The sequence below is a fragment of the Pseudoalteromonas sp. L23 genome, assembly GCF_021728455.1.
Lineage (GTDB): Bacteria > Pseudomonadota > Gammaproteobacteria > Enterobacterales > Alteromonadaceae > Pseudoalteromonas.
In genome coordinates, this window is sequence record NZ_JAKKCW010000009.1 from 1 (window position 1) to 230,686 (window position 230,686).

Genomic DNA, 230,686 nt, shown 5'->3' on the forward strand with positions numbered 1-230,686 from the left:
CGACATCTACGAAAATTGCGTCTAAGTTATTCATGCCCTTGTCCTTGGTAATCTTATGTTTCTTGGTCGAAAGATCTGATCACCACAAGGGCTTTTAGTTCATTTTCTTATGCGCAGCTCAGGTTAACTAAATAAGGTTTAAAAAATGCCAAATTTTTCAGAGTTTTTTGACAAAAGATCCACATCGGATCTAATGAGTAAATCTATAAATGAGTAATAAGAGATTAAACATGAACACAATAAGAGTCTCCCTAGACTGGGTCCCTCAGTCAGTTTATTTAGAGTTATACATGGAAAAATCGACTCAAATTGATGAGCGTATAAAACGGCATCATTGGAAGCGTGGTGTGCATTTTAATGTACCTCAAGGTAGCAAAGGTCGTTGGATTAATCTTAGAGCAGTGAGCGAATGGGCATCAGGAAAAAACATCGCGGTGTAACAATCCGCAAGTCAAAAAATCGAAACACGATTTATATCAGTTTTATGTATCAAAACATTCAATGCAGAGAACCATTGCCTGGTTTAGACTCAGAACTGCAGGGCGATATGGATTACGCATATGGCACCAAACTGGAGATCGAGCGAAAAATCATGCTAGGCCAATTTCAGTATAACGACTATTTTCCAAATTTTGCCAAATTAAAGTTATTTGGGCTCACTAATAGTAAAAAAAACGTGCTGGATTATCTGAATGAGTATGTTAAAGACGCAGAGAAACGGGGCCTCAGTCCTTCAACATTGGATGGATATAAGAAGGCAATAAAAGCTCTTCAACCATTTCACGATGTATTGGTTACAGATCTAAAACCAGCAGACATTAAACAGTATGTTAAATCTGCAGATGTTAAAATTAAAACCATAAAAAATAGGCTCAGTGTGCTGAAAACGGCTCTGCGTGAGGCTATCATTGAAGGTGTAATCCAGCTCAATCCATGTGATTCGGTCCGGCCTACCCAATATATGAACAAAGATCAAAAGATAAACATAGATGACGAACATGATGACGTTAAGCCGTTTACACCTTCTGAAATCAAAGACGTTTTAAACTCATGTAGAAATGAGCAAGAGAGGAATTTGCTGCAATTTGCGTTTTATAGTGGATTGAGATCCTCAGAGTTAGCAGCATTACGGTGGAAACACGTAGACATACAAAATGCAGAAGTACATGTACGAGAGGCTGTTTTATGGCTATCTAAAGATCAGAAAAGGATAACAAAAGAACCAAAAACTAGATCCGGTCGTCGCGTAATCACTCTACTGCCCGAGGCATTAGCTGCCCTGCGCGCGCAAGCAGAGTTTACATTAAATAAATCAGAATTCGTATTTGTAGAACCAAAGCAAGGAACACCTCTGAACGGGCATTCACAAATTCGGAAAAACATTTGGGTGCCAGTATTAAAAAATACTAATTTGAAATATAGGAACCCATACCAAACACGTCACACGTTTGCCACGATGCTCATTAGTAGAAATGAAAATTTATGGTGGATAGCTAAACAAATGGGACATGAAGGCCCTGAGATGTTGTATCAGCACTATGGCAACTACATAGAGGAGCACGCTAAAAAACAGTAGGTTTTTAAACAGAAAAAATGCTTAGGACTGTTAGACTCGATTATTGAATGTGATCGAGTCTGGCAGTTTTATTTATTAGCAAGAAAAACATATTCTCACAATACTGTTCTCATCAGAGTACTGGTTCATACAATTCTAAAAATGAGCTGTACTAAATTGGGTGGAGTTACAATTTAGGTTCATAGTAATAATAAGTAATTGTGGATCTGGTATGGGAGAAAGCTAACCCTCTCACCACATTGTTGATAGAATTAGCTGTCAAAAATATAACTTTCCTCTAACTCAAACTTGAAAAGTCAGCAACCTTTATTAATTCACATAATGTCTTCATTGCATTTTCCGAAGCTACTGACTGATCATCATCAGACTTAGCTTCATCAGCTTTGTCTGAAATACCTCTGATAATCAAAGCATGCTGTATTTTAGGCTGCTTGGAACTTCCTTCAGCCTCCATAAACATAGACAGACCAGCAGCCTCCATTTCTACTGCCTTAGTTTTATCGTGAGTCAACTTCAGCTTTTCTACGATTTCACTTTTCGAATTCGCAAGAACTTTTTCACCACTTCCAATTGGTCCTTTTTCTACAGTAAAGGAACCACCATTTCTTGATTTAAGCTTAAATCTAGACTTTCCTTTACCTACTTCAATTTCCAAACGAGATATTTGACTTTTTGCCCATCTGGATGACCTGAAGTGGGTCATTCTAGAAAGGCTTCCTTTGTCAGTATCTTTCGACTTTTCGTAAAAGAGTACCTCGTCAGCAATTACCACATCTCCAATATTAAGCTTAGAAGTAACACCACCTGCAATTCCAAGCAATACAGCTACCTTTGCTTCATAATCATTCAAAATTGTAGATATTGTTATTGCCATATCCGTATTTCCAGCATCAGGGGATTTTACTAGTAAAACTTTTTTAGCATTTCCATATCCATCATAAAGACAACCTTCAATCATTAAATTACCATACGTTACCTCTGAATCAGGAACATATTTACACTCATGAAGCTCTGATTTAACTGCATAAAACTCTTCACTAAGTATAGTTAATATTATAATGTCAACTTTCTTCATCACTTTTCCTTGATTAATGGAACTAACTTTAAAACCTCTAACTCGAAAACTCTGACTGATCAAATCACTAACACTAAGAGTCTTATCAAATTCAGGTGTTAAGCTAGATCTCCAAATATTTTCTATATAGTTGTGTGCTCTGTTAATAGAGTTACCCTTAGGTCTTCCGGTTACAAAAATAATCTCGCTATAAATACTCTTGCTAATTTGTCCATCTAGGGAAATATCCACATCATGTGAATTACATATTATTTCAGGCGAATTATGTTCAATGCGAAATGGCTGGAAGTCTTTGGGCAAATCATAATACACCAAAGCTCTTACTTTATTTGAGTGACCTATTTTAGAAATGATCCTATTTGATAAAAAAATTAACCACTCATAAGAATTTGAGCCTTTAGCAACAACTTCAACTTCTGTCATGTCTTCATATTTTATAAAATCACCGCAATAAACTAGCCAGCGCTCATTAGAAGCAGAGTTAATATTTTGGCCTTTTATAAAACTTTTTGGCTCGTCGTTGTGTGGATTTCTAGAAGCTCTGACAGCGTCGTTTATAATTTCATTCAGAAGTCTTCTTAAACTCTTTCCAGATAAAGAATCACTTTCTGTTATCTGCAACCTTAACCTAGAGTCAAAGATCTCTATATTTTCAGTTTGCCCGTAATGTCCAACGGTTGCCTTTGCTGTATTAAGTAAACCTATAGACTCTCTCATCAATATGCTTAAATATGTTAAGGCTTTATGATAAAAACTATCTAGATTATCCCCATACTTACATTTCAGAAGCCGACTCCATAAACCTTCAAGCTCATGACTTCTTTTTGATACTTTTAATAGTGTCTTAGATTGTTGGTTTAAAGACTTGCGTGTTGACGGAAGGAACTCATATTCTTTATTATTAAAAAAGATTATATACGATAATATATCTACACACATTTTTGTATGTGTAAGCCAAATACCTGATTTCCTTATTAGGTTACTATAAAACTCTGGTAACTTTCCTCCTTGATTATAATCTGGTGACCGCCAAAATTTCTCCCACATTGCTAATCTTGACTCATCATCGTCACAGTATGCATTTTGAAGCTTTTGAAATATAGTCTTTGGCCAACCTTTTTCAATTGCTTTAAATTTTTCAATACCGCTGCATAAGGCTTTATAAGGCAATGAAGCCCTAAAGTTATGTATTAATGTTGGTGTCGCAAATATATTAGCTTTATCAGAGTCTTTAAATTGATAATTAAACTGTGACATCCAACGGTCTTGAAAAATACGAATATCCGCAGATAAAGCAAGAATTGAATTTTGAGGATACAAACATGAAGCGAGAAAAGTCTGATTTTCACCTGAGTTTTTGAAAACTCCATTCTTGTAGCCTATAGCAATAAGCTGCCCAAGTGCCCTAGCATCTATATCACTCGAGTTAGTAAGCTTACTACCTCCATAGTGCTCTAGATAAACTTCGGGAGTATCATTAATTTTATATTTTCCCTCGCCGGGCTCATTAGTTTCTGAAATAACCCCCAACTCTACTAATTGCTTGCTTAAAGATTTAGAAGTATCAAATTCAAACTTTTCACTAGATGAGAAGGAAGAACTTGTTTCACTAACTGCACCGAAAGCATAAAACTTAACTGCAACAGATGAAACTACATTAGTTCGATCAAAAATTTCTTCTAAAAAACTGCTATTAGCACCACACGATATAAATAGGACTAATAGCTTCTCCATTTCTGTTGCGAATAGAGAGTCTTTCTTAGCATTTTTTTTAATCGAATTAAGATAAAGGCTAATTAAATAGAACTCTCTATTTGATAATTTTACTTCTTCTCCATGTCTAAAAGCCCTAGTTATTATACTAGAATTAGCATTATCAAGTTTTGAAGTTATAGGAACTATAATTCCTTGATCTATAGCATTATCAAGAAATAAACTGAATGAAATTTTAGTTAAATTGCTTTCATTCCCCACACAAGCTTTTGTTAAATCAAGCAACTCAGAAACTGTTACGCCTTTCTTCAATCTATCTTTGACACTTTTATTGTTCTTATTGTAAGCCTCAGATGGACCGTGCTCTTTAATCAACTTTTGAAGTGCCACCTCTTTATTAAGATACATCTCAAAAAATGGTTTAGTTAATTCCTGCTGCATTTCTGCAATGCTAGCTGCGCTTGTTGACATTGGTTTGTTTGATCTATCAAGAACATAAAATTCTGACAAAGAATCAACTCTTTTATAAGGAGAAAACCTGCATTTCTTATTTATAAGCTCTCTTACATTACCAACCATAGGTGGTGAAAATAAGAATGATAACTCCCTATCATCATGCTCTAAATCAAATTGGTTTATTTCGCTTAGAAGAGAATTTATATCTTTCAGCCATACATGCGCTAACTGATTAGCAACATAATACTGAAGTAATCTAATCTTTGATTTTGCTGTTTCAAAGCATTTGTGAATTCTTACATGGCTATCTGTTTTACTAACAAGGTGTGAAAATAATTTATCGACTTCACTTTCAACCATAGGTGCAAAAGCAAAAAAAGGGACGACTCTAAAACTAAACTTTTTTTTACCTGCTTCTCCACCGACATATCTACCAAAGATTCTAACTTTTGATAAATTATCATCCGTAATTTTTAAACCTACTATCTCCTCTAATTCTTTAATTTTGTCTTCGTCTGGTATCAGTGTATATACTCTCACTCCATTTTCGACTTGTAGCTTTGTTGATAGGTCAAATAACCTCCAGCCTGGGCAAGCTGAAATTGCTGCTATATCGTAGTTATATAATGAACGTCTGTTATAAAGTGGAAAGTCTACACTATAAGGCCTTGGGAGAATGGACATTGACTTTACTATATTCGAACTCAATGAACGACAACTCGTATCATCAAGCTCGAAATATTTATTGTCAGGCTTTATATATGTACTTTCCCAATAATCTCTATTAACAGCTAAGACATGACAGGTAACTTTTACATTTTTAGTTTTTCGTTGAATTAGGCTCTTAGAGTCTTTTAAAGTAGTACCGGTGAATACTAGTTCATCGACGATAGCAATACTTTTATTATTCATCCAACTCATATCCATTCCTAAAACACGGTCAGTTGTAATAATAGCCGAATTGCGAACCAGCCCCATTGTTTCTAGTGTATGATAGAAACATGCCGCTTTTCGTGCCATCAATATAATTACATCAGCCTTTATTTCAGATATTTGTTTAGAATACTCTATGACGGCTTGTTTTGATTCTCCATCAAACTGAGCCAAGAATGTATTTTTATCCATAATTATCCTTAAATTCTTTCTTACCCACAAAAACCATAAAGCATTAATGCTTATTTAAAAATTGAAATCACACCAATATTGAGTATCTACTAAAACTTTACTGAGTGAGTTTTAATTCACTTTTAGTTGGAATGTTGTTCTTCCAACTTTCGTGAGTGTTTATTTTTAACTGACTTATTGTTTCAATCAAAACTTGATCAGCATCTCCACTTTTATTTTTATACTCACCTAAAGAAAAATCATATTTTACAAGATTCATTTCTATTATACGTTCAGCCCCTCTATAAAGTGCCCATAACTCTTGTGGTTTTCTAAGCTGTAACCAAGCAGTAAGAAAAGCAGCTAATGCTGATAATATAGATGGTAAAACTTTTGATAACCAAAACCCTTCTGCTAGACTTACTAGCAATGGAGAAGATAAAGTGAAAAGCATAATAAATTTAAAACACCAAAGAGACTCAAATTTATTATGCGATGCTTTTTCTTGAAAATGCTGTAGTTGATTCATAGCATAGTCCCTGGCATTCCCGCATGTATTTTTTTCCACTTTTTAGCTCCTGAGTATTTTCATAATTAATCAATTAAACCACAAAGAATCTAGAAGAGCTTGTAGTTCAAGCTCTGAATTTTTATTCAACTACTTAGTGATAGAACCGTATACTTTTAAGTTGAAAGAATACTATATTCATAGAATGATACGCAATAGAAATATAAATTAATAATTAGTTGTTTTTCATAAAAATAAAATATTTCCGATATATTTATCTAAAATAAATCAACAACATACGTGACAATAGAACACATAAGTATTTTGCTTTTTAACTATTGGAAGTAATAAAGCATTCACTTCACTCCAACCTATTACTTCGTTTATATTAATGTCAATTTTCTTCTTATCTCTAAGTAGCGCTTTAAATGTGACTAAATTATTTAAATTTATAAGTTTATTAAACTGACTGGCCAAAGTTAATTACCTTCACAATCTTAATTATAAAAATAAAATCCCACACTTTATCGAACCTCTTATCTTAATAAAGAAGATAAAATACTAAAAACGGTTCGCGTTTAGGAAAGCTAGCAATAACAAACAAAACAAATTAATAAATATCGACAATTAAAATATTGTTTTTTATTAGCGGTGATAGTTCTTTAATTATTCATTAAATACATTGCCAAATAAGAATTTACAAACTAATTAAAGTTTAGACTTTCTTCTCAGATTCAGGGTTAACAGCTTTAGCGACACTATTTGTGCTCCCAATAATTGCACTACCACTTCCAATTGAAGTCGTTGTTACTGCTGAACTAACTTCTTTTGTTACTTCTCTCGAATAGCTATTTATAAAAGTACCACCACGCATGTGAGATGATACTAATTGAGTAGAAGTAACTGGTTTCACAACACTTGTTATTGTTGTTTGAAATAAGTTCCTTATACCGTTGGCAATCGAGGCTAGCAAAATCATACACAGAGGCACTGATAGCATCATCACTGAAAATCTCATCAAACCGTCTTTTAATCTACTCTCGATTAATAGACCAGAATAACCGAACACTATCAGAAAATACAAACCTGCAAAGGCATATTTACCAATTGGTGATTCAAAATAATAGTGATGTAGATATAGCACTCCCCAAAAAAATACAAAAAATAGAGATTGGCCATTGAGCGACTTAAATGTATCCCACAAAGATTTAAGCTGGTAGAGGGTATAAATAATTAAAAATGGTAATAAAATCGGTATCGACGTACAAATCACCAATAGTAAGACAGAAAACACTACCCCCTTTAGCATTTCTGATAGCTTATTCTCAGTAAAAATGTAATAAGCAAAGTAGATAAAAGATAAAAACATTGTAGCAACTATCGTAATCGCGAATGCTTGCTCACCTGCTCCTGATAAAAAGAAAAGTGAAGTGAAAATACTAAGATAAAATAATGCTCTGAATCCTTCGATTGCTGTTTTATCTTGTTTTTGTGGTACCTCTTCCACTTTGGTTATCACTTTGTCTTGTTGCTTTTCTTCTCCACTCGAATTGATAACTGAATATCTTTCAGCAGAATTGTCCAAAGAACTATCGCCTTCCACATTAGTGATATTATTAGTCTCTGACAGTTTTGACTTTGGAGAGATTTTAGCCGATTTATGTTGTGGTTTTTCAGCTTTGCACTCTGTGAATATTCCCGCTGCCTTCAGTTTTTTTTGAATATAGCGTGCTTTTTCAAGTTCTAAATTCTTTTTGATGGCGTATGATCTTCCATCAAAAAGTAAGTGCGCTTTTGATTCGGGCAATTTTAATAAGCGCGCTAGCGCAATACTTAGTTTGATTTGATCCTTTTCCGGAGCAATCTTGCCTTTAAATACAATTTTGTAGGTATTCATACTAATCCTTAGTCATTATTCCTGAAAGATTATCAAAATCGTACTTGTCTTAAAACACATTAAACATCCAAAACCTCACTAAAACTAGATTTGGAAAGAAAAATTTATTCTTATTTTTAACCTACTACAGTTTCAACTTGTAAACCATAAAGTTTATCAATGGTATTATACTTTTGATTTTTGTAATCGGCTTGAACTTTATACAACTAAGATAATTTTTTGTGATTTGAAACAAACTTAGAAAACAATATTTTAATTTTTATCCTTTCCAAGTACTACCTGATGCATCATAGTATTTACCATCAATACCCTTAGAATAAACTGTTCCACAGACATCTTCCCAATCTCCATCATGATATGGGTCAGAGTCAGGGTTATCAATCAAATCAATTTGCTTAGTATTATTTTCCTTACTATCAATACTTAATAAAAATACCAAAACCTTCAAGAGACAAACTAAAGCTACTTTTACGTATTTCATTTTAAATATTCCTTTTATTATTAAATCAAACTTCTTTAAGTTTATGATGGTATGCAGACATATCGTAAAACACCATTGCACTATGTCAATATCACATAAATAGCACATCACTAACAAGCTTTCTCATAAACATTTTAAAACAGATACTTAGCTCGACTATTCCGGTCGTTCCCCCCCCAGCCCCACCAAATTTTAGCTTTATAAATCAATCAGTTAGAGAGATTTTCTTTAACTGGTTTTTTTGTTTTCGGGGCAAACATCCACATTTCATCCTAAAAAATGTCCACATCGTGACCACATTTATATAAAGCCCAAAATCCGCATATTTATTTTAGCTTTTATGGTCACATGGCTTATCCGATTTCAATCTACAATTTATCCAAATAACAATTCAAAATATGTCTTTATTGAGCCAAATTAGGCATAAATTCAGGATTGTCACTTCACCGTAATCACTATCAATTCTATGCTATCTGGACTAACATATTGATTAGATTTAAAGCGTAAGGAATATAGCGTGTCGTTAGCGAATGCTCACACAGTTCGCCAGAGCCGATTTTTGCCACTTGTTGCTGCACTACTCGTGTTAGTTGGCAGTATGCTTTATGGGTTGGTGTTATATGAGCAAGAAAAGGAGCATCATGCTGAAAAGGTAGCGGCGGCACTTGCCTCACGGCTTGACCATGTGACTGAGGGTGTAAACGAGCGCGTTACGCTGTATTGGTACGGTATTTTAGGGCTTCGCACTGCAATTTATGCGAATCAACAACACAGCTTTGACTATCAGGCGATGCAGCGTTATATCAGGTCGTTTGACTTCCAAGCGGAATATTCTGGGGCTCGTGGCGTGGGGATCATCAAATATGTCCCCGTTGATAGCGTAAGCAGCTTTGTGCAACAAGCACAAGCTGAGCGTACAGACAGAACATTCTCCATCAAAACGCTAAACCCACATAGCACCAGCAAATTTGTTATCCAGTACATTGAACCCGAAGCAAACAACGATAAAGCCGTCGGCTTGGATATAGGTTCCGAAGCTAGTCGTAGAACAGCGGCAATAGAAGCTGCAACTGCCAATGAGCCGAGGCTTACCGCCCCAATTACCTTAGTGCAAGCCGACAATAAAATTAAATACGGCTTTTTGATACTCGCGCCAATTTATACCTCTATTGGTATGGCAACAAATGAAGAAAATCGGTTAGACAACTTAGTTGGTTGGACTTATTCCCCGTTACTTATCGATGAGATCCTGTCGACTTTGCTGTCTTTTCGACAAGATGTTTCAATTCAAATTTCCGATGTAACCAATAACGATGAAAACACACCATTTTATCAGGTGCTAAAAGAAGATATTAAAGAGTTGGATAACTCGGTGGCTAAACAGGTCACCTTGTTTGGTCGCTCTTGGGAAGTAAAAATTTGGCCAACTCCGCAATTTATCCGTTCACTCAATCTCGTCTCTCCTAATACCATTTTGCAAGTTGCGCTGCTGGTGTCTGCGCTATTGGCAATCATCACTTATATTCTGCTTTTAAGCTTTACGCGTCAGCGCTTAGCAGAAAAGGAAAAGCTAGCAGCCGAAGAAGAAAAAGCACAGTCCCTTGCTAAACTGAACTCTTCATTAGAACAGGAAGTAAAAGCACGAACTAAAGAAATCGTAAAATACAGCCAACTTCACACCAGCATTGTTGAAGGTTCGGGTTATGCCATTGTCGCCACCGATCCTGACGGTATCATTACCCAGTTTAACCCTGCAGCTGAGCGTTTATTAGGGTACAAAAAAGATGAACTCATTGGTAAATCATCCCCTGCCATTTTCCATCTTGAGGAAGAGGTCATAGCAAGAGCAAAAGCGTTAACGGAAGAGCTTGGCAGAGTCATTGAACCTGGGTTTGAAGTGTTTGTCGCCAAAGCCAAACAAGGTGTGGTAGATACTAGTCGATGGACTTACGTTACTAAGCAAAATCAACACGTTCAAATTAAGTTAAATGTAACAACCTTGACCGACGAACACGGCAATATTGATGGGTTTTTGGGCATCGCATTAGATCTCACTGAGCAGCTCAAACATGAGCGAGAACTCTCGCACGCCAAAGAAGCAGCTGAGCAAGCAGCCAAAGCCAAAGCCGTCTTTTTGGCGAATATGAGTCATGAAATACGAACCCCAATGAATGGCTTATACGGCACATTACAACTATTAAAGTCGGAACCACTTAACAGCACCGCTACCAACCTACTTGAGAAGGCGACTTACTCGGTTAAGGCACTTAATACTATCATCAACGATATTTTGGATTTCTCTAAAATTGAAGCCGGTAGAATTGAGCTTGAAGAACGACCATTTAATATTGAGGTGTTGGTTGAACACCTACGCTCAGATTTCTTAGTGTTGGCAAAAAACAAGGGATTAAAGCTTAAGATCTACGTTGAACTTGAGCATAAGTTTTGGCTTGGAGACGAAGTCAGAGTCAGGCAAGTGTTGCTTAACCTCTTGTCAAACTCCATTAAGTTTACTGAAACTGGTAGTATTATTACCCATATAAAACCACTTCAAAATGATTCAGGTATGCTTATCACCGTTGCCGACACCGGCATAGGAATGACAGAAGCCACAATCAAAAAACTCTTTTCACGATTTGAGCAGGCGGATAAGTCCACCACCAGAAAATTTGGTGGTACGGGACTCGGCCTTTCTATCACCCGCTCCCTAATCGACCTGATGGGCGGCACGATAAAAGTAGAAAGTACTGTCGGAGAAGGCAGTCAATTTAGCATCGAGTTGCCTTTGCAAAAGGCTAAGTGTACATCAGAGCAACCAAAAGGCGATCCGCTAACAGCAGCAGACTTGAGCGGTACGTCCATATTGCTGGCTGAGGATAATCCAGTAAACCAGCTGGTAGTGCGTTCTATGATCAGTAAAGCCAATGGTGATATTACGATTGCGAATAATGGTAAAGAGTCCATTGAACAATTCGAGCTAAACAAACCCGACTTAATACTTATGGATATTCAAATGCCTGAAATGGATGGCGTTGAAGCCTGCAAGCGTCTCAAAAGAAAGGATCCCAATATCCCAATAATCGCATTGACTGCAAATGCCTTTGCGGAAGACAAAGCCTTGTATGAGCGCGTCGGATTTGATGGTTATGTTGCCAAACCCATAGAGCAGCTTGAGCTTATCAATACCATAGCGACCGTACTCGCACAGAGCCGCAATGTACAATAATAAATTAAGAAGCAAAAAACACTTTGCGGATACATTAAACATTCTTAATCGTTTAACAAAACACGTGTACCAGTCTTCCTTTGCTGATAAAATAAGCATGCTTTATAAAACGCTCAGAGATTTACGCCATGAAATGTTCTATATCACTTTTACTTAGTTTACTTATCACATTTTGGGCATTTGAAACTTTAGCGAAATGTAGCAAAACTTTGCGCATAGGAATGAACGAAACACTGTGGCCTCCTTATATTTCCCGTAAAGAAGGTAATGTCTCTGGTTTAGAGATTAATGCGCTAAACACCTTGTTTAACGACTCATCTTATTGCTTGGAATATGTCTTTTATCCCACTTCAGCGAGAATGCTAGCAGAGTTAAAGGTAGGTAAGGTAGATGTACTAATGGCTGCGACCAAAACGGCATCTAGAGCTAAGTTTGCTTACTTCACTACACCTTACCGCCAAGAAGTCATGGCATTATTCCAACATAAAGAAAAACCAAAAATTGGCGGCGAAGTCGAGTCGTTGATCCTTGCAGGAAACACATTTGCTCTGAATGCCGGCAGCTACTATGGAATTGCCTTTGAAAAACTGATCCAAGACTTTTATAACGATCAGCTGGTACATCTGCCCAATGCCGCTCGCCGCTTTAAAATGTTGGGTAAACAGCGAGTTGATTATGTTGTTGAAGATAAGCTCGCGGGCGAGCACTTTATTCAAGCCAAAGAGTATACCGATGTTATCTATTCTGGTATCGAGGCGAATAGAACTCCGGTTAGCTATATGCTTAGCAAAGTCAGTTTAACCACTGTAGACCTTGAAAATATTAATCGGCTAATTGAATTGCACCAGAGTGAACTCAACAATTTGTTTTCTTTTCATCACGTTTCCGATCCCCATTTATAATTGAAGAGGTAACCTCTACATTGTTGCTTATCTTTGTATAATGCTGTTTGTCGTAATTGATTTGGAACTATTTGTTACTGCCGACTACAGTTAATAGATGCGCAAAAATGTGGTTGGGATTTGCTTGGTTCGGTTTTTACTCTTTGTAACTTGTACATTTTATTTTTGCCAACATGCGTTGGCGAAAGACTTCTCATATTTTGAAAGTAAGCTAGACGAGGCCAGCGACTATTTAACGGTTAACCCTGCACAATCCTTGATTATTCTCGACAGTTTAGAGCAACTGCAAGATGTACCTGTACCGTTATTTATTCAGTGGCATTTGCTGAGCGCTCGTGCATCTGTACCAACAAACAAAGTTGATAGGCTCTATACCTCAATAAACGCGACCTTTCTGTATCCAGATGACATGTTTTTTAAAGCCAACCTCCCTACCATTTTGAGTGCGCTAGGGATTTGGTTACGCCGACAAGAATACCTTGATGATGCTGATACTAGTCTTAAGTGTGCCTACAAATATGCAGAAAATGACCGCCAACGACTTACGCTGACTAACAGTATGGCGCTAGTTGCCCGCAACCAAGATGACTACCAAAAAGCGAGAACATTGTATGCCAAAGCACGCAAATTAGCTGAGGAGTTAAAGCAAACCCCGGTACTTGCGATGATCGAAAGCAATTTGGGTAGCCTCGCGCTTGATCAAGGTCGAGTATTTGAAGCCGAGCAGTATTTTCGCCATGCTCTGTTGGGCTATCAAGCCGTTGATAAACGCTCGGGTCAAATCTCAGCGGGGATTAACTTGATGTTTGTCTTTCTTATTCAAAAACAAATCGTGAACTACGAACGTTTACAAGGGCCCACGTCTACCCTAACCACAGCCTTTCCAAACGAATCAAAACAAGCTTGGCTACAATGGCTTGAGGCGCGCTATAAACAACTCGAGGGGGAGATGCCCAACCAAAGCACTAAGCAAGCGTTACAACTGGCATATACCCAGTTAGAAAGCGATAAAGTAAAGCTACTAGTACATAGATATTTAGCAAAAGAGTTAGGCGTCGAAGTAACGGCTCCCCTCCCCATCACAGCCAAGTCTTTTTCAAGCCCTTGGTTTGATAGAGTGAAGCTGTGTAGCTGGTAAGCAAATACATTCGTTCCTAAACGCAAAAAAGCCGCTCAATGAGCGGCTTTTTCAAATTGAATTTGCTTATTCAGCAGCCTTAGAGACCATCACCATTGCAGGGCGCAATAGACGACCGTTTAAGGTATACCCTTTTTGCATCACAGCAAGCACAGTATTTGGTGATACATCATTGCTTGGCTGAATTGACATTGCTTGGTGTAGCTCTGGGTTAAATGCTTCACCCTGCGGGTTTACCGCTTCAACACCAAATTTAGCAAGGGCATCAGCAAATGTCTTGATAGTCATATCAATACCTTCAAGCACTGGCTTTAAAGTTTCGTTTTCTTTGTCAGAAAACTCAATCGCACGCTCTAGGTTATCGATTACAGGTAGTAATTCGTTTGAGAACTTTTCTAGCGCAAATTTATGCGCTTTTTCAACATCCTGCGCTGCACGGCGACGAACATTTTCAAGCTCAGCAGCGGCGCGAACAACGCTATCTTTTTGTGAGTCGATAGTTTGCTTAGCGGTTTCAAGCTCAGCATACAGACCAGCGATTTCTTCTTCTGGGCTCAACTCACCCGCATTTTCTGCCTGCTCTTCCTGAGTTTGTTGTTCTGCTTGTGCTTCTACAACTTCCGCTTCCGCTTGTGTTTGTTCTTGTTCAAGCTCTTGCTCTGGGGCTTTTGTCTGCTCAGACATGTGGTGATTCTCCGATTCTTTACAACTGCGGTAATTATGGGGATTGAAATGAGAGTTTCAACCCTTTATTGCGGCAATTTTTTGAATTCCGACAAGATAGCTTCGATCTTTGAATCCGCAGGGCAAATGACGCAAAAGCGACTTTGATATTCTCCTTTGGAGAAATACGGCACACTAAGCACCACTACGCGATGTAAACCGAGCATGCTTAGCTCTTCGCCAAGTAACACGGATACACCGTCTTTAAACGCCAAGCGGTCTTCAACTTGGTCTAAAAATCCGACGCCAAGATTAATCTCTCTATCCAACTCTAGGCGGTTATATAAGTAGCGCTCGCCCACAACAATCGCATTATCTGAGCCTAATTGCTGACTTAACTGCTTAGTCCACTGGGCCAAAATATGATGACAACTCGGCGGTGCGCTGTGTGCCATGGCGCGCATTCGGTGCAACCCTTCAACTAAAGTTTGTTGACTGAATACAGTATTCATCCAAGCCGCGAACTGGTAACGCAACGCGTCGGAGTCATCAACGGGTTTATCTATACAAATATTGTGTGATTGCCCCGCTCTGTCTAACAGCAGGACCAGCCAATTTTTACGATCAAAATCGAGCACTTCGACACGGAACATTTGTTTGCTGCTAACTTGTGGTAATCCAACGCAGCAACAGACCTGGAAGTTTTGGCTCAATAAGTGGGCAAAAGAGACTATTGCGGATTGATCTGGTTGCCAATGAACGGCAACATCAGCCAGAGGAAAAAACTCCTGTAGCCAGAATTTTACACCTTGATCGGTGGGCACGCGGCCAGCTGACGTGTGCGGCGAATACAATAAGCCTTGATTTTCAAGTCTTGCCATTGCATTACGTACGGTTGCAGAACAAATAGCAAGGCCGTCCTGCTTTGCTATTTTGCTGGATGCAACAGGCTGCCCTTCACCATTACAATAATGGCGCATGACCGCACACAGAATTTGTTCATCTCTGGGATTTAGTTTCATAATTATTTTAATATGGGTGTCAATTGCCAGTTTCAAGCACTACGCTTTTAATATAATCTTGCAACAAAGATACCAAGGACAAATGACTGAATGACGACCACGTTTAACACCATCGGCTTAATTGGCAAACCCAACCACGAAGGCGCGGGGACGACCTTACAACGACTCTACACATTTTTGCAAGCATTAGGATATGAAGTACTCGTAGAAGATCGCGTTGCGGAGCAAATAAAGTCGTTAGACGAAGACGCTGTTGTCGAGTTAGTTGAACTAGGTAAACGCTGCGATCTTGCTATTGTTGTTGGTGGTGACGGTAACATGCTTGGTGCGGCAAGAGTACTGGCTCGTTTTGATGTCGCCGTGATTGGGGTTAACCGCGGTAACTTAGGCTTTTTGACAGATTTGAACCCCGAAGGCTTTGAAGCGCAGCTAGAAGCGGTGTTAAGCGGCCAATTTATTGAAGAATCGAGATTTCTGTTAGAGGTGGCAGTATATCGACATCACCAACTTAAAAGCGCAAATTTAGCAATGAACGAAGCCGTATTACACGCTGATAAGGTTGCTCATATGATTGAATTTGAGGCCTTTATCAACGACGACTTTGTATTTTCCCAGCGCTCAGACGGTTTAATTGTCTCGACACCGACGGGGTCAACCGCTTACTCGCTTTCTGGTGGCGGGCCTATTTTAACCCCAGAACTCGACGCTATTTCTTTGGTGCCTATGTTTCCGCATACCTTATCCAGCCGGCCTTTAGTGGTGGATGCAGAAAAAGAAGTCAAACTTAAGTTAAGTCTAGAAAACACCGACAGCTTACAAGTAAGTTGTGACAGCCATGTTGTACTGGCTGTGCTACCTGGCGACGAGGTTATCATCAAAAAAGCGGAGAAAAGACTAAGATTGATCCACCCTAAATGCTACTCCTACTACAATGTTCTTAGACAGAAATTAAATTGGGGCAGTAGGCTTTACTAAGCACGCAAAGTTACGCAAAATAACCTTGGTTAATTTTTCTAATTTAGGTAAATAACAATAAAATGGCTTACGTTGTATTTTTCACATTGGCGCTGCTTATCACTATACTTTCAGTGTATTTAGTGATTGAAAATAATAGAAGAAAAGCCCGTGAAGCGGAAAAAAAAGCCTTTAACGATCGTTTAAAAGTGATTAGTAGCAACTTTAAACTTAAAGTTGCTGAATTCGTCGAAGCGAAGATTTTAAGGCCAAAATACGCACCGCAGATCAATGCAATTGTTGGCAACTTTTTTGTTGTTCAAGCGCACTCGGAAGAGAACTTGGCGCAACTGGAAAAAGTGTCTGAGTTATTTATCTATTCAGTGACAAACGAGCTCAATAAGTGTCGCTCAAATGGCAATATGGATTTGCTTGCTGAGCAATTACAATATTTTGTTGCTGAATTACCCACGGCGGGCATTGCCTATAATCGTGACTTCTATCGCGAGATGCTTCCAGCTCTCATTGCACGCATTCAAACACCTGATACACCAGCAATACAGCAAGATGAAGATGTGCTGGATTCGCAAGAGCTAGGTGATTCAGAGCCATCCAACCAACAAATGCAAGCAGCCTTAGTAAAAGAGCACGCCATCGGTTAATCTTGCTATTATTTTTAGTAAAATTTTTTGATTTGAGTTGCTAAACAATAAAATACTGTATAAATTAACAGTAATTCTCTGTTAGGGTGTACAGTATGCTTTTAGCTTTAAATGTTCAAAATTTTGCTATTGTTAGTGCGCTAAATATTGACTGGCATTGCGGCATGACCGCAATTACAGGTGAAACAGGCGCGGGTAAGTCCATTGCAATTGATGCGCTTTCTTTATGTCTCGGTGAGCGTGCTGATCCTTCTGCTATTCGTCCAGGCACCGACAAAGCGGATATCTCTGCTCAGTTTGATGTTTCAAATCTCCCAGCTGCCAAACGCTTTCTAACGGAGCATATGCTAGATAACGAAGAGAATGAATGTATTCTTCGTCGTGTTATTAGTAAAAGTGGGCGTAGTAAAAGCTACATCAATGGCTCCCCTGTTACTGCTGGCCAGCAAAAAGAGTTAGGCCAACATCTTATTGCAATCCATGGACAACACGCCCATCAGCTACTGCTAAAGCCAGAATATCAACTGCACTTGCTAGATGCCTATGCTAACCACACGACTTTGTTACAAGCAGTTAAGGGGCAATATAATCACTACCATAAACTGCAAAAAGAATATGCCGAACTACAAAAGTCACAGCAGGCACAAGCCGCAAAAAAACAACTTCTTGAGTACCAAGTAGCGGAGCTTGACGAGTTTGCCCTACAAGAAGGCGAATATGAAGATATTGAGACCGAACATTCACGCCTAAGCCATAGCCAAACCATTTTAGAACAATGCCACCGTGAGCTCTCTCGCCTTTATGAAAATGACGAGCAGACTGTGCTATCGCAGCTACAACAAAGTGCACAAGTGTTCTCTGAACTCACCAGTTTTGACAAAACCCTTGAGAATATTGCGCAAGTGCTTGAAGAGGCAGCAGTACAAGTGGAAGAAGCCAGTAGAGAGATCCGCAGTTATTCTGATTCAGTCGAACAAGATCCGATGCGACTACAAGAGCTAGAAGATAGACTCTCTCAAGCTCTAGATTTAGCTAGAAAGCATCAAGTTCAGCCAGAATTGCTATATCAGCACCATCAAGCACTACAACACGAGCTTGAGTCTATTAGCTCTGATTCTGCACGACTGGATGCATTAGAGGAGGAAATTGCTGAAGCCATCAACGCTTATAACCAAGCTGCACAAGGATTAAGTCAAAGCCGCCAGCAAGCCAGTGCATCTCTTAACGAACGTATTTCTGCAAGTATGAAAGAGCTTGCGATGGGTGATGGTCAATTTGAGATCCAGTTAACGCCTAATCTTGGCGCTAAACCGAGCCCTGTTGGGTATGACCACATTGAATTTTACGTCTCTACTAACCCAGGCCAACCTTTACAGCCTATGGGCAAAGTTGCCTCGGGTGGTGAACTATCTCGGATAAGCTTAGCCATTCAAGTGATTATCGCAACACGCGTTACGACACCCACTTTGATTTTCGATGAAGTTGATGTAGGGATATCAGGTCCAACGGCTGCAACCGTAGGTAAATTGCTACGTCAGCTTGGCCAGTCCACGCAAGTTATTTGTGTTACCCATTTACCGCAAGTGGCATGCAGTGGTCACAACCAGTTCTTTGTCGCAAAACGGGTAGAACATGGCGAAACCTTTACCAAAATGACCCCAATGGCAGAAAGCCAACGCATTGATGAAATAGCAAGGTTAATTGGTGGAGATAAAATAAGTGACACCACAAGAGCGAGTGCAAAAGAATTATTACAAGTACAAAGTGCTTAGCCGTTATCAGGCTGATTGCTCCTGTTGATTAACGCGCAGCGTTATACCGAATTGCTGCGCGGATCAATGTACAGAAATGGGCTTCATTGATGGTGTCCTGCTGTTTTATATCAATCGCCCGTCGAGTGTTACCTGCAAACCCTGTATTGAATAACTGGTGCTCATCTTCAAACTTTGCACCGTATGCAAAGGTAAGTTTGACCTTATCTTTGTATACTTCGCCCGTGCAGATCATGCCAGCTTTTGACCAGACAGGCACTCCTGTTGGGTTGCTTGGCTTACGCCACTTGATATCTTCTTCTACCTCTTTATCAACACTTAGGATCAGACTTCTGACCTGCTGCAATACCACTGCACGCCAATCGCTTAAGCTCGCTATCTTTGCAGTGACCGCATCAGCGCCTGAGTTTATTGTTTCATTCATGATCTTTCCTTAATACTATTGATAAATATATGTTGAGTAAAATTAAGTTAGTGGCTAACAAGGGCCTGTTGACCTTTGCTGTTTGATTTTTGTTCTTCTGAGTGCGTTTTGGTCGCGACGCTCAACTTGCCGCCTAGTAATCTAGGTAAAAGTTGAGCAACAATGAACAAAGCACACTCAGGTGAACCCAAAGGGCAGCGCTTGATTAGCATTTCTACTGTGTTATCGCCTGACTCACATAGAACAACTATGCTACGCAGACTCTGCCTTGTATAAACACCAATCAAACTGCTGCAAAAACAAACTTAAAAGATAAACAGTCCCTACGCAAAATTCAAATAAAAAAACCCCAGCTACAACGAATGTAGTTGGGGTTTGTGAACGACAAAAGCGTTAAACTTCTAAATAATCCAAAATGCCTTCAGCAGCGTTGCGGCCTTCAAAAATCGCCGTTACCACTAAATCAGAACCTCGTACCGCGTCGCCACCGGCAAAGATCTTAGGATTACTTGTTTGATGTGTAAATGCGCCTTTTTCTGGTGCAACAATACCGCCCCAGTGATTTATTGCGACATCGTATTGTGCTAACCAGTCAAGGTTGTGAGGCTTAAAACCAAATGCCATGATCACCGCGTCGGCTTCTAGTGTATGCTCAGAGCCTTCCACGGTTTCAGCACTACGGCGACCATTTTTGTCAGGTTCACCTAATTGTGTTTTCACCATTTTAACGCCCGTGACTTTGCCTGAGCTGTCAATTTCAATACCAACCGGCTGTAAATTGAATCTAAATTCAACCCCTTCTTCTTTGGCATTTTTAACTTCTCGAACTGAGCCTGGCATGTTTTCTTCATCACGACGATAAGCACAGATCACGGATTGCGCATTTTGTCTGACTGACGTTCTAACACAGTCCATCGCCGTGTCACCACCACCTAGTACCACCACGCGCTTACCAGCCATGTTCACATAGTTATGCTGACTTTCGTCATAGCCCATAACTCGGTTGGTGTTACCAATCAAAAATGGTAGCGCATCATAAACACCATCGGCATCTTCATTTGCAAGATTACCTTTCATGCTTTGGTACGTCCCCACACCTAAGAATACGGCGTCGTATTGCGACAATAACTCGTCCATTGAGACATCACGACCAACCTCGGTATTGAGTTTAAACTTAACGCCCATTTCGGTGAAAATCTCGCGACGGTTTTCCATTACCGATTTTTCTAATTTGAATGACGGGATCCCAAAGGTCAGCAAGCCACCAATCTCTGGGTTACGATCATACACCACAGGGCGCACGCCGTTTCGCACTAGAATATCTGCACAGCCAAGCCCTGCCGGACCCGCGCCTATGATTGCGACTTTCTTATCAGTCCAAGTAACGTAAGAAAGATCAGGCTTCCAGCCCTGTGCAAACGCCGTATCAGTAATATATTTTTCAATATTTCCTATAGTCACTGCACCAAACTCTTCGTTCAGCGTACACGACCCCTCACAAAGCCTATCTTGCGGACATACTCGACCACACACTTCAGGCAAACTATTGGTACGGTGAGATAGCTCCGCTGCCTCAATGATTCTGCCGGTACGAATAAGTTTGAGCCATTGCGGAATATAGTTGTGAACTGGACACTTCCATTCACAATACGGATTACCACAATCTAAACAACGATCGGATTGCGAATGAACTTGCTGCTCAGAAAATGGCTCATAAATTTCAACAAAAGATTGCTTACGCGTAGAAATAGGCTTTTTGCGCGGATCTACACGTTGTACATCGATAAATTGGTAAACGTTCTCGCTCATTGCTCTCTCCTACTGCGCCTGAATTCTTAGCTCAGCGCTACTACGCGCTCGGTGGCCAAGTAAACTGTTTAAATCGCTCGACTTTGGCTTTACCAATGTAAACATTGGCAAATACAACTCAAAGTTAGCTAAGATCTGCTCAGCTCGAGTTGAGCTCGTTAAATCTAAATGCTCTGCAATTAAACCGCGTAGATGTTCTTGGTGCGATGCCAGCGCTTTGAGGTCTACCAGCTCGACCAACTCAGGGTTGATCCGCTTATCAAAATCACTTTCTTCATCAAGTACATAGGCAAAACCACCGGTCATGCCTGCGCCAAAGTTAACGCCAACTTGACCAAGCACACACACCACGCCTCCCGTCATGTATTCGCAGCCATTATCACCAAGCCCTTCAACAACCGCTTGTACACCCGAATTCCGCACGGCAAAGCGCTCCCCAGCTCGACCTGCTGCAAACAACTTGCCGCCGGTCGCGCCATATAAACAGGTGTTACCGATGATAGCCGCCTGATGAGAGGCAAAGCTTGAGCCAACAGGAGGACGCACGACTAGCTTTCCACCAGCCATCCCTTTACCAACATAATCGTTAGCATCACCGACTAATGTCATTTCAAGGCCACCCGCATTCCACACCCCAAACGATTGCCCTGCTGTACCATGTAACTCAAGTGCGATTGGATCTGCTGCCATACCTTGGTTACCATGCTTGCTCGCGATATAACCAGACAGCATTGCACCGATAGAGCGATCCGTATTGGATATACGACTCACCAACGAGATACCTGTCATTTCATCGATTGCCGTCTTCGCTTTCGCTAGTAAGCTTTCGTTCAACGCACCACTGTAATGTGATGGATTAGTATGGGTGCAATACAGCGCTTCATTTGACGGATTGTTCGGCTTCGCTAGAAGCGGACTTAAGTCGAGCTTTTTCTGCTTCGCAGTATTACCTTCAATGGCTTCAAGTAAATCCGTTCTACCAATCAAATCGGTGAGTTTTGTGACTCCCAAAGCGGCCATCAGTTCACGAGCCTCTTGCGCAATAAACTTAAAGTAGTTCATCGCCATTTCTGGCAATCCGTGATAATGCTTTTGACGCAACGTATCATCTTGCGTAGCAACACCGGTTGCACAGTTATTAAGGTGACAGATCCGCAGGTATTTACAGCCAAGCGCAACCATAGGGCCGGTACCAAAACCAAAGCTCTCAGCACCCAAAATTGCTGCTTTAATAATATCTAATCCGGTCTTTAAGCCGCCATCTGTTTGCAACCTAATGCGGTGGCGTAGACCATTTTCAACCAACGCCTGTTGTGTTTCAGCAAGGCCAAGCTCCCACGGGCTACCTGCATACTTTACCGATGTCAGCGGACTCGCCCCAGTACCACCATCATAACCGGCAATGGTAATGAGATCGGCATACGCTTTAGCAACACCAGTCGCAATCGTGCCGACACCGGGTTCTGAAACCAGTTTGACCGAGATCATCGCTTCAGGATTGACCTGTTTGAGGTCAAAAATAAGCTGAGCTAAGTCTTCGATCGAATAAATATCGTGATGCGGCGGCGGCGAAATCAAAGTAACACCAGGAACCGAATAGCGTAGCTTCGCGATATAAGGGGTGACTTTTTCACCTGGAAGCTGACCACCCTCGCCCGGCTTTGCCCCTTGCGCAACTTTGATTTGAATAACATCAGCTGAACGCAAATAATGTGGTGTCACACCGAATCGGCCAGAAGCAACCTGCTTAATACGCGAATTCTTTTCTGTACCAAAACGTAGCTTATCCTCACCACCCTCACCAGAGTTAGAGCAACCGCCGAGGCGATTCATCGCAATTGCTAACGCCTCGTGTGCCTCTGGTGATAATGCACCGATACTCATCGCAGCTGAGTCAAAACGTTTGTATAGCTCAGTCACAGGCTCAACATCGTTGATGTCGATTGCTTGTTGCGCCGTATTAAGCTTAAGCATGTCTCGCAGATTTGTAATTGGACGGTTATTTACCAGCTCCGCGTATTTAACGTAGTCTTGATAGTTACCCGAACGAACAGCGGTCTGCAAAGTTTGCACGACATCTGGGTTATACGCATGGTATTCACCACCATGCACATACTTTAATAATCCACCGTGTGATAGTAGTTTACGCTTGCTAAATGCCAATTTATTGAGTTGTTGTTGCTCCAAGGCAAAATCGTCAAAACACGTACCTTTAATACGGTTTGCAACTCCTTTAAAGCACAATTCAACCACCTCATCGGATAAACCGACGGCTTCAAACAACATCGAACAACGATAGGAAGCAATGGTGCTGATCCCCATCTTCGACATGATTTTGTATAAACCTTTGTTAATCGCGCCGCGATAAGACAAAGTCACCTCGCGGTAAGACTTTTTAATGATCTTCTTATCACACATTGCAACAAGGGTTTCGTAGGCTAGATAAGGATAAATCGCTGTTGCGCCAAAACCTAACAAAACAGCAAACTGGTGCGGATCTCTAACACTACCTGTTTCAACCAAAATATTGGTGTCGCAACGCTGGTTGCCATCCACTAGTCGTCTTTGTACTGCTCCCACGGCCATCGCCGCTGGGATAACTTGTTTACCTGCAGCGATTTCTCGGTCACTGAGCACTAACATCACGCACCCAGAACCTGCTTTTGCAACGGCTTCATCACAAATGCGCTTGATTGCATCTTGCAATGACTCTTCAGAACCGTAAATCAATGAAATTTTACACGCACAGTAATGGTCATCATCGGCGGCTAATAGCTGCTGCATATCAGAATAAGTCAATACTGGCGAGGCAAACTGCAAACGTTTAGCATGACCTGTGGTTTCGTTGAAAACGTTTTGCTCACGACCAATACAAGTCGCCAGTGACATTACATGATTTTCCCGTAATGGATCGATTGGCGGGTTCGTGACCTGAGCAAACTTCTGGCGGAAGTAGTCAAATATCGAACGGTGTCCTTCAGATAGCACTGCAAATGGCGTATCGTCACCCATTGAGCCGGTTGCTTCTTGGCCGTTTTCGCCCATTACACGGATCACTTGGTCGAGCTCTTCATTGGTATAACCAAACTGCTTCTGATAGGTCAACAAGGTTTCGTCGTCAAGATCGCGCTTGCCAGCTGCTTTCTCATCTAGCGCTTCAAATGGCGTTAAACGCTTAACATTTTGCTCAAGCCAAGTTTTGTACGGGTGTCTGGATTTCAGGTCTTGATCGATTTCATCGGACTGCCAAATCTTGCCATGTAAGGTATCAACCACCAGTAATTCACCTGGACCCACGCGACCTTTTTCTATAACTTCATCTGGCGCGTAATCCCAAATGCCCACTTCCGAGGCAAGCGTAATAAAGCCGTCTTGCGTGATCACATAGCGGGCAGGACGAAGACCGTTACGGTCCAAATTACAGGCAGCAAAGCGTCCATCAGACATCACGATGCCAGCTGGGCCATCCCACGGCTCCATATGCATGGAGTTAAAGTCATAGAATGCGCGTAAGTCTTCATCCATGGCACGATTTTTCTGCCATGCAGGTGGCACTAACATACGCATAGCGCGGAATAAGTCCATGCCACCAGCTAAAAATAGCTCTAGCATGTTATCTAAACTAGACGAGTCAGAACCCGTTTCATTGACAAACGGTGCCGCATTTTGCAAGTCTGGTAACAACGGTGACGCGAACTTGTAAGCACGTGCTCTCGCCCACTGACGGTTACCTTCAATAGTATTGATCTCACCATTGTGAGCTAAATAGCGGAACGGTTGCGCCAACGGCCATCGAGGCTGTGTATTGGTTGAAAAGCGCTGATGGAATACACAAATCGCACTGGTCATCCGCATATCAGCAAGATCAGTATAAAAATTCGGTAGATCCGCAGGCATCATTAAGCCTTTATAGATAGTCACCAAACCGGACAAACTACAAATATAAAACTGCTCATCTTGCTCTAAACGCTTTTCGATGCGTCGTCTTGCAATATAAAGACGACGCTCTAAATCTTTAGGACGCCACCCTTCAGGCGCACCGACAAAAACCTGTTTAAACTGCGGTAATTGTGCTTTAGCAATAGGACCCAACATAGATGGATCGGTGGGTACTTCACGCCAACCTATGAGCGTCAGTGTTTCTTTTTCTAATTCTTCACTGATCACTTTCTCAGCCGCAGCTGCAAGCTCATGATCCTGATTTAAAAATAGCATACCTACCGCATAGTTTTTGCCCACATGCCAATCATTTTCAGCTGCGACGGCGCGTAAAAAGCTATCCGGTTTTTGTAATAACAGTCCGCAACCATCACCGGTTTTGCCATCTGCAGAAATACCACCTCGGTGCTGCATGCGGTCCAAACCTGTAATTGCTGTACGGATCAGTTTGTGACTTGGCTGACCGCTTACATGCGCAATCAAGCCAAATCCACAGTTATCTTTTTCTAATTTTGAGTCGTATAACATAGACTCCTCCCCTTGCTACAACGGCCAGCCCATGACGGTACGACGAAATGCTGGCAGATATTCAAAATTAGCCTTGATTGAAAGTAGAGTCAACACAAATATGAATACATATTCATAAACTTGAATATTTCTCATTGGTAAGACAAGTTAGCCAAAACCGTAATAAATTTGCCACTTTGAAAATAGTGAATATAAATTTGTAAAATGATACCGGTATCACACCAATAAGAATGCAATAAAACATAATCAGCAATAGACGTTTACGTAAACGTAAACCACACAAAAAATGAATAATTATTCACTTTTTGAATTTTATAAAACTCAATATCGGAGCGCGTTCGATTACACTGTTTATATAGGTATGCAAAACAGAGCGCGTTTTTAGCTTGACGCTAACGTCAACTTAAGTTGATAAAAATAAGCGAGTAGCTCTGAGTTAGATAAGCGCGGATAGCGTTAATGAAAGTGTAGATATCTTAAATTCAATGAACTGCCGGTTTTCAACCAAACAGCAGACAAAAAGACTTGCTAAGAAAAGTAGGTAGGAAGATATTAGAAGATTTTTAGAAAATAAAGCATGGCAGAGTATCTACTCTGCCATTAGCGGTTAGCTTATTCCGCTGCTGCTTCGTCTTTCTTATATTTAGCTGCTGTTTCAGCAATAAGAGGTTGAAGCTCACCCTTTTGGAACATCTCAATGATGATGTCACAACCGCCAATTAACTCACCTTCTACCCAAAGCTGAGGGAAAGTTGGCCAGTTCGCATAATGCGGTAGTTCAGCACGAATGTCTGGATTTAATAAAATGTCAACATAAGCAAACTGCTCACCACACGCCATCAAAGCCTGAGATGCCTGCGAAGAGAAACCACAGTTAGGGAGTTTTGGCGACCCTTTCATATATAGAATAATTGGATTTTCTTCGATCTGCTGTTTAATCTTGTCAATAGTTTCCATTAGTTACCTCAAAATGACGTTTCATCCAATGCTTATCAATATTTAGTTTAGCATCGGCGTTTTAGCTTGCTACTCACTTTAACAACACCTGTTGCATTCATAATGCCAAACTTTAAGCAGCGATAGAACCTTAGCTGCCATGGCTAAAATAAGCATAACCGCCTGTCACGATGTTCTACGCTTTGACTTCTATTCGGCATATGTTCACAAAGAATGTGTATTATAAGTCATTAAGTCACTGGCACGCATTGCTGTTTGCCAAAACTTGAGTAAAATAGTCAGGAATTATAGTATCACTATATAGGCCAATGGTATAGAAAAGTGGGCTGATGTTAGCTACCTTTCGTATGCGTTATTGGCAAATCAACCAAAAAATGGAGATTAATATGGCATTTGAACTACCGTCACTACCTTATGCACTAAATGCTCTTGAGCCGCACGTTTCTCAAGAGACGCTAGAATTCCACCACGGTAAGCACCACAACACATACGTTGTAAAGCTTAACGGTCTTATCGAAGGTACTGACTTTGAAGGTAAATCACTAGAAGAGATCGTATGTAGCTCTGAAGGTGGTGTTTTCAACAATGCTGCTCAAATCTGGAACCACACTTTCTACTGGCACAGCCTTGCGCCAAATGCAGGTGGCGAACCAACAGGTAAAGTTGCTGAACTAATTAATGCAAAATGGGGCTCATTCGCAGCATTCCAAGAAGCTTTCAACGACAAAGCAGTTAACAACTTTGGTTCAAGCTGGACTTGGTTAGTACAACTAGCTGACGGTTCTCTAGATATCGTTAACACTTCAAATGCAGCAACGCCGCTGACTGAAGAAGGTGTTACACCTATCATCACAGTTGACCTGTGGGAACACGCTTACTACATCGATTACCGTAATGTTCGTCCTGATTACCTTAAAGGTTTCTGGGCACTTGTTAACTGGGATTTCGCAAACAGCAACCTAGCTTAACATCAACTATCAGTATTGATGCAACAATGGGGCGCAACAGCGCCCTTTTTTATGTCTGTAACTCAACATTAATACATAAAAAATCTAGTTTTTTTTGGGTATTCTTCATATCGCGACTAAGCTTTAAGTAACCTTTCCAAATCTGTGATCCGCAAACCACACCAAGTAGCTTATTGGAGGTCGTTATGACAATATTTGAACATTATCAGGCCAGATATGAAGCCGCGCAAGAAGAAGAGTACACCATCGCGGAATTTCTTGAAATTTGTAAAAATGACAAATCAGCCTATGCCAGCGCACCTGAGCGACTTCTGATGGCAATAGGCGAACCAGAAATGATCGATACGTCGAAAGATGCCAGACTTAGCAGGCTGTTTTCGAATAGAGTAATAGCTCGATACCCTGCCTTCAATGAGTTTTACGGTATGGAGGATGCCATCGAACAAATCGTATCGTATCTCAAACATGCCGCACAGGGGCTTGAAGAGTGCAAACAAGTACTCTATTTACTCGGCCCGGTAGGTGGTGGTAAATCGTCTATCGCAGAAAAGCTCAAGTATTTGATGCAAAAGGTGCCGGTTTATTCTTTAAAAGGCTCACCCGTTAATGACCACCCGCTTTGCTTGTTTAGCCCACAAGAAGATGCTGACCTACTTGAAAAAGAGTACGGCATTCCTGGGCGCTATATTAAAACGATCATGTCTCCATGGGCGACCAAACGCTTACATGAGTACAATGGCGATATTACGCAATTTAAGGTCGTAAAACGTTACCCTTCCATTCTTGATCAAATTGCTATCGCGAAAACGGAGCCTGGGGATGAGAACAACCAAGATATCTCAGCACTGGTGGGCAAAGTAGATATCCGTAAACTGGAGCATTTCGCTCAAAATGACCCCGATGCCTATGCGTATTCTGGCGCGCTATGCCTTGCGAACCAAGGTTTGATGGAGTTTGTCGAGATGTTTAAAGCACCCATTAAGGTGCTACACCCGCTACTAACTGCAACCCAAGAAGGCAACTACAATGGTACGGAGGGTATTTCCGCCCTACCATTTAGCGGCCTAATACTTGCTCACTCTAACGAATCTGAATGGCAAACCTTTAAGAACAATAAAAACAACGAGGCATTTTTAGACCGTGTTTACATCGTTAAAGTGCCTTATTGTTTACGCGTGTCCGAAGAGGTCAAAATTTACGAGAAACTTATTGAAAATAGTGAACTCAGGGAAGCCCCCTGTGCGCCTGGCACTTTAGAAACTTTAGCGAAGTTTTCAGCACTGTCTCGGATTAAAGAACCAGAGAACTCCAGTATCTATTCAAAAATGCGGGTGTACGATGGTGAAAGCTTAAAAGACACAGATCCAAAAGCTAAGTCCTATCAAGAATACAGAGACTACGCTGGTGTGGACGAAGGCATGAGCGGCCTCTCAACTCGCTTTGCCTTTAAGATCCTCTCTCGTGTGTTTAACTTTGACCACAGTGAAGTCGCAGCAAACCCAGTTCATTTATTTTATGTACTTGAGCAACAAATTGAGCGCGAACAATTTAACGCAGAAGTACAAGAGCGCTACCTAAGCCACCTTAAAGGGTATCTAATTCCGCAATATGTCGAATTTATTGGTAAAGAGCTACAAACAGCTTACCTTGAGTCGTACTCTGAGTACGGCCAAAACATTTTTGACCGCTATGTTACCTATGCAGATTTTTGGATCCAAGATCAAGAATATCGTGACCCAGATACTGGCCAACTGTTTGATAGAGCCGCACTTAACGGCGAGCTGGAAAAGATTGAAAAGCCAGCCGGTATTTCCAATCCCAAAGATTTCCGTAACGAGATAGTCAACTTTGTTTTAAGAGCAAGAGCCCATCACAATGGTGACAATCCAGTATGGACCAGCTATGAAAAACTAAGGACGGTTATCGAGAAGAAAATGTTCTCTAATACCGAAGACTTACTCCCTGTGATTTCGTTTAATGCAAAAACCTCTGCCGAAGATCAGAAAAAGCACGAGGACTTTGTCAATCGTATGGTTGATAAAGGCTATACCCAAAAACAAGTTCGCCTACTTTCAGAATGGTATTTAAGAGTTAGAAAGTCACAGTAACTTGTTAGTATGAAGAGGGTGTTATATGGCGCATTTTATTGACCGCCGTCTTAACGGCAAAAATAAGAGCACTCTGAACCGCCAACGTTTTATCCGCCGCTACAAAAAGCAGATAAAGAAAGCGGTTTCAGAGGCCATCAACAAACGTAGTGTGACTGATATCTCCAGTGGCGAAAGCATTTCTATCCCACAACGAGATATCAGCGAGCCCACTTTCCATCAGGGAAAAGGGGGTGACAGAGAACTCATTCACCCAGGTAACGATCAATTTTCAACGGGCGATCGGATCCAACGCCCTCCTTCTGGGCAAGGTGGTGGGTCAGGTGATGGCGAGGCAAGTAACCAAGGCGAAGGACAAGACGACTTTGTATTTTCTATTTCAAAAGACGAATACTTAGACCTATTGTTTGAAGACTTAGAGTTACCCAACTTACAACAAAGCCAGTTAGATAAATTAATGCAATTGAAAACGCATCGAGCTGGCTTTTGTAATGATGGTATGCCTAGCAACCTAGATATTGTACGTAGTTTAAAAGGCTCAATGGCACGCCGCATTGCGATGACCTCGAGTAAACGCCGAGAGTTAAGGGAGTTGGAGGAAGAACTGGCGAATATGCTCGCTGAACCGGTTCCTCCTCAACAAAAAATCAATGATATAGAACTGCGGATCCAAGTGCTAAAAGAGCAAATAGCCGCGGTGCCTTTCATCGACAATTACGACCTACGCTTTCGTAATTACGAAAGGCGTCCGCACCCCACCAGCAAAGCGGTCATGTTTTGCTTGATGGATGTGTCTGGCTCTATGGATCAAGCCACCAAAGACATGGCAAAACGTTTTTATATTTTGCTCTATCAGTTCTTAACCCGCACTTATAAAGATATTGAGGTAGTCTATATCCGCCACCATACCCAAGCAAAAGAAGTAGACGAGCAAGAGTTTTTCTACTCGCAAGAGACAGGTGGCACAATTGTCTCTAGTGCACTGAAATTAATGGATGAAATCATTCAAGAGCGTTATGCCCAAGGCGATTGGAATATTTACGCAGCACAAGCCTCTGACGGTGATAACTGGGCAGATGATTCTCCACAATGCACCCAAATACTCTCTAACAAACTACTTAAAATTGTCCGCTACTATGCGTATATAGAGATAACGACCCGTGCACACCAAAGTCTGTGGCGGGAGTATCAAGGAGTAGCCAACTCATTTGACAACTTTGCTATGCAGCACATTCGAGGTGTAGAAGATATTTACCCTATCTTTAGAGAATTGTTCAAGAAGAACAAAAATAAGCAAAGTGCGGCATAATTTTTGGAGGGTTGCGCGATGACATATCAGCCAATTGACGATGGTCCAGATTGGACCTTTGATTTACTTGATACTTATCATCAGGAAATTGCTCGTGTAGCCGAGCATTACAGACTTGACACTTACCCAAATCAAATTGAGGTGATCACAGCTGAGCAGATGATGGATGCCTACTCAAGTGTTGGCATGCCAATTGGTTATGCACATTGGTCGTACGGTAAAAAATTTATCCAGACTGAGCAAACCTACAAACGAGGTCAAATGGGTCTTGCCTACGAGATTGTGATTAACTCTAATCCTTGTATTGCGTACTTAATGGAAGAAAATACCATGCCTATGCAGGCACTGGTGATGGCGCATGCGTGCTATGGTCATAACTCTTTCTTCAAGGGTAACTATCTATTTAAAACCTGGACGGACGCATCATCCATCATTGATTACTTGGTATTCGCTAAAAATTATGTCGCCAAGTGTGAAGAAAAGTACGGTATTGATGAGGTAGAAAACCTGATTGACTCTTGTCATGCATTAATGAATTACGGCGTTGATCGATATAAAAGGCCGCAACGGATCTCTATGTTTGAAGAGCAAAAACGGCAAAAAGAACGGGAAGATTATTTGCAGTCCCAAGTTAATGAATTATGGCGAACCATTCCTAAAGGTGAAGATGAAGAAACAGACAACCGTGCCCGTTTCCCATCGGAACCTCAGGAAAATATACTGTATTTCATCGAGAAAAATGCCCCATTGTTGGAGTCTTGGCAACGCGAGATTATTCGTATTGTGCGTAAAGTATCACAGTACTTCTACCCGCAAAGACAAACTCAAGTCATGAATGAAGGCTGGGCTACATTTTGGCATTACACTATTTTGAACCACTTATATGACGAGGGAAAACTAAGTGATTCCTTTATGTTGGAGTTTTTACAAAGCCATACCAATGTTGTATATCAACCGCCATACAATAGTAAATTTTATTCTGGGATAAACCCCTATGCGCTCGGCTTTAATATGATGGTCGATATTCGCCGTATATGCGAAAACCCAACGGAAGAAGACAAACAGTGGTTCCCGGAATTTGCGGGGAGCAACTGGCTAGATACACTGCATTTTGCGATGCAAAATTTTAAAGACGAGAGCTTTATCAGCCAATTTTTATCTCCAAAGCTCATGCGCGACTTTAAGCTTTTTACTATTGTCGATAAACAAAAATCTCCGCATTTGGAAGTTGGCCCTATTCACGACGAAATGGGTTATCAACAACTTCGCAGTGCCCTTTCAGCGCAGTACAACCTCAGTAACCATGAGCCTAATATTCAAGTTTATGACGTCGATGTACGGGGAGATCGCTCACTTACGCTGAGGTATGTCCCGCAAGGCGGGATCCCACTTGCCGCTTCTAAACAAGAAGTGATAAAGCACCTCTATCGCTTATGGGGATTTAAAGTGAGACTTGAGCAAGTAGATGAAAATGGCAATATCGAGCAGATAGCGCAATGCCCTGAAGAGGAAAGTGAATCGTAACTCTGTTAGTTTGACTTAGGAGACGGCAAACAGGTTGTATTTGCCGTGACTCCTTTCTAATGCTTAGACACTTTAGCTTCAACTACTCTACAGTGAGGTGTGTTATTAAATTCTAGACAGCACGTAAACACTTCCAACTGCAGAGCTTCGCTATTCAAAGTGCCGGTTACTTAAAAAAATTGAAGCTAAGTGGATAAATCCATACTTCCCCATTATTGGCTTTCATCGCGGCAATGATGGCAAATATAATATTAAGAATAGCTAACACAACGAACCCTAAAATACCAACCGCGACAAAAACTAAAATACCGCAAATTATGGAATAGATGATTAAGCTAATTAACCAGTTAATAGTGGCTTTTCCGTGTTGGTCGATTGTTTCGCTTTTATCCTTATTGGTTGCCCACATAACCACCGGTAATACAAGCCCTAGTCCCGGAGCAACAAAGCTCGCCAGCTGGCTCAAATGTAATAACATACAGTATGTATTTAGCGGCATCCCCCAGTATTCATCATTATCGTTCATTTTTCATTCCCTTTTATTGTTGTAAGTGATTACGCATTTCAAGCAAGTGTTTCATATTGACTGAAGTCTATGGAATTCTTCCTAATGAGCTAAAATCATTTAAGGAACTACTATTCACCTGCCTCATCTTAAAATAAATGGCTAAAGACCTCTAATTGATAACTCAACTCCCCACTCCTCCATTAAAGCTAGATAAGCCATGATTTACAAGTCTTTTGATATCAAGAGCATGAGCGTAGACATAACAACTCTGGTTAACCGCTATAGTTTAAAGACAAGGTTTATTCAATTTTCACCAAGTAAATAGTGTCTACTCAGACTAAGGCTTTACCAATTTTGGGTATAGATTTAAGATGAACCAAAGGACTCTAATCCAGACATAAAACCAATGGATCAATACAAAACCAAATTTGTTGTTGTTTATCTAATTGCTGCAATAATTACTGCGGCATGCCTTTTAATGAATGGACCGATGCGTCCTGGCTTGCCTCTTGATAACACGGTAATAATGCGTATGGAGTTTATTGCCGAAAACTTAGTATTGTGGCAGTGGTCTTGGATAGCTTGGATGTTCTCTGCACTAGGTCTTTTAGTATTTAGTGTTATTTTAGCAGGTGAGCTCAAAGCAGACTTTAGAAAGCATGTTGGCCTGCTATTAGTCGCATTGGGTGTGGTCCCAGATCTAATTGCTGAAGTAATTTATGCCTTTGTTTTACCAAAAGTAGTTCATTTAGCCATGGGAGAATCTGTATTTTTACTGTTTGAGCATATTGCAACCCATCTAACCGGTTACTTAGGTAATGGCCTTTATAATTTAGGAGGGCTTACGTTAACCTGTCTAGCCATTAAGCAAGGTATATTTAAAACATGGGTATCAGTGTGGGGGATCACCGCTTGGGTTTTAGGTTTATTGCTGTCTGTATCTATCGCTGCTGGTCAACTTAAAGCTGCTGAGATATTTACTGCATCAAGCATGACTCTTAGTACACTTTGGATGATTATCTTTGCACATCAAGTTTTGAGGCCTAGATGGAATACGCAATCTTAAAATTAGTGCACATAGGCGCCTTGATTTTTTGGCTCGGCCCAGCTCTTGGTGCTTGGCTTGTGTTAAAAGCAATAGAAAATGAAAATATAGGACCAGTGACCGCGAAGGTGGATCATGTGTTCTTTCTTATGGTCACACTGGAACATGTAGCATTTATTGTCCTCTTATTAACAGGCTTTTCTATGGCTTTTTTAGCTGGATGGTTTACATCTCCATGGCTCCAGCAAAAGCTACTTGTGGTCGGTCTCGTGATTATCCCGTTAGAGATTGTGGATATTTTCTTGGGAAATTGGTTAGCAGCAAAGGCATCTAAAAGTGTCCACTTGGGCATTGCAAGCGCTCAGCAACGGCGTTGGTTAGCGCTCTACCACGGCCCTTTTACTAAACTTGCACTCTTAACCATACCGGTTTCAGTCGTTATCGTGATGTATTTAGCGGTGAGTAAGATGCCACTTTTATCACTTTAATTCGCGGAATAACCGAACGATACTGTTGATTTGTCTAACAGACCGCTGTTCATTCCACACCGATACTAAAAAGTTAGTGGGGTAAGAATTATAAAGTGGCAATATGAATAGAACCGCATCGCGCTAAAGTCACCATATAAAGATAAATTTACTCGCTGGCCATGTCTTCAGAGTATACAGTTACCCGATTTCTTCCGCCCTCTTTAGAAACATACAAAGCGCTGTCCGCGGCTTCAATCCATTGCTCATGTTTTTCAAAAGACTCTTCGTACACGGCAACACCAAGGCTAACCGTAATCTTTATTTGTTGTTCATCGTAGTAAATAGATGAGTTTTCTATTAACGAGCGCAGTCTTTCGGCGAAAGTGATTGCACCCTTTACGTCTGTGTCGAGCAAAGTCACTGCAAACTCTTCACCGCCGTAGCGGCCTGCAGTGTCCGTTTCGCGTAGTGTTTTGCGTAGTAAGTCAGAGATATGGCGGATTGCCTCATCTCCACCACTGTGCCCGTATTCGTCATTGATACGCTTAAAGTGGTCAATATCAAACATAAGCAATGCACTTTGGCCTTGATTACGTTTCAAGCGTTTAAACTCTTGCTTTAGGCTTTCTTCCCAAAAGCCGCGATTATGCAACTGCGTTAAACTGTCTGTTCGGCTAATTTTTTCTAATTGTTTATTCAACGACTCAAGCTCTAACTTGTTGATTGCTTCGTCGGTTACATCGTATATGATCACACAAATATGCCCTACATCCCCCGTCACTGTGGTCAATGGGATGAAAGTTGCATTCTGATACATATAATCCGCTTTGCCTGTGATAGGTCGATAATTTTTGAATCGGAAAATATACGGCTGCTGCTCCCAAATGGTAAACGACCGATTTTTTAGCACGAATACAGGCTCAGCTTTTGATCTAAACCATTGCTCATCAATACTTGGGAACAAATCAAAAATGTCTTTATCTTTAACCGCACTCGGTAACAAACCAGAATGATTTTCCATAAAACCATTCCATATACATACCTTGTAGTCGCGATCGAGTACCACCAAGCCAACATCTACGGTGTTAAACATATCCATTAACCAATGGATTTCATTCATATCAAAATCGGCTGCAGGCATAGTTAATCATCCAATAAATAGGCTACTTTGTATTTTAATGTTTTAAGTGAGTCTTCTGTGAATAACAGCATAAGGTCACAGTTAATGTTGTGATGCTCAATGCCATAGCTAATCTCTATAGCTAGCGTTCTTTGCCATCTCGCCTTGTTGGCTTTCACAAGCTCAGCAACATCACAATGTTGACCAAGCACCACGGGGTGGCCTTGACTGAAAGACATATCGAGCTGCTTAGATAGTCCCGTTAAAATTGCGCCAATCAAGATATTGCTAATATCCATTAGGAGCTCGAGCTCAACTTTGGTATTAAGATCGCCATGATAATTCATCAAAGATGCGATCTCTTTGAAACTAGAATCATTGAGCAGTAGTAGCGCTTCTCCGGAAACACCACCGCCAATAAAGCCTTGGCAAACGCCCGACGTAGTTGCGCTAGCATCAATTGCTTGCAGTGCCATATGCAGCTCATTGACTTCGAGCACGTTGACGTTTGGAATAGGTAATTCAACGAATACGTTTAGCAATCGCGCCAACAAATCCCCCGCCTGCCCCATAGCAACGTTGGTAAGCTCTTGATAGATATCACGGATCTCAGGGTCTAGCTGCTCACCAAGTTTATGAACCAAGCTTTCTCTGATTGCTTTGTCTTTTATTCCATGATGCTCAATAATTTCAGCAAGCTTAGCTGCATCACAGGGCTTACGGATAAAATCAATAGCGCCAAGTTCTATCACTCGTTGGTGCGCATTAGGCTGGATGTCGCCGGAAACAACGACAGTAAGCACAGATAAATCTTGCTCGGTAATGGCCTGTAGCACTTCATAGCCATCCATCTGCGGCATATTTAGATCAAGGAATAGAATCTCTGGAGAAAGTGCTTTTATTTGTTTAATACAGTCGAGTCCATTCTCTGCAAATTCTACTTTAATATCCCAGTCGTCTGGCAATGAACGCGCCAGCTGCCGACGGGCAAGTTTTGAATCGTCACAAATTAGGACTAGTGTTGACATACAAGCTCTCTTTCTGTTTCCCATGCGTATCGGCACGATGTCGGGAAGTTTTAGTTATAATTATGAGATTAAAGCTTAAAATTGCGACATATGTTAATAAAACGACGCCATCTTGACAATCTAAATGTCACTTAAGCTTGGTTAGTTACTGTCAGTATAATACACTCAAATCAATTAAGTTAACTTCAAAAGGAATACTTTATGCTGAAAGCGTTAGTTTTAGCGAGTGGTCTGTTTAGTGCGGTATCATTGGCTTATGATTTACCTGAAAACTCGGTAGATATGGGCAAGGTAAAAGCACAAGGTAAAGCGGTGGTATTACTTGGTAATGGTGTAAAGCAAGGTCAGGCTGCACCGGATTTTAAGGTTGCCGATGCTGACTTCAGCCCAGTTACCCTGAAAGACTTTGAAAGTCGTGCAATTTTAATTAGCGTTGTTCCAAGCCTAGATACTGGTACTTGTAGCCTACAAACAAAACATTTTAATGAGAAAGTAGCAAGCCAATTTCCTGATGTTGCCATGTTGACGATTAGTGCGGACTTGCCGTTTGCGCAAAAGCGCTTTTGCAAAGCAGAAAATATCGACAAGGTTAAAACATTATCAGACGCCGTATGGCATTCTTTTGGTGAAAATTATGGTTTGTTGATTAAAGATATGGGCCTGCTCAGTCGCGCGATTTTTGTGCTAGACAAGGAACACAAGGTTGTTTACAAGCAGCTGGTAGAAAATTTAGCAAAAGAGCCAAACTACGAAGAAGTCGTTGGCGCACTGAAGAGTCTATAGCCTCACTATATACTCTCATCAATAAATACAACAAAGCCGGTCACTTAACAACGACCGGCTTTTTCAATTCGTTATACCAATTTACTTCATTAATTTTACTTTTGTAGATCTAGCATTAGCTTATTAAGACGGCTTACAAAGCCCGCTGGATCTTTCAGGCTACCACGCTCTGCAAGCATTGCTTGGTCTAGCAGTACTTCTGCCCATTGTCCAAACTTGTCTTCGTCTTGTTCGTTATTCAAGTGCTTAACCAATTGGTGCTCAGGGTTAAGTTCAAATACCGGCTTAGACTCAGGCACGGCTTGACCCACCTGCTCCATTAGCTTTTGCATCTGAGAGCTCATGTCGTGATCGTCTGCAACCACACACGCAGGAGAATCTGTTAAGCGGTGCGTAAAGCGTACTTCTTTCACTTTATCGCCAAGTGCTGTTTTCACGCGCTCAACTAGGCCTTCAACTTCTTTCTCACTTTCTTCGTGTGCTTTTTTCGTCTCTTCGTCATCCATATCACCTAAGTCAAGATCACCACGCGTGATTGACTGAAGTGGCTTCTCGTTGAATTCAGTGAGGTGGCTCATCATCCACTCGTCAACACGATCCGACAACAGTAAAACTTCAATGCCTTTCTTACGGAAGATTTCAAGATGCGGTGAACTCTTTGCTGCTTCAAAGCTATCAGCCACAACATAGTAAATCTTATCTTGGCCTTCTTTCATGCGCTCAATGTACTGCTCAAGAGAAACATTTTGCGTTTTCTCGTCAGTATGTGTAGAGCTAAAGCGCAATAGTTTTGCAATAGCATCTTTGTTTGCGAAATCTTCAGCAGGACCTTCTTTGATCACATTACCAAATTCATTCCAGAATGCTTGGTAATCTTCTGGTTTGTTTTTGCCCATACGCTCAAGCATTTTAAGTACACGAGATGTACAGCCTTTACGAATAGCTTGAGTGATCTTGTTGTCTTGTAGGATCTCACGAGATACGTTAAGCGGTAAATCGTTAGAATCTAGTAAGCCTTTAACAAAGCGCAGGTAGCTTGGCATAAACTGCTCGGCGTCATCCATGATGAACACGCGTTGTACATAAAGCTTAAGGCCAGCTTGACGCTCACGATTGTATAAATCGAAAGGTGCCTTTTTAGGGATATAAAGTAGGCTGGTGTATTCAGTTTTACCTTCTACTTTATTGTGTGCCCAAGTGAGTGGCTCTTCCCAATCATGACCAACATGCTTGTAGAACTCTTTATATTCTTCTTCGCTGATCTCTGATTTATCACGAGTCCAAAGTGCTGTGGCTTTATTGATCGCTTCCCACTCGCCAGGTTGCGCTTCAATTTTCTCGCCATCTGGGCCTTCAGATTCAGGAACTGGGTCTTTATAAAGTTCAACAGGAATTGAAATGTGATCTGAGTATTTAGTCACAATACCGCGAAGGCGATAAGTTTCAAGGAACTCACTCTCTTCTTCACGAAGATGTAGTGTGATCTCTGTACCACGCTCTGCTTTTTCGATTTCAGCAATCGTGAAGTCGCCTTCACCTTGCGATTCCCATTCAACCGCCTCTGACTCACCCGCTTTACGCGTACGAACCGTTACTTTATCAGCAACAATGAATGCAGAATAGAAACCAACACCGAACTGACCAATCAGCTGTGAATCTTTTGCTTGGTCGCCAGTTAGGTTTTTAAAGAAATCAGCTGTACCTGATTTTGCGATGGTACCTAATGAGCTGATCACTTCGTCACGCGTCATACCAATACCATTGTCAGAAATGGTAATGGTTTTTGCATCTTTGTTTACGCTTAAGCGAACACGTAGCTCCGCGTCACCTTCGTAAAGGTCACCATTTTGCAAAGCTAAATAACGTAGTTTGTCAGCCGCGTCTGAAGCGTTAGATACTAATTCGCGTAAAAAGATCTCTTTGTTTGAGTACAAAGAGTGGATCATTAGGTTTAATAATTGTTTGACTTCTGTTTGAAAGCCTAATGTTTCTTTTTGAGCTGCGGACATTGTTCTCTCCAATATAAGCAATTAATGCAGTGTTCTTTATCAATATGCTAGGTATATGGGGGAGGAGAAAAAACTTTCAAGAGACTGAACAAAATTTTTAACAAATCGCCCTATTTTTTAGATTCAATTGCTCCAAAAACAGGGCTTTTAGCAAGAAGCGTTAAGATTAGAGCTTCTTACGCCCGCTAAACGCATGCATTAACGTCATACCGTCTACAAGGTCAAGCTCACCGCCGACAGGCATACCATGGGCAATACGTGACGCTTCAACCTGATACTTATGACATAACTCAGAAATATAATGTGCCGTTGCCTCGCCTTCCACCGTTGGGTTTGTCGCTAAGATAACTTCATTAATATTGCCAGCACTTAGCTTACGCTCAAGGACATCAAGGCCGATTTCATTAGGGCCAATTCCATCCAGAGGCGATAAATGCCCCATCAGCACAAAATACAAGCCATTAAATTGGCCCGTTTGCTCTATCGCCAATACGTCCGTTGGTGATTCAACCACACAAAGCAGCCCTGTGTCTTGGCGCTTGATACTTTGGCAAATATCACACACCTCAACCTCACTAAATGTTCGGCAGCTTGAGCAATGACCGATGGCTTGCATCGCATGAGTAAGGCTTTGCCCCAGTTGGCTGCCGCCCTCTCTGTCTCGCTCTAATAAATGAAAGGCAATACGTTGCGCAGACTTAGGCCCAATGCCAGGTAAACAACGCAGCGCTTCAATAAGCGCCGTTAAACTTGGTGATAATTGCATAAATTCGTTTCTTGTGGCCCATGCAGTGCAAACGCACCGATAACAATGCCGAAATGATAAGGGATATTTCTATTGATTTAAAGCTTGAAGCAATTTCAATTCCCTTCACGCATTGTGAAGTTTAAAAACGCATTTACCATGAATTTTTCAACAATTCGACTCAAATGCTTGCAGCAAACAGGTATTCGCTCGACAATGGTTCCATTCCCGATAGTAAATACAATAGGACGACTGTCGGGCTCACTTCTCGAACTAGATAGAGACTACATAATGAAAAAAACGATAATAGCAAGTGCACTTGCAGCCGTTATGCTGACGGCTTGCTCTGAGCCACAAGTCACAACAAGTGAAACCCAAAAAACAGAAAACGCAGCGGTAGCCACTGGTAAGGCCGAACTTGGCAACTTTGGTGTTGACCTCAGTGCACGCGATGAAAGTGTAAAACCAGGCGATGATTTCTTTATGTACGCCAGCGGCACTTGGTACAAAAACTACGAGATGCCAGCAGACAAAACGCGTTTTGGTGCATTCTCTGCACTTGCTGAACGCAGTGAAGAGCAAGTAAAAACCATTATCGAAGAGATTGCTAACGGTAAAAACCTAAACGCCGAAGAGCAGCTAATTGCCGATTTTTACAATGCTTATATGGATGTTGAAACCCTAAATAAGCTTGGTATTAAACCTATTCAGCCACTACTTGCTGACATTGACGCCATTAACAACACTGACGGTCTAACCAAAGCATTCGGACAATCTTGGTTAACTGGCGTAAATGCGCCGATCGGCGGCGGTATGTGGTTTAACCGTCTAGACCCAAATAAATATGAGATGTCGATGGGTGCTGGCGGACTTGGACTACCAGATCGCTCTTACTATTTAGAAGAGGCTGAGCGTTTTGTTAAAACTCGAGAAGCATACGTTACGCATATTGCAGATATGCTTAAATTTGCGGGTAAAGACAAGCCGACTGAGCGCGCAGAGGCCATTCTTGCACTTGAAACTAAAATTGCTGAGGGACACTGGCCACGTGAAAAACGCAGAAATCGCGACCTGACATTAAATCAAGTCAAACGTGACGAACTAGCAACACAGTACCCAGGCTTTAATTGGGATTTATATTTTGCTGAAACAGGCTACAAAGTGCCTCAGCTAAATATGTCTCAGCCAGAGCCGATTAAAGCAATGATTGCGCTTATCAACTCTGAAGACTTGGCCGTCTGGAAAGACTATCTAACTTATCATGCAATTAGCGGCAATGCGTCGCTGTTGTCTGAAGATATCTTCAATACTAACTTTGAATTTTATGGCAAACATTTAAGTGGTCAACAAGAACCGCGCGCACGTTGGAAACGTGCAATCAGCGAAATGTCTGGCACTACGTCGCTTGGCTTTGCAATTGGTAAAGTTTACGTTGCCCGTTACTTCCCAGAGTCTTCTAAAAAACAAATGTCAGAATTGGTTGAAAACCTACGCACCGCGCTTGGTGAAAGGATTGAAGGCCTAGACTGGATGGGTGAAGAAACAAAAGTAAATGCTCAAGCAAAACTTGCCGCATTTACTCCTAAGATTGGCTACCCTGATAAATGGCAATCATTTGATGGGTTAACCCTAACCCGTGATAACTTAATGACAAATGTGAAAAACCTACGTGAGTTTTTCCGCAATGACAGTATCGCCAAAGAGCTTGAAAAAACCGATCGTAACCGCTGGGGTATGACACCGCAACGCGTAAACGCCTACTACAACAGCTCGTTTAATGAAATCGTTTTCCCTGCGGCAATTTTACAACCGCCATTCTTCGACCCAAATGCAGATCCTGCAGTAAACTACGGCGGTATTGGCGCGGTGATAGGCCACGAAATGGGCCACGGCTTTGACGACCAAGGCTCAAAATCCGATGCCAATGGTATTCAGCGTAACTGGTGGACCGATGCTGACCGCGCTGCTTTCGAAGAAAAAGCAGACAAGCTCGCGGCACAATACAACAAATATGAGCCTATTGAAGGTAACTTCGTAAACGGTCGCAACAGCCTTGGCGAAAACATCGGTGACGTGGGCGGCCTTGCGATGGCTTATCATGCATATAAACTGAGCCTAAACGGCAAAGAAGCACCTGTGATTGATGGCTTGACTGGCGACCAACGTTTCTTCCTTGCTTGGGCACAAGTGTGGAAAGAAAAGCGTACTGAGCAAAGCATGCTAAACCAGCTACGCGCAGGTACGCACGCACCGGGTCAATTTAGAGCCCTTGCGCCTCGCAACCATGATGCATGGTATAAAGCGTTTGACGTTAAACCGGGCGACAAACTGTACCTAGCACCTGAAGAACGCGTGCGTATTTGGTAATAACTTAAATCCCAAAGCATAACCTGCCGTCACTGGTAGGTTATGCTGCTTTAACGCCGAGCAATACGCTTTTGCTTGGTTAAGTATGCCCCGCATAATCCGCTTAAAAACCCAAAAATATGACTTGAACTACTCGTCTGTGCCGAAAAATCAAATAATGTCGCTAAAAAGCTAATATTGGCATAGTAAGTCAATACCAGCAGAGCTATAAAACTAACAATGCCAAGCACATCGCGATTGAATAGCGCAGCACCCAGCAGTAAGCCAAAGTAACCCATTACAATACCTGATGCGCCAATGTGATTAGCATGTCCAGCAAACAGCCACACCAACAGCCCTGTAGCAACCACAATAAAAAAAGTTGCTCGCTTAAACCTAGGTAATCTCGCTGCCAAATAGCCGCTAATACTTAAGCCGAGCAAATTACTCAGCAAATGTCCCCAGCTACCATGTACAAAAGGCGCGGTTAACACACCACTCAAATGATGTACATTATGCGGTACAATCCCAAAACGGTAGACGGGTAAGCCAAAAATACCACCCAACACCTGTACGAGGCACATCACTGCCATCGCGTACAAAACCAGCTTAAAATTGGGCGGAAAAACTAGTGCACGTTTACTCATCTTATTGTCCACATCCCCTCTAATGGCACACCACTGATAAGGTGGCTAAATTTTATTAACCTGTTAAAGCCAAGGGCATGTCACAACATCTTGGCTGAGGTCGATTAGAGTAACTTAGGAAGTACAGATAACCCTAGTTTTTCTTTAGTTGAAACAGACAACTTATCAACTTGAGAGATTATTTTGGCAGCTAATGCTTCTCCTTCCATAACACTTACCCCATGTTCACTTGCATATTCTTTAACTTCATCTGAAACAACACCAGTGGTAATCAACCATAAACTAACATTCGGTGTTTCTTTTTCAAATTCAATTAACTGATCAACTCCCCAATTACTAGTTGTACCTGAATGATGCTTACACTGAACATACACGATATTTGTCCCAGAAAAGTCATCACTTTTTTCCGCCCTAATATCAATATCAGAATGATCATTTGTCTGACTTTTTGACATAATATGCGTTCGATAACCTTCAATTTCTAAGAGTTCAGCAATTAACTTTTCTAAACCATACCCACCACTTTCTAGTCTAGATTGCCCTGTTATCAATCTATCTAGCAAACTACGTTCAATATGTTTTAATTCAATTTCTACTCGAGTCTGAAATTCTGAGTCAAATTTTATCTCTAGGTTTTGCTGTAGTTTTTCAATATAGCCGGCAATTTCTTCTTTAAATTCATTAAGGTTGGCAATCGACATCCTTATCTTTAATCTGCTTTGTAAGCCCTCAGTTAATTGATACCTTGGGATCTTAACCAAATTACCATTAGACTTTTTAAAAAAATTGACCGCGACTCTATTAGCTCCATTCCAAGGTGTTTCAGCGAATGATTTTTCACCAACTGCAACCCCTATTAACACAGCCCTATTTATCGGAACTACTACGATATCGCCTGCTGAAATTTCAAAAAATCGTTTGATTTGATTTCTTTGTCTGCCGACATCGATTCCCCTCTCTTTAATAAACTCATCAATTTCAAAAAAAGAATTAAATTTACTCAAATTAATTTCACGCCAACCATAACCAACTAAAGCCTGCTCGGCTAAGTACTCTGGGCCTCTAACTAATATTATGTTTTTCATTTTGTTCGTCCTTTACAGGTTAAGCCAATGCCAAAACTCTTCGGGCATTTCTTGCTCTACCATTTCCATGGCTTTGATATCGACAGTACTGTTACAGCCCATCAAAGGTACTTCAATTTCTCTTGATTGATCAGCCCAGTTAACTTCAAAGTAACGAACATTTTCATCATCATGGCATATCTTAGTTACTCTACCGAAACCGTATAGCTTCATGGTTTTACCAAATTGTTCACGCTTTTTAAGGACAAGAAGGTCACCTGCACACACTTCATACCATCGATTTATCTGAACTTCACTCTCTAGATAGTCAAAACGACAAATCCCATTTTCTTTCCAAAAAAGATCTAATCTATTTGAAAAATCAGCTTCGGGACAAAAGCCCATAAATAAAATTGATGTATCTGCAGGCTTACTATATGGGATCGCATCAAGTATTAACTTTGCGTCTTTATCTCCTTTGTTGAAAATGCGTAGCGCATTTTCTTGTAAAACAGCCATTTGAGCTCGCGTTAAACTGCCACTTTTTAACTGGTCAAGTTGATTTTGATACTTCATAAATCCATCTCCATATTTAGAATCGTTCGATACTGACACACTTAAGTTAGAACATTTCCACAGAAAATAAAAGCTTTATTATTCAAATAGATAAAACTAACTTTTAGTGTGAAAATGCTAAAATCTCGTGCTATAGAATCGGTTTAAATCCATTTAGAACCCTCTTTTTTCAAAAAAGTAGATTACGATGATAATTTTAAGGGATCAGATAAAGTAACAGCCCTCACCGAATCCGTGGTATCTATTAGGTATCCCTAAATTTCAGACAAAAAAATAGCGCCTTTAGGCGCTATTTTTATGGGATTCTAAATTAGAACGGCATTTTGAAACCTGGAGGCATTTGCATGCCGCCGGTGACTTCTGACATACGCTTTTGTGTTTCTTCACCTACACGGCGCACTGCATCGTTTACCGCAGCGGCTAGTAGGTCTTCGATCATGTCTTTGTCGTCTTCCATTAGGCTTTCGTCGATTTCTACGCGACGTACGTTGTGGCTACCAAGCATAGTCACTTTTACTAAACCTGCGCCTGCTTCACCTGTTACTTCTAGGCTCTTGATCTCTTCTTGGGCTTTTTCCATGCGCTCTTGCATTTGCTGCGCTTGCTTCATGATGTTGCCCATTCCGCCTTTAAACATATTCTGCTCTCTTATACTTCAATTTGGTTTACTGTGATAAAAGATAAGGGCTAACGCCCTTAATTACAATGCCTGAACACTATTTTCGTCAAGCATTGCGTCAAATTCTTGGACAAACGCGCTGACGAGAGGATCGTCACGCATCGCCGCTTTAGCTTGGACAAGCCTATGTTCATCTAACTGTTGCTGTACCAAAAACGGCGTGTTATTTACCGTGTCGATATAGTTAATCTCAAGCGCGATTGGCTGCTCAAGTAATGCGCTTAGGCTTTCAGTTAGTTTCTCTCTCAGCACTGCTGAATCCAAGTGCTGTTGACTCGCATCTACTTGCAATTGTACCTGCGCGCCTTGCTGCGTTATCACACTGTGTAATGCATACTGGCGAATTCGGCCACCTAATTGCATCTTTTCAATCATGTTTGCCCAATCGTCGCTCTGGTGAGCAAACTTAATGCCACTGATTGGACTAACAAAGTTTTCCGGTGCGGGGATCTCCACTTGAATACTTTGCTCGTTATCATCTTGTTTTACCGGCGATAACTGCTCTAGCAATTCTGGCGCTAAATTTTCCGTAATAGGTTTATGGCGCTCTTGAAACGCTTCTTTCTTTTGCTTTTTTGGTGCCAAGCGAGGTGCTGCCGGCTGTGCGCGTTGCGGTTCAGGCTGATACTCAGATGTGGTTACCGTGGTGGCTGGCGCTTGCTCTATTGGCATTGGCGCACTAGGCGCCTCAGACTTTTTTACCTCACCATTGGCTCCCACCAATCGACCCGCCCCAGAGATATTACGATTTTTTAAAATTCGTGCTATTGCTGACTGGGCTTGATTTTGCTGCTCGGTAACACTTGCTGTAGCAGCAGGTTCTGAAGCGTTTTGGTTTTGCACCTCAGGTCGAGACCAATCCTCTTGGTTTTGTGATGCCATTTGCGCGTATGCAGCATCATCAACTGGCGCACTTTCATGATGATGTGCAGGAACTTGTTCTTGGAACCCCTGCTCTACCGCCTGTGACATGATGCTGTCGTATTGGTTGGCCATCTCCGCCTCAGATGACACAGAGGCGACTGGTGCTTGGCTTTGCGCAGCAGGCGTTGGCGACACCGGCTCATACTGTGTTGTTTGTTGCGTGGTTGATGTCGTTGCTTCTGGTGCATATGTAGGTGTTGCTGTCGGCTGTACCTGAGGTGATGCCGCTACCGTAGCATTATCTTCTGTTGGCTTTTTTAACAGCGCTCGTAAATCCCCTACTTTGCTTTGCTTTTCAGAAGTCTCTTGGCTCACAGGAGCGCTAGGCACTACACTATGACTTTCTTTTTCGAACGCCATTAAGCGCAGCATTACCATCTCAAACCCAAGTTTAGGCTCGGGTGCCCACTTTAGGTCTTTTTTGCCATTTAACAGCAGTTGATACAACAACTGACCCTGTTGCGGTGCTAATTGCTCGGCAAATAGCTTAATGTCGTTGTTATCAAAATTTGATAACCGCGCAGCACTAGGCACAAGTTGAGTAAGCTGAATAACATGCAATAACGCAATTAAATCGTCCAGCACACTGACAAAATTACCGTTTTGTAGTGCTATTTTTTCAATCGCATTGAGTAAGGCATCACCGTCGTGACATAAAATTGCAGACAGCAAAATGACCGCATGAGCACTATCCATCAGTCCCAGCATAGATTGCACTGCAGGCACCGTTAAATTGCCATTTGTTTGTGCAATAGCCTGATCGGTCAAACTTAGAGCGTCACGCATACTGCCATCAGCGGCTTTAGCTAACGTTTGTAGCGCTACCGGATCAAAGGCAACTTGCTCTAGCGGCAGAATTTTTTCTAGCTGTTCAACTATTTGCCCTTGTGTCATTGCGTTCAGGTTGAACTGTAAACAGCGAGACAGAATAGTCACAGGCAACTTCTGTGGATCGGTTGTGGCGAGCAAAAATTTTACGTGCTCTGGCGGTTCTTCTAAGGTTTTAAGGAGCGCATTAAAACTGTGCTTCGACAACATATGCACTTCATCGATGAGATAAACCTTGTAGCGACCACGGGTTGGTGCATATTGTACGTTGTCTAAGATTTCTCGCGTGTCTTCAACTTTTGTGCGAGAAGCCGCATCAATTTCGATTAAATCGATAAACTTACCAGTTTCAATCTCAGTACAGGCACTACACTGACCACAAGGCGTTGAAGTAACGCCTTGTTCGCAGTTAAGGCTTTTGGCAAAGATCCTAGCAATGGTTGTTTTGCCCACACCACGTGTTCCGGTGAATAAATAGGCATGGTGTAAACGCATTTCATTGAGTGCGTTAACCAGAGCTTGTTTAACATGCTCTTGCCCCATTAATTCATGGAAGTTTTGCGGACGCCATTTTCGCGCCAGAACCTGATAGCTCATGCTTATTCGCCTTCGAACTCTACAAGTGAAAGGATTTTGATCCCAAGATCGTTGATTTTCTTTTCACCACCAAGCTCAGGCAATGAAATAACAAACGCAGCATCAGTGGCTTCACCGCCTAAGCGCTTAACCAGTTTTGCTGTTGCTTCAATAGTACCACCTGTTGCAAGTAAATCATCAACAAGTAGCACTTTATCACCTGTTTCAATTGCATCTGAGTGTAATTCAAGCGTATCTTCACCATATTCAAGCTGGTAAGACTGGCTGATCACCTCACGCGGTAATTTACCCGGCTTTCTTACTGGAATAAAAGGAATACCTAACTCATACGCCAATGGTGCACCGAAGATAAAACCACGCGATTCAGTACCGATGATTTTAGTGAAGCCGCCATCTTTATAAGCCGCAACGAATGCATCAATTGTTGCCTTAAACGCAGCTGGATTTGCTAGAAGTGAAGTCACGTCACGGAACATGATCCCTGGTTTTGGGTAATTAGGAACCGTCGCGATACTATTTTTGATCAATGACATATTCTCTGTCGTCATAATTGCTTTGCTTTAAGTTTATTACAAAAGAGTGAGATTATAACAATTTTCTATCCGGTTGAAACCGACTGAGTGACTTTGTGTGTCAGGATGGGGGAAAAGCGAACAATTTAGTGAGTATTTTATACCAATTAGCTTAATTAAGTGATCTATTTTGAGGCGAGAAAATCTTGTCGATAACACCGCTTCCGCATCCTGCTCACGCCAAGGTACCTACATCCATATAGGCAAGGCGAAAGTTTTGCGATTTAGTTGTTCTAAATGAGAAATTTTTAACGCAGTTAGCGTCAGATTTGCTCCTTCAAATTGAGCAAGTATTAAGACTAATTGGTATATATCTGTATAGAATCGAAAAAGGCTGCGAAAAGCAGCCTCTAGGTAAATACGTTCAGCTTGACTTATGCAAGCGCTGTTGCCCAGCCTAGAATCGCGTTTAAACAACCAATTCCAGCGAATACAGCAACAAATGCAAGGAAATACTTTGCATTGAACGGATCTTTAAAGTCACCTTTAGACATAGATACTACCTTTAATTTTACAACTCGCGCCAACTGCATAGCAGCAGAAAGCATTGACTAGCGCCCTAGTCCGAGTTTAAGCACGACAAAAACAGGCCGTATAATAGTCGATGTTGCCAATAGCTTAAAGGTTTTTTGTTTTGATAATGCCAAGATCCGCGAATTCAGCTAGTGTATGCCGTGCCCCTTGCTGCAGCTGTTCAACGGTAAACTGAGGCACTTGCTGCGCTATAACATCCACAATGTCAGTGAGTTGCATACCATCATTGGCTTCAATCACCGACAACATTAAGGCCGTCATCGGATTTAGTGCGACAAACTGAACTTCGTCCTCTTCGTCTCTATACAATGCAAAGCTAAACGTTTGCCCTGCTGTTTTAGTTGGCCTAAAGGTTTCACTGATCTGATGAACCGGATATTGATAATGTGCAACTCTGGCTGTACTTGCCAAGCTAATTTCAACATCTGCAAGCGCTTGTACCTTAATCGAAAGCTCATGCTCTGCTTCAACGGTCGTTGCTACATCTAGCTCTAGCCATTCATAGTGAGCAAGCTCTAACAAGAACTCAGGATCAGCTTCAGAGGGCTCGTATTCTGTTTGTAAAAACTGCAAGAACTCTTTGCTAATCTCTAAAAAGTATGGCGAATGACAATCGTGCTTAACAAAAAATAGCCTAATTAACGTCAACCAATCTTCATTAGTATACAAGCTTTTAAGTACAGGAAACGCACTGCTCACGAAGCCTTCAACATTATTAAAAAACAGCTCTTGATAGATTTTTAATCGCCGAGCTTCTACGCCATCAGGTGCAGGTTGGTTGTCTGGATCTCTAATATGCGCCATAAACTGCCGCTGAGTTTCTACAAAAGACATAACTATACCTGCTCCAAGCGCTTGGCGTATTTGGCCTGTATTGCAGAAATTTGCCCCGCTTCTGCCAGTAATTCTGCCATAGGAGGAATATTAAAATCTCGCTCTAGTAACGTCGGGAATACCCCATGAAGCTCATAGGCTTTATCTAACAAGTCCCATACTGGCGAAGATACCTCAGCGCCGTGTGTATCAACGAGTAAATCTTCGGCTTCCACATAATGGCCTGCGATATGGCCATATACAATACGCTCGCTTGGCATAGCCGCTAAGAATTGTTCAGCTTCGTAGCCATGGTTAATAGCGTTGACATAGATGTTGTTGACATCGAGTAGCAAATCGCAATCGGCCTCAGCTAATACCCCAAGGGTAAATTCTAACTCCGACATTTGTTGTCCAGGAGCCGCATAGTAAGACACATTTTCTACAGCAATTCGACGTTCTAGATGTTCTTGGACTGCTCGGATCCGCTTAGCTGTATGATGGATTGCTTCTTCCGTAAAAGGGATTGGCATCAGATCATACATATGACCCTCTCCCGAACAATAACTCAGATGCTCACTATACGTAGCGATATTATGCTGTTTAAAAAATGTTTTTAGTTGTGATAGAAATTCACGATCAAGCGGTGCAGGTGAACCTAGCGACAACGACAAACCATGACAAATAAAGGTATGCTGTTGCGTCAATGCTTGAAACTGCTTTGCAAGCTTGCCGCCAAATTTTAGCCAGTTTTCTGGTGCGACCTCATAAAAGTCTACTTGCTTTGGCGGTGCATTGAGCACGTCGTCGACCATTTCACGGCGTAAGCCAAGTCCTATGTTGCCTAATTGCACTGCCATATTTCTCTCACTTTAGACATTATTTTGAAGTAATTAGAAGCCCATATAAAAGAGGTTTTGCTGTATGCATAGCCTCGCTTTGGAATTACCCAATAGCGCTTTTTACCTTAACATAACTAGCTGCGCTATTGGGTCGAACATAATAGTGTTCTTAATTAGTGGTTACCACCGCATTTACCTTCGCCGCACTTGCCTTCTTTCTTGCCTTTAGCATCGCCACCACATTTACCTTCGCCGCACTTACCTTCTTTTTTGCCTTTGGCGTCGCCACCGCATTTGCCTTCGCCGCACTTACCTTCTTTTTTGCCTTTGGCGTCGCCACCGCATTTGCCTTCGCCGCACTTACCTTCTTTTTTACCTTTAGCGTCGCCACCACATTTGCCTTCGCCGCACTTACCTTCTTTCTTACCTTTGGCGTCGCCACCACATTTGCCTTCACCGCACTTACCTTCTTTTTTACTTTTAGCATCGCCACCGCATTTGCCTTCGCCGCACTTACCTTCACCAGCGTCTAGTTGATAACCAGCGGTCATTGTTTCAAAACTAAATGGATTCGCACTTGCGTCCGTCGCGGATAACCCCGCAGTACCTGCAACAACAGCGCTTAAAGTAAGGGCAATAGAGTTCTTTTTAACGGTATTCATAATGTTTGCTCTCTCAGAAATAGTAGATTCAATAAGTAGACCCAAACGTCTAAATATTTATTTCGCTAAACGTTTAAAAATTTTAGCTGTAATGCCAATTCGCTAAGTTTTGGTTTACATCCAGTTATAGTCCATCTGTTGTCTTTTTGCTATTTGCGGATAACTAGGGGCTGCTGATGACTTGCAGCAAACAATTAGCTAAAATGTCGCGCTTTTCGATGAGTCATCAGTGACTCATTTTATTTTTGTTGTATCTGAAGGTTAACACATGAAGCTTGTTCTGGCGCCGATGGAAGGTGTAGTTGATTTTAAAATGCGCGAATTACTCACAGATCTCGGCGGCTTTGATCTTTGTGTCACTGAATTTATTCGCGTCGTTGATCTCACCTTTCCACGTAGGGTATTTACTAGATACTGTCCTGAACTATTAAATGGTGGTTATACCAGAGCCGGAACACCGGTTAGAGTACAGCTTCTAGGTCAGGTTCCCCATGCGCTTGCTGCAAATGCACGAAAGGCCGTAAAGCTTGGCTCTCATGGTGTTGATTTGAACTTTGGTTGTCCTGCAAAAACCGTGAATAAAAGCCGTGGTGGTGCGGTTTTACTGAAAGAGCCTGAGCAAATTTATCAAATCATTAAAGCGGTTAGAGATGCGGTACCAGAAAAGCATCAAGTAAGTGCCAAAATACGCCTTGGCTTTGATGATGATGCCAATAGCACTGAAATTGTCGATGCGGTCCAGCAAGGTGGTGCGTCGAGTTTGGCAATACATGCACGGACCAAGCGAGATGGCTACAAACCGCCAGCGTACTGGGAAAAGATCCCCTCTTTATTATCAAGGTTAACCATTCCTGTCGTTGCTAACGGTGAAATTTGGCAAGTTGAAGATGCACTACTCTGCCAAACACGTAGCCAATGCCAAGATTTGATGCTTGGTCGCGGTGCGCTAGCCACCCCCGATTTGGCAGCAAAAATCAAAGCGCATGTTAGCGGAACTCATTATACTCCGCTTACATGGGAAAACGTGGTCTACCATATCCTCCACTCTTCCATGCATCAAGATGAGAATATGAGTGAAAAGTACTTTTCGGCTAGAACAAAACAATGGCTCAGTTATCTGAAACGTCAGTATGACGGCGCACATGTTCTTTTTGATGAAATCAAAACGCTTAAAAGCAAAGATGACGTCATGAAGGTGTTGCAGAAATACGCAATGTCTCCAGACATTGATTCAAATCATAACAGTGAAGTTTGACTGAAATGATAATGGGGTGTCGGATAGGAGAGCGCCCATGAATGAAAACACACAACACTACGAACAAAGCCTACAAGCAGAACTTGCCACACTTAGAAGCGACTTCTTGGGAGAGTTAAAAGCTTCACCCAATGAGTTTACTCATAATCTTGCCAATACCTTAGAGCTTAACCCACCTAATAAGTGGCTTGATATTGTGATGGAGAAGATAAATCCTGAGCAATTTCCACTCTATGATAGATTGATGAAAGTCGAAGCGGCATTATGCCAAATGGAAATCGGTCAGTTCGGGTATTGCTGTGATTGCGAGCAGACAATAGAACTTGAGTTGCTAGAACACGATCCAGCAACCCAACGCTGTCGCAGTTGTAAGACTAAGGCTTTAAAAAGTGGGGATATGCAGCAAAAATAGTCGCTGGGAAATAGACAAGATTAGCAATCAATTGTTGTGCTTGTTGTTCATTCAGCGCTAGTTTTGAGTTAAGCGCAACAAATGCTTGCTTTTGTGACCACCCTTGATAATGAATTCCCAAATCCACCGCCATCAAAGTCACGATTAGCGCCTTATGTTGCTCTATTGCCTTTGTACATTTTGCTACGGTCGAAGGCACATTAATAAACCCATCTCGCCAGTTGAGCCCTGCAATTCTTTGGCAGTTAGCCGGCAATAATTCCAGAATATAAGGTTGTTGAGTATCAGGCATTACCTTGAGCACACTCGCTTTGCTATTTTGATCATCAAACTTTGATAACATCGCCAAAACTTTAGTAGGTGAATCTTGAATAGCCCCATAAAAATTGAGCTTTGATTGATACCATTCTTTTCCATTGGGTAGTTGATGGAGTCCAAGCATAGCTCTTGGTTTATAATTACTCAGATAAGCTAACAAGGCCGAACGTGATGGTGCGTCAATATCCGAACTTTCAAGTTGGAGCATTAAAGTATCTCGCTCTAACCTGTTCAAGCGAATATTACTTTCATCGGCCTCTTTTAGCTTTACTTCTACAAACGCAAGCCACTTTCCAAGTTCATTGCTACTTACTTTATTTTTAACATTTTCCAGCACTGATATGTAAGCAGGCCAAGGCAAGTAGCGTTCAGGATATCTTTCCTGAATTCTTAAATAATCTAACTCTTTATGAGCCATAACATCTGGTTCATTCAACTCACTAGATAATAAGGCATGCCTTAGTTGTAAGTAACCTTCTGTGAATGGTAATACACTAATTTCATCGTCGGAGGGCTTGCTTAAACCATTATTAAGAGAAAGTAGTGAAGTTCTGAGCTCTTGGTAACTTACAGTTTGCTTCTGTTCAGTACAGCCAAAAAGGAATATAAGCGTAGCCAAAGTAAAACAGATCAGTAAATGCTTTTTCATAGTTCCACATTAAAATTTAGAATCAAAAAAGCCCCTTTCGGGGCTTTTTTACTAGAGACTTACGCCTCTACGCTGTGCTTTATCTTTGATAAAACCAGACCAACTTTTAGCAAATTTTCTAGTGCGAGGATCTTCCTGCGCTTTCAAAATTGCAGAGTAAGCTTGCTTAAACTTATCCTGATAGAAATAAGCTTCAGCCAAGTCTGTATAGGTATTGCCTTTTTTATCAGTACCGAGCTCTAACGCCTTGTTTAGTCTCACAATAGCTGCACTAAACTGCTGATCCTGAAGTAAAAGACTACCTGCTTTACCATAAAGTTCTGCGTCATTGTCAAACTTCGCAGCTTCTTCGTAATATTTAGCAGCATCGCTGATATGTTTAGCTTGGTGGTAGTAACTTGCAAGCGCTGTTACGTTCTGCTTTGTTCGTTCAATTTTGCCATCTTTGATCGCTTTTTCGAACGTTTGAGCTGCACGCCAAGGATCTTCTGTTAAAGAGTATAAGCTTCCAAGAATCTTATAATCATTCTCTTTTTCAAAATAACCTTTTTTATACGCCACCTTCATTACAGTCATACCTTTGCTGTAATCTTCGGTTTGCAAATAAAAACCACCCAGTTGTGTCCAAGCTTTCGGGTCTTCAGGGAAAACACGTACTAACTCTTCACCAACCTCTACAGCCTTTTTGAACTGTTTTAATTCAAAGTACGCCGCAACTTTCATCAGGTAGTATTGCTTATTAGGCTCTTCTACACCCGCAATCGCTTTATCAGCTGGAGCAATAACATTCGTATATTGCTTTAACTCATAATAAGCTTGAGCGATACGACCATATACTTTGGCGTCATTTTCACCAGTAAAGTCCATCCACGCTTCATAAGCCTTAATGCCTTCTGCGTACTTTTCAGTACCAAGCAAAAGGTCACCTAACAGCTTCATCAAATCGCCTTGCTCTTTGAAGTTAAGCGCGTCAGGCGCAATGGCTAGACGTGAGTATTTAATCGCTTCGGCGTAGTTTTCCTTTTGAGCATAAAGCTGGCCGAGGTAACGGTTGACTGTCGCTTTATCGAAATCATCTGAAGGATCAAGTTCGCGAAGCATTGCAATTGCTTCATCGACCTTTTCTTCATTATAGAGTTCGAACGCTTTAGCAACTTTTTTACCTACACGCTCACCCATGATCTTAGTTTTTGCCGCTTTGCGCTTCTCTATTTCTTCATAGTTAGGCGCTGCAGAAACTGAGCTTGAGTAAATACCACCAGTTAACGCTATCAAGAGAGCAAGAGCTGTAAATTTAGGTAAACTTTTCATGTCCTGCCTCCTTAATCTTGGTTTAACTTAAAGTCAAGCTGAACTGTGATGCCAGGTTGCTTTTGTGGCTTACCGTCAACAACCTTAGGACGGTATTTCCACTTGCGTAGTGCACGTTTTGCTTCGCGGTCAAAGATGCGCTTCGGTTCAGCGTCGATAACTTCAATATCGTCAACTCCACCAAGCTCATTGATTGTGAATGATAAACGTACCCAACCTTCTTTGCCATCACGAGCAGCTTGAGGTGGATATTTTGGCTCGATTCGAACGATTGGTGTTGCATCACCGTCACGACCAAACTCGCCAGGTCCAGATAAACCACCTGCGGTTCCACCTAGATCAATACTAGGCATATTAAAGCCGATATTTCCTGCAGTCGGATCAGCCGTGTCAGGCTGAGGCGGCTGCGGTTTAGGCGGCTGCTTTGGCGGTGGCGGCGGCGGCGGCGGGACACGCTTCCGCTGCTGCACCTTTGATTCAGGCGGATTCGACATAATCTCGACTACGATTTGTTCCTTTTGTACATCTGCCCTATCTGCTCCTCCGGAGATAAGATATGACATGAAAAAGAACAAGCCGAGAGTTACTGCCCCACCTGCTAGAAGTGAAAACAGAAGTCGAATCATTACTGATCTCCAGCTATTGAAATCTTCAAGTTGTCGCCAGTCGCTTTAATTTGGTCCATAACCTTAACAACTACGCCGTGTTTCGCACCTTTGTCGGCTTGAATAATAATCACGTCAGTAGGCTGTTCAGCCATTAGACTTTCAAGGTTTGCACTTACACGCTCAACATCAACCTGGCGCTTATCCATCCAAATCTCACCGTTTTCACGGATTGCGATAAAGATGTTCGCGTTTTTGGTTTTTTGTGCTTGTGCCGCTTTTGGCTTGTTAACCTCAATACCAGCTTCTTTAACAAAAGAAGTGGTTACGATGAAGAAGATAAGCATAATGAATACGATGTCTAGCATCGGCGTCATATCTACTGCTGCATCTTCCTCTTCACGAAAACGTTGTTTACGTGCCATAGTTCAATCTCTCTCTAGTGATGAGGCAAGCTATCAACTAGCTTCTCTTTAGCCATTTTCGCACGTGCTTCTAGACGCGTGCTAAAGAAAACACCTGATAGTGCCGCAACCATTCCAGCCATTGTTGGTACCGTAGCCATTGAAATGCCTGAAGCCATTAATCGCGCGTTACCCGTACCTTGAGTAGCCATTGTTTCAAATACGGTGATCATACCTGTCACTGTACCTAAAAGACCGATTAATGGACACATTGCAACCAATGTTTTGATAATCAACATGCGCTCATCTAATTTTTCAGACGCTTCAGAAATCCAAGCATCGCGGATTCTGTGTGCGTACCAAGACGTAGTATCTTGGCGGGCGTCCCACTTAGCGACGATTTCCTTATGCATTTTAGGAAATTCGCCGAGTAGGAACCAATAGCGCTCAATCATTAAAACCCACATTAGAAAGAGTGCCATTGCGACCACGTATAATACATCGCCGCCTGTAGCAACAAAATCCCTGATAGATTCCCATATCTCCATCAGGACTAACATTAGGCTTTCTCCTTCTCCGCGTGAGTAGCAACAATACCTGCGCTTTGCTCATCTAGGATGTGTAAAACCGCTTTACTACGACCATGCACAACAGCGTGAAGTAGAATTAGAGGTAGAGCTGCAATAAGGCCTAGTGCTGTTGTTACTAGCGCTAGGGAGATGTTACCTGCCATGATCTTCGGATCACCAGTACCGTAAAGTGTGATTGATTCGAATGTCATGATCATACCAACAACCGTACCTAGTAGACCTAGTAGTGGCGCGATAGCCGCTAGGATCTTGATGATGTTTACACCCATCTCGATACGTGGAGTTTCACGTAGGATAGCTTCATCAAGCTTAAGCTCTAGGTTTTCAACGTCTTGGTCTTTGTTGTCGTGATAAACTTTCAAGATACGACCAAGTGGGTTGTTTGTGTTAGGGTTATTTGCGTTTTTGATTTGCGCTTTGATTTTGCCACTAACAATGAATAGGTCTAGCATACGAACGATAGCAATCAATGCACCTAAGATAAGTAGTGCTGTAATGATGTAACCAACCGTGTCACCTTGGTGCCAGCGCTCTTCCATCGTTGCACGTTGAGTATTAAGTTGTAGTAATGAACCACGAGTCGGGTCGACTGCAACCATTACGAATTTATCAGCAGATGCACCGATTAGACGTTCAACACCACCTAGTTCACCGCTTGGCTGCTTACCAAGAGGAACAATTTGCTTGTTCTCAGCATCGTAAATAACGTAGCCGTCTTTAGTAACTAGGTTAAAGTTACCAACACGTGTTACTTCTTTAACGTTTACGTCACCATTTAGCTCAGCAACTTCAGCTTCAAACTTAGAAACTTTAGCTGATTCAGTCATTTCAGTTTGGAAAGCAATCCAAAGGTCTTCAAGTTCACGAGTAGTTGGCAGCTCTTTCGCTTCAGCTAGTGAACGAAGAACTTCAGCACGTCCTGGCTTTTCAGCACTTACAAGTGAAGCTTCGATTGAACCGATAGCGTCAGCAGCTGAACGACGTACAACACCGAACATTTCACCAAGTGTACCTTTGGCATTTTCTAGCTCAACTTCTTTTTCAGCAAGTGTGATTTCATTTTGTTTGAACTGTTCATTTAAACGCTCACCGCGTGCTTTTTCTGCAGCCAATTCACGCTTCGCTTTGTTCAACAATGCTTGTTTGTCAGCACGATCGTTTAAAAACTCTTGCTCACGTTGCTTGTTGATTTTGCCTTCAGAAATACGGTTTTGTTTAACCTGCTCTAGGATTTTGTCCAAGGCTTCAGTGTTTGCGTGTGCATTTAGCGCGGCACCAGCAGAAACTGTTAACGCTGCAGCAACTGCAAAACCTTTAAATAGTTTCTTCATCATTAATTACTCCGCGCCAAAGATAGGTAGATCGATAAGTTCAGGAGCCGCTTGCTTACGTGCAATACGGATCATGCTCTTAACTGGCTTAAGATATTCTTCGCCAAGTTGTTCCCACTGCTTAGTGTTGTTGTTCCAAACCCAAGCGTGTTTTTGGTCGAACGACTGAGCTACATATGCGATACGGCCAAGGCGTGCGAAGTCAACATTGATGTTTTTGCCGTTTTGTTCAAGAGAACCTTGGCTCGCAACGATAGTTGTACTGTAGTCAGTTTCAATCGTGTAAGCTTCAAGCACTTGACGGAACTTCTCAGAAGTAGTTACAGATGAGTTAGTCATGATGCTGCGAAGTTTCTCAACGCGCTCTAGACGTGTTTCTTGATTAAACGGAACGTCCGCTTTGATGAATTGCTCAAGCGTATCGATCATGCGATACATCAAAGGCACAACGTCCTGTTTTGTCTTGTCAATAGTACCAATTTGACGCTCAAGAGACTCAATACCTGCATTTTGATCTGCTACAAGACGTGCAACGTGATCGTTATACACTTTAAGCAGTTCTGCTTCTTCAACTAGACCACGATATTCCGCGATCATTTCTTGAGACTGACCGTAAAGGTTATCAATCTTTTCTTGAGACTTTTTAGCAGCCGTTTGAGTTTGTTGACCTACTTTTTGTATGTCATTCAAAGGATCTGCAATCACATTGCTGCTTGCAAAAGCTGTCGCGCCTAAAAGCGCCGTAGCTACAAGGCTCTTTCTGATTTTAACAGACATAGTTCCCAACCAATTAAGTAATGTTACTTTTATAATTTTCGCGCTCTCACCAACGTAAGAGCAACCCTGATATCATTTGACAGATATCAACTGTCCAATAATGCTAAATGCAACACGATGTGTCAACTTCACTGTGAAAACATTTTTTGTCTATAAATAAGTAATAATTATATACAAAACAAAAAATTAACATCAAAAACACAGCAAAATATACACAACCCTCGCAAAACCAACCTTTTGCATACGCTGTTTACAATATTTTACATCAGATTTATTCCAATAAATTGAATAGATATTCCAAATAGAACTTATGAATAATCTATAAAAACAGTAGTATAGTCAAAATTACTCATTGCACAGAACGCAAATTATTTCATCTTCTGCGAACTAACGCAAAATTTGTTTATCTGTCCCAAATCGCTTGATCTATTTTTTCCTGTAGAATTTGAACGAATTCAGCGACGTGTAGGCCATCCATTAAGGCGTGGTGGACTTCGATACAAAATGGCATCGTACCATCTGCTTTATTGTATTTTCCGAACACAAATTTTGGGATACCGAAGTCATCTCTACTGTGCCTTGCATGACCAAAACTGGAAAAAGATAGCCATGGAAGTATAGATACATGAACGCAATTTGGCACCTGACTTTCCGTTAAAATTGCTCGCTGACAAGCGGCCCATTTAATTGCTCAGTTTTACTATGCAAATTGGCACTAATAAAGCGCTTGAAATCGGTTTCAGGGGCAAGCCTTACAAATCTGAAGGTTTCATCCTTCCGCAGAAAAACACTGCTAATTTCTACCACATCATATTCGACTACTGTCCCCGCTTCGATTCGGTAACGAATGGGCGCATAGCTTTGCAAAGCCAACTGCAGTGCATACAGGCAGCTAAGAGAAAACGGCACTGTATTACGCTTACTCATTTCATAAACTCTTTCCATTTGTAAGCTGACGGTGACTGTAAAATATGGCTGGGTAAAATCATTGAAGAAGGAAAAATGTTCTTGGCGGGGCCAAGTATCAAGAGATAATTTCTTTTTCATACAAAAAAAGGGGCTCATGCCCCTCTCTGGTAATTAAACGGCGTTTTTATTATAGACCGTTTTCAATAATCTCTTGAGCTAATTTATCAGCAATAATATGCGTTGAAACTTTCTCATCTTCAGAACGCTTAAAGATTTCAGTTAGCGTGTCGTAGATGCCTTCTACGTGTTTAGTCGCTGCAGCCTCATCATAACCTTCAGGTTTTGTTTCATAGTAAACATTGATGATTCCACCAGCGTTGATCACGTAATCTGGCGCATAAAGAACACCTTTTTCACGAATGATCTCACCATGACGAGACTCTGCAAGCTGGTTGTTTGCACATCCTGCAATAATTGTGGCTTTGATACGTGGAATAGTATCGTCATTTACCGTAGCACCTAGTGCACACGGCGCATATACATCAACATCTAGATCATAGATTTCATCAATACCAACAGCAGTAGCATTGAAATCATTGACCACTCTTTGTACTGACTCTTCGTTGATATCAGTAACAAATAGCTCTGCACCCGCTTCATGGAGGTGCTTACATAAAGTGTAAGCAACTGCACCCAAGCCCTGCACGGCAACTTTGATACCAGCCAAATCTTGATGACCATACTTGTGTTGGTAAGCTGCTTTAATTCCAAGGAATGTGCCTAACGCAGTATATGGAGAAGGGTTACCGCTTTTACCTTCGAGGCCCATTACGTAGTTAGTTTCTTTATGCATTACCATTACATCACCGGTTGTGATGTTTACATCTTCAGCTGAATAGTAACTACCACCTAGGCGGTCTAGGTGTTTACCAAATGCTCTGAATAGCGCTTCTGACTTGATAGTCTTAGCATCGCCAATAATGACAGATTTGCCACCACCAAATGGTAAACGTGCAACCGCATTCTTATATGTCATCCCTTTAGACAGACGCAGTACATCATATACTGCGTCTTCATCAGAGGCATAATTCCATAGACGACAGCCACCTACAGCTGGACCTAGCTTAGTGTTATGTACCGCGATAATAGCTTTAAGGCCTGATGCTTCGTCTGAACAGAATACGACTTGTTCATGGTTATCAAATTCAACTTGGTTAAATACAGCCACTTTCTTCTTCTCCAAAAATTATCTATCCCATACGGGTAAGCTCTTAGGTGTGACTTTGCGTTCAATACCACACTAAGGGCAAATAGCGCTGAAATTGGCAAGACTCTATCACTAACTCTAGCACCATTCCACAAATTGAGATGATATAAACCCAATTCAAAGCAAATACAAATATTTAATTCAAAAGAAAAGAAGAAAAAGGAAAAACAAACCAAAAGTAAAAACCTTAAAGGAATTTTAATTTAACTTATTGAGCTTTTCTGAAGTTACTGTTTACGTAAACGGAAGGCTAATAAGCATTGTAAACATATCAGTACAAAAAAGGAGGCTGCTAGCCTCCTCAATAATGCTTCGGATCGTCACTTTAACACCGAAGACAAATATTTAAGTGGAAAGTACCTATATGCTCTCCACTAACGCAAAACTGATCAACTAAGTTTGCTATCTAACTCTTCAATTCGTGCTTTCCAAATTGCAGGGCCTTGGGTATGCGCATTCTCACCATTGCTATCAACGGCAACCGTCACCGGCATGTCTTCTACTTCAAATTCATAAATAGCTTCCATACCTAAGTCTTCAAACGCCACAACACGAGATTTCTTAATTGCCTTAGCCACTAAGTACGCTGCGCCACCTACAGCCATAAGGTATACGGCTTTATTCTGTTTGATTGACTCGACAGTTGCTGGACCGCGCTCGGCTTTACCGATCATGCCGATAAGACCCGTTTTCTCTAACATTAGATCAGTAAACTTATCCATACGTGTAGATGTGGTAGGACCTGCAGGTCCCACGACTTCATCGCCAACAGCATCCACAGGACCCACGTAATAGATGAACTTATTAGTGAAATCGACACCTTCTGGCAAGCCTTGACCAGAATTCATCATTTCTTGCAGACGTTTATGCGCTGCATCTCGACCAGTTAAGATCTTGCCAGAAAGCAGGACAGTTTCACCCATTTTCCATTCTTGGATATCTGCTTTGGTCAAAGTATCTAAATTGACACGACGCGTATCTTCACCTACTTCCCAAGTCACTTCTGGCCAATCTTCGAGCTTTGGTGCTTTTAGATCTGCAGGACCTGAACCATCTAGTGTGAAATGTACGTGGCGTGTAGCGGCACAGTTAGGGATCATTACCACTGGCTTAGACGCTGCGTGTGTTGGTGCTGTTTTGATTTTAACGTCAACAACGGTTGTTAAACCACCAAGGCCTTGTGCGCCAATGCCTAGCTTATTTGCACGTTCAAAAATTTCTAGACGCAGTTTTTCTTCTGCAGTTTCGGCACCGCGTTCCATCAGCTCATGGATATCAACCGGATCCATTAAGGATTCTTTTGCCAGTACAGCCGCTTTCTCTGCTGTACCACCGATACCTATACCTAGCATGCCCGGAGGACACCAACCAGCCCCCATTGTCGGTAATGTTTTTTCTACCCACTCTGCAACATCATCTGATGGATTTAGCATCACCATTTTAGTTTTGTTTTCAGAGCCGCCCCCCTTCGCTGCAATCATCACTTCAACTTCAGCACCAGGTACTAAGTCAATGTGTACTACCGAAGGCGTATTGTCTTTGGTGTTTTTACGGCTACCTGCTGGATCGGCAACGATTGATGCACGTAGCGGGTTATCTGGGTTCATATAGGCACGACGAGTTCCCTCATCTACCATTTGTTGTACCGTCAAGTCAGTTTTATCCCACTTAACGTCCATACCGACTTTAACAAAGCAAGTTACTATCCCAGTGTCTTGACACAGCGGGCGCTTACCTTCTGCTGACATGCGTGAGTTAATTAAGATCTGTGCAATTGCATCTTTCGCGGCCTTACTTTCTTCTTTTTCGTAGGCTTTTTCTAATGCTTGGACAAAATCAAGTGGGTGGTAAAATGAGATATATTGAAGCGCATCTTCAATGCTATCAATAAAGTCTTGCTGACGGATTGTACTCATGACGGTTCCTCAATTTTCGACGGTATTTTTTGGTATTGAAACTTTCGCTGGCAATTGTTGTTATTCAGCGTCAGAAAGTCAATTTCAATACCTTAAACTATGGAATAGCAGGTAACTATGATAACCTCCCCGCCCGTTTGGGGCTAGCTTTGCAGGTCAAGTAAATGATAAACGAGCGAATAAACTGTACGAAATTAGACATTAGGCACAATGCACTAGAATTATTTGAACACTTTGCAAACGAATCTCAGGCTATCCTGTTAGATTCAAGCGACTCTGATCACATCAATAGCCGCTACGATATCATTGCGATTGCACCAATTAATTTGCTTGAAGCTAAAGACGGAAATGTATTTTTAGACGGCGAACTGCAGAGTAATTCTATTTTCACTGTGATGAAAGGTAAGCTTGCCCAGTTTAGTAATTACAGTGCTCCTTATGATTTACCTTTTAACGGCGGTTGGCTTGGTTATTTTGGCTATGATCTCGGCCGTTATATTGAACACATACCACATTGTGCGGAACATGATATTAAGCTACCCGACGCCTGTGTTGGTTTGTATCCAGACGCGCTAATTTATGACAAAGTACACAAAACTTGGTTTTATGTGTCGCAACCTGATACACAAAGGCTAGAAATGTATTTGCAGCGGCTCAAAGACGCCTCAGCGTTCGAGCCATTTAGACTGACGTCACAATGGCAGTCAAACATGACTAGAGCACAATACGAGCAAAACTTTGAGCGCATTCAATCTTATTTGTTAAGTGGCGACTGCTATCAAATAAACCTAGCACAGCGATTCACTGCTAACTTTGAAGGCACTCCGTGGCTCGCGTATAAAAAGCTTCGAAACCACAACCAAGCGCCTTTCTCAGCATTTTTTAACTTAGGCAATAGTGCTATTGTTTCTGTGTCGCCAGAGCGCTTCATCCAAGTTAAAAACAATATTGTAGAAACTAAACCGATTAAAGGCACCCTGCCAAGGTTACCAAATACTGACGCCGATAAAGCGCAAGCTGAAAAACTGAGAAACAGCAGCAAAGACCGAGCCGAGAATGTCATGATAGTAGACCTACTACGTAACGACTTGGGTAAAGTGGCCAAGCCGGGTTCTGTCGCGGTTCCATCACTCTTCGCTATCGAGAGCTTCCCTGCTGTTCACCATCTAGTCAGTACGGTAACGTCCAAACTGGCAGAAGGAAAATGTGCTGTTGATCAACTCGAAGCCGCCTTCCCCGGTGGCTCCATAACAGGTGCACCTAAGATCCGCGCCATGGAGATCATCGAAGAGCTCGAGCCTCACAGACGCAGCGTTTATTGCGGCTCAATTGGTTACCTCAGCGCCTGTGGCAACATGGATACCTCTATCACTATCAGAACCCTAGTTTGTCATCAAAATAAGATACATTGCTGGGCAGGTGGTGGCATAGTCAAAGACTCTCAAGTACAGTTAGAGTTTGAAGAGACTTACCACAAAGTGAATAAAATTCTCCCGGTATTAAATGAAGATTGATCAGGTAATATCGCAATTTATGTTGGCGCCCATCATGGCGCAAACACCAACCTCACTGCATACTCTAAAGCAAAGTGCGGTGCTTATTCCCATTGTTGATGTAAACGCTCGAGCCCACCTGTTGTTTTGCAAACGCAGCAGCGAATTGCCGAGCCACCCGAATCAAATTTGCTTTCCTGGCGGCAAAGTCGAACAACAAGATAGCAATATCATCAACACAGCACTGCGCGAAACCGAAGAAGAGATAGGTCTGACAATCTCTGAGTCTCAAGTACTGGGCATATTGCCGTTTATGCAAACGCTCACCGGTTACCAAATCACCCCCGTTGTTGCTTCTGTACAACAAGATGCGACTTGGGTGAATCAAAGCGACGAAGTACAACAAACCTTTACAGTGCCATTAAACCAATTAAGCACGGCCAAGAATTGGCGAACCTTCCATTTTACCAATAAAGGCAAACCCGTTTCACTCGACGGATTTATGACACCACATGGCTTACTGTGGGGCGCAACGGCAAAAATCGTCAAACAGTTCACCGCCCTATTTTAGCCCTTAACTGGTAAGACCTTTTTTAAAATCCACCTCCACCTTGCAGATTAGAGACCTTTCTATCATGCTTACTGCAAAACTGGCATATACTTTTGCCGATTATGGGTTACTTCCCTAAGTAGACACGTTATGATGGCGTCCGTTTTAAAGGCAATGTGAGTAAAATTTATGATCAGTGCATTCGATATGTTTAGTATCGGTATTGGACCTTCTTCCTCTCATACAGTGGGACCAATGCGTGCTTCTAGGTTATTCGTACAAGACCTTCAGGCACAAGGCATCGTTGATGATATCACTTCGGTGAAAGTGGAACTGTTCGGTTCTTTAGGCCAAACAGGTATTGGCCACGGCTCTGGCAAAGCTGTTATTTTGGGACTTGCGGGTTACGATCCTGAGACCATAGATGCAGATCTAGTACCAGAGATCTTAGAAACCATAGAAAATGAACAGGTTATCTATCTCGACAAGCAACATAAAGTAAAATTTCCTAAGCAAGGCGCGATTGTTTTTCACCGTCGAAAAACGCTGCCTAAGCACTCCAATGCAATGGAAATCAAAGCGTATAAAGGCGAAGAGCTTGCTCATAGCCAAATTTACTATTCGATTGGTGGTGGCTTTATCGTTACCGATCAGAATTTTGAAGCTGAAAAGCAAGCTGCGCTAGATATCAGAACAGAAAACCCGGCACCTTACCCATTCAATTCAGCCGCCGAACTACTGGAAATGTGTAAAGAGTCTGGTCTCAGTGTGTCTTCGTTAATGATGGCCAACGAGAAAACGCTACGTAAAGAATCTGAAATCAAAGAAACGCTATTCCACATCTGGCAAGTAATGAAAGCTTGTATTGAACGTGGTATGAAAACCGAAGGTATTTTACCGGGCGGTTTAAAGGTTCGTCGTCGTGCACCTAGCCTGTATTTAAAACTCAGTGTAGAAACGCACCAAGATCCACTGCGCGCAATGGATTGGGTGGATTTGTTTGCACTTGCAGTTAATGAAGAAAATGCAGCGGGCGGCCGCGTAGTAACCGCACCAACCAATGGTGCAGCCGGTATTCTTCCAGCGGTGTTAATGTACTATCACACTTTTATCAAAGAAGTGGATATAGAGATTGCCACACGTTATCTACTTACCGCAGCGGCGATTGGGATCTTATATAAGAAGAATGCCTCTATATCTGGCGCTGAAGTTGGATGCCAAGGTGAAGTAGGTGTTGCGTGTTCAATGGCTGCTGGCGCTCTTACCGAAATCATGGGTGGTAACGTAGTACACGTTGAGAACGCCGCTGAGATTGGTATGGAGCATAATCTAGGCCTAACCTGCGATCCTGTCGGTGGGCTTGTGCAAGTTCCGTGTATTGAGCGCAATGCAATGGGTTCTATTAAAGCCATTAATGCTTCTCGTCTTGCTTTGCGCGGAACGGGCGATCAAAAAGTATCACTAGATAAAGTGATTAAAACGATGCTTGATACCGGTAACGATATGAAAACTAAATACAAGGAAACCGCGCGCGGTGGATTGGCGGTAAACATTATTGAGTGCTAGTTGACAATTGTCAGTTCACTTTACAGATGACTTAATGGCATCATGATGGTAAATCATGATGCCATTTTTTATCGTCACTACAATGAATTCGTCATGATATTACTTATCAACAAAAAGGAGTAAATTGGCTATGTCAGGCACTACAATGGTTTTTTTGATTGTACTTATTAGTGTTGGTGGAGGAATAATTAGCGAAATCTATAAACGCCGCTTGGAATTTAAAAAAATAGACGCACAAAGAACAAAGGTGCATGATGAGCTACACTCAGAGATTACTGCATTAAAAGCAAGAGTGGCAACACTGGAGCAAATTGTTACCGATGAAGGTTATCAAGTTAAAAAAGATATAAATAACTTATAAAAGAATACGGCTAATAACGCTACTAGGCAAAGGAAAGGAGTCCTTTCTGGTTAATTTTTTCATCTCTTGTTACTGTTTACATTTGTTTTCAAAGAAGATAACCAATTGAATTAAATGATAAAAAAACACCTCTGATTACACTTTATTTACAAAACTTAAAATTATATAATTGCTAACATTAATTTACTTGAGTACATTCGTTACTGCAAAGTGTACAAAGGTAAATAATATGAATAACAATAAATTCAAATACACCGCTTTATCCGCAGCGATAGTAGTAGCACTATCAGCTTGTGGTGGAAGCGATAACAACAATAATAGTTCAGCTCAAGAGCTAGATCATGCACCTCAGGCTGGTGTTACCCAGCTAGAAAATGTAAAACATTGGCAGACCATTTCGGGCTCAATTCAAGCCTCCGACGCAGATAGTGACAATCTATCAATTACAATATTTGACGGTGAGACAGAGATTTCGCCTGTAGATAATGTTTACACTTTTCCTCATGGTATTTTAACGCTAAAAAGTCTAACCGCTTTTGATTACTTGCCAATATCTGGCGAAGCGGCAACTATTAAGTACACTGTTACTGCAAAAGGAAAGTCAGCCAACGGTAGTATTGAGATCCCAGCATCACTAACTGACCCTCTTGCTTACCAGCAATGGCACCTAAATAATACGGGTCAAAAGGCTTACGCACTGAGTGATGCGATGAAAAAAGGCTTGGTCGACCTTTACGTCGGTCGTGGCATTATGACTGAAGAACAAGCGATTGAGTACTGGAATAGTGAATTTGCGGATGCAGAATCAAACATCTTAGTCGCTGGTGAAGATATGAATGTACCAGCAGCATTTGCCCAGGGTGTAACGGGCGAAGGTGTGACAGCCGTTGTCGTTGACTCAGGCCTAGAAATTAGACATGAAGATTTGGCTCCTAACGTTTTGCCAAATCGCTCTCTTAACCTACTTGACAATGCGCTTGATAAAACTGACCCTACGAGCACAGCGACTAATGGTGACCACGGGACTAGTGTTGCAGGTCTAATTGCATCTAAAGGCTGGAACGGCCTAGGCGGCCGTGGTGTTTCGCCTGATACTGGTCTTATCGGAATGAATTTACTAGCTAGCGGTGACAAGACACCAAAGCAAGATCTTTTAGTTCATGGCTTTCCTGGCTCTGGGATAACAGAAAGTGAGTCTATTTCTGTATTCAACCGCAGCTATGGCCTTACCTACCCTGTTCAATTTAGTTATTCGGAACTTGATGAAGCAATTGAATCTTATCCAAACAGGAAGCTTCGTTCAGGCAAAGGTGCTACTAACGTAAAATCAAGTGGTAATAGTTTTGTAAGTGAAGACTTAGAAGGCTCATTTTGTGATGACAATGGTGCAAATGACTTAGGATTAACCTGCTACAATAGCAACAGTGAAAGTAGCCAAGGGCACCCTTACTATTTCTCTATTGGTGCCGTTAACTCAAATGGTAAACATACTAGTTACTCAAGCGCTGGGGCAAACCTGTTAGCAGCAGCTCCTGCTGGGGAATATGGCCGTTGGGCTCCTGCAATGGTTACGACTGATCCAATGACATGTTTAAGTGGTAGTTCTGGTTATACTGGTCGCGCAATCGCCAGTTGGACAGGAGCTTATGGAGAGGAGTTCGCTGCAAGCCAATACCCATTCGATTACCCTGGACATCCAGAAAACCCTAACTGTAATTACCGTTCAACCATGAATGGAACCTCTTCTGCAGCACCAAACGCTTCAGGCGTGATCTCTCTGATCCTATCAGCGAACAGTGAGCTGACTTGGAGAGATGTACGTCATATCATTGTGTCAACAAGCACCAAAAATGACGCCGAAAATGCGCCAGTAACGGTGCCAGTAGGCGCTGGTGAATTTATCGCGCATGATGGCTGGGTAGAAAACGCAGCTGGCTATAGCCATAATAACCTTTATGGTTTTGGCCGTGTAGATGCCGGTGCAGCAGTTAAAATGGCCAAGTCTTACTCAACTAAACTTGGTGAAGAAGTTATTACAGATTGGATTGGCCAAGGCTCCGTAATGGGTCAAGATTCTCTAGAGATGGCAATCCCTGATAACAGTGAAGTTGGTGCCACTTACAAAGTGACTGTCTCAGAGGACATCAACGTTGAAGCTATCCAATTCAAACTGGATGTATTTAACGATGAGTTTGGTATGGGAATTCAAAATGATGAAGCTGTTATACAGTCTACAGCTGGTTCTGACTTGGCAATTGAAGTTATCTCTCCGAGCGGTACGAGAAGCGTTTTATTATCATCTAGACAAGCACTGATACGCCCTGCATATGATTTTAGCGGTGCTGGCTTCCAGATTGGCTATATCCTAAAAAATGGCGTATTTTTATCAAACAGCTTCTATGGTGAGTCAGCTAAAGGAGAGTGGACAATTCGCTTGTTCGACGTGTCAAACAAGTCGTTTGCGACGACTAGCACAGGTGATATTGTCTACGATGGATACGTAAACAATTCAACGCCATCAAAACTGATGGGTGCAGCTGTACGTATCTTTGGCCATCAATCTGCTGAGTAATTGGAGTGTATACTATGAACAAGTTAAAAATCGCGGCATTAATTACAACTTCACTATTCTTAACTCAAGCAGAGGCTCGAGACAACTTGACTCCTAAACTGGAGAAAGCAAACAAAGTGGCAAATTTTGAAAAGCCTGATTTTGGTGCTTATAAGATTATGTCTGACTATGCATTAGTTCCGTTAGCCATTGCAGATCCTAGTGCTGTAATTAGCCAAAAAGGTGAAAAAGCGCTAGTCAAGTCGACGTCTATCAGCCAGTTATTTACTAAAGGCTCTTTAGTTAAAAATATATTCAATGGTGAGATTGCTCCAGTATCTGGTAACATCAACCTGCTTATGAAAGACAATGCGTCTGCACGCGAATTAGCAAGTGAGTACGGCGTTGCTGTTGAAAATACGTATGACGGTGGCCGAATTGCTGTTGTTAGTGTAAACAGCAACCAAGATTTACTAGGTAAACTTGCTGAACTGAAGCAATCAGGAAAGGTAGTTGAAGCTAGAATTGAAGTGTTAGGTACTTTATACACATCTAGATAATTTTCCTGTCAAACACTAATTTTTCTCAAGCCTCATTTAGAATGGGGCTTTTTTACGCTTCAAAAGCCTAATACACTGATGACTATATTTTCTGCTCCCCCTAAAACCTCAGATATGGCTAGATCAAAAGTGACCTCCGTATTTTGAAATCCATTATTTTATAACTAACCTAAACTCGTATACTTACTATTCTTTATAAAATTGCCTATTAAAAATACAAGCATTGGCTGAAACTTAAGTTATACCAATTTAGGCCCCGTGCCTTAGGCTATAGCTTTAGCGATGATTGCTCGAGGAGGGAATTTAATAGCTTATTTTTAGTACCAATTGGTTATGGGGAGAAATAGAATAATGAATATCTGTATGAAGTTAGTCAACTGACCCACAATATTTAGGCGGGTAAATATTGTGGGTTATCAGTATACTCTGTTACTGAGTGTCCTGTTTTAGCCAACTAACCACTTGGCCATGAAGACGATGACAGGCAGAGTAACAAGTGTTCTCAAGATAAAGATTAGGAATAGCTCCCATAAGTTCACCGGGATTTTGCTGCCAAGCAGCAACGCGCCAACTTCTGACATATAAATAAGCTGAGTTACGCTCATGGCAGCAACGATAAATCGGGTGGTATCGCTTTCAATGGAACCTGCGGCAAGAATTGACGGAATAAACATATCCGCAAAGCCGACAACGATTGTCTGCGCGGCCTTTTCTGCCTCTGCCACATTGAGTAGCTCGAGGTAAGGAACGAAAGGTGTGCCTAAATATTGAAATACTGGCGTATGCTCAGCAATAATCAACGCAAAAGTACCTACAGCCATCACTACAGGTAACACAGCAAACACCATATCTAATGCGTTGTGCAGGCCTTCTTCTAGTGTTCCTTTCACCCCTGGAGCCGTTTTAGCCTTGGTAAGCGCTATATCTAGGGAGTGGCTAAACAACCCCTTCCCTTTAGGCACAGCTTCAGAATCTTCATTATGATCACTACCATCAACATAAATATCTTTTTTAAATCTGAGCGGTGGTAAACGCGGCACAATAATCGCGGCAACAAAGCCAGCTGCGCATACGGTAAGATAAAATGGAGCAAACAGGTGTTCAAGTTTGACTTGGCCAATAACGACTAAGCAAAAAGTGATTGAAACCGCAGAGAATGTAGTACCAATGATTGCCGCTTCTCGTTGTGTGTAATGCTTATCTTCGTATTGGCGAGCGGTCATCAAAATACCGACACTGCCATCACCAAGCCAAGATGCAACACAGTTTACTGCACTACGTCCTGGCACCCCGAATAAAGGGCGCATCACTTTGGTCAGAAGCGTACCAACCATCTCAAGCAAGCCAAAGTTAAGCAGGAGTGGCAGCAATAGTCCGGCTAAAATGAATACACAAAATAGCACGGGCAAAAGATCATTGAGCACTAACGCCCCTGTATTTTCCGAATGGATCGCTTCTGGACCAACACCATTGAAGGTAAGCACAATAAACACCATACCAACTAGTCGGGTTATTAACCAAATCCAGCTTACATCGAATAGGTGTCTTATTATGGTTATTTTTAATAGCGCTTGGGGTCTTAGGAGTTTAACCACCAGACTCATGATCCCAGTAATACATACTATTGCAACGATCATGTCTTTCATAAAAGGGGCTAGTTGCGCTTGCAACCATTTTGCCATCACTGCAATCGGGATAGTCATTGCCTCCCCGACCGCTACTGGCGTCATAAACAAAAAAATACCAATCAATGACGGTACGATAAACGCAAACCACGTTTGTAAAGTGGAGCGTGGTGTCATAGTGCTCTCTGTCATTTTTTACTTCCACAAAAACAAAGAAAAGAGCCGAAGCTCTTTTCGTTTTTAAATTATTATATTTATTAAATCGTTAGACCTTTTTGCCTTAGCAAAGTGATCAAGGCTTGATGCAGGTTATTCATGGTGTTTGCATCAAGTACCTTCCCCTCGCTATCCTTCCAGGTAATGGAAGTACGCGTGTCCTGCGCTTGAGCGATCTTTATCGTGTAATCACCATTATCAATCGGTAATACAACCGCTTCTTCACCCCAAATAGAATCCCAAACACTGCTTTCAGGCGCTTCGTAACGAACCAAAACTTCCTGCTTTTCCCTATCGACACGAACAACCGTAAAGTTACTTCTTTCTAGGAAGTTAGAGAAGCGATCAAGTACCGCTTCTTGACCTTTTTCAGTCAGCAGCGCCGAATCACCATTCTTGTCAAACCCAAGTTCAAGTGCCAGTACACCTTGGCGCTTACGCATTTCAACTTGTAGTAAACGATATTGATAGTCAAATTCGGTCACAACTTCATTAAGCGCTCGTACCTCTAAGTGGTTCTTTTGAAGCGCAGTTAACTCGTCATCGCCTTGATAATCTATCAACTCTGCACGAATTGATGCGGTACGCTGGTGCTCTTTCTGTTCAAGGGTAAATTTAAATTTTTGCTTAGACGGCTCTACACTTTCTTCCCAAAACCAGCCGTCTTTTGGTTGGATCAGTGAATACCAAGTTGTCGTCACTGTCCCTTGTGCCTTGTTATCACTTTCAAACCCAGCGTTATGCATTGCGACGACGCCGTCCACGGCGCGCCAAATAAATGCTGGTAAATCCTCTATCCCATCATTTTTATCAAAATAAATCCTTGCGGCGTCTTCACCCTGCTCGACCCAACTACCTTGCGCAACCGTCAATACTTGCTGCGGTGCACGATAACTTACCGGCTCGGCCGTGTTCTCATATTGACCAACTGGCATGGCAAACTCAGGATCTCGGTAAGGTTGAGACAAGCCTTCAGGGGCTTTCACCGGAGCATTTGCACGATAATTTCTTTCATGATGTGCATCATTTGTGAAAATACTACAGCCGCTTAGACTCACGGCAATTCCAAGAACCAGTGATTTTGGGATCCAATACTGCACTCATTTACTCCTTAGCAAACCCTATTATTATTCGAATCAAAGTTATGATTTAGGATTGCCGAATTGGTTCACACAAAGTTGCCAAAAATTGACAATCTCTGAATTGTTAGTGCTATGACATCGAATGTCCCATCAAATATATTGGGAACACGTATTTCATAGCCAAAATTTTGCCCTATGTTACTTGTCATACATTAGAAAAACAAGCAACCATGTCCAGCAAGCACAATTCTATTTTTTATTACAACGCGCTAGCGCTAAAACTCAGATATGGTAGTATTTCGCGTTAATTATTAACCTTGAGCGCATTACGTGAAATCAGAGGTTCCAAAATGACCATGCATGCAAACCATCAACTTGTCTTAACCGCCATTGGAGAAGACAGATCTGGTATTGTTGGCGAATTGACACAGCTTGTGAGTGACTGCAACTGTAATATTATTGACAGTCGAATTGCAATATTGGGCAATGAGTTTACCTTTATCATGCTACTTGCCGGTGACATGGCGTCTATCAGTCGTGTCGAGCACACTTTACCTGCCAAAGGGATGGAGCTTGGCCTTTTAACGATGATGAAACGCACCGCAAGCCATCAACAAGGCGAATACAGTGCAGGTTATACTTTGGAATATGAAGGGTTAGATACTCCTGGTACGTTAAGTAAAGTAACACGCTATTTCGCAGCGCAAGGGGTGAATATTTGTTCACTGAAATCAGATACCTTTGAGCAAGAAGACGAGCTACATATGCGCTGCGAGCTCGAGTTTAATATTCCTGTAGATGTGGATATCGATAACTTTAAAGTTCAGTTCGAAGATCTTTCACACTCCTTAAACGTAGACTATATATTCAGACGCATTCGCTAAGGATTTACTATGAATACTTTGAAAGTCGGTGATAAAGCACCATTATTCTCACTGCAAAACCAAAACGACGAGACCGTTGAGCTTGCTACTTTATTAAAGTCACATCAAGTTTTAGTCTATTTTTACCCTAAAGCATTGACCCCAGGCTGTACCGTTCAAGCTGAAAATCTGCGTGACCACAAAACTGAACTGGCTGAATTAAACACCGTAGCCGTTGGCATTAGTCCAGATGCTGTGAAAAAGTTAAAGAACTTTGAAAACAAAAAAGAGCTTAACTTTGACTTACTTTCGGATGAAGACCACACGGTAGCCGATGAGTTTGGTGTGTGGGGCTTAAAGAAATTTATGGGTAAAGAGTATGACGGTATTCATCGCCTATCTTTCTTAGTCGGTCAAGACGGTACCATCAAGCACGTGTTCAATAAGTTTAAAACCAAAGACCACCATGAAGTCGTGATTAACCACTTGAAAGAACACGCTTAAAGTGACTCGTTAAGCCGTATATACGTATATTTGAGAAATAAAAAACGGAGCTGAATGCTCCGTTTTTTGTCCGCTTCAACCGACTTTAATCAAGCGCGTTTTCTACTTTATTAAATAAGGTAGTGATCTCTTTACTTGGTTCCTTGGTCAGTAGGCTAACAGCAAAGATAGCGACTGTCGCAACAATAAATCCTGGGACAATTTCATATAATGTCGCACTAAGCGGCTCGCCATTATAAGTAAACGGACCGTAGATCCATACCAACACAGTCACCGCACCAGATACCATGCCGGCGAGTGCTCCAGCAAAGTTCATACGAGACCAGAATAAGCTTATCAATACTAGCGGGCCAAATGCCGCACCAAAACCAGCCCAAGCATTACTCACAAGATCTAGAATCGAGCTATCTCTGTCGTACGCAAGATAAATGGCAGCAAGCGCTACAACTAGTACACTGATACGACCAACAAGCACAAGTTCTTTATCCGAAGCATTTTTGTTCAAGAATATCTTATAAAAGTCTTCAGTTAACGAGCTCGAACTCACTAATAACTGCGAAGAAATGGTACTCATAATTGCGGCAAGAATAGCTGCAAGTAAGAATCCCGCAATCAATGGGTGAAACAATAACTGGGATAAAATCAAGAAAATGGTCTCAGCATCGTCTACAACAATCCCATGCTCATGTGCATAAGCAGCACCAAACAAACCAGTGCCCACGGCACCGAGAGCTGCGACTATCATCCAGCTCATACCTATACGGCGCGCTGTTGGCATATCTTTAACACTTCGAACAGACATAAAGCGCACGATAATATGGGGTTGACCAAAATATCCAAGACCCCAAGACATTGCAGAAATAATGCCTATTGCGCCAGCTGATCCCACCCAAGTTAACATCGACGGATTTAACTCGTTCAGTGTTTGAGAAAGTGGATTATCGAGTAATGAGAAGGTAACTACAGGCACTAAAATCAAAGCGATAAACATGATACAGCCTTGGACAAAGTCAGTCAGACTTACCGCTAAAAAGCCACCGAATAAAGTATAAAGCACAACAACACTAGTTGTGATATATAAGCCGCTCTCATAACTCATGCCAAATGAACTTTCGAACAGCTTGCCACCGGCAACCACGCCAGAAGAGGTATATAGCGTGAAGAAAACAATGATCACTAACGCAGAGACTATTCTTAACGCATTTCCTTTATCTTCGAAACGATTGGCAAAATAGTCAGGAATGGTGATCGCATCATTTGCATACTCTGTGTAAACACGCAGGCGCGGAGCGACCAATAAATAGTTGAGCCAAGCACCAATCACAAGGCCAATTGCAATCCATGTACTGCTAAAACCATAGAGGAACATTGCGCCAGGTAGACCCATCAAGATCCAACCACTCATGTCGGATGCACCTGCTGAAAGAGCTGCTACACTTGGTGGCAGACTACGGCCACCCAACATGTAGCCAGACACATCACTGGTCGACTTTTTATATGCATATAACCCAATTCCCAGCATCGCAATAAAATACAGTGCGAGAGAGATTATCGTACCAATCTCCAAATTAGCCTCCTAAATTGTTAGTTGGGCTCTTCTCCAAATGTGAGCTTTTTCTATCACTTAATTATTCGATTTCTAACTCACTTTGAATAAAAGCCAAAAACATAAAGACCTCACTATAACACGCACAAACCATACACCCAACCACCTGAGACTATTGACCAAAATAGTATTTTATTTGTACCTAATTCAACTGGTTAATTATCATTCACCCTATGCTCTGTATTTACCCATATTCTGTAAACTCAATTTCCCAGCGTGACCTGACTGCGCTTTTACCTTATATTAAAGCCAATAGCATTTTGTTTGGACGGTAGTATCTATGTACTTTTACGCGGCTCGTCAGCCAATTTTTGATGTCCAAAGGGAATTGATTGGCTACGAACTTTTATTTCGTGATGGATTAAGTAACGTATTTCCCGAAATTGACGGCGATGAAGCGACAAGCCGGTTAGTTGAGGGCAGCCAGTTTACCTTTGGCCTAGATGATTTAACCAATCAACAGCCAGCCTACATTAACTTCACCCTAGAAACACTTGCTAAAGGTTATGTACAAATGCTCGCCCCCGAGCAAGTTGTTGTAGAAATATTAGAAACAGTACAACCGGGCAAACGGCTCTTAGCCTGTGTCAAAGAGCTAAAAGAGCAAGGTTATACACTAGCGCTTGACGATTACCATCACCAAAATGTGTGGCGCCATTTTTTTCCTTATATCGACCAAATAAAAGTCGACTTTTTGGCGACTAACCTTGACCAAATTCATGCCATTAAAGGCGCGATACAGGATTTTCCTAACATTGATTTAGTGGCAGAAAAAGTAGAAACCTACGAGCAGTTTGAACTCGCCAAGTCGCTTGGATTCAAATATTTTCAAGGCTTCTTTTTTGCCAAACCCGAGATGGTCAAAACCAAAGCACTAGCCCCCTCGGAATTAGCCATGGCTGAATTGCTTTATGAGACTTCAAGCGTTGAGCCCGACCTTGCTAGGATCACTCAGGTCTTCGAGCGTGATGTAAACCTAAGCTACAAACTTCTTCGTTATGCAAATAGTGCCGTATTTAAACGCCGAGCAGAGATATCGACGATTAAACAAGCCTTGGTTGTACTCGGTAGTGATGAGCTTAAGCGTCTGATCTCATTATTGTTTGCTTCACAGCTTAATACAGAAAAGCCCAAAGAGCTGCTTTCACTCTCATTATTGCGTGCACACTTTATGGAAGCAATAGCAACTAAGGCCAACAAAGTCTCCGATACTGGGAGTACATTTTTGGTTGGTATGATGTCACTGATGGACGCCATTCTTGATGACGATATGGCCAGTTTATTGACGAAGTTACCCTTATCTCAAGAAATTAAATCAACTTTACTGAAGAAACCGAGTGCTTTTGGTATCTATCTAGACCTTGCAGAATCTCTGGAAAAAGGTGATTGGGATAGTGTTGAAACCATATCAAAATCTCTTGGCGTAACCAGCCAAAATATCGCAGAGCTATATCAAAAGTCGCAAGTTTGGAGTGACACTCAAATAAAAGCGATAGAGTAACCTATCAAAGGATGCGACAATCTGTCGCATCCCGCTAAGCACCTGATAGCGATAAAATAAGTTCACCAAAACAACTTCAAAGTGAACTTATGAAACGCACTCTACTCTCTCTTGCTATTGTTTCCTTATCCCCCATAACTCATGCCGATGAAATTGAAAAAATCGTTGTTATTGCACCGATGCAAACACCAATTACGCTAACAACGGATACCAAAGCAGTACGCCAACCACTACCAGCACAAGATGGCGCGGATTTACTCTCTTCAATCGCCGGGTTCTCACTAATTAAAAAAGGCGGCGCAAGCGCTGACCCTGTGTTTCGCGGTATGGCAGGCTCTAGAATTGCGATTATCGCCAATAATGGTCAAACGCTGGGTGGTTGCGGTAGCCGCATGGATCCGCCAACGGCATATATTACGCCACAATCCTACGACACCTTAAAAGTCATCAAAGGCCCACAAACTGTGTTGTATGGGCCAGGCAACAGCGCTGCCACTGTGGTGTTTGAGCGTGAAAATAAACGCCTTACTATGTCTGAAGTGATTGGCTTTGCCAATGCGGTGCTTTCGAGCCAAGGCCGCCACAGTGTTAACAGTGATATCAAGGCTGGTAATGAACGCGGATACGCTCGGATCGCAGCAAATTACAGTGATGCAGATGATTATGAAGATGGTAGTGGTACCAAAGTTCACTCAGCGTATGAACGCTGGAATATAGACACAGAGTTTGCCTATACCCCAAGCGATGACGCCTTTTACTCTATCACTTACGGGGTGAGCGATGGTGAAGTTGCCTATGCCGACCGCATGATGGATGGTAGCCTCTTCGACCGAGAAAATATTGGCCTGAATATCAAATTATCTTCCCTTTCATCTCTGATTGAAGAGTTAACATTCAACGCATACTATAACTACGTCGACCACATCATGGACAATCATAGCTTACGTCCTTTTGTTGCTAACATGATGATGAAAACCCCAACCTCCTCCAATCCTGACCGTAAAACTTATGGCGCAAACCTTACTCTGACTTCAGAAGTCAATGCCCAACATACTTTTGTTTACGGTGCTGATTATCAAGCAAATGAGCACCGCAATCGAGTCAGCCGAGATCAATTCAACAATCCGGTAGAAATGATGCCGCGCCAAATAGATGCTGAGTTTAGACAACTCGGTATATTTGCCGAGTTAGAATATCAATTGAGTCGCTCCAGCCAATGGGTTAGCGGATTACGCATTGATGATTGGCAAAGTGAAGATCATCGGACCATGATAAACGCAATGATGTCAATGGAACCAAACCCAACCGCCCTACAAACAAGAGACGATACGTTATTCAGCGGATTTAGCCGTTATCAAGCACAGTCTGAAAACAGCAGCTATTTTGTCGGTTTCGGCGTTACAGAGCGTTTTCCCGATTACTGGGAAGTTGTCGGTGGTAGTCGAGGAAGTGAAACGTCTATTTCTGCCTTTAATGTCGATACTGAAAAGACCTTGCAATTAGATGCTGGATTGGTAAAACAGTTCAAGGCCATTAACGTCAATTTCTCGGTGTTCTATAACCAAATTGACGACTATTTATTAGTCGACAATATGTTTGAAAAGATGAATATGACGTCAAAAGTGACCAGAAATATTGACGCGGAAACCTTCGGTTTTGAGGGTGAAGTAATGTGGCAAGCGAGCAAAGCGCTACAACTCACCGGAAGTATCAACTATGTAAAGGGTAATAACCTTACTGACAATCTCGCATTAGCTCAGCAACCACCTTTGCAACTGCGTATTGCAAGCAATTACCAATTAAGCGATAAGTGGCAACTAGGCGGATTGGTAAGATTAGTACAACACCAGCATAGAGTGGCGATTGGACAAGGGAATATTGCAGGTCAGGATATCGCTGCAACGACTGGATTTGGTACACTTGCACTCAACACCAATTATCAATATAGCGATGCATTACAACTCAGTGCAGGAGTAGATAATGTGCTCGATAAAACCTATGCCGAGCATTTAAGTCGTTCAGGCGCCGCAGTAAGTGGCTTTGACCAAATTGAACGAGTCAATGAGCCGGGAAGGACGCTTTGGGCAAATCTCAACTGGCGCTTTTAAGTTTTCGCAAAGATAACGAAAAGGTCGGCGATTGCCGACCTTTATTTTTACAGGTTCTCTAAAAAGTTCTCGTCAAAATCATCCGGCTCTTCTTCCATTGGCGGGTTGCCATCAAATAGCTCGTACAATTGACGTTGATAGTATACATCCTTTAAGAAAGTGTATGGATCAAGCGACTCATTTAGCAGCTTTTCTTGTGACATCAAAGCCGCTCTTGCCTCAACCGCACGCAGCGCAAACACTAATACTGTTTGTGGCGTGGTGAGTGCAATTTCTGGCAAGACAAAGTTATCGACTACATCACCCGTTAAGTTTCTCGCGGTCGTCGGTCCCATACCTGGGATCATAATATACGCACCATCACCAACGCCCCACACCCCAAGGGTTTGGCCAAAATCTTCGTCTTTAAGCTCAAGGCCAAGTGTTTTCGCAACATCAAACAAGCCAAAAATACCGACCGTAGAATTAACTAAAAAGCGAGCAACATTGATTGCCATATGATCAGGCTTGCCCTGCAATGCCGCGTTTACTGCATCGGTCGGCGCGGCGATGTTGGTGGTGAAATTAACCACACTACTGCGCACAGGAGCGGGAGTCACCGCAACATATCCTTTAGCAACAGGCCGTAAGATATAGGCGTCCAACACATCCATATTGAAGTCATAAAGTGGACGGTTAAGTGATTGAAATGGATCTCGTGGATCCTTTTTCTCTTCGGGTACTTGCGCACAACCGACAACGGTTAGCACAAGTAAACCTGTGAGCACAGCTTTAAGCATTTATTTCCCTGTATTTGTTAAGACACGACTAATCTCGACAGTGAGCTGATTTTCGCCTTGTTGAAGTTCAATTACGCTTGAAGCACCCTCTAGTTCTCCATCTGAAGGCATTACTGAACCATCATTAGAAATACGTGCGGTGACCGTAACTTGAGAAAATTTCGACAAGGTTAATTCAGGCATCATTGCCATACTATCGTCTAGGTTTACCGTCATTGGCAAGTTAAAGTTTGTAATTTTGGCGACCGCCAATGGCATGGCTGGGCCTTCAGCCGCTTTTGCAAAAACGAACAACGTGCTGTCCTTTGGAATCTTGTTCTGTAACTCAGCTGAAATGGTTACAGTAGCGACAATACCAGCTTTTACAGCTACTGGTTCATCTGTTTGTTGACCCAACTTTTGCTCGATTTCAGCAATCCGCCCTGCGATCATCTCATAACGCGGATCATCTTTGGTTAATTGTGACAACAAGACTTCAAAAGCGGCTTTTGACTCTTTCCAATCTTGACGTTCATAGGCAATTAACGCCAGCAAGCTAATCGCATCAATATTCGTTGGATCATTCTTGAGCACTTTTGACAACATTCTGGCCGCGCGATTCATACTTGGCTCTGAGCCCTCTATCAATAATGCTTGGCTATAATTCACCAAAACATTATTGTTATTAGGTTGCATCACGAGTGCTTTATCAAATGCCTGCATCGCCATCTCAAAGTCACTAAGTGACATTGCAACACGACCAAGTAACATCCATGCAACTGCATCGTCGCCAGCGGTTGCTAGTTTAGTTCTTAGTCCCAGCGCAAATGCTTGTAGCTCGTTGGCATTTAGCGGCTCTCCAGATTGCATTACTGCACGCTCACCATACTCAGGTAACTTTTCAACGGCTTCATGCCAGCTAGCTATTTGCCTGTGGCTACCCGTATAGTAATAAAAGACACCTGTCACCAGCACCATAAAAGCAATACCTGTCAGCGCTAATACACGGTTGTCACCACGACTCGTCAATGATTGTTCAGGCGATAACTCGTTCAATAAGCGACGCTTGAGTTCAACCACAGATTCATTATAACTGTCTTTTTCGATACGCTGATTAGCAAGCTCTTCTTTTAACTCTTCCAAACGCTGATGAAAAATATCGATACGCTCGGCGTTCGCATCGTGATCAACCGTGACGCGCTTTTCCTTTTTAATAAACGGAAAAACCACAAACAGACCGGCAAATATGCCTAGCAGAAGAAACAAAAACCACATTTGAGTTAAATCTGTCGAGAATTCGCTCACTGCTCACGCTCCTGACGTTGATATTGATTAATGAGCTCAGCTAGCTTTTGTTCGTCTGCGGCATTCCAATCTTGTTTTTTCGCAGCGCGTTTTTGACGAAATATAATAAAGCCGAAACCTAAAATAATGATTGCCACTGGCAGTACCCAAAGTACGATTGTTGCAGGCGTAACAGGTGGTTGATAATGAACGAAATAGCCATAGCGGTCGATCATATAATCAATGACCTCTTGCTTAGACTGACCTTCATTAACCAATGCGATGACTTTGTCACGCAGGTCTTTGGCAACGACGGCATCTGAATCTGCAATGTTTTGGTTCTGGCATTTAGGGCAACGTAGCTCATGAGTCAGCTCTCGGAAAGTTTGCTCACGTTCCGCCGTGGCAAAGTTATACTTATCTTCCGTTGCTTGCGCCGCTGCAGTAATCATCATTAAAAGCAAAACAATTACATATTTCATTGCGTTAACTCCTGATAGATTGCCGCAAACTTAGTGCGCCACACGCGTTCATTGATGTCGCCAGTATGATGCAACAAAATCTTACCTTGCTTATCTACCAAAAAAGTCTCTGGCGCGCCTGAAACTCCTAGATCCAGTGCTAGTGTACGCTCCAAATCAAGAATGTTAAATTGGTATGGGTTACCAGCACGACTCAGCATGTTATTGACATCTTGTCTTAGTGCATTGATATCAAACTGGTCGCCAAAATCAGGGTCATAAGCCTGCTCGTAATACAGGCCTATTATTTTCACGCCACGCTCTCTAAGCTCAGTTAAATAACCTAGCTCAGCGATACACGTTGGGCACCAAGTGCCCCATACGTTCATCAAGTAGACTTCACCCTTAAGCGAGTCGGCGGTCCAAGTTTTATCACTATCCATTAGATCGGGTAAAGAAAACTCAGGCATAGTGTGTCCTAAACGGCCTGTCTGAAGTTCTCTTGGATTACCAAATAGTCCTTGGTACAAAAACACACAAAGGAAAATAAATATCAAAAAAGGCACTAAACCTAATAACTTGCGGTTCATGTTAAGCCTCCACTTGGGATGATTTTTTAACGCGGTTGCGGTAGCGTTTATCCGCAAGCACAATGAAGCCGGCAAAAGAGATAAGTAGCCCACCTAGCCACATCCAGCGTACGTATGGTTTGTGATAGATCCTAAGCGACCACGCGCCTGCAGAAAGCGGCTCGCCGAGTGCTAAATATAAATCACGGAAGAAACCATCATCAATAGCGGCTTCGGTCATAAACTGCATCCCTACATCATAACGGCGTTTTTCTGCATGCAGCTCGGTTACTTTTTTACCATTTTTGAATACCGTCACTACGCCAGCATGACCACCGTAGTTCGGGCCTCGAATTTCTTTTACGCCATCAAAGCGATATTCGTACTCGTTTAGCATCGCCGTTTCACCGGGTTTCATGCTCACGGAGCGCTCAACTGAGTATGCTGAAGTTAGCGTCACCGACGCGATAACAAAGGCAATACCAATGTGCCCAAGTACCATTGCCCAATAGCTCAATCCTAGCTTTTTAAAGCCGATCGCAACACTTGGGTGAACAGTCACTTTATTAAATAAGTCAGCAGCAGTAGCCACACTTATCCACACAGCCAGCGCTGTCGCAACAAACGTTAGTGGTGCCACCACTTCGTAGCTCGAGTACAACCACGTCGCGGTGAGCACTAAACTCACCGCAATCAATACAGCCCATTTTTTCACTAGTGGCGGCATTTTATTTTGTTTCCAGCGCAGCATAGGGGCTAAACCCAGCAAAATCGCGAACGGCACGATTAATATCGCAAACATTTGGTTAAAGAAAGGTACGCCAATAGAAATAGAGCCTAAGCCCAACTCTTTGTGGATCATAGGCAATAGCGTGCCCAATAATACAATCAAGGTCGCAACCACTAAGAAGATATTGTTGATCCACAGCGCCACTTCACGCGAAATGAATTGATAACGCCCTTCGCTATATACTTGAGCTACGCGCAGTGCGTAAAGCGCTAAGCTGCCACCCACAACCACAGCTAAGAATGACAGGATATATAAACCACGGTCAGGATCGGTTGCAAACGCATGCACCGATACGATAATGCCTGAGCGAACGATAAAGGTACCCAGTAAACATAAACTAAACGCGGTGATAGCAAGTAGTACTGTCCAAGACTTAAACACACCACGTTTTTCCGTTACTGCGAGTGAATGCAATAAAGCGGTTGCAACAAGCCAAGGCATCAGTGAAGCGTTTTCCACCGGATCCCAGAACCACCAACCGCCCCAGCCAAGCTCTGAGTACGCCCACCAACTACCAATTGTAATGCCTAGAGTAAGAAAGCCCCATGCGGCCATTGTCCAAGGACGAGACCATTTAGCCCAAGTATTATCAAGTTTACCGGTTAAAAGCGCAGCAATTGCAAAAGAGAAAGACACAGATAAGCCAACATAACCCATATAAAGGAGCGGCGGGTGAATGATCATACCTGGGTCTTGCAATAATGGATTCAAATCACGCCCTTCAACAGGGAAGTAAGGAAGCAAACGCTCAAACGGGCTCGACATCCACAGGGTATAGAGCATAAAACCCACCCCTAAAAAGCCAAGGACACCTAACACACGCGCTCGCAATACCCACGGTAGCGACTTTGACATCACAGCAACCAGCATGGTCCACATGGATTGCATTACCAACCACAGTAAAATTGCGCCTTCGTGTCCACCCCATGTTGAGGTGATTTTATAATACCAAGGTAAAGTACTGCTCGAATGATGCGCCACATACGCAACCGTAAAGTCATCCATTAACGTGATGTAGATCAGTACCATAAATGAGAAAACAACTAGAATACACTGACCAACGGCCAGTGAAGGAGCGGCTTTCATCAGCCTCAAATTACCCGTATAAGCACCCCACAATGGGAAAATACATAGTAATAAGCTCAATGCCATCGCCAGAACTAAGGCGAAGTAACCTATTTCTGGGACCATTTTAGTTCTCGCTGTTTAAATTATATTTTGGCTTTTCGTGTTTAATGCCTTTCACGGCTTCAGCCACTTCTGATGGCATATACTCTTCATCATGCTTGGCAAGTACTTCAAACGCTTCAACTACATTAGACTCAACTAACGTCCCTTGCGCTACAATACCTTGGCCTTCACGGAATAGGTCAGGAAGGATGCCTTTGTAACGAATAGTAACCATAGGACCGGTGTCGATAAGTTTAAATGACACATCTAAAGACGTTTCATCACGCACCACTGAACCTGGCACAACCATACCGCCAATACGCAGCTTCTGGCCAATTTGCGGGATTTCTTTTAACTCACCTTTACCTTCAACAAGCTCGCTCGGCGTGTAAAACAAATTAATATTTTCTTGTAGTGCATAAAGCGTAAGCCCAACCGCTGCGCCAATACCAAAGATTACGGCAGCAACGGTGAATAATCTCTTTTTGCGTCTAGGATTCATGCTTGCGACTCCTCTTTTGCTTTTTTAATCCGTGCTTCTCTTGCCATTTGCGCTTTAACTGCTTGCTTTAGCTTCTTACCATCCAAGATAGAGCCGACTAACATACCAGCCAGTATTAATGCACATGAGCCGAATGAGAGCCAAACATAAAAGCCATAGCCACCCATGGCTAAAAATTCACTGAAGGATTCAAACTGCATGATTAACCCCTATTCACTAATTCGCGGACCCAAGGACGGTGTTGTTCGCTTCGTAAAATTTCATTTTTCAAACGAATTAGCGTAACCACGCCAAGCACACCAGCAAACGCCACTATGTTGATCAACAAAGGCCACAACATGGAAGGATCAATCGCTGAAGTATCAAATTTGGTGATAGTTGATCCCTGATGCAGCGTATTCCACCACTCTACCGAGAAATGAATAATAGGCAGATTAACGACCCCGACAATGGCAAGAATACAGGCAGCTCGACCACCTGATTTTTTATCTTCAAAGGCATGATATAGAGACAAAACACCGAAGTACAAAAACAATAGGATAAGCTCTGACGTCAATCTTGCATCCCAGACCCACCAAGCGCCCCACATAGGTTTACCCCAAGCAGCACCAGTGATTAACGCAATCGCAGTCATTGCCGCACCAATAGGTGCAATGGCTATAACCGCCAGTTCAGCATTACGAATTTGCCATACCAAGGCAACAATAGCCGCAATAGCCATAGACGAGTATGCGCCCATCGACCAGATAGCCGACGGTACATGAATAAAGATAATACGATAGCTGTCTTTTTGTTGGTAGTCGGCTGGCGCATAGGCTAACCCCCAAACCCATCCAACAATTAAGCCCACTACCGCAATCACGGCAAAGTAAGGAAGCAAGGTGTTACACAGTTGGTAAGCACGCTCCGCTTTGGCATAAGGATGTAACCACTTCCACATTTTAACTTACACTCACTCTTAAAGCTGACGATATGGCAATTGGTGCGGCAACAATTGCGACGGCAAGCATCGCACCAAGGATTGCAAGCTGACCACCATACGCTAAAGACATGCTACTGGTATCTATGGCGGACGTTGCAAAAATCAATACGGGGATATAAAGCGGAAGGACGAGTAAACTCATTAAAATGCCACCCTTTTGCAATGCAACGGTGAGTCCTGCGCCAATAGCCCCAATAAAACTTAATAACGGTGTACCTATCAGTAAGGTCAATACAGTCGCATTGAGAGACTGCGATTCGAGATTCATTAACAGCGCGAACAAGGGCGCAAGCACCACCATTGGCAAACCACTGACTGTCCAATGCGCTGCTACTTTTGCTAATACTGATAGCGATAAAGGATAAGGTGAAGCAATCAATTGCTCTAATGAGCCGTCGTTGTAATCGTCCCTAAATAATTTATCTAGACCTAACATAGTCGATAAAAGCGCCGCTACCCAAATAATACCCGGAGCCATTCTGGTAAGCAGCGCAGGTTCGGGCCCAATTGCTAACGGAAATAAGGTGATCACGATAAGGAAAAACAACAAAGGATTGACTATCTCAGCGCGCTGTCTAAAGGCCAAGGTCACATCTTTGGCATAAACCGATTTAAAAGCTAACCAATAAGAATGTTGAGTCTGCATTACAAACGGTACTCCAACGCCAAGGTTTGTAACTGTGCAAAATGTGCGGTGAGATCTTGGTGGGTCGTCAATAAAATGGCGCCCCCCTTGTCGAGATGAGACTGAAATTGGGTTTGCAACATGGCGACCCCTTTTTTATCCAGCGCAGTAAATGGTTCATCTAGCACCCAAAGCTTGGCCTGATTCAGCCACAAACGTACTAACGCAACACGGCGCTGTTGGCCTGCCGACAATGTCCGCACAGGTACATCTTCAAGCCCTATTAAACCGAGCTTGGCAAGCAATGTATAGACTTCTTCTTCATCGGCCTGAGCGCCATGAACCATAAGCCAATGTTGAACATTTTCGTAGGCACTAAGTTGTTGATTGACACCTGTCTTATGACCAATAAATAATAAATCGGCAGCGAATGAATCATAATCATCGCGGATATCAGTGCTGTTGTAGCGGATCTGCCCTTCGTCCGCTCTGGCGAACCCAGCAATGATCCTCAACAAAGAGGTTTTTCCGGCACCATTTGGGCCTTCAATTTGCATGATCTGCCCCGCATGGAGAGTGAAACTTAATGAGTCAAACAAGCATCTATCTTGTTTGGTACAAGTGACGGCGTCTATCTCTAGCAAACTTGGGCTTCTCTTTACCTAAAATTGGGCGTTAGTCTAACATAATGGTATGGTAATACGAATAATTCGATGCGACCGATTAGCGAAAATTTGATTTAAAATAATGAATAAGCTGCCAATTACAACAAATACGACGACAGCATCTGTGATAAGCACAGATAATAGCGAAGTATCGAGATTAGACTTAGCCAAAAACCAACCGTTTGCAGCGAAGAATATCCAAATTAGTAACGATAAACTAAAAATGGATGTGGCAATTGATGGCCGCTGGCAAACTATCCAACTAGCGCTTAAGCCTCCAACCCAGCCCAATCAGCTTCCAGAAGCACAGGTTAGTATTGATGAAACTGGCAAGGTGGTCACCTTTCAAACGCCCAAATTACAAGCGCAAGTAACGCTGACAAAACAGCTTTTTGATATTTTAACGACGCTAAAGACGCACACGCCAAGCCCAGTAGTACAGTCTTCAGCAACTACGTTGCCAGACGCCACATTACACATCAAGGCACTTGATTTAAAAATACCGCTTCCGCAAGCCGTGGCACAATTGCTCGCAAGTGAAAACAAACTCATTGCGCATCTTAGTGCCCAACAAAGTAATGTTTCCTTGCAGGTCGTCAATCAATTTAAAGACTTGCTGTTTAGTACGGCTTTACCTAAGTCAATGATTGCAAAACTTATCTCTAGTCAACTTAGCAGTGTTGAGGTGAAGCCTCAGCCAAGTGGAGTAACACTTAACATTCATGACCGTTCAATAACCTTATCGCCAATAAGCAGTAACTGGCCTGCAGCAACCACATGGCAAAAAGGCGAAGTAAAAACGGCTTTCAATGGAATTGATATCACAAAATCGACACAACAAGTAAAAGTAGAGACCATAAAGCCGCTTAGCGCTTTGCTGCAACAAGTCACTACAGTGAATAAGGAAACCCCCTTACCGCTTGAGTCACGCTTAGCATCAGTACATACGCTGGCGTATGACAAACCGTTACTTGAAGTCAATCTGCAACAAATTAAGTCAACAGTAGTAAAAGCGTTGCAAGTACTGATCGGAAGACCTTTTGGGAAGCCACTCACAAATCAGGTTGATCAGCCCGCGAACTCCCCAGTCAAGAACGGCCAAAGTCATGTTTTGAGTCGTTCGGCCTCAGTGCTGTATATGCAAAGTGAGGAAGTAAGTGCTCACAATGAGAATAAACCAAGCACACCACTACAACAGCTCACAAACCAAATAAAACTTAATCTTACAGAGCTGATGGCAAAGCAACCATTACCGTTGCAAAAAAGTCACTTCCCCTTGCAAAGCGAAAAGTTAGCCAGCTCCATTGCTCGTTACTTACAACACCAGCTCGCAGAAACACCAAAATATCAAGCGCCACCGGTTGATTTTGAGGTGAAACAAAAAGCCCTGTCCTTATTATTGGACACTCTCACGGGTAAACTGTCGCTTAGCAATAAGCAAGTTGAACAGCTGACACAAGTCTTAGAGCGGCCGCTTTATCGTAAAGCGAGTTCTGCGCCTGTAGATTCTGCTAAAACGTTCCAGTTGCAATCTACAACACATTCACAAGGCACAAAAGTAACCGCTACGCCTTCTCAAGTACCGCAGCCTACCAGCAATCAAACTAAAGGGGTAATTGAAGCTCTGCTTACTCTGCCCATGACTAAGGCCGAACAAAAAGAAAACACACCAAACATGTTACGCCAAGCTTCTGCAACCATCGAAAAGCTCGTCAAAGCAGATACATTCAAACAAACGCCTGAATTGCAGAAATTAGTCAATCAAGCATTTTCGCGCTTGCTTGATGACCGTTCAGTCAACGCGCTCACCGTTAAAAACCAGTTAGAAAGCCAACTGGGCATGGCAACCTTTGCTAACACGCCAACAAGTTTAGCTCAATCGAGCTTTACACAAATGTTGGACCGTTTAATTGTGTCGCTATTAGGTAGTCAGGTGGCAAACCAAACTCAGAGCAATGAGCAAGCAACGCAAAAAATACAAGCTTTACTGGATGCGCTGCTACCACAACTGAAGTTGACCTCACCCAAGCAAACAACTGAAGCGCTACAACAACCACAAGCAAAAGAGCTGTTAAACGAATTAGGACAATTGCATAACCAACTACAACCGCAACAATCACAAACTACAACCACCAACTCTGCGAAACAAGACAGCGAAGCACAGTTAATTATTAACCTGCTCTTTCCCACCAAAGTAGGACAAGAGCAACAGCAAACACAATTACAAATAGGTGAATATAAAAAGTCGCCGAAACCTGGTATGCCGGAGAAGTCTGTGTGGTTTATTCGTCTTTGTTTTGATTTTGCAGAAAAAGGTCAGATCCATGCCCAAGCCGAGCTGATGGATAAAGCCCTGGAATGTGCATTAGTAGCCACCTCCAATCAGGTCAAGCAGCTCGCAGAGCCACATTTGGCAACGCTCAGACATAAGTTAGCATCTCATGGGCTACAAGTCGCAGAGATAGGCCTTAGGGAAGAAGCCAGCTTTCAAGATAAGTTCTTTAATGAACACGCAATTATCAACATTAAGGTGTAAAGAAATGACACAAAAATCTGCAATCGGGCTGTTATATGAAGCTGGTAGCGCACCTCAGGTCACCTTTAAAGGATATGGCGAACTAGCAGAGGAAATTATTGCGCTGGCAAAAGAGAAAAACATCATGATCCATGAGGATGAATCATTAGCACAAACACTCAGTGCACTTGAGTTACACCAAGAGATCCCAAGGGAACTCTACTATGTGATTGCTGAACTCATCGCTTTTTCTTACATTATGCGTGGTAAGTTTCCAGCTGGTTGGGAAGGTTTTCGTGGCAAGCTAGATATTAAGGCATAGCCAAAATTTCCTACTTTCTAGGGCCTGTTGACCTTTGCTGTTTGATTTTTGTTCTCCTGAGTGTGTTTTGATCGCGACGCTCGACTTGCCGCCTAGTAATCTAGGCAAAAGTTGAGCAACAAAGAACAAAGCGCACTCAGGGGAACCCAAAGGGCAGCGCTTGATTGGAATTTCTTCTGTGTTATCGCCTAACTTACATAGAATAACTATGCTACGCAGGCTCTGCCTTGTATAAATACCAATCAAACTGCTGCAAAAACAAACTTGAAAGGTCAACAGGCCCTAGACAATCATTTTGATTTGTTATGTAAAGACATGAGCAGCTCTGCCTCAGCTCTTGGCAACTCACACTCATGCATCACCTCTTCAATATCAGCACCAAGCTCCACCATTTTCACGGCGCGAGAATACATTTTAGCGTCAGGGTCATCATATTTCTGTGCTGCTTGCTGATTCGCAACGTCATTTAACTCTTGCTCGGTTGCGACCACCCGCTTACCAATACTCATGATACTGGCACGTAACTCCGCAACTTCGCTGCGTAATATTGCTATTTGTTGCTCAGACCCCTGCAGTGAGCCCGAAAGTTGCGCTGTTTGCCCCTGCGCATTCTGTAGTTTTTTACTCAGCACAAAAACAAACCTCAAGCATACTAACGCAAGTATGCTTGAGGTTATTGATATAACGAGTAAAACGGTTTGTGCGTTTACTACTTCAGACATCTAGATATGACTCAGCTCATCCCATTCATCATCGTTTAATAGCTTATTAAGATCGACTAAGATCAACAGCTCGCCTTCTCGATTTGATACGCCTTGGATAAACTTAGCGCTCTCTTCGGTACCTATGTTTGGCGCGCTGTCAATTTCCGAGCTACGTAAGTAAACCACCTCAGCAACGCTATCTACTAAGATACCAATAACTTGCTTTTCGGCTTCGATAATCACAATTCTTGAATTATCCGTTACTTCAGCACTTTGTAGACCAAACCTAGCTCGCGTGTCTATAACCGTTACAACGTTACCACGCAGATTAATGATCCCGAGTACGTAGCTTGGTGCACCTGGGACTGGTGCAATTTCGGTGTAACGCAGCACTTCTTGTACTTGCATTACATTGATACCGTAAGTTTCCTCTTCAAGCTTGTAAGTAACCCATTGCAATACTTCATCATTACTATCAGCATTTTTGTCTGCAGAAAGTAGTCTATCTTGGCTCATGGTTTCACTCCATCAATATACTAGTTACTGCTCTCGACTATCGAGGCCTTGTTCTAGCAAACGGTTTAAATTCTCTACATCAATCAGCGCGCACATTTTCTCTTTAATCACTCCAGCCAACCAAGGCCGTTTACCATCTGCTGTGCGCCACTTTATGTCTTCAGGCTTGAGGGTTAAGTTGTTGACTAGTTTTTCTGCTAACAGTCCCCAGTTACTATCCCCAAGTGTAATCAAATACTGGTAATCCAGCGTATCTTCTAATTCTGGCGTTAACTTTTCAGGCATCACCCATCGTGCAGTATCAACAACATTGAGTTTTTCTTCACGATTTAGCATCACACCCTTAAACCATTTAGGTTTACCAAAGAGTTGATTGACTTCGCCCAGTTGGTGTATTCCCCCAAGTGATTTCAGCGGAACCGCCAGTGTTAAGCCTGCCACTTCAAAAAACAATGCCTGAAATTCACCTTCTTGATAGGCTTCCCTTGCAGAAACAGACTCTATCGTTGCCTGTTCTTTGATAATAGATGTATTTTCAGTGACTTCAAGATCATGAGCCAATTTACTCGGCTGTTCTTGAATAACTTCACTCACTGACTCCAGAGGTTCTGTTGCAACTACGACTGAGGATTCTATTTCCTCAAGTTCTGATTTAGGTTCTTTTACTTGTTCAAGTAGCTTTGCAACTGGTGATAATTCGCATTGTTCAATCTCTGGCTCCTCTTGCAACAGGGCACCAAGATACTGCTTCATCACCTTCTCATTTGCAAATAAATGCTTACTCATTATGCTCTCTAGCTTAACTGCTTCAAATAGTCCAATAGTGCACGATAAGCGAACACGCCTCGTGATTTAGGACAAAATTGTACAGGGACTTGTTGTGCAAGGCTTGCATCCCTAAACTTGGTATCTACAGGAACCACGCCTGGCCAAACGGCATCTTTGTATGTTTCCAGCAACGTTTTATACGCCTCCAACGACGCTTTAGTCCGTTTATCATACATAGTTGGAATAATAGTATATTGGTACTGTTTCTGCTGTGAAGACTGCATTAGCTCCATCGTGCGCATCATTCTATCTAGTCCCTTCAACGCCAAAAATTCAGTTTGAACCGGTACCAAAATTCGCTCACTCGCTGCTAATGCATTTACCATCAATACCCCGAGCACTGGTGGACAGTCTAAAATAGCATAGTCATATTGATCCGCTATCTTTTCGAGCGATTTCTTTAAGATAAGTCCCATGCCCGTTTTATTACCCATGCTACGATCAAGCGTAGCAATGGCCATAGTAGCAGGCAGAATATCCAAATTTTCAATAGTCGAAGGGCAAAGAGACTGTAAAATTTCTTCGCTCGTCATGCTGCTGCCGCGTGCAAAAATATCATACACACTGACTTCCAACTCTTCAGAATCAATACCAAAGTAATATGTAAGTGAAGCATGTGGATCGGTATCAATAAGCAAAACCCGATGACCTTGTTCAGCAAGAATGCCTCCTAAGCTCACCGTTGTCGTGGTTTTACCCACGCCACCTTTTTGATTTGCTACTGTCCAAATTTTCACTCTATATTCCTTTGCTTATCACTATTGATTGCGTTCAATAGATACTATACCAACTCAATGTTATTCATTCTTTTTAGACGTTTGATATTTACAAGCTTCAAGCAAAATAACCAAATCGTGGCTTAGCCTATTAGTTACCAGCTTCTTTATTAATTCTTGCAGCAAAGTCTTGTAGCGCGATACTATCAGACGAAAGTCCAGCGCCAGCGACTGCTTGAGGCATCCCATAAACGACACAAGTCGCTTCATCTTGCGCCCAAATGGTGGCACCAACCTGTTTTAGCATACGAGCTCCATCTCGACCATCAGCGCCCATCCCCGTTAATACAATCGCTAACGTGTCGCCACCATAGGCTTTTGCAACACTTGCAAATGTCACATCAACGCTGGGTTTATAGGTGATCCTTGGACTATCATCTTCAAACACTTTTAGTGTCTTACTACCACCGCGATTTTCAACCAGCATTTGCTTGCCGCCAGGCGCTAGATAGGCCATGCCTGGCATTAATCTATCACCCTGTTCTGCTTCTTTAACCTTAATCTGGCATAAACTATTTAATCTTGCTGCAAACGCAGGTGTAAATGCGGCTGGCATATGCTGGATAAGTAAAATTGGATGAGGAAAGTTTGCTGGCAACTGCGTCAATATTGTCTGCAGTGCAACGGGTCCACCTGTTGATGTACCAATTGCAACCAGTCCATATTTCTTACCTGATGCTCTAGCACCCGCAGCACTGGATGTGCCACCAGATACCGGTCTCTGAAAACTTCTATCCGGTTGAGGGATCGTTGCTCTTCCAGTGTCAGCGCGAGTTGCTCTAGACTCGACGCGCTTTGGCGGAGTCGCGATACTAGGGCGAGTAAAGCGGCTAACTCGGCGGCGGCCAATTTCCTTTACCTTGTTTTGTAACGATTTAATTGCGTCTTCGCTATTACGAGCGATGTCTTCAAACTTTTTCGGTAAGAAATCAACTGCGCCCGCATCCAGTGCATCTAACGTAGCACTAGCGCCTTCACGAGTTAGCGAAGAAAACATTAAGATGGGGGTCGGTGTGGCCTGCATGATCTGCTTCACCGCACTGATCCCATCAAGCACAGGCATTTCCACGTCCATCGTAATTACGTCTGGACGCAATGAAGCGGCCTTTTCAACCGCCTCCTTTCCATTAACTGCAAAATCTATAACTTTGATTTCACTGTCTTTTTCTAAAATTTCACTGACTCGACGACGAAAAAAACTGGAGTCGTCTACGACTAACACTTTAACTGCCATTGGCAACGCTCTTTAATTTGCTCTACAGCAGAGCAGCACATGCTGCTCTAGAATTCGAACTACGCCTAATAAAATTAGGCGTAGTGTTTTAATAAGTTGGGGACATCAAGGATTAGCGCAATACCACCATCAGATGTGATGGTCGCACCGGCCATACCTGGTGTACCTTGTAACAAAGCATCTAATGGTTTGATTACGACTTCCTCTTGGCCTATCAGAGAATCAACCACAAAACCGACTTGCTTGGTACCGATTTGAGCAATAACAACATGGCCTTCAGCCTTTCTCATGCCCCTATTAGCACCTTTTACCAACCAATGCTCAAGATAAAATAACGGGATCGCCTTTTCTCTCACTATAATAGTCAATTGACCATCAACTACATTCGTTTTAGTCAAATCTAAATGGAAGATCTCGTTCACACCGGCAAGTGGTAACGCAAACGTTTGTTCTCCGACTACCACCATCAAGGTAGGCAAAATAGCCAATGTAAGCGGCACTTTTATCTCTAATACGGTACCAACACCCAATTCTGATTGGATGTTTACCGAGCCATTCAATTGAGTGATTTTCGTTTTAACAACGTCCATCCCTACACCGCGACCAGAAATATCTGAAATTTGTTCTTTTGTTGAAAATCCAGGTGCAAAGATCAAGTTATAGGCTTCAGTATCAGACAATCGACTTGCTTGATCGGAGTCAATAACGCCTTTATTTATAGCAATTTTCTTGAGTTTTTCAGGATCCATACCGGCGCCATCATCTCGGATGGTGAGAAGAATATGATCCCCCTCTTGAGATGCTGACAACGTGACAGTCCCCATTCTTGGCTTACCCGATGCTTCGCGCACATCAGGCATTTCAATACCGTGATCCACTGAGTTTCTCACTAAGTGAACCAATGGATCTGCGAGCGCCTCAACAAGGTTTTTATCTAAATCTGTCTCTTCACCTTGTAAAACCAGGTTGATTTCTTTTTTCAAGCTACGCGCAAGGTCCCTCACCACTCGAGGGAAACGACCAAATACCTTTTTGATCGGCTGCATCCGCGTTTTCATCACAGCGCCCTGCAAGTCTGCGGTCACTACATCAAGGTTCGAAATAGCTTTACCCATGCTTTCGCTGTTGGTGTTATTCGCTAAACTAACCAAGCGGTTACGCACCAATACTAATTCGCCAACCATATTCATGATTTCATCAAGACGTTTGGTATCAACTCGCACTGTAGTCTCAGCTTGCGCAGCAGGTTTCTTTGCAGCTGCTGGCGCAGAAGCTTTTGCAGGCTCTGGCTCTTTTTGCGGGGCTGGAGTCGCAGGTTTAGCTTCAACTTTAGGCGCAGGCTTTGGAGCAGGTTTCGGAGGTGGCGCAGCTTTAGCAGGCTCAGGTTGAGCTGGCTCAGCTTCTGAGATATCTGTCGGCGATTCATCTACCGCTTTAGGAGCACTGCCTTTACCATGAAGTTCGTCAAGCAAAGCCTCAAACTCATCATCGGTAATTTCTTCATCTCCAGAGGGCACACTCGCAGCGCCTGATGACGTTGCTTTAGCCGCAGGCTCACTGGCTTGAGAAGTAGCCGCATCTTCTGCATTTGGTGCTCCACCAAATTTCCCAACCCCATGGAGTTCATCTAAGAGATTATCGAACTCGTCATCGGTGATATCGCCGTCATCTGCAGTTGACACCGTTTCAGGTTTAGCCGCCGGTGCGACAGCAGGCGCATTACCAGAGCCGTGTAACTCATCTAATAGATTTTCAAATTCTTCTTCTGTTATCTCATCAATGCTAGAGCCGCTATCATCGCCTGAATCTGCGTCCGCATCGAATAGAATATCATCCGCACTTAAATCTGGTACAACAGATTCTGGCTCTGAAACAGGTTCCTCAATCACTTCACTGACTTCGTCTTCAGATGCTGGTTGGCTGAGTTTATGGAGGGTTTCAAGCAACACAGGATCGGCAGCTTCGGGTTCCTCTCGGTTTTGAATACAAGCGAACATTTCGTTGATCGTATCCAAAGATTGCAAAATAACATCCATTAATTCTGACGTTACTTTTCGCTGCCCTTGTCTTAGTACATCAAACACGTTCTCTGCACCGTGACAGGCATCAACCAGTTCGGTCATACCGAGGAAGCCTGCTCCACCTTTAACAGTATGGAAGCCACGGAAAATCGCATTGAGAAGTTCTTTATCTTCGGGATTATTTTCTAGTTCAACAAGCTGTTCAGATAACAGTTCTAATATTTCGCCTGCTTCAACAAGAAAGTCCTGCAAGATATCTTCATCGACTTCAAAGCTCATACACACTCTCCAACTAGAAGCCTAAACTAGATAGCAAGTCATCGACTTCGTCTTGACCAGAAACCACGTCATCTCGCGATTCAGCGTCAATAATTGGACCTTCAGGTCCAGACAATTCATCACTGATAGTCTCAGTTGTTTTTATTTCGTTTTCATTCGCATTTTCTGCAACTGCAGGCGCTTCATCCGAAGTACCAAACACAGTTAGAAGGTGAATGAGACTATCTTCTACTTCTCTCACAAGCTCAATGACTCGACGGATGACCTGCCCAGTCAAATCCTGATAGTCTTGCGCCATCAGCACATTAGTCATTAAGCCTTGTAATTCGTCTGTACGTGTCTTTGAAGTCTGCATAAAGCTGTCGAGATCATGACACAGAGATTTAAACTCACCGAGTTGAATATCTCTGCTCATCAACCGATCCCAAGTAGGCTTTATTTGTGCTAACTCATCCGCAAGATTCTGCGCAAGAGGTAAGCTTTCTTCGACCGCGTCCATCGTTTTATTAGCAGCGCTTTCTGTCATTTCCATAACATAATTAAGACGCTGCTTGGCGTCAGGTATAGCCTCTGTCGTGAGATCTGAGAGTCGAGTATCCAGCTCAAAGTTCTTCAAGGACTCGTGTAATTGGCGAGTTAGCTTTCCAACTTCTGCAAATAACTCCGATTGCTCTTTGTTAGCAGCTTCTAAAATCAGCTGGTCAGCTTTTTCTTGTTCACCTTGCTCTAGTAGCTCAACAAGTTGCTTGGCTTGTTCAAGTGTAATTTGCGGCGCAGCATTTACAGACATAGGCCATATCCCCTTGCTGTTTAGCCTAGTCGCTCAAATACTTTTTCAAGCTTAGTCTTGAGCGTACCTGCAGTAAACGGTTTAACAATATATCCGTTCACCCCAGCTTGCGCTGCTGCAACAATTTGTTCTTTTTTCGCTTCTGCGGTAACCATCAACACTGGAATGTGCTTAAGCTTTTCATCTGCGCGTATTGCACGAAGCAGATCAATACCTTGCATGCCCGGCATGTTCCAATCAGTTACTACAAAGTCAAACTCCTGATTTTGTAGCATCGGAAGTGCTGTACTACCATCATCAGCTTCTTGAACATTGGTAAAGCCTAAATCTCTTAATAGGTTTTTGATTATTCTTCTCATAGTAGAGAAATCATCAACCACGAGAATCTTCATGTTCTTATCCAAAACTTCCTCCAGTGAGGTTCGAACCCAACTATTTTATGTACTCTAATTTATCCAGTCATTGATTTTAGCTTTGAGCTTTATCATTGCCTGACCGTGAATTTGGCTTACTCGAGATTCACTGACATCAAGGATGGCACCAATCTCTTTTAAATTCATTTCGTCGTTATAGTAAAGTGACAACACCAGAGCATCCCTTTCGGGTAGTGCTTTGATAGCATTTACTAAAGACTCGTTAAAACGTTCATTTTTAACGTTATTAAACGGTTTGTCTAGCGCAAAATCGCTGTTTGCTGGGGTTATCACATCTTCATCAACCCCTAGATCCTCAATGCCGATGACTTTACTTGCATTTACATCATGTAAAATATGATGGTACTCATCTAAAGATATATCAAGTTTTTCAGCGATTTCAGTGTCTTTTGGTTCGCGGCCAAGGAGAGATTCGAGCTCAGATATAGCTTCGGCTACCATTCTGCTGTTTTTATGTACGGACCGAGGGGCCCAATCTCCGCGACGGATTTCATCTAGCATTGCACCTCGGATGCGTATCCCCGCAAAGGTCTCGAAACTAGCGCCTTTAGTAGCATCGAAATTTTTAGATGCTTCAATCAATCCAATCATACCTGATTGAATTAGATCGTCGAGCTGCACACTTGCCGGAAGCCGAGCGATCAGGTGACATGCCACTTTTTTGACAAGTGGAGCATGCCTCTCGACCACTTTATGGATATGGTCAGAAGTTTGATATCCCGCAGCTCTGTTGACCGGAGAAGCCATAATCACCCGTTTACAAGTTGTTCAATGAAAAATTCTAGATGACCGGAAGGTTGATGAGGAATTGGCCATTTAACTGCCTTGGCAGCAAGTCCTTTAATTGCAACTGCTGCTGGAGAGCTCGGAAATAAATCCACGATTGCTCTTTGTCTACGAGAGGACTTACGCATGTTTTCGTCAAATGGTACTGTGGCCACTAATTCCAATGCTACATCAAGAAAACGGTCTGTAACTTTTGAAAGTTTAGCAAATAATTCTTGCCCTTCACGCATACTGCGGACCATATTGGCAACTATTTTAAAACGATAAACGCCATGCTCTCTGCTTAAAACTTTGATCAACGCATAAGCATCCGTAATAGAAGTCGGTTCATCACACACAACAACCATCACATCTTGTGCAGCTCGAGAGAAGCTCAGAACCATATCTGAGATACCAGCTGCGGTATCAACAATTAAAACATCAAATTGAGTGTTAAGCTCGCTAAATGCGCGAATAAGTCCAGCATGCTCTGCGGGAGTCAACTCCACCATGCTTTGAGAACCCGAAGTAGCTGGCACAATTTTGATACCAGCGGGACCTTCTACGAGAATCTCATCTAGTTCACATTCACCCGACAACACATGTGAAAGGTTCTTTTCTACTCGGAGCCCTAACATCACATCACAGTTTGCCAAGCCCAAGTCCGCATCTAAAACGAGAACTCGCTGTCCTTGTTGGCCCATAGCGATGGCAGTATTGAGCGAGACATTGGTTTTACCCACCCCACCTTTACCACCGGTCACGGCTATTACTTTTACACCCTGGTTGCTATTTTGACTCATTCTACGCAGGCCACTTGCTTGATCTAAAACTGTGTTAATCATACATTCCTACTGACTCTGACGCTACAGGTACACGTCGAGAGTGCTGTGCTTTTATTCTTTTTAAATACAATTGCTCAGCCTTTTTTACTAGCTTTTGAGCATTTGCTACGCGAATGTCTTCTGGCACTCGCTGACCGTTGGTAAGATACCCTATTGGCAAGCGATTTTGAATCGCTATGCTAATTATCTCACCTAAACTTAGACTTTCATCAAGTTTTGTGAAAATACAGCCACTTAAATTTACTTTTTTGAAGTGTCTTACTGTTTCTTGTAACACATTCATCTGTGCTGTCGCACTCAACACTAAATAGCTACGAATATCTACTCTCGCGCTACGCATAAGTGTATTTAACTGTTCAGTTAAGCGCAAATCTCTTTGACTCATTCCCGCCGTATCTATTAATACTAGACGCTTATTGCGTAAATGATAAAGCACTTCTGCAAGTTCATTTGCATCTTTAACTTGTTTAACCGGACAACCGATGATTCTACCATAGGTAGCTAGTTGCTCGTAAGCGCCAATTCTATAGGTATCGGTGGTTATTAGCGCCACTTTATCTGCACCGTATTTTTGTGCGCCTAATGCCGCTAATTTTGCAACCGTTGTGGTTTTGCCAACACCTGTTGGACCAACCATTGCAAATACGCCACCTTGACGAAGAATATCATTGTTGGTGGTGTGCATTTGGTTAATTACCATATTCAACAGCGCGTCCCAAGCTTCTTTACGAGACACATCATCAGGGATAAAACATGCCATTTGCTCTGCAACGTCTTTGTCTATGCCCATTCCTTCCAGACGATCTACAAGGCACGCACGGGTTGGATCGCGACGAGCCATTTCTTGTTTCATTAGACCAGATACTTGATGTTCAAGTAATTGACGAATAGCGTTCATTTCTTCGCGCATTGCACTCATTTCGTCAGGCTTGGCATTTAACTCAGGTAAATCATCACCAAAACCGTTGTCTAATTCATCAGACTCGATCCACTGCTGTGGTTGCTCAAATCCATCATCATCAAAGTCAAAAGATTGGCGACGAGCTTGCTGTGGCTTCGCTTGGTGCGCCGGCGCAGCAGTTTGTGTTTTACGTTGGCTGCTTAACATTTGCTCTGTATCAATCCCCGACTGGGAGAACATAGAAGCAAGTTCTGGTGAGCGAGGACGCGGCGCTTGACGCTCTAGCAATGCCGCTAAGCTATCGGCAACTTGCGCTTGTTTTGCTGGCTGTGCTTGGCGAGGCTCTGGACGGACAAAGCGGGTCGGAGCCTCGTTTGAGGCAGTCGCACGGGCAGCTGGAGCTTGCTTAACAGGTGCAGCAGCACGGTCATTATCAACTGCTGCGACGATTTCAACACCATCTGCTAACTTTTTGTTAGACATGATGACAGCATCAGCACCAAGCTCTTCTTTTACTTCATTTAAAGCCGTACGCATATCTTTTGCGAAGAAACGTTTAATTTTCATGTTACAGCCCCTTTATCCTCTATTGTCCAACCGAGCTCACTATCTTAATTTGTCTTTCTTCCGGCACTTCTTGATATGACATCACTCGAAGACCTGGAATTGTATGTTTAACAAATCGAGACAGTACACTTCTTAACATACCTGAGGTTAATAAGATGGACGGCTCCCCTAGCATTTCTTGGTTGTGATGTGCTTCTCTTAATGATTCTTGAAGCCTCTCAGCCAAGCCAGGTTCAATACCTGCCCCCTCATCACCTGCGTTCTGAAGTGACTGATGCAACATCTGTTCCAACTCAGGCGCCAATGTTATGACAGGAATCTCTTCTTCGCTTCCAACGGCATCTTGAACAATCAATCTGCGTAATGAAATTCTTACCGCAGCCGTTAATACATCAGGGTCTTGGCTACGTGGTCCGTACTCAACTAAGGTTTGTACAATCGAGCGCATATCTCGAATTGCAACGCCTTCATTAAGCAGATTTTGTAGTACTTTTACTACGGTAGTGAGTGGTAAAATATCAGGCACTAAGCCTTCAACTAATCTAGGGTGACTTTTCGCAAGCATGTCTAATAGATTTTGAACTTCTTCATGACCAAGCAATAGTGACGCATTATTCGTCAATAATTGACTAATGTGTGTTGCCACCACAGTTGCAGCATCTACTACTGTATAGCCAAGTGAATGCGCTTCATCTTTTTGATCTGGTTTAATCCATACTGCATCTAAGCCAAATGCAGGGTCTTTAGTCTCTATGCCTTTAATCGGCCCAAACACCTGCCCTGGGTTAATTGCGAGCTCATCGCCATGCTTCAACTCACCGGTTCCTGAGCCAACTCCCATTAAAGTAATATTGTATGCATTTGGATCTAATTCTAGGTTATCGCGAATATGTACCGGCGGTACTAAAAAGCCCAGTTCCTGAGATAGCTTTTTACGCACCCCTTTAATACGACTGAGAAGCTCCCCGCCTTGGGCTTGGTCAACTAGAGGGATTAGGCGATAACCTACCTCTAAACCAATCACATCAACAGGTTGTACATCATCCCAACCAAGCTCTTTTTGATCTTGTTGATGGCCTCCTTTGGTAGCAGGTCCTTTGGCAGCTTGTTCCGCCTTTTCGATTTCCGCCTTTTTCTTTTGCTGACTTGTGTAATAGGCTATATAGCCAAGTAATACACCTAACCCTAAGAAGGCAACATGTGGCATGCCAGGAACGAGTCCCATGGTGATCAAAATACCTGAAGCAATAGCCAGCGATTTTTCATTACCCAGTTGGTTTTTAAACTGATCGCCCATGTTGTGCGATTCATTTTGACGCGTTACGACAATTGCAGTACCAATTGAGAGTAAAAGAGAAGGAATTTGCGCGACCAGACCGTCACCAATCGTCAGCATGGTATAAACTTCCATCGCGTGACCAAAGCTTAAATCATGCTGGATCATCCCAACGAAAAGGCCACCTATTATATTAATAGCAAGGATCACGATACCTGCGATAGCATCACCTTTAACGAATTTACTTGCACCGTCCATTGAACCGTAAAAATCGGCTTCTCGAGTCACTTCTTCACGACGGGATCTAGCGTCATCTGCAGAGATAAAACCGGCATTTAAGTCCGCATCAATGGCCATTTGCTTACCTGGCATAGCATCAAGGGTGAAACGCGCAGACACCTCAGAAATACGGCCCGCACCTTTGGTAATTACGACAAAGTTAATAATAATAAGGATAAGGAATACAACTAAACCGACAGCGTAGTTGCCACCAATAACAACACTACCAAAGGCTTCGATCACCTTACCTGCCGCATCACCACCATTATGACCTTCAAGTAATACGACGCGAGTACTCGCTACGTTTAGTGCCAATCGCATGATAGTCGCGATCAGTAGTACCGCCGGAAACATACCAAATTCAAGTGGCTTCAAGGTATAAACAGTCACCAATAGCACCACAAGTGCCAATGCAATGTTGAAGGAAAATAGAATATCAAGCAAAAAAGGAGGTAGCGGCAGAATAACCATGCCAAGTGCTGCAAGCACCAACAATGGAGTACCCACACCTTTAGCATATTCTTTTTTATCTCGATTGAGTTGTTGTAAAACCGCTTTAAATTCCATAACTTAACACAAGCAAAAAATTGACACATAGCAACAAATGCAATATGCGTTCCAATTAATAGCTTATTTTTATAAGAGCAATTTTAGTGCTTCAAGTCGTCTGGGATTGGTAAATCTCGAGTAAGTGCAACGGGTCTTTTCCCTTTGCCCTTTTGAAAACGATTTAGCTGAAATACATAGGCAAGTACCTGTGCAACCGCGGTAAACAATTGTTCAGGGATTTGATCACCTACTTCGGTTGTATGATAAAGTGAACGAGTCAATACAGGTGACTCCACAATCGGTACTTCATTTCCTTTGGCTATTTTTCTAATTTGCATCGCAAGCTCATCAACCCCTTTTGCAATAACAATAGGCGCCCCCGCTCGTTCAGTATCGTATTTAAGCGCAACCGAATAGTGAGTGGGGTTAGTCACAACAACATCGGCATCGGGTACATCTTGCATCATACGTCGTTGCGACATTTCTCTTTGCGTGCGGCGGATCCGCGCTTTTATTTGCGGATCACCTTCTGAGTTTTTATATTCATCCTTGACTTCCTGTAGCGTCATTTTAAGCTGTTTATGGTGATTGTAGCTTTGATAAGGGGCATCAATCGCTGAAATAATGATCATGGTGCAACTAAGTGCTAAGAACATCCACGCAATGATTTCTAACGCATGCTCTATACTCGATGGGATTTGTTCAATACTCAAGTGCAATATTTCATTAAAATACATATTGATAAGCAAGATTGCAAAACCTGCTACCAATACAAACTTAAGAACTGACTTCAATAACTCAATGGCCGCTTGTGGGCCCAACATTCGCTTCAGTCCCTTCATAGGTGACATTTTACTTGCTTTAGGTGCGGCCGCTTGCCAAGAAAAGTTAAAGCCACCGAGTAACGTATTCCCCACTATTCCAGCAATTGCGATAATAAAAACGAACATAGCCATTGGGAATAACAGCTCAGCGCCAATATCCCCCCACACAGCAAACATTTTGGTTGTATCGTAGGTTTCATTGCGATTAAGCGACAACATTCGCCCCATCACGTTGTAAAGCGCCTTCCCTATACCAGGACCATACAAAAGTAGCGCTATTGCAGAAAACAATAACACAAACGTCGTGCCGAGTTCTTTTGAACGGGCTATTTGGCCCTTCTTCCTAGCATCGTCTATTTTCTTGGAGGTGGGTTCTTCGGTGCGTTCTTGACCGGAATCTTCTGCCATTTCAAACTCCTATACCGTGCAACCAATTAGATCGCACATCAGCTCTGTCATTTTGAGCCATTGAAATTCAAATTGTGCTAAAAAATTACCCAATGTCGCCCAAATAATGGTAAGCCCTGCAACTAAGGTAAAAGCAAACCCCACAGAGAAAATATTCATCTGAGGTGCAGCTCTGGTCATGATCCCAAACGAGATATTGATAACCAACATTGCCGTTAACGGAGCTAACGCAAGAGCCAGTGCCGTAGAAAACATCCAGCCCCCCCAATTAACGATTCTCCAGAAATTATCTACCGCCCACCAATTACCTGCAATGGGAAAGCTTTCAAAACTATACACAACCATTTGGATCATCATCAGATGGCCGTTATAAACAAAAAACAGTAATGTCGCTAATATTAAATAGAACTGACCGACAGCAGGTACACTCAACCCATTGGCCGGATCTACAACAGATGCGAAACCAAGACCGGTTTGCATAGCAAGGATTTGACCCGCAATGATAAAAGTATTCAGAAGTAGCAATGAACCAAACCCAATAGCTACCCCAGTGACCATTTCTTGAATAACAACTAAAATCATCGAAAAGGAGAACAAATCGATAAATTCTGATTTGGGCAAAACGGGGACCACGGCAAAAGTGACGACCACGGCGAGTGCAAACTTAATTCGGGCAGGTACACTCTGTGCTCCAAGCCCCGCCATTACCATCATCATTGAACTTATCCGCACCAGTGGAAGTACAAAATCACTTAGCCACTGCATGATTACCGCAAAGGTGAACTCCATGATTAGCCTGCAATTTCAGGGATGCGCATCACCAAAGAGGTAAAATAGTCCATTAGTTCTTGAGTGAGCCAATGGCCGCCAATGATCAGCGCAAGGATAGTAATAATGAGACGAGGTAAAAAGCTTAATGTTTGTTCATTAATCGATGTTGCTGCTTGAAACACAGCAACAACTAAACCAACTAGAAGCCCAGGTACCACAATCGCCGCCACCAGCTTGATGACTAAAAACAATGCATCACTTAAGATATCAACAAAGACTTCTGGTTCCACATTACACCCCCAATCCGAAGCTTCTGGCCAGTGTACCCATGACCAAACTCCAACCATCGACGAGCACAAAAAGCATAATCTTAAACGGCAAGGAAACTATCATTGGAGATAACATCATCATACCCATGGCCATCAAGACACTGGCTACGACTAAGTCGACTATCAAAAATGGAATAAAGAACATAAAGCCGATAATAAAAGCCGTTTGCAGCTCGGATGTAACGAAAGCCGGAATAATAACGATAAACGGCGTATCCTCAGGGCTATCAAGCTTGTCATAGCCCGCTATTTTAGCAAAGGTTTCCAGGTCTTTAATTCGGGTTTGTGACAACATGAAAGCTTTCATGGGTTCTTTGGCACGTTCAAGTGCTTGGATTGATGTGATTTCTTCTTTTATATATGGCTGCACCGCTTCATCATTTATCTGCGAAAATATAGGTGCCATTATAAATAGCGTCAAAAACAACGATAAACCGAGTAAAATTTGATTCGATGGCGATTGCTGTAGACCAATCGCTTGTCTCAAAATCGCAAGTACAACAATTATTCGAGTAAACGAAGTCATCATGATAACAGCGGCTGGAATAAAACTCAGCGCAGTCATTATGCCTAACACTTGGAGTGTTACTGAGTACTCTTGCGAGCCATCAGGGTTTGTTGTAACGTTTATTGCTTCTATCCCTTCTGCAGAAGCTACCCCAGAAAACAGTAATAAACAGAGTATCAGCAATCTAGTCATGGCTTTTCTTATTTTGGTTATTGGCTACTTGCCCTTTTCCCGTTAAAAACTTTTGTAGCTCATTTGCAAATGGCGTTCGGCTAACATCATCCAGTGGTGTTTCTAGCTGATATAAATAATTGATATTATTTGGTGTTACTCCGAGTAAATGCTGTTTATCATCCAACTCTACAACCAGCAAGCGTTCTTTCGTACCGAGCGATATACTGCGGATCACCTTAAAGTCCTGTTGGTTTACGATGTTGGGATTTAAACGCTTCAGCACAAATGCTAACCCCAGAATAAGTACGATCACCAACACCAAGGACAATCCCATGGAGAGTAGTTCCGAGCTTAACCCCGCAGTACCTGCCCCTACAGAAGACTTAGGTACTACTCCTGAAGTCGTTGCAACGGCAGCACTCGCGTATGAAGCGAAGCCACACAAAGCTATACAGCCCCCCCAGCGCATTAACGTAGCTTTTTAATACGCTCAACCTGACTAATAACGTCCGTTAAGCGAATACCAAACTTGTCGTTTACTACAACTACTTCACCGTGTGCAATCAACGTACCGTTAACAAGTACATCTAGCGGTTCACCAGCTACTCGATCCAGCTCAACAACAGAGCCCTGATTTAGCTGTAATAAGTTACGAATATTAATTTTAGAGCGGCCAACTTCCATCGAAATGGTAACTGGAATGTCTAAAATGGTATCGAGTTTACGTTTTTCATCTGACGATAATGCAGGCGCTGAATCTTTGAGTTCATCTAACTCTGCAACTTCTGGCTCACTGCCACCTTCGGCACCTTCGGCTTCAGCTAGTGCTGCCGCCCATTCGTCCATAGTATCTTGATCATCGCTCATTGGATTACTACCTGATTAAGTTAATTTGTTGTCCATAATTAGTCTCATGACGTTGCTTATACAACCTCACGACTACCAATCTAAATCCACACCTTCGGAAAGATGCAGATCTTCTTCTAATTCTGCCAGCTCAGCATCTGAATCGAGTTTTTTACCACCTTTGGTAAACACATGAAGCTCAGACTTCACTGATTCTGGCCGTTTAATTTTTTCACTGATCTGTAAAGCAACATTGTCACGAGAACGACCCATTTTAGCTCTGAAGGTTGGCAGCTCTTCTACAAATACGGTGACATGCTCTGGCATTTCCACAGGAATAACATCACCAGCTTGAAGTTTCATTATTTGCTCAAGTGATAAGTCAACTTCCAGTAACTGGGAAGAAATCTCAACTTCAACATCCATAATCTCATCACGAAGCGCTTTACTCCAACGCAGATCGGTATCTTCAGTATCTGATTGAACACCGGCATCGAGTAACTCTCGAATAGGTTCCAACATAGAGTAAGGCAATGAAATATGGAAATCGCCCCCTCCACCATCTAATTCAATATGAAAAGAGCTAATCACTACCACTTCAGTTGGCGATACAATATTCGCCATCGCGGGGTTAACCTCGGAGTCAAGATATTCAAACGACACATCCATAACCGGTGCCCAGGCTTCTTTATAATCTTCAAAGATGATCTTAAGTAGCATCTGTACGATACGACGTTCTGTTGGTGTAAACTCACGCCCCTCGATCTTGGCATGATAACGACCATCTCCACCAAAAAAGTTGTCTACAAGGATAAAAACCAACCGGGCTTCCATGGTTATCAGGCCAGTACCTTTTAGTGGCCTAAAGCGCACCATATTCAAGCTGGTAGGAACGAATAGAGTATGAATATACTCGCCAAACTTAAGCATTTGCACACCATTGATAGACACTTCAGCGGTGCGGCGCATCATGTTGAAAAGGCTTATCCGCATATGGCGGGCAAATCGTTCATTAACGATTTCAAGCGTCGGCATCCGCCCACGCACAATCCTATCTTGAGACGAAAAGTCATACTGTAAGGCACCAGCGCCTTCGCCGTCACCACTATCACCGATTTCGTCTTCTTCGACTTCATCTACACCATGGAGTAGCGCATCAATTTCGTCTTGGGATAATAAATCGCTCACAAATACTACCTTATTGCATTACAAAGCCAGTAAACAACACACGCTCGATTACTTTGCTACCTTCAACCCCTTCCATCGCAGCTTGGACTTTATCTAGCGCCGTTAAGCGCAAAGTTTCTTTACCTGCACTTGTGCTTAACTCATCAGCGGTAGTCGTTGAAAACACGCTAAGTAAAGTACCTTCAATCAAGGGAATATGCTTCTTTGCTACTTCTTCATTAACATCACCGCGAACCAGCAGCTGAACTTTAATTTGCACAATTCTATCGCGACTTGCACCAGGTACATTGAAAACAAAGGGACGGGGCATGGCAACGTACAGTGCACTCCCCATTTGCGCAGCGCTACCTTGCTCCGCTTTAACTTCGCTTGCTGTCGTTTCTTCTGCTAAGGATTCTTCTGGCGCATCTGAGCCTGAAAATAAGAAAAATCCTGCGACACCGCCGAGCACCAATACCGCAGCGACAATAATGATAATCAGCTTTTTCTTGGAACCACCCGTTTCTTCTATTTCTAAGTCGGTTTCTTCAGCCATAGCAAGCCCTTATGATCTTTATTAATTACAATAATAGCAGGTGTTAGGCATAGTAATCTATTGCAGAATCAGTATTTCTCTTTTGTGATGGTTGTGGATTGTCAGAAACCCCCGATTCATCACCTAGAGTTTGCTGTCCACTCGTATTGCCACCAGCAGTTTGCGACTCTGATTCAGTATTTCCACCTTGCTGATGTGATATTTGGCTGTCACCCAGTTCAATACCCTGCTCAGCTAACATTTCTCTTAGTCTTGGCAGTGATTGCTCTAGCAATTCTTTAGCTTGCTGATTTTGCACCACAATATTCACTTGAGCCTGCTCTGCATCGCTTTTTATTCGAATTTGCATCGCCCCAAGCTCTGGCGGGTCTAAGCGAATCTCAGCTTCCTTATTGTTAAGGTTAAGCATCAACCCTACCCGTTGATGCAGCTCTTTAGCGGCATCTTGACGTGCTATGTTAATCGCCTGCTGAAGATTAGCATCTGTCGCTTGCTTTGTCTGTGTTGTGCTTTGGTTTGTTGGCTGAGACTGTTGAATTTGCTGAACTTCTTTCAGTGTTTGGTTTAGTGAGCTAGTGTCTTGCGATACACTTACAGGACTTGCTTCAGGCTTAACTTGATTTGGTATCGCTGCCGCAGTATTAGCCGATTGACGCTCATTTTTAACCGCCTCTTTCGCGATGCTTGCTTCCGCTTGCATCAGCTTACTATTTTCTTTATCAACTACCTTTTCACTTATTTGCTTTTCTAAGTTCTGTCTTTCTGAACTTTGCTTCTCTACTGCTAACTTTTCATCGCTAGTCAATTTATTCACAGCTATATTTTTTTCAGCACGTTCACCCTCTTTAACTACCACGGCCTGCTGCTCACTATTGTTAGACTTTTCTTGCGCGCTATTTACATTAAAAGACGCTTGGGTAGTATCTTTAACATCCGTAGCAGCTTCTTGCGGGGTGTTTGTTGAAGTTTGTGTTACGACAGAGGATGGCACAAATGCTTTAAATTGCTGTACATTTGCGATATCAACACCTTTACCAATTAATTGAGCTACGGCTTTTTGTACACTTGGCGACGCATCATAAATATCCAGCTTGCCAGCCATCACGGCTTTTAATTCTTGTTGTTGCTGTACGGTCAACTTTTCTACCATGGTTTGCACATCTGTAGTGCTTTTTGTACTTACTGCGTTTTTGTCTTTCGCGGTTTGTGTACTCGCCTCAGAAATGATTTGCTTTGTTTCTGATTGCTTAGCTTCAGATGAGGAAACAGATTGAGCAAGCTCTGATTTCTTAGCGGCTAAGAGTTCTTTCTGTTGCGCGGTTTCAGACTCACTTTCAACTTGAGACTCGACTGGCTTATTAGCGCTTGGATCCCGTTTTTCTATGTTTGTATTGGTAACCAAGGCTTGAGTGCTAGTATCCTTTTGCAACTTAGGCTGTAATGTTTGTTCTTTAGCTTCTGAACTGTCATTCAATAACGAAGGTTTAGCAACCTCACCTTCTGAGTCTTGGCTGTCCAAAGAAGTTGCCTGCTGTAATAACGAGGTTGTCTTAGTGCCGGCGTTTTCAGTTTGGCCTTTCCCCCCCCGAATGAGTGGACTGGCTTCGTCTTGTAGCTGCTCCTGAGATAATGCACTATCGCTAGCTACAACCTCTTCATCAGTCAAAGAAGCATTGCCCAATGCTTCTTTGACTGATTGCGCAATTGCTGTTGGGGTTTGGCTCAATGAAGTGCTCTGCTGTTTTGCAGCGTTGATCTGAGCATATAAATCATTATCCGGGGGATCAGGAAGCGGTTTGTCCGCAACTACCAGGCCTTTGTCAGTGTAGCTAACAGTAGAAGTTGGTACTTCCCCTTGCAGCTTAGAGGAAGAGGCTTGTGCTTTACTATCTGACTGCGGAGCATCATCTGATGCTACTTCGCTATCTATTGGCGCATCCAGCTCTGAGGTTACAGGATCTGCAGACTCTTTTACCTGCTTGTTTGCACTCTCTTGCTCGGCTAACTCAGCCATTAAAGCACTAAACCCAGAGCTGTCCTCAGAACCCTCAGCATCTGTCTCTTGGGATTTTTCTTTAATATCAACCTCGTTACTGCCTCGTTGCAGCATGGATGCAAGCATTAGATTCATCTTAAAGCTACCTCATAAAGTGGCAATGTCCTGCCGTTGTAATACACCGTTAAAAACCAACACTATGAATATTCGTGACTTTTACGAGTGAACTACCTAAATAATAAAACGCTAATTATTAGGAAGCATATTTCGAGCCAATTTACCAAGCACGCTCTCTTCGCACAAACTGATTCGTTGCAAACTCATCAAGCATCTTTTGCTCTGCTTTGGCAAGACGAGTTTGCTTCGCGAGGGCTTGCTTCTCGATAAGCTTTTCAATTGCCTTCGTTTTAGCCTGCTGTGCTAGCCATAGCTTGCGGCGTTGTTCAACCACCTGCTTCGCGGTGTTGACCGTTTTTGCTTGCTGATCAATAGCCTGCTCAATCTTATTAATAAAGTTATGGTATTGATTGAAACCGCCACTAGACAGACCAACTTGTGCTTTACTATGAAGCTGCATGCTGTATTCCAGACGGAAATCGTTTAGTCCCGATAACCGTTGTTGGTTTGTTGCTAAGTGCTGCTGCGCTTGAACAAAATTCGCTCGAAGGTTATCTTCTTTGTCTTTTTCTAGCTTAAGCAATAAAGTCAGTTTGTTATTTGCCATTATGCTTGTCCTAGTAGCTTAGCGAGGCCTTGTAAACACTCGTCATAATTGATCACGTCTTTCATGCCTTGCTGAAGGAAGTTATTCACAGCAGGCATCATGTTTATCGCCTGATCTAGCATCTGGTCACTTCCGCGTTGATAAGCACCTAAGGTGATCATGTCTTTATTTTGCTGGTACATTGAATAGACTTGCTTGAGCACTCTGGCTTGCTGCATGTGTGCCTCTGACACCACTTGCGGCATGACTCGACTAATGGACTTTTCAATATCTATCGCTGGATAATGACCACTATCGGCAAGCTCTCGTGATAACACAATATGACCATCCAAAATAGCTCGCGCGGCATCGGCAATAGGGTCTTGCATATCATCACCTTCACTCAATACCGTAAAGAATGCGGTAATTGAGCCTTGTCCCTCACCACCATTACCTGCGCGCTCAACCAACGCTGGGAGCTTTGCAAACACGGAAGGCGGATACCCTTTTGTGGCTGGCGGCTCGCCTACAGCAAGCGCTATCTCACGTTGTGCCATGGCATAGCGCGTCACCGAATCCAGTAACAACAGTACATTTAACCCTTGATCGCGAAAATACTCCGCAATAGTCACAGCACTCTCACAGCCTTTTAAGCGCATCAGCGGTGAGGCATCGGCGGGAGCGGCAACCACTACGGAGCGGCGTCTACCCTCGACTCCCAAAATCTCATCGATAAATTCTTTCACCTCACGACCACGCTCACCGACCAAGCCAACGACAATAACATCCGCTTCACTGCCTCGTGTCATCATGCCAAGCAGTACCGATTTACCCACACCACTCCCTGCAAACAGCCCCATACGTTGGCCTTGACCCACTGTCACGATCGAATTTATCGCGCGCACACCTACATCCATTGGTGAGTCGATTGGACGCCTTGCAAGTGGGTTAATGGGCGCTGCGGCAAATTTTAGATGCTTCTCAGCGTCAATGGCACCAAGACCATCTAGTGGCCTACCAAGTCCGTCAACCACGCGGCCAAGTAGACCCATTCCGACAGGTAATCCAGCATCCTTAACTTTTGGGATCACTCGCGCTCCAGGAAGGACGCCTGTAATATGGTCGTTTGGCATAAGATAAAGCGTTTCTTGATTGAAACCGATGACTTCTGCATCAATAAAGCCGCCCAGCGTCTCGATTTTACATTGACTGCCGACGGGAGCACTTAGCCCCCTAGCTTCAAGGGTGAGGCCAACCACACGGGTGAGGCTGCCTGCAACCGCAACCCCATATGGTTTGATAAATTTCTGATACTTACTGATGCGCTCGCTCATAGCAGCAGATGTCGACATGTTCGCAATTACCTTAGGAAGGCATCGTTATCCTGATTTGATTGCTTCGCTTATCTAGATAACAGTGCAATATTATTGGTTTATACCGCTATCTTGCAAAAATGATTCCAACACTTCGCTAATACGGTTTTTAAGCGTCATATCAATGGATGACTGTGGCGTTTTCACCTCACAGCCACCTCTGTCCAACGTCGGCTCTGGAAGTAACTGCCAATGCTGTGATTGTATATGTTCTTCGCCGTACATGGCTTGCACTAAGGCTAAATCTTCGGGGTGAAGATGGATGCGTACTGTTTGCTCTTTGACAGGCAACGCATCCATCGCTTTTTTCAACGCGTTTAAAATAAGTTCAGGTGTGGTCTTGAGCTCTTTAAAAATAACCTGCTCTGCCAATAAATTGACGAGTAAAATAAGCTGTTTCTCACACTCATCATCAACCTTTTTCAGTGGCGTTTGCATGCCATCTAAAATAGTGGATAGCGCTTTCATCCTTTCTTCAATGAGAGGTTGTGCTTCCTCAAGTCCCTTTTCTTTACCTATTTCTACGCCTTCTTTATAACCGGCTTCTTTACCTTCAGAAACTCCTTTGTCAAAGCCTTCAATATAGCCTTGTTCGTGGCCTTGCTTTATTCCTTCGTCGTAGGCATCCTGACGGATCTGCTCTAATTCTTCAATGGTCAAAGTAGGAAATTCAGGCTCTTGCGGCTCAGGTTCTGCGCTCACCTCTCTCTTAGTATACAACTCTTCCAAAGGCGTACCGAAGGCCGTAGAACGACCACGGTATTTTTCGGGCTTATCCGTAACATCTGGAATGGGCCAGTTTTCTAATAACTCATCCAGCGCATCGGTACTGACTGGGTGGCCTTTATACAACTTTTTATCGACCATGGTTTATAGGAACTCCTCACCACCGCCGCCGCCAAGCATAATTTCACCTGAGTCAGCCAAACGTCTAGCCGTTGCCAGAATCTCTTTTTGTGCAGCTTCGACTTCACTGATCCGCACTGGAGGCATAGCCTCAAGGTCATCTTGCATCATCTCAGCAGCACGTTTGGACATATTCTTCATAATCTTTTCTTTTAATGATTCGTCCGCGCCTTTAATTGCTTTCATCAGTACGTCTTGCTGCACTTCACGCAGTATGGCTTGGATCCCTCGGTCTTCGACATCCATCAAGTTTTCAAACACGAACATGAGGTCTTGGATTTGTTGCGACATTTCTTCGTCATGTTCTCGGATTGAATCCATCAACTGGCCTTCGACATTGGTGTCTAGGTAGTTCATGATATCCGCAGCGGCTTTTAAGCCACCCATCTTCGCCGCTTGTGCACCAGCTTGACCTGCGAACTGTTTCTCCATGATCTCGTTGAGTTCTTGTAGTGCCGCCGGTTGTACTTCTTCTAAGTTTGCAATACGCATTGTTAAATCTAAGCGTACTTTCTCAGGAAACTGAGACAAAATTTCGGCGGATTGCTCAGGCTCGAGATAAGACAATACAATCGTTTGGATCTGCGGGTGCTCGTTGCGGATAATATTGGCAACTTGCTTCGAGTCCATCCACTTCAACGAATCCAACCCTTTTGCACCAGAGCCCATAACGATTTGGTCAATAAGGCTTGCCGCTTTGTCTTCACCAAGTGCTGCGGTTAGCGCCTTCTTAATAAAATCTTCCGATTGGAAACCAATTGTACTAAAACTTTGAATTTGTTCGATAAACAAATTGTGCACAGCTGCAATTTTAGCCTGAGATAGGTCATCCATGGAGGCCATCGCCATACCGACCTTTTGCACTTGCTTCGGCTCTAAGTGTTTCAAAATCTGAGCCGCATCTTCTTCAGTCAAACTAAGCAGTAAGATGGCAGCCTTGTCGACGCCATCTAGCTTGTCAACGTCAAAGGCTGCGGGCAATTGTTTTTGTTCTTGATCAGTCATCTTCTGTCAACCACGCTTTCACAACTTGTGATGAGAGTTCTGGTTCGTTAGCAACTAAGGCACGTACTGCTTTGAGTAAGTCCTCGTCGCCATGTAAGTCTGGCAATTGTAATCTACCGTCAGAAGAGAAGCCAACCGCAGACTCATCGAATTCGTTATTTAGCATATCGAGTGTACTGTCACCTAAATCTACACCACTGGTCAACGCATCTTCATCAAAATCTTCAAGCGTATCATCTGGGTAAATTAGACGCTTAAGCATAGGTCTTACTACCGCTAAGATTAGCACAATGATCACTAAGGTACCTGCTGCAAGACGGATTGTCTTTTGGAACCAATCTTGCTCCCAAAGTGGTATCTCTTGCATTTCAGTGAGGTCTTCACGCACGAATGGCACAGTCACTACCTCTAGTGCATCACCTCGCTGCATATCAAAGCCCACACCACCTTGTAGCAAACGACGGATGTTATTTAGCTCTTCTTGCGTACGCGGCGCCATTGCCATGTTACCTTCAGCATCAGGTTTTGCGAGGTAGTCAACGGCCACACTCACACTGATCCGGCGAATAACACCTGTTTGCTGACGTTTATGGCTAATAGTGGTGTCTAATTCATAGTTACGGGTTGCTTCTTTTTGATTACTGCTTGGTGTTGCACTTTGACCATTGCCGCCTTGCCCAGCAACCTCTGGGATATTTGAGTTCACTGGAGGCTGATTAGTCAGCGCACCCGGAATACCGACAGCTAAACCACCAATATTATTTTCTTCATACGTTGTTTCGCTGCGAACCGCAGGTAAATCTGGGTTATAACGTTTTTGCGTTTCTTCAACTGCGCTGAAGTCCATCGTTAAGTCAACCTGCGCGGTAAAGTTACCAAGACCTACAGTTGGGATCAGGATACTATCAATTTTTTCTAGATATTCTTGTTCACGCTTACGTTCGATTTCATACTCTTTTCTCGAGCGCGCAGCTAAAGAGTCTTGAGAACCAGAGTTGAGTAGACGACCGTTTTGATCGGTGACGGTCACGCGTGAAGGCTCTAGGCCTTGTACCGCTGATGCCACAATGTCTACGATTGAATCAACTTCTTCGCCGCCAAGCGTTTTGCCACGTTTAAGGGTAATAACTACGGTTGCAGAGGGCTTTTTCTCGCGACGTGCAAAGACGTTTTCTTTTGGAATTGCAAGTAACACTTTTGCACGATTTACGTCTTGTAACTCTTCAATTGTTCTCGCAAGTTGTTGCTCACGGCTATGTTTTAAGCGCTCTCTTTCAAGACGTTGGCTAACACCAAAACCCATATCTTGCATCAGAATATCAGTGCCAGAACTCGGAGACTGGGTAAAACCGTCACGCGCCATGCGTAGTTTTATGTCTTGATAGTCCGACTCAGCGACTAAAATGATATTACCATCTAATTGGTATTCAATTTTCTGTTGGTCTAAAAAGTCTAACGTTTCGACGAGTTCTTCTGTTGGGTATTTACCAAGTGGGCGCATATCTGGTTGGCGCGCCCAAATGATAATAAAGATTGCGATTGCTAAACAAATAGCAAGGGCAATAACCAGAGTAACCTGGCGCAACATATCAACACCGCTTAGCGCACTGAAGTAGCCTGATTTTTGCTCTTGTTGCTCATCCGATCCGCTGTCATTATTCAGCGCTGCATCGGAAAGCGTAAGATCTGTTGATTGATTAGTAGCCACGATTACTCTCCACAGTCACTCAATTAAACTGGCATGCTCATGATTTCTTTATAGGCCTCAACAAGTTTATTACGAACTTGCACTGTTGCCTCAAAAGCGACCGACGATTTTTGTTTCGCTATCATGGCTTCTGCAAGAGAAACGCTTCTGTCACCCATTTCAACAGCGGTGACTTTTTGTTTCGCTTCTTGTTGTAAGCCATGAACCGTATTAAGTGCGTCTGAGAGTAAATCTCCAAACTGAGCCGACGAAGATGCCGCCGTCTTAACCGGCTGCACTGATGGCTGTGTGTTTCTCGTCGCTTCTGCAGCCATTGCCTGCATTTCTTGAAATAGCGCTGATGATTGTACTTTCATGATGCTTTACTCAAAATAACTCTTAGTTACCTGTAATAAAGCAGAAAACGTGCCAACTTAAAATCGTTAATTTTCAGCATGTTGAAACATTTTTAGCATGTCGAAAAATTGGCAGTGCATAGAAGTGAAAACTAGGCGCCTAAGATCTGCTGATCTTTATAGGCACCTAATTAAATTTGAATTAACAGATAAAGCTTAGCCTGAGGTTTGGATAAGCAATGAGCTAACTCATTGTTTTTAAGCTCAGCTAACTTAGGCTAAGCGGGTAGTGCAATCCCTAAATCTCGCATTTTTGCCAGCTTATAGCGAAGTGTGCGAGGACTCATACCTAACACCTCCGCCACCTCTTTACGTTTACCATTAAACTTTGCTAGCGTATCTAAAATAATTTGGTGTTCTTTATCCTGTAACTCATCTTTATAGCTAATGATTTCATCCTCACCTTGAGAGCGCTCCATTAAAGCTGATGCTTCATGATTTACAAGTGGTGCAGACTCTATCAAAGCCATCGGTGAGAAATTTTCGATAAAAATATCATCTTCTTGAATTTCATTACCTTGGAACAAAATCAGGGCACGTTGAATAACGTTATCCAGCTCTCTTACGTTTCCAGGCCAACTGTGCGAACTGAGCTTGCGCTTTGCACCGCTGCTTAATATAGGTGTTGGCTTGCCTGCTTTTTGCGTATGTCTTACCAACAAATGCTCAGCTAACACAGCGATATCACCCGCTCTGTCCTTCAGTGGCAACCACTCTAGCGGGAAAACATTGAGGCGATAATATAAGTCTTCTCTAAATACCCCATCATCCACCGCTTCTTTTAAATCGCGGTTACTGGTTGCTAGTACTCTGACGTCCAGTGAAATGGTTTTTCTGCTACCTAAACGCTCTACTTCCCGCTCTTGTAACACGCGAAGTAATTTTGCTTGTAATCCCAAATCCATCTCTGTGATCTCATCAAGCAAAATCGTTCCCTTTTGTGCTTGCTCAAATTTTCCAGGACACGCCTGAATGGCACCTGTAAATGCCCCCTTTTCGTAACCAAATAGGGTCGCTTCGAGCATATTTTCTGGGATTGCAGCGCAGTTAATTGCGATAAAGGGCTCATCTGCTCTGTCGGATTTATCGTGAATATAGCGAGCCAACACTTCTTTACCTGAACCGCTCGGTCCAAGTACCATAACGCTGGCATCCGACTTAGCTACTTTTGCAGCCAGTTCAAGTAGTTTAATACTCTTTGGATCGGCAACAATGGGGCCGTCTGTCTCTTTTTCCTTCTCAGGTAGATAACGTCCAACCATATTAAGCAATACTTCAGGCGCAAATGGCTTAGCCATATAGTCGATGGCACCCAATCTCATCGCTTCAACCGCATCATCAATGGTCGCGTATGCTGTCATCATCAATACCGGTAATTCGGGATAGTTGAGTTTAATGGTCTTTAACAAGTCAAGCCCACTCATGGCACCCATTTGCACGTCACTCACCACCAAAGAAAAGGTTTCTTGCTTTAGCAATAAAACGGCTTGTTCCGCACAACTTGCTTCTACGCACTCGATATTTGAAAGCTGCAATGTATCAATGAGTGCTTCTCTTAAACCAGCATCATCTTCAACAACTAAAACTCTGTTACTCATAGTTCCTCCGCCTCAATTAGTGGTAGTACCAAGCTAAAACGCGCACCCTTGCCTTCAATATTGTCTGCCTGTGCAAACCCTTTGTGTGCGTTAGCGACCGAATTAACCACCGCAAGTCCTAACCCAGTCCCCTGCGACTTAGTTGTAAAAAATGGTTCAAACAACTTGTCGACTAAGGTTTCATCAATACCAGGACCATTATCAACAACTGAGATACGTACATACTCGCCACACGGCTCGCGCTCTGCATTAAGTTCAATGTGTGCCGCACTGCCAATTATTTGAATACTGTTGTGGATCAGGTTTTGGATCGCACTTGCAAGCGCCGTACGATTACCTAATATTTCGATATCTGGCTCGGGTAAAAATGCTTCCAACTTTGCTTGGTTAAGCTCAACCATAGCGTCAGCACCCGCTTTGACTTCACTCAATAACTGTTGCATTGACACTCGCTCAACCACTTGTTGTTCACCGCTTTTAGCGAACAACAGCATGTCATTAACTTGGCTTTCTAAGTCTTTTAACCGAGACATCAACTTATCGTGAAACTTTTCTCGAGAAGCCGAAGGAAGATTAGCTGCACCAAGATTTGCACCATATAACATCGCAGCCGATAACGGCGTACGCACTTGATGCGCCAATGAGGCAACCATTTTTCCTAACGCACTTAATCTTTGCATATGCGCAACACGACTTTGGAGCCGGCGCGTCTCGGTGAGATCTGTCATCAAAATGAGTTGCCCAGGTTCCGGTGTTAGCGCGGTAATATCTAACTTAATTCTTCTGCCATCTTTAAGAGAGACTTCATGACCATCGTCCTGCTGTGGTCGAAATGAACGCTGAATAACGCTAAACCACTTTTCACCTTCGAGTGGTTCACCCAACATATCCATCGCAATTTGATTCGCCTTGGCAATCATACCTTGACCATCAAGTACCACGACACCCGCAGGCATAGTATCAACAAGATGACTTAACCAACTCGCCTGCTGCCTAAGGTCGCTTAGCTCACCGACGTAGGCTTCTTGCAGCAAACAGGGATTGTAGCGATTCGTCGTTGGTACAAATTGTGGATTAATAACATGTGCTAATGCCATTTTTCCGCTCTCTTAAAAATAAACTCAATGGATAAAAGCAAAAAACGATCCAACTTTATATTTGATATAAAACATAGAGTTATAGAACACTTAACAATATCAATTTATTGACACTGTTTTTATATACAGCATTATGCTAGAGTTTTTGAAAGCCAAATGTGAAGCCGCAATGAGTAGTTGGCGTAGTAAATCATTTAGCTTATTTATATTCACAATTAGATAGAAGAGAGCCAACAATGACAATACGATGCGGCTGGGTGGACGAGAGCAAACCCGATTATGTTGAGTACCATGATAAGGAATGGGGAAGACCTGTACTGGATGACCAGAGCTTGTTTGAGTTTATCACATTGGAATCTGCACAAGCTGGCTTAAGCTGGTATACCATTTTAAAAAAACGTGAAGGCTATAGAAAAGCATTCCACGATTTTGATGTACATAAAGTGAGCCAGATGACAGAGCAAGATATCGAGCGGCTATTAGCATTTGACGGAATTATTAGAAACCGCGCAAAAATCGCAGCAACGATAAACAACGCTAAGCGATTTATTGAAATTCAGCAAGAGTTTGGCAGCTTTGCAAAATACCAGTGGCAATTTGTTAATTACAAGCCTGTTATCAATCCCATGCGTGACAAACACGATGCCGTTGCCACCAGTGAACTCAGCGACAAATTTGCTAAGGACTTAAAAAAACGTGGATTTAAGTTTTTAGGCTCAACGACCGTGTATGCACATATGCAAGCTTGCGGCATGGTTAACGACCATGCCGATAACTGTTTTTGCAAACAAACCATTATTGCCAGTTATCAAGACTTGGATTTTACTCGACTTTAAACAATAAAACACAAGGCCGCGTATTAAGCGGCCTTGTTGAGTTGATTCGGTAGTAATTGATGAACTATCAATCACGATTGAGATTATACTTTTTCATCTTCTCAACTAATGTTGTACGGCGAACGCCCAAGATTTCAGCCGCGCGAGCAACCACATAATCGTAGCGCTCTAAAGCTTGAGTGATCAAATCAATTTCAAGCTCTGCTAAATATTCTTTTAACTCTATCCCCTCGTCCGGCAGTAAGCCAACATTCGATGCTTGCGGCGCAAAATCTTCTGCTACCATATCCTCTTCATCGTCACTAAAACCATCGCTAAATAGTTCGTTGAAGGCATCTTTTTCCAAAAGTTCTTCTGGATATTCAGGCTCAAACGCTTCGACTTCTATATAGCGGTACTTTTGTGGTAAATCAGTCACATCGACAACCTTGTCTGGGAACATAATCACCATTCGTTCCACAAGGTTCGCAAGCTCTCGAATATTCCCAGGCCAAGCGTGTGACTTTAAGCTGTCTACGGCTCTATCCGTAAACTTAACCGAATTGCCCGTTTGCTCATTTACTCTACGCGTTAGTTCTTTTAGCAGTAGCGCAATATCTTCCGCACGCTCGTTTAAAGAGGGGTTTTCAATGGGGAATACATTGAGTCTATAAAATAAGTCTTCGCGAAACTTGCCATCTTCAATCATGGTTTCAAGATTCCGGTGCGTCGCGGCAATCACACGAACATCCGCCTGAATAGGCTTTGTGCCCCCGACTCGTTCATAGGTGCGTTCTTGCAAAACTCGTAACAATTTCACCTGCATTTGCAGTGGCATATCACCGATTTCATCGAGAAAAAGCGTACCTCCTTGCGCCAGTTCAAAACGCCCTTTTCTGGCTGAAATCGCGCCAGTAAACGCGCCTTTTTCATGACCAAAAAGCTCGCTTTCTAACAACTCCCCAGGGATAGCACCACAGTTAACTGGCACAAATGGTCCCTGTGCACGTTTAGACAATAAGTGTACGTTACGTGCAACCACTTCCTTACCGGTTCCCGATTCACCCAAAATAAGGACATTGGCGTCGGTTTTAGCCACTTGAGAAATCAAGAAACGAACGTTTTTAACCGCTTCGGTTTCCCCAACTAAACCATCAAAGCTCTTATTTAGTAGCTTGTTCTCTTTATTTGGAAGCATACGTAAATATTGCTGACAGTCATGTAGCAATTGCATCGTGACTTCTTGCCCAAAGGGTTCGGTGATAAGCCCTATTACATTCGGTAATGCAAGTAGCGGCCTGAGCGTTTCACCTATTAATAAAAACGGGACGGCGGGATGAGATTTTATCAACGCTTCGTGTGTTAAGCTTTGCAAAGCGCCTAGCACAAAAATTGGTTCTTGGTTGTTATCAAGGATCTTGGGCTCATAACGCTCTTCGGCCAGCACTTCATTTGCTTGACCGACAAAACTAAGTGCCGCACCTAATCCGATCGCTCTTTTGTTGTTGTTATCTAAGATCAAGACCATTGCTTGAGAACCAATCTACTTAAAATTTTTCAATAGTTAGATTGTAAGAGAGATTAAGGGGGATGCAATACCTAAGTGGCAACTTTTTGACATTAACGCCAAAAAATCGCCACTAGAGCTGTTCTATATCAATACTTTGGTATTAATTTATAATAAACCCAGTACCGATGATGCAGACTGATTAGCTTGGCCACGCAAAGCAATAGACGCTTGCGATAAAATATCGTTGGCGACTTGATCGCTCACTGCTTGCGCGTAATCGGTGTCTTGAATTCGACTTTGGCTCGCCGCAATGTTCTCACGTTGGTTACTTGCAGAGCGAATTGTACTAGATACCGCATTTTCAAATGCGCCAAGCTCAGCGCGTTGGCTGTTTAAATCCTCAGAGACTGTATCTGCCGCATCAATGGCAGCTTGGGCACCCGCTTGCGTCGATATGTCCACACTCAATATTGCACTGGCAAAACCACCATCAGTCTGCTGTAGCGACTGAGTGGTATTAGCATCGGGACCTACCTGAAAACTACGAGACTCACCGTCAAAAATTTGTGCGCCACCAAATGTAGTGTTTTCAAACGTTTCGCTGATTTGCGTTTGCAACTGCGATACTTCCTCTTGCAATGCTTGACGGTCACTATCTGTCAGCGCCCCATTACCGGCTTGAATCGATAATTCTCTAATTCGGGAAACCGCATCATTCACACCAGATAATGCCGAGTCAGCGGTTTGCGAATACGAGATACCATCATATGCGTTACGAATAGATTGACTGTAGCCGTCCTGCTGAGACGTCAAACGATTAATGATCTGCAAGGCTGCAGCATCGTCTGCAGCAGAATTAACCTTCTTACCAGAAGCCAGCTGTTGATTGAGTTTATTAGCAGTCTGCTCCGTACGATTAAAAAAAGCAGTACTTTGTGATTGGATTTTCATATACACCCCCATTCACTATCATTAGTTTAAATCTACGTTATTGTGAGCAAAAAGTCACCATAGCCGTTAAATTTCCTGCAATGACTGGCATAAATACTGCAAAACACATAGAAGTGATATAAAGTATTGAGTAGTAGCTAATTTATTGTATCGGTGAGATATCTAGAGCAGTTTCGATACTCGATACTGTAAAGTTTTGATTGCACCTGTAGGTGGACACCCTATGTTTGATAATAAAACCATTTTAATAACCGGCGGCACTGGCTCTTTTGGCAAAAAATATGTAAAAACTTTGCTCGAGAGATATAAACCTAAAAAAATCATAATCTTTTCTCGCGACGAGTTAAAACAGTTTGAGATGCAACAAGAGTTCAACCAACCTTGTATGCGTTATTTCATTGGTGATGTACGAGATAAAGACAGGCTGCGCCGAGCAATGCAAGGGGTTGATTATGTGATTCATGCAGCGGCGTTAAAACAAGTGCCTGCTGCCGAATACAACCCAATGGAGTGTATCAAAACCAATATCAACGGTGCCGAAAATGTGATTGAAGCCGCTTTAGATAATGACGTCGAAAAGGTAATCGCACTTTCTACCGATAAAGCAGCTAATCCAATCAACTTATACGGCGCTACAAAACTAGCCTCAGATAAACTTTTTGTCGCAGCAAATAATATGGCTGGTGGCCATAAGACCAAGTTTTCGGTTGTTAGGTACGGCAATGTGGTTTGCTCAAGAGGTTCGGTTGTCCCGGTATTCCAAAAGTTTATTGATGAAGGGAAAGGTCATATTCCAATTACTCATGCAGATATGACTCGCTTTTGGATTAGTCTTCAGCAAGGCGTTGACTTCGTGCTTAAGAATTTTGAGCGGATGCTTGGCGGCGAAATCTTTGTACCAAAAATTCCATCGATCCGCATTGTTGACCTAGCAACCGCAATGGCGCCCAATGTACCTCAAAAAATTATCGGGATACGCCCTGGCGAAAAGCTTCATGAGGTGATGTGTCCTGCGGATTTAAGCTTCGATACTTTTGAATATGACGATCATTTCGTTATTGCTCCTGGGATAAAGTTCAGCAGCAGAAGCAACGCTTTTGACATAAATGCACTAGGTGAAAAAGGAAAAGCTGTTAAACCTGAGTTTGAATATAACTCTTTAACTAATTCAGATTACATGAGTATTGAAGAAATCAAAACGTTTAACCTACAAGCAATATTATGATCCCATACGGAAAGCAATCAATAGACCAAGCGGATATTGACGCAGTTATCGAAGTACTGCAGTCTGACTGGTTAACACAAGGCCCTAAAGTGCCAGAGTTTGAGCAAAAACTTTGCAGTTATACCGGAGCAACTTACGCTGTTGCGGTAAACAGTGCAACATCCGCACTTCATATTGCCTGCCTTGCGCTTGGGGTTGGCGACAGTGATATTGTTTGGACCTCACCAAATTCATTTGTTGCTTCATCTAATTGCGCACTCTATTGCGGAGCAAGTGTCGATTTTGTCGATATTGAAGTCAGTACCGGTAATATGAGCATTCAAGCACTCAGTGATAAGCTAGCACTAGCAAAGCAACAAAACCAACTCCCCAAAGTAGTTATACCGGTGCATTTTGCAGGACAATCATGCGATATGAAGGCCATCCATCAATTAGCTGTGCAGTATGGTTTTAAAGTAATTGAAGACGCATCACATGCTATTGGGGGTTCCTATCATGATAAAAAGGTGGGTTGTTGTGAGTACTCCGATATCTGCGTTTTTAGCTTTCATCCGGTAAAAATAATTACCTCGGCTGAGGGTGGTGCTGCGCTGACAAACGACCCAGCGCTGGCTAATACGATGACGATGCTTCGCAGTCATGGTATTACTGGAAATCCTGACGAATTTAATGAACCCAGCCATGGGGTCTGGTACTACCAACAGCAAGATTTAGGCTTTAACTACCGTATGACGGATTTACATGCTGCGCTCGGGTGCCAGCAGTTAACAAGAGTCGATACGTTTGTCCAACAGCGCAATAAAATTGCGGCGCAATATGACAACTTGTTTCAAAATAGTGACATCCAACCGCTGCTCGTTACAAATACATCGTTCAGTGCTTACCATCTCTACGTAGTTAAAGTTCCGCTCCATTCACCAGAGCAACACAAAAGACTCATACAAAGCCTAAGAAAGGCAGGTGTCTTCGCACATGTCCACTATATTCCTATCTACTTGCAACCATTTTACAAGCAGCTTGGGTTTAGTGCAGGTTACTGCCCTTCAGCCGAATTGTATTATCATCATGCGGTTACTTTACCGCTATTTCCTCAGCTCTCAGAAGAGCAAGTGTTGTACATTGCTGATATTTTAAAAACCCTAGTTGCAGAGTTAAGCGTTTAGCCTAGTTTAAACGCTTAACTAAATCGACGCCGTCCCAAATATGATTAAATTGTAAAGCACTACCGAGTGGTATTTTACGAAGCGCATGAATGTCTTCAACCATACCTTGAGAAATACCAAAGTAGCCTACAGTTTGAAGTTTCTCATGCTCTGGTAGCTGAGCAAGACTTTCAATATTAGTACTCAAGATAAGTCCATTTCCCTCGTGTACATCAAGTGTCGCAAGGCTGTTAAGTTGCTCAAACTCAAGCATTAAATAACTTGGATGTGAAATTGAACGAGTTGCCTTTAATGATAAATCTGCCATAAGAAGCATCTGTATATTTATATACCGATTTAACTGATGATTTAGCTCAAACTGCGTATTGTCAACCGATAACTCCGCCAAAGCTTCCCAAAAACAGTCTTTAAACACTGGTTTTGTACATAACCAATAAATTGCCTTAGGTGAGGAGCAGGCCTGCTGATTGAAGCTCTGATAATCTGTGAAAAATTGTTTGGCTGCAAGTTTGGCATCTTGCTCTGAACTCAGCCTTAGCACAGATATAGAAAACCTGTCAGGGAATGCCAGTTCATTGGCAACTGGAGCCACTTGATTTATCTGTAATATGGCATCATCCCCCCCCCAAACCACCCGCTTGTCACACCATTTTGATAAAGTAGCGGTTACCTGAGACTGCGAAGCCGGATAGGCAATAAATAAACAGCGACTACCCAGCAAGGCTCCCTTATCAGTATCTACAAAGCGCTGTATCAAACCGACTAGCTCATCAGAGATTGCTCCTCTTCGGCTACTTAATCTCACAATGTTTGTGTTTCCGACAAGAAAACTTAAGAGCACCGTATAGAGAAAGACCGTATCGACATTAGCTGGGGTAATGTGAAAAACTTTGTTCTGCCTTAGTCGTAGCTGCTCACCGTAGTGGATTGCGAGATTTTTGATATTACTGCGCCTACACCAAAATGCCAGAGCGACAATTTCAGCACTGGGGCGGTGCTTAAGTATAAAGTCAGAAAACTCTGCAACAGTGTCAATAAGTGACTGCTCGAAGGCAAATAAATTTGATGGCTCTTGTTCAAGTTCACCGACGAGTGTCTGTACTTGTTCATTTAAAAGTATCACTACACCCCCTCACTTCAGCTTGGGCTACTCGGCCTTGAATAGTGAAATACTTTCCTTTACGTCCACATGCGCAATCATCAATACCATGAATAATTGCTAAATCTTCAGTAAGAAGATTGTGCCCTGGGTAACTTCTAGCAATAACGGATTGCAGTCGCACCACACCTACGGTATGCGCTGGCAAAGGCCGCAGTGTCACAGGGTCTACTACATTGATATCTGACCAAACGGGGGCGTGTAACATACCATGCTCACACTCAACATAAATGGTTCCTGTTTGCTCTACCATACCGTAATAATCATGTACTGTGACATTGCCAAAGCAAGCGATCAACTCCTGTTTAAACGTTTTTTTATCAACTGCTTGCTCAGATATTTTTTTCCACCCGCCACCGTGCAATAGAAATGCGTCGGAAAACGCCACCTGCTTTTCCAATTGCCTTAGTTGTTGCACTATTCTTTGCCATATTATGAACGTAAAACCATACATAAAAACCGGTTGGCCTGCGTATTTATCAGCAAAGCTCATCATTGCCGCGAGATCCAGATCCATATTTTCATCAAGCGCAAAGTGATGATCTCTCCCAAAAAAAGACATACCCTGTATACCTGCGGCTCTGGCAGACATGCCTGAGTGAACATCAAGCGCCTTTCTGGAATCAAGAATTAACAGCGGTAATCTTTTCGGCCCAAGCCAATGCTGCATTATTTTTGAGAGTACCTTTGACTGTAAACGGGCAGTATCGCTATCCAAGACTATTTGAGATTGCGTACCTGTCGTTCCCGATGATTTGAGTATGCGGTGAACCTTATCAGCGTCAATGCTACTTAGGAGCTGGTTTTTGAAGGCACGAACAGCAAGAGGTGTCTCTCCTAGTTGCTGAGTTGCGTTATATTTTTCACAGTGCCCCTTATGAAAATGATGCAGCTCATCGAGCAATGGCGTTAGCAGCTCCCATTTCTCATTTTGACAGAGGTCGTATACTGATAACTCAAGCAATTCTTCGTCAGATAAGTGCATTGTAATTCACTTTGCCGTTACTTAATCTAGGGATGGTCTCAATGTTAAAAACTTTTACATTTCGATGGTGACATTGTGCTATTTGGGCAATTTGCTTTTCAACGCCAAGTTCAGAACCACAGATGAAAACTCGCAGTTGTTTATCATCGCTCGTTATGACACAGCTCGAGTTAAGCTGCTGATTGAGCTGACGCTCTAAATCATCAAGGTTTATTCTTCTACTTTCAAGCTTCGCTATTCTTTTTATCCGGCCAACGATTTGCAACATACCGTTATCTAGCTGGTGTGCCACATCACCCGTTTTTAATATCGCGCTGGCTTCACACTCTCGTAAATCCTCTAAAGATGAGGCATAACCGGCGAATATATTTGCCCCTTCAAAACATAGCTCACCTTCTTTTTCACCACTGGTGATGTAAAGTTTGCAGTGAGGTAAAGCCTTACCAATTGCGCCTGCTGGTGCAGCTAAAAAATCGTCAGGCTGCATGATAGCCATCCTTGCGGTGGCCTCTGTTTGGCCATACATGGCGTAGAAAGGCAGCTTCTGGGAACCACAAAACTCTTTTAAAACTTCCCATAACTGTCCACTCAAGCGTCCACCAGCTTGAGCCATATATTTCAATTGATGCAGTGGCTGCCTTTGCAACCCCAATCGAAAAAGCATTTCAAAGCTAAATGGCACCCCGTAAAAGCTGTTAACATTATGCTGGGTAAACTGCTGCCAAAATGACTTTGACATCAAACTTTCTTGGCCAAGAATGATTCCTGCCCCTACAAGCAAATGACTATGTAAAATTGAGAGCCCAAAGCTGTACGAGAATGGCAAAGAAGCCATAGCACAGTCAGTTTTGGAAATAGGCAAAACCTGCGTTATTGCAGCGCAGTTAGAGGTAAGGTTTTCAAAGGTTAGCTTAACTACTTTTTCTCGACCAGTGGTGCCGCTAGTACCCAGTAAGAGTGCAATTTCAGGTGCGAGAGTAACCGTATCGGGGTTAAGGTGAGATACTAAATCACCATCAATTAAATAGTTCGCATGAAACTGCGTGAGCATTACCTGATGCTGCTCCTTTCCCTTACTTTTGTCTAGCAGCAGCACCGTATGCCCACCTCGAAGTGCAGCCAAGTAGTGTATGACAAAGGATAAGGAATTGTGCGCAACGATGGCAATTAACTGTTTCTTTTTTGGCAAGTTGCTGAGCACAGATTGTACTTCAGTATCTAACTGCGAATAGTTCAACGTGCGCTCGCCATCAACAATCAAGCTTTTGCTCGCTTTTCCAAGCTCCCAAAACCTACTCATAAGCCCAGCTTTAAACCCCCATCAACATGGATGACTTGCCCAGTAATGAAGCGACTTTCCTCTGTAAATAAAAAGCTAATCACATCAGCAACCTCTTCTGGCTGACCAATACGCCCCAAAGCTGTATTTTTTATTAACTGCTGCTTTTTCTCATCAGGAATATGCGCCACCAGTGCGGTGTCAATTACACCAGGTGCAACGGCGTTTACACGAATGTTCATAGCACCAAGCTCTGCGGCCAAGCTCGCAGTTAAGCCATGTAATGCAGATTTCATCGCCGCGTAAACGCTTTGACCACGGCTGCCTTGCTGCGCAACGACTGAGCTAATAAAAACGATACTGCCGGACTTATTTCGAGCCATTATCTTGCTTATGCCTTGAGCAAGTATAATCGCACTCTTCACATGTTGATGGTATTGCTCATCAACCAAATGATCGCGAGTCATCAGTAACGGGGCTTCATACATGGTGCCTGCACAGTGCACAAACCCGTGAACAGGTAGCTTTATTTTTTGGATAAATTTAAAAAGTTGGGTAACCTGTTCATTTATGGTTATATCTGCGGTGACGTGTTCAACATTCAAATAACCGGCTGCAACGAGTTGACTCTTTGCTGCAACCAGCTTTTCTTCATTTTTAGCTACCATGATGACAACACATTGCTCATTCAAAGCCGCTTTTTTGGCTACAGCGAGCCCAATACCAGAAGAAGCTCCGGTGATGACAACGATATGATTAACCGAGTGCGCCACTATTCACTCTCGTATTTAGCAACAATTTCTTGCGCTTTTGCAAATGAACTCATATCAATAATATCGTCAGTGTCGATCATTATATCAAAATTTGATTCTATATCCGCAATCAACATCATATGACTCATAGAGTCCCATTTATCATGCTGTCCATAAGCAAGCTCGTCGGTAACTTCTTCTAATGGAATATCCAAAACACTAGCAAAAATATTTCGTAATTTTTCGTTCATTAACTTCTACTCAAAAATGTTTTAATCTGCTTGGTTGCTGTGATGTATGCGTCAGGCGTTAATCTTATCTTAATTAAACCTTGGCTGTCAGTTGGTGCCAAGGTGTAGCCAAGCACCTCATTATACCTTAGCGCCTCTCGATTTTCTGCTTTAACTACGGATCCTAATGCGTTAATTCCAAGCTCTTCAAAGGCATAATCTATTAAAAGTAAAGACGGAGAGAAAGCGACCAAGTTTCCCTTATAATCATTGTCTGCGATGTAAATTCCAATTTCTGCTTCACTGGCATCACTCAGCGCGGTATTTGCACGTATATTAACGACCCCGATCTCTTTTGCCTTTACGATGATTTTATAATGTGCTTGCCTATCACTGTTAAGCATCGCTGAAAACCAAGCTTGATGTTGTGCAATGGCGATAGGCTTGTCATCTAGCATATTTGCTCGGACGTCTGGCTGATTACGCCAACTGAAAACTTGCTCCATATCATCATGGGTGAGCTGATGTAGCTCAATAGCGTAGCCGTGAAGCTTAGTTGCTATCATACTTATTCCCCTAACTTTTTTTGCCCCACACAAGCATTAATACTTGCAACAGCGGGAGTCATATTCAAAAAGTCAATAATCTCATTTGCAGATACAAAATCTATATCGTTACCAAAATGCGTTATCACCCTTTCAACGAGTTGGAAATCTTCCAACTCATCAACGCAAAGGCGCAAATGGGCAGAGCGCGGTGGTGAAAAAGAAAGGCTAGCACATTGAAATAATGTCGGATGTTGATAAAAATAAGGGGTAACGTGCTCCTGTTGATACGCCTCTTTAGCGTCGTTAAATACCTGAAGAAGCCCTTTAAAGTTAAAGATTTCAGCATCAAAACCTCTGGGAATGGTATTTACATCAATATTTGAATAGTCAGCCCCTGACTCTAAATGAAATTGAATAAGTGCATCAATCAAGGTTGGATCAACAAGTGGGCAGTCACCTGTTAACCTAACGATATAATCACTTTCAGTTAATGCAAGTGCTTGAGCAGCTTGAACAAAGCGCTCTAAAACATTGTGCTTGCTGCCTCGTCGAACGATGACGTCTTTATCGGACAAGTGTGTGACAATACAGTCATCATTTTTTTCAATGCTGGTGACAATAACATGCTGATGAGCTTGTTTTACCTGAGCTACTCGCTCAATATGATAATCGAGCAAGCTGCGGCCATTTATTGCTTTTAATACTTTCCCCGGAAGACGCGTGGAATCAAATCGAGCTTGGGAAAATATATACACACTCATTGCACTACATGCTCCCAAGCTAAAGGTGTGCCAAATTCAACGTCTTGCGCAGCCACTTGCCCAATTACTTCATTTAAGTGTCTTGGATGCAACCCTTTACCTGGGCGCACCGAACGTACGTGTTCAGCGGTGAAAATCTCGCCTCGTTTGATCGCTTTAGCAACGTACAAAGAGCGTCTAAATGGTGCATTATCCTGCTCACTGTCAGTTAGACGGTAATTGACCTCACCTAAACTCGCGTGAGTATCTTTCACCCTTGTAACGAGTCGACTGAATTGATCTTCATTCAAAGAGAAAGCCGAATCGACACTGGAATCATCTCCTTTGAGCTTAAAGTGCTTCTCAATCACACATGCTCCTAAAGCCGTAGCGGCTATTGCAGCAGTATCATCAAGACTGTGATCACTGAGTCCAACAGGCACACCAAGCTTTCGTTGCAGATCAGTAAGTGTGGTTAAATTACAATCAGCAATTGGAGTTGGATAACCACTAATGCAATGTAAAACGACAAGCTCTGTACCTCCGGCATCAGCAACTGCTGCAACGGCTTCTTGGATTTCATCAAAGGTCGCCATACCAGTGGACATGATAATTGGTTTTTTTGTGCTTGCGGCGTACTTTATTAAGCCAATATCGGTGAGTTCAAAAGACGCAATTTTATATGCTGGACAATTAAGATCTTCCAGTAAATCGACTGCTGTATTATCAAAAGGTGAAGAAAACAAAGTTATATTGTTTTTTTTCGCTTGCTTAAATAAAGCCGCGTGCCACTCCCATGGTGTATGGGCTTCCTCATACAAATCATATAACGTCCTTCCCTGCCAAAGCTTTTCTTTTACTACAAACTCAGGGCCATTATGATTCAAAGTAATCGTATCAGGTTTATATGTTTGAATTTTAAGTGCACTTACACCCGTTCGCGCTGCTACATCAATCAGCTTGAGAGCATGGTCAAGGCTGCCACCATGGTTTCCAGAAAGCTCTGCGATGATGTATGGAGAATGGCCTTTACCGACAATACTTCCATCGATCTTCATAAAAGGTTTGAAAAAATTCAATCTATTCACTTAGTACCTATCACTCAAAATATGTTTTGCATCATTAGAATAACTACTAGTTTAAAACATGGTTTTCAATAAAAGTAACTATCCTTTGTGCTCCTAAACCATCTATCGAAGATTTAGCTAGCATTGAAAGTCTATCGAGCAACACATTTTGATTTAAAAACGTATTTATATTTTCTATAAAAGCATTGCTATCAAATGCATTACGAAAGTCGAGCGCCACAAAGCTCTGCTCAGACTTTGGGAAACTCAGCGCACTCTGCTGATTATCTGCAACAATCAGTGCAATGGTAGGCACTCCTAAAAGTAAATACTCATACAATGCTCCACCTGCGGCGCAAACAGCAAAGTTACAGCACTTCATCTCTTGTGCCAAGTTCGCTGCTTTGGAGAGGATTTCTATCTTTTCAAGGGGTATTTTTTTTTGAAGCAGCTGTTTTTTCAATGCACTTTTATCCAGTGTTGTCAAAACTTTTATTTTCTTAATACGTTTAACAGCGGTTAAACATTCGCAAACCGAAGGGAGCAAAGCTTTCGCATCGTTTGCACCTAGCATCACTGTCACTATCGCATTTTCTAAATTCCTTGAATGAGCATAATTAACGTCTCTAAACTTCCTAAACTCTCGTCTTATAAGACGATATTTCGAACCTGCAATATATAATTTACTCTGCGACCCATTACTACCTGAACCGGACATATTAATAGCAAGATCAACCTTGAGCTTAGGCCTTCCAACTTCATCATCGAAAAATATAACTTTATCTGCAACTTCAATACAATGCAGCCATTGGGGTTCTGAGAGCTCATAATCATCAATAATGAGCATACTAGGCGTCTCTAATGGCTTCAAAAGGCATATGCTTTCCACATAAATGTAATCAGCGGCCGAATGTATACGCGTTGGATGCTGTTCGTCACTCTTTGCTGAATATACAAATGTTACAGCATAACCCCTATCGAGCAATTCGCTTGCCAATACATTTTGTCTCATGACATGCCCAAGACCTAACTTTTGGCTTGAATTAGCGTAAATGAAAAAGTTCACCTTCATCCCACCTGAAAAGTAGATGCATTATCATTTTGTCTGTGAAAGCGGAGTAAATATGCTCAATTAAGCACCAAGTGCCGAGTGATATTTACTCCATGTCATCAACCCTGAACGTTTTAATTCAGGCCACTAAAGACGACTTGTGCTTAATATCTTTTCACAGTTTTTGAGCCATCCAAATATTTGTAGTATATGGAACATCAATAGCGGTCAAACCAGAGGATTTTAAGTAGGCCTCGATCTCATCAACAATTTTAGAGAAGTTTTCACCAGCTTGTCTTTCAAGTGTTGCATGAGAACGCCAAGCTTCTACAACATCATCAAGCTTTTGTGTGTGCGAAATGCTACCTGAGATTTTATACACATTTGAAAATAAGGCAGACTCGTTTATAACCTCCACTTGATCTTCCCTTCGAGTACCGTAACCGTATTCAGGAATGTAAGACTTTATTATGACTTCGATGTTAGCCTGAATCGGATCCTCTAAATCTCGATGATTCCACATACATACGAACCAACCGTTATCCTTTAAAATTCTTGCAGCTTCAGCCAAAGCTTTCTGTCTGTCACAAACGTTGAACGAAGAGCCAAAAGTGACTATATCAAATGCACCGTCCTTCTGAGACGTTTGTTCTCCTGTTCCCTCAACCCACGTAACTTCTGACATGGCTGCTGTTCTTTTAATTCCAAGATTACGCATCGCATCATTCGGTTCCACCGAAGTAACCTGAAGCCCTTCTTTTTGTAGCATTAGAGTTAAATGAGCAACACCTGCACCTACATCACATGCGCTTGCACCTGCTACGATATTAGCCTGCTTCAACATTTTTTTTATCGCGTCTGATGAGTAATCAGGTCGCTTGAGATAAGCCTCGGCTAAATTGGTGTAATCCCATTCTGTTTTCATTTTACATTCCTACTTTACTATAAGTGATTTTTTATGATTCAGATCAGCAAGTTATTTGCAAAAACTGATAATAACGAGCCTGTGCTCTGTTATGCTTATTTATTTTCGTACACAAAAAGAACTATTTCATACCACACACTAGAGTGGCTTCCTAAGTAATTGCTTTAATTATTAAAAAAATAATCAACCATTCTAACGGTGATCCGCAAGTCATCAAAATGGTGATTTAGCCGTTTAGCTTGAGACGGTTTACTCAAAGTACCTAAAGCCTAGCATTACCATTATTGCTTTAATTTTAGCCCCTTCGATATCCATTTACATATAACCAAGAGAGGCATTAAACTGCTTTCTAAGCGATCCATTGACGGTACTTGAACCTCTATACCCCCAGACTCAAAAATATTGTTTGCAGTTACGGGTATGGCACAGCTAGAGTTAAATTTAAAATCACCATCACGCGACCATAACCCTTTTTCAATGCGTTTTATTCTATTTGCCCCCGATGAGTTAGTAAGTGTTTCCGTACTCTTGATTAGGTTAGCCCTATCCGGTTCAAAAGCAAGAAGTTCTGTCTTAGAGACAAGATACCACAGCACATCTACGGAAGGATCACAACAAAATGAACTGCCATTACAACTTCATAGTGCCAAGCACCAACGACAATGATAGGCACATGCTTCAAATTCTGAAGCGTTGACGATGTGAAAAACAACCGATGGTAGACCTTTCTTTGCTTATGAAGGTCACTATCAAGCCACCTTTTCACTGGCTTACCTAGTTTTCTACGCAAGCTTACAGCTTGACTACCATCCCAAATATACAAGCAATCGTTGCATTCAATAAACGATAACACTTCTTGATATTTATGAACAAAATTATACATTTAACTTTGCTATGTTCTTGCGCCCTTAGCATACAACATATAATGAACTAGTAATATCTATTTAGTACTATCAGAATCTTAAAGGACAAACACACTGAATTTTAAGACTCTTTTTTACAAAGATAGAAGTTAACCTTTTCTTTTATAATTTGACTCTTGCACCCATACCAAGCAAAAAGTGCACCAACCATTTAATATTCTACGTGTAAGAATAGGACAACGCCACCAAACTATTGAAAGGTTGGCACTATGAGGTTATTCATTTAAGATAATAAAGTTGAATATGTAATTGTAATTTAAGGCATGAATAACATAACTCAAAATATTGACACGTTAATGTCTCAAGCTTTGCTTATACGCAAAGCTGAACAACATCTATTGAAGTTATTTGAAAAGGGTGAAATCAATGGAACAATTCACACGTGCATCGGTCAAGAACTAATCGGAGTTACAATTGCAAATTTCGCGTTTGAGCAAGGTGATTTTTTGGTTTCCAATCATCGAGGTCACGGGCACTTCTTAAGCTGTTACCCAGAGCTGCTTAGCCACTTCTTTGCTGAGTTACTTAGCAAGCAATCTTCAATCTGTGGTGGCCATGGCGGAAGCCAACATCTATATACAAAAGGCTTTCTCAGTAATGGAATACTTGGCAGCACCGCACCAATAGCCAGCGGTATAGCTTATGCAAAGAAGCACAGTAACTCTGGAAATATTGTTACTCTCTTTTTAGGGGATGGAGCATTTGGAGAGGGGGTAATTTACGAAGCCATGAACCTTGCGGCGGTGTATGAATTACCTCTTTATATAATTTGTGAGTCAAATAAAATTTCACAGTCAACCGAAACAAAATCAGTGCAACGTGGCTCCTTGATCGAGAGAGCGAAAGGGTGTGGACTTACTACATTTGAAAGTTCGATGAACGATTTGCAAAAGCATATAGACACCACAAAAGAAGCGGCTACATTAGCTAGAGCTAACAGGACAGTTTTTCATTTAGTACACACGCAAAGACTTCACTCGCACTCCAAAGGAGATGATACCCGTAATACTGAAGAATTAGAAAGGTTATGGAGTAATGATGCTCTCTCAAACTGGTTAGATTCAATACCTACAAGTCGCAGAACACAGTTAGAGATAGATCTTCAAGAACAAATAAACCAAGCACACAGAGAAGCAACTCAACTACCTCCCGCGACAATAGATTACTTTGACGAGACTCAAATTGAGCCTTCATTACCTGCTCTACATCTAGTTGCCCCCCCCACTACACCATTGAGTAAAAGGCTAAACAACACTCTGAATTGTCTCTTAAAAAAAGACAAGAAATTATTGATCTTTGGCGAAGATGTAGAGTCTCCCTATGGTGGAGCATTTAAGATTACTGAAGGATTATCATTGGAGCACCCTGAGCAAGTCTGGAATACGCCAATCAGTGAATCTGCTATCACAGGAAAAGCTATCGGCTTGGCTATGGGAGGTTACAAACCCATAGTAGAAATTATGTTTGCCGACTTTTTGACACTAACGCTAGATCAATTACTAAACAGCGCCAGCAAATTCTCCGCAATGTTTCACCTTGACAATGACCTCCCATTTCTCATCAGGACACCGAGTGGCGGTAGACGAGGCTATGGGGCGACACACAGCCAAAGTCTAGAAAAACACTTTTTAGGAATTCCCAATTTAAAAGTGGCTGCTATTAACTATTTGCTGGACGAAAAGACATTACAAGAAATATACACTCCATGTTGTCCGACTCTAGTAATAGAAAACAAGTCTGATTACTCTAAGCCGATTAAAAATTTATCAGCCTTTAACAGACTTTTTTGTGAAAGCTCACATAGTTTGGTAATCAGACCCAAATGTCCAGCAAGGGTGACATTATTATGTTATGGAGGGATGCTATCCTATGCAGAAGAAGCAGCTGCTCAACTACTGTTTAATTATGAAATAGCAGTTGAAATAGTTTGCCCAATTCAACTGTTCCCTTTTAATGATCAGAGATTGACTGAATCCGTAAACAGAACGGGTAAACTATTGTGCGTTGAAGAAGGTACGAGCTTTGCCAATTTCTCATCGCAATGCATCGCACAGCTACACGCCAATGGTATAGTGTTTAGTAGTAAAATGTTGTCTGCTCGCGGTAATATAATTTCCAGCGCTCTTCATATAGAGTTAGCTCAATTACCAAACGATAAGGATATTATCTCGGAAATATTAAACTGGAACCATGTACCATGAAAAATTCGGAAATACTTGTAGAGCGCAATGCTGCAAACGATGATCAAGTAAAAGTAATTGAACTGCTTACTAACCAGCACGAGTTTGTTAATGAAAATCAGCCCATAGCACTATTAGAAGGTTCAAAAGCAATTTTCGAGCTAATCTCACCAAATTCGGGCTATATAAACCTGCTCTTTTCTGAGAATGACTTTGTAAAAGTTGGAGCAGTATTTGCTGAAGTCGCTCCTAATACCGGTAAATTCATACTGCAGAAGAAACAATCAAGCACATCACACAAAATGTCTCCTCCTGATAACTTCACGCTACCTGCATATGAGTTGTTGAAACAATGTAACCTTGACATTGAACTCTTTAAACACTTTGAGCTTGTCACTACCGAAGTTATAAAGACTTATCAATTAGAGCTGTTAGATCAGAAAATTGACGCGAGCAAACAAAAACTGACAGCAAGTATTAAAGACCAGCGTGTGATTATTGCTGGGGCGGGCAGAGCAGCAAATCAACTTTTGAGTGTTTTTAATACATACCCAAACACAACGATAATTGGTTTCGTAGATGATACTGATGAAAAGCAAAACACTACGCATTTGGGTTATCCTATTCTAGGTAAAGTATCTGAGCTGAAGCAAATTGCCCATCAATACAAAGCCAATGCTTTAATATGTAGCATTGGAGATGTAGAAGCTAGAAAACGTTTTGTAGAGCTTGCTTGCGAGCTTGAAATTCCTTTAGCTAATGCCATTCATCCTAGTGTAGTCGTAGATGGAAATCTTCAAATTGGGGGCGGCAATTATATTGGTCCAAATACCTTCATAGGAGTCAATGCTTCTATTGGTTATGGTAACTTTATCAGCTCCAACACAGTAATAGAACACGACTGTACAATTGGCAACTGCATCAGTGCTGGACCCTCTATATCTCTATCGGGTAGCGTTACGATTGCAACAGGTTGTGTTTTAGGCTCTGGTATTGTTGTTGAGCCATATAATCACATTGGTTTTGGCTGTAAAATAGCGTCTGGATGCATAATTACGCAATCGATAAAAGCAAATAGCTCCTTAAAAATGAAAACTAACTATACTCTATCATGAATTACGAAGTATATATTATTGGAGCGGGTAGCTTCGCAAAAAAGCTGGCTATAACACTGACAAAGTTTCCAATTAGCCTCAAAGGATTCATTGATGAATTTGCGCAAGGGAAGCTAATGAGCTTGCCAGTTTATAAAGCTTGTCAGGTAGTAACAAAAAAAGATACGATTTTTTTGAGTGCAATTTCGAACTCAGAATATACACTAAACGCAATTAACAGATTAAAGAAAAGAGGTATATCTCGATCACAAATAATCCCTCTATACTACGACTCATGTGCAGTGTATCTTGAAGCAACATTGAGCAATGACTTTGCGACAAATATAGTAAAGTTAGCCAACTGCAAAGGTCAGTTTGAAAATTATGAAGCAGATACCAGCCCAAAGCCGCTTAACTCTGACCTGCTCAGTGTTCGACTACTTAGCAGAGGCTCACTATTCTTATCCCATTTAAAGCCGGTGCTGAATGCCTTAGACGCTCATGGGGTAAAGTATGAAATCGCTTCAGATAGATTTAACTCCCACTTTCGCGAGCAGAAGATCGCAAGCCAAGAAATGATGTTGAAAACTAGTAGCCCCTTGGTTTTAACCTCGCAATTTTTCGACATCTCTCCCAGTCTCACTGTACGACTCACGTTTCTACACGCTATTTATGACTCAATGATGTTTCGAGAGTCTATATTTGATACTATTGATAATCCAAAACATCACTATATCGCGATGCCTACTGAGGCATGTATGTCATTTTTCGCACAAAAGCTTGAACAAAAAAAGCTGCGTAACAAGGTCACGTTGATTCCTTTAGGTTACCCTAAATTAGATAGGAGCATACGCGAATATCACAAGTACCAACGGTCTGCATCAAGCAACCAAATCATTATTTATGCCCCTACTCAGTCTTTAACCCCTAGCCCGGAAACACCCGAGGGCTATAGTATATATCACGCTTACGAGTTTCTCCTGACGCTAATAGATAAACTTCCTAATCATAAGTTAGTGATTCAACCTCACCCCGATGATCTGGTTTTGCTCAATGAGTCAGCAGAAACAGAAGCAACTATAGAAATGAAAAAGCTGATAAGGCTAACAGAAGAACATCCGAGAGTTTCTCTCATCGATAGTAGCCAACCTCAATTAGAACTATTTGCAAAAAGCCAATTTTTAATTTCAGATACATCTTCAACAGCCTACACATATGCCTTCACCACACTAAAACCTGTGCTATTCTTATCTCCTAATGAAAAAGTACTGAGTAGTAAGTGGTCCCACCTTTACTATATTAAAGATAGAAAAAAAATAGGTGTAGTTTGTAGTAATAGAAGTGAGATTGATGATGTAATTGTTAAGTTGACAAGCAATGCTAAATATTATGAAAAAGAGATAGGCTCCTTGAGACAAAATAGAGTTTATAACTTATTTGACTCTGAGAAACACTTACCTGAACTCATTTCATTTTTAATTGATAAATCAAAGAATAATTAAAACAGGGGTTAAATATAGTGCAACCAATGATTGCGATTGTGGGAGCAGGCTCTTTCGGTCAAAAAACAGCTAATATTCTCATGAACAACTCGGTGAAATTTAAGCTATTCGATAGACAGAAAAAAAAACCATATAGAGACCATAATATTAATAGCTTCGATAAAATAAATCCGAGCGAAATATCCACAATATTGATTGCCGTTTCCATCGAGCCATACTTAAGCGAAATTTATCAAGAGCTAATACAGATTGGTCTTGATGAAAACAGGATTTTACCATTAGTCTATGACTCAGCCGCTGTCATGCTAGATACCATGTTTGAAATAGACAAAGAACGAGTTTTAAATACTTTAGAAAAAAACCTATCCAACTTTGCTGAGTTCGAAAACTCTTTTTTTAATGATAGGAATAGTAAGATCGCTTCGTTAAATAATAAAAGTAGAACAAATGTCGGGTTCTATTTTTTAGGGCGGGCTGGTGGTTTTAGACAGCATGCTGGAAGTTTACCAAAACGCCTAGAGGAAAATTATAATGTAACTGTTTTTAGTGACGAGCCCCCTAGCAAACTTGAAAATAAAGACAATTATATACTCATGAGTCAAGAGAGCATGCAATCACAGGAATATAGCGAACTTGCGATTACAACGCACTTTTATCCTTGCAGTCCCGCTCAAACGACCAAGCTCACTTTGATGCATATGGCATATGACTTTTTGTTATTTGGTGATCATGTAGCTGACATTATTCAACAGGCAGAAAATCATTATATATTTCTCGCCTCACAGCCCAGTTTAGAGCTACATAAAAGGTTATGCTTGGAAGCCAACTTAACAAATAATGTCGTTTTGATACCTGGCGGTTATCCAAAGCATGACCAAAACTTAATTAAATATGAAAAAATAAAAGACGAGTTTGAATCTAAAGCTATAATTTATGCACCGACACTTTCCTCATTTTTCACATCAGAAAATTCTAAATATACATATTCTATAATTCAAGCACTAGATTTTGTACCCAAAATACTAGAGCATTTTACTGATAGGTTTTTAATATTTAGACCTCACCCAGAAGATCTTGACTTGGTATCTTCAGGAATCGAAACTAAAAGGGCAATTGCATTTAAAGAATTAATAAAAATATGCCATCAACACCCTCGGTGTATATTAGATAGTAACAAATCTAATTATATTGAAAGTTTTGCTAAGTCAGCAGTGATGATTTCTGATACTTCAGCTATCGCGTTTTCATATTTTTTGACCACTGGAAAGCCTGTAATCTTTTTCTCTCCTGATCAAAAGTCCTTAAAAAAGAACTTGTCTCATATAAAGTACATTCAAGATAGGGAAAAAATAGGTTACTGTGTCGAAGGTTCAGAAGAGCTACTTTTGAAGTTAGATGAACTACTAAACAAAGAAAACCACAAACCTCATAGTAAAGATGGAATAATTTTTAATGAAGGACGCTCTGAAGATTATCTACTCGAAAATATGGATTACATTATAACTGGTAAAAAACACCCAGATTGGTGGTACCTAAAAGATTATATAAGAGGCGATAAAAAATGATAATTTGGGTTACAGGTTTACCCGGATCGGGAAAAACCACTTTTGCTTCTGAGTTGAGTAAGATGCTAAAGAATAATGGAGTAACACCAGTAACCTTGGATGGTGATGAGTTAAGACAAGCATTAAACAACTTCTCATACGACTCTACAGATAGACTGGCTCTTGCAAAAACTTATTCAAAGCTGGCAAAACTAATGAGCGACCAAGGTCATGTCGTTATCGTTGCTACCGTGTCATTATTTAATGAAGTACAGCTTTGGAATAGAAAAAATAATAATTGTTATATTGAAGTATTGATTAGCCCTAGCTTTGACACATTAAAAGGAAGGAACCAAAAAGGATTGTATGATAATTACGACTCACTGGACGCAATTATTAAATGCAAAAAAATGTCTTCCGAGTTCCCAGATAAACCTGACTTTATTATTCAAGATGATACAAAAAACAGTTTGAAAGATAATATAAAAGCTGTCTATAAAGAAATTAAAAAAAGAACGAACAATGTCTAACTTTAAATTTGAAAATAAAGCACTTACTCTTCAATCTCTTCAAGGAAAACTTGAAAGTGCTACTATTCTACCAATTGAGATTATAAGTTGGTCTCATTTTAATTCGATGAGTGAAACCGAGTTAAAAGAAAAGTTAAAATGGCTTGGAGATGACCTGATTATTCGAAGTTCATGCTCTGCTGAAGATAACCATCAGCAGTCAAATGCAGGGGCTTTTTTAAGTGCTTTTGTTAGCCTTGAATCAAGCTTTAAAACGGAAATAGAAAAGGTATTTCTTAGCTACAAAGATTTTTTAGGTGACAGTGAAGTTGTTTTGATCCAGCCAAAGCTCACGGATATAAAACACTGCGGAGTTTTGTTTAGTAAAGTCGCTGATTCTGGAGCCCCGTATTACATAGTTGAGGACGATGCTTCAGGCGAGAATGATCTTGTAACATCCGGAAAAGGTCTCGTAGACACATATTATATAAGAAGAAACGCTAGTTATTCTGATGGACAAGAATTTTATGTACCAATAGTAAAGCTAGCAAAAGAGCTAGAAGATAAATTTAAAAGTGAACACCTAGATATTGAATATGCCATAGATAAAAAAAATAATATATGGTTACTTCAAGTCAGGCCACTGCTCGTACATAGCAACACCTCGATAAATCCAAGCAAGGTCGAACAGGCAATTTCGAAGGCAAAAAGTCACTTTATTAATTTATCATCACCTTCACCTTTAATTCACGGCAAGAAGTCCATTTTCGGCATTATGCCAGATTGGAATCCAGCAGAAATAATAGGTGTCAGACCAAAGCCACTTTCTTTAAGTCTATACAAAGAGCTAGTGACAGACTCGACTTGGGCATATCAAAGGGACAACTATGGTTATAAAAACTTAAGAAGCTTCCCTTTATTAATAGATTTCTTCGGTCTTCCCTATATTGATGTCCGAGTTAGCTTTAACTCATTTTTACCAAAAAATTTGCCAAATAGTTTATGCGATAAATTGGTTGAACATTATATTACGCAGCTAGAAGCTCAACCAAACAATCATGACAAAATTGAATTTGAAATAGTCCAGAGCTGCTATACTTTTGACATCGAGGATAGACTTGGGGAAATGAAGGAAGCTGGCTTTAGTCGTTCAGAGTTATCTACACTGAAAGAGCACCTACTATCGCTGACCAATCAAATCATTAATCCAAGATCAGGACTGTGGCTTCAAGACCTTCACAAAATAGAGAAACTAAAGGAAAGACAAAAGAAAGTGCTACAAAGCATAGAATCCAAGGAGTTTAAAATATATTGGCTTTTGGAGGACTGTAAACGCTATGGGACTCTACCTTTTGCAGGTTTGGCTCGTGCTGGATTTATCGCTATTCAATTGCTGAACTCGATGGTCAACAAATCACTACTGACTCAAGAACAGGTTAACTCTTTTTTGAACTCTTTAAAAACTGTCAGTGGGCAAATGAGTGAAGATTTCAGTAAAATGCCAGTCAAAAACTTCTTGAATCAATATGGTCACTTGAGACCTGGAACATATGAAATTACCTCACCGAGGTATGACAGCGAGGACGCGGAATACTTCATTAATTCAGAAAAAGGTATCCTACATAGTAATTCAGCTGATTTTACGATCGATGATGACACATATGTAAGATTGCATGAGGCAATCGAAGAACATAACTTATCTCACAATGTAGATTCTCTATTCCACTTTATCCGCTCTGCGATAGAGGGAAGGGAATATGCCAAGTTTATTTTTTCTAAGTCCTTGAGTGACGCGTTAGAAATATTTGCAGATTTAGGAGCTGAATATGGATATTCAAGAGAATCACTGTCATACGCAAACATAGATATTATATATAAGTCGTATTCCAGCGCCGATGATTTCTCTTCGCTATTAGCAAGTTCAATAAAAGAAGGTAAGTTACGTTATCAGTTAGCAAAGCAACTCCACTTCCCTCCTCTATTGACTAGTATTATAGACTTTGATTATTTCAAGTCCCCTAAATTAAAGCCTAATTTTATCACACAGCGAAGTATTATTGCTGACACTATTTGTGAGTTAACCAAAAGTAGTTTAACCGGAAAGATAGTATTGATAAAAAGTGCTGATCCGGGCTATGACTGGATTTTCTCTCATAGAATAGCGGGATTTATCACTGCATATGGAGGTTGTAACTCACATATGGCTATCAGAGCCAATGAAATGGATATTCCGGCAGTAATAGGGGTTGGCGAAGAAAGGTTTAATGAGTTAGCCAAATCAAAAACAATTGAGATCTCATGTTCAACAGAGCAATTAAGGATCATAAAATGACATTGAGAGTTGCTTTAGTAGCGCAGCTAACTCAGGCAAAACATCAAGAAACGCATACAAGCATAGATAATAATTGGTTTAAATTATTGTCTAACTTTGATTGTTCGGTACATATATTACCCAATCATATGTTGTCAGCCAAAAAGTTACTCAAGACATTAAAACCAGATGCCTTTATCTTATCTGGAGGGGGTGATTTTACATTTGATTTTGCAAACGATCCTCGCAGTGAACTGGAACATTTTATATTAACTAATTATAAAGACACTCCAATATTAGGCGTTTGCAGAGGGATGCAGGCGATGCATACCATATCGGGTGGAGTATTAAAAAAGGTAGATGGCCATGTACAGAAGCAATACTCTATAACACTCGGATGTACTACAGTATCTCAAAATAGTTATCACGACTATGGTTTCGATTATTGTACTGAGGAATATACCCCGTTAAGCATAGCAAATGATGGAGTTATCAAAGCATTTCGACATAAAAAGTATAACTGGTTAGGCATAATGTGGCACCCAGAACGTAATAATAAGGCTCAAGACTTCAACGTAGAACTAATTAATAAGCTATTTTTTAAGGTTAATAATGAAAGTACTGACTTTAGCAGCTGGTAGAGGCTCTAGACTAGAGCACCAAACAGAAACAAAACCTAAGTGTATGACTGTCGTCCAGAACAAGCCAATCCTTTATTGGCAGCAGAAAGCTCAGGATCTCGCAGGTGTCAACATGAAAGCAGCAGTGTTGGGCTACCATGCAGAACAAATCAAACATTATTTTCAACAGACCTTTATCAACGAGCAATGGCATCAATCAAACATGGTCAGCTCATTATTAAAAGCTGATAGCATCTTTCAAAGAGAGGATGTTGTTATTTCCTACTCAGATATAGTCTATCATCCAAATGATTTACTTCTTTTATCACAGTCCGCCGGTGACATTGTGGTTGCTTATGACCCAAATTGGCTTGAGCAATGGAAGTTGCGATTTGACGACCCATTATCTGATGCAGAAACATTGAAACTTGCTGGTAACAAGATCATAGAGATTGGGTGCAAACCAAGCAACTTAGATGAAATTGAAGGCCAATTCTTAGGACTTATAAAAGTAAGCGAAGATGGTTGGAGTCATATCAAAAACTATTTAGCGAAATTGTCTTTAGCTCAGATTGCAAAACTAGATATGACAGCTCTATTACAAGCATTAGTTGAAGAAGGGGTTTCAATTGTCGCTTGTAAAGTAGCGCATCAGTGGTTTGAGATTGATTCAATCAAAGATTTAAACGCTGCAGATAAGCTAGAAAATCTTTTCGAGTGGAGCAAAGAAAATAATGGGTGAAATTGTCGTTTCAGTCGCAATTAGTTGCTACAATTTCGAGGCATATATTGAAGAGTGTATTACAAGTATATTAAGCCAACAGACACAGTTTAATTTCGAGATTATAGTTGTCGATGATGCTTCGACTGATCGATCTTCCAGTATTATTCAAAAATATGCCGATAACAATCCTATAATAACGTTTATAAAGCAATCTAAAAATCAGGGGTCGGACTCAACTAAACAACTGGCATGTAAACTTGCAAAAGGTAAATATATTGCTTTCCTTGATGGAGACGACGTAGCGCTCCCCGGTAAATTACAGAGCCAATATGATTATCTCGAAGCAAATCCTGATTGTAGTTGTTGCTATCATGATGTGAACTTGATTGATAAGAATTCAGAAAGTCTAGGAACAACATTTTTTAGTCGCTTCTACAACCGAGACTATATTCCTGAAAAAGCGACGATGGAACACTTAGTTCAGTACGGTACATTTCTAGCGGCTTCCAGCCAAATGTTTGTTAAGGATGCTTTTAAAATTAACTTACTTCCTGCAAACATAAAATATATACAGGACTTCTATTATCATATACATACATCATCCAAAGGTACTATAGGCCGAATTAACAAAGTCTTAGGGGCATATAGACAACACTCTGAAAGTTACAGCGGGCTGAATGCAAAATCAAACCAGCGCCGCCTACAGTGCTTACATGACATTCTTGCCGCGTGTGATTATGCCCTCACCTTAGGATGTGATGAGACTATAGTTAGTAAAGGTAAAATGCACTACCACTACGCTGCTGCTCTATATTTTGCCAAAAAGGGAGAACATGAGCTTTTTTCAAAGCTTATTCAGCAGTCAAGCGATGGAAAATACTTTTTTGATCTAAAGCACAAATCCATTTATGAGTTGGCACAACAAAATATCACATTGGCTTTAGAGTATATACATTCAAACATCTTCTCAAATAGTAAACAGGAGCATTAATGTTATGAAGTCTGTTTTGGTGACTGGAGCATCTGGTTACATTGGTAGTATTCTAGTTCCATGGTTACTTAACCATAACTATAAAGTGATTGCCGTGGATAGGTTTTTCTTCGGTGATAATCTCGACGATCACCCAAATTTAATTAAGCTAAAACTCGACTCACGCCAGATAACTAAAGAACAACTAAAAGGCGTATTTGCTGTTATTGACCTTGTTGCAATATCCAATGACCCAAGTGGCGATCTCTTTGAAAACATCACAATGGACATAAATTGCCATGGTCGTTTAAGGTGTGCGACACTAGCCAAAGAAGTTGGCGTTCAACGTTATATCCTGCCATCAAGCTGCAGTATATATGGATTCCAAGAAGGAATTGTTGATGAAAACTCAGAAACAAACGCTTTAACAACCTATGCGCAGGCAAATGAGCTAGCAGAAAGGCAGATTTTACCCCTATCCGATGAAAACTTCTGTGTCACGGTTATACGTCAAGCAACCATCTATGGCTATAGCCCACGCATGCGCTTTGACTTAGCTATAAATGGTATGGTCTATGGCGCATTCAGCAAGCAGATACTTCCTCTCATGCGTAACGGTAAACAATATCGTCCTATGCTGCATGTAGAAGACACAGCAGATATTATGTGCCAATTACTTCAGGCAGATGTTAAGGATATCAACGGGCAAGTCTTTAATGCTGGTTCTAACGCTCAAAACTATCAACTTAGCGAACTGGCGATTATCGTCAAAGATACATTCAAAGAACATCTAAATACTACGGTAGATATTGAAATGTATGGTGATCCTGACCATCGAAGTTACCAAGTGAACTTTGACAAAATCAAATCAACAATTGGCTGGGAACCCAAGTGGGATGCTAAGAAAGCGGTAGTTGATTTATCAACACGCCTAAATGAGAAAACGCTCACAAAAACACCTCAAAGCATCACTTTGAATTGGTATAAGCAATTGCTCATGTGGGATGATCTGTTAGAAAATATCAAGCTTGATGGCAAACTATTTAAGCTATGAGGAATAATTGATGAAAGGAATAATACTCGCTGGGGGGACCGGCTCTCGCTTATACCCGAGCACTTTAGCCATATCGAAGCAACTAATCCCGATATATGACAAACCCATGATTTATTATCCTCTTTCAGTTCTCATGCTAGCGAAGATCCAAGAGATATTAATCATCACAACAGATAATGATTTACCTTTATTCAAGCGCTTATTAGGAAATGGAGAACAATTCGGGATAAATCTAAGTTATGAGATCCAAGAAAAACCATCCGGAATAGCCGAAGCATTTATTATTGGGGCCGATTTTATCGCTGATGATAATGTAGCATTGATATTAGGAGATAATGTTTTTTGGGGTCACGGTCTAAGTCCTAAATTAGCTAATGCCGTGAAAAGAGCACATCAAGCAACAGTTTTCGCATATCAAGTCAACGATCCTTCTCGTTTTGGAGTTGTTGAGTTTGATAATGATAATAAAGCCAAATCAATAGTTGAGAAGCCTACAGAGGCCTTATCTGATTATGCTGTGACTGGATTATATTTCTACCCTAATTGTGTAACTAATATTGCAAAGGAGCTCTCCCCATCTAGTAGAGGGGAGTTAGAAATAACACCTATAAATCAAGCATTTCTAGAAAAAGACAACTTGTGTGTTGAAGTTTTAGGGCGTGGATTTACTTGGCTTGACACAGGTACTCACGATAGTCTGTTACAAGCATCACAATTTGTTGCCACGGTTGAAAAAATGCAAGGCTTTAAGGTTGCATGTTTAGAAGAGATAGCCTGGCGAAATGGTTGGCTAACCCCGTCAGAGATATTAGATAAAAACCAAAATTTGACTGAAGACTACAAGCATTACCTTCAGCAGCTTTTTTTAAATTGAGGTAACATTATGGTCTATGTTCATAAGCCCGTTTTACCAGACAGAGCAACTTTTGATGCTTACATCGATTTAATTTATGAATCTCGCTGGTTGACTAATAACGGTCCATTAGTACAACAACTGGAAAAAAAACTATCCCAACTCTTGGGCTGCCCAAACGTTATTCTTGTTTCCAGCGGAACCTCAGCACTAGAGGTTGCAATACACGCCGTAGCAGATGGTGGCGAGATTATCACTTCACCATTTTCATTTGCAGCAACATCTCAAGCAATCACGTACACAGGAAAAACACCTACTTTCGCAGATATCTGCCTAGATACTTTCAACCTTTGCCCAGCCCATGTAGAGAAGGCAATCAATGAAAATACCTCAGCAATTATGCCGGTACATGTTTATGGGAACCCTTGTAACATAGAAAAGTTTGAGGATATTTCAAGTCGTTACAATATACCAGTGATCTATGATGCCGCTCACTGTTTTGGAGTAAACTATAAAGGTCAAACTATATTTAATAGCGGGACGCTATCAGTTACTAGCTTCCATGCGACAAAATTATTTCACACAATAGAAGGTGGAGCTATTTTCACAAACGACCATACACTGGCTGAGAGAATAAGAAAAATCATTAACTTTGGCATTCAGGAGAATGGTGCTATCAGAGGGATTGGTACAAATGCAAAAATGAATGAGTTTGAAGCCGCAATGGGGTTATCCTTACTTCCTAAATTAGATCACATTCTACATAGCAGGAAATTAATATGGGATATTTACCACAAAGCGTTTAAAGATATCTTTCAATTACAATTATGGCGTACTGAAACAGATAAAAATTACGCTTACTTTCCTTTAGTATTTAAAAGTGAGCAGTCTCTGATTAATGTAATATCTGTCCTAGAACAAGAAGGAATATATCCTAGAAGGTATTTTTATCCGACTTTAGATACAATATATAATTCTAAAAGCTTGGCTAACGCCTCTTCAATTAGTAATAAAGTTTTGTGCCTTCCCATTTATCCAGATCTGCCTTTAGAGATCGTACATAGAACTATTGATTTAGTAATACAAAAAGGTGATAAGTAAGTATCATATTGTTTAATTGGAACTAAACTCAAGCGAGCGTCGTCTGGGCCTCATCTTGCTATAGAAGACGCTTAGCTCATCAATATAGTTCTTCCCCAACTCGAAGGTAAAGTACACCCAAACTCAAAACTGCTGAGCAATGCCACAATTGATAAAGCAAAAAAAGTCAGAACGTTACCAGTTAGAGAGTTCTACACCGAGCATAAACACAGAGTTTTTTATAATTACAGAAGTCAACATCGCAGACAAAACACTGTATTGTTGCCATCAGTCACAGTTCTCTGTTGGCTCGCTGCACTGCGACATGTTGTCATAGCAAAATGGGAAATTCCTAAAGAGAACCGTTCAGGTTTGATTATCTGAACATACACAGTGTGACTTTACTTCTCTGGCAATTTCAGTAATTGAAACTGCCAGTTCCAAAAGGGTAGAAACTTCGCATACTCTACACTTTTCTTTTAGCGCCACGCCATGCTTATAAGCTGTAGCTAAAATTAGCGCTCAGCCTTCCAACCTCAAACCTAATAAAACTCCCAATCACACTTATCTAATCCTTTGGTCATAAAGTGTGTGCACATTTCGTGCAAATAGCTTAACCATAGCTTATTTAGCTTTCGGTATACTTTTAGGTTTTCTTGCTCGCTTTGGTATTTATACAAGCTCGTCAACATGGGGCAATGGTAATAGAGTAATGATCCCTTTATAATATGAAATATGTGGCTAAATCGCGTATTCCTAAACGCATATAAGTAACGCTCCTGCCTTTTCAAATTATCAGCAGCTTCTTGCACTGTTGTGATGTCTTCTTCGGCTATAGAAGTAAGGTGCTCGAATGCTTCCACAATCAGCTCTTTGCCCAAAGCATCAAAATCAAGGCTGTTTAATCCCAGGTCTTCAAATTGATCTTTAATGAGATTAATAATAAAGCACTTATCTAGATCACTGTTTAGATCAATTAAATCCTCTTGTGATGTTGGAATAGTGCCTTTAATAAAAGCGCCATCGCCGATATTAAAAATATTTGCAGGTTTTAACGCAATTAAGTCTTCCAACTGACGGTGAGACATCCTATAGGTCTCATTTGTTTTCACAACACCACCAAGGTTACCTGGTAATGTGCTACCATCCGACCCTTGAGGTACATATTTAAACGATGAGTTACTATCCTTTTGGCTATATACACTGTACTTAGAATGCGTCTCGCCAGCTTGTGAACGTCCATTATCCACGCCACACAGATAAATATTCTTAAATCCAAAATGTAAAGCAAATGATAAGCCTGTATTTGCAACTAAAGGATTTGAGTACGCTGTAGTAGACAGTCCACCATGGCCTTTCATGGCTAATTGGACATTTATAAAATCTGTGCCAGCTTCATTTCCTTTTAACGAAAAACCGACCCAATCGTATAAATCCACCGTATCAGGGTAAACAGTATTCACTCCAAGTAGATTAATGTTTTTATAAACTTCCTTAGGAGCCATATCTAATACAGCCTGATAATTTCTATAAGGCCTTTCAACTAAGATATGGAAATCTGGTGTGACACCCATTTTTAGTAGAGAAGGTAGTGCAGTACCGCATGCGAAGATAATTGCCTTATGTTGATTTCGCTTGATAAAATCCTGTGCTTCATCAAGTGATGGGCCATTTCCTATTACCAATACTGGAATATCTTTAAGCGCCTCAACAGGCGCATTTTTAGCATCGTAGAAAGGCACGCCTTTTGTTACATTCAGATAGGAATGAGAAAGACCCGTCACCGCGTCGTTGTAAAAGCCGTGCCCAAATTGAAACTGAAAATAATCTTTAAAGAAGTTTGCGATACTTTCATTTATTTGTGGCAAGGGATAATGTTGATAACAGAAGCTTCTCACTATTGAAAAAGCACCAATATCTTCTGAAGTCTTTTTCAATTCACCCAATAATTCATCAGGCTTGCATCCAATATAGAAGAATAGACATCTCCCTTTTTCGTCCACATCTTCGATTATTTTTGACCAATCAATACAGAATAAGCTTGCAAAAAATAGTTTAAAGTCTGGTTCTATGATGAAAGTGTAACTAAAACTAGTGTGTTCAAGAAGCATTGGAATATGGTATCCAAGGCCAACACCGAAAATCATCGCTGTGGGGAACTCCGAAGGCAACACTTTTAGAGCCTCAGCTTCACCAGCTTCCTTAACACTGCGAAGATAAACAGCCAACTCTCTCATGAAACGAACATGAATTCGCTCATCTCTCAGATCGCCTCCACCCTTCGTATACTCAGTAAGAGTAAATGATGGATTTTTTATGGACTTTTCGACTTGGCTAGCAACTTGCTCAGATGGTGAACTAGAGTAGAACCTAGCGTTACTCCCCGGCATATCAATATTCGCAAAGCCATCTGCTTCCACATGCAAACAAAAAGTTGGTTCAACTTGGTAATCGGAAATAGCTGTTGCGATAGCTGGATAGTATTTTGAAAAACAGTTTAAGTTTTTGGTGAAACGTTGGTTTGCCTCAACAGCAAATTCAGCTTCCCTTTTAGATAAGTCCAAAGAGGCTTCAGCAATCTGTGACAACTCTTGAATTTGATTTTCTAAGGATTTTTTTTTAGTCATATTATCGAAATTGCTTATAAATAAGTACTTTCTTATTGTTTTGAGCGTGCTTAACAAGCTCATTGCGAGTCGAATTTTGCTGCTCTATGAGGCTAACTAGCAACTGCTCGTAACAGCTAACTATATCGTTCAGCTGATCAAAATCAGACTGCCGAGTAACCAGTTCTTCAGAAAAAATGGCTTTCAAATGCTTTGAAATTGACTTGTCAATTTCAAGGGCATTATCCAACCTTTCTTCTTGAATACACAATTGCAACTGCGTAACCTTTTCTTGCAACAAAGCTATTTTGCTATCCAACATTGTAGTTGTCTTGGTTCTCGGCAATAGTCTTATGTCTAATATCTGCAGGGATTGCATCCCAAGCTGATTTTATTTCTTTCAATAAATTGCTTACTTCTTCAACTAATGAAGGATCATTCTTTATAGAAGCATCGATCAATCTATCTAACATGTATGAATAGAGTGCGAACAAGTTTTCAGTTACTTCTCCGCCAACCTCAAAGTCCAGACTACCCCTTAGAGCTTCTATAATGGCCGAAGCTTTTGATAAGTGCTCAGCCTTAGCTTCTAGATGCTTTTTCTCAATTGAAACTTTAGCAAGTACAAGCTTTTCCACTGCGCCAGCCATAAGCATTTGAATAATTTCATAACGGTCAGCGCCCGCTACCCGAGTTTTTAGCGCTTCCTTTTGATAATTTTTGACACGAGCATTATACATAATCGTTGCTCCTAAATTTATTTAGACTTTGTAAAACCTGGTAAGTTTGCCAACTGAGCTCCCAAATAAGATTGGGTTTGCTGCATTTGAGCAATTAACACGTCAAGACCAGCATATTTTTTTCGCAAACTTTCTTCCAAAGATTGCATCCTGTATTCATGGTTACTAACATCATCTTTCAAATCATCTAGTTGACCATTTAAGCTATTTTCTCTTTGCTTTAGAATACCGCTAGAATCAACATAATTACCTAACAACTCTTCAAGTTGTTTGGCCACTCCCCCTTCTCCTGCAAAAGCCGCGCCAATATCATCAAAGTTTTCATCCATTGCTTCATTTAAGCTACGAACTAAAGAGGACTTTTCGAGGTAACCATCTTTCTTTACACCTAAACCTATATCAAAAATTGATTCAAATGGTCCTGCATCTGTCAGTTGGGTAGATAGTGTCGCCACTAGTTGATCATTCAATGTTCGCATAGAAGAATCACCATTAAGAGGCTTACTTGACCTAGTTTGAAAAGCAATATTACCGATTAGATTGTTATAGTTCTTTATAAATTCGTCTATTAATGTATTAATAGACTCTCGATCATAGTCAATATTCAACTTCGCAGTTTCATAGCCGTCAGTGTCATTCCCTTCACTTAACTCTAGCGCCTTGATCGTCATGTCCTGTACTGCATCTTTAAAAGTGTTAGTGTCACTTGTCACTTCTAATCCATCAACAGTAATAATAGCGTTTTGTGCATCTTGAACCGAAGTCATACCACCAGTTCCACCACCATTTGCGGTAGTACTTATCGCATCTAGTTCAGCAGTATCGGAGGTAATCGTTAGGTTATTACCATCACCAGTTACATTTGATGTCAAAACTAATTTGGAGCCAACGCTGGTATCCCCAGTGTTAACGATATTAGCTGTAACGCCAAAGTTGGAATCCGATGCATTGATAGCATCCCTTAATTCGGCTAATGTCATTCCTGCTGTAACGTCTAGCGTAAAGGATTTATCTGCTCCAGCGCCAAATGTTAGAGTCCCGCCAGAGGCACTCACTACTGCATCAGAAGAGTCGAATGCGGCATCTGCCGATATCACCCTACTGCCTTCCGCCAATTGTTTGACAGCAATTTTAAAATTACCGGTAGAAATATCTGATGTTGGTGTCACGCTGATAATATCACCGCCACTCGGTTGCCGTATATTGGCGATCCGCTTACCAAAGTTATCTGGATCAGCTAACTTTTCCATCGTATCTTTTAGAGTGGAGATAGCCGACTTAATTTCGCCTACTGCTGAAAGCTCTACTTTTAGAGATTCCTGCTTTTTTGCAAATGCTTGCATTTTAGGCACATTTTCAGCATCAATGGATGCTTTAATAATGCTTTCTAAATCAAGTCCTGAGCCTACACCCGCAGATGTGATTAATGGCATAAACTACCTCCTAAAAACCTTACGCTGTTTTGTCAAACAACAGCCCTCTACTAGTTACTTTATCGGCAAATTCCTCAAGAGCTTTAGCCATCTCTCGAAACTCTTCTGAGGGAATTTCGCGGATAACCTCTTCACTACCAGCATCAATCACTTTTACTACTGGAGGGTCACCATGTTCATCAAATTCAAACTGCAAATTAGTTGAAGTAACTGGAATAAACTGATTCACTTTTTGTAGATTGAGTTTAACCTCTTCAACCAAATTAGCCTTGCTTTTTTCCTCATCTTCTAGCGAGCTAGTCACTCCATGTTGTTTTTCTAATTGTTCAAGTGCACGAGCTGTTTCTACGCCTCGTTCACTCTTGGACAATTCATCGGATTTTTGATGTAAAATGTTTAACCCAGTATGCATCGAAGGTTGGATTTCTTTCACAACACACCTCCCAAACAAGTCTAAATAACAGTATACGTCAAGTTCGAGAATAATTCACAAACTTGACGCTACTGTGATGACCATTAGCCCAGTAACGATAACGCCACTTGTGGACGCTGATTAGCTTGGCTAAGTATTGAGCTACTGGCTTGTTGAAGGATCTGCATTTTTGTTAAATTTGCAGTTTCTTGCGCAAAGTCAGTATCTTGAATACGAGAACGTGCAGCTGTTAGGTTTTCAGAAACATTTGACTGATTTCGGATTGTTGACTGGAATCTATTTTGCACAGCACCTAGCTCTGCACGCTTTTTATCCACAACCGCGATCAACGCGTCCATACCAGCCATTACAGCTTGAGCATTAGCTTGTGAAGATACTGAAATACCTGTTGCAGTGAATACCCCTGAAAAGCTAGTCGCATCCGCTGAAGCACCAACTGACGTACTAATTGTACCTGCTGTTGCACTGAGTGAAGCACCTGTTACACCACTTGCGATCCCAGCAATACCTGACAGAGTAAACCCGCCATTTGCAACTAGGCTATTTGAAGTAGAACCAACGTTTTGCATACTAAAACTAATCGTTTGAACTGCGTCAGCGCCTACTTGAAAATTTGCGTCGTAAGTGCCATCTAAAAGATTTTGTCCACCGAAAGTTGTATCTGCTGCAACTCGGTTTACCTCTTTAGATAATGACTGAATTTCCTCTTGTATTGCTAAGCGGTCTTCATCCGTATTTGAACCGTTAGAAGCCTGCTGAGCCAACGTACGCATACGTTGAAACATCTGAGTTGTTTCATCCAAAGCACCTTCTGCCGTTTGGGCAAGTGAAATACCGTCATTGGCGTTTCTGATACCTTGATTTAATCCATTGATTTGACCCGTAAGACGGTTAGATATCTGCATACCAGCAGCATCATCTTTTGCGCTGTTAATACGAAAACCAGATGACAATCTTTTGAAAGATGTATCTAAAGAATTCGCAGAGTTCATTAGCTGACGCTGAGCGTTCAACGAGCTAACGTTAGTATTTACATATAAAGCCATAATAGCCTCCGCTTTATCAATTAAAATCGAAGTATCGGGATACCCCTACCCTTCCACTTCGATGAGTTAGAGTCCTACAGTTATAGTTCTCTAACTCTGCTATCGACTGATAAAGAGAAAGCTTTAGCTTTTTTTCAAAAAAGTTTATCTACACTAACTTTTAGCCCTGTAATAAGCTTAATGCAGCCTGTGGCCTTTGATTAGCTTGTCCTAAAATAGTCTGACTTGCTTGCTGCAAAATTTGATTCTTAGTTAGCTTAGCTGTTTCCATTGCAAAGTCTGCATCTTTAATTCGAGATTTCGCTGCTGATAAATTCTCAGATATATTTGCTTGATTTCGAATAGTTGACTGAAATCGGTTTTGTACCGCCCCCAGCTCTGCCCGTTTTTTATCAACTACAGCTATCAACGCATCCATACCTGCCATAACAGCTTGTGCGTTCGCCTGAGAGGAAACGGAAATCCCCGTCGCTGTAAATACTCCAGCAAAATTCGTGGCGTCGGCTGATGCACCAACAGAATTACTAATAGTCCCAGCGACTGCACTCAATGATGCTCCACTAACCCCACTCGCAACACCAGCAATCCCAGATAAGGTAAAGCCACCGTTTGCAGCCATACTGTTAGCTGTAGAACCAACATATTGCATACTAAACCCAATGGTTTGAACAGCGTCAGCACCCACTTGGAAATTTGCAGCATAGGATCCATCCAATAAATTCTGGCCACCGAAAGTTGTATCAGATGCAACTCGGTTTACCTCTTTCGCTAACTGCTGGATTTCTTCCTGAATTGCTAATCTATCTTCATCCGTATTTGAACCATTTGATGCTTGTTGAGATAAGGTTCTGATACGTTGAAACATTGAAGTAATCTCATCCATCGCACCTTCTGCTGTTTGCGCCAAAGAGATACCATCGTTAGCATTACGGTTACCTTGGTTTAAGCCCATGATTTGCGATTGTAAGCGATCTGAGATTTGCAGACCCGCAGCATCATCTGCAGCACTGTTGATACGCATACCAGAAGACAGACGTTTGAACGAAGTATCTAGTTCATTACCGGAATTAGTTAGCTGTCTCTGTGCGTTAATAGCACTGACATTCGTGTTTACATATAAAGCCATAACTCACTCTCTTTTTGTCAAATCAATTATCTAATTGATAGATAGTTAAATGACAAAGCGGCACGTATGCATCGGGTATTCAACCAACTAAGGCAACCAATTGCCACTTTGACGCCAAAATTAACTCTGACAGAGAAAATGCAATTTACAGGCCAAAAATAAAAAATTACAAAGAGTAAGCAATTTTGATATTGATTCCCTTGTTTCATCGTCTATTGCGATTTGAAGACTCGCACACTTTTTAGTTCATATCGCCCATTATTTGTCAGGCATCAACATTCATATCAATGCTGCCGTACTTTACTGAGTACGAACCTTCTGACACTCTGATAAACAGCATGTTTAGATGTCAAGGGATTTTAAAGAGTTGGGCCTCACTCCATCCTAAAGCGAGAAACCCTGTAAGTTTCTTACTTGTTAGCTTTTCGCTACCCAATCAAAAAACTGACTTAGGCTAAAATGAAAAAAGAGGCCTAAAGGCCCCTTACTAGTACGATTTGAGAGTGAGTGTCATTTTTTTAGCGCAAAGTTGGCATACTCTGTGCTTTAATTAACGTGTTCATTTATTATGATGAACGCAATTGGATCTAAGCTCCTCCGCTTTATCATCCAATTCGGTGCCTAAGCAAATACCCCATTCGGCCTAGGCACCTATCTTCCAACTAATTATCCAAGTAAACTTAAAGCCGCCTGAGGACGTTGGTTAGCCTGACTTAATATCGTTTGGCTCGCCTGTTGAAGGATTTGCATTTTAGTTAAGTTTGCAGTTTCCTGAGCAAAGTCTGTATCTTTGATACGAGATTTTGCAGCAGATAGGTTTTCAGCAATATTCGATTGGTTACGAATTGTAGACTGGAATCGGTTTTGAACCGCACCTAGTTCTGCACGTTTTTTATCAACTACCGCTATCAATGCATCCATACCTGCCATTACAGCTTGCGCGTTTGCTTGAGACGATACCGAAATGCCTGTTGCAGTAAATACTCCAGAGAAGCTAGTTGCGTCAGCAGAAGCTCCTACTGACGTACTAATTGTACCTGCAGTAGCACTTAGCGAAGCGCCAGTTACACCACTTGCAACTCCAGCAATACCTGACAGTGTGAAACCACCGTTTGCGACTAAGCTATTCGCTGTGCCACCAACTGTTTGCATACTGAAGCTAATTGTTTGTACTGCATCAGCACCTACTTGGAAGTTAGCGGCATATGAACCATCTAGTAGGTTTTGACCACCAAAAGTTGTATCAGCTGCCACTCGGTTCACTTCTTTAGAAAGTGATTGAATTTCTTCTTGAATCGCAAGACGATCTTCATCAGTATTCGAACCATTTGCTGCTTGTTGAGCTAGAGTACGAATACGCTGGAACATTGACGTTACTTCATCCATCGCACCTTCGGCTGTTTGCGCTAGTGAAATGCCGTCGTTCGCGTTTCGGTTACCTTGGTTAAGACCATTGATTTGTGAGCTCAAACGGTCAGAAATTTGTAGACCTGCTGCATCATCAGCAGCGCTGTTGATACGAAAGCCTGATGATAGACGCTTGAATGAGGTATCTAGTGAGTTACCAGAATTCATTAATTGTCTTTGTGCGTTCAATGAACTTACGTTAGTATTTACATAAAGTGCCATGATGGTTCTCCCACTTTAAATCGAGTCTTTCACTCTCAAACTTAGATTCTTTTCCAACCTTTGAATGTTTTTCACTCTCCGGCTTGGTTAATTAAGTTATCGGTCGGCAAAAAATTTCCTTTAGTATTTTTTTAAAAAAAAAATTATCGTCATGATTTTTATATGCTTTTATTATTGCTCAACCAAATATGGCAAAGTTTTGACGCACCTAGGTTACGATCAGATGATTATATAAAAATATATTATTATTCAGCTTGTTATGAGGAAGAATTGAGTTTAGAACGGTGTGAGAGTAAACGGCCCGTAAAGGCCGTCTTTTAACGAATATAGTCTAATAGAGAAAGGTTAGTTAGGCGGCCAAATGTTGCCTGAGAGGCCTGCAGCGCAGTTTCATGCTTGGTGAGTTCTGAAATCGCAGAATAAAAATCGACTTCTATTAAAGCCGCTTTATTTGCCTTATTATCTACGTCCAAGTCTGAATTTGCATCAGATACAAGCTTTGCAGCATTTAACCTACCACCAAGCCCCGCTTGCCCTTGTGATATCTTGATTTTGGCATTGTCTAGTCCAGAGATCCCATCTGCAAGTACCTGTTTGTAATCGTCACCCGTAATACTGGAGTCTCTCAGTGATATAATCATAGATTCTAACGTATTTAGAATGTTTTCTTTCTGGGGCTTTTCTAAATCAAAGCTGATTTGACCAGATCCGGTACCTTCATATTTAAATTCCATCCCTGCTACTTTGACCGAATTACCTTCAAAACTACCCGTTGAAATAACCGTACCTCCCTGCTCAAGCTGGTAAGTATTTGGCGTACCGGCCGTCACCACCAAGTCAAAGGTGTTTGCACCTGCAGGCGCACTTGGATCCGCGTTGTAATTCGCTTTATGAAACTTATCAAACACAGCTTGCTCATCTACATAAACCGATGCAGAGGTGACACCACCAGAAACTACACCTGTATTTGAAGTAATATTCAGTCGCTTCTCTGCACTTTCAAATACATCAAAACCGTTATCACTGGAACGTATCTCGACCCCTTCAGAGACTTTTATTTTATGCTGTCCTTGGTCACCGTTATATACGTACTTTCCAGTGGCAGAATCAAAGCTGTAGGTTTGAGTATTATCTTGGTAGCCGGAAAATATAAACTTACCATCCTCACTTTTTGAGTTCATTAAATCCAAAATAGTATCTTGGATGGACTCTAGCTCATCAGCAATCGCTTCACGGTCAACGTCAGATAACCCACCGTTACCTGCCTGTATTGACTTCGCATAAGCGCTATCAATGGCCGTTTTAATATTTTCAAGCACTGATTCTTGAGTATCTAATCTCGAAGACAACATAGTCAGGTTCTTGGTAAACTGATCGTTTGCTTGGATCCGGTCGTCAAAAAGCATGGCTCTTGCAGTCGCTGAAGCATCATCAGAAGCACTCAGTACCCGCTTTTGCGTGTTCAGCTGCTGTGTTGCTTTATTCACGTCCTGCTGATTACGCAAAATAGAATTGAGATTAGAGTTAAAAATTTGATTTTGAGATAAACGCATAATTACCTCGCTGCACTTAATAAGGTATCGAACACAGTTCTTGCTGCCGAAATGACTTGCGCCGAAGCCGAGTAAGACTGTTGAAAACGTAACAAGTTGGCCGCCTCTTCATCTAGGTTCACACCCGAAAGAGACTCAAACCAAGCACTTGACTGATTAGCCAGCGCTTCAAATGCCGCGCCATTGGTTTTTGCTTGATTGGTAATAACCCCTACACCAGTGACAATATCAGCATATGCTTCATTAAAGGTTTTATGACTTTCGGTACTACCTGTAGACTCAACATTTTGTCTAACTAAATCCGATGATTTCAGACCATCGAGCGCTGCACCATTACGGTTGTCATCAAAGCCACCAGTATTAAAACTAATCTCAAAACTATCACCGGTATTCGGTGTACCCTCGATATCGAAAGTGAAGCCAAGATTATCAAAAGGTGCAGGTGCAACTCCCACTCCAGAGAGAATATCTTTACCATCGGCAGGAGCCGTAAAGGTATGCGTTGTACCTGAATTACTGGTTAACGTATATTCGTTAGCATTGGCTGTTTTAGTCAAAGTATAAGGACCATCATTCAACGTTGGCGGCGTTCCCGCAGTAAACGCACTGGTCGCGGGATCGGTATCAGTGACGACTCCTGCTGAAATGGTCGCCGTACCATTATTGTCTGCTGATTTTTCAGTACGAATTGGCGACGCTAATGCGAGAGCTTCTGGTCTTTGAGTTGCAAGCTCCAACCCAGTTGCAGCCTGTTGATTTAATTTCACAAGAAATCTATCACCTGTTGCACCACTACCCGTTACGTTCATTTGTAAGCCAAAATAATCGCCGGTTCCCGTGATGACTCCACCTGCAATATTACCAGTCGTCGGCGTACCGATAGGATTTCCTTTGGCATCTACAGCTGTTATTTCAACGGTTGTTGCACTGGTATAAGTAACTTGAAAATCGGTAGCTGGCAACTCATTGCCGCGCCCAGGCTCAAGTGTTGCCGTAAGCACTGCGGTGCCTGTATTTTCGCTGTAAGCAAAACCACCCACGGTAGGTATTTTAAAAATATCTCCACCTATGTTGCCATCTAAGTCCATTCCCAATCTATTTTGCTGATTAAAAGCATCAGCTAATGCGAGGCCAATTTGGCCTAGTTGGTTTTGTGCCGGGATCAACACTTCATCTCTAAACGCCAGTAACCCGCCGATTTTGCCTTTCAAGCTGCCGCTATCTAACTCGAGTTGCACAACATTTTTATCTTTAATGTCTAGAATTAGTTCTTTATGGTTGGGATCCGGGTTGCCTTTCATCGCGAATAAATTGAAGGCACCACCTTGCATCACAAGCGCATCCCCAGTGCCTAAAAATACGAGCTTTTCGCCATTTTCACCGTCGAGTGTTTCTATATCTACGAGCTCAGCAAGCTCTTTAATTGCTTGATCTCGCTCATTAAGCACGCTGTGATCGACATTGTTAAGATTGAGCGCCGACTTACTCGCCACTTGCTTATTCAATTCACTGATTTTTTGCACAAGGTTATTGGCTTCTTCTGAGAAAATATCCAATTGCTCGTTCACGATACTGTTTTGATCAACAACAATACCTGACAATCTATCCATTTGATCGACTAGGCCTTGAGCGCCCGTCATAAATAAAGAGCGGTTAGTTGTCGATGAAGGCAAGTTAATCGCGCTTTGTAAATTATTAAACATCGAGTTGATGCTCTTGCTCAGACTGTTTGAGTCTTGTGCAAACAACGTATCAACGCGGCTTGCCTCAGTGACAAACTGCTCATAGTAAGATTGATTAGAAATATCACGATTTAATTGCTGCTGCGCAAATTGGTTGATCAAACGCACCGTTTCACCACGACCAACCATGCCACCTATCATCGTTCCGTGCTCAGTCCGTTCACGGATATACCCTTTGGTATTTAGGTTAGCAATGTTTTTACTGGTGGTTTGTAGTAACTCGGAGTTAGCCCTAACCCCTGCCGCACCAATATTTAATAGATCAAATGACATCTCATCTGACTCCCTTTGTTAGCGCACCGGATAAGAAATCGGATACATCAATACGCTTTAAAACTGACTTAATTTTGTTGGCATAATTCGGATCGGTCGCATAGCCTGCATTTTGAAGTTCACTTAAATAGGCGTGACTATCACCAGCCTTATTTAAGGCTTGCTCGTATCTCGGATTACCTTTTAGAAAACTGACATAATCATCAAAGCTTTGTTCAAGCGACTTATAAGCACGGAAATCGGCTTGCTTTTGCACCGGTAACCCTTGCTCAAATTCAAGTGTCGATTTTCTGGCGCTTTCACCACTCCAGCGGCTATCCGCTTTAATATTGAATAGATTAAAACTGCTACTACCATCCTTTTTGCTGATGATGTGTTTACCCCAACCGGTTTCCAGTGCAGCTTGTGCAACCATTACCGCAGGGTTCAAGCCCAACTTTTTCGCCGCTGTTTGAGCGTATTCCCAAATTCTGTCGACGAATTCCTCAGGAGAACCAAAGCCTGTTTGTTCATCGCTTGAGGCATCTGCCTTTACATTGACAACCTGCGGTTCGGGTTTATTCACACTCTCACTCGCTGTAGCCTGCTTTTTAAAGGCAATATCGCCGTCAGCTCTCATTACTGAGGCAGGCTTATACTTTTCAGAGTTAGGAGACAACTGCTGCACAATCAGATCTGCCAGTCCTAAGCTGCCCTGCTCAGATAAGTGCATCGAAAGTTGCTGATCATGCATTTCTTCAAAAAATTTGACACCACTAGAGTTAAATGGACTGTCTTTATCCTCTAGCGCCTCATTCGCTTTACGCATGCTTTGTAACAACATTTGCGTAAAGATAGACTCAAACTGTTGTGCCGCCTTCTTCAATGCCTGATCTGAGGCACCTTGATCGCCAGCACCTTTCAGCGCCTCTTTACGGATCGAATCAAGGTTTCCTAGGTCAAAAAAGCTTTGATTTTTCAATTGGTCGGTGTTCATACACTCAGCACTGTTTGACGTTAATAACTATACAAATAGAAATGCAAAATCCGAGCCAAAAAAAAGCCCCACAATTGCGGGGCTAACTAGTTGATTAATAATGGAACATCAAATGACGACTAATTGACCATTTATCGCGCCTGCTTCTTTTAGCGCTTCAAGGATCGCCATTAAATCGCCAGGTGCTGCGCCAACCTGGTTAATTGCCCTAACCAAGTCATCAAGGCTCACGCCTGGGTCAAACACAAACGCTCGAGAGTCATCCTGATTTACGTCGATAATGCTTTGCTGCGTCACTGTTGTTTCGCCATTCGCCAGCGCATTAGGTTGTGACACATTTTGCTGCTCAGCAATTGTTACGGTAAGGCCGCCATGAGTAATTGCCGCAGGCTGCAACTTGACATTTTTGCCGATAACGATAGTGCCAGTGCGCGAGTTAACGATGATCTTCGCAGCGGTATCCGCTGGTTTGAATTCAAGATTCTCTAGCGTAGATAAATACGCAACGCGCTGAGACGGATCTCTTGGTGCAATTACTCGAACTGAGGCTGCATCCATAGGTTTTGCACTATTTGGTCCAACAAGGCCATTGATAGTATCGGCCAAGCGTTTTGCAGTAGTAAAGTCTGGTCTATTCAAGTTAAAGGTAATGTAATCACCCTGAGTAAACGGACTTGGTACCGCTCGCTCCACTGTCGCGCCGTTTGCCACCCGACCAACAGTCGGCGTATTGATCACAACTCGACTCCCATCGGCACCATCAGCACCCAAACCACCAACAATCAAACTTCCTTGCGCAATTGCATATACGTTACCATCGACCCCTTTTAGAAAGGTCTGAAGTAAAGTGCCGCCTCGTAAACTACCAGCACTACCAATAGATGAAACGGTAACGTCAATGGTTTGGCCGGGCTTAACAAAAGGTGGCAGATCTGCGTGAACCGCAACAGCCGCAACATTTTTAATTTTTGGCTTTAAGCTTGCGGGCATCGTTATGCCAAAGCTATTCAACATCGCTTTAAAGCTTTGCTCGGTAAATCTGGTTTGCTCACCGGTACCAGGCAAGCCTACAACTAGGCCGTAGCCAACCAGTTGGTTTGAACGAACACCTTCAACCATACTGACGTCTTTAACTCGCTCAGCAGAAGCCAAAGAAGAAAAACCAACCAACGTAATGGCCGCACCGATAAGCAAAATATTCTTAAGCATATTGTTCATTTTCAGCACCTTAAAACGGCATCAGCGCGCTCATAAAGAAACTCGTTAACCAACCTGCACTTTGCACTTCTTGTTGGTCACCTTTACCTGAATATTGAATTCTGGCATTTGCCACTCGATTAGACTCAACAGTGTTATCTGCGGTCACATCCTGAGGTCTTACCAACCCTTCTAAGCGAATAAATTCCTCGCCAGTATTGAGGGTTAACCACTTTTCACCGCGGATCACTAAATTACCGTTAGGCAATACTCGGGTTACATTGACCGATATATTCCCGAATAAGCTATTTGACTGATTAGACTTCGAATCACCAGAGAAAGAAGAACTGGATTTAGCACCAAACTGTATTGCTTCTTTTCCGATATTAATGGCATTGCCACCAAGACCAATCACAGGGTCTAAGCTCGAATCACTGGATTTATCCAGCTCAGAATTTGCAGCTTTGGTCGCCTGAGTCGTTTCTCTGAGTACGATGGTAATAATATCGCCGACTCTTAACGCTTTTTTGTCAGCATAAAGATCATTGGAAAACTGCGTATTAAATAATGACCCTGTTGCCACCATTTGGGCTTGATTATCCTCGGGATAGATAGGCGCATAATACGGATCGTCACGCACCACATTTTTATTTTGTGTTGTACTACACCCAGATAATGCAGCGACCGTTACGATGGCTAAATATAATGCACGCATAATACCCCCTACCCAATTACAGCTGTTGATTAATGTAGCTCAGCATCTGATCTACCGTTGAAATCACTTTTGAGTTCATCTCATACACGCGTTGTGTCTCAATTAGATTTACAAGCTCTTCGGTCACATTAACGTTTGACGTTTCAAGTGCGCCTTGCACAATCTTACCTAGCCCTTCAACGCTTGGATTACCTTGTACTGGTGCACCACTTACCGCAGTTTCTGTGTACAAGTTTTGTCCAATCGGTTCAAGACCTGATGGATTAATAAAGTCACTGATCGTCAACTGTCCGATAACAACGTTTTCAGCTTGTCCTGCAACGCGCACCGATACTTCACCATCTTGAGAAATAGTAATTGACTGTGCATCGTCGGGTACGTTCATCTCAGGTAACACAGGAAAACCCGCACCTGAGGTAACAATTCGACCTTCTTCATCCGTCGTGAACTGACCGTTTCTTGAATACGCAGTTGTGCCATCTGGCATCTGAATCTCAAAAAAGCCCGGGCCTTGGATCATCCAATCCAAAGAGTTTTCGGTACTTAACATATTACCTTGAGAAAAGTTCTTTTGGTTGGCGACTACTTTGGCACCTGCACCAAGCATCAAACCAGACGGTAATTCTGTATCTTGAGAGCTGCGGCCACCTGGCTGATTGATGTTTTGATATAATAAGTCTTCGAATATCGCCCGACTCTTTTTGTAGCCGACGGTACTGGCGTTCGCCAAGTTGTTCGAAATAACTGAAATATCAGTTTGCTGAGCATCTAAGCCTGTTTTACTTATCCACAATGCCGGATTCATGATCTCTACCTCACTCTTAAACTATGCGTAGGAGCGAAGTGTGTCGCTCATCTATTTCTTCAGCTGTTTTCATCAGCTTAATTTGCATTTCAAATTGTCTTTGATGGTTGATCATATCCACCATCTCATGAACGGGATTGACGTTGGACATCTCTAAGAAGCCACTCATCACTTTTGCGGTTGGTGATATTTCACAAAAGCCACAGATCCCATCTTCTAGCTTATCTTCTTTTGGTCTATAAAGGCCGTCATTGCCTTTTTGCAGCTTATTATTATCTGCTTCAATAATTTTCAGCCGATCAACCACTTCAAGAAAGTTAGCAGGAGCGCCTTGTGGACGCACTTGAATAGAGCCATCGTCACTAAACACCACTTTATCAACGGGGATAGGTAAGACAATAGGTCCACCTTCGCCAATAAGTTGACGCCCATGAGCTGTGACCAACGCACCGTCATTACGAATATTGAGCGTGCCGACTTTGGTGTAAGCTTCTTCACCCGAGGCATCAACAACACTGATCCATGATTTATCATCTACTGCAATATCTAGCTCACGGCCAGTTTCAACGATTGCGCCACCGGTCATATTGGTCCCTGGGCGTTCTTGCATAGCAAAAACCCGTGTAGGTAGCCCTTCACCAAACGCCTGCATTGAGCGCGCTTGAGCAAAATCTGCTTTGAAGCCAGTCGTATTGGCATTAGCAAGGTTATTCGCCTTAAGTGCCACACCACGTAAGCTTTGCTTAGCGCCTGACATTGCGATATACACCATTTTATCCATGACGATGACCTATAAAATTCAAACTTAGTCTAGTTAATGCAAGCACAGTGCCAAAGTGACGAGATGTTTTTGACGGACATAAAAAAGGCTGCCTTTGTAGCAGCCTTTGGAGGGCATAATATATTATCGGATCTGTAATATATTTTGTTGTAATGTTGAGTTAACCTCAAGCGCTCGAGAGTTCGCTTGGAAGTTACGTTGGGCGCTGATAAGGTCAACTAACTCGTTTGTGAGGTTGACGTTCGATTGCTCTAACGCAGATGAACTAATACCACCGAGAGTACCTGTGTTTGGCTCGCCTGCAAGTGGCTCACCAGAAGATAGGCTCTTCTTCCACTCAGTATTACCAATCGCCTGAAGGCCTTGAGAATTCGGGAAGCGTACTAGCGCGACTTGCCCTAAGAACGTTGAGTCGCCGTTAGTATATGAAGCCACAACTTTACCATCAGTACCAATATCAATACCTGCTAAACGGCCAACGGTCGCACCGTCTTGCTCCAATGCTTTTACTTCAAATCGACCCGATGAATATTGCGTTGGTAGCTTTTGAGCAGTATTTGCTTCATCACGCCAGTTAACAACAATATCATTCGGAAAAGTTGCACCGTTATCAAGCAAGTTTGACATACCGATAGTTGGGTCAACTGCATCTTGAGGTCCTGCAAGACTTAAGGGGTTAAATGTCGAGCCAGTATTGTTGTTAAAAACAAGCGGCGTAGCTGAAGGATCGGCAGCCGTCTGTGATGGAATACCGCTAGCATCGAAACGGAACACACTAACTGGCGTATAAGGAACAGGTGGTGTTGCTGCTGGATCAATTTGCTGCGCATTATGGTTAAAAGGTTTATCGTCCATTGTTGCGTAAGTAGACCACTCATTATCCGCTGTTTTTCTGAAGAATAACTGCAATGTATGTGATTCACCCAACGAGTCATATACCGTTATTGCTGTTCTTGAATTATATGAGGCACGTTGCTCAGGATCAAAAGCAATTGTAGGTGGTTGCGCAGTCGCATCTAGGTTAAACGAGGTATAGATTTGCGATGTTGCACGAGGAGAACCTGATGCATCTGGAATTTGAACGGGTGATGTTGTGCTTAAACTCAAAGACGTGGTATCACCTGTAGATGGATCGACTGGAAAGCCTTGCAAGTAATCACCCTTAGCATTCACGATAAAGTTGTCTTTGTTGAGCTTAAATGCACCCGCTCGAGAATAGGTGAAATCTTGTGACTGGAGCGAGTTTGACATGGCAAAATAGCCTTCGCCCTCAATCGCCAAGTCTAGCGAGTTTTGCGTAAACTTTAATGATCCTTGGTGAAACTGCTGTGCAACCATGGTAGTTTGTACACCATCGCCATTTTTCGTTTTGCCAGAGCTAAAAACCGAAGACGCGTAAACATCAGCAAATTCTGCGCGAGACTCTTTAAAACCCGTCGTGTTCACGTTAGCAATGTTATTTGCTGTTACGTCCAAGTCTTTTTGCGCGGCGGCAATACCTGTCAGTGCTATATTGAAACTCATACTCTCACCTCTAAGTTCTTAAGGTTAATTCTTTAAAACTACTATGCTATTTCAGCAATATCAGTTAAGCGCACCGCGCCTTCTTTGGTATTAATGACGATGCCGTTAGCACCATTAACATTAACACTGTCTATATTTCTAAATGTGGCCGACGGTAAAGTTTGATATTCACCTTCAATCATACCCTCCGCTTTTATGGTGTATTCACCTGGAGGCATCATCTCACCGTCTTTATTTTTACCATCCCAATCGAATCGCACAGCGCCCACACTTTGTTCGCCAAATTCAAGCGTCTTTACAAGCGCTCCAGATTCATCATAGATACCCACTGATAGATTCTGAACTGGTTCCTGTACAATCACAGAACCTTTTGTAAGTGCATCGTCACCATGTTCTAACGTCGTTGATTCGAGTAATGCTTTCTTACCAATCAGCGTTGATGCTTGAAGCGCCGAGTTAGAAGTCATCGATGCAGCTAACGAGTCAAAGTTCTCATTTAACTTTGAGATCCCCTCGGCCATGGTAAAACTTGTCATCTGCGCGATCATTTGATCGTTGTCCGCAGGCTTACTTGGATCTTGGAAAGAGAGCTGTTGAGTAAGCAGCGAGAAGAAATCTTCTTGCGATAGCTCATCTCTGGGCTTTTTCTCCTCGGCCTGTTTCTGCCTGTCCCAGTAGAGTGAATCTACACCCGTTGAAGAAGTGGCATTTACATTATTACTCATCAGCTGTTACTCCCAATTTAGCGCTGGCCTAGTTGCAATGTTTTACTAAGCATTTGCTTTGCAGCATCTGCAACTTGAACATTGGTTTGGTAAGAGCGAGAAGCAGAAATCATGTTTGCCATCTCCTCTACCACATTCACATTCGGTTTATAAATGTAGCCATTTGCGTCAGCACTTGGGTGGTTTGGGTTATATTCAACTTGAAGCGGCTTATCGCTCTCAACCACACCTAATACTTTTACTCCAACTGACGATCCCGCGACATTGCTTTGGGAAGCTGAAGCTTTGGAAAGTTCAGCGGCAAATACAGGGTGTCTAGCGCGATAAACATTATCTTGACTAGAACTCACTGAGTTTGCGTTCGAGATATTACTTGCGGTGGTATTTAGTCGCACATTCTGTGCACTCATCCCTGAACCCGCAATATCGAAAACGTTATATAAACTCATAATTATGCCCCTTGTCCGCCGAGTGCCTTCTTAAGGCCACTGAACTTACCACCAAGAAATTGCAAACTGGCTTGGTACTCTAATGCATTCTGTACATACAAATTTCGTTCCACTTGTATATCTACTGAGTTACCATCACCTGTATCTGCTTGATTTGGCGAACGATATAGTTCAGATGAGTTACTCATTTTAGTACCACCTCTGAGGTGTTTTGCATCTGTTCTAACCATATCATTGCCGCTTCTTTGCATTGTCTTTGCCGCTTTCAAAGCACTAGCAAAGTCGATATCTTTAGCTTTGTATCCTGGAGTGTCTGCGTTTGCGATATTGCTTGCTAGAATTTCAGCGCGTTGTGAGCGAAGCAGCATAGTATGCTGATGTATACCCAACGCTTTATCGAAACTAATTGCCATTATCTGACTCCAAAAAATTGACTCAGGTATGACAAAGCAATCTTTAGGCCAGTTTTAAGGTTAAATTTATCCCTTAAATTTCATAAAATTAAACTATATTTTAGGAATAATTAAACTTGAATCAGTGTTGAGTCAGTAACGTAAATAAGAGCAAATATTCGAATAATTGACAACTTGGCTGAAGCAATTTGAGGCTAAAAGGTAGGAGATGGTTATTAGAATTACGTTACACATTGCAAATACTAGCTATAGCGACTATCCCTGCCGCTATATGTGAGTATTAAGTCTTTTTCTGATAGATAATCCCAGGATTACAACGGATCATATTAAAGTCGTCACTCAACCCCGCCATCGATTCCGACGCCCCTAAAAACAAATAACCATTCGGGTTTAACGACTGAGCAAATTGCGAAATGATTTTGGCTTTCACTTCAGGTGAAAAATAGATCAGGACGTTACGGCAGAAAATAACATCAAACTTACCCATCAACGCGTAAGAATCTAGCAAGTTTAAATGTCTAAAGCTGACCATTTTACGGATAGGTTCAACTACCTTAGCCATTCCATTACCGCTATCCATAAAAAACTTCTTTCTGCGCTCAGGCGACAACCCTCTCGCCAACGCCAACGCGTCATATTCAGCATTCTTACACATATCAAGCATCGTGTTAGAAATGTCTGTACCGACGATCTGAACACCCATTTTCAGCGCGCCTGGGCTTTTACTCACATATTCACTCGCAGACATCGCAATTGAATATGGCTCTTGTCCTGATGAACTTGCCGCCGACCAAATCTTAACTGGACGTCTCAAGTCTTTAAACTCTGGTAAGATTTTCGATTTAATTAGCTCGAACGGATAAGTATCCCTAAACCAAAGTGTTTCATTCGTTGTCATCGCATCCACCACAGCGGCACGCAATTGCCGCTCATGGGGACTGAGTGTTTTAGCTACTAAAGACGATAGTGTTTCCACACCAAAGCGAGCCATCAGAGGAGCGAGTCGGCTTTTGACCAAGTACAATTTATTGTCACCCAGTACAATACCGCACTGTTGCTCCAAAAAGGTTCTAAATTGGTCGTACTCTTTTTGCTCTAAATGCTTATTTTCCAAGTGCTACCACCAGCTTTAATCACAATGAACCCATTTTTTAACCGCTGAAGCTAATTCATCTGGGTTAAACTTAGCAATAAAATCATCAGCGCCAACCTTCTCAATCATGGCCTGATTAAATACACCACTCAGTGAAGTATGGAGTATCACATGCAATGGCGCTAATTTTGGATCAGCTTTTATTTCAGCCGTTAGCGTATAACCATCCATTTCTGGCATTTCAACGTCAGAAATCAATAGCCCAACTCGCTCGGTGACATTATTTTGACAGTCCATTTCGGCAATTTCACGAAGCCTGATAAGTGCTTCTTTACCATTCTTTGCCAGCTCAGTCTGAACACCTAATGGCTCCAATGCACGTTTGACCTGATTACGAGCAACCGCAGAGTCATCAGCGATAAAGACAATACGTTCGCCTAAATCTTTTTGCATTTCACCATCAGAGACAATGTCAGCACTGACTTCCGTGTTGATCGGGCAAATTTCATTGAGGATCTTTTCTACGTCTAATATTTCAACTAGCTCGTTTTCAATTTCTGTAACCGCTGTCAAATAGGAATAACGGCCTGCCCCAGATGGCGGGGGCATTATTTTTTCCCAGTTCATATTCACAATGCGTTCTACCGCACTGACTAAAAAGCCTTGAACTGAACGGTTGTATTCCGCAATTACAATAAAACAATTGCGAATATCTTGAATAGGAGGCCCACCAACCGCAAGTGACATGTCAATTACGGATATTGTTTGGCCTCGAATATGAGCAACCCCTCGAATCAAAGGGTTTGACTTGGGCATGCTTGTCAATGCTGGACATTGAAGCACTTCTCGGACTTTGAAAACGTTAATGCCGAAGCGCTGTCGACCTTGAAGTCGAAAAAGTAATAGCTCGAGACGGTTTTGTCCAACCAGCTGTGTACGTTGGTTAACCGAGTCTAAAATACCTGCCATTTCAATCTCCTACTGTATAAACCGCTAATCGGAACGATCTTTGCTTCGACTCTGATATGGTTTACCACCCTTGATTAGGTGCAGTTATTAAAGCAGAATCTTTATACCTTGTTTCACCCCATAAGCATAGTCGAAACATCATGAGTTTGTTAAAAAAAACCCATTACATTCAGTTTTTTTGTTTGTTCGCTTATTTTATAGGCGTTGACTATGGTTATTGTCAGCAATATGACAACAAAACTTTAGAACAAAGCGCAATAGAATTTGTTGAACCAAATGTAGAGCAAGATCCCGACAGCCAGCTATCACTAACTGCTATACCACTTGATTCAAGAATTCCAGCAAGGGATTGTCAATCGCCGTTGCAATATAGTACAGCAATGACTCCGCCTTTTGACACTCAAGTGACAGTACAAATTAGATGCAACGATACCCTCAGCTGGACTCAATACGTCCACGTGCGTATCGATCACCTCTTCCCTATTTTAGTTAGCGCGACCATGTTAGAAAAAGGCCGTGTTATTCAGGATGACGATGTGAAAATAGAGTATCAGCCGAAACGTTTTCGTAGGGTTTCCTATATAGAAGATAAGTCGATACTAATAGGCAGTAGAAGCAAACGTAATATCAGAGAAGGTCAAGCCTTTACTCAGGCTCATATTTGCATGGTCTGCAAAGGCGATACTGTGACGATTATTGCTAAATCAGGTGGGCTTGTGATCAAAACTCAAGGAGAAGCGCAGCAAGATGGCAACCGTGGTGAACTTATTAATATTAAAAACGCTCGCTCTGGCAAAACCTTACGTGCTAGAGTAATAGAAGTGGAAACAGTAGAGGTGAATTTATAAAAAATTTGCTAAAGTAATACTATTAAACGCCGATAACAAGGCTGAGAGTATAATTTTATTGGGTCTACAATCATGGTTAATCAAGTTAACGGTCAGAATCAGTCTACATCCGTTGCTAATAATGTTAAGCAACAGAAGGCTGAATTGCAAAGAAATGATGCTAATAGTGCATCAGTTAAATCACCAGCTACACCGAAAGCAGCTGCGGATTCAGTGAGCCTGACTCCACAAGCGCAACAGCTGAAAACGGTCAACGAAAAAGCGCAGCAGTCATCAGGCTTTGACGACAAGAAAGTCGAAGAACTGAAAAAAGCGATTGCAGAAGGCAAGTATCAAGTTGACGCGGAAAAACTAGCCAAAAACATAGCTGCATTTGAGTTCGAAATATATGGATGATTTGGTTCGGCTCTGCCACCACAAACTTTCAGAACAAATCTCAACGCTAGAAGCGATGACCCAGCTTCTGGCTCGTGAGCTTGACGAGCTCGCGTCTCGGCGTGGCGACAACTTAAAAGAAATCGCTCGTGAAAAGCTAACTCTCATTTCAAAACTGCAAAAGCTCGACAATGAATTGTCAAAAACTGAGTCTCACGTCTTTGAAAGCAGTGAAGTAGCCCCGCTAGTTGCTAAAGTGCGAGCACTACTCAGTGAGTGCCAAACCAAAAATGAAATCAATGCTAAAACGGCTCATCAGGCTAATGTAAGCACACGTGAACTAAAAGGGATCTTAATTGGAGCACCAACTTCAATTACATATGGTCAAGATGGCAGCGTGAAAAGTAGCGACAGTGAATTGGTACGTAACCTAAAGGCGTAGCCACGCCTGTCGTATTTTAGTATTGAGGAACAATCGAAGTGAAGCGCATTAAGTAAGCAATATGTGATGAGTGCTTACTTAAAGCTATAAGATATCTTCTTAATTTTCTGCGGCTTGACTTGAGTAATATACAAATCATAAACGCGTTTCATATCAAGCTCTAACTCCGTCGCGTAAGTATCACCAACTGCGTAACTTTTCAGCACCTTAGCCCCACGAACAAGTCCATTTACTTGGCTCTTAAGACCGTCGTTTTGCGCAACCGCTCCTTTTACCGTAATAGTGGATGTCAAATTCTGGCCATACAGTTGCTCAGCCAATTCACGATACGCTTCTAATTTTGACACTTTAATTGCCATTAGCTGCTTCTCACCCGCAGTATTACCCGGCTGAGCACTCAAAGGAGCGTACCCCACAGCCCGTAAAACAGGAAAAGTTTCCGGTTGCACTGTTTCATATTCAATATGCTTATCAACGAGGCTTGAACAGCCGCTGAGCCCTGCTAGCGAACAAACCATAACAACTGAACTGATAGAATTAGTGATACGCATTTCACCCCACTCCGCTACAATATATACCAATCAAAATTAAGCACTTCCCCAACATCTTGGTCTCGCAAGGGTTGTTGTGGTTTCATTGAGTATTGGCAAGAAATAAAATTAACTTTCATAATGTATGATTATGCACGAACCTTGCCAAAATTTGGCACAGGTATTGCTGAGTTGAAGAGTAGTTTTTGATCTGGGCATTTAAACATGAAAAAGCAATTCGCGACCAGTCTATCACTGTTGTGTATCACCCTGGTTCATCCAGCTTATGCTGAATGGTTTGAAGTTACCGGCATAGCTGACGTTAAAAATGGCGACCATCAAAAAGCCAAAAGAAAGGCGGTAAATGACGCCATCACACAAGCTTTGCTGTTTTCTGGCGCTTCGGTGAGTAGTGTGCAAACCGTCACCGATGGTGTACTCACCCAAGATCAACTTAAGATCCGCTCAAATGCTGAAATCCAAAGTGCCAACGTAATTGCTGAAGCAAAAGTTGGTGACTCATGGCAGGTGACATTACATATCGATATTACCCCACAGAGTGCTCAGTGCCCTACTAGTGCTTACGACAAACAGGTTGCAGTCACACAAAGTCAGTTAAAAAATAAACACCAAGCAACACTAGGTCAAATTTTTGACATAAATAAAGCGGTGAGCGAGCGCCTATACCAGACAATGTCTGAACAAAAGTTGAGCTTAGAACCTGTTCCTTATTTCGCACAGACCATAGACGTTAACCGCTTTTTCAGCCAGCGGTTTGATTATAATGAACAGCTAATCGAGACCATTACGGCAAATACGAACAGCCAATTTGTATTACTGAGTCAAATTACTGATATTGCAGGTGTCGATAAACTTAATAGCGACTTCGCATTTTGGCAAAGTGATAAATATTTAAGAAGCTTCAAGGTAGACTTTGCGCTGTTTGATGCACTTTCTCATGAAAGGGTGTGGCAAAAGCAATATGCCACTCAAGGCGTGTGGCCGTTTAAGAAGACCAAATTAATTGATGTGTACAGTGAGCGCTTTTGGCAGACAGATTATGCTGATGAGATCCAAACCACGCTGATACAAATCGCAACTGATTTAAACGCAGCGGTGGCCTGCTTACCAACCAACGGCAAAATCCTACATATCGATGATGAACAAGTCGTTATTAATTTGGGCCGCATGCATGGCTTAGAGAATGGCCAGATCCTTAACGTAGCGCATAGTAATCCGCTGACTAATGTCGATGGTAAAATATTTATGCATCAAATTAAAACCATTAATAAACTGCAAGTGATCCAGGTGAATGCGCAAAACGCCATTGCGGTAAATATCAGTAATCGCCCACTTCACAATGTGCAAATTAATGATTTGGTTGAAATTCAAATAGAAAATGAAAATGAGTTTGAACTGTAAGGTTAAGACTACCTATGACGCAGACAAGATTTTCGACGACTTTACACACTCTACATCATGCTTCCGCCGCCCATTTACTTTGGTAATTCCACGCAAAAGTGATACCAATGGCGTCCCCAGTAGGAATCGAACCTACATCTAAGCCTTAGGAGGGCCTTGTTTTATCCATTAAACTATGGGGACAATCTCTAAAGTCAGATAACAATCGCCTTTTTTGACCTTCACTAGCGGGATCTGCGGTACTTAATACCAATGAAAGTCGAGAATTGTTGATTCTCTGTTGTACTGCATCTCAGTGACTTCGCTTTAGTATACTGATCTTAATGAACTTTTAAAGGTTAATAGTCAATTTATTCGCGGTAATAAATGAGCTGGTTCAGTAGGTGAATACGCAGCAGTTAAGACCCACTACTGCGCTATCAGTTACTTCACTTGAGGTGTGAATAAGAAGTAGGATAGTTCTTCGTTTAATAAAACCTAAACGGTATTTTCTTCTAAAAACCGCTATTTGAAGTACTACCTTGCAGCGGTTGCCTGATCATCAAGGATAAAATACGGGATGGTCACCACCGTGCTTGCGATCACTAAGTTAGTGTTAAACTCTAACAATCTTGCATTTACCTCCACGCCTCGTGGACGGTAAACCATAGTGCCTGTGAGCAAATGGCTGGGAGATTGCGTGTTTTTCAAGCGGCTTGCTTTACGCGAAAAAGTCAAGTCGCCACTGGATGTCACTTCAATTTTCCCCAATGCTTTAAAGTCTAACGCTTGATAACCCAGCTTTTGCATTTGATGCATTAAGGACTCAGCCAATTGGTTTCCTAGCTGGTTTGTATCCCTTAATGATTCATTAAAGTTGACAAAACTGGCTACCGCTATCGACTCAGGCTTTTGCCCTAATACAGTATCTGACAGTTCCAACGCAATTTGATTGGCGTAGTTAGCAATTTCTTTGCGATGACGATAGCTAACGAAACCAATATCTTGCAATACCGAGGCTTGTGAATCTTCATTACGCTCTTGCTCTTCCATCATGGCATACAATATTTCCATGTCGGATTGCTGCGTTTCTGTAGGTTCGGAAGCCGTTTGTTTTGTCATTTCGCAGCCACCGAGTAATGCAAGTGTCGTCGCGAATAGCACTACATTTTTCATCATCGCCTCCGAATTAGTTCGCACGCTCTATACGAATGCCATCGTATGCCGCACCATCTTGTAGGGCGTTAACTACGTTTTGCGGTAAAAAGCCTTGAGCAGAACCCACGACACTTTTACTTCTAAGCCCAACCACTCTGGCATTAACCATAACCCCGCCCTGATGATTCACCAAAGTACCACCTAGCACATACAAAAAAGGATGGTCGTCAGATAGCTCTAAAAAGTCACGGCTAAAAATGAAATCGCCTTCAGGTGTCACCCGGATATAGTCTGTTGTTTTAAAGTCCACAACAGGGATCCCAAATGTATGAAGCTCATGGATAAAGCTTTCAGCCAACTGGTTACCCAGCAAGGAACCTTTATCAAATTCTTTATCTAAAAATACAAAGCTTGTCACTGCTACCGGCGTTTTCTCATTCACGTGTTTCAAGTTTGCAACCATGTCTTGCATAATAGACTGGACATAGTGAGTGACATTTTTACCAGCCATTTGCTGAGAAACAGAGAATTGTTTCATACCGTTTGGATTACTTTGATACATCGAAGATTTTTCAAAGCCATTACGCACGGGCTCAGCCTGAGCATTATCCACCGCAAAAAAGTTACTCTGAGCACAGCCAACCATCAATGAAAGCGGCAAAACCAAACTTAATACTTTTTTCATTACTTTCATCTCCACTAATATTGGCTTCGTATAATCTGACCGTCACGATTTGTGACACGCTCCGTACCCCACATAACAGCTTTTGGAATGCTGATTGATGCGGCTGAGACGGCTCGATTATGTAACGTATCGACCAGCCGCGCATTGACCAAATAGATATCCCGACTTTCTACGATTGTCCCGACCACCACGAGGTCAATTTTCTGGCGCTGATTCAGCACATTCAATTCTCGACTTAACATACTATCGGCAGAACTTTGTAAAGATAAAGCGTTTCTGAGTCGATATTCCACGACATCTGCCCCCATTTGACTTAAATGGGTCATGAGGGATTCTTGCAAGGCCACGCTCAAGCCTGAACCTTGCCCAGCAACGGTATCATCCAGCTGATTAGCCTTAAAAAAACTTGTCACAGCAACCGTTGAGTTCGGCTTGAACGGCCGTACATACCGCCCGAGTTCCGCGGCTAACTGAGCGCCAAACCCATCTAAGTCAGGTAAGATTTCTTGCTGCTGGGTCGCTTCTCTTTTGCCGACCTGTTGGCTGTTTGTACACCCTGCCAACAACATAATCACTATGAGTGCTAGATATTTCATTTCACCAAGCCCACGATAAACTTATTGGATAAAATGCAAAATACGCACCAAGTTTTAAAGTCGATGACTGGTGTAATGGCTAACCAAACAGCTTAAACCTGCACGCTTAAGTTGCTGGCAACCTTTGTATGCAGAGGCCTTATCTGCAAATGCACCTAATTTGAGCCGATAATATTTCGTATTTTGAATATCTATTTGCTCGATATTCACTTCGCTTGTTGCAAAGTCTTGCGGTAACTTATCCTTGAGTTGCTCGTAGGTTTGCCTAAGCTTGGTATATTCCGTTGTAGAGGCCAATTGAATTGCGAATTCAGCTATCTCGACAGGCTGTTCTTGTTTCTCGGTGGGCTTTGTTTTTTGCTCTATCACTTGCTCGGGTTGCTCTGCTAAAAGCTCAGCATACTTTTGCTTTGCAAGCGAATTTGATAGCTGCATCGCAATAACATCTAAATCTTCCTGCACTTCTTCAAACTTAGCAACCTGCTGTTTTAGCGCTCTGAGCTGTTCTACTTCTTGTTGTAAGGTGCTTACCTGCTGTTCCAGTAAAGATAGCTGCTTCTTCATTTGTAATGAGTCAAGTTGACTCTTGCTCGCAGTTGCTTGGCAACCACTTAACGCAACGAAACTGAGCATAATGAGATGCCACTTAATTGATTGCATTGTTTTCTCTTTCATAAATAGTTAAGGCTTCCACCGTGCAAGAAACTTTGAAGGGAAGTAGATTTTGGCAAATATTTGCCGCATTTTGTGTGGTGTCATCTCTTAATATAAGTAAATAAGTGGCGTCGCCTTCTTGTTGCGCATACCCAAAACCACCGCTTAATAACGCGGGATAACGCTTAGCCAAAATCGCCGCATACACTTTTAATATCGTTAATGTCTTGAAGCGTCCAACTACAGCAAACTCTTGCGTGGTTGCGCGCTGTCGTTGTAATTCGTGATTTACATCAAGCAGCAAGTCTCCCTCTGCACTTAACTCCACTTCTATCTGTTGAGTACTGGCTACCGCGAGCCTTTTCGCATCACTTATCGCTGTACGGTAAGTCCCAGGCTTCAAACTAGTAAATACATAGTAGCCGTCATATGCCGTCTGAGTACGCGCGACTTCGTTACCCATTTCATCAAGTAAACTCACGGTGGTGAACCCTGCAGGTCGGCGCTCAGTACCCTCATTGATTTCAACAATACCTTCAACTTCCGACGAGTTTACAAATGGTATTTCAACATATTCAATATGACCGGGTCTTGGAGTGAATGAAAAGCCATCGTTAGCGGGAATTAAAAAGGGTTCGGGGATCGTTTCTTTGTCAACAATAATATCTGTTCGTTTGTAATTAACCATTGCGGGTAATAGAGCCACACCGTCGTCGTCAGTTTTACCTTGTGCAAAGTTTTGCAATGCTTTTATAGTTACCCCCTTCAGCGGTAACTCCCCATCGTCAAGATAGCCGTTATTATTTTGGTCGATAAAAGCACGAATCATCAAAGAGCCAAACTGCGACAAGCGTTTGCCAGTTAAAAAAACCTGATCTACGGTTTCGCCTGCTCCAATACTTACTTGTCCAGAGAGGCCTAGTTGCCAGTTATCATCGTTATCGTATTGCAAGTCTGTTAACAACCGAAACTTATCATGGTTCCAGCTCAATCCAAGTTCGGTTTTATAGTATTCCGCAGCAAAGTCTTTGTATAAGGTAATGCCAAGATCAAGCTCAGGACTTAGCGCTTTGCTCAACTCTAGCTCAGCGGCTGTAATTTCATTAGCAGGTTTTATGTCATACCAAGTAGTAAAACGACTATATATCCCAAAAATCCTTCGCTGCCAGCGCAAGTAGCCACTCACATCGCTGGCTTGATCTGTCTGCGCTTGCCACACAAATTGGTTACTGAAAGTGCCCCAATAATTCCCCGTGCTAAACAGCAGCGACGCTTGCTCGGTGGTGTCTATATTAGCTCTATTAAGCTGAAAGTATTCAGCACGATAGTAAATTTTAGCGGCATCAAAAAGAGACCAATCTCCCGCCGCCGTTAATTTTATCTCGGTCGCATTTTCATCCCGTTCTAAATCTTCCTTTAGCTCAAATTTAGCACCTACCTGCTGGCCAAATAGACGGGTTCGAGTATTTGCAGAGAGACGTTGGTTCGCTTCGCTCTTACTATAGTCAACATCCAGTAATAGTCGTTTATTAATATTGGTGTTAAATCCTGTAGAAAAGTATTGTTCTGAGGCGCTATTTTTTACACCTTGACGATGCTGCAAGCCTGCATACACCGCAAAATTTTTAGTAAGACCGTAGTCAAATCGACCATTTACTTGCCAGCTTGATGCTCCTGATACCGCAGTCTTGTCGCCCAGTATACTTTTGCCCGTCTCAGTAATTGATACGGCAAAAAAGCCTTCATCTTCGTTTACGGTGCTCTGTTCAACATAATAGGTCTGCACTTCTTTTGATACTTGACCTTGCCCTCCATACATCACCAGTTCAAAGGTATTTTCACCAAATAGTAAATCAATATTTTCAAACTCATAGCGCCCAGATTGAACATTATTTTCTTGCCCTATTAGCAATCCATTTCGATAAAGCTCTACGTCCCACCCTACCTGAACAGGACCTGAGATGACAATACGCTGACGGTTAGTGCGGCTATCTAACGGCGCGTTACTGAAGTTCACTCCTCGCCCTTCTTCATTTAGCGCATCAACTCCAACTTGAACACTCTGTACATCACCGAGCGATACCTTGGTAAAGTTGCCAAACGGTAAAACATCGGCTTTTTTAGAAGCACGGTTTAGGGATAATCGTGAGCGATTAATCACATCTCCCTCTCTACCAGCAATAAAATACTGAGCTTGCCAATAGGCGATGTCTTGCGAACCAATAAGGGAATAAGACGTCTGACTAATGTCTTCAGTCACCTGCGCATTTATCTGAGCATCCAGCACTGGTTTACCGATGCTTTGATAAGGACTTGGTCGCCACGGTAATGTTGCGCTGGCATTGCGGTCAAACCTGACAACTTCTCTTCCTAATCGCTGTTGCTGCGCTTCTATTGGCAGAATTAGCCTACTTTTAACCGTAAGAGATAAATCCTGTATATCGGTAAACAGGCTCACATCGAATAAGGTCGCAACGATATAATCGGCGAGAAATACCTCACCATTGATAACCTGAACTTCCTTATCACTCAATTGCGTTCGCTGCCCTTTGCTCTCAACTAAATGCGCTTTGGCATTAAGACTAAAGGTGTTTTCAGGTGTGAAGAACCAGCCATCAAAAGTTCCTGATACATCTTCTGATACCACAAAGCCCAAAGCTGAAAACAAGCTCAAGAGTTCCACATTGACGCCTTGTTCCGACGTCACCGCGATCACTTCACCTAAATATAAATTTCCTTTATAAGCGGATAAAAACAGTTCCGTACCAACATCAACCCGAGAGACCACCCGCTCACTTTGCTGTATCGCAAGTTTTGCTTTCACTCGTTCAACCCGTTCTAATAGCTGTTGCAAAGTATCAACCTGCGATGCCATAGCAGGTTGATAGCATAGTATGCCAATTAGTAACGCGCGCCAAATAGCGGGGGCTCTCATTACGTTCGCTTACCCTAAACTACAAAGATACCGAATCATCTACAAAGGTGCGGTCAGTGTACTCCTCATCACCCACATACTTGATTAAGACCTTGCCTGATGGCCCAAGCTTAATTGCAGGGTCTATCGAGAATTCTACACTCCTTTGATTAAGCTCTGGATATACGGCAAACTTATTTAATACTCCGATCCGCACTGGTTTAACGTCATTTTTCCCCTGCCAATAAGCGGATAATTCGCCAAAGCTACTATATTTCCCGGTTCGATTAAGTAGTACCGTAATTGCCTGACGACCATTTTTCGCGTTGCTTACAATGACATCCTCAAGCTGTACTTGCGGGTTCGCATCGCCAACTCGTAGCATCACCGGAATGCTATAGCTCATCAGCACGTCAATATTGATACCTTCTTGCAGCTTGCCTTTATTATTCGGCAGCTCCCTAAAAAGCAAATGTGAGCGATACTCTCCTTGTTCCATATTCGCCTTTCTGCGCACAGCCAGCTTTATTACCTGACGCTCACCAGGCCCTAGTGTTACTTGCCTAGGTGAAATACGAATGAAATGGCTTGCAGCCATAGGGTTCATTTTTTGCTCGGCAAAGTTGGCATAACCACCTTCTTTAAGTGCTAGCTTCTCTTGAAATTCAAGTCGATAAGATTTGGTCACATCACCATTATTAATGATTGTAACCCTCTCAATTCTCTGACGCTCTTCGAAAGCAACCCGTGTTGGGGTGATCATCAGATTGGCGCTTACTTTACAGCAACAAAACAAAAGCAGCGTTAATATTAATTTATTCATAATTTAGGGCCTGTTTATCTTTCAAGTTTGTTTTTGCAGCAGTTTGATTGCCATTTATACAAGGCAGAGCCTGCGTAGCATAGTTATTCTATGTGAGTCAGGCGATAAAGACTTTGTGCTCCTGCAAAGTCACCTTACCCCACATCCTTGTGGGGCAACACAGAAGAAATGCCAATCAAGCGCTGCCCTTTGGGTTCCCCTGAGTGCGCTTTGTTCATTGTTGCTCAACTTTTGCTTAGATTACTAGGCGGCAAGTCGAGCGCCGCAACCAAACCCCACTCAGGGGAACAAAAATCAAACAGCAAAGGTCAACAGACCCTAGTAAGACAAAGTTATTTCAACGTTCAAGGTTTGCACTCCATCCGATAGCGATTTACCATTGCCAGCAAAGCGCAATTGACCACCGACCTTAAACTCACCAGACCCAACACTATCGGTGTAAATCGCCTTCTCGTGATACAGCTCTGTCAATTGGAAGGCATCGGGTGCACCAAGATTCCAATATCCAAACCAGTCGTTGTAAATGGTAGATTGGACGCTAATTTGGCGATTGTGAGGAAAATCGGTCAAGAGGATTTCTGCCGCATGACCAAACTCTACGAATAGAATATTGCTTGAGGTTTGTGGCCTAACATTAGGTTCTATTGTCACAGTGCCTGCGCTATTTTGGTCAATAATCGCAATAGTGCCAAAGCTCAATTTCTTAACGACCGATATATCTTGAGCTTTGGCCCAGTGACTGGCAAAAAGCAATGCCAGTACCATGTAACGCCACATGTTTTAGTAAGCGATTTCGATATCAACTTTACTGGTGTATACACCACCACCATACGTATCTGTTCCAGAAAGTGCTTTCGTACTTAATGTCGCACCAACGGAAAGCGTTGCGGCACCATTTGCATCAACCCTAAACTTGTTGTTTGTCACTTCACTATTAGGCTGTGCACCACTTACCACATAAAACTCAAAATCCTTTAAATCAAAAGAGGCATTACCCACGCTATCAACCGTAGTTGCGGCCGGAACTGTAATCGTTAGCTCAGTGTTTGGCGCTGCATCAGTGATATTGATAGAGCCTGCTCCACCTGTACTAATAAGGTTTATTACTGCGTCACCAGTATTCTTGATTTCAGGATCGGTCAGTGTTGGATCCGCCTCAATCTTCATCGTGGCGACATCAGCTGCATCGCCCTGCACTCGAATGATACCGAAATCAAGCGGATCACCAGCTTCCGCTGAAAATAAGTTTTTAACTTCTACTTTAACTTCGAGACGGGCAGTATCTTTAGCAATTGCTGAAGAAGTAAGTAAAGCAGCGGAAATAGAGCTTGCAACAAGCGCAGATTTAATCAGTGTTTTCATCTTTAAATTCCTTTAGGAGTCATTTTTATCATCACCGCAATGCCATTTTTTTGGTGACTTATTGTTTATCGTTCCCAAATGGGAAAACTTTAGTAAAAATTAAAGCATTAATCTCCTACAATCAATGCTTTGGATAGAAAATAGTCTACAGTAGATTTTTGCTTCTTGAGTTGATCTTAATCCAGAAACTGTTGCCCAATCCCACATTTCAAATGCTTGAATTCGAAATTCTGCCTCAGAGAATATACTAGGAAACTTTCGCTTTACTGCCGCTAATAGCGCTTGATGTTGCTCAACTTGAGGCATGGAATTGATGGATATTGGAAACAACTTGAGTTGAATTCCAGTCGTTTGATTCGCCTTTTGTTTACTGGCGGAATAACGCTTAACCTCTACGTCAGTAGTCGATGCTGCTTGGATATTATCGACGCTAGCTTGAGACTCTAACAAAGTCAGCAGGTTTGAGAGATCCTGTTCTAACGAGCTCAATCGCTTAATACTTTTGAGCTGTTGCTCACTTAACTGCGAGGGCTGTTGAACTGAATGACTACAGCCACCTAAGGTGATTACAGAGCCGAGTAGTAAAAGTTTAAAAAACTGAATATTCACAATAAGTTATAACAAAAATCCATTTTCTGCTATGGTACATAAATCGCGGTAAATAACCAAATGCTTTTACCGCAAATATCGGTACATTTAACTTTTTGCAATAGAGTCGATAAGAGAAGCAAGCTCAGTTGAATACTCTTCTCTTCGCATCGCATGCTCAACTATCGCTTTTAAATAGCCAATTTTACTTCCGCAATCATGGCTTTTTCCACGTAGCGAGTATGCATCAACTTGCTCTCGCTCCATCAACATGGCAATCGCATCGGTCAATTGAATTTCACCACCAGCACCTAGCGGTGTTTTTGCCAAAAGTGGCCAAATAGATTTATTTAACACGTAACGACCAACAACAGCTAAGTTTGAAGGCGCACTTTGTTGTTCAGGCTTTTCGACAATAGACTGCATCGCGCCTGACTCTCCTTGCGCGAGTGCCGCTCCTCCCAAGTCCACAATACCAAACTGAGAAACGAGCTCAGGCGCTACCGCTTCTACCATCACTTGGCTATTACCTGACGCTTTAAAACGCGCGATCATATCAGCAAGATTATCTTTTGTTAGATCGCATGCAGCGTCATCGACTAATACATCGGGCAGCATAACCACAAAGGGCTCATCGCCAATCACAGGTGCAGCGCAATTGATGGCATGACCAAGGCCACGAGCCTCACCTTGACGCACATGGATCAGCGTAACGCCTTTGGGGCATATAGATTGTACTTCCTCTAACAATTGACGCTTCACCCGTTTTTCCAGTGTCGCTTCCAGCTCAAAGCTCTTATCGAAGTGGTTTTCAATTGAGTTTTTACTTGAATGGGTTACCAGTACAATTTCTTTGACGCCAGCCGCCGCAGCTTCATCTACTACATACTGGATCAAAGGCTTATCGACAATTGGCAGCATTTCTTTTGGAATGGCCTTCGTCGCGGGTAACATGCGAGTGCCAAGACCCGCCACTGGAATAACGGCTTTCATAAATGCTCCTAAATCGCGACCGGTGCCTTTATATGCGGATGACATTCGTAGTTCACCAACTCAAAGTCTTCAAACTTAAAACCAAATATGTCTTTTACTTGAGGGTTGATCTGCATTTGCGGCTTCGCAAACGGCGTTCGGCTTAACTGCTCTTCAACTTGTTCCATATGGTTTAGGTATAAATGGGCATCGCCGAAAGTATGTACAAAGTCACCCACTTCTAAGTCACAAACTTGTGCAATCATCATCGTTAACAGCGCATAGCTTGCGATGTTAAAGGGCACACCTAAGAAAATATCCGCACTGCGCTGATAAAGCTGGCAAGAAAGTTTGCCATCTAGTACATAAAATTGGAATAACGTGTGGCAAGGTGGCAACGCTTGTTTGCCCATCGCTGCATTTTCTTTCGGTGAATAGTTAGTATCAGGTAAAAGCGCAGGGTTCCAAGCACTCACAATCAGGCGACGAGAGTCAGGGTTGGTTTTGATTTGCTCTACAACATCTTTGATTTGATCTATCACTTCACCATTTGGCCCCGTCCAAGAGCGCCACTGGCTGCCATAAACTGGCCCTAAGTCCCCTTCATCCGTTGCCCAGCCATCCCAAATGCTAACGCCATTTTCCTTTAGGTATTTGATGTTAGTATCGCCTTGCAAGAACCAAAGTAGCTCGTGGATAATCGAGCGTAGATGACACTTTTTCGTCGTTACAAGTGGGAAGCCTTCTTGCAAGTTGAAGCGCATCTGGTATCCAAAAACACTCACTGTGCCAGTGCCCGTACGGTCTTCTTTTTTTGTGCCATTATCACGCACATGGCGCATCAGTTCTAAATATTGCTTCATTGTTCGCTACTCTTTAACTTTTAACTTGCCCGGTAGATGGGTTGCTACCTTCTCGCTTATATGCCCACACCATAAGGATAGCGCCTGCGATCACCATAGGGAGAGATAAGATCTGACCTTGAGAAATAAGGCCACCATATAAGCCAATATGTGCATCTGGTTCACGGAAATACTCGATTGAGAAGCGGAAGACACCGTAACCGGCTAAAAATAGACCTGCTACACTGCCCGCTGGGCGCGGTTTCTTCCTAAACCATACCAGCATCACAAACAATACCAGCCCTTCAAAAAACGCTTCATAAAGTTGTGATGGATGGCGCGGCTGTGGTCCGCCCGTTGGGAAAATAAATGCCCAAGGAACATCCGTTACGCGACCCCATAATTCGCCATTAATGAAGTTACCGATACGACCAGCAAAAAGCCCAACAGGCACCATAGGAACGACAAAGTCACCTACCGATAAAATCGAACGTTTGTTTTTAAGCGCATACACGATAATTGCCGTGATAACGCCCAATGCACCGCCATGGAAAGACATACCGCCTTGGTCCACCCTAAACAAATAAAGCGGGTTTTCAATAAAATGAGAGAATTGATAAAACAACACGTAACCAATTCGCCCGCCCAAGATCACACCGAGCATACAGTAAAAAACTAGGTCGCCAACTTGGTCTTTATTCCAACCAGAGTTTGGTTTTTTTGCTTCTTTCCCTGCCCACCACATGGCGAACATAAAGCCGATTAAATACATTAATCCATACCAACGAACACTTAACGGTCCGATGGAAAAAATCACAGGGTCTATCTGTGGAAACTGCAAAGCCATAGCCTTTCCTTAATTCATTAACATATTGCCAGCGATAACAATGAGTAACGCCGCAAACACTTTCTTAATCGTTGTGACTGGTAAGTGGTGCGTAGCTTTAGCACCAATAGGCGCCATAAACCATGAAGTTGCCACTATACCAAACAAAGCCGGTAAATAGACAAAACCTAAAAATCCATGTTCAATATCCACATGTTGGCTGCCAGAGGCGATATAGCCAAAGGAGCCAAAGATAGCGATAACAATACCACTGGCAGACGCACATCCTATCGCTTTTTTCATATCAACAGAGAAAAATGTCAGTAGTGGGACGATTAATGCTCCCCCGCCGATACCAATCATTGCAGACAGCGCCCCCGTTACCGAGGTTAGCATCGCAAGTATCGGTCCTTGCGGTATAACTCTGGTTGATTGTGGCGGTCTTCTGGAACTCCACGCCATTTTCAATGCAATGCCCACAACACTAACCACAAAAATAATTCTGACGAGTTTTTCAGGCAACATCACTGCGGCAAAACCACTGCCCAACGCGCCGACTGCCACACCTAACATCACCCATGGAGCAATGTGCCATGGAACATTGTCATTTTTATGATGCGCTTTGGCTGAAGATGTCGAAGTGAAAATAATGGAGGCGAGAGACGTCGCAATTGCAACTAACACCACTTGATCTGTGGGTATAACATTAAATTTGGTCAAGATGACAGATAAAATAGGGACTATCAGCAGCCCGCCGCCGATACCAAGTAGACCTGCCAAAAAGCCAACTGCACAGCCGAGCAAAGCGCAAAGTACAACGATGAGTATAATAGTTTCCATCAACAAGCTCTTATTCTTATAGCGCCGTAATGGTAGCGTAAATAGCCTTAAGAAGCACCCTTTGCTTGGTGGCTGGTATAGAGTAATTCTGCAAAATGATGTTCTATCATAAATTCTTTAATAATTCGGCGCACTTGCTTAGATGACGGCTGTGCTAAACAATTTTCAAGTAAAGCTTCCATATCCGTTACTCTCAGTCTACGTAACACCCATTTTACTTTGTTCAGTGATGAAATATTCATACTCAAACGGCGATACCCCATTGCAATAAGCAAGATTGCTCCCTCAGGCTCACCGCCTAATTCTCCACACAGGCTAAAAGGCAGCTCGTGTAATTCACACTGCTGTGCAATCTGGTTTAACACTCGTAATACACTGGGGTGATAAGGGTCAAAAAGATCCGCTACTTGCGCGTTGGTTCTATCAACGGCTAATAAATACTGCGTCAAATCGTTACTGCCCACAGAGCAAAAATCAATTTTTTTCGACCACTCAGGTAACAAGTACACGCTAGACGGTACTTCGAGCATCACGCCGATTTCTGGTCGGTCGATGGTATAAAAAGGATCAGCCCATTCGTCTTGCAGCTCAAAACAAGCCTGCTCAATGAGTGCCATCGCTTCATCTATTTCCTCACTATGACCCACCATAGGCAACATGATCTGTAAGTTGCCAAGACCTGCGTTTGCTTTGATCATCGCTTTGATTTGATCCAAGAAAAGTTCGGGGTGATCCAGCGATACACGAATGCCCCGCCATCCTAAAAATGGGTTTTCTTCTTTGATATCAAAGTAATCTAGAATTTTGTCGCCACCGATATCTAAAGTCCGCATCACTACGGGCTCAGGGTGATAACGTGATAGCACCTCGCGATACCAGACTTCTTGCTCCGATTGTGTTGGGAATTGGCCTTTTTGCATAAACCAAGACTCAGTTCGATAAAGACCAACGCCATCGCAATAACTGGCGCTTAATGTCTCGGTCGATAGATCAAGCCCAGCATTTAAGAGTAAATTTATACGCTCACCATCGAGTGTAATAGGCGGCAAATCATGTTCCGCTTCAAACTTATCATGCAGAATGTTGTCTTTACGTTTGATTTCAACGTACTCATTGACCAACATTTGCGAAGGCGAAATATAAAGCCGCCCAGAATACGCATCCATGATCATAGACTTACCATCAAACTGTAATAATGGAATGTCTTCTATGCCCCAAATAGCGGGGACGCCCATCGCACGAGTGAGAATGGAGGCATGAGAGTTGGCCGAGCCATGCACACTGACGACCCCTTTGAGCTTTTCTTTTGGTACTTGCGCTAACATAGTTGGAGTCAAAGTATGGGCGATTAGAATCGTATTATCTGGATAGTGTTTAACAGCTTGTTCAGTTGAGACTAAATGCTGGAGCACACGCAGGCCAATATCATTAACATCAATCGCACGCTCTTTGATATAAGGGTCGCTCATCATATCAAACTGAGCCACAAGCTTTTCGATAACAAGCTTTAGCGCTGTTTTCGCGTTCCAGCCTTGTTGTATTTCAGACTCTACTTGTTTACCTAAACTCTTGGCATCCAAAAGTTGTTGGTAAACCTCAAACACAGCTACCGCTTCTTTTGGAATATCATCACTCAGAGTTTTGGCTAAAATATGGAATTCTTGCCGAGTCGCGGCCACCGCTTGATGAAACAGCTGAATTTGCTGCTGAATATTGTCACTATGCTGTGGTTCAATACTCGCAAAATCAATATGGGGTAACACCACATAACCATCGCCTAAGGCAATACCTGGAGCACTTGATACCCCTTTTAACACTGAGGTTCTGTGACTGCTTGCATCTTGTTGAAGTAAAGTTTGGATCTCGGTGTTGGCAAGCTGTGAAGCCAATTGCGCTGAAAGCGTAATAAGAAAGGACTCTTCATCATGGCTAAATACACGAGCAATCTTTTGCTGCACCACAATAACTCCAAGCACTTTACGCTGGTGTACAACAGGTACTGATAAGAAAGCATTGTAGCCTTCTTCATTGACCTCAGGTGACAGTTTGAATCTTGGGTGTGATTGGGCGTGGGCAACGTTAATTGGCTCTTCACGCTGGGCAACAAGACCGACTAGGCCTTCGGTAAATCCCATGCGGAATTTTCCGATTGCTTCAGGGTTTAAGCCATCCGTTGCCATCAGGATAAAGTTATCTTGACTGTAATCGGCAAAATAAACTGAGCAGCATTCAGTGTGCATGGCATCTTTGACCATAGTAACAAAGCAATTTAACGCGCTTTGTAGGTCACTTTGCTGTGCCACTGACTCAGCAATCGATCTTAACGTTGCTAACACCTGCTGCTCCTATTTTTATCGTTTTGTGCGCCAGAAATCCTTTTGCCCTTGCTGTTCACGTTTACCAAATGGCATCGCAAACGGAGCGAATTCCTTCATCACTCGACGATAGACATCACGCTTAAACGATACAACTTGACGTACTGGATACCAATAGCTAACCCAGCGCCAATCATCGAACTCAGGGTGATGCGTACGTAATAAGTCTACGTCTTCATCTTTACACCTAAGTTTCAATAAAAACCATTTCTGCTTTTGCCCGATACAAACTGGGCTTGAATCTCGTCTAATTAACCTTTTTGGTAGTTTGTAACGTAACCAATGTTTAGAACTTGCTACTATTTCAACATCTTCTGGCCTAAGTCCAACTTCTTCATGAAGTTCACGATACATCGTTTGCTCAGGTGTTTCCCCTTGATCTATTCCGCCTTGAGGAAATTGCCAAGAGTGTTGTCCGTAACGACGGGCCCAAAAAACCTGCCCCTGATTATTACAAATCACTATTCCGACATTGGCACGAAACCCTTCGGCATCAATCACCTTAGTGCCTCATTTATAAGTCGATTTTTAATGATTGTTCCACAACTCCCGCGCCACGGCAAATTTAATTCCATTCTATACCTAAATTATCTCAGCATACTCTCAAGTTACCCACAACTTGTGCATAACTAAGTATTTTTCAGTTCAAATTACGAACAAATCCACAATTACACACTTCAAACCTCAGGTTTTCCACATATTCTGTGGATAATTATGTTTATAGTCTTGTATTTATCCAAAGCCATAAGATTTCCAAGCCGCTCTGACTGTAGCAAAATAAAAATAACTTCATATTTATCATATAGATAATAAAGTTATTACTTTAACCATATTGTTGAAATAACAAACCGCACTTAAGTTGAGTACAAAATAACCAACTTACTTCACCACATGATTTCTTTTATAATCGTGTTTTTAGGGGATAGACTCAGGAGTATCGCTTGCCATCAGTTACACCACCACGCTCTGTGGGCGAACTTATGCAGCGTGTTGAAAACATAGCCGGTTTAACATTAGGTGAACTTGCTCATCAGCTCTCGTTTAAAACACCACAAGACTTGCTCAAAGAGAAAGGCTGGGTAGGACAACTCATAGAAGCGGCCTTAGGTGCCACCGCGGGCTCAAAGCCTGTGCCTGATTTTGAGCATATTGGCGTTGAACTCAAGACTTTGCCCATAAGCTATCAAGGCAAACCGCTAGAGACCACCTATGTTTCTGTCGTGCCGCTGACTCAGTTAACAGGATTAACATGGGAAGCGTCGAGTGTTAAAAAGAAATTAGCTCACGTTCTTTGGCTACCCATATTAGCCGAGCGAGAAATTCCTTTAATAGATAGGGTTATTGGACACGGCTTCTTATGGCGGCCAGACGCGCATCAAGAACAATTGTTACGAAGAGACTGGGAAGAGCAAATCGAGTTAATCGCTACGGGCCATGTAGAGGAAATCTCAGGGCATCTTGGAGAAGTCATGCAGATAAGGCCAAAAGCGGCAAATGCCAAAGCGCTCACCGATGCAATTGGGCCTAACGGTAAAATAGTGCAAACTTTGCCAAGAGGTTTTTATTTGAAAATCAATTTCACTCAATCGATATTAGCGCAAGAGTTTGGTGCTTAAAAACACCTGTTGACTTTTTATACAAAAAGTACAAATGTAACACAACCAACATCTTGTATGGATTTGGTTAACATTTATATTTTTTATAGAAGGAAACGACAATGAAATTAAAGTTCAACAAAAAATCGATTAAAGAACTTAGTGTGAACAAAATACTTGTGACCAAGATGACACCAGCTGTTGCTGGAGGTAATGGAGCAGCAACGATGGATGATACTTGTAATTCACTTCAAGTCTGTTGGACATTCCGATATGGCCAAGGACATTGTGAAGTTTGGTGATGAACGTTAGGAATAAAAACGCCAGTAACTAAACTGGCGTTTTTACAATACATCAAGTAATGCTAATTACTGACCTTTGATTTCACTACGGCCTTTGTATACCGCTTTTTCACCTAGCGCTTCTTCAATACGTAGTAACTGGTTGTACTTAGCTACACGATCCGAACGACAAAGTGAACCTGTCTTAATTTGACCTGCCGCTGTCGCCACTGCTAAATCAGCAATGGTTGCGTCTTCAGTTTCACCAGAGCGGTGTGAAATAACGGCGGTAAAGCCAGCATCTTGCGCCATTTTGATGGCATCAAGCGTTTCAGACAGTGAACCAATCTGGTTGAATTTAATCAAGATTGAGTTACCAATGCTTTCTTCAATACCACGCTTTAAAATCTTAGTGTTAGTAACAAAAAGATCATCACCCACTAGCTGAACTTTATCGCCGATTTTATCTGTTAGGACTTTCCAGCCAGCCCAGTCGCTTTCGTCTAGGCCATCTTCGATTGATACAATTGGGTAACGTGCTGCAAGATCGGCCAAGAAGCCTGCAAAACCTTCCGAGTCGAATGTTTTACCTTCGCCCTTTAGGTCATACTTGCCATCGACATAAAACTCAGACGCTGCACAGTCAAGTGCTAGTGTTACGTCTTTGTTCATTTCGTAGCCAGCTGCTGCAACCGCTTCAACAATCACTTCTAGCGCTTCTTCATTTGACTTAAGGTCTGGAGCAAAACCACCTTCATCACCAACAGCAGTGTTCAGGCCACGTGACTTAAGTACGTTTTTCAAGCTATGGAAGATTTCAGCACCCATACGTAGTGCTTCACGGAAGCTCTTTGCGCCAACAGGCTGAACCATAAACTCTTGAATATCAACGTTGTTATCCGCGTGCTCACCACCATTGATAATGTTCATCATCGGAACTGGCATTGAGTACTGACCTGCTGTACCGTTGATGTCTGCGATATGCTCGTATAGCGCCACGCCTTTGTCTTGTGCAGCTGCTTTTGCTGTTGCTAGAGATACCGCAAGGATGGCATTCGCACCTAGTTTTTCTTTGTTTTCAGTGCCGTCTAAGTCCAACATAATTTGGTCGATTGCACGTTGTTCTAGCGCGTTTTGACCTTCAAGTGCTGCCGCGATTTCGTTATTTACGTAGTTTACCGCTGTTAATACACCTTTACCTAAGTAACGAGACTTATCACCATCACGTAGCTCTAGTGCTTCACGGGTACCCGTAGATGCACCTGATGGCGCACATGCACGGCCCCATGCACCTGACTCTAGGTGTACGTCCGCTTCTACTGTTGGGTTACCGCGTGAGTCCATAACTTCACGGCCAATCACTCTAACGATTTTTGACATCTTGATTCCTCTTATTCCCAAAGTGGTGTGTGTTGCACTGCTTCTGTCGCAGGCGAATTCAGGGTCAATAAACCCGCTTTAAAGTTTGCCTTATCTCTGTTGCTTCGCAAAGTGAAGAATTTACACGTATCACATTGACGCGCCGGCAGATAAGAAAAAGTTTGGCGATAAACACTACTCTTAGCGCCTATTGCAAAACCTTCTGCAACAAAAAAGCCGTGCAAGAGCACGGCTTTTTCTTATTACGAAGATGCTTTTTGGTGGCTGTATGCCGCCGCAACAAAACCTTCAAATAATGGGTGACCATCACGAGGCGTTGACGTGAACTCAGGGTGGAACTGAGCCGCGATAAACCAAGGGTGATCTTTATTCTCGATAATCTCAACTAGTTTCTTGTCTTCTGACAGACCAGTAAATTGCAGACCCGCTTTTTCAAGCTCAGCAACATAGTTGTTGTTTACTTCGTAGCGGTGGCGGTGACGCTCAACGATTTCGGCATTACCGTATACTTCACGCACCTTAGAGCCCTCTTTTAAGTGGCAAAGCTGCGCGCCAAGACGCATAGTGCCACCAAGATCAGAATCGTGGTCACGTACTTCAATCTTACCATCTGCATCTAACCACTCAGTGATCAGACCAACCACTGGGTGTGGGCTTTCAAGATCAAATTCAGTTGAGTTAGCACCAGTAAGACCTGCAACGTTACGTGCATACTCGATTAGCGCAACTTGCATCCCTAAACAAATACCTAGGTATGGTACTTTGTTTTCACGTGCATACTTTGCAGCTAAAATCTTACCTTCAACGCCACGGTTACCAAAGCCACCAGGTACTAAGATAGCATCAAGGTGCTCAAGTAACTCAGTGCCCTTGCTCTCGATATCTTGAGAGTCAACATATTCAATATTCACCGTTAAACGGTTTTTCAAACCAGCATGCTTCAATGCTTCGTTAACTGATTTATATGCGTCCGGTAATTCGATGTATTTACCAACCATACCAATTGTCACTTCACCAGTAGGATTTGACTCTTGATAAAGTACTTGTTCCCACTCAGATAAATCCGCTTCCGGACGCTCAAGGTAGAAACGACGACAAATGATGTTATCAAGCTCTTGCGACTTCAATAGCGCAGGGATCTTATAAATACTGTCTACGTCCTGTAGCGAGATAACTGCTTTTTCTTCCACGTTAGTGAATAGGGCAATCTTCGCGCGCTCATTCGCTGGTAATTTACGATCTGAACGACAGATCAAAATATCAGGTTGAATACCGATTGAACGAAGCTCTTTCACAGAGTGCTGAGTTGGCTTAGTTTTCACTTCACCCGCAGGGCCTAAGAAAGGCACCAGCGTCAAATGCATAAACAAAGCGCTCTCACGACCAAGCTCTGTGCCTAGCTGACGAATTGCTTCTAGGAAAGGTTGTGACTCGATATCACCAACCGTACCACCGATCTCTACGATAGCAACATCATGGCCTTCCGCGCCTTCAAGCACGCGACGCTTGATGTCGTTTGTGATGTGAGGAATAACCTGAATAGTGGCACCTAAGTACTCACCTCTACGCTCTTTGCGCAACACGTCTTCAAATACACGGCCTTGTGTAAAGTTGTTACGCTTGGTCATTTTAGTGCGAATAAAACGCTCGTAGTGACCAAGATCAAGGTCAGTTTCCGCGCCGTCTTCGGTTACGAATACTTCACCGTGTTGGATAGGGCTCATGGTCCCAGGGTCAACATTGATGTAAGGATCCAGCTTTAGAATCGTTACTTTCAAGCCACGTGCTTCTAAAATAGCGGCTAAAGAAGCAGCTGCAATACCTTTACCCAAGGAGGATACTACTCCGCCCGTTACGAAGATAAATTTTGTACTCATGCGAACCCTAGAAATTTCAGGAAAATTGGAATTTAAATAAGAATCAAGACGGGGCGATAGTATAGCAAAAGCACCTAAGTCATTCCAGCTAAAAATGACTTAGCACGGTAATATATTTTATCAGGAGGTCGTTTTAAATAACGAACAAACCGTAAAATCAGTCTCTGTTTTTACTGCGTTGACGACGTTTCACTGTCTCCCAAGCACCATCCATCTCCTCCAAGCTCGCATCTTTAAGTGATAGTGAGGACTCATTCAAAACGGCTTCGACTTGCACAAAGCGATTTTTAAATTTCTCATTGGCTTGACGTAGCAGCTGCTCCGGATCTCGTTTTATATGCCGGCTCACACTCACAGTTGCAAACAACAAGTCGCCCACCTCTTCCGCTGTATGTTCAGAGCGTGGATCAACTTGCAGCGCCTCGCTCACCTCTGCTATTTCCTCTTGTACTTTATCCCACGCGCCGTGATAACTTGGCCAGTCAAATCCGAGTTTGGCTGCTTGCTTTTGAATTTTGTAGGCTTTTGATAATGCAGGCAAGCTGCTTGGAATATCTGCCGCGAACGCCCCTTGTTTTTTTGCCTGTTTTTCTTGCTGTTTAATGGCGTGCCATTGCTGCTCAAGCTCTGCTTCGCTTAAGCTTTCCTGCTTTTCAAATACATGAGGGTGGCGTCTCACTAATTTGTCATTGAGAGTTTGCACTATGTCAGCAAAATCAAACAACCCCTGCTCTTTTCCAAGCTGAGCATAAAAAATCACTTGGAACAGCAAGTCCCCCAACTCTTCTTTTAAGTGAACAAAGTCGCCTTGCTCGATAGCATCGGCAACTTCGTGTGCTTCTTCTAACGTATAAGGGACAATGGTTTTAAAGGTTTGCTTCTTATCCCAGTCGCATCCAGTGCTTGGGTCGCGTAGCTGCGACATAATCTCTAGCAGCTGCTCTATCCCCATTGTTGCCGAAGGCTTAGAGTCGTTTGGCATCAAAAACACCTTCGATTTGCATCAATTTAGTCAGCAAGCGATGCATAGCAGAAAGGTCATCCACCTCTACCTTCATCATAAATACCGCCACGTTTTTATCGTCTTGGGTTTGTACATTCATATTGAGCACATTGACTTTTTCATTGGCAAGCACAGCGCTAATGTCTCGGATCAACCCTTGGCGGTCGTGCGCTTCAATTTTTAATGTAATGGCGTACGACGCTTTAACATCCTCTGACCAACTGACTGCAATCTCACGCTCTGGATGTATATCCGTAATATGAGCAAACGACTCACAATCAGAGCGATGCACGGCAATACCTCGCCCTTGCGTGATGTAACCCACAATTTCATCGCCCGGTACTGGCTCACAGCATTTCGCCATATGACTCATTAAGCTGCCTACCCCATCAACGACCACTGCATTTTTGTCACCTTTAGTGTGTTTTGGCGAGGAGATTTTTAACTTAGGTGTATCCTCAGGTTTATCTTGCACGTAGTTCAGGAATTGATTGATACGAATATCACCGGCACCAATCGCCACCATTAAATCGTCGAGTTCTTTAAAGTTAAAGCGGTCAATCGCGGGTTCTAAATCTTTATAGGTAATATCTAGTTTTTGCAGATGACTATCTAAAATTTCCTTACCCGCTTGAAGATTTTTGTCTCTATCTTGCTGCTTAAACCAGTGATGGATCTTACTGCGCGCTCTTGAAGAATGAATATATCCCAGCGACGGGTTTAACCAATCTCGACTTGGTGAAGCATTTTTCTGGGTAAGAATCTCTACCTGATCGCCTGTGCGCAATGTGTAAGTGAAAGGCACTATTTTACCAAACACTTTTGCACCAATGCAGCGATGTCCAACATTAGAATGAATGTAGTAAGCGAAGTCGAGTGGCGTCGAGCCTAGTGGCAAATCAAAGATATCGCCCTTGGGCGTGAATACATAAACGCGGTCTTCGACAACCTGATTCTTCAGCTCATCTGCTATTTCGCTGCCATCTACCACTTCTTCTTGCCACTGCAACAGTTTGCGTAGCCAGCTAATTTTTTGCTCGTATCCTGAGTTTCTGCCCGGCAATGCACCTTCTTTGTACATCCAATGAGCCGCCACCCCAAGCTCTGCATCTCGATGCATGGCCTCAGTACGGATTTGGATTTCTACCGTTTTGCCCTCAGGACCAAACACCACGGTGTGGATAGACTGATAGCCGTTTTGCTTAGGCGTAGCAATATAGTCGTCAAACTCTTTGTTTAAATGCCGCCAACTGGTGTGCACAATGCCCAACGCGGCGTAGCAATCTTGAATTTCATCTACCACCACACGCATCGCGCGAATGTCGAACAACTGTTCGAATTCATAGCTTTTCTGCGCCATTTTTTTATAAATGCTATAAATATGCTTAGGGCGACCGTAGACCTGCGCTTTAATGCCTGCATCCGCAAGTTTTTGTGCCACCGAATTAACCATATTTTCCATATAAGCTTCGCGGTCTAGGCGTTTATCAGAAAGCTTCTTGGCAATAGACTTATACGTATCCGGATGCAAATAACGGAAAGAGAGATCTTCAAGTTCCCATTTTAATTGGCCAATCCCCAAACGGTTCGCAAGTGGTGCAAAAATATTGGCAGCCGCTTTTGCAGCAACGACTCTTTCTTCTTCAGATGCTTTCTTAACCGCACGTAAATGGCAGATTTGCTCAGCAAGCTTAATCACTACAGCGCGCACATCTTCCACCATAGCGAGTAACATACGGCGGATGTTGTCGACTTGTACCTTACCGGAGCTTTGGTGTGCCAACGTACTAATAGTGTCCATATTCTCCACCCCTCTTAAAAGCAGAGAGATATTTTTGCCAAGCGCTTCTTCCACTTGCTCAAGGGACAACTTTCCAGCAACAAAATAAGGAGTTAAAAACGCAGTTGCTAAGGATTCGCTATCAAAATTTAAGTCTGCAAGGATCTCTACCATTTCGATGGCGTTATTGAGATGTTCCGTTGACTCATCCGCAGGACAAAGTTCATAAGCCTTTTGTAGCCATGTTCTTTGATCTTCAGACAAGTTTAAGATAGTGAGTCGCGCATCAAACTCCAGTGGCAAAGTGGTTTGATGCGACTGCCGAGTAGCAACCATGTTTTAATACCTCCTTAAAATTACTTACCCGCCTCATTTTCGGGTAAATTATCTAGCCTAATGCTCGGGCAATAACGGCCTCATAGCTCAGGTTATTTACACTGCTTTTTAAACAGCGCCATGGTTTCGATATGTCCCGTGTGGACAAACATATTCATTAAGCCAAGCTTTTCTATTTCAAAGCCTGCCTGCGCTATCACCAAAGAATCGCGCGCCAGTGTAACTGGGTCGCATGACACGTATAAAATACGGGTAAACTGCGTCAAAGGTAATTGCTGCAGTACCTCAAGCGCCCCCGGCCTTGAAGGGTCCAGTACTAATACATCCAGATTTGCGTCGAACCAAGCAGCCTCTGCAATCGACTGGGTTAGATCAAAACAGTGAAACTGAACATTACTGATTTTATTAGTTTGCGCATTTTGCTGAGCCATTGCAACCGATTGCGCTTCACCTTCTACCCCAATCACATTTTTTGCTTGTTTTGCGAGCACCAAAGAGAAATTTCCCACCCCACAGAAAAGGTCGAGGACACTTTCATCGTTACTCAGCTGTAGCCAGTCTGTCGCTTGGCGCAGCATTGCTTCATTTACCGATTGATTCACTTGAATAAAGTTGTTCAATTTAAATTCAAGTGTTAAGTCAAATTCACCAAGGTGATAGTGCGGCAACTGGGAATACACAACTGGCGTCTCGCCATCGTCAAACAGTACCTGACAATTTTCCAGCTCGTTTTGTAGCGTTTCGCGAGTCGAAGCGGACAGTGGCTTTGTATGACGACACAACACATAGTTATAGTTGTCAGCCTGACAAAGCTGAATATGACTGATTAGTCTAAACTCACTTAGCGACTGTGCTAGCAAACTTAGCGTGTTAACAATACGATCAAAAGGCGACACCAATACGTCACACTGCGCTATTTCGATAATCTGCTTCGACTGACTTGCTCTAAAGCCTAACTTGACGCTTTTGCTTTGTTTATCAAAAATGCATGCCAAACGAGCTGCACGGCGATAATGAAGCGCCATAGAGGTAATCGGCGCTTGCCAAGGTAAGTGCTCAATGTTGGCAAAACGCGCAAAAAGTTTTTCGACTGCATGTTGCTTTTCATTGAGCTGACCATCAATACTTTGATGCTGCAAGCTACAACCACCGCACTGCTGGTAATGCGGGCAAAACGGTTTAACACGCTCTTTGGAGGCATTAAGTACTTTTATCACCTTCGCTTCCAACAGTTTAGACTTTGCCTGTACAACCTGTGCTCTCACTCGCTCACCAGTCAAGGCACCAGCCACAAAACAGACCTTACCTTCATGGCGAGCAACACCTCGCCCCTGATGATCCATTGACTCTATGCTTAATTCTATTTGCTTTGACGGCTTAGCAGCTTTCTTAGCACGAAAAATCTGTGCCATTGGGTTCCTCATTTGTTTGCTTATCACGTCGGTAAAAGATAATCTTAGTTACAGATTTCTCTGCACTTTTTTGACCCTATGACAAAATTAAACCTGCGTGACAGTATTTTATTACTCACTCTTTTGCCAACCCTTTTGGTTGGCTTGCTACTTGGTGGTTATTTTACTATAAATCGCTACGTAGAGCTTGAGGAAATTCTGATAAGTCAGGGAAATCGCATTGCAGATTCACTTGCCATGTCAGTAGAATACCCAATAGAAAAACAAGATAAAGCGCACTTACACCGCATTTTAAGCCAAGCACACAATAAACATGCACCACTGGTAAAAAGCATCGCGCTGTTTGATAGCCAAAATCAGCTTATTCTTACCAGTAATTATCATAGTGAATTCGATAAATTACATTATTTTGGTGAAGTGCAAAAGCTACAAACCACCGAAGTCACTACACTAAAAAATACCTTTGTGTTTTATTCACCAGTTAAAAACCATTTAGCAAAAAAAACCGATTGGCACAGTGCAGAGCCGGCTACGCTGGCGATTTTAGTTGTAGAGATCAGTAAAGACCAAGCACTGATCTCGCAGCAGCGTGCACTGATCTTGAGTGCCATTGTTATTATTTTCTCCTTTTTACTTAGCGTTATGTTGGCCATGCGATTGTCACGTATGCTAACCAAACCAATTGCCAATTTGATTTTAGCCACAGACAAGCTCAACGAAGGTAAACAAGACATCGCAATCAATGAGCCGATGCGGGGTGAATTTGAGCTTTTGCGCCAAGGCTTGATCGTTATTGGCAGAAAGATGGCCAATCAAAAAGACGAAATGCAAAAGCACATTGACCAGGCAACTAGTGATTATCGTGAAACCCTAGAGCAGTATGAAACGCAGAATATTCAGCTCAATATTGCCAAAAAAGAGGCACAAGATGCTAACCGCGTAAAGTCGGATTTCTTGGCTAAGATGAGTCATGAACTTAGAACGCCGCTCAATGGTGTTATAGGCTTTACCCGTCAACTTTATAAAACACCATTAAATAAACACCAAAAAGATTATTTAGATACCATAGAGCTATCTGCAAATAGCCTGCTTACCATCATTAGTGACATCTTGGATTTTTCAAAGCTAGAAGCTGGTGCTATGGAGCTGGAGAATATCCAGTTTGAATTACGCGACGCCGTCAATGAGGTCATGACCTTATTAGCGCCAAGCGCTCACGAAAAGCAGTTGGAGTTTTCCATTTCTGTTAATCGCCAAGTGCCCGACAACTTAATTGGCGATCCTACGCGATTTAAACAGGTATTGACCAATCTGATCAGTAATGCCATCAAGTTCACGGAAAAAGGCTCAGTCAAAGTGGATATTAACCACCGTCTGATGGATGAATCTCAATCCTCGTTGCTAGTGTCTGTCAGCGATACCGGGGTCGGTATTGCTCAGGATAAGCAAGACGCACTATTTACACCGTTTGCTCAAGCCGATACTAGTATTACCCGTAAATTTGGTGGCACAGGTCTAGGTCTTATCATTACTAAGCATATTGTTGAGGCGATGAATGGTCGTATCACTCTTAACTCAGCGCCAGGAAATGGCACCTGTTTCTCATTTAACGCGGTCTTTGCATTACCAAACCGCCTCTACAACGACAACTTACCAAGCAAGCCACTTGAAAATAAACGCGTGCTCTACTTTGAACCACAAGAGCATACTCATTATGCGGTAATAGCTCAACTACAAGCGTGGGAAATGCAGGTCACTCGCTGCCTTACCGAAGAAGAGTTCGATACTGCCTTAGGCCAAGATTTTAATTACGATATCTGTTTAATTGGATCTATGGCAAGCGTCGACCAAATGCAAACCGTTAAGAGTTACATCAAACAAGCTCGCGGATCCGCAGACTACCTATATTTGATGGTTAATACCGTCTCACATAATATGCGTGAGGCGCTTATTGGCAGTGGAGCTGACGCTTGTTTAAGCAAGCCACTTAACCACAGAAAACTATGCGAAATGCTTGCAGCACCTTATCGTTTAGACCATCCAGACATGAGTGCCAATGAAATCGAAGCCACAAGTCTGCCACTTAAAGTGCTGGTTGCAGACGATAACGATGCTAACTTGAAGTTGATATGCACATTGTTAGATGAACAAGTAGAGGCAATAGATACAGCGCATAATGGTGCTCAAGCAGTCAGTTTATGTAAATCAAGAAAATACGACCTGATATTTATGGATATTCAAATGCCCATAATGGATGGTATAAGCGCCTGTAGGAGCATAAGAGAGTCGTCCTTAAATGAGGATACTCCTATCATCGCCGTCACCGCACATGCGCTTGCTGGCGAAAAAGAGCAACTGCTTAAAGATGGCTTTAGTAACTATATGACTAAACCCATAGATGAAGATATGCTCAAGCAAATTATTTGCGACCATAGCGCGTCTTCACCAGTCGCGAGACAAAAAAATATTGAGAGTCATCAGCACAGTGTGCCGCCATTTAATAGCCAAATGTTAGATTGGGGATTAGCATTACAGCGAGCGGGTAATAAACCTGATTTAGCATTGGAAATGCTCAATATGCTGCTTTCTAGCGTGCCCGAAACGTTGCAGCAGTTGGAGTCTGCACAAGACGCAGAGGATCTCCCGACGCTGCTCAAAGTAGTTCATAAATTCCACGGTGCCTGCTGTTATACTGGCGTACCAACCCTAAAGAAATTGGCTGAGATCATTGAAACGGGATTAAAACAAGAAAAACCACTCAGTGATATCGAGCCTGAGCTATTTGAGCTGGTTGATGGACTAACTGTATTACTAACAGATTCTGATCTCACTCAATCCAGTTAAATCTTATACACACCTATCTGCTCGCTACTTTATAAAAACCCTTTTGAAGTGGCGAGTAGATTAGGGATGTAAGACAACAACGATTTCTTAAACAGATAACACTTCAAACAACGTTTCCCGACAATTTATTACACTTTCTAACAGCACTTCCCCAACTCTTGTAACAAACTTCTTACATTCTAAATTCTCGCAATTTTTAACTTACGAAAGGAATTCTGTATGTATCTAATCAAGTCAGCACTCACGTCTGCTGCCGTCTTCACTTTAACCTTTGCTTCTTTTAGTCATGCCATTGAGCCGAAATCTAACGAATGGCAGGTTCGTTTAGGGGGAGGAGCCGCGGCTGCAGATTTGCCATGGAAAGGCATTGACAGTGAGTTTATCTCAATTCCCATTATAGATATTCAAAAAGGAAATTGGTTTATCAACAAAGATAGCCTAATTGGTTACCGCTTTCCTATTACTGAAGATTTATCTGTCTACTCTGGGTTGGGCTATCGTCAAGATGGCTATGACGGTGTATTCCGAGACGCAAAGTCTGAAGATAAGATTTTTGACGGATATGACGCGCCGGATGGCGATGTCACGGTTAACTATGGCGTCACCTATCTGTGGTTTACGCTCGCTGGTCACAGTGATATTTCCGATAATTCAGATTCAACCACGGCTACTTTTTCAGTATCAATCCCACTGTACAACGATGGTCGAGGATTTAAAATCTCGGCAGTAGGTAATGTAGAATGGCAGCAGTCTGATTATGTTAATTATATCTATGGAATAACTGGTGAAAATATCGATATTAGCCGAGGCCGATTCCGCTACTTAACTGCTGATGACGCTGTGAATTATTCCGCAGGGTTGACTGCGCATTATCAGATAAAAACACAACTCAGTCTGGTTGGTGGGATAACTCGAACTAAACTCGATGATGTTATTGCCAATAGCCCTTTGCTAGACAGAGACACCAGTGACCTCGCTTATGTTGGCCTAGTCTATCAATTTTAGGCTGTTGTCTGAGTTAAAATTAAATAAAAAACCCAAGTTAAACTTGGGTTTTTTATCATAATGCTTATTCACATCATCAACTAGTTTAGTCGCTTTCGGTGCTTTCCGCTTCTTGATTGTGTAGCTCAAGGCTTGCAGACATCGCGGCTTCACGATTAGACTTTGCCGAATCGTTGCGTAGCTCATCAATATGGTTGAGGTAGTTCTGGTCAACGTCACCTGTGATGTATTGACCATCAAATACCGAAGTCTCAAAGCGAACGATCTCTGGATTTTCTTGACCAACGGCTGCAATCAAATCGCTTAGGGATTGGTAGATCAAACCGTCCGAGCCAATACTCGCATTGATATCTTCCACTTCACGACCATGAGCGATTAGCTCTGATGCAGAAGGCATATCGATGCCATATACGTTCGGGAATCTTACCTCTGGTGCTGCTGATGCAAAGTACACGTTCTTCGCACCCGCTTCACGCGCCATTTCAACGATTTGCGCTGATGTTGTGCCTCGCACAATCGAATCGTCGACAAGTAGCACGTTCTTACCAGCGAATTCTCTGTCAATCGCGTTAAGTTTACGACGTACAGACTTCTTACGCAGCTCTTGGCCAGGCATAATGAAAGTACGGCCAATGTAGCGGTTCTTAACAAACCCTTGGCGATAAGGAAGCCCTAGCACGGAAGCAATTTCAAGTGCGATATCACATGATGTTTCAGGGATTGGGATAACCACGTCGATATCTTTGTCGCCCCACTCTGTCGCGATTTTCTCACCGAGCTTGGTACCCATATTCACGCGAGTCGCATAAACAGACATTTTATCAATGTTTGAATCTGGACGAGCAAAATATACAAACTCGAAGATACAAGGTGCAAGCGTCGTTTTAGCAGCACAGATCTGAGAGAAAAACTCACCTTTTTCGGTTACGTAAATGGCTTCACCAGGTGCAACATCTCGCACAAACTCAAAGCCATCCGTTGCCAATGCAACACTCTCTGAAGCGAACATGTATTCCATGCCACGCTCAGTTTCTTTCTTACCGAACACAAGCGGACGAATACCATGAGGGTCTCTAAATGCCAAAATACCATGGCCGATGATCATCGCGATACTCGCGTAACCACCAGAAACAATAGACACAACCTCAGTTACTGCCGTAAACATGTCTTCCGCGTCTAATTTCATCTTGTCTGTTTTGCCAAGCTCGTGAGCTAAGATGTTCAGCAGGATCTCTGAATCAGACGTAGTATTAACGTGGCGACGCGCTTGAGTAAACAAACGCTCTTTTAATTTTTCTGCATTGGTTAAGTTGCCGTTGTGTGCAAGGGCAATACCAAATGGAGAGTTTACGTAGAAAGGTTGAGCTTCTGCTGAGCTTGAAGAGCCAGCAGTAGGATAACGTACATGACCAAGACCAATGTTGCCCTGTAGGCGTTTCATATGTCTTGTATGAAATACGTCTTTCACTAGACCGTTTGCTTTTCGTAAGCTAAACGTATTGTTGTCAATGGTAATAATGCCAGCCGCATCTTGGCCGCGGTGTTGCAAAACAGTTAAGCCGTCATAAATCGCCTGATTAACAGGAGATGTTCCGACTATCCCAACGATACCACACATTAAAAATTTCCTCGCCGATTAACGGTTTACTGAATCTAAAAAGCTCGAGTTATGTTCAAGATAGGAGAAAAACCACTCTATCACAAAGCCAAATTCAGGAATTAAGTTTGATGTTTTCCACCACTGCGTGTCTGGCGCACTGGTAAACGCATCAAGGAAAAAGAGTAAGGCGCTAACGACCAACACACCTCGAAGTCCACCGAATACAATCCCAAAGATCCTATCGGTGCCTGAGAGCCCAGTTCTTTGAACCAGTTCACTCAAGACATAATTAACAAGCCCGCCTAACATCAAGGTCGCAAAAAAGAGTATGGCTATTGCGGCTGCATTTCTTAAAAGGGGTTCTGAAATGAATGTTAGGAAGGTTGCGAGATATTGGTAAAAAATACTAGAGATGAAAAAAGCGCCGATCCATACGACAAGTGACATCGCTTCTTTGACAAAGCCACGAAGCAAGCCAAAGATAGTCGATAAACCAACAATACCAAGAATGGCGTAATCAACCCAGATCATAGTAACCAATAAGTCGTTAATGTGGGGCGCATTCTAAAAGGTTTGGCATCTAAATGCCAGATCATTTTGTCACTTCAAATTGTGTCAAACGACCATTTAACTTAGTTAATTTCTTTAGTTCTGGTAACTTAGCTTCAAGTTCAGCTTTATTTAAGTCTGGTCCGACAAACACTTTTGTCAGTGTACCATTAGGGGTTTTAACGGGTTTTGTAAAGGTTTTAAAGCCATTGTCAGCAAGCTTCTTCGTCAGTGCATCGACGTTCGACTTATGCGAAAAGCTACCAAGCTGAATGACATAGGCCATTTTTGAAAAGTTAGCACTCTCTGGACGCGTTAATTTCGCCACCTCAACTTTGTCGGTTGTTACGACGGGTTTCGCCTCAACGTGTGTAGGTGACGTATCTGATTGCGGCGCATTGGCTAGCGTTGTCTCTTCCGTGCCTTCTAGTTTTGCATCATCGGCGTGAATATCTTCCAACGGATCAGAGGGCAACTCAGGCGCAAGCTTGGCTTGCGCATCCACTTTTTCTTGGAGATCAATGGTTTTGAACTCAGGTCTTTCAGGGATCGCTTGAAATCCTTCCTTGTAGTGGACCTTTTCACCATCAAGGATATTTGGAATAAAGATCACCGCAGCAACCACGACGATACTCGTTCCAACAAGGCGATTTATAAATACTGAGTTCACAACTTTACTCTCTACTAAACGTTAAATCTTCTTTGGTTATTTTCGCCAGTATTCCATTGCCTCAGCAACGGTAAAGAACGAGCCAAATACCACCAATGCCTGATCGCTCGTAAGGGTATCGAGCTGAGTATCAAGTGCTGCTGTAACGCTATCGAATAAGGTGACATTGCAACTTGGGTCAAGCAAAGGTTTAAGGTTTTCCGCACGCTCTCCACGAGGCCCTGAAAGTGAAGCTAAACTCCAGCTATCTACATATTGGGTGACTTCTTTCAGCACACTGGCTTTGTCTTTATCCGCAAGCATAGCGACTAAGGCATGAATTTTAAACCCTTTTTGCTTTAGTTCTTGTAACTTAGTTGCCAAATATCTTGCAGACTCTGGATTATGAGCAACATCTGTATAGACTAGCGGCGTGGTATTGAGTCGCTGAAAGCGACCTTCCACTTGCAAATTTGCCAAACAAGTCTTCACTGCATCATAGCTAGGTAGCAACTCAAGTTTAGCTAATACCGTTAACGCTGTCGCAGCATTTTGTGCTGGAATGGCTGGTTTGTCGAAGTGCCAATCAAAATCAAGATATTGCCATCTAAACTGAGAATCTAGCGGGGTAAAATAAAAATCGCGCTTTGATAACACCATATCTGCCGCAATTTCGTCGCCATAGTCTGTAACCGTATGTGGAATATTTAAATCGCCAACGATTGCAGGCTTACCACTGCGGAAAATGCCAGCTTTGTCATAGCCTACCAGCTCTCGGGTATCACCCAGATACTCTTTATGATCTAAGTCAACAGTCGTGATAACAGAGGCAAATGGCGAGACTATATTCGTCGCATCAAAGCGCCCGCCTAAACCAACTTCAAGCAAAATATAATCAACCTTACAGCGCTTGAAAATACTTAACGCGCCAAGCGTACCAAACTCAAAATAGGTCAGCTGAGTGTCTTTGCGGGTGTCATCGAGGAATTTAAATGCATCGATATGATACTGATCTTCAAGCTCTGCCCCATTCACTCGGACACGCTCGTTGTAGCGCACTAAATGTGGTGAAGCGTAGGTGCCAACCGAAAACCCTTGTGCGAGCAACAACGACTCCAAGCACCTGGCCGTTGTGCCTTTACCATTGGTTCCACCAATTAGAATAATTTTACTGAAAGGCTCAAGTAATCCGGCTTGCTCGGCAACTTGCGCTACACGCTCAAGTCCCATTTCAATGGTGGCTGGATGAATTGCTTCTAAATAACAAAGCCAATCATCAAGGCTTGATGATTGGCTAGGCTGTTTAACCGTCATAAGTTGAGTAGCTCAATTTGAAAAATTTACGCTACTCTATGCTCTTGTTCAGTGGAAGGCAAGTCCATAAACTTCGCCAAAATACGCGCTAACGTATCGCGCATTTCACGACGGTCGACGATCATGTCAATCGCACCGTGCTCTAATAAGAACTCACTGCGCTGGAAACCATCAGGTAGAGTTTCACGTACAGTTTGTTCGATAACACGTGGACCCGCAAAACCGATAAGTGCTTTTGGCTCTGCCACATTGATATCACCAAGCATTGCCAATGATGCAGAAACACCACCCATAGTTGGATCGGTTAATACAGAGATAAATGGCAAGCCTTTGTCACTCATTTTTGCCAATGCAGCACTTGTTTTTGCCATTTGCATCAATGACATAAGTGCTTCTTGCATACGTGCACCACCAGATGCAGAGAAACAGATTAACGGCATGTTATGTTCTAAACAAACGTTAACTGCATCAACAAATCTCGCACCAACAACCGACGCCATTGAACCACCCATAAAGGAAAACTCAAAAGCAACAGCAGCAACAGGAATACCCTTTACGCGGCCTTTCATTGCAACTAAAGCGTCTTTTTCACCACTTACCTTTTGCGCTTGAACGATACGATCTGAATATTTTTTAGAGTCTTTAAACTTTAATACGTCTTGTGGCTCATGCTCTGTGCCAAGCTCTTGACGATCTGCATCATCTAAAAAACTTTCAAGGCGCTTACGTGCCGTAATGCGCATGTGATGATCACACTTAGGACATACGTTTAACGACTTTTCTAATTCCGCTTTGTATAGGATTGAATCACAATCTGTACACTTTGCCCAAACCCCTTCTGGGATCTCTTTTTTACCAGAAGATTTAGTGGTTTTAGGTAAGATCTTTTCTAACCAACTCATTTGCAACTCTCTATCGTGCTTTATTCTGTTCCGTCAGTAAAGACAGACATCTTTTCCCAATTAAATCATGATTTAGCTATAGGTGATATAAAAAACTGGTCTTAAGAGTACAAGGTACTACATAAATATGACCGTTACACTAATTCCTCAGGCAAGAATAAAGGCCCAAGCGGCATCTTTTCTATTTGCCATTGTTCAGGATAGTCCACATCAACTAAATACAATCCGTTAGGTTTTGCCGTAGCACTTGCTAACGTGCGATCTTTTGCAACAAGCAGCTCCGCCATCCACTCAGGCTCTTGCTTGCCAACACCAATATCAAGTAAACAACCTGTAATATTGCGCACCATATGATGCAAAAACGCATTTGCTTTAATATCAATGACAATATATTTGCCAATGCGTTTCACCTCTAAGTGATGGATATTACGAAACGGCGTATTAGACTGACAATGTACCGCCCTGAAAGAAGTGAAATCTTGCTCCCCTATCATCACAGGGCATGCAACTTTCATTCTTTCAACATCAAGCTCGTGGTGAAAATGCGTTACGCCACTGCGTAAAATACCCGGCCTGTAGGTGTGATTATAAATAACGTAGCGGTATCGACGAGCTGTCGCAGAAAAACGAGCATGGAACTCAGGGTCGACTTCTTTAGCAAATCGTACCGCAATGTCGTCGGGAAGCTGAGAGTTCATTCCTAATGTAAAAGCGCTCATATCGCGAGCAGAATCCGTGTCAAAATGCACGAGTTGACCCGTTGCATGAACCCCTGCATCAGTGCGCCCCGCGCAAGTTATCTCAACGGGATGATTACAGATATTCGATAGCGCTTTTTCTATTTCTTCTTGGACACTGCTGACATGATTTTGCCTCTGCCAACCACTATAATTTGCACCATTATATTCAATGCCTAACGCTACTCGCATACTTTTTCTATCGCAACCCATAACAAAAACGACATTTTATGCCATTGGCGATGTGAATTAAAGCGCTTAAGCTAAGAAGTAGATGATGATACCGGCCAAACAAGGCAATTACTTTGTTTGGTCGGTATCGTTGATGTGAGTATTAAGACTCTGTAAGACTGGATTTAAGCGACTTAGCCTCAGCTTGCACCGAATCCGGACCGTTCTCAATAACATCGTTGAGCGTTGATATCGCCGAATCATAATCTTGAATTTCGATATAAGCTTTCGCTAAATCTAATTTAGCGGCGAATCCTTCATCCTCTAAATCAACATCCGTGGTATTTTCACCCGCTAATAGCTCTTCAAAATCGCCAAGCCCAACATCCATATTTGCACCGACGTAAGGTTCAACATCGCTATCAAGATCGTCGCTTTGTTCAAGTAGGTCTTCAATTTCTAAGTAGTCTTCTGTACCTTCGGCGTCCGTTGGTAACGCTTGGGCTTCCCCTGCGACCAATTCGTCTTGTAACAAGCTATCGAAATCTACTTCAAAATCTTCTGCATTTCCGGCGTCAAAGTCACTGGGATCGTCCAGTTCGCTGAGTAGAGCATCGAAGTCTGCTTGGGTAAAGTCAGCCATAAATTCTTTTTCAATCTCGGCTTCATTGACCTCTGGTAATTCAGATTCAGTTTGTGGCTCAGAAAGTAGAGTTTCCAAGTCATCTTCATCGTTTAATTCTGGCAGCACGTCTTCGATTTCAAGCTCAGGTTCAGACTCAAGCTCATCATTTTCTGCAGCTTCGACCGGTGCTTCAGGTTCGTCTTCAAGCAAGGTCTCTTCGTCAAAATCTGCGTTTAACTCTGGCAGATCATCTTCGATTTCAAGTTCAGGTTCAGACTCAAGCGTATCACTTTCTGCTGCTTCGACCGGTGCTTCAGGTTCGTCTTCAAGCAAGGTCTCTTCGTCAAAATCTGCGTTTAACTCTGGCAGATCATCTTCGATTTCAGGTTCAGGTTCAGACTCAAGCGTATCACTTTCTGCTGCTTCGACTGGTGCTTCAGGTTCGTTTTCAAGCAAAGCCTCTTCATCAAAATCTGCGTTTAATTCTGGCAGCTCGTCTTCAACTTCCAGTTCAGGTTCAGACTCAAGCGTATTACTTTCTGCAGCTTCGACTGGTGCTTCAGGCTCATCTTCAAGCAAGGTTTCTTCGTCAAAATCTGCGTTTAACTCCGGCAGCTCGTCTTCAACTTCCAGTTCAGGTTCAGACTCAAGCGTATCACTTTCTGCAGCTTCGACTGGTGCTGCAGGCTCATCAGCAAGCAAAGTCTCTTCGTCAAAATCTGCAGTTAATTCAGGCAGCTCGTCTTCGATTTCAAGTGCAGGTTCAGACTCAAGCGTGTCACTTTCTGCTTCTTCTGGCTCGTCTTCAAGCAAAGCCTCTTCATCAAAATCTGCAGCTAACTCTGGCAGCTCGTCTTCGATTTCAAGTTCAGGTTCAGACTCAAACGTATCACTTTCTGCTTCTTCGACTAGCGCTTCAGGTTCGTCTTCAAGCAAAGTCTCTTCATCAAAGTCTGCAGTTAACTCTGGCAGCTCGTCTTCGACTTCCAGTTCAGGTTCAGACTTAAGCGTGTCACTTTCTGCTTCTTCGACTAGCGCTTCAGGCTCATCAGCGAGCAAAGTCTCTTCGTCGAAATCCGCACTAAATTCAGGCAAATCATCTTCATCAAAGTCAGAGATTTCATCGTCGAGAAGATCGTCATCAAGCCCATCCTCTATATCAAATTGAGCGTCATTGGATAATGCTTCTGATAGTGCTTTTTCGGTTTCGCTTTGCGAGTCAGTAGTTTCAAGTTCTTCACCAAGCTCCAGCTCTGGGTAACTATCTAGTTCTGCGCTTGGTTGCAGATCTTCTTCGTCAAGAAACTCTTCTTCTGCCAGTAAATCCACTTCGTCATTAAGTGGATCATCTCCCAGTTCAATTTCAACTTCTTCATCCGAGAAGTCGTCTTCAAGTTCAGCATCCAACTCAAACTGTTCTTCGGCTTGAAGCTCCTGTAATAGCTCATCAACACTTTTTAAATCAGGATCTTCAAATTCACTGTCTTCGTCAGCTTGAACATTCTCATCACTAAAATCTGCTTCATTGGCTAGATCGGACTGTAATGTATCTTCCACCGGTTCTTCTGATGATTCCGGAATTGCATCCTCTTCATCCAACATACCAGACAAGTGTCCTGACTCCGTTTGCTCAGGCTCAGCTAAAAGCTGTTCAGATCCTAGTTCACGCTCGTCAGATACCTCTTCCAGATTTGGTAAAGCATCTTCTGGTGCTTCATCTAATAAAGCATCAAGCTCGTTATCTGCTGGCTCACCAACTTCCTCTTCAAGCTCCGGCAAAGCTTCTTCTGCCGTTTCGTCAACTAATGTATCGAGTTCAACGTCGGCCAGTTCATCAGATTCATCTTCCAGTTCTGGCAAACCATCTTCTGGTGTTTCGTCAACTAATGCATCGAGATCGTCGTCGGCCAGTTCATCGGATTCTTCTTCCAGCTCTGGCAAGGCTTCTTCTGGTGTTTCTTCAACTAATGTATCGAGTTCAACATCGGCCAGTTCATCAGATTCTTCTTCCAGCTCTGGCAAACCATCTTCTGGTGTTTCGTCAACTAATGCATCGAGATCGTCGTCGGCCAGTTCATCGGATTCTTCTTCCAGCTCTGGCAAAGCTTCTTCTGGTGTTTCGTCAACTAATGCATCGAGATCGTCGTCGGCCAGTTCATCAGATTCTTCTTCCAGCTCTGGCAAACCATCTTCCGGTGTTTCTTCAACTAATGTATCGAGTTCAACATCGGCCAGTTCATCGGATTCTTCTTCCAGCTCTGGCAAAGCTTCTTCTGGTGTTTCTTCAACTAATGTATCGAGTTCAACATCGGCCAGCTCATCAGATTCTTCTTCCAGCTCTGGCAAAGCTTCTTCTGGTGTTTCGTCAACTAATGCATCGAGATCGTCGTCGGCCTGTTCATCGGATTCTTCTTCCAGTTCAGGTAACAGCTCTTCCTGTACTTCATCTAATAAAGCATCGAGTTCATCGTCGGCCTGTTCATCGGATTCTTCTTCCAGTTCAGGTAACAGCTCTTCCTGTGCTTCATCCAATAAAGCATCGATATCATCACCAGCGAGATCATCTGACTCTTCTTCTAATTCCGGCAACGTATCTTCTTGTACTTCATCTAATAAAGCATCGAGTTCATCGTCGGCCTGTTCATCGGATTCTTCTTCCAGTTCAGGTAACAGCTCTTCCTGTGCTTCATCCAATAAAGCATCGAGTTCATCACCAGCGAGATCATCTGACTCTTCTTCTAATTCCGGCAACGTACCTTCTTGTGCTTCATCTAATAAAGCATCGATATCATCACCAGCGAGAGTATCTGACTCTTCTTCTAATTCCGGCAGCGTATCTTCTTGTGCTTCATCCAATAAAGCATCGAGTTCATCACCAGCGAGAGCATCTGACTCTTCTTCTAATTCCGGCGATATATCCTCTTGCGCTTCATCCAATAAAGCATCGAGTTCATCACCAGCGAGATCATCGGACTCTTCTTCTAATTCCGGCAACGTATCTTCTTGTGCTTCATCCAATAAAGCATCGAGTTCATCACCAGCGAGAGCATCGGACTCTTCTTCCAGTTCAGGTAATATATCCTCTTGTGCTTCATCCAATAAAGCATCGATATCATCACCAGCTAGATCGTCAGACTCTTCTTCTAATTCCGGCAACGTATCTTCTTGCGCTTCATCCAATAAAGCATCAATATCATCACCAGCGAGAGCATCTGACTCTTCTTCTAATTCCGGCAACGTATCTTCTTGCGCTTCATCCAATAAAGCATCAATATCATCACCAGCGAGAGCATCTGACTCTTCTTCTAATTCTGGCAACGTATCTTCCTGTGCTTCATCCAATAAAGCATCGATATCATCACCATCAAGCGTATCTGGCTCTTCGTTAATTTCAGCTAACGCATCGTCTTGAACTTCATTTAATAGAGCATCAATATCATCACCCGCAAGCTCACTACTTGGTTCCTCAAAATCAGGCAGTGCATCATCGTCAGCATCTTGAGAAGCATCAAGTAGTGCATCGATATCATCAGCATCGACTAAGCTCTCACTATCAAAGTTGCCGCTAAATTCGGGCTCTTCATCTAGCGCCCCGTCAAGAATTGAATCGATATCATCGTCGTTTGCAACAGCATCCGCTTGCTCATCAGCAAGTTCCTCGCTCAGGGCAGCAAGCGCATCATCGCTAACATCAATTTCTTCGTCTTGAGACTCGTTGAACAAATCATCTAGATCGCTGTCACTTAAAATATCCTTGCTATCATCAACATCGAGCGAAACTTCATCATCAGCCTCCTCGAAGCTCTGTTGCATAAAGTCTTCGTCGTGATCATCACCAAACGAAATATCTTCGTTTAGTAAGCTATCCAGTTCGTCTTGATCTAACGTATCACTTCCTTCATCGAAGTCGTCATCAAGTGAGTCAAAGGTAATTTCATCGTCTTCAGGTAAGATATCGTCATCTAACTGAACGCTTGCGCCCAGTGCATCTTCATCGTCGCCCATTCCGATATCAAGTGGGTCTGGCTCAGGGTCAAATGCAGTCGCAGCGGTTGCAGCTCCCGCCGCAGCGCCTGCAGCCACGGATGGTGTTTGCGGAAGAAAATCGTCATCATCTGTTGACGTCTGAGATTGCTTTCTCCGGCGTAGGAACATAACGAATCCAGCAATTGCCAGTAGTGCTGGCAATGTAGCAAGTAATGCAATGCCAGCTGGCGAGCTAAAAAATGCGCTTAACTCGCTACTTTCTTGCGCTTTTGCTTGAGCGGCTTGCTGATCAATCATTTCATTTTGCAAGTCGATAACAGCCTTTAGCTGTTGTTGGATTTCGCTGTCTTTTCCAAGCTGAGTACGAACCGTTTGAAGCTCGGTAGAAATAGCGCCGAGCTGTTGCTTTAACTTATTGTTTTCGGATAGGATTTCTTCAACATTACGCACCGAGGACTTGAACTCTTTTTGTAAGTCCATCAGCCTCATGTCCTGTTCCATCTTTAAAGAGCGCAGTTGATTAGTCAGGTCTTTTTTTGCTTCTTCAACATCGACTTTACGAGCTTGCGTAACCTTTTTTTCAGCTTCGTTGATTGCATTTGGGTTCAATAATCCCTTACGCTTCATTTCCCAAAGTTTGTCATCTTGATCCGACTTTTGCTTTGCCAACTCAGGGTTTACACTGCGAATTTCATTGATGGTAGGAATACGTAAATACGCCCCATCCTGCATATGGTTGAGGTTTTTATCTAGAAATGAATTAGGATTTTTATCGTAAAGCGCCTTCATCACCTGATAAATGGTGACCGAGTCATCTGGTCGCACTTTTTGTGCTATACGCCACAATGTATCCGTGGGTCTGATAGGCCCTATTGACCGACCTTGAGCCCCATAATCAACCCCTTTAGGGCCTTTTAGCACTACCCCCTCTTGGGTATATACTGGTGTGGCAATCAGTGCGAATACAAAGATACTAAATAAGGCTAAACCGCGCATGCCGATCCTTTACTCAAATGTTTAACACCCGTTAAACGACATTTTATTATTATGGCTTTGAAGCAAGCTCTATTCCAAATGCAAACTATAAACCAGATATGTTGGAATATCCATTGCAACGTATTGAAAGTTAACATGGTTATAATGCTTTTTACTGATTCTGGAATAGTTGATATAGGTGAAGAATAGTCAAGTATTTGACCTAACGGCAAACTTCTTGGCAGAAGTTTGCCGTTATAACGCAGAATAGTAAGCAAAATTTTGCTTACTTTGCGATATCAAAGGGTACCTATAGATAGCTTTCTATAAGGGCTTCTGCTATTTGAATGCTATTTGTTGCTGCACCTTTTCTGGTGTTGTCTGATACCACCCATAAGTTTAAGCCCAATGGATGTGAAATATCTTGCCTTACACGACCCACATAAACGGTATCGTTACCACTTGCATCACTTACCGGTGTTGGGTAGTCGTTTTCGTCTTCAATTAGTTCAACACCCGGCGCATCAGCAAGTAACTGCTTAACATGTTCAAGATCATAAGGCATGCGCGTTTCAAGATGAATGGCTTCAGCATGACCAAAAAACACAGGAACGCGAACCGCAGTCGGGTTAACCAAAACACTTGAGTCGCCCAAGATTTTTTGCGTTTCCCACACCATCTTCATTTCTTCTTTGGTGTAACCATTTTCTTGGAACGCATCAATTTGAGGAATGACATTAAAAGCGATTTGTTTGCTAAACACTTCGTTTTCCATCGGTCTTGCATTCATTAAGTTTGCAGTTTGCTTAGCCAACTCATCTACCGCTTCTTTACCTGCACCAGATACCGCTTGATAAGTTGAGACATTAATTCTGTCAATGCCATAGGCATCATAAATTGGTTTAAGTGCCACTAGCATTTGGATTGTAGAGCAGTTTGGGTTAGCAATGATATTACGATTTCTAAAATCGGCAAGACTGTCTTTATTCACCTCAGGAACTACTAATGGAATATCAAAGTCGTATCTAAAATGTGAGGTGTTATCTATCACAATGCAGCCAGCGTCAGCGGCGATTGGTGCATATTTCTCCGACACGGAACCACCCGCTGAAAACAAACCGATATGGGCATTAGAAAAATCAAACTCTTCAACATCCAGAACTTCGATTTTTTCACCCATAAAGTCAATCTCTTCACCCGCGCTTCGGCTACTCGCGAGTGGGTATAATGTGTCTACAGGAAACTTTCGTTCTGCTAGTAATTCGATAATTTGCTTGCCAACAAGACCTGTTGCGCCAAGTACCGCAACATTATATTTTTGCGACATTATTTTTCCTCATTCTGTAATATACCAACCACAGCACTTAACTCTTGTGCTCAGAAAAGCCAAGTTGGTAAAGCTTTTCACTGATTGGTGAGTCATTATTGACTGCAATTGTACTAAATTCTCGACGCACGGGATATGCTTTACGCAAGGTATCAAAGCCCAATGTGTTTAGCTGTTTTCTCATGATGCCATCATCACGACGAATGTCATAAACAAGATGCGCTAAATTGATAATATCCTGCTCGTTGGCTGTGCTTTGCAATTGGCAGCCAGTGACACTTGGCTTAGGAAGAAAATCACTAATCGTTTTGCTGGCTGGTAAATCGAATTCTCGGCATACGGCTTCGTATAACATTTGCGTGCCTCGCGCCTTACCCTCTAGCGTATGGCCGGCAATATGCACAGATGCAAAGCGAGTATATTGCAATAATGACTGCAAAATATTCGGCTCATTTTCCCAAACGTCTAAGATCAGCTCGAGCGCTTGCCCCTTCTCTACCGCGTGCAAAAGCGCTTGATTATCGATAACATCTCCACGGCTTGCATTGATTATCACCGTACCCGGCTTTAATGCCGCTATCCGCGGTGCATCAAGTAGATGAACCGTTTTATGCGGGCCTTGCTTAACTAATGGAACGTGAAATGTCACGATATCCGCGCGCGCTAAGGCTTCATCTAAGGCTACATGTGAATCCAATGTCCCCGCTTGCTGTCTTACGGGGTCACACAATAATATCGTAAGACCAAGCCCTTTAAGCTTTGATGCCAAACACGCGCCAATATTACCAACACCAATGATGGCAATCGTTTTATCTTGAAGTGGCGTGGAAGTTTCTTGTGCGTATGCAAGTAGAGCGCTTATCACGTACTCGGCAACAGCTATCGCATTACAGCCTGGTGCGCTGCTGAACGAGATATTGGCGCTGGCCAACAATGAGGTATCAATATGATCAATCCCTATTGTCGCAGTCCCAACAAACTTCAGATTATCTGCTTGTGCTAACAGGGCCTCATTGACCTTAGTGACTGAGCGAGTCAACAGAATATCGACGTTTTTTAGCTCGTCAGGTTGAAGGTTACGGCCATCAAACCGTGTTACCTCACCAATTTCGCAGAAGAATGACTCAACTAAGGGCATATTTTGATCGGCTAATATTCGCATGCGGGTTTCCTGTCACCTATTGTCTCGAGTACTCAGGCGATAACACATCGCCTGAGTCGAGTTTAACATGGCAAGCTAGGCGACTAATAATAAAACCTTTTATTTTGTGTCACCGCTTTATTGCAACCAAACGCTATTGCAAAAAACATCACACAGCATACAAAAACGACCGCTCCCTTGAGACTTAACCAGCCACCTGAATCAAGCAAAGGACAAAACGTCATGGCCAACACGTTAATACAACACAATAATAAAGCCCAACGGGTATAAGCTCGGTAGCCAAGTAATGCGGCAAACAAACTGCTAAAAACATTAAAAATTACCGCTTCAGGAAAGAGGTGAAAGGCCGACAACATGGCGGCAAAGGCCAAAATAGTGACTAGATAAAAAATACTCTGCTGCATCTTGTTTCTCCTTAACATGGACAGCAATATCAACCGCTACACTAGGTCGTAGCGATAAATCCTAACTCACATAGCTACCAAGAAAATGGACTGCATTTGCTACTCCTTAGCAATTCTTAAAAGCACCATTTCGTGGCTATGCTTAACCCAATTGTAGAAACATTAACGTGTATTTCAATGCAAATCCGACATGAAGTTTTGGCAATTATAATGCACAGATAACGAACTTCTCTGAAAGAAATTTCATGTGCATTTTCGTCATATTGCACTACGTTCATTACACTTAAATATCGATCAGTAATTAATAGCGTTGAAAATTCTCTCAGGTTATAGCTGGGGTGTAATCAATAACTTTTAAATTACTGACATGAGAAGCATGACTCATTTAACACTCAGATTCAGTACAAAACGTAAATAATATGTCACAACAAGGCATCAACTAATTCGCATAGAGGGTATGAAGACGCTTGAAATATCAGCGTTAACCAGCTAGTCTAACTGGGTGGTCAGACCTCTTATAAGGAAGAACAACATGACACTTATATTTGTTCTCGCGTTGTTAGCCTTGCTCAGCGCAGCAAGCTATCATCGCGCAAGCTGGAATACCGCTCTAGGTATTGCAGCAGTTACAATGCTAGTTGGCACCTTTGCTGGTGCATTTGGCATTATCTCTTGGTTAATTTTCTTAGCGATTGTTATTCCGCTTTCAGTAACGAACCTGCGTCAGCAGTACATCGTGGCTCCAGCATTTAAAGCGTTCAAAAAAGTTACGCCGACAATGTCAGAAACCGAAAAGTCAGCGATTGATGCAGGTACAACTTGGTGGGAAGCCGATCTATTTTGTGGTAACCCAAACTGGGATAAACTTCATCAATTTCCAAAGCCACGCTTGAGCGTTGAAGAGCAAGCGTTTTTGGATGGTCCGGTGGAAGAAGTATGTGCCATGCTTAACGACTGGGAAGCAACACATGAGCTGACTGACTTACCGCAAGACGTGTGGCAATACTTAAAAGACAACAAGTTCTTTGCGATGATCATCAAAAAGCAATACGGTGGTCTTGAGTTTTCAGCTTACGCGCAATCTTGTGTACTACAAAAGCTTACCAGTAAATCAACTTTACTTTCGTCTATCGTGGGCGTACCTAACTCGTTAGGCCCAGGTGAACTACTTCAGCACTACGGTACTGACGAGCAAAAGGAACACTACTTACCTCGTCTAGCAGTGGGTGATGAAATCCCTTGTTTTGCATTAACGTCACCAGAAGCGGGCTCTGATGCTTCATCTATCCCTGACTTTGGTGTGGTATGTAAAGGTGAATGGGAAGGTGAAGAAGTATTAGGTATTAGCCTAACGTGGAACAAACGTTATATTACTTTAGCACCTGTTGCGACTGTACTTGGTCTGGCGTTTAAGATGCGCGACCCGGATGGTCTATTAGGTGATAAAGAAGAGCTAGGTATTACTTGTGCGCTTATTCCTACAAACACGCCTGGCGTAAAAATTGGCCGCCGTCATTTCCCACTGAATGTACCATTCCAAAATGGCCCTACCCAAGGCGAAAACGTGTTTGTACCACTCGATTTCATTATCGGTGGCGCAAAAATGGCAGGACAAGGCTGGCGCATGCTGGTTGAGTGTTTGTCGGTTGGTCGTGTTATTACGCTACCTTCAAACTCTGCCGGTGGTATTAAATCCCTTGCAGTTGCAAGTGGTGCATACAGCCGCATTCGTCGCCAATTCAAACTTCCTATCGGTAAGATGGAAGGGATTGAAGAGGCACTAGCGAAACTTGGTGGCTATGCGTATAGCTCTGATGCTGCGGTGACTATGTCAACTGGCGCGGTAGATTTAGGTGAAAAACCTTCGGTTGTTTCTGCCATTTTGAAGTACCACTTAACCGAACAAATGCGTGCTTCAACCATCCATGCCATGGATATTCATGGTGGTAAAGGGATTTGTCTAGGTCCAAACAACTACGTTGGCCGTGGTTACCAAGGTGCACCAATTGCAATTACGGTAGAAGGTGCAAACATCCTAACCCGTAACATGATCATCTACGGTCAAGGCGCTATTCGCTGCCATCCTTTTGTACTGGCTGAACTTGAAGCTTGTTCTATCAAAGATAAACAAGAAGCGCTTGATAGCTTCGATAAATCCTTGATGGGTCACATCGGTTTCACTATGTCGAACTTGGTAAGAACTAAGTGGTTAGCGCTAACCGGTGCACGTTTCACCAAAGTACCATTTAACGATGAAACCGCTGTTTATTATCGTAATGCTGCTCGTTACAGTGCATCATTGGCATTAATGTCTGATATTTGTATGGCTGTATTTGGTGGTTCACTGAAGCGTAAAGAGCGTATTTCTGCACGTTTGGGCGACTTATTAAGCTACCTTTATCTGGTTTCTGCAACGCTTAAGCGCTATAACGATGAAGGTCGTCGTAAAGAAGACTTACCTTTTGTGCAATGGTCTTGTCAGGAGCACCTGTACCTTTGTCAACGTGCCCTTGCTGACTTAATCAACAACATGCCTTCTGCTGCATTACGTGGTTTGTTGAAAGTGGTACTGTTCCCATTTGGTCGTCCGGTTCGTAAACCAACCGACAAAATGGAGCACAAACTTGCTCAGCTACTTCAAGTACCTAGCGAAACGCGTGACCGCCTTGCAACACACATCTACTTAAAAGATGAGCCTCTGTGCTTGCTTGGTAAGCAAGAGCAAACGCTAAAAGACATTCTTGCCGTAGAGCCGTTATTTGAAAAGGTATGCCGTGGTACTGGTAAAAAGTTACCGTTTATGCAACTTGATAAAGTAGCAGCAATGGGGCTTGAAGCAGGTGTACTGAGCGAAGACGAAGCAGCTAAATTGACTGCCGTTGAAGCAAAACGTCTTGCCGTTATCAACGTTGATGACTTTGACCCTGAAGAGTTACTTGCCGGTAAAGCAAGAACGAAGGAATCAAGTAAAGCAGACGCAGCATAACTATTTTTGTTTAGGTAGTGTGATCCATACTACCATAGCAATTAGCGTGGATATAAAGGTCAGAATTTTCTGACCTTTTTTCTTGGCAGATTATACCAATTTGACTTAATACTTGCTCAATTTGAAGGAATAAATCTGACGCTAACAGCGTTAAAAATTTCTTATTTAGAACAACTAAATAACAAAATTTTTGCCTGGTTATCGACAAGATTTTCTCGCCTCAAAATAGACCACTTAATTAAGAAAATTGGTATTAGAGCCGGGGGAACACAGCTCTAGTGTTTTAAAATAAATATCGCACTTTAAACGTCACTAAGTCTTGCACTGGTTGCTGCCATAAATCAGCGACACTACCAAACCAGTCTCTGCGCCCGACTTGCGACTTTTCAAGTGTCGAAAAGTTTGCACCTCCGCGTTGATACACTAAAAAAATATCTGAATATGCACCCATGCGATAACGCAGTTTTATCTGGCTTGCTAAGCGCCTGTCGTCAAAACTGGTGTCACCATGAATTTCGCGAAGCTCGCCATTGGTAATTTGATAAATCGTCTTACTTTGCGCTTCAAGTATCGTCCACTGTAGCGAACCACTGAGTTCAAGGTTGTCGGTGATCCGACCATTAAATTCCAACTTATTGGAAAACTCATCTCTGTCGTATTCACTCAAGCGGTTTTGCCCGTTCGCCATCAGCCAGCCATCACCGCTTCTAAAGAAATTACTCAACTTAAGGTTCCAGTTGTAGTGTGGCATCCACGTCAAATCCACAGCGTATTGCTGTGCTGAGCCTGATATTCCCTCTTGGTCAAGCTCTATACTCGCAGCCCAAGAAAAATCCCCCACATAAGGGCTTTGATAAAAGACCCGAGACTCCACACGGCTTGGCATCTCAAACACCTCAGTGCCTCGCCCTAAGTTGTCTTGTTTACCGCTAGTGTAATAATCTAGCCCGAGGTTAAGCTGACCACCATTTGCCAACAAAAACTGCGCTAAATATGCTTGTCTGGCCGCTAAACCTGTTCCAGCATTGTTTTGCTCATGCCTCAGTGTGAGTGACTGCTTAAACCTGGTAAACCAGCTGTCTTTTGGGTGCATCGAGTATTCACCATAAAGCTCGCTCACCTGCCAGTCATTGCGTTTCATATAGCCGAGATCACGGTTATCAAATTCGTCATCCACAGCAAAGTAGCGCGCAGCGAACTTCGTCTGTAAAGAAAGTTGATACTCCGCGTCTAGCGATACACCTTGACCTGTAACACGTTGCTTTTGTGTTTCTACCTCAGTTTGTAATAGCGCGCCTTTGAAAGACCAAGTATCACTACGATACTGGCCGTCAACGGCATAACTCATGGCATCGCGTTCAAGAAATGGCCGTTCTGTTTTGGTCGCAAGCACACCGGCCTGCCAATCTTGCGTGCGATAATTAGCTCTTGTTGCAAAAAACTGCTTACCAATATCGTCCGAAAAGTCCGACTCAGACACAGCAAAAGTACCAAATTGTACCGACTTTCCTTTATGCACAAATCGTAGTGCCGCATCTATGGGGGTGATTGCGCGTGTACCATCATCACTTGATGCCCCTATCCGACGAGTATGAATAAGCTTAGTGCTTTCAAGTGCAGCAACGTCAAAAAGGCTGATATCTTGGGTGAAAAATGGACGTTTATCGGTGCGAAGCGTTTCCACGGCTGAATAATTCACGTCAACATCATCGATATCCACCTGACCAAAGTCAGGATTCACGGCAAGACTCACCTTCTGATGATGAGAAGGCTTGTAAAACAAATCAAAGCCAACATCGGACTGGTGCTGGCGCTCGGAAGGTGAAGTGCTTAGCGGTGCAAATTGAGCCTGATGCGCAAAGTAAGGCACAAATGCCAATTGAGAATGCGCGGGGATCTGTGCTGCGATCTTTGGCATGGTCAGGAAGAAATCACTATTTGCTGTTGTATCCTCATGGTTTGCATAGATAAAATTACTTTTAAGTTCATACAACTGTACCGAAACCCCAATCTTTGTAAGCCCCTGCTCATCTCCTGGCTGAAACGACACGGTATGCCAAGGGATCAATAATTCCGTGGTCCAATACGTATCGTCAATGTGATTGGCATAGTGCCAGTCCCCATCCCAATCGTAATCCACGTTTAAGCTTGGGGTTACAACACCATCTTGCGAGCCGCCACCTAATGTCACCGAAAATTGATATGCACTACTACCGTCGCCTGAAAAGTCCACTACTACCCGATTGAAGTCAGCTTGCATAAAGCGGTCATGGATATTGAATTGTCGCTTGCGCTCGGCTTCATTCTGGAAGTTTTTAATACCAATATAAACACCGTCGGCGGTTGCAAAAGCTTTTGCGGTAATTTTGTCATTGGCAGATGCCAAAGTTACAGGCACAACCTGAACAAATTGTTCAAACTGTGTAGCTGAACCCCACTGCGCTTCATTCAACTTACCATCAACCACGATAGGTTCCGCAAGTGCAGCTCCTGCCATCATGGGATAACTTAAACCGAGCCAAAATTTATTGCTTTTATTCATACATACTTTCCTCAGAGTTATGCCTGCTATTGCAACAAACTTTGCCGTAAAAAGTTCTTAACTTTTTCTGAAGAAAGCTGACTTAACCTTTATAAACATTGACTTAATCTTAAGAAACGCTAACGTTATGGGAACAATTGGTTTTAATTATTGAAATTGGTACTCAGCGTGCAGGCACAGGAAGTAGAGATGGTTTGTTTTGGACATTGGCAGTTTGATCTCCAGCAAGATTGCCTAACACATAGGCAAAGCCAAGAAACCGTAAAACTTGAGCCACAAATGGCAAGGTTACTCGCGCTTTTTATTGAGCATCATAACGAAGTGCTAGAGAAATATTGGCTTACCGAACAGCTGTGGCAACATGCGGTTGTCGAACCTAATAGTCTTTATCAGCTTCTGACTAAACTGCGAAAAGTGCTCGGGGACGACCCTAAAAACCCGATTTACATCAAAACCATCCCAAAGCGGGGCTATCGCTTTATCGCACCACTAGAAAGACATGAAATAGCGCCTCGTCATACGGCAAAACCAGTCAACGTAATCGCCAAGTCCCGTATTTTTTCACTCAGTGCCGTCGCAATGGCAGTGTTATGCTTTGGAGCAATCGCCTTTTTTAATCAAGCACCAATAGAAAAAACACCATCACGCTACGAAACCTCGAGCCTCAGTCATGAGCTTGGCCTTGAATTTGACGTTGATGCCCACCAAAGCAAAGATCTCATCGCCTATGTAAAAGATTTTACCCACCTTATTATTGCCAACAAACAAGGCTATCAATTAAATGAACACCGCTTTGATTCGCGGATCAGCTTTCCAAGTTGGAGTCCCGACTCAGATAAGCTGGCATTCTGGCAATATCAAGGTAGTGGCTGTCAACTTCATGTTATGACTGCCGCAGGGCAATTTTTCCACAGTTCTCAAATTCTTCCGTGCCAAGTTGGTACTAAACCCGTTTGGAAAAATGACAAAGAGCTCATCCTAACGTTCGGCCAATATAATGCCAAAGCAGCACACCTTTACCGGCTTGAGTCCCATCAAATGGTTAAGCTGCCACTTGCTTTGGCAGCCAACGAGCGGTTAAAAATGGCCCTTCGAGCATGGCAAGATAAAACCTATTATTTAGTTCAAGATAAACAAGGGTTCGCAAGACTACAAACGCTCGATGGCACGGTACATCTAAAGTGGTCAGCTCCAGTCACTTCAGTTGCGTTTGATGTTTATCATCAAGCTGTGATTGCGAGCCAATATGGCAGCCTATCGCGACACTTTAGAGACGGTGACAGTCAAGCCATCAAAGAAACGGAAATTGGCTTATACACAAGCTTCTCAAGCGATAATCGCGGCGATATATTCGCGGCATTGGAGAGTTTTCAAGTTAATATCAAAGACCGAGATGATCTCCCCTTATTTTCAAGCTCAAGCATCGACTATCTACCACTGACCAACAGCTTGGGGGAAACGGCGTTTATGTCGAGGCGCAGCGGCGTATGCGAGGTGTATCTATATCACGATGATAAAATCAATCAGCTTTCCTTTCATCAGGGGCATGAATACGTTGGTTTTTTAGTATGGAGTCCAGAGCTGAGCTATTTGGCCTCAAACCGTGATAACGATTTAGTGATATACGACCGAAAACGCCCACTCACCCAGTTCAATTCACAGCTGAGTCTGCCCGTCAAAAGCATGGGCTGGATAGATGAGCAAACACTATGGGCTTATGACGGCGAAACATTAAACCAATACAGCTTGTCTGGGGCGCTTATCAGCAGTCATGATAGTACAGCTGACTTTGTCTTTTATCACCCCGAAAGACAAACCTGGTTTGTGCTACAACAAAACCTACTGCTTGAGTACGAGACGCTCTTCGAAAGCGACTCAGAAGCGTTAAATAAATATGCGTTAAGTCAAAAACAAACCAATCAATTTAGTAACTTAAGAATTCGCGGCAACGACATCTATTGGCAATCCGCTTGGTCAAAAAGGGACTACATTTGGCAACTCACCTTGATGCCAGAGCAAAACCCTACGCTTAAAAAAGTCGGCCACTTGATTTGGCACTACGATATCGACGCGCTTGGGGATCTACTCATAGCAAAAATGGAAAGTGTAGAAGGCGATATCAAGAAACTGACTCGCCTACCAGAAGCTGCCAACTAACGATTATCATTACAAAAGCACATACGCGGTATAGCTCAGCACTAAGGTGCTGAGCCAAGTCATAGCTAAAAGCTGTGGACTTTTTAATGCACTTAACACTAAAAGTGGTAGAAAGGCATAGGGTAACAGGCTCACTGCACTCAGTCCTAATAACATATAGACAGGCACTGAAAAACAGACGGCAGCCGTCAGCACAATAATCCAGATGCTCTGCTTTGCCGATTGCAGCTTATCTATACTCAACCAATATGCAGTGCGGTCGTAGACTTCAGGTTTGAGATCAATGGCAAGGCTCGACCACCATAATAGATTTAACGTCACCAGACCTGGAACGTAATTTGCCATCAGATCGGGGCGCTCTGCGCTTAAGATCGCGCCAAACCATAGCACCAACACACTCATCACAATGCGCCGAAGCAACACAAAATAGTGGTTGTAAGCAAAGCTCAGCCAAAATGTCGTCAACCCTTTAACCATTACCGATAACGTCACTTTACGCGGTAGCAAAGCAGCACAACCAAACACTATTAGGTTTACAGCAATCAAATACCAAGTAATTTCGACAACAGCAAAACTGATAATAGCTGTTATCAATAATCCAATACTGGTCCCCAAAGGACGATAAATAAAACAAAGAGCAACGAAGAATTGCGTCACCGCAAAAAACAGTAAATGCCATGCTTGTGTGATTTTCTCAATTCCAATCGAGTAGCAAAGAATTAGCGTCATCAATAATAAGGGGTGAACAACCAGTACGGACAATCCATCCGCCACTTTTTGATGGATGGTACGATGCAGGATCGTGTGGTGGTAACTTCGGTGCGCTTTGTCCAAAACCGCATCTCGAAACACAAATAGAATAAAGCTTTGCGCCGCAAGTAATCCCCACGCAATTTGTACCTGTGCAACGGGATTATCACTTTCTACAATTTTACCTATACCCATAAATAGTATTGCGATAAAACCTAGCAGATAAACTTGAAACAATGCAGCTATCATCAAGCCAAATTGCTGAAGTTGCTGGCCTATAGCTTGCAGCGATAAGGAAAGTGATGCTTTTCTGTAACGATAGTAATAAAGCATATTAACTACCCTGTTTTGGTGCTAAGGGAACAGAGTGAAATCCAACTTGTAAAAAAGGTTCAGGCTCATGACTTGTCATCAGCACCATGCCAGCGTAGTTTTGCGCGAGCTCAACGATATATTCGCAGCCTGCCGCGTCCAAAGCTGCAGTAGGCTCATCGAGCAATAAATAAGGGGTATTACGCATCAAGGCATTAATAAGCTGAAGCTTCTTTTTGTTACCAGAGGAGAGATCCGCGTAACGCGTCATTAAAAAGGTTTCAAACTGAAAGTCGTTTACAAGCTGCGAAGGAAAATCACATTGCCATGCGGTTGATGTGAGAGTTAATAACTCTTTTGCACGCAAAAAAGCAGGAAATGGAATGTTGTCTGACGCAAGTGCAACAAGTGTTTGGCGTTTATCGATTTTCTTGTCTTGTAATAGAATGTCGCCATTGAACGCATCATCAAGCCCAGCAATCATGCACAGTAAGGTGGTTTTCCCTACGCCATTCGGCGCCGCTAAACAAATTCTATTATGCTCAAACTCTTGTGAGTAATTGTCAAACAGTACCTCTTTGGAGAAGCTTTTACTTAGAGATTTTATCGTTATCATCTTGCTCTACACTATAAATCCAAATAGGGATTTATATTTATGTTTAAAAATGTAGTTGTCATAAAACTTAACTTATTACAAAAGCCAATATTTATCACCTAGTTAGAAAGTAAAATGACATATATTACGTACCTTATTTTGTAACAAAGCCTTACACTCTACATTTTTTAACATCTTATAAACATCATTAAGTAACCTTTCATTTTTCCATCCTATACTCTTGCTCCGAAATCGCTTGAATAACGACCTATGTTCAAAATATTGATAAAGGAGATCAACTATGAACTTTCGTATCCTAACTGCAGCCACCCTATCCCTATTAGCGGTAGCATGTTCGTCTGAAGATATCGAGACCGCCAACTTCGGTTCTGACATCTATAAAAACCAATATAACTTGGTTAATGCCACCGATTATGAAATTGCATTTCACCTTGCTAACACTGAGCTAGACGGTGATGAACGAAATGTCGCTGACGATAAATATCGCGTCAAAGTACTAGCTTCCGGTTCAGAACCCGTACGCATAACACACGAACATAACACCAACCGTGAAATCAGTTTTTATGCTGAGTCAGTCAACAAGCTTGGCATGATAGAACAAGAAAAAATTAAGGTAAGTAATGACCGAGATTATCACTTTGTTGTAATGCAGGATAGCAACGATACCTTAGATATAAAGGTGGTTAGAAAGTCTAAAGACGATCACGATAATAAATTTACCGTACGAGTATTAGCTTCCAAAACAATGACATTAAATATTAACGGTTCAGACGTTGAATTTGATAAAGGAGAAGTCAGTAGCTGGTATCAAGTGGATGACTGTAATCAAGATATTATGATGGGTGATGAGGTTATAAGTCTTTGCAATGCATCACTAGACCGCTCTTACTTACTCGTCGTCGGTGAAACTGGATTAATGAGCACCGTTTTAGAATACTAACTAATTAGTGTTTTTGAGGCTGCCGATATTCCGGCAACCTCAACGGTTAGCCGTCTAGATTTATATTTATAACGCATTTTTTATTCACAAAAAATTCAACTTTCTGCCGAAATAAGTCAATTCTATTCATTTTCAGATCCGACCATACAAAATAGTGACATTTGTCATAAGTCAGTTTTATTAAACTTTCCACGCGCAATAAAAATAGAGTTTTAGCTTTAAAAATCAATTAATTCTTTATATCTCATAGAGATAAAAAACAGCTATTAACAACTCCATATTGCAATCATTTTATAACATTTCAATTATGTTAACGTTAGATTTAATTAACATTAAAATGTCAAATTTTTCGTGTTGACACCCTGAAAACTCGGGCTTAACCTAGCCGCCGTTCTTAAAACACAACAATCAAAAAATCACATTTAATATTTTTTATTTACAAATAAAATAATCTTGTAACAAAGATAGCGACAATAGTATCGCGACAAAGCCGACCAAGTTAGCGGATTGGCACACACGGGACGTTGGTTAAGTAGTACTCGCCTCTAACAAGTATGATTGGGTTTTCTAAACAATTTCCCGCCATACAAAAATATAAGCATTGTGAAAATCACAATCGGATTCATTATTTTAGTCAGAGTAGGAAAGTCATGAACCAGTACAACACAGAAAAGGAAGCAATTCAGGTCGAGAAAAAGCTCGGTAGTATTGTTTTCATCTCGCAAGATCAATCACTTTCTCTGGAGTCAGTGCAAGATTACGCAGCTCAGCCCTTATCCAAAGTAAAATTGGACGAATTGGCACTAAAAGCTAGAATCGAGCAAAACCGTCAATACCTGGACAATAAATTAGCAAATCAAGAAGATATATACGGCGTGACGACTGGTTTTGGTAACTCAGCAAGTAACCGTATTTCGACTTCTCTCTCTGAAGAATTACAACAAAACCTCATTGCTTATCATGGCTGTGGCGTTGGTGATTACCTTTCAGAGTCTGATTGTGCCGCGACTTTATTGATCCGCATGAACTGTAATGCCAAAGGCTTTTCGGGCGTTAGTTGGGAATTGCTGGCGCAAATGGAAACCTTTCTAAACAACCGCATCATCCCAGCTATCCCTTCTATGGGTTCAGTGGGTGCGAGTGGCGACTTAACACCACTTTCTTATGTCGGTGCCGCACTTGGTGGTAAGCGTAAGGTGTACTATCAAGGACAACTACGTGAAACCGCTGAAGTGTTAGAAGAGCTAAACATTGCGCCATACAAGCTAAAGCCGAAAGAAGGTTTAGCTATCATGAATGGTACTTCGGTTATGTCTGCCATCGCCACGAATGCGCTAAAAGACATCCGCCGCGGCATTGATTTAAGCTGTAAACTGATCGCGCTTTATGTCGAACTTATCGAAGGTCGTGCATCGCCATTCCATAAACGCGTACACGAACTTAAACCACACCGCGGACAGCAGATCTGCGCAGAGAAAATTCTAGAACGCTTAACTAACGTCGATCAGCGTTTAGGTCGCAGAAACCGCACCGATGACAACATTGAGTTTGGCAAGCAAGAAACGTTCAGGTTACAAGATAGCTATTCAATTCGCTGCTCTCCGCAGGTGTTAGGTCCATTAATTGATGCTGAGATGTGGGCATCACAGATCCTAACGACTGAAATCAACTCTGTGAACGATAACCCACTATTTGATGATGAGAACGACCTTATCCTCAACGCGGGTCACTTCTACGGTGGTCACGTTGCAGCGGTGTGCGATACCCTCAAGCCACTCGTTGCAAACATGGGCGCCTTACTAGAGCGTGAATTAGGCATTTTGGTTGACGACCGTCTTAACGGTGGAATTTCTAACAACTTGGTTGCGCGTGAAGATCTTGGCGACAAAGCTTGGGTACACCACGGTTTCAAAGCAATGCAAATTACCTCTTCTTCTCTTGTTGCAGAAGCACTGAAAAATGCAGGCCCTATGTCAGTATTTTCACGCACAACAGAAGCACTAAACCAAGACATCGTCAGTATGGGCACCATCGCCGCACGTGACCTTCGTCGTATTACAGATCTTATCAAGCCAGTTATTGCTATTCAGGCAATGGCGATCCGCCAGGCATTTTATGTTGATGGGAAAGATGCAAAAGCAGAGAAACTCAACGCACTTTCTCGCGAGTTTTTCGACGAAATCAGCAGCAACTTCCAACCAGTCATTGAAGATAGGCCGATGGATGTCGAAATCAACAATATGGTTAACGCCCTATTTAATGAGCAGTAACCCTCTCTAAGTCATTTTTGAGATGACGATAACGCTATAGCTGGCAGCTTCACTGCAGCCAGCTAGGGCTTGTTGTTGCTCAAAAACCGCTAATGAGACGTAAACTACACACCAGAGAAACTAAAAAGGATATAAAAATGAGTAGCTTAGAATCAATAACACAATTTATTAAACAAGACATCATTGTAGACAATTTAGAAGTGGTAGATAGCATTGATGAAATCGAAGATGATGCTCAACTTATCGGTGACGGTCTAGATCTAGACAGCATCGAGGTGCTCGATCTTGTGGTATCTATCGAGAAAAAATACAACCTTAAGTTCAAAGATTACCCAGAACAAACCATTCAAGAAAAAATGAAAAACGT

At 42.4% G+C, this 230,686-nt stretch carries 203 protein-coding genes and 1 tRNA gene (1 of these 204 cut by a window edge); 58 read left to right on the top strand and 146 right to left on the bottom strand.

Features of this window, described 5'->3' with window-relative positions; translation table 11 throughout:
• The first annotated feature begins 290 nt into the window (after positions 1–290).
• Both L3V43_RS15025 and L3V43_RS15030 read left to right on the top strand, forming a co-directional pair.
• The gene (locus tag L3V43_RS15025; RefSeq protein WP_237123934.1) at positions 291–440 is read left to right on the top strand and encodes a hypothetical protein; all 150 of its coding nucleotides are present in this window, start codon (positions 291–293) and stop codon (positions 438–440) included.
• A complete protein-coding gene (locus L3V43_RS15030; protein WP_237116942.1) occupies positions 410–1,576 on the top strand; it encodes a tyrosine-type recombinase/integrase in 1,167 nt (388 codons plus the stop codon). Before L3V43_RS15025 ends, L3V43_RS15030 begins: the two co-directional genes overlap by 31 nt.
• Before the next feature lie 277 nt (positions 1,577–1,853).
• Here the strand turns inward: L3V43_RS15030 and L3V43_RS15035 are convergent, their stop codons facing one another.
• The 4 genes from L3V43_RS15035 to L3V43_RS15050 form a co-directional block, all read right to left on the bottom strand.
• Complete coding sequence (locus L3V43_RS15035; RefSeq protein WP_237116941.1) at positions 1,854–5,945, bottom strand: hypothetical protein; 4,092 nt, start codon at positions 5,943–5,945, stop codon at positions 1,854–1,856.
• A gap of 97 nt (positions 5,946–6,042) precedes the next feature.
• Entirely contained in the window at positions 6,043–6,492 is a 450-nt protein-coding gene (locus L3V43_RS15040; RefSeq protein ID WP_237116940.1) for a DUF4231 domain-containing protein, read from the bottom strand.
• Between the two features lie 655 nt (positions 6,493–7,147).
• On the bottom strand, positions 7,148–8,329 hold the full coding sequence (locus L3V43_RS15045; RefSeq protein WP_237116939.1) for a hypothetical protein: 1,182 nt from the start codon (positions 8,327–8,329) through the stop codon (positions 7,148–7,150).
• A gap of 259 nt (positions 8,330–8,588) precedes the next feature.
• Positions 8,589–8,810 (bottom strand): hypothetical protein, encoded by a 222-nt coding sequence (locus tag L3V43_RS15050; RefSeq protein ID WP_237116938.1) that lies wholly within the window; start codon positions 8,808–8,810, stop codon positions 8,589–8,591.
• Between the two features lie 517 nt (positions 8,811–9,327).
• Between L3V43_RS15050 and L3V43_RS15055 the strand changes: the two genes are divergently transcribed.
• The 3 genes from L3V43_RS15055 to L3V43_RS15065 all read left to right on the top strand — a co-directional run bounded on the left by L3V43_RS15055 (position 9,328) and on the right by L3V43_RS15065 (position 14,076).
• Entirely contained in the window at positions 9,328–12,036 is a 2,709-nt protein-coding gene (locus L3V43_RS15055) for a CHASE domain-containing protein (protein ID WP_237116937.1), read from the top strand.
• A 221-nt stretch (positions 12,037–12,257) separates the two neighbouring features.
• Positions 12,258–12,938 (top strand): transporter substrate-binding domain-containing protein, encoded by a 681-nt coding sequence (locus L3V43_RS15060; RefSeq protein WP_237116936.1) that lies wholly within the window; start codon positions 12,258–12,260, stop codon positions 12,936–12,938.
• Between the two features lie 97 nt (positions 12,939–13,035).
• Positions 13,036–14,076: a tetratricopeptide repeat protein gene (locus tag L3V43_RS15065; protein WP_010606438.1), complete on the top strand. Its 1,041-nt coding sequence runs from the start codon at positions 13,036–13,038 to the stop codon at positions 14,074–14,076.
• A gap of 66 nt (positions 14,077–14,142) precedes the next feature.
• Here L3V43_RS15065 and grpE read toward each other — a convergent pair whose 3' ends face one another.
• Together grpE and L3V43_RS15075 are read right to left on the bottom strand one after the other, a co-directional pair.
• Complete coding sequence (gene grpE / locus L3V43_RS15070) at positions 14,143–14,760, bottom strand: nucleotide exchange factor GrpE (protein ID WP_102056533.1); 618 nt, start codon at positions 14,758–14,760, stop codon at positions 14,143–14,145.
• A gap of 65 nt (positions 14,761–14,825) precedes the next feature.
• A complete protein-coding gene (locus L3V43_RS15075) occupies positions 14,826–15,761 on the bottom strand; it encodes an HrcA family transcriptional regulator (RefSeq protein ID WP_171039494.1) in 936 nt (311 codons plus the stop codon).
• 90 nt (positions 15,762–15,851) lie between these two features.
• Here L3V43_RS15075 and nadK point away from each other — a divergent pair, with 90 nt between their 5' ends.
• The 3 genes from nadK (at position 15,852) to recN (ending at position 19,149) form a co-directional block, all read left to right on the top strand.
• Positions 15,852–16,736 (top strand): NAD(+) kinase, encoded by an 885-nt coding sequence (gene nadK, locus L3V43_RS15080; protein ID WP_045990546.1) that lies wholly within the window; start codon positions 15,852–15,854, stop codon positions 16,734–16,736.
• Positions 16,737–16,798: 62 nt separating this feature from the next.
• The gene (locus L3V43_RS15085; RefSeq protein WP_039492440.1) at positions 16,799–17,377 is read left to right on the top strand and encodes a hypothetical protein; all 579 of its coding nucleotides are present in this window, start codon (positions 16,799–16,801) and stop codon (positions 17,375–17,377) included.
• Positions 17,378–17,472: 95 nt separating this feature from the next.
• A complete protein-coding gene (gene recN / locus L3V43_RS15090) occupies positions 17,473–19,149 on the top strand; it encodes a DNA repair protein RecN (RefSeq protein WP_237116935.1) in 1,677 nt (558 codons plus the stop codon).
• A 28-nt stretch (positions 19,150–19,177) separates the two neighbouring features.
• On the opposite strand, the gene L3V43_RS15095 is transcribed toward recN, so the two are convergent.
• The 4 genes from L3V43_RS15095 to L3V43_RS15110 form a co-directional block, all read right to left on the bottom strand.
• Positions 19,178–19,573 carry a DUF1801 domain-containing protein gene (locus tag L3V43_RS15095; protein WP_010606434.1) on the bottom strand — a complete coding sequence of 132 codons (396 nt, stop codon included), beginning with the start codon at positions 19,571–19,573 and terminating at the stop codon, positions 19,178–19,180.
• Positions 19,574–19,966: 393 nt separating this feature from the next.
• Entirely contained in the window at positions 19,967–21,382 is a 1,416-nt protein-coding gene (locus L3V43_RS15100) for an FAD-dependent oxidoreductase (protein WP_237116934.1), read from the bottom strand.
• Positions 21,383–21,391: 9 nt separating this feature from the next.
• Positions 21,392–25,849 (bottom strand): glutamate synthase large subunit, encoded by a 4,458-nt coding sequence (gltB, locus tag L3V43_RS15105; protein WP_237116933.1) that lies wholly within the window; start codon positions 25,847–25,849, stop codon positions 21,392–21,394.
• A gap of 612 nt (positions 25,850–26,461) precedes the next feature.
• The gene (locus L3V43_RS15110) at positions 26,462–26,806 is read right to left on the bottom strand and encodes a Grx4 family monothiol glutaredoxin (RefSeq protein WP_010375406.1); all 345 of its coding nucleotides are present in this window, start codon (positions 26,804–26,806) and stop codon (positions 26,462–26,464) included.
• A gap of 386 nt (positions 26,807–27,192) precedes the next feature.
• On the opposite strand from L3V43_RS15110, the gene L3V43_RS15115 reads away from it, so the two are divergent.
• The 4 genes from L3V43_RS15115 (at position 27,193) to L3V43_RS15130 (ending at position 32,715) form a co-directional block, all read left to right on the top strand.
• Positions 27,193–27,774 (top strand): Fe-Mn family superoxide dismutase, encoded by a 582-nt coding sequence (locus L3V43_RS15115; RefSeq protein ID WP_010375405.1) that lies wholly within the window; start codon positions 27,193–27,195, stop codon positions 27,772–27,774.
• Between the two features lie 185 nt (positions 27,775–27,959).
• Complete coding sequence (locus L3V43_RS15120) at positions 27,960–29,882, top strand: PrkA family serine protein kinase (protein ID WP_010606431.1); 1,923 nt, start codon at positions 27,960–27,962, stop codon at positions 29,880–29,882.
• A 25-nt stretch (positions 29,883–29,907) separates the two neighbouring features.
• Positions 29,908–31,191: a YeaH/YhbH family protein gene (locus L3V43_RS15125; RefSeq protein ID WP_237116932.1), complete on the top strand. Its 1,284-nt coding sequence runs from the start codon at positions 29,908–29,910 to the stop codon at positions 31,189–31,191.
• 18 nt (positions 31,192–31,209) lie between these two features.
• Positions 31,210–32,715, top strand: coding sequence for a SpoVR family protein (locus L3V43_RS15130; RefSeq protein ID WP_206471602.1), 1,506 nt, complete (start codon positions 31,210–31,212; stop codon positions 32,713–32,715).
• Positions 32,716–32,881: 166 nt separating this feature from the next.
• On the opposite strand, the gene L3V43_RS15135 is transcribed toward L3V43_RS15130, so the two are convergent.
• The gene (locus tag L3V43_RS15135; RefSeq protein WP_039492452.1) at positions 32,882–33,241 is read right to left on the bottom strand and encodes a DUF4870 domain-containing protein; all 360 of its coding nucleotides are present in this window, start codon (positions 33,239–33,241) and stop codon (positions 32,882–32,884) included.
• Positions 33,242–33,629: 388 nt separating this feature from the next.
• Here L3V43_RS15135 and L3V43_RS15140 point away from each other — a divergent pair, with 388 nt between their 5' ends.
• Both L3V43_RS15140 and L3V43_RS15145 read left to right on the top strand, forming a co-directional pair.
• A complete protein-coding gene (locus L3V43_RS15140; RefSeq protein ID WP_237116931.1) occupies positions 33,630–34,289 on the top strand; it encodes a hypothetical protein in 660 nt (219 codons plus the stop codon).
• Positions 34,271–34,756 carry a DUF2269 family protein gene (locus L3V43_RS15145; RefSeq protein WP_010375396.1) on the top strand — a complete coding sequence of 162 codons (486 nt, stop codon included), beginning with the start codon at positions 34,271–34,273 and terminating at the stop codon, positions 34,754–34,756. Before L3V43_RS15140 ends, L3V43_RS15145 begins: the two co-directional genes overlap by 19 nt.
• Before the next feature lie 148 nt (positions 34,757–34,904).
• On the opposite strand, the gene L3V43_RS15150 is transcribed toward L3V43_RS15145, so the two are convergent.
• On the bottom strand, positions 34,905–35,879 hold the full coding sequence (locus L3V43_RS15150; RefSeq protein ID WP_010375394.1) for a diguanylate cyclase: 975 nt from the start codon (positions 35,877–35,879) through the stop codon (positions 34,905–34,907).
• 2 nt (positions 35,880–35,881) lie between these two features.
• A complete protein-coding gene (locus L3V43_RS15155; RefSeq protein ID WP_010606424.1) occupies positions 35,882–36,886 on the bottom strand; it encodes a response regulator in 1,005 nt (334 codons plus the stop codon).
• 201 nt (positions 36,887–37,087) lie between these two features.
• Here L3V43_RS15155 and tpx point away from each other — a divergent pair, with 201 nt between their 5' ends.
• Positions 37,088–37,669 (top strand): thiol peroxidase, encoded by a 582-nt coding sequence (gene tpx / locus L3V43_RS15160; RefSeq protein ID WP_102056521.1) that lies wholly within the window; start codon positions 37,088–37,090, stop codon positions 37,667–37,669.
• 95 nt (positions 37,670–37,764) lie between these two features.
• Here the strand turns inward: tpx and htpG are convergent, their stop codons facing one another.
• Both htpG and recR read right to left on the bottom strand, forming a co-directional pair.
• The gene (gene htpG / locus L3V43_RS15165; protein WP_010606422.1) at positions 37,765–39,678 is read right to left on the bottom strand and encodes a molecular chaperone HtpG; all 1,914 of its coding nucleotides are present in this window, start codon (positions 39,676–39,678) and stop codon (positions 37,765–37,767) included.
• Between the two features lie 166 nt (positions 39,679–39,844).
• Positions 39,845–40,444: a recombination mediator RecR gene (gene recR / locus L3V43_RS15170; protein WP_010606421.1), complete on the bottom strand. Its 600-nt coding sequence runs from the start codon at positions 40,442–40,444 to the stop codon at positions 39,845–39,847.
• Positions 40,445–40,714: 270 nt separating this feature from the next.
• Here recR and L3V43_RS15175 point away from each other — a divergent pair, with 270 nt between their 5' ends.
• The gene (locus tag L3V43_RS15175; RefSeq protein ID WP_237116930.1) at positions 40,715–42,790 is read left to right on the top strand and encodes a M13 family metallopeptidase; all 2,076 of its coding nucleotides are present in this window, start codon (positions 40,715–40,717) and stop codon (positions 42,788–42,790) included.
• A 50-nt stretch (positions 42,791–42,840) separates the two neighbouring features.
• Here L3V43_RS15175 and L3V43_RS15180 read toward each other — a convergent pair whose 3' ends face one another.
• The 9 genes from L3V43_RS15180 to L3V43_RS15220 all read right to left on the bottom strand — a co-directional run bounded on the left by L3V43_RS15180 (position 42,841) and on the right by L3V43_RS15220 (position 51,507).
• Entirely contained in the window at positions 42,841–43,416 is a 576-nt protein-coding gene (locus tag L3V43_RS15180; RefSeq protein WP_088532267.1) for a rhomboid family intramembrane serine protease, read from the bottom strand.
• A gap of 104 nt (positions 43,417–43,520) precedes the next feature.
• On the bottom strand, positions 43,521–44,501 hold the full coding sequence (locus tag L3V43_RS15185; protein ID WP_235368037.1) for a restriction endonuclease: 981 nt from the start codon (positions 44,499–44,501) through the stop codon (positions 43,521–43,523).
• Between the two features lie 12 nt (positions 44,502–44,513).
• On the bottom strand, positions 44,514–45,056 hold the full coding sequence (locus tag L3V43_RS15190) for a hypothetical protein (protein ID WP_237116929.1): 543 nt from the start codon (positions 45,054–45,056) through the stop codon (positions 44,514–44,516).
• Positions 45,057–45,366: 310 nt separating this feature from the next.
• On the bottom strand, positions 45,367–45,693 hold the full coding sequence (locus L3V43_RS15195; protein ID WP_010368987.1) for a YbaB/EbfC family nucleoid-associated protein: 327 nt from the start codon (positions 45,691–45,693) through the stop codon (positions 45,367–45,369).
• A gap of 63 nt (positions 45,694–45,756) precedes the next feature.
• On the bottom strand, positions 45,757–48,084 hold the full coding sequence (gene dnaX / locus L3V43_RS15200; RefSeq protein WP_237116928.1) for a DNA polymerase III subunit gamma/tau: 2,328 nt from the start codon (positions 48,082–48,084) through the stop codon (positions 45,757–45,759).
• A gap of 2 nt (positions 48,085–48,086) precedes the next feature.
• On the bottom strand, positions 48,087–48,632 hold the full coding sequence (gene apt, locus L3V43_RS15205) for an adenine phosphoribosyltransferase (protein ID WP_010606415.1): 546 nt from the start codon (positions 48,630–48,632) through the stop codon (positions 48,087–48,089).
• A gap of 642 nt (positions 48,633–49,274) precedes the next feature.
• A complete protein-coding gene (locus tag L3V43_RS15210) occupies positions 49,275–50,024 on the bottom strand; it encodes a putative DNA-binding domain-containing protein (RefSeq protein WP_235368039.1) in 750 nt (249 codons plus the stop codon).
• A 2-nt stretch (positions 50,025–50,026) separates the two neighbouring features.
• On the bottom strand, positions 50,027–50,863 hold the full coding sequence (locus L3V43_RS15215; RefSeq protein WP_237116927.1) for a DUF692 domain-containing protein: 837 nt from the start codon (positions 50,861–50,863) through the stop codon (positions 50,027–50,029).
• A 155-nt stretch (positions 50,864–51,018) separates the two neighbouring features.
• Positions 51,019–51,507, bottom strand: coding sequence for a hypothetical protein (locus tag L3V43_RS15220; protein WP_237116926.1), 489 nt, complete (start codon positions 51,505–51,507; stop codon positions 51,019–51,021).
• Positions 51,508–51,775: 268 nt separating this feature from the next.
• Between L3V43_RS15220 and L3V43_RS15225 the strand changes: the two genes are divergently transcribed.
• Both L3V43_RS15225 and L3V43_RS15230 read left to right on the top strand, forming a co-directional pair.
• Positions 51,776–52,762, top strand: coding sequence for a tRNA-dihydrouridine synthase (locus L3V43_RS15225; RefSeq protein WP_102056513.1), 987 nt, complete (start codon positions 51,776–51,778; stop codon positions 52,760–52,762).
• Between the two features lie 37 nt (positions 52,763–52,799).
• Positions 52,800–53,174, top strand: a complete 375-nt coding sequence (locus L3V43_RS15230; RefSeq protein WP_010606408.1) for a TraR/DksA C4-type zinc finger protein — start codon at positions 52,800–52,802, stop codon at positions 53,172–53,174.
• Here the strand turns inward: L3V43_RS15230 and L3V43_RS15235 are convergent.
• From L3V43_RS15235 to L3V43_RS15280, 11 genes are all read right to left on the bottom strand, one after another.
• Positions 53,137–53,928: a hypothetical protein gene (locus L3V43_RS15235; RefSeq protein WP_237123935.1), complete on the bottom strand. Its 792-nt coding sequence runs from the start codon at positions 53,926–53,928 to the stop codon at positions 53,137–53,139. The two genes, L3V43_RS15230 and L3V43_RS15235, sit on opposite strands and share 38 nt — an antisense overlap.
• 264 nt (positions 53,929–54,192) lie before the next feature.
• Positions 54,193–55,452 (bottom strand): tetratricopeptide repeat protein, encoded by a 1,260-nt coding sequence (locus L3V43_RS15240; RefSeq protein ID WP_102056511.1) that lies wholly within the window; start codon positions 55,450–55,452, stop codon positions 54,193–54,195.
• An 11-nt stretch (positions 55,453–55,463) separates the two neighbouring features.
• The gene (locus L3V43_RS15245; protein WP_010606405.1) at positions 55,464–56,078 is read right to left on the bottom strand and encodes a TonB family protein; all 615 of its coding nucleotides are present in this window, start codon (positions 56,076–56,078) and stop codon (positions 55,464–55,466) included.
• Positions 56,078–56,482 carry a biopolymer transporter ExbD gene (locus L3V43_RS15250; RefSeq protein ID WP_010606404.1) on the bottom strand — a complete coding sequence of 135 codons (405 nt, stop codon included), beginning with the start codon at positions 56,480–56,482 and terminating at the stop codon, positions 56,078–56,080. The genes L3V43_RS15245 and L3V43_RS15250 overlap by 1 nt, the downstream gene beginning before the upstream one ends.
• 14 nt (positions 56,483–56,496) lie before the next feature.
• Entirely contained in the window at positions 56,497–57,021 is a 525-nt protein-coding gene (locus L3V43_RS15255; RefSeq protein ID WP_237116924.1) for a MotA/TolQ/ExbB proton channel family protein, read from the bottom strand.
• On the bottom strand, positions 57,021–58,382 hold the full coding sequence (locus L3V43_RS15260; protein WP_237116945.1) for a MotA/TolQ/ExbB proton channel family protein: 1,362 nt from the start codon (positions 58,380–58,382) through the stop codon (positions 57,021–57,023). The genes L3V43_RS15255 and L3V43_RS15260 overlap by 1 nt, the downstream gene beginning before the upstream one ends.
• 6 nt (positions 58,383–58,388) lie before the next feature.
• Positions 58,389–59,159: a DUF3450 domain-containing protein gene (locus tag L3V43_RS15265; protein ID WP_138582638.1), complete on the bottom strand. Its 771-nt coding sequence runs from the start codon at positions 59,157–59,159 to the stop codon at positions 58,389–58,391.
• A 403-nt stretch (positions 59,160–59,562) separates the two neighbouring features.
• The gene (locus L3V43_RS23715; RefSeq protein WP_346656525.1) at positions 59,563–59,802 is read right to left on the bottom strand and encodes a CatA-like O-acetyltransferase; all 240 of its coding nucleotides are present in this window, start codon (positions 59,800–59,802) and stop codon (positions 59,563–59,565) included.
• Positions 59,803–59,813: 11 nt separating this feature from the next.
• On the bottom strand, positions 59,814–60,206 hold the full coding sequence (locus L3V43_RS23720; RefSeq protein WP_267135046.1) for a CatA-like O-acetyltransferase: 393 nt from the start codon (positions 60,204–60,206) through the stop codon (positions 59,814–59,816).
• Between the two features lie 49 nt (positions 60,207–60,255).
• Complete coding sequence (locus L3V43_RS15275; RefSeq protein ID WP_102056509.1) at positions 60,256–61,296, bottom strand: Glu/Leu/Phe/Val dehydrogenase; 1,041 nt, start codon at positions 61,294–61,296, stop codon at positions 60,256–60,258.
• A 428-nt stretch (positions 61,297–61,724) separates the two neighbouring features.
• Positions 61,725–63,251: a fumarate hydratase gene (locus L3V43_RS15280; RefSeq protein ID WP_010606398.1), complete on the bottom strand. Its 1,527-nt coding sequence runs from the start codon at positions 63,249–63,251 to the stop codon at positions 61,725–61,727.
• Positions 63,252–63,415: 164 nt separating this feature from the next.
• On the opposite strand from L3V43_RS15280, the gene pabB reads away from it, so the two are divergent.
• The 6 genes from pabB to L3V43_RS15310 all read left to right on the top strand — a co-directional run bounded on the left by pabB (position 63,416) and on the right by L3V43_RS15310 (position 70,332).
• Entirely contained in the window at positions 63,416–64,765 is a 1,350-nt protein-coding gene (gene pabB, locus L3V43_RS15285; protein ID WP_237116923.1) for an aminodeoxychorismate synthase component I, read from the top strand.
• A complete protein-coding gene (locus L3V43_RS15290; RefSeq protein WP_237116922.1) occupies positions 64,755–65,315 on the top strand; it encodes a CoA pyrophosphatase in 561 nt (186 codons plus the stop codon). The genes pabB and L3V43_RS15290 overlap by 11 nt, the downstream gene beginning before the upstream one ends.
• Positions 65,316–65,483: 168 nt before the next feature.
• A complete protein-coding gene (locus L3V43_RS15295; RefSeq protein ID WP_010606395.1) occupies positions 65,484–66,860 on the top strand; it encodes an L-serine ammonia-lyase in 1,377 nt (458 codons plus the stop codon).
• Between the two features lie 130 nt (positions 66,861–66,990).
• On the top strand, positions 66,991–67,221 hold the full coding sequence (locus L3V43_RS15300; protein ID WP_102056505.1) for a hypothetical protein: 231 nt from the start codon (positions 66,991–66,993) through the stop codon (positions 67,219–67,221).
• A 229-nt stretch (positions 67,222–67,450) separates the two neighbouring features.
• Positions 67,451–69,793 carry a S8 family serine peptidase gene (locus L3V43_RS15305; RefSeq protein ID WP_237116921.1) on the top strand — a complete coding sequence of 781 codons (2,343 nt, stop codon included), beginning with the start codon at positions 67,451–67,453 and terminating at the stop codon, positions 69,791–69,793.
• Between the two features lie 14 nt (positions 69,794–69,807).
• A complete protein-coding gene (locus tag L3V43_RS15310) occupies positions 69,808–70,332 on the top strand; it encodes a hypothetical protein (protein ID WP_010606392.1) in 525 nt (174 codons plus the stop codon).
• Positions 70,333–70,778: 446 nt separating this feature from the next.
• On the opposite strand, the gene L3V43_RS15315 is transcribed toward L3V43_RS15310, so the two are convergent.
• Positions 70,779–72,149 carry a YjiH family protein gene (locus L3V43_RS15315; protein ID WP_010606391.1) on the bottom strand — a complete coding sequence of 457 codons (1,371 nt, stop codon included), beginning with the start codon at positions 72,147–72,149 and terminating at the stop codon, positions 70,779–70,781.
• A 65-nt stretch (positions 72,150–72,214) separates the two neighbouring features.
• The gene (gene bamC, locus L3V43_RS15320) at positions 72,215–73,273 is read right to left on the bottom strand and encodes an outer membrane protein assembly factor BamC (RefSeq protein WP_206471591.1); all 1,059 of its coding nucleotides are present in this window, start codon (positions 73,271–73,273) and stop codon (positions 72,215–72,217) included.
• Positions 73,274–73,605: 332 nt separating this feature from the next.
• Between bamC and L3V43_RS15325 the strand changes: the two genes are divergently transcribed.
• Positions 73,606–74,139, top strand: a complete 534-nt coding sequence (locus L3V43_RS15325; RefSeq protein WP_010606389.1) for an ACT domain-containing protein — start codon at positions 73,606–73,608, stop codon at positions 74,137–74,139.
• Positions 74,140–74,148: 9 nt separating this feature from the next.
• On the top strand, positions 74,149–74,622 hold the full coding sequence (bcp, locus tag L3V43_RS15330) for a thioredoxin-dependent thiol peroxidase (RefSeq protein WP_102056502.1): 474 nt from the start codon (positions 74,149–74,151) through the stop codon (positions 74,620–74,622).
• Positions 74,623–74,707: 85 nt separating this feature from the next.
• On the opposite strand, the gene putP is transcribed toward bcp, so the two are convergent.
• Positions 74,708–76,189, bottom strand: coding sequence for a sodium/proline symporter PutP (gene putP / locus L3V43_RS15335; RefSeq protein WP_235368045.1), 1,482 nt, complete (start codon positions 76,187–76,189; stop codon positions 74,708–74,710).
• Positions 76,190–76,508: 319 nt separating this feature from the next.
• Here putP and L3V43_RS15340 point away from each other — a divergent pair, with 319 nt between their 5' ends.
• Entirely contained in the window at positions 76,509–77,729 is a 1,221-nt protein-coding gene (locus L3V43_RS15340) for an HDOD domain-containing protein (protein WP_010606386.1), read from the top strand.
• Positions 77,730–77,818: 89 nt separating this feature from the next.
• A complete protein-coding gene (locus L3V43_RS15345) occupies positions 77,819–79,837 on the top strand; it encodes a TonB-dependent copper receptor (protein WP_237116920.1) in 2,019 nt (672 codons plus the stop codon).
• A gap of 47 nt (positions 79,838–79,884) precedes the next feature.
• Here L3V43_RS15345 and L3V43_RS15350 read toward each other — a convergent pair whose 3' ends face one another.
• Genes L3V43_RS15350 through ccmA form a run of 10 tightly spaced genes read right to left on the bottom strand, consistent with a single transcriptional unit; the run spans position 79,885 to position 87,622 of the window.
• The gene (locus L3V43_RS15350; protein WP_102056499.1) at positions 79,885–80,616 is read right to left on the bottom strand and encodes a VacJ family lipoprotein; all 732 of its coding nucleotides are present in this window, start codon (positions 80,614–80,616) and stop codon (positions 79,885–79,887) included.
• Positions 80,617–81,900: a c-type cytochrome biogenesis protein CcmI gene (gene ccmI / locus L3V43_RS15355; RefSeq protein ID WP_102056498.1), complete on the bottom strand. Its 1,284-nt coding sequence runs from the start codon at positions 81,898–81,900 to the stop codon at positions 80,617–80,619.
• Entirely contained in the window at positions 81,897–82,361 is a 465-nt protein-coding gene (locus L3V43_RS15360; RefSeq protein ID WP_102056497.1) for a cytochrome c-type biogenesis protein, read from the bottom strand. The genes ccmI and L3V43_RS15360 overlap by 4 nt, the downstream gene beginning before the upstream one ends.
• The gene (locus tag L3V43_RS15365; protein ID WP_010606381.1) at positions 82,358–82,930 is read right to left on the bottom strand and encodes a redoxin family protein; all 573 of its coding nucleotides are present in this window, start codon (positions 82,928–82,930) and stop codon (positions 82,358–82,360) included. Before L3V43_RS15365 ends, L3V43_RS15360 begins: the two co-directional genes overlap by 4 nt.
• Position 82,931: 1 nt before the next feature.
• Positions 82,932–84,890: a heme lyase CcmF/NrfE family subunit gene (locus L3V43_RS15370; protein ID WP_010606380.1), complete on the bottom strand. Its 1,959-nt coding sequence runs from the start codon at positions 84,888–84,890 to the stop codon at positions 82,932–82,934.
• Between the two features lies 1 nt (position 84,891).
• A complete protein-coding gene (gene ccmE, locus L3V43_RS15375; protein WP_010606379.1) occupies positions 84,892–85,371 on the bottom strand; it encodes a cytochrome c maturation protein CcmE in 480 nt (159 codons plus the stop codon).
• Positions 85,368–85,571 (bottom strand): heme exporter protein CcmD, encoded by a 204-nt coding sequence (ccmD, locus tag L3V43_RS15380; protein ID WP_010606378.1) that lies wholly within the window; start codon positions 85,569–85,571, stop codon positions 85,368–85,370. Before ccmD ends, ccmE begins: the two co-directional genes overlap by 4 nt.
• A 2-nt stretch (positions 85,572–85,573) precedes the next feature.
• On the bottom strand, positions 85,574–86,311 hold the full coding sequence (locus L3V43_RS15385) for a heme ABC transporter permease (RefSeq protein WP_010369087.1): 738 nt from the start codon (positions 86,309–86,311) through the stop codon (positions 85,574–85,576).
• A gap of 1 nt (position 86,312) precedes the next feature.
• The gene (gene ccmB, locus L3V43_RS15390) at positions 86,313–86,999 is read right to left on the bottom strand and encodes a heme exporter protein CcmB (RefSeq protein ID WP_010606377.1); all 687 of its coding nucleotides are present in this window, start codon (positions 86,997–86,999) and stop codon (positions 86,313–86,315) included.
• Positions 86,999–87,622 carry a cytochrome c biogenesis heme-transporting ATPase CcmA gene (ccmA, locus tag L3V43_RS15395; protein WP_081489968.1) on the bottom strand — a complete coding sequence of 208 codons (624 nt, stop codon included), beginning with the start codon at positions 87,620–87,622 and terminating at the stop codon, positions 86,999–87,001. The genes ccmB and ccmA overlap by 1 nt, the downstream gene beginning before the upstream one ends.
• A 103-nt stretch (positions 87,623–87,725) precedes the next feature.
• Here ccmA and L3V43_RS15400 point away from each other — a divergent pair, with 103 nt between their 5' ends.
• Positions 87,726–90,179, top strand: coding sequence for a flagellar hook-length control protein FliK (locus L3V43_RS15400; protein ID WP_237116919.1), 2,454 nt, complete (start codon positions 87,726–87,728; stop codon positions 90,177–90,179).
• A 4-nt stretch (positions 90,180–90,183) separates the two neighbouring features.
• The gene (locus tag L3V43_RS15405) at positions 90,184–90,480 is read left to right on the top strand and encodes an EscU/YscU/HrcU family type III secretion system export apparatus switch protein (RefSeq protein WP_235368048.1); all 297 of its coding nucleotides are present in this window, start codon (positions 90,184–90,186) and stop codon (positions 90,478–90,480) included.
• A 290-nt stretch (positions 90,481–90,770) separates the two neighbouring features.
• On the opposite strand, the gene L3V43_RS15410 is transcribed toward L3V43_RS15405, so the two are convergent.
• From L3V43_RS15410 to L3V43_RS15550, 29 genes are all read right to left on the bottom strand, one after another.
• Positions 90,771–91,202, bottom strand: a complete 432-nt coding sequence (locus L3V43_RS15410) for a DUF2802 domain-containing protein (RefSeq protein WP_237116918.1) — start codon at positions 91,200–91,202, stop codon at positions 90,771–90,773.
• Positions 91,203–91,700: a chemotaxis protein CheW gene (locus L3V43_RS15415; RefSeq protein ID WP_102056492.1), complete on the bottom strand. Its 498-nt coding sequence runs from the start codon at positions 91,698–91,700 to the stop codon at positions 91,203–91,205.
• A gap of 24 nt (positions 91,701–91,724) precedes the next feature.
• Positions 91,725–92,486 (bottom strand): chemotaxis protein CheW, encoded by a 762-nt coding sequence (locus L3V43_RS15420; protein ID WP_102056491.1) that lies wholly within the window; start codon positions 92,484–92,486, stop codon positions 91,725–91,727.
• Between the two features lie 8 nt (positions 92,487–92,494).
• A complete protein-coding gene (locus L3V43_RS15425; protein ID WP_010606373.1) occupies positions 92,495–93,265 on the bottom strand; it encodes a ParA family protein in 771 nt (256 codons plus the stop codon).
• A 130-nt stretch (positions 93,266–93,395) separates the two neighbouring features.
• Positions 93,396–94,538, bottom strand: coding sequence for a chemotaxis response regulator protein-glutamate methylesterase (locus tag L3V43_RS15430; protein WP_010606372.1), 1,143 nt, complete (start codon positions 94,536–94,538; stop codon positions 93,396–93,398).
• Between the two features lie 74 nt (positions 94,539–94,612).
• Positions 94,613–96,838: a chemotaxis protein CheA gene (locus tag L3V43_RS15435; protein WP_010606371.1), complete on the bottom strand. Its 2,226-nt coding sequence runs from the start codon at positions 96,836–96,838 to the stop codon at positions 94,613–94,615.
• A 13-nt stretch (positions 96,839–96,851) separates the two neighbouring features.
• Positions 96,852–97,628: a protein phosphatase CheZ gene (locus L3V43_RS15440; protein WP_010606370.1), complete on the bottom strand. Its 777-nt coding sequence runs from the start codon at positions 97,626–97,628 to the stop codon at positions 96,852–96,854.
• Between the two features lie 20 nt (positions 97,629–97,648).
• Positions 97,649–98,032 carry a chemotaxis response regulator CheY gene (gene cheY, locus L3V43_RS15445; RefSeq protein ID WP_010369104.1) on the bottom strand — a complete coding sequence of 128 codons (384 nt, stop codon included), beginning with the start codon at positions 98,030–98,032 and terminating at the stop codon, positions 97,649–97,651.
• A 42-nt stretch (positions 98,033–98,074) separates the two neighbouring features.
• Positions 98,075–98,809, bottom strand: coding sequence for an RNA polymerase sigma factor FliA (locus tag L3V43_RS15450; protein WP_010369105.1), 735 nt, complete (start codon positions 98,807–98,809; stop codon positions 98,075–98,077).
• Positions 98,810–98,811: 2 nt separating this feature from the next.
• Positions 98,812–99,672: a MinD/ParA family protein gene (locus tag L3V43_RS15455; RefSeq protein WP_010606369.1), complete on the bottom strand. Its 861-nt coding sequence runs from the start codon at positions 99,670–99,672 to the stop codon at positions 98,812–98,814.
• Positions 99,665–101,140 (bottom strand): flagellar biosynthesis protein FlhF, encoded by a 1,476-nt coding sequence (gene flhF / locus L3V43_RS15460; RefSeq protein WP_235368049.1) that lies wholly within the window; start codon positions 101,138–101,140, stop codon positions 99,665–99,667. Before flhF ends, L3V43_RS15455 begins: the two co-directional genes overlap by 8 nt.
• A gap of 19 nt (positions 101,141–101,159) precedes the next feature.
• Positions 101,160–103,262: a flagellar biosynthesis protein FlhA gene (gene flhA / locus L3V43_RS15465; protein ID WP_237116917.1), complete on the bottom strand. Its 2,103-nt coding sequence runs from the start codon at positions 103,260–103,262 to the stop codon at positions 101,160–101,162.
• Between the two features lie 83 nt (positions 103,263–103,345).
• Positions 103,346–104,476 (bottom strand): flagellar biosynthesis protein FlhB, encoded by a 1,131-nt coding sequence (gene flhB, locus L3V43_RS15470; RefSeq protein ID WP_237116916.1) that lies wholly within the window; start codon positions 104,474–104,476, stop codon positions 103,346–103,348.
• Between the two features lie 9 nt (positions 104,477–104,485).
• Positions 104,486–105,265 (bottom strand): flagellar biosynthetic protein FliR, encoded by a 780-nt coding sequence (gene fliR / locus L3V43_RS15475; protein ID WP_237116915.1) that lies wholly within the window; start codon positions 105,263–105,265, stop codon positions 104,486–104,488.
• A 2-nt stretch (positions 105,266–105,267) separates the two neighbouring features.
• Positions 105,268–105,537: a flagellar biosynthesis protein FliQ gene (fliQ, locus tag L3V43_RS15480; RefSeq protein WP_039492511.1), complete on the bottom strand. Its 270-nt coding sequence runs from the start codon at positions 105,535–105,537 to the stop codon at positions 105,268–105,270.
• Between the two features lies 1 nt (position 105,538).
• Positions 105,539–106,276 (bottom strand): flagellar type III secretion system pore protein FliP, encoded by a 738-nt coding sequence (gene fliP, locus L3V43_RS15485; RefSeq protein ID WP_237116914.1) that lies wholly within the window; start codon positions 106,274–106,276, stop codon positions 105,539–105,541.
• Entirely contained in the window at positions 106,269–106,727 is a 459-nt protein-coding gene (fliO, locus tag L3V43_RS15490; RefSeq protein ID WP_237116913.1) for a flagellar biosynthetic protein FliO, read from the bottom strand. The genes fliP and fliO overlap by 8 nt, the downstream gene beginning before the upstream one ends.
• On the bottom strand, positions 106,727–107,125 hold the full coding sequence (gene fliN / locus L3V43_RS15495) for a flagellar motor switch protein FliN (protein WP_010369124.1): 399 nt from the start codon (positions 107,123–107,125) through the stop codon (positions 106,727–106,729). The genes fliO and fliN overlap by 1 nt, the downstream gene beginning before the upstream one ends.
• A 72-nt stretch (positions 107,126–107,197) precedes the next feature.
• Positions 107,198–108,292 carry a flagellar motor switch protein FliM gene (gene fliM / locus L3V43_RS15500; RefSeq protein ID WP_010606361.1) on the bottom strand — a complete coding sequence of 365 codons (1,095 nt, stop codon included), beginning with the start codon at positions 108,290–108,292 and terminating at the stop codon, positions 107,198–107,200.
• 10 nt (positions 108,293–108,302) lie between these two features.
• A complete protein-coding gene (gene fliL / locus L3V43_RS15505; protein WP_010606360.1) occupies positions 108,303–108,827 on the bottom strand; it encodes a flagellar basal body-associated protein FliL in 525 nt (174 codons plus the stop codon).
• Between the two features lie 43 nt (positions 108,828–108,870).
• Positions 108,871–110,958 (bottom strand): flagellar hook-length control protein FliK, encoded by a 2,088-nt coding sequence (locus L3V43_RS15510; protein ID WP_237116912.1) that lies wholly within the window; start codon positions 110,956–110,958, stop codon positions 108,871–108,873.
• A 142-nt stretch (positions 110,959–111,100) separates the two neighbouring features.
• Positions 111,101–111,547, bottom strand: coding sequence for a flagellar export protein FliJ (fliJ, locus tag L3V43_RS15515; protein WP_010369144.1), 447 nt, complete (start codon positions 111,545–111,547; stop codon positions 111,101–111,103).
• Positions 111,547–112,878, bottom strand: a complete 1,332-nt coding sequence (fliI, locus tag L3V43_RS15520; protein ID WP_017218040.1) for a flagellar protein export ATPase FliI — start codon at positions 112,876–112,878, stop codon at positions 111,547–111,549. The genes fliJ and fliI overlap by 1 nt, the downstream gene beginning before the upstream one ends.
• Before the next feature lie 72 nt (positions 112,879–112,950).
• The gene (gene fliH / locus L3V43_RS15525; RefSeq protein WP_237116911.1) at positions 112,951–113,766 is read right to left on the bottom strand and encodes a flagellar assembly protein FliH; all 816 of its coding nucleotides are present in this window, start codon (positions 113,764–113,766) and stop codon (positions 112,951–112,953) included.
• A gap of 3 nt (positions 113,767–113,769) precedes the next feature.
• Positions 113,770–114,810 (bottom strand): flagellar motor switch protein FliG, encoded by a 1,041-nt coding sequence (gene fliG, locus L3V43_RS15530; protein WP_095728224.1) that lies wholly within the window; start codon positions 114,808–114,810, stop codon positions 113,770–113,772.
• Positions 114,803–116,521: a flagellar basal-body MS-ring/collar protein FliF gene (fliF, locus tag L3V43_RS15535; RefSeq protein WP_086003757.1), complete on the bottom strand. Its 1,719-nt coding sequence runs from the start codon at positions 116,519–116,521 to the stop codon at positions 114,803–114,805. The genes fliG and fliF overlap by 8 nt, the downstream gene beginning before the upstream one ends.
• Before the next feature lie 20 nt (positions 116,522–116,541).
• Positions 116,542–116,874 carry a flagellar hook-basal body complex protein FliE gene (fliE, locus tag L3V43_RS15540; RefSeq protein ID WP_010369155.1) on the bottom strand — a complete coding sequence of 111 codons (333 nt, stop codon included), beginning with the start codon at positions 116,872–116,874 and terminating at the stop codon, positions 116,542–116,544.
• Between the two features lie 257 nt (positions 116,875–117,131).
• Positions 117,132–118,511: a sigma-54 dependent transcriptional regulator gene (locus L3V43_RS15545; protein ID WP_237116910.1), complete on the bottom strand. Its 1,380-nt coding sequence runs from the start codon at positions 118,509–118,511 to the stop codon at positions 117,132–117,134.
• Entirely contained in the window at positions 118,508–119,608 is a 1,101-nt protein-coding gene (locus L3V43_RS15550; RefSeq protein WP_174168552.1) for an ATP-binding protein, read from the bottom strand. The genes L3V43_RS15545 and L3V43_RS15550 overlap by 4 nt, the downstream gene beginning before the upstream one ends.
• 236 nt (positions 119,609–119,844) lie before the next feature.
• Here L3V43_RS15550 and L3V43_RS15555 point away from each other — a divergent pair, with 236 nt between their 5' ends.
• Positions 119,845–120,444: a DNA-3-methyladenine glycosylase I gene (locus L3V43_RS15555; protein WP_237116909.1), complete on the top strand. Its 600-nt coding sequence runs from the start codon at positions 119,845–119,847 to the stop codon at positions 120,442–120,444.
• A 67-nt stretch (positions 120,445–120,511) separates the two neighbouring features.
• Here L3V43_RS15555 and L3V43_RS15560 read toward each other — a convergent pair whose 3' ends face one another.
• Together L3V43_RS15560 and L3V43_RS15565 are read right to left on the bottom strand one after the other, a co-directional pair.
• Positions 120,512–121,951: a sigma-54 dependent transcriptional regulator gene (locus tag L3V43_RS15560; RefSeq protein WP_039492533.1), complete on the bottom strand. Its 1,440-nt coding sequence runs from the start codon at positions 121,949–121,951 to the stop codon at positions 120,512–120,514.
• A gap of 147 nt (positions 121,952–122,098) precedes the next feature.
• On the bottom strand, positions 122,099–122,884 hold the full coding sequence (locus L3V43_RS15565; protein ID WP_039492535.1) for a flagellin: 786 nt from the start codon (positions 122,882–122,884) through the stop codon (positions 122,099–122,101).
• A 223-nt stretch (positions 122,885–123,107) separates the two neighbouring features.
• Between L3V43_RS15565 and pseB the strand changes: the two genes are divergently transcribed.
• Complete coding sequence (pseB, locus tag L3V43_RS15570) at positions 123,108–124,109, top strand: UDP-N-acetylglucosamine 4,6-dehydratase (inverting) (protein ID WP_237116908.1); 1,002 nt, start codon at positions 123,108–123,110, stop codon at positions 124,107–124,109.
• Positions 124,106–125,272: a UDP-4-amino-4,6-dideoxy-N-acetyl-beta-L-altrosamine transaminase gene (gene pseC, locus L3V43_RS15575; RefSeq protein ID WP_237116907.1), complete on the top strand. Its 1,167-nt coding sequence runs from the start codon at positions 124,106–124,108 to the stop codon at positions 125,270–125,272. The genes pseB and pseC overlap by 4 nt, the downstream gene beginning before the upstream one ends.
• Before the next feature lies 1 nt (position 125,273).
• Here pseC and L3V43_RS15580 read toward each other — a convergent pair whose 3' ends face one another.
• The 11 genes from L3V43_RS15580 to L3V43_RS15630 all read right to left on the bottom strand — a co-directional run bounded on the left by L3V43_RS15580 (position 125,274) and on the right by L3V43_RS15630 (position 134,891).
• Positions 125,274–126,395 (bottom strand): acyl-CoA reductase, encoded by a 1,122-nt coding sequence (locus L3V43_RS15580; protein WP_237116906.1) that lies wholly within the window; start codon positions 126,393–126,395, stop codon positions 125,274–125,276.
• Positions 126,379–127,416: an acyl-protein synthetase gene (locus L3V43_RS15585; RefSeq protein WP_237116905.1), complete on the bottom strand. Its 1,038-nt coding sequence runs from the start codon at positions 127,414–127,416 to the stop codon at positions 126,379–126,381. Before L3V43_RS15585 ends, L3V43_RS15580 begins: the two co-directional genes overlap by 17 nt.
• Entirely contained in the window at positions 127,403–128,716 is a 1,314-nt protein-coding gene (locus L3V43_RS15590; protein WP_237116904.1) for an AMP-binding protein, read from the bottom strand. The genes L3V43_RS15585 and L3V43_RS15590 overlap by 14 nt, the downstream gene beginning before the upstream one ends.
• Positions 128,713–129,468 (bottom strand): SDR family oxidoreductase, encoded by a 756-nt coding sequence (locus tag L3V43_RS15595; RefSeq protein ID WP_237116903.1) that lies wholly within the window; start codon positions 129,466–129,468, stop codon positions 128,713–128,715. Before L3V43_RS15595 ends, L3V43_RS15590 begins: the two co-directional genes overlap by 4 nt.
• On the bottom strand, positions 129,468–129,698 hold the full coding sequence (locus tag L3V43_RS15600; protein WP_125252031.1) for a phosphopantetheine-binding protein: 231 nt from the start codon (positions 129,696–129,698) through the stop codon (positions 129,468–129,470). Before L3V43_RS15600 ends, L3V43_RS15595 begins: the two co-directional genes overlap by 1 nt.
• On the bottom strand, positions 129,698–130,243 hold the full coding sequence (locus L3V43_RS15605; protein ID WP_176031876.1) for a GNAT family N-acetyltransferase: 546 nt from the start codon (positions 130,241–130,243) through the stop codon (positions 129,698–129,700). The genes L3V43_RS15600 and L3V43_RS15605 overlap by 1 nt, the downstream gene beginning before the upstream one ends.
• A 2-nt stretch (positions 130,244–130,245) precedes the next feature.
• Positions 130,246–130,986: a glycosyltransferase family protein gene (locus L3V43_RS15610; protein ID WP_237116902.1), complete on the bottom strand. Its 741-nt coding sequence runs from the start codon at positions 130,984–130,986 to the stop codon at positions 130,246–130,248.
• Complete coding sequence (gene pseI, locus L3V43_RS15615; RefSeq protein WP_237116901.1) at positions 130,983–132,053, bottom strand: pseudaminic acid synthase; 1,071 nt, start codon at positions 132,051–132,053, stop codon at positions 130,983–130,985. The genes L3V43_RS15610 and pseI overlap by 4 nt, the downstream gene beginning before the upstream one ends.
• Before the next feature lie 46 nt (positions 132,054–132,099).
• Positions 132,100–133,098, bottom strand: a complete 999-nt coding sequence (locus tag L3V43_RS15620; protein WP_237116900.1) for a hypothetical protein — start codon at positions 133,096–133,098, stop codon at positions 132,100–132,102.
• Between the two features lie 160 nt (positions 133,099–133,258).
• Positions 133,259–134,008, bottom strand: a complete 750-nt coding sequence (locus tag L3V43_RS15625) for a class I SAM-dependent methyltransferase (protein ID WP_237116899.1) — start codon at positions 134,006–134,008, stop codon at positions 133,259–133,261.
• Positions 134,009–134,606: 598 nt separating this feature from the next.
• Complete coding sequence (locus L3V43_RS15630) at positions 134,607–134,891, bottom strand: hypothetical protein (RefSeq protein WP_237116898.1); 285 nt, start codon at positions 134,889–134,891, stop codon at positions 134,607–134,609.
• Positions 134,892–135,194: 303 nt separating this feature from the next.
• Between L3V43_RS15630 and L3V43_RS15635 the strand changes: the two genes are divergently transcribed.
• From L3V43_RS15635 to L3V43_RS15690, 12 genes are read left to right on the top strand one after another with little or no spacing between them, the layout of a single operon-like run.
• Positions 135,195–137,132: a thiamine pyrophosphate-dependent enzyme gene (locus tag L3V43_RS15635; RefSeq protein ID WP_237116897.1), complete on the top strand. Its 1,938-nt coding sequence runs from the start codon at positions 135,195–135,197 to the stop codon at positions 137,130–137,132.
• Positions 137,129–138,226 carry a hypothetical protein gene (locus tag L3V43_RS15640; RefSeq protein ID WP_237116896.1) on the top strand — a complete coding sequence of 366 codons (1,098 nt, stop codon included), beginning with the start codon at positions 137,129–137,131 and terminating at the stop codon, positions 138,224–138,226. Before L3V43_RS15635 ends, L3V43_RS15640 begins: the two co-directional genes overlap by 4 nt.
• The gene (locus tag L3V43_RS15645) at positions 138,223–139,707 is read left to right on the top strand and encodes a CDP-glycerol glycerophosphotransferase family protein (protein WP_237116895.1); all 1,485 of its coding nucleotides are present in this window, start codon (positions 138,223–138,225) and stop codon (positions 139,705–139,707) included. The genes L3V43_RS15640 and L3V43_RS15645 overlap by 4 nt, the downstream gene beginning before the upstream one ends.
• 26 nt (positions 139,708–139,733) lie before the next feature.
• Positions 139,734–141,272, top strand: a complete 1,539-nt coding sequence (locus L3V43_RS15650; protein ID WP_237116944.1) for a CDP-glycerol glycerophosphotransferase family protein — start codon at positions 139,734–139,736, stop codon at positions 141,270–141,272.
• Positions 141,269–141,781, top strand: coding sequence for an adenylyl-sulfate kinase (locus tag L3V43_RS15655; protein WP_237116894.1), 513 nt, complete (start codon positions 141,269–141,271; stop codon positions 141,779–141,781). Before L3V43_RS15650 ends, L3V43_RS15655 begins: the two co-directional genes overlap by 4 nt.
• Positions 141,774–144,092: a PEP-utilizing enzyme gene (locus L3V43_RS15660; protein ID WP_237116893.1), complete on the top strand. Its 2,319-nt coding sequence runs from the start codon at positions 141,774–141,776 to the stop codon at positions 144,090–144,092. The genes L3V43_RS15655 and L3V43_RS15660 overlap by 8 nt, the downstream gene beginning before the upstream one ends.
• On the top strand, positions 144,089–144,712 hold the full coding sequence (locus L3V43_RS15665) for a gamma-glutamyl-gamma-aminobutyrate hydrolase family protein (RefSeq protein WP_237116892.1): 624 nt from the start codon (positions 144,089–144,091) through the stop codon (positions 144,710–144,712). Before L3V43_RS15660 ends, L3V43_RS15665 begins: the two co-directional genes overlap by 4 nt.
• Positions 144,713–144,755: 43 nt before the next feature.
• A complete protein-coding gene (locus tag L3V43_RS15670) occupies positions 144,756–145,433 on the top strand; it encodes a hypothetical protein (RefSeq protein ID WP_323054430.1) in 678 nt (225 codons plus the stop codon).
• The gene (locus L3V43_RS15675) at positions 145,426–146,406 is read left to right on the top strand and encodes a glycosyltransferase (protein ID WP_237116890.1); all 981 of its coding nucleotides are present in this window, start codon (positions 145,426–145,428) and stop codon (positions 146,404–146,406) included. The genes L3V43_RS15670 and L3V43_RS15675 overlap by 8 nt, the downstream gene beginning before the upstream one ends.
• Before the next feature lie 4 nt (positions 146,407–146,410).
• A complete protein-coding gene (locus L3V43_RS15680; RefSeq protein WP_237116889.1) occupies positions 146,411–147,439 on the top strand; it encodes an SDR family oxidoreductase in 1,029 nt (342 codons plus the stop codon).
• Between the two features lie 10 nt (positions 147,440–147,449).
• On the top strand, positions 147,450–148,313 hold the full coding sequence (gene rfbA, locus L3V43_RS15685; protein WP_237116888.1) for a glucose-1-phosphate thymidylyltransferase RfbA: 864 nt from the start codon (positions 147,450–147,452) through the stop codon (positions 148,311–148,313).
• Positions 148,314–148,322: 9 nt separating this feature from the next.
• Positions 148,323–149,393, top strand: a complete 1,071-nt coding sequence (locus L3V43_RS15690) for a DegT/DnrJ/EryC1/StrS family aminotransferase (protein ID WP_237116887.1) — start codon at positions 148,323–148,325, stop codon at positions 149,391–149,393.
• Between the two features lie 521 nt (positions 149,394–149,914).
• On the opposite strand, the gene L3V43_RS15695 is transcribed toward L3V43_RS15690, so the two are convergent.
• The 21 genes from L3V43_RS15695 to L3V43_RS15795 all read right to left on the bottom strand — a co-directional run bounded on the left by L3V43_RS15695 (position 149,915) and on the right by L3V43_RS15795 (position 171,600).
• Entirely contained in the window at positions 149,915–151,999 is a 2,085-nt protein-coding gene (locus L3V43_RS15695) for a 6-hydroxymethylpterin diphosphokinase MptE-like protein (RefSeq protein WP_237116886.1), read from the bottom strand.
• Position 152,000: 1 nt separating this feature from the next.
• Complete coding sequence (locus L3V43_RS15700) at positions 152,001–152,300, bottom strand: hypothetical protein (RefSeq protein ID WP_237116885.1); 300 nt, start codon at positions 152,298–152,300, stop codon at positions 152,001–152,003.
• The gene (gene fliS, locus L3V43_RS15705) at positions 152,290–152,718 is read right to left on the bottom strand and encodes a flagellar export chaperone FliS (RefSeq protein WP_237116884.1); all 429 of its coding nucleotides are present in this window, start codon (positions 152,716–152,718) and stop codon (positions 152,290–152,292) included. Before fliS ends, L3V43_RS15700 begins: the two co-directional genes overlap by 11 nt.
• A 17-nt stretch (positions 152,719–152,735) precedes the next feature.
• The gene (gene fliD / locus L3V43_RS15710) at positions 152,736–154,151 is read right to left on the bottom strand and encodes a flagellar filament capping protein FliD (protein ID WP_237116883.1); all 1,416 of its coding nucleotides are present in this window, start codon (positions 154,149–154,151) and stop codon (positions 152,736–152,738) included.
• 19 nt (positions 154,152–154,170) lie between these two features.
• Complete coding sequence (locus L3V43_RS15715; RefSeq protein WP_237116882.1) at positions 154,171–154,584, bottom strand: flagellar protein FlaG; 414 nt, start codon at positions 154,582–154,584, stop codon at positions 154,171–154,173.
• An 83-nt stretch (positions 154,585–154,667) separates the two neighbouring features.
• The gene (locus tag L3V43_RS15720; RefSeq protein WP_237116881.1) at positions 154,668–155,630 is read right to left on the bottom strand and encodes a flagellin; all 963 of its coding nucleotides are present in this window, start codon (positions 155,628–155,630) and stop codon (positions 154,668–154,670) included.
• Between the two features lie 160 nt (positions 155,631–155,790).
• Positions 155,791–156,756, bottom strand: a complete 966-nt coding sequence (locus L3V43_RS15725; protein ID WP_237116880.1) for a flagellin — start codon at positions 156,754–156,756, stop codon at positions 155,791–155,793.
• 666 nt (positions 156,757–157,422) lie between these two features.
• On the bottom strand, positions 157,423–158,385 hold the full coding sequence (locus L3V43_RS15730; protein ID WP_237116879.1) for a flagellin: 963 nt from the start codon (positions 158,383–158,385) through the stop codon (positions 157,423–157,425).
• A 317-nt stretch (positions 158,386–158,702) separates the two neighbouring features.
• Complete coding sequence (flgL, locus tag L3V43_RS15735; RefSeq protein ID WP_237116878.1) at positions 158,703–159,938, bottom strand: flagellar hook-associated protein FlgL; 1,236 nt, start codon at positions 159,936–159,938, stop codon at positions 158,703–158,705.
• A 2-nt stretch (positions 159,939–159,940) separates the two neighbouring features.
• Positions 159,941–161,953 carry a flagellar hook-associated protein FlgK gene (gene flgK / locus L3V43_RS15740; protein ID WP_237116877.1) on the bottom strand — a complete coding sequence of 671 codons (2,013 nt, stop codon included), beginning with the start codon at positions 161,951–161,953 and terminating at the stop codon, positions 159,941–159,943.
• A gap of 1 nt (position 161,954) precedes the next feature.
• Complete coding sequence (flgJ, locus tag L3V43_RS15745) at positions 161,955–162,929, bottom strand: flagellar assembly peptidoglycan hydrolase FlgJ (protein WP_237116876.1); 975 nt, start codon at positions 162,927–162,929, stop codon at positions 161,955–161,957.
• Positions 162,930–163,037: 108 nt separating this feature from the next.
• Positions 163,038–164,138, bottom strand: a complete 1,101-nt coding sequence (locus tag L3V43_RS15750; RefSeq protein WP_010606307.1) for a flagellar basal body P-ring protein FlgI — start codon at positions 164,136–164,138, stop codon at positions 163,038–163,040.
• Between the two features lie 19 nt (positions 164,139–164,157).
• Positions 164,158–164,841, bottom strand: a complete 684-nt coding sequence (gene flgH, locus L3V43_RS15755) for a flagellar basal body L-ring protein FlgH (RefSeq protein ID WP_010606306.1) — start codon at positions 164,839–164,841, stop codon at positions 164,158–164,160.
• Between the two features lie 16 nt (positions 164,842–164,857).
• Complete coding sequence (gene flgG, locus L3V43_RS15760; RefSeq protein WP_010606305.1) at positions 164,858–165,646, bottom strand: flagellar basal-body rod protein FlgG; 789 nt, start codon at positions 165,644–165,646, stop codon at positions 164,858–164,860.
• Between the two features lie 16 nt (positions 165,647–165,662).
• Positions 165,663–166,427 carry a flagellar basal body rod protein FlgF gene (locus L3V43_RS15765; RefSeq protein WP_102056456.1) on the bottom strand — a complete coding sequence of 255 codons (765 nt, stop codon included), beginning with the start codon at positions 166,425–166,427 and terminating at the stop codon, positions 165,663–165,665.
• Between the two features lie 123 nt (positions 166,428–166,550).
• Positions 166,551–167,951, bottom strand: coding sequence for a flagellar hook protein FlgE (gene flgE / locus L3V43_RS15770; protein ID WP_102056455.1), 1,401 nt, complete (start codon positions 167,949–167,951; stop codon positions 166,551–166,553).
• Positions 167,952–167,992: 41 nt separating this feature from the next.
• The gene (locus tag L3V43_RS15775; protein ID WP_010369284.1) at positions 167,993–168,676 is read right to left on the bottom strand and encodes a flagellar hook assembly protein FlgD; all 684 of its coding nucleotides are present in this window, start codon (positions 168,674–168,676) and stop codon (positions 167,993–167,995) included.
• Between the two features lie 17 nt (positions 168,677–168,693).
• Positions 168,694–169,125 carry a flagellar basal body rod protein FlgC gene (flgC, locus tag L3V43_RS15780; RefSeq protein ID WP_010606302.1) on the bottom strand — a complete coding sequence of 144 codons (432 nt, stop codon included), beginning with the start codon at positions 169,123–169,125 and terminating at the stop codon, positions 168,694–168,696.
• A 2-nt stretch (positions 169,126–169,127) separates the two neighbouring features.
• A complete protein-coding gene (flgB, locus tag L3V43_RS15785) occupies positions 169,128–169,538 on the bottom strand; it encodes a flagellar basal body rod protein FlgB (RefSeq protein ID WP_237116875.1) in 411 nt (136 codons plus the stop codon).
• Positions 169,539–169,818: 280 nt separating this feature from the next.
• A complete protein-coding gene (locus L3V43_RS15790) occupies positions 169,819–170,652 on the bottom strand; it encodes a protein-glutamate O-methyltransferase CheR (RefSeq protein ID WP_010369291.1) in 834 nt (277 codons plus the stop codon).
• Positions 170,653–170,667: 15 nt separating this feature from the next.
• Positions 170,668–171,600 carry a chemotaxis protein CheV gene (locus L3V43_RS15795; RefSeq protein WP_010606301.1) on the bottom strand — a complete coding sequence of 311 codons (933 nt, stop codon included), beginning with the start codon at positions 171,598–171,600 and terminating at the stop codon, positions 170,668–170,670.
• A 140-nt stretch (positions 171,601–171,740) separates the two neighbouring features.
• Here L3V43_RS15795 and flgA point away from each other — a divergent pair, with 140 nt between their 5' ends.
• From flgA to L3V43_RS15810, 3 genes are all read left to right on the top strand, one after another.
• Positions 171,741–172,448, top strand: a complete 708-nt coding sequence (gene flgA / locus L3V43_RS15800) for a flagellar basal body P-ring formation chaperone FlgA (protein WP_010606300.1) — start codon at positions 171,741–171,743, stop codon at positions 172,446–172,448.
• A gap of 72 nt (positions 172,449–172,520) precedes the next feature.
• Positions 172,521–172,844: a flagellar biosynthesis anti-sigma factor FlgM gene (gene flgM, locus L3V43_RS15805; RefSeq protein WP_010369298.1), complete on the top strand. Its 324-nt coding sequence runs from the start codon at positions 172,521–172,523 to the stop codon at positions 172,842–172,844.
• The gene (locus tag L3V43_RS15810; protein WP_102056453.1) at positions 172,837–173,265 is read left to right on the top strand and encodes a flagellar protein FlgN; all 429 of its coding nucleotides are present in this window, start codon (positions 172,837–172,839) and stop codon (positions 173,263–173,265) included. The genes flgM and L3V43_RS15810 overlap by 8 nt, the downstream gene beginning before the upstream one ends.
• Before the next feature lie 74 nt (positions 173,266–173,339).
• On the opposite strand, the gene L3V43_RS15815 is transcribed toward L3V43_RS15810, so the two are convergent.
• The gene (locus L3V43_RS15815) at positions 173,340–173,816 is read right to left on the bottom strand and encodes a flagellar biosynthesis protein FlgP (protein ID WP_235368080.1); all 477 of its coding nucleotides are present in this window, start codon (positions 173,814–173,816) and stop codon (positions 173,340–173,342) included.
• A gap of 204 nt (positions 173,817–174,020) precedes the next feature.
• Here L3V43_RS15815 and L3V43_RS15820 point away from each other — a divergent pair, with 204 nt between their 5' ends.
• The gene (locus L3V43_RS15820; protein ID WP_235368081.1) at positions 174,021–175,217 is read left to right on the top strand and encodes a flagellar assembly protein T N-terminal domain-containing protein; all 1,197 of its coding nucleotides are present in this window, start codon (positions 174,021–174,023) and stop codon (positions 175,215–175,217) included.
• Between the two features lie 108 nt (positions 175,218–175,325).
• On the opposite strand, the gene L3V43_RS15825 is transcribed toward L3V43_RS15820, so the two are convergent.
• The 16 genes from L3V43_RS15825 to rppH all read right to left on the bottom strand — a co-directional run bounded on the left by L3V43_RS15825 (position 175,326) and on the right by rppH (position 190,332).
• A tRNA-Arg gene (locus tag L3V43_RS15825) sits at positions 175,326–175,400 on the bottom strand.
• A 333-nt stretch (positions 175,401–175,733) separates the two neighbouring features.
• Positions 175,734–176,375, bottom strand: a complete 642-nt coding sequence (locus tag L3V43_RS15830; protein WP_233525222.1) for a FlgO family outer membrane protein — start codon at positions 176,373–176,375, stop codon at positions 175,734–175,736.
• A 10-nt stretch (positions 176,376–176,385) separates the two neighbouring features.
• Positions 176,386–177,039 carry a FlgO family outer membrane protein gene (locus L3V43_RS15835; RefSeq protein ID WP_237116874.1) on the bottom strand — a complete coding sequence of 218 codons (654 nt, stop codon included), beginning with the start codon at positions 177,037–177,039 and terminating at the stop codon, positions 176,386–176,388.
• Positions 177,040–177,053: 14 nt separating this feature from the next.
• Positions 177,054–177,635, bottom strand: coding sequence for a FlgO family outer membrane protein (locus L3V43_RS15840; RefSeq protein ID WP_102056450.1), 582 nt, complete (start codon positions 177,633–177,635; stop codon positions 177,054–177,056).
• Positions 177,636–177,689: 54 nt separating this feature from the next.
• Positions 177,690–178,295, bottom strand: a complete 606-nt coding sequence (locus L3V43_RS15845) for an SPOR domain-containing protein (protein ID WP_102056449.1) — start codon at positions 178,293–178,295, stop codon at positions 177,690–177,692.
• Positions 178,282–181,224, bottom strand: a complete 2,943-nt coding sequence (locus L3V43_RS15850) for a hypothetical protein (protein WP_237116873.1) — start codon at positions 181,222–181,224, stop codon at positions 178,282–178,284. The genes L3V43_RS15845 and L3V43_RS15850 overlap by 14 nt, the downstream gene beginning before the upstream one ends.
• A gap of 19 nt (positions 181,225–181,243) precedes the next feature.
• Positions 181,244–182,026, bottom strand: coding sequence for a fimbria/pilus periplasmic chaperone (locus L3V43_RS15855; protein ID WP_026000996.1), 783 nt, complete (start codon positions 182,024–182,026; stop codon positions 181,244–181,246).
• Positions 182,027–182,344: 318 nt separating this feature from the next.
• On the bottom strand, positions 182,345–182,791 hold the full coding sequence (locus tag L3V43_RS15860) for a DUF4402 domain-containing protein (protein WP_237116872.1): 447 nt from the start codon (positions 182,789–182,791) through the stop codon (positions 182,345–182,347).
• A gap of 15 nt (positions 182,792–182,806) precedes the next feature.
• Positions 182,807–183,388 carry a DUF4402 domain-containing protein gene (locus L3V43_RS15865; protein ID WP_010606289.1) on the bottom strand — a complete coding sequence of 194 codons (582 nt, stop codon included), beginning with the start codon at positions 183,386–183,388 and terminating at the stop codon, positions 182,807–182,809.
• A gap of 99 nt (positions 183,389–183,487) precedes the next feature.
• Complete coding sequence (locus L3V43_RS15870; RefSeq protein ID WP_102056447.1) at positions 183,488–183,997, bottom strand: hypothetical protein; 510 nt, start codon at positions 183,995–183,997, stop codon at positions 183,488–183,490.
• Positions 183,998–184,084: 87 nt separating this feature from the next.
• Entirely contained in the window at positions 184,085–184,969 is an 885-nt protein-coding gene (galU, locus tag L3V43_RS15875) for a UTP--glucose-1-phosphate uridylyltransferase GalU (RefSeq protein WP_237116871.1), read from the bottom strand.
• Between the two features lie 8 nt (positions 184,970–184,977).
• Positions 184,978–185,811: a thymidylate synthase gene (locus L3V43_RS15880; protein ID WP_102056445.1), complete on the bottom strand. Its 834-nt coding sequence runs from the start codon at positions 185,809–185,811 to the stop codon at positions 184,978–184,980.
• Between the two features lie 13 nt (positions 185,812–185,824).
• On the bottom strand, positions 185,825–186,637 hold the full coding sequence (gene lgt, locus L3V43_RS15885) for a prolipoprotein diacylglyceryl transferase (RefSeq protein WP_099030219.1): 813 nt from the start codon (positions 186,635–186,637) through the stop codon (positions 185,825–185,827).
• A 9-nt stretch (positions 186,638–186,646) separates the two neighbouring features.
• On the bottom strand, positions 186,647–187,456 hold the full coding sequence (locus tag L3V43_RS15890; RefSeq protein WP_010369329.1) for a sulfite exporter TauE/SafE family protein: 810 nt from the start codon (positions 187,454–187,456) through the stop codon (positions 186,647–186,649).
• A gap of 47 nt (positions 187,457–187,503) precedes the next feature.
• A complete protein-coding gene (gene ptsP / locus L3V43_RS15895) occupies positions 187,504–189,792 on the bottom strand; it encodes a phosphoenolpyruvate--protein phosphotransferase (protein ID WP_017218101.1) in 2,289 nt (762 codons plus the stop codon).
• Between the two features lie 15 nt (positions 189,793–189,807).
• The gene (gene rppH / locus L3V43_RS15900) at positions 189,808–190,332 is read right to left on the bottom strand and encodes an RNA pyrophosphohydrolase (protein WP_010369331.1); all 525 of its coding nucleotides are present in this window, start codon (positions 190,330–190,332) and stop codon (positions 189,808–189,810) included.
• A 440-nt stretch (positions 190,333–190,772) separates the two neighbouring features.
• Between rppH and mutH the strand changes: the two genes are divergently transcribed.
• Together mutH and L3V43_RS15910 are read left to right on the top strand one after the other, a co-directional pair.
• The gene (mutH, locus tag L3V43_RS15905; protein ID WP_174168519.1) at positions 190,773–191,447 is read left to right on the top strand and encodes a DNA mismatch repair endonuclease MutH; all 675 of its coding nucleotides are present in this window, start codon (positions 190,773–190,775) and stop codon (positions 191,445–191,447) included.
• A gap of 101 nt (positions 191,448–191,548) precedes the next feature.
• A complete protein-coding gene (locus tag L3V43_RS15910) occupies positions 191,549–191,728 on the top strand; it encodes a hypothetical protein (protein ID WP_102056442.1) in 180 nt (59 codons plus the stop codon).
• Between the two features lie 66 nt (positions 191,729–191,794).
• Here the strand turns inward: L3V43_RS15910 and eno are convergent, their stop codons facing one another.
• The 5 genes from eno to rlmD all read right to left on the bottom strand — a co-directional run bounded on the left by eno (position 191,795) and on the right by rlmD (position 199,495).
• Positions 191,795–193,087: a phosphopyruvate hydratase gene (gene eno, locus L3V43_RS15915; protein WP_010606280.1), complete on the bottom strand. Its 1,293-nt coding sequence runs from the start codon at positions 193,085–193,087 to the stop codon at positions 191,795–191,797.
• A gap of 242 nt (positions 193,088–193,329) precedes the next feature.
• Positions 193,330–194,964, bottom strand: a complete 1,635-nt coding sequence (locus L3V43_RS15920; protein ID WP_010369341.1) for a CTP synthase — start codon at positions 194,962–194,964, stop codon at positions 193,330–193,332.
• Positions 194,965–195,121: 157 nt separating this feature from the next.
• Complete coding sequence (mazG, locus tag L3V43_RS15925) at positions 195,122–195,946, bottom strand: nucleoside triphosphate pyrophosphohydrolase (protein ID WP_237116870.1); 825 nt, start codon at positions 195,944–195,946, stop codon at positions 195,122–195,124.
• Positions 195,930–198,083 (bottom strand): GTP diphosphokinase, encoded by a 2,154-nt coding sequence (relA, locus tag L3V43_RS15930; protein ID WP_235368085.1) that lies wholly within the window; start codon positions 198,081–198,083, stop codon positions 195,930–195,932. Before relA ends, mazG begins: the two co-directional genes overlap by 17 nt.
• 92 nt (positions 198,084–198,175) lie before the next feature.
• The gene (gene rlmD / locus L3V43_RS15935) at positions 198,176–199,495 is read right to left on the bottom strand and encodes a 23S rRNA (uracil(1939)-C(5))-methyltransferase RlmD (RefSeq protein WP_010606277.1); all 1,320 of its coding nucleotides are present in this window, start codon (positions 199,493–199,495) and stop codon (positions 198,176–198,178) included.
• A 78-nt stretch (positions 199,496–199,573) separates the two neighbouring features.
• Here rlmD and barA point away from each other — a divergent pair, with 78 nt between their 5' ends.
• Positions 199,574–202,339 carry a two-component sensor histidine kinase BarA gene (gene barA, locus L3V43_RS15940; RefSeq protein WP_102056438.1) on the top strand — a complete coding sequence of 922 codons (2,766 nt, stop codon included), beginning with the start codon at positions 199,574–199,576 and terminating at the stop codon, positions 202,337–202,339.
• Between the two features lie 219 nt (positions 202,340–202,558).
• The gene (locus L3V43_RS15945) at positions 202,559–203,344 is read left to right on the top strand and encodes a MipA/OmpV family protein (RefSeq protein ID WP_010606275.1); all 786 of its coding nucleotides are present in this window, start codon (positions 202,559–202,561) and stop codon (positions 203,342–203,344) included.
• Between the two features lie 85 nt (positions 203,345–203,429).
• On the opposite strand, the gene purF is transcribed toward L3V43_RS15945, so the two are convergent.
• The 10 genes from purF to L3V43_RS15995 form a co-directional block, all read right to left on the bottom strand.
• Positions 203,430–204,962, bottom strand: coding sequence for an amidophosphoribosyltransferase (purF, locus tag L3V43_RS15950; protein ID WP_235368086.1), 1,533 nt, complete (start codon positions 204,960–204,962; stop codon positions 203,430–203,432).
• A gap of 18 nt (positions 204,963–204,980) precedes the next feature.
• Positions 204,981–205,475 carry a CvpA family protein gene (locus L3V43_RS15955; protein WP_010369359.1) on the bottom strand — a complete coding sequence of 165 codons (495 nt, stop codon included), beginning with the start codon at positions 205,473–205,475 and terminating at the stop codon, positions 204,981–204,983.
• A gap of 61 nt (positions 205,476–205,536) precedes the next feature.
• Complete coding sequence (locus L3V43_RS15960; RefSeq protein ID WP_237116869.1) at positions 205,537–206,163, bottom strand: SPOR domain-containing protein; 627 nt, start codon at positions 206,161–206,163, stop codon at positions 205,537–205,539.
• A 36-nt stretch (positions 206,164–206,199) separates the two neighbouring features.
• The gene (gene folC / locus L3V43_RS15965) at positions 206,200–207,456 is read right to left on the bottom strand and encodes a bifunctional tetrahydrofolate synthase/dihydrofolate synthase (protein WP_102056437.1); all 1,257 of its coding nucleotides are present in this window, start codon (positions 207,454–207,456) and stop codon (positions 206,200–206,202) included.
• 26 nt (positions 207,457–207,482) lie between these two features.
• Positions 207,483–208,358 (bottom strand): acetyl-CoA carboxylase, carboxyltransferase subunit beta, encoded by an 876-nt coding sequence (gene accD, locus L3V43_RS15970; RefSeq protein ID WP_010606271.1) that lies wholly within the window; start codon positions 208,356–208,358, stop codon positions 207,483–207,485.
• Positions 208,359–208,492: 134 nt separating this feature from the next.
• Positions 208,493–209,287, bottom strand: a complete 795-nt coding sequence (gene truA, locus L3V43_RS15975; protein WP_010606270.1) for a tRNA pseudouridine(38-40) synthase TruA — start codon at positions 209,285–209,287, stop codon at positions 208,493–208,495.
• 142 nt (positions 209,288–209,429) lie between these two features.
• Positions 209,430–214,874: a FimV/HubP family polar landmark protein gene (locus tag L3V43_RS15980; protein ID WP_237116868.1), complete on the bottom strand. Its 5,445-nt coding sequence runs from the start codon at positions 214,872–214,874 to the stop codon at positions 209,430–209,432.
• A gap of 289 nt (positions 214,875–215,163) precedes the next feature.
• On the bottom strand, positions 215,164–216,180 hold the full coding sequence (locus L3V43_RS15985; protein ID WP_010606268.1) for an aspartate-semialdehyde dehydrogenase: 1,017 nt from the start codon (positions 216,178–216,180) through the stop codon (positions 215,164–215,166).
• A gap of 37 nt (positions 216,181–216,217) precedes the next feature.
• A complete protein-coding gene (locus L3V43_RS15990; RefSeq protein WP_102056436.1) occupies positions 216,218–217,342 on the bottom strand; it encodes a 4-phosphoerythronate dehydrogenase in 1,125 nt (374 codons plus the stop codon).
• An 83-nt stretch (positions 217,343–217,425) separates the two neighbouring features.
• The gene (locus L3V43_RS15995; RefSeq protein WP_010606266.1) at positions 217,426–217,746 is read right to left on the bottom strand and encodes a DUF6419 family natural product biosynthesis protein; all 321 of its coding nucleotides are present in this window, start codon (positions 217,744–217,746) and stop codon (positions 217,426–217,428) included.
• A gap of 532 nt (positions 217,747–218,278) precedes the next feature.
• On the opposite strand from L3V43_RS15995, the gene fadE reads away from it, so the two are divergent.
• Entirely contained in the window at positions 218,279–220,732 is a 2,454-nt protein-coding gene (gene fadE / locus L3V43_RS16000; protein ID WP_039496080.1) for an acyl-CoA dehydrogenase FadE, read from the top strand.
• A 283-nt stretch (positions 220,733–221,015) separates the two neighbouring features.
• On the opposite strand, the gene L3V43_RS16005 is transcribed toward fadE, so the two are convergent.
• Positions 221,016–223,274, bottom strand: a complete 2,259-nt coding sequence (locus L3V43_RS16005; RefSeq protein ID WP_237116867.1) for a DUF5916 domain-containing protein — start codon at positions 223,272–223,274, stop codon at positions 221,016–221,018.
• A 189-nt stretch (positions 223,275–223,463) separates the two neighbouring features.
• Here L3V43_RS16005 and L3V43_RS16010 point away from each other — a divergent pair, with 189 nt between their 5' ends.
• A complete protein-coding gene (locus L3V43_RS16010; RefSeq protein ID WP_237116866.1) occupies positions 223,464–225,431 on the top strand; it encodes a winged helix-turn-helix domain-containing protein in 1,968 nt (655 codons plus the stop codon).
• Positions 225,432–225,440: 9 nt separating this feature from the next.
• On the opposite strand, the gene L3V43_RS16015 is transcribed toward L3V43_RS16010, so the two are convergent.
• Complete coding sequence (locus L3V43_RS16015; RefSeq protein ID WP_237116865.1) at positions 225,441–226,514, bottom strand: DUF6136 family protein; 1,074 nt, start codon at positions 226,512–226,514, stop codon at positions 225,441–225,443.
• A gap of 1 nt (position 226,515) precedes the next feature.
• Positions 226,516–227,109 (bottom strand): ATP-binding cassette domain-containing protein, encoded by a 594-nt coding sequence (locus L3V43_RS16020; protein WP_010606261.1) that lies wholly within the window; start codon positions 227,107–227,109, stop codon positions 226,516–226,518.
• Between the two features lie 280 nt (positions 227,110–227,389).
• Here L3V43_RS16020 and L3V43_RS16025 point away from each other — a divergent pair, with 280 nt between their 5' ends.
• The 3 genes from L3V43_RS16025 to L3V43_RS16035 form a co-directional block, all read left to right on the top strand.
• Complete coding sequence (locus L3V43_RS16025; RefSeq protein WP_102056431.1) at positions 227,390–228,049, top strand: hypothetical protein; 660 nt, start codon at positions 227,390–227,392, stop codon at positions 228,047–228,049.
• A 650-nt stretch (positions 228,050–228,699) separates the two neighbouring features.
• The gene (locus tag L3V43_RS16030) at positions 228,700–230,319 is read left to right on the top strand and encodes an aromatic amino acid ammonia-lyase (protein WP_010606259.1); all 1,620 of its coding nucleotides are present in this window, start codon (positions 228,700–228,702) and stop codon (positions 230,317–230,319) included.
• Between the two features lie 137 nt (positions 230,320–230,456).
• Positions 230,457–230,686, top strand: partial view of a phosphopantetheine-binding protein gene (locus tag L3V43_RS16035; RefSeq protein WP_010369398.1) — the 5' portion only. 64 nt of this gene lie beyond the right edge of the window; the window shows 230 of its 294 coding nt (coding positions 1–230); it begins with the start codon at positions 230,457–230,459; the stop codon falls past the right edge of the window.

What these genes read in the sequence shown, in the direction of transcription:
- L3V43_RS15025 (WP_237123934.1), top strand. Translation starts at nt 291, where the DNA reads ATGGAAAAATCGACTCAAATTGATGAGCGTATAAAACGGCATCATTGG.
- L3V43_RS15030 (WP_237116942.1), top strand. Translation starts at nt 410, where the DNA reads ATGGGCATCAGGAAAAAACATCGCGGTGTAACAATCCGCAAGTCAAAA.
- L3V43_RS15035 (WP_237116941.1), bottom strand. Translation starts at nt 5,945, where the DNA reads ATGGATAAAAATACATTCTTGGCTCAGTTTGATGGAGAATCAAAACAA.
- L3V43_RS15045 (WP_237116939.1), bottom strand. Translation starts at nt 8,329, where the DNA reads ATGAATACCTACAAAATTGTATTTAAAGGCAAGATTGCTCCGGAAAAG.
- L3V43_RS15050 (WP_237116938.1), bottom strand. Translation starts at nt 8,810, where the DNA reads ATGAAATACGTAAAAGTAGCTTTAGTTTGTCTCTTGAAGGTTTTGGTA.
- L3V43_RS15060 (WP_237116936.1), top strand. Translation starts at nt 12,258, where the DNA reads ATGAACGAAACACTGTGGCCTCCTTATATTTCCCGTAAAGAAGGTAAT.
- L3V43_RS15065 (WP_010606438.1), top strand. Translation starts at nt 13,036, where the DNA reads ATGCGCAAAAATGTGGTTGGGATTTGCTTGGTTCGGTTTTTACTCTTT.
- grpE (WP_102056533.1), bottom strand. Translation starts at nt 14,760, where the DNA reads ATGTCTGAGCAGACAAAAGCCCCAGAGCAAGAGCTTGAACAAGAACAA.
- L3V43_RS15075 (WP_171039494.1), bottom strand. Translation starts at nt 15,761, where the DNA reads ATGAAACTAAATCCCAGAGATGAACAAATTCTGTGTGCGGTCATGCGC.
- nadK (WP_045990546.1), top strand. Translation starts at nt 15,852, where the DNA reads ATGACGACCACGTTTAACACCATCGGCTTAATTGGCAAACCCAACCAC.
- L3V43_RS15085 (WP_039492440.1), top strand. Translation starts at nt 16,799, where the DNA reads ATGGCTTACGTTGTATTTTTCACATTGGCGCTGCTTATCACTATACTT.
- recN (WP_237116935.1), top strand. Translation starts at nt 17,473, where the DNA reads ATGCTTTTAGCTTTAAATGTTCAAAATTTTGCTATTGTTAGTGCGCTA.
- L3V43_RS15095 (WP_010606434.1), bottom strand. Translation starts at nt 19,573, where the DNA reads ATGAATGAAACAATAAACTCAGGCGCTGATGCGGTCACTGCAAAGATA.
- L3V43_RS15100 (WP_237116934.1), bottom strand. Translation starts at nt 21,382, where the DNA reads ATGAGCGAGAACGTTTACCAATTTATCGATGTACAACGTGTAGATCCG.
- gltB (WP_237116933.1), bottom strand. Translation starts at nt 25,849, where the DNA reads ATGTTATACGACTCAAAATTAGAAAAAGATAACTGTGGATTTGGCTTG.
- L3V43_RS15110 (WP_010375406.1), bottom strand. Translation starts at nt 26,806, where the DNA reads ATGGAAACTATTGACAAGATTAAACAGCAGATCGAAGAAAATCCAATT.
- L3V43_RS15115 (WP_010375405.1), top strand. Translation starts at nt 27,193, where the DNA reads ATGGCATTTGAACTACCGTCACTACCTTATGCACTAAATGCTCTTGAG.
- L3V43_RS15120 (WP_010606431.1), top strand. Translation starts at nt 27,960, where the DNA reads ATGACAATATTTGAACATTATCAGGCCAGATATGAAGCCGCGCAAGAA.
- L3V43_RS15125 (WP_237116932.1), top strand. Translation starts at nt 29,908, where the DNA reads ATGGCGCATTTTATTGACCGCCGTCTTAACGGCAAAAATAAGAGCACT.
- L3V43_RS15130 (WP_206471602.1), top strand. Translation starts at nt 31,210, where the DNA reads ATGACATATCAGCCAATTGACGATGGTCCAGATTGGACCTTTGATTTA.
- L3V43_RS15135 (WP_039492452.1), bottom strand. Translation starts at nt 33,241, where the DNA reads ATGAACGATAATGATGAATACTGGGGGATGCCGCTAAATACATACTGT.
- L3V43_RS15140 (WP_237116931.1), top strand. Translation starts at nt 33,630, where the DNA reads ATGGATCAATACAAAACCAAATTTGTTGTTGTTTATCTAATTGCTGCA.
- L3V43_RS15145 (WP_010375396.1), top strand. Translation starts at nt 34,271, where the DNA reads ATGGAATACGCAATCTTAAAATTAGTGCACATAGGCGCCTTGATTTTT.
- L3V43_RS15150 (WP_010375394.1), bottom strand. Translation starts at nt 35,879, where the DNA reads ATGCCTGCAGCCGATTTTGATATGAATGAAATCCATTGGTTAATGGAT.
- L3V43_RS15155 (WP_010606424.1), bottom strand. Translation starts at nt 36,886, where the DNA reads ATGTCAACACTAGTCCTAATTTGTGACGATTCAAAACTTGCCCGTCGG.
- tpx (WP_102056521.1), top strand. Translation starts at nt 37,088, where the DNA reads ATGCTGAAAGCGTTAGTTTTAGCGAGTGGTCTGTTTAGTGCGGTATCA.
- htpG (WP_010606422.1), bottom strand. Translation starts at nt 39,678, where the DNA reads ATGTCCGCAGCTCAAAAAGAAACATTAGGCTTTCAAACAGAAGTCAAA.
- recR (WP_010606421.1), bottom strand. Translation starts at nt 40,444, where the DNA reads ATGCAATTATCACCAAGTTTAACGGCGCTTATTGAAGCGCTGCGTTGT.
- L3V43_RS15175 (WP_237116930.1), top strand. Translation starts at nt 40,715, where the DNA reads ATGAAAAAAACGATAATAGCAAGTGCACTTGCAGCCGTTATGCTGACG.
- L3V43_RS15180 (WP_088532267.1), bottom strand. Translation starts at nt 43,416, where the DNA reads ATGAGTAAACGTGCACTAGTTTTTCCGCCCAATTTTAAGCTGGTTTTG.
- L3V43_RS15185 (WP_235368037.1), bottom strand. Translation starts at nt 44,501, where the DNA reads ATGAAAAACATAATATTAGTTAGAGGCCCAGAGTACTTAGCCGAGCAG.
- L3V43_RS15190 (WP_237116929.1), bottom strand. Translation starts at nt 45,056, where the DNA reads ATGAAGTATCAAAATCAACTTGACCAGTTAAAAAGTGGCAGTTTAACG.
- L3V43_RS15195 (WP_010368987.1), bottom strand. Translation starts at nt 45,693, where the DNA reads ATGTTTAAAGGCGGAATGGGCAACATCATGAAGCAAGCGCAGCAAATG.
- dnaX (WP_237116928.1), bottom strand. Translation starts at nt 48,084, where the DNA reads ATGAGCTATCAGGTTCTGGCGCGAAAATGGCGTCCGCAAAACTTCCAT.
- apt (WP_010606415.1), bottom strand. Translation starts at nt 48,632, where the DNA reads ATGACGACAGAGAATATGTCATTGATCAAAAATAGTATCGCGACGGTT.
- L3V43_RS15210 (WP_235368039.1), bottom strand. Translation starts at nt 50,024, where the DNA reads ATGTCTTTTGTAGAAACTCAGCGGCAGTTTATGGCGCATATTAGAGAT.
- L3V43_RS15215 (WP_237116927.1), bottom strand. Translation starts at nt 50,863, where the DNA reads ATGGCAGTGCAATTAGGCAACATAGGACTTGGCTTACGCCGTGAAATG.
- L3V43_RS15220 (WP_237116926.1), bottom strand. Translation starts at nt 51,507, where the DNA reads ATGAATACCGTTAAAAAGAACTCTATTGCCCTTACTTTAAGCGCTGTT.
- L3V43_RS15225 (WP_102056513.1), top strand. Translation starts at nt 51,776, where the DNA reads ATGAAGCTTGTTCTGGCGCCGATGGAAGGTGTAGTTGATTTTAAAATG.
- L3V43_RS15230 (WP_010606408.1), top strand. Translation starts at nt 52,800, where the DNA reads ATGAATGAAAACACACAACACTACGAACAAAGCCTACAAGCAGAACTT.
- L3V43_RS15240 (WP_102056511.1), bottom strand. Translation starts at nt 55,452, where the DNA reads ATGAAAAGTTTACCTAAATTTACAGCTCTTGCTCTCTTGATAGCGTTA.
- L3V43_RS15245 (WP_010606405.1), bottom strand. Translation starts at nt 56,078, where the DNA reads ATGATTCGACTTCTGTTTTCACTTCTAGCAGGTGGGGCAGTAACTCTC.
- L3V43_RS15250 (WP_010606404.1), bottom strand. Translation starts at nt 56,482, where the DNA reads ATGGCACGTAAACAACGTTTTCGTGAAGAGGAAGATGCAGCAGTAGAT.
- L3V43_RS15255 (WP_237116924.1), bottom strand. Translation starts at nt 57,021, where the DNA reads ATGTTAGTCCTGATGGAGATATGGGAATCTATCAGGGATTTTGTTGCT.
- L3V43_RS15260 (WP_237116945.1), bottom strand. Translation starts at nt 58,382, where the DNA reads ATGAAGAAACTATTTAAAGGTTTTGCAGTTGCTGCAGCGTTAACAGTT.
- L3V43_RS15265 (WP_138582638.1), bottom strand. Translation starts at nt 59,159, where the DNA reads ATGTCTGTTAAAATCAGAAAGAGCCTTGTAGCTACGGCGCTTTTAGGC.
- L3V43_RS23720 (WP_267135046.1), bottom strand. Translation starts at nt 60,206, where the DNA reads ATGAAAAAGAAATTATCTCTTGATACTTGGCCCCGCCAAGAACATTTT.
- L3V43_RS15280 (WP_010606398.1), bottom strand. Translation starts at nt 63,251, where the DNA reads ATGAGTACAATCCGTCAGCAAGACTTTATTGATAGCATTGAAGATGCG.
- pabB (WP_237116923.1), top strand. Translation starts at nt 63,416, where the DNA reads ATGATAAACGAGCGAATAAACTGTACGAAATTAGACATTAGGCACAAT.
- L3V43_RS15290 (WP_237116922.1), top strand. Translation starts at nt 64,755, where the DNA reads ATGAAGATTGATCAGGTAATATCGCAATTTATGTTGGCGCCCATCATG.
- L3V43_RS15295 (WP_010606395.1), top strand. Translation starts at nt 65,484, where the DNA reads ATGATCAGTGCATTCGATATGTTTAGTATCGGTATTGGACCTTCTTCC.
- L3V43_RS15300 (WP_102056505.1), top strand. Translation starts at nt 66,991, where the DNA reads ATGTCAGGCACTACAATGGTTTTTTTGATTGTACTTATTAGTGTTGGT.
- L3V43_RS15305 (WP_237116921.1), top strand. Translation starts at nt 67,451, where the DNA reads ATGAATAACAATAAATTCAAATACACCGCTTTATCCGCAGCGATAGTA.
- L3V43_RS15310 (WP_010606392.1), top strand. Translation starts at nt 69,808, where the DNA reads ATGAACAAGTTAAAAATCGCGGCATTAATTACAACTTCACTATTCTTA.
- L3V43_RS15315 (WP_010606391.1), bottom strand. Translation starts at nt 72,149, where the DNA reads ATGACAGAGAGCACTATGACACCACGCTCCACTTTACAAACGTGGTTT.
- L3V43_RS15325 (WP_010606389.1), top strand. Translation starts at nt 73,606, where the DNA reads ATGACCATGCATGCAAACCATCAACTTGTCTTAACCGCCATTGGAGAA.
- bcp (WP_102056502.1), top strand. Translation starts at nt 74,149, where the DNA reads ATGAATACTTTGAAAGTCGGTGATAAAGCACCATTATTCTCACTGCAA.
- L3V43_RS15340 (WP_010606386.1), top strand. Translation starts at nt 76,509, where the DNA reads ATGTACTTTTACGCGGCTCGTCAGCCAATTTTTGATGTCCAAAGGGAA.
- L3V43_RS15345 (WP_237116920.1), top strand. Translation starts at nt 77,819, where the DNA reads ATGAAACGCACTCTACTCTCTCTTGCTATTGTTTCCTTATCCCCCATA.
- L3V43_RS15350 (WP_102056499.1), bottom strand. Translation starts at nt 80,616, where the DNA reads ATGCTTAAAGCTGTGCTCACAGGTTTACTTGTGCTAACCGTTGTCGGT.
- L3V43_RS15360 (WP_102056497.1), bottom strand. Translation starts at nt 82,361, where the DNA reads ATGAAATATGTAATTGTTTTGCTTTTAATGATGATTACTGCAGCGGCG.
- L3V43_RS15365 (WP_010606381.1), bottom strand. Translation starts at nt 82,930, where the DNA reads ATGAACCGCAAGTTATTAGGTTTAGTGCCTTTTTTGATATTTATTTTC.
- L3V43_RS15370 (WP_010606380.1), bottom strand. Translation starts at nt 84,890, where the DNA reads ATGGTCCCAGAAATAGGTTACTTCGCCTTAGTTCTGGCGATGGCATTG.
- ccmE (WP_010606379.1), bottom strand. Translation starts at nt 85,371, where the DNA reads ATGAATCCTAGACGCAAAAAGAGATTATTCACCGTTGCTGCCGTAATC.
- ccmD (WP_010606378.1), bottom strand. Translation starts at nt 85,571, where the DNA reads ATGCAGTTTGAATCCTTCAGTGAATTTTTAGCCATGGGTGGCTATGGC.
- L3V43_RS15385 (WP_010369087.1), bottom strand. Translation starts at nt 86,311, where the DNA reads ATGTGGAAGTGGTTACATCCTTATGCCAAAGCGGAGCGTGCTTACCAA.
- ccmB (WP_010606377.1), bottom strand. Translation starts at nt 86,999, where the DNA reads ATGCAGACTCAACATTCTTATTGGTTAGCTTTTAAATCGGTTTATGCC.
- L3V43_RS15400 (WP_237116919.1), top strand. Translation starts at nt 87,726, where the DNA reads ATGAATAAGCTGCCAATTACAACAAATACGACGACAGCATCTGTGATA.
- L3V43_RS15405 (WP_235368048.1), top strand. Translation starts at nt 90,184, where the DNA reads ATGACACAAAAATCTGCAATCGGGCTGTTATATGAAGCTGGTAGCGCA.
- L3V43_RS15410 (WP_237116918.1), bottom strand. Translation starts at nt 91,202, where the DNA reads ATGTCTGAAGTAGTAAACGCACAAACCGTTTTACTCGTTATATCAATA.
- L3V43_RS15415 (WP_102056492.1), bottom strand. Translation starts at nt 91,700, where the DNA reads ATGAGCCAAGATAGACTACTTTCTGCAGACAAAAATGCTGATAGTAAT.
- L3V43_RS15420 (WP_102056491.1), bottom strand. Translation starts at nt 92,486, where the DNA reads ATGAGTAAGCATTTATTTGCAAATGAGAAGGTGATGAAGCAGTATCTT.
- L3V43_RS15430 (WP_010606372.1), bottom strand. Translation starts at nt 94,538, where the DNA reads ATGGCAGTTAAAGTGTTAGTCGTAGACGACTCCAGTTTTTTTCGTCGT.
- L3V43_RS15435 (WP_010606371.1), bottom strand. Translation starts at nt 96,838, where the DNA reads ATGAGCTTTGAAGTCGATGAAGATATCTTGCAGGACTTTCTTGTTGAA.
- L3V43_RS15440 (WP_010606370.1), bottom strand. Translation starts at nt 97,628, where the DNA reads ATGTCTGTAAATGCTGCGCCGCAAATTACACTTGAACAAGCCAAGCAA.
- L3V43_RS15450 (WP_010369105.1), bottom strand. Translation starts at nt 98,809, where the DNA reads ATGGCTTCTCCGGTCAACAGAGCTGCGGGATATCAAACTTCTGACCAT.
- L3V43_RS15455 (WP_010606369.1), bottom strand. Translation starts at nt 99,672, where the DNA reads ATGATTAACACAGTTTTAGATCAAGCAAGTGGCCTGCGTAGAATGAGT.
- flhF (WP_235368049.1), bottom strand. Translation starts at nt 101,140, where the DNA reads ATGAAAATTAAACGTTTCTTCGCAAAAGATATGCGTACGGCTTTAAAT.
- flhA (WP_237116917.1), bottom strand. Translation starts at nt 103,262, where the DNA reads ATGGAATTTAAAGCGGTTTTACAACAACTCAATCGAGATAAAAAAGAA.
- flhB (WP_237116916.1), bottom strand. Translation starts at nt 104,476, where the DNA reads ATGGCAGAAGATTCCGGTCAAGAACGCACCGAAGAACCCACCTCCAAG.
- fliR (WP_237116915.1), bottom strand. Translation starts at nt 105,265, where the DNA reads ATGGAGTTCACCTTTGCGGTAATCATGCAGTGGCTAAGTGATTTTGTA.
- fliP (WP_237116914.1), bottom strand. Translation starts at nt 106,276, where the DNA reads ATGACTAGATTGCTGATACTCTGTTTATTACTGTTTTCTGGGGTAGCT.
- fliO (WP_237116913.1), bottom strand. Translation starts at nt 106,727, where the DNA reads ATGCGCTGGGGGGGCTGTATAGCTTTGTGTGGCTTCGCTTCATACGCG.
- fliN (WP_010369124.1), bottom strand. Translation starts at nt 107,125, where the DNA reads ATGAGCGATGATCAAGATACTATGGACGAATGGGCGGCAGCACTAGCT.
- fliL (WP_010606360.1), bottom strand. Translation starts at nt 108,827, where the DNA reads ATGGCTGAAGAAACCGACTTAGAAATAGAAGAAACGGGTGGTTCCAAG.
- L3V43_RS15510 (WP_237116912.1), bottom strand. Translation starts at nt 110,958, where the DNA reads ATGAATCTAATGCTTGCATCCATGCTGCAACGAGGCAGTAACGAGGTT.
- fliJ (WP_010369144.1), bottom strand. Translation starts at nt 111,547, where the DNA reads ATGGCAAATAACAAACTGACTTTATTGCTTAAGCTAGAAAAAGACAAA.
- fliI (WP_017218040.1), bottom strand. Translation starts at nt 112,878, where the DNA reads ATGTCGACATCTGCTGCTATGAGCGAGCGCATCAGTAAGTATCAGAAA.
- fliH (WP_237116911.1), bottom strand. Translation starts at nt 113,766, where the DNA reads ATGGTCGATAAAAAGTTGTATAAAGGCCACCCAGTCAGTACCGATGCG.
- fliG (WP_095728224.1), bottom strand. Translation starts at nt 114,810, where the DNA reads ATGACTGATCAAGAACAAAAACAATTGCCCGCAGCCTTTGACGTTGAC.
- fliE (WP_010369155.1), bottom strand. Translation starts at nt 116,874, where the DNA reads ATGAAAGTACAATCATCAGCGCTATTTCAAGAAATGCAGGCAATGGCT.
- L3V43_RS15545 (WP_237116910.1), bottom strand. Translation starts at nt 118,511, where the DNA reads ATGAGTAACAGAGTTTTAGTTGTTGAAGATGATGCTGGTTTAAGAGAA.
- L3V43_RS15550 (WP_174168552.1), bottom strand. Translation starts at nt 119,608, where the DNA reads ATGGCATTAGCACATGTTATTAATCCACAATTTGTACCAACGACGAAT.
- L3V43_RS15555 (WP_237116909.1), top strand. Translation starts at nt 119,845, where the DNA reads ATGACAATACGATGCGGCTGGGTGGACGAGAGCAAACCCGATTATGTT.
- L3V43_RS15560 (WP_039492533.1), bottom strand. Translation starts at nt 121,951, where the DNA reads ATGGTCTTGATCTTAGATAACAACAACAAAAGAGCGATCGGATTAGGT.
- L3V43_RS15565 (WP_039492535.1), bottom strand. Translation starts at nt 122,884, where the DNA reads ATGAAAATCCAATCACAAAGTACTGCTTTTTTTAATCGTACGGAGCAG.
- pseB (WP_237116908.1), top strand. Translation starts at nt 123,108, where the DNA reads ATGTTTGATAATAAAACCATTTTAATAACCGGCGGCACTGGCTCTTTT.
- pseC (WP_237116907.1), top strand. Translation starts at nt 124,106, where the DNA reads ATGATCCCATACGGAAAGCAATCAATAGACCAAGCGGATATTGACGCA.
- L3V43_RS15585 (WP_237116905.1), bottom strand. Translation starts at nt 127,416, where the DNA reads ATGCACTTATCTGACGAAGAATTGCTTGAGTTATCAGTATACGACCTC.
- L3V43_RS15590 (WP_237116904.1), bottom strand. Translation starts at nt 128,716, where the DNA reads ATGAGTAGGTTTTGGGAGCTTGGAAAAGCGAGCAAAAGCTTGATTGTT.
- L3V43_RS15600 (WP_125252031.1), bottom strand. Translation starts at nt 129,698, where the DNA reads ATGAACGAAAAATTACGAAATATTTTTGCTAGTGTTTTGGATATTCCA.
- L3V43_RS15605 (WP_176031876.1), bottom strand. Translation starts at nt 130,243, where the DNA reads ATGATAGCAACTAAGCTTCACGGCTACGCTATTGAGCTACATCAGCTC.
- L3V43_RS15610 (WP_237116902.1), bottom strand. Translation starts at nt 130,986, where the DNA reads ATGAGTGTGTATATATTTTCCCAAGCTCGATTTGATTCCACGCGTCTT.
- L3V43_RS15625 (WP_237116899.1), bottom strand. Translation starts at nt 134,008, where the DNA reads ATGAAAACAGAATGGGATTACACCAATTTAGCCGAGGCTTATCTCAAG.
- L3V43_RS15630 (WP_237116898.1), bottom strand. Translation starts at nt 134,891, where the DNA reads ATGTATAATTTTGTTCATAAATATCAAGAAGTGTTATCGTTTATTGAA.
- L3V43_RS15635 (WP_237116897.1), top strand. Translation starts at nt 135,195, where the DNA reads ATGAATAACATAACTCAAAATATTGACACGTTAATGTCTCAAGCTTTG.
- L3V43_RS15640 (WP_237116896.1), top strand. Translation starts at nt 137,129, where the DNA reads ATGAAAAATTCGGAAATACTTGTAGAGCGCAATGCTGCAAACGATGAT.
- L3V43_RS15645 (WP_237116895.1), top strand. Translation starts at nt 138,223, where the DNA reads ATGAATTACGAAGTATATATTATTGGAGCGGGTAGCTTCGCAAAAAAG.
- L3V43_RS15650 (WP_237116944.1), top strand. Translation starts at nt 139,734, where the DNA reads ATGATTGCGATTGTGGGAGCAGGCTCTTTCGGTCAAAAAACAGCTAAT.
- L3V43_RS15655 (WP_237116894.1), top strand. Translation starts at nt 141,269, where the DNA reads ATGATAATTTGGGTTACAGGTTTACCCGGATCGGGAAAAACCACTTTT.
- L3V43_RS15660 (WP_237116893.1), top strand. Translation starts at nt 141,774, where the DNA reads ATGTCTAACTTTAAATTTGAAAATAAAGCACTTACTCTTCAATCTCTT.
- L3V43_RS15665 (WP_237116892.1), top strand. Translation starts at nt 144,089, where the DNA reads ATGACATTGAGAGTTGCTTTAGTAGCGCAGCTAACTCAGGCAAAACAT.
- L3V43_RS15670 (WP_323054430.1), top strand. Translation starts at nt 144,756, where the DNA reads ATGACTGTCGTCCAGAACAAGCCAATCCTTTATTGGCAGCAGAAAGCT.
- L3V43_RS15675 (WP_237116890.1), top strand. Translation starts at nt 145,426, where the DNA reads ATGGGTGAAATTGTCGTTTCAGTCGCAATTAGTTGCTACAATTTCGAG.
- L3V43_RS15680 (WP_237116889.1), top strand. Translation starts at nt 146,411, where the DNA reads ATGAAGTCTGTTTTGGTGACTGGAGCATCTGGTTACATTGGTAGTATT.
- rfbA (WP_237116888.1), top strand. Translation starts at nt 147,450, where the DNA reads ATGAAAGGAATAATACTCGCTGGGGGGACCGGCTCTCGCTTATACCCG.
- L3V43_RS15690 (WP_237116887.1), top strand. Translation starts at nt 148,323, where the DNA reads ATGGTCTATGTTCATAAGCCCGTTTTACCAGACAGAGCAACTTTTGAT.
- L3V43_RS15695 (WP_237116886.1), bottom strand. Translation starts at nt 151,999, where the DNA reads ATGACTAAAAAAAAATCCTTAGAAAATCAAATTCAAGAGTTGTCACAG.
- L3V43_RS15700 (WP_237116885.1), bottom strand. Translation starts at nt 152,300, where the DNA reads ATGTTGGATAGCAAAATAGCTTTGTTGCAAGAAAAGGTTACGCAGTTG.
- fliS (WP_237116884.1), bottom strand. Translation starts at nt 152,718, where the DNA reads ATGTATAATGCTCGTGTCAAAAATTATCAAAAGGAAGCGCTAAAAACT.
- fliD (WP_237116883.1), bottom strand. Translation starts at nt 154,151, where the DNA reads ATGCCATTAATCACATCTGCGGGTGTAGGCTCAGGACTTGATTTAGAA.
- L3V43_RS15720 (WP_237116881.1), bottom strand. Translation starts at nt 155,630, where the DNA reads ATGGCTTTATATGTAAATACTAACGTTAGCTCGTTGAACGCTCAGCGT.
- L3V43_RS15725 (WP_237116880.1), bottom strand. Translation starts at nt 156,756, where the DNA reads ATGGCTTTATATGTAAACACGAATGTCAGTGCTATTAACGCACAGAGA.
- L3V43_RS15730 (WP_237116879.1), bottom strand. Translation starts at nt 158,385, where the DNA reads ATGGCACTTTATGTAAATACTAACGTAAGTTCATTGAACGCACAAAGA.
- flgL (WP_237116878.1), bottom strand. Translation starts at nt 159,938, where the DNA reads ATGCGTTTATCTCAAAATCAAATTTTTAACTCTAATCTCAATTCTATT.
- flgK (WP_237116877.1), bottom strand. Translation starts at nt 161,953, where the DNA reads ATGTCATTTGATCTATTAAATATTGGTGCGGCAGGGGTTAGGGCTAAC.
- flgJ (WP_237116876.1), bottom strand. Translation starts at nt 162,929, where the DNA reads ATGAACACCGACCAATTGAAAAATCAAAGCTTTTTTGACCTAGGAAAC.
- L3V43_RS15750 (WP_010606307.1), bottom strand. Translation starts at nt 164,138, where the DNA reads ATGCTTAAGAATATTTTGCTTATCGGTGCGGCCATTACGTTGGTTGGT.
- flgH (WP_010606306.1), bottom strand. Translation starts at nt 164,841, where the DNA reads ATGCGTGCATTATATTTAGCCATCGTAACGGTCGCTGCATTATCTGGG.
- flgG (WP_010606305.1), bottom strand. Translation starts at nt 165,646, where the DNA reads ATGAATCCGGCATTGTGGATAAGTAAAACAGGCTTAGATGCTCAGCAA.
- L3V43_RS15765 (WP_102056456.1), bottom strand. Translation starts at nt 166,427, where the DNA reads ATGGATAAAATGGTGTATATCGCAATGTCAGGCGCTAAGCAAAGCTTA.
- flgE (WP_102056455.1), bottom strand. Translation starts at nt 167,951, where the DNA reads ATGAGTTTCAATATAGCACTGACAGGTATTGCCGCCGCGCAAAAAGAC.
- L3V43_RS15775 (WP_010369284.1), bottom strand. Translation starts at nt 168,676, where the DNA reads ATGAGTAATAATGTAAATGCCACTTCTTCAACGGGTGTAGATTCACTC.
- flgC (WP_010606302.1), bottom strand. Translation starts at nt 169,125, where the DNA reads ATGAGTTTATATAACGTTTTCGATATTGCGGGTTCAGGGATGAGTGCA.
- flgB (WP_237116875.1), bottom strand. Translation starts at nt 169,538, where the DNA reads ATGGCAATTAGTTTCGATAAAGCGTTGGGTATACATCAGCATACTATG.
- L3V43_RS15795 (WP_010606301.1), bottom strand. Translation starts at nt 171,600, where the DNA reads ATGGCAGGTATTTTAGACTCGGTTAACCAACGTACACAGCTGGTTGGA.
- flgA (WP_010606300.1), top strand. Translation starts at nt 171,741, where the DNA reads ATGAGTTTGTTAAAAAAAACCCATTACATTCAGTTTTTTTGTTTGTTC.
- flgM (WP_010369298.1), top strand. Translation starts at nt 172,521, where the DNA reads ATGGTTAATCAAGTTAACGGTCAGAATCAGTCTACATCCGTTGCTAAT.
- L3V43_RS15810 (WP_102056453.1), top strand. Translation starts at nt 172,837, where the DNA reads ATGGATGATTTGGTTCGGCTCTGCCACCACAAACTTTCAGAACAAATC.
- L3V43_RS15815 (WP_235368080.1), bottom strand. Translation starts at nt 173,816, where the DNA reads ATGCGTATCACTAATTCTATCAGTTCAGTTGTTATGGTTTGTTCGCTA.
- L3V43_RS15820 (WP_235368081.1), top strand. Translation starts at nt 174,021, where the DNA reads ATGAAAAAGCAATTCGCGACCAGTCTATCACTGTTGTGTATCACCCTG.
- L3V43_RS15830 (WP_233525222.1), bottom strand. Translation starts at nt 176,375, where the DNA reads ATGATGAAAAATGTAGTGCTATTCGCGACGACACTTGCATTACTCGGT.
- L3V43_RS15835 (WP_237116874.1), bottom strand. Translation starts at nt 177,039, where the DNA reads ATGAAAAAAGTATTAAGTTTGGTTTTGCCGCTTTCATTGATGGTTGGC.
- L3V43_RS15840 (WP_102056450.1), bottom strand. Translation starts at nt 177,635, where the DNA reads ATGAAATATCTAGCACTCATAGTGATTATGTTGTTGGCAGGGTGTACA.
- L3V43_RS15845 (WP_102056449.1), bottom strand. Translation starts at nt 178,295, where the DNA reads ATGCAATCAATTAAGTGGCATCTCATTATGCTCAGTTTCGTTGCGTTA.
- L3V43_RS15850 (WP_237116873.1), bottom strand. Translation starts at nt 181,224, where the DNA reads ATGAGAGCCCCCGCTATTTGGCGCGCGTTACTAATTGGCATACTATGC.
- L3V43_RS15855 (WP_026000996.1), bottom strand. Translation starts at nt 182,026, where the DNA reads ATGAATAAATTAATATTAACGCTGCTTTTGTTTTGTTGCTGTAAAGTA.
- L3V43_RS15860 (WP_237116872.1), bottom strand. Translation starts at nt 182,791, where the DNA reads ATGGTACTGGCATTGCTTTTTGCCAGTCACTGGGCCAAAGCTCAAGAT.
- L3V43_RS15865 (WP_010606289.1), bottom strand. Translation starts at nt 183,388, where the DNA reads ATGAAAACACTGATTAAATCTGCGCTTGTTGCAAGCTCTATTTCCGCT.
- galU (WP_237116871.1), bottom strand. Translation starts at nt 184,969, where the DNA reads ATGAAAGCCGTTATTCCAGTGGCGGGTCTTGGCACTCGCATGTTACCC.
- L3V43_RS15880 (WP_102056445.1), bottom strand. Translation starts at nt 185,811, where the DNA reads ATGAAGCAATATTTAGAACTGATGCGCCATGTGCGTGATAATGGCACA.
- lgt (WP_099030219.1), bottom strand. Translation starts at nt 186,637, where the DNA reads ATGGCTTTGCAGTTTCCACAGATAGACCCTGTGATTTTTTCCATCGGA.
- L3V43_RS15890 (WP_010369329.1), bottom strand. Translation starts at nt 187,456, where the DNA reads ATGGAAACTATTATACTCATCGTTGTACTTTGCGCTTTGCTCGGCTGT.
- L3V43_RS15910 (WP_102056442.1), top strand. Translation starts at nt 191,549, where the DNA reads ATGAAATTAAAGTTCAACAAAAAATCGATTAAAGAACTTAGTGTGAAC.
- eno (WP_010606280.1), bottom strand. Translation starts at nt 193,087, where the DNA reads ATGTCAAAAATCGTTAGAGTGATTGGCCGTGAAGTTATGGACTCACGC.
- L3V43_RS15920 (WP_010369341.1), bottom strand. Translation starts at nt 194,964, where the DNA reads ATGAGTACAAAATTTATCTTCGTAACGGGCGGAGTAGTATCCTCCTTG.
- mazG (WP_237116870.1), bottom strand. Translation starts at nt 195,946, where the DNA reads ATGCCAAACGACTCTAAGCCTTCGGCAACAATGGGGATAGAGCAGCTG.
- relA (WP_235368085.1), bottom strand. Translation starts at nt 198,083, where the DNA reads ATGGTTGCTACTCGGCAGTCGCATCAAACCACTTTGCCACTGGAGTTT.
- rlmD (WP_010606277.1), bottom strand. Translation starts at nt 199,495, where the DNA reads ATGGCACAGATTTTTCGTGCTAAGAAAGCTGCTAAGCCGTCAAAGCAA.
- barA (WP_102056438.1), top strand. Translation starts at nt 199,574, where the DNA reads ATGACAAAATTAAACCTGCGTGACAGTATTTTATTACTCACTCTTTTG.
- L3V43_RS15945 (WP_010606275.1), top strand. Translation starts at nt 202,559, where the DNA reads ATGTATCTAATCAAGTCAGCACTCACGTCTGCTGCCGTCTTCACTTTA.
- purF (WP_235368086.1), bottom strand. Translation starts at nt 204,962, where the DNA reads ATGTGTGGTATCGTTGGGATAGTCGGAACATCTCCTGTTAATCAGGCG.
- L3V43_RS15955 (WP_010369359.1), bottom strand. Translation starts at nt 205,475, where the DNA reads ATGATCTGGGTTGATTACGCCATTCTTGGTATTGTTGGTTTATCGACT.
- folC (WP_102056437.1), bottom strand. Translation starts at nt 207,456, where the DNA reads ATGACGGTTAAACAGCCTAGCCAATCATCAAGCCTTGATGATTGGCTT.
- accD (WP_010606271.1), bottom strand. Translation starts at nt 208,358, where the DNA reads ATGAGTTGGTTAGAAAAGATCTTACCTAAAACCACTAAATCTTCTGGT.
- truA (WP_010606270.1), bottom strand. Translation starts at nt 209,287, where the DNA reads ATGCGAGTAGCGTTAGGCATTGAATATAATGGTGCAAATTATAGTGGT.
- L3V43_RS15980 (WP_237116868.1), bottom strand. Translation starts at nt 214,874, where the DNA reads ATGCGCGGTTTAGCCTTATTTAGTATCTTTGTATTCGCACTGATTGCC.
- L3V43_RS15985 (WP_010606268.1), bottom strand. Translation starts at nt 216,180, where the DNA reads ATGTCGCAAAAATATAATGTTGCGGTACTTGGCGCAACAGGTCTTGTT.
- L3V43_RS15990 (WP_102056436.1), bottom strand. Translation starts at nt 217,342, where the DNA reads ATGCGAATATTAGCCGATCAAAATATGCCCTTAGTTGAGTCATTCTTC.
- L3V43_RS15995 (WP_010606266.1), bottom strand. Translation starts at nt 217,746, where the DNA reads ATGCAGCAGAGTATTTTTTATCTAGTCACTATTTTGGCCTTTGCCGCC.
- fadE (WP_039496080.1), top strand. Translation starts at nt 218,279, where the DNA reads ATGACACTTATATTTGTTCTCGCGTTGTTAGCCTTGCTCAGCGCAGCA.
- L3V43_RS16005 (WP_237116867.1), bottom strand. Translation starts at nt 223,274, where the DNA reads ATGAATAAAAGCAATAAATTTTGGCTCGGTTTAAGTTATCCCATGATG.
- L3V43_RS16010 (WP_237116866.1), top strand. Translation starts at nt 223,464, where the DNA reads ATGGTTTGTTTTGGACATTGGCAGTTTGATCTCCAGCAAGATTGCCTA.
- L3V43_RS16015 (WP_237116865.1), bottom strand. Translation starts at nt 226,514, where the DNA reads ATGCTTTATTACTATCGTTACAGAAAAGCATCACTTTCCTTATCGCTG.
- L3V43_RS16020 (WP_010606261.1), bottom strand. Translation starts at nt 227,109, where the DNA reads ATGATAACGATAAAATCTCTAAGTAAAAGCTTCTCCAAAGAGGTACTG.
- L3V43_RS16025 (WP_102056431.1), top strand. Translation starts at nt 227,390, where the DNA reads ATGAACTTTCGTATCCTAACTGCAGCCACCCTATCCCTATTAGCGGTA.
- L3V43_RS16030 (WP_010606259.1), top strand. Translation starts at nt 228,700, where the DNA reads ATGAACCAGTACAACACAGAAAAGGAAGCAATTCAGGTCGAGAAAAAG.